Here is a 227570-nt window from a genome sequence, read left to right on the forward strand (position 1 = left end):
GACAGGTTGCGTATCATGTGCGACGGGTTTTTCGGGGACTGGGTCATGCCATCAGCCTTTCCAGAGTGCTTACGCATGCCGCATAGGGCGCCGCTTCCTTGGTGCCCTGGCACAGGTAGTCTTCAACATGGGGGTGCAGGTTGACCGCCTTGTCCGTCACCGGGTCGGCGCCGGGCACGTAGGCGCCCAGCGGGATCAGGTCGCGCACGCGGTCGTGGCGCGCCATCGACGCCTTCAGTGCGCGCGCGGCCAGCATGTGCTCGTTGCTGATCACCTGGTTCATGCAGCGGCTGATGGAGGCGGCGATGTTGATGGCAGGATAGTGCCCGCGCTCGGCCAGCTCGCGCGTGAGCACGATGTGGCCGTCCAGGATGGCGCGCGCGGTGTCGACCACCGGGTCCTGCTGGTCGTCGCCCTCGGCCAGCACGGTGTAGATGGCGCTCATGCTGCCGTTCGGGTTTTCGCCGTTGCCGGCCGATTCCACCAGCTGCGGCAGGGCCGAGAACACCGACGGCGGATAGCCCTTGGTGGCGGGCGGCTCGCCCAGCGCCAGGGCCTGCTCGCGCAGCGCCATGGCGTAGCGCGTCAGCGAGTCCACCAGCAGCAGCACGTTCTTGCCCTGGTCGCGGTAGTGCGCCGCGATCGAATGGCACAGTTCGGTGGCCATGATGCGCATCAGCGGCGATTCGTCGGCCGGGGCAATCACCAGCACGGCCTTGCGCAGGCCCTCGGGGCCGAGCGACATCTCGACGAATTCGCGCACCTCGCGCGAACGCTCGCCGATCAGGCCCACCACCACCACGTCGGCCACGGTCTGGCGCGTGAGCATGCCCAGCAGCACGGATTTGCCCACGCCGGAGCCGGCCATCAGGCCCACGCGCTGGCCCTTGCCCAAGGTCAGCATGGCGTTGATGGCGCGCACGCCCACGTCCAGCGGTTCGGTGACCGGCTTCTTGCGCAGCGGATGGATGCGGGGCGGGGTGTACTCGAGCGGAAAGTCGCCGCCCAGCTTGCCCAGCCCGTCGATCGGCTCGCCCAGGCCGTTGACCATGCGGCCCAGCCAGCCCGGACCGATGGTCAGGCTGACTTTTTCCGGCGACGGCATCACGCGCGCGCCGGTGGTCAGGCCCACCGCCTTCTTGAACGGCATGAGGAAGGACAGCTTGTCGCGGAAGCCGACTACTTGCGCATCCAGCCATTCGCCGCTGACAGTTTCAATCTGGCAACGCTGGCCTGTGTGCATGGGGCAACCCATGGCTTCCAGCAGCAGGCCGGACGCCCCCACCAGGCGCCCGGTCGGGGTGGCCATGGGGACAGCGTCCAGCTCCAGCTTGCGCAAGGCATCGGCTATCATTCTTCGCTTTCGGACTCGTCGCCGCCATCGGCGGCCTGCAGTTGATTATCGACCTGTTCCATGACAGCAGCAAGACGTTGATGGCATCCGGCATCAACTTCATTGTCGCCGGCGCGGATGCGGCACTCGCCGATGTCGAGGCGGGCGTCCGGGATCAGGTTCCAGCGCTTGGTGCGCTTGGGGTCGAGATCGGCGATGCGCTTCAGTTCTTCCGGGTTCAGGTAGACGTCGATGTCCTCGCGGGTGGGCGGCATCGAGGCCAGGGTCTCGTCGACCAGGGCCATGATCTGCACCGGCTGCAGCGCCAGCTCGGCGCGGATCACCGAGCGCGCCACCTTGGCCACCAGGTCCACCACTTCCTTGCGCTGCGCCGCGCGGTAGTCGGCGCGCAGTTTCTTCAGGCCCTTGAGCATGGACTCGACGGGACGGGCCATGGTGTCGAAGCCGACCAGGGTCTCGTTGCGGCCTTCCTCGCGGCCCTGCTCGAAGCCGGCGTTGCGGCCGGCCTCGAAGCCGTCCTCCTGGCCGCGCTGCAGGCCGATCTCGTAGCCGTCGCGCTGGCCCTGCTCGAAGCCCTCGCTGACCGAGGCCTGCCACTGGGCGCTGTCGGTGCTCAGGCCGGCGCTGCCGCTGCCGCGGCTGGGCGGCGGCGCGAACTGCGACAGGGGCGGGAAGCGGTAGGGGCGGAATTGCTTCATCATTCAACCACCGTTTCGGCGAACAGCTGCACTTCGACCTCGCCGGCGTCGGCCAGCGCCTTGACGGTGGCCATGATTTCCTGGCGCGTCTGTTCGATGCGCGACATCGGCACGGGGCCGGCGCGGCGCATCATGTCCTCGAAGGCCTGGGCCTGGCGTTTCGGCATGGTTTTCAGCACCGCGTCGCGGATCGCCAGCTCGGCGCCCTTGAGCGCGATGGCCCACTGCTCCAGCGGCACTTCCTCGATCAGGCGCGACAGCGTGGCCTCGGTCTGGGTCGACAGGATCAGGAAGTCGTACATCGACAGCTCGATCTGGTTCACCACTTCCGGGTCGTGCGCGCGCAGCAGTTCCACGATCTGGGCGCGGTTGCCCGGCAGGCGGTTGAGGATCTCGGCGGTCTGGCGTATGCCTTCCACGCTGGTGCTCTGGCTGTCGAAGCTGCCCAGGCAGCGGTCCACCAGCTCGTCGAGCTCCTGCAGCAGGTCGCGGTCGATCTCGTCCAGGCGGGCCAGGTTCAGCAGCACCAGGTCGCGGCCCTCGAGCGGCAGCGCGTCGATAATCTGGCCGGCCAGCGCCGGCGGCAGGAAGGCCAGGAACACGGCCTGCATCTGCACGTGCTCGTTGGCAATATATTCCGCCAGCCATTTCGGCGAGGCCCACTGCAGGCGCGCCATTTTCGGGCGCAGCTCGTCGCCGTAGATGTTGTTGAGCACGGTATTCGCGATATCGTTGCCCAGCGCCAGGTCCAGCGAGCGTTTCAGGTAGGCGCGCGAGGCGCCGTGCACGCCGGACTGTTCGCGGTAGTCGTCGAAGAAGGACTGCATGGCGGTCTTCACCGCCTCGACCTTGATGCCGCTCATGCGCGACATCACCTGGGTCACCTCCAGCAGCTCCTCGCGCGACAGGCAGCGCAGCACGGCGGCGGCCGGCTCCTCGCCTATGCTCAGCAGCACGATGGCGGCCTGTTCAACCGGGGTCAGCCCCGTACCGTCGGGCAGTTCGTTATTGAGATCGGCCATTTTTCTGCATCCATTGTTTGACGACTTCGGCTACGCGTTCCGGCTCTTTTTCGGCCAGAATCTTCAGGTGATCGACCATCACGTCGACCGAGGAACCGGTCGGCGGCAGATCGTAGTTTTCCAGCAGCGGCACCACCGGCATGCCCGGCTTGGCGGCCGGCTGGCCTTCCAGCGTCTGGGCCTGGCCTTCCGCCAGCAGCCCGTCCGGCGTGCCGAGCGCGGGCGCGCCGGGGGCGGGCTGGGCGCCCGGTGCGCCGGCCGCCTGGCCGCCCACCACGGTGGCTTCGGCGGTGGCGCCGGAGCGGCCGCTGGCGTTGCCGCGCAGCGCCACATTGGCCGGCGCCGGCGGCGCGAAGCGCGCGGTGAGCAGGCGCATGATGGGGCGCAGCAGCAGCAGATAGCCGAGCAGGGCGCCCACCGCGTAGGTCAGCCAGGAGCTGAAGTCGACCACGGTGTCGCGCTCCTGCCACCACGGGGTGACGGCGGCCTTGGGCGGGAAGTTCATGGCGGTGACCACCAGCGCGTCGCCGCGCTCGGCGTTGATGCCCAGGCCGTTGCGCAGCACCTTGTCGATATTGGCCAGTTCGGCCGCGCTCCAGCCGGTCTTCGGGAAGGGCGCGGCGGCCTGCGCCAGCACCACGGCGATGCTTTGCTTCTCCAGCGTGCCGCGCGCGTGCTTGGTCTGCACGATGCTGCGGTCATAGGCGTACTGGCGGGTGGTGGCGTTTTTCTTGGCCGAGCCGTCGGGCTGCTGGTTGGGGTCGGTGGCCTTGCCGGCGTCGGCCGCCGGCGGGCGGTTCGACAGGGTGCCGGGCACGCCCATCACCAGGCGGTTGCGGTCCTGCTCCTCGCGCATGGCTTCGCTGGTCACCTTAGGCGTCTCGCCGTATTTCTCCACCGTTTCCTCGACCTTGTCGTTGTTCACGGTGGCCGTCACGCTGAGGCGGAAATTGTCTTCGCCGACGATGGGGCCGAGCAGGCCGCGGATATTGTTGCGGATGTCGTCCTGCAGGCGCTTGCCGTTTTCATTGGTGGCGGCCGAGGATTCGAAGCCGTCGGCCAGGTCCACGTGCGAGGACAGCAGGTTGCCGGCCTGGTCGACCAGGCTGACGCGGCCCGGGCTCAGGCTGGCCACGCTGCCGGCCACCATATTGACCACGGCGGCGATGGTTTCCGGCGACAGCTTCTGGCCCGGCTTGGTGGCGATCACCACCGAGGCGGACGACTTGTCGCCGTCGCTGGTGACGAAGGAGGTCGACTTGGCGATGGACAGGTGCACGCGCGCCGAGGCGATCGCGTCCAGCGTCATGATGGACTGCGCCAGCTCGCCTTCCAGGCCGCGCCGGAAGCGCACGTCCTGCACGAACTGCGACACGCCCAGCGGGTCGTTCTTGTCCATCAGCTCCAGGCCGGCCGGCAGCTGGGCCGTCACGCCTTTCGAGGCCAGCAGCATGCGCACCTTGCCCAGCATGGACTCGGGCACCAGCACCTGGCCGCTGTCCGGGTGCACGCGGTAGGGGATGTGTTCGCCGTCCAGCACCGTCATCATGTCGGCCGCCACCACTTTTTCGCGCGCGCCGAACACCGGCTTGTAGGCCGACTGGTCTTTCCACAGCACCATCAGCACCAGCGCGGTCACGCCTATGGCCAGCAGCAGGATGGGCGTGAGGTTCTTCAGCAGGGCGGGCGGCAGGGCGGGCGCGGCGCCGTCGCCGGAGCGCCAGCGTCCAAAAGCGGACTTGATGGTGTTGATCACTGTGGGCTTTCGCTTGGAAAGGTTTTATTCGAAACGGGAAGACGCCGGACTGCGCTGCCGCGGCAGCGCGGCCTCACAGCGGCAGTTTGATGAGTTCGTCGACCGCGCCCATGACCTTGTTGCGCACTTGCATCAGCATCGAGAAGGACAGGCTGGCCTCCTGGCTGGACAGCATGGCGCCCACCAGGTCGTCGCTGCGGCCGGCGTCGACGTCGGCCATTTTCTGGGCCGCCATCTGGTCGTCGGCGTTGACGCGGGTGACGGCGTCGCGCATCGATTGGGCGAAGGAGAAGCTGTGGTTGCCGGCTGCGCCCGGCAGCGCGCCGAACTGGGCCGCAGGGGCGATGCTGCTGGCCGACAGGTCGGCGGCGGCGTTTGTCAGGGAAGCCAGATCCGCCTGAATCAGGCTGGCAAATTCATTAGCCATGTTACCTCCACTTAATTGCAACGTTGCTTACACATGGCTACCATAGCCCCATGTCGGCCATATTCGGACAGTGCCCGGCGGAAATCTCCGGCTGCGACGCGTCTCAAAGCGGACTCAGAAGAATGATACATGCTGGAAATTAGTTCGGCGTGCCGGCGTGCGGCGAAACAACAAAAAAGCCGTGCCTGGACTGCGGCGTGGCGCGGGAAAACGACAGAATTTCCTTTTTAATCATGGACTAAGCGGGTGTTGGAGCGAGCGGCGGCTTTTTTTGTTGCATCGCGGCTGCAAGGCCGTCATGCTATGAATAAGCTTACCCGTTAGCAACTTTCCTGTAAAGCCCTACCGTAAGAAAACGTTTTATTGATCCGTAGCAATAGTGTCGGTTTTGCTGTAAACTCCGGCTCCGCTGCGGCGGGTACAACGTCCTAGCTAAACAGCTGCGATTTAAGCTAGGATATGGCATGCGGTTGTGCAACAATCTGCGTATCGCCAGCGTACCGGTAGCGTACCGACCAGACCACTGAAATGACCATCACACAACAGACTGCGCAACATCAAGTTCTGGACCCATGCCTGCTCGGCAGGCCTGTGCACCGGCTGCCGGCTTTTGCCGCCCAGCTCAAGGAAGATCTGGCCCAGGCCATGCGGCTCAACGTCAACCGCCGCTACTGGGGCAGCTTCCAGGTCGACAGCGTGGCGTTTGCCCGCCTGGACGGCGAGGAGATCGCGCTGCGCTGGTCCAATTTCTCGGCGCCGGCCGGGCAGATCGCCTTCTCGCTGGAGCGCAAGGTGCTGCTGGCGGTGCTGAACTACCGCTACGGCCGCGCCAAGAGCAATGCCGCCGCCGACGAAACGGCGGTGAAGGTGACCGCTACCGAAGAGCGCCTGGCCGTGGTGCTGGGCCTGCAGCTGGCCGGCACGCTGGCGGCGCGCATCGAATCGAATTTGCCGGCCTCCAACCTGCCGGCGCCGTCCGGCGCGGCGGAGCAGGCCGAGGCCGGCGGCCAGGGCTTCAAGCCGGTCGGCGGCGGCCTGCCGGCCAAGGGCGGCTGGGTCATCGCCGTCACGGTCAGCGACCCCGACAGCGCTAGCACGGAGCCGCTCACCGGGCGCTTCCTGTTCGCCCTCGACAAGCAGCTGATGGCCAGCGTGCTGCGCGGCCTGCAGCCCGAGCGCGACACCGCGCGCCGCGCCGCGCGCAACCAGGCGCCGCTGGGCGCGCGCCTGCAAGTGGGCCTGCAGGGCCGTCTGGTCAGCAAGGAAATGGAACTGGGCAACCTGTTCGACTTGCGCATCGGCGACGTGATCCCGATCAGCATGCACCGCGCCGAAGTGCTGCTGGACGATTCGCGCCTGTTCACGGCCGCGGTGAGCGAGCACAAGGGCAAGCTCTGTTTAACCTCTTTTGAAGACGTCGACTAACTCCATGATGAACATCAACGCAAACAGCACCAGCGACGCGCTGCTCGAAGACCTGTCGGAAGAAATGATCATCGACCAGGTCAGCAACGACCTGGCCGACGTGGCCCCGGCGCGCGGCGGTTCCGGCCGCCGCGACCTGCCGCAGATGATGCGCAAGATCCCCGTCACGCTGACGCTGGAAGTGGGCTCGGCCCGCATTTCGCTGCAGGACCTGATGGCGATCGGCCCGGACAGCGTGGTGGAGCTGGACGTGCTGGCCGGCGAGCCGCTGGTCATCAAGGTCAACGGCACCGCCATCGGCCGCGCCGAAGTGGTGGTGGCGGGCGAAAACTATGGTTTGAAGGTAATCGACCTGGACGGCCTGAATCTCGACATGATGGCGCCATGACGCTGGCTGCGCGCCGCGCCTGCGCCGCGGCAGGCGCGCTTGCCGCCTGCGTGCTGGCGAGCGCCCCCGCGCACGCGGTCGACCTGCTGGCCAATGTGGTGCCGGGGGCGAACACGGAACTGACGGTCAAGACCCAGATCCTGATCATCATGACCTTGCTGGGCTTGCTGCCCATCCTGGTCATGATGATGACCAGCTTCACCCGCTTCGTGATCGTGCTGTCGCTGCTGCGCCAGGCCCTGGGCCTGCAGCAGGGCTTGCCCAACCGCGTGGTGACGGGCGTGGCCCTGATCCTGACGCTGCTGGTGATGCGCCCGATCGGCGACCAGGTGTGGAAGGACGCCTTCGTGCCCTACGACCAGGACAAGATCGGCCTGCAGGAGGCGCTGAAGATCGCCGAGCGGCCGATTTCGCGCTTCATGCTGGCCCAGACCAGCAAAGCCGCGCTCAAGCAGATCGCCCACCTGGCCGGGGAGGACAATGTGGCCAAGCCGGCCGACCACGCCTTCACCGTCAAGCTGGCCGCCTTTGTGCTGTCGGAACTGAAGACCGCTTTCCAGATCGGCTGCCTGCTGTTCATTCCCTTCCTCATCATCGACCTGGTGGTGTCCTCGGTGCTGATGGCGATGGGCATGATGATGCTGTCGCCGCTGGTCATTTCGCTGCCCTTCAAGCTGCTGCTGTTCGTGCTGGTGGACGGCTGGACCTTGACCGTCAACACGCTCGTGACGAGCATCCAGGCCTATTAGCGATGGGGGCCGACCTATGCTGACCCCCGATATCGCGGTCGACCTGGTGGTCGAGGCGCTGCACGTGGTGATGGTGCTGGTGCTGGTGCTGGTGGTGCCGGGCCTGATCATGGGCCTGCTGGTGGCGCTGGTGCAGGCCGCCACCCAGATCAACGAACAGACGCTGAGCTTCCTGCCGCGCCTGATGGTCACGCTGCTGGCGCTGATACTGGCCGGGCGCTGGATGGCCGGCTACCTGATGGACTATTGCGTGTCCATCTTCACCCGCGCCGCCACACTGGTAGGGTAGGGCGGAGCGGCCATGGAATCCCTATTGGCCCAGTTGCTGCCGCTGCTCAATGCCTGGTGGTGGCCCTTCGTGCGCGTGCTCGCCATGCTGAGCGCGGCGCCGGTGCTGGGCGACGCCCTGGTGCCGGTGACGGTGCGCGTGCTGACCGCGCTGGTGCTGTCCATCCTGATGCTGCCGCTGACCGGCAATGCGCTGGCGATCGACCCCATTTCGATGCAGGGCGTGGCGGCCACGCTGGAGCAGGCCGTGATCGGCGGCGTGCTGGGCCTGGCCTTCCATTTCAGCGTGTCGGTGATGATGGTGCTGGGCTACCTGGTGTCGAGCCAGATCGGTTTCTCGATGGCGGTGATGAACGACCCCGTCAACGGCCAGTCCTCGGACGTGGTGTCGGCGCTGCTGTCCATGCTGGTGATTATTGTGTTTTTCGCCATCGACGGCCACCTGGTCATCGCCGGCGTCATCGGCGGCAGCTTCCAGGCCTGGCCGCTGGGCGGCGGCTACAGCCCGCTGCTGCTGCAGACCGTGGCCTGGAACGTGGCCTGGATCTTCGCCGCCGCCATGCTGCTGGCCGTACCCATCGTCTTCTCCACCATGGTGGTGCAGGTCGGCTTCGGCTTCCTGAACCGGGTGGCGCCCTCGCTGAACCTGTTCGCGCTGGGCTTTTCCGTGATCACCATATTCGGCCTGATGATGCTGGGCCAGGTGGTGCGCTTTATCCCCGAGCACTACATCCGCATGACCGGGCGGGTGCTGGACATGATACGGCAGCAGATGCAGGTGGCCCATGGCTGAGAACAGCACCGGCGACAAGTCAGAAAAGGCTTCACAGCAGAAGCTGAAGAAGTCCCGCGAGGAGGGACAGGTGGTGCGTTCGCGCGACCTGGCCACCGCGCTCGGCATCCTGGTCACGCTCAAGCTGTTCATCTGGCTGCTGCCGTCCTATCTGAGCGACTTCCGCGCGCTGTTCCACCTGAGCTTTGCCGAGTTCGACAGCCAGGGCTCCCTGGACAACACCCTGTCCATCGTCTTCAGCTCGTCGATGGCGCTGCTGATCAAGATGCTGCTGCCGCTGTTCGTGGTGCCGCTGGCCATCGTGCTGGGCGGCCTGATCCCGGGCGGCTGGGTGTTTTCCAGCAAGCACTGGGAGCCCAAGCTGGAGCGCTTCAACCCGGTGGCCAACCTGGGCCGCCTGTTCGGCGGCAAGCACGTCTTCGAATTCGGCCTGTCGCTGGCCAAGTCCGGCGTGCTGATCTGGGTGCTGGTGCATGTCGGCAGCACCAGCGTGCAGGACTACACGCGGCTGCAGGGCATGCCGCTCAACGAAGCGCTGCTGAGCGGCTCGGCGCTGATGCTGGACGGCCTGATGGCGCTGGTGTCGGTGTTCATCCTGTTCGCGCTGGTCGACGTGCCGGCCCAGGCCTTCTTCTACGCCAAGAACCAGCGCATGAGCAAGCAGGACCTGAAGGAAGAATACAAAAGCAGCGAAGGCCGGCCGGAAGTGCGCCAGCGCGTGCGCCAACTGCAGCGCGCGCTGGCCCAGCGCGCCGCGCGCAAGACCGTGCCGAACGCCGACGTGGTGATCGTCAACCCCGAGCACTACGCGGTGGCGCTCAAGTACGACGAGCAGCGCGCCGAAGCGCCCTATGTGCTGGCCAAGGGCGTGGACGAGATGGCGCTGTACATCCGCCAGATCGCGCAGGAGCACCAGATCGAGGTGCTGCCCCTGCCGCCGCTGGCGCGCGCCATTTACAATACCAGCCAGGTCAACCAGCAGATCCCGGTGCAGCTCTACCAGGCCGTATCGCAGGTGCTGAATTATGTGCTGCAGCTGAAAGCTTTCCGCGCCGGGCGCCGCAATGCCGAGCCCGGCCTGCCGACCGATGTCGCCGTGCCATCTTCCATGAGTGAGGTAATACCGTAATGAATTTCCTGAACCGTATCGTCGCAGAGCTGCGCCGCCACAAGTTCGCCACTCCGCTGTTCGTGATGGCCATCCTCGGGATGATCATCCTGCCGCTGCCGCCGGTGCTGCTGGACGTGCTGTTCACCTTCAACATCGTGCTGGCGCTGATCGTGATCCTGGTCAGCGTGTCGGCCAAGCGGCCGCTGGACTTCTCGGTGTTCCCGACGGTGATCCTGGCCACCACCTTGATGCGGCTGACGCTGAACGTGGCCTCGACCCGGGTGGTGCTGCTCAAGGGCCATGAAGGCACGGGCGCGGCCGGCCGCGTGATCGAGGCCTTCGGCAATGTGGTCATCGGCGGCAATTTCGTGGTCGGCCTGGTGGTGTTCGTGATTTTGATGATCATCAACTTCATCGTGGTGACCAAGGGCGCCGAGCGGATCTCCGAGGTGTCGGCGCGCTTCACGCTGGACGCCTTGCCGGGCAAGCAGATGGCGATCGACGCCGACCTGAACGCCGGCCTGATCAACCAGGAAAAAGCCCAGGCGCGCCGCAAGGACGTGGCCATGGAGGCCGACTTCTACGGCGCCATGGACGGCGCCTCCAAGTTCGTGCGCGGCGACGCGGTGGCGTCCATCCTGATCCTGATCATCAATATGGTCGGCGGCGTGGCCATCGGCTCGCTGATGCAGAACATGTCCTTCGGCGACGCCTTCCGCCAGTACGCGCTGCTGACCATCGGCGACGGCCTGGTGGCGCAGATCCCGGCGCTGCTGCTGTCGGCCGCGTCCGCCATCCTGGTGACCCGCATCAGCGATTCGGGCGACTTCGAGGACACGGTCAAGCAGCAGCTGCTGACCTCGCCGAGCGTGATCGGCGGCGCGGCCGGCCTGATGGCCATCCTGGCCGTGGTGCCGGGCATGCCGTGGCTGATGTTCATGACCTTCGCGGCGGTGCTGGGCTATGTGTCCTGGCGCCTGAGCAAGCGCGTGTCCGCGCCCGACACCAGCGCGCTGCAGGCCATCGAGGCCGCGCTGCGCGAGGAGAAGGTGCCCGAGCTGGAGTGGCAGAGCCTGCCGGCCGTGCAGCCGCTGCAGCTCACGCTGGGCTACAAGCTGGTGAGCTTGATCGACAAGGCGCACGGCGAGCCGCTGACCAAGCGCGTGCGCGGCGTGCGGCAAAGCCTGTCCGAATCGATGGGCATGGTGCTGCCGCCGATCGCCGTGCGCGACGACTTGGGCCTGAAGCCCTCGCAGTACGCGGTGGTGCTGAGCGGCAGCGTGGTGGCGCAGGCCGAGGTGTTCGCGGACCGGCTGATGGCCATCCCTTCGCCCACGGTGTACGGCAAGCTCGACGGCATACCGGGGGTGGAGCCGGCCTACGGCATGCCGGTGATCTGGATCGAGAGCAGCGAGAAGGCCAATGCGCTGGGCCTGGGCTACCAGGTGGTGGAGGCGCCGAGCGCCATCGCCACCCATGTGTCCAAGCTGATACGCGAATACCTGCCCGAGCTGTTCCGCCACGAGGACGTGCCCGCCATCCTGGAGCGGCTGACGGCGCTCTCGCCCAAGCTGGCCGCTTCGCTGGACAAGGCGCTCACGCACACCCAGCTGCTGCGCGTGTTCCGCGTGCTGCTGGCCGAAAGCGTGTCGCTGAAGGACATCGTGCCGATCGCCACCACCTTGCTCGACAGCTCGGAAACCACCAAGGACCCCATCCTGCTGGCGGCCGAAGTGCGCTGCGCGCTGCGGCGCCAGATCGTCACCGGCCTGTTCGGGCAGAAGTCCGAGATGCTGGCCTTTAACCTGGGCGGCGAGCTGGAGAACATGCTGCTGGGTTCCCTGAACCAGGCCCGCCAGAGCGGCAAGGTGGTGCTGGACAACTACCCGATCGACCCGCACCTGCTGGCCCAGCTGCAGGTCAACATGCCGGTGGCGCGCGAGCAGATGAAGCAGCAGGCCACGCCGCCGCTGCTGCTGGTGCTGCCGCAGATCCGTCCGCTGCTGGCGCGTTACGCGCGCCTGTTCGCGCCCGGCCTGAGTGTGCTGTCCTACAATGAAGTGCCGGAAAACCGCGAAGTGAGCATCATCGGCACGGTGGGCTAAGCGGCGCGCCGCCCGCCCGGGCCTGCGTGCGCGTCAGGCCGATTCGGAAAACAGGTCTTTGGGCTGCGGCGGTTGCGACAGCAGCACGGCCGTTTCGGCCATGGCCTTGAAGATGGACTGGGTCAGCATGGCGGTCTGCACCCGGGTGGGGTTGTTGTATTCCTCGCGCACCGGCGCCAGTTCGCGCATCAGGTGGCAGCGCACCAGGGCCAGGCCGTTGCGGCTGACGATGGCGGCCAGTTCCGGCAGCAGGTCGCGCATGAACTGCATGGTGGCGTTCTGGTTGGCGCCGATCTCGAGCACCACGCCGTCGCCGGCCGGCTCCATCTGCACCAGCACCTTGCCCATGCCTTCAATAAACAGTTCCAGCCGGATCGCCACGCGCGCGCGGCGGCGGCGCGGCTCGTCGGGCTGGCCGGGGTCGCGCGAGACCACGCGCAGCACCAGTTTCTCGGCGCCCCAGGCGTAGACGGCGAAACGCCAGGATTCCATTTCGCTCAGCATCATGGGCGCGGCGCGGCCGTCGCGCATGGCCGACTGGCCCTGCTCGGCCATGAACAGGCCGGACGGCAGATGGCGTCCGCGCGCCTGCTCCATCAGCGCGGCGCGCTGCTCGCCGTAGGTGCGCACCATGATGGCCCATGACATGGCCATGGTGGTGGCGTCCGGCTGCTGCCAGACCAGCTGGCGCGACATCTGCAATTGATCGGGGCGCAGCGCGGCCGGCTCGGCCATATTGGCCGCCTGCGCCTGCGCCGCATTGGCGAGCGACTTCAGGCCCTGCTGGACCAGTACCGCTTCTTGCGCGTCGGCCACGCCGTTCAGCGCCTGGGACAGGCCGGGCGGCAGCGAGAAGCTGGCTTCCTCGCCCGGCACATGGGCCACCGGCGGGATGGGGGGCGCTTGTCCAGGCTGTTCGCGCATCACCCGCTCGGGGATGTTGAGCGAGGAGCTGATCGGTGTAAGTCGGTATATTGCCATAAAGCAATCTTATCTTGCGCTTAAACGAAAAAAGCCAACCGGAAGCCCGGTTGGCTCTTGTCCTCCCGGGCGCGCTAGCGCCCTGGAAGCCCTTGCTATTATTGCAGCAGGGACAGAACCAGCGAGGACTGGCTGTTGCTTTGCTTCAGCATTGCGGTACCAGCTTGCAGCAGCATCTGGTTCGAGGTCATGGCTGCGGATTCCGAAGCGAAGTCCACGTCCATGATACGGCCGCTGGCGTTTTTGGTGTTGGTCGATACGTTCGACAGGTTGTTGTACACGTGGTCCAGACGGTTCGAAGCAGCACCCAGGGCGGAACGGGCTTTGGCTACGGAGTCGATCGCGGTTTTCAGCGTGTCGATGTTGCCGTTGGCGGCGGTGGAGGTGGCAACTTCGGTGCCGATGGCGGCGGTAGCGGTGCCGTCCGACTTGTAGTTGGCGGCGGCCGAGACGATGTCGGCGTGCATCTGGGTCAGCGAGTTGTCGCCGGCGGCGGTCAGGTCGACGTCCATGGTTTCGCCTTTGGACGAACCGATCTGGAAGGTCACTTTGGCGTTGAATTTCGAGTCGGCCTTGGTGCTCAGCAGGGTGGTGCCGCCGAACGAGGTGTTCGACAGGATGTTGCTCAGTTCCATGGTCAGTGCATCGTACTCGGACTGCATTGCGGTGCGGTCGTCGTCGGTGGAGGAGCCGTCGGCCGACTGGGTGGCCAGATCCTTCATACGCACCAGAATATTGGTGGTCTCGTCTAGCGCGCCTTCGGCGGTCTGCATCATCGAGATCGAATTCTGGGTGTTGCGCATTGCAACAGCCATACCGCTCGTTTGCGCTTTCAGACGGGTGGCGATCTGCAGGCCAGCAGCGTCATCCATTGCCGAGTTGATGCGGTAGCCGGTGCTCAGGCGAGTCATCGACGTCGACAGGCTGTTCTGCGTACGGGTGATCGAATTTTGAGCGGACAGCGCCGCGTTGTTAGTGTGAAGACTCAGCATGAATAACTCCTGATAGGTGGGTTCGATTCTAGAGCAGCGTTGCTTTGTTTGCGCTCTCCCAAGTACAAGACGACCGTTTCGCCCCGGGCATTAAATGCTTTAGAGAAATTTGTGAAAATTATTTGTTTTATCGTGGCCGGACAGCTGGCCGCCCCTGATTATGTTCCTAAAAGCACAACGGCGCAGGCCCTGGGGCGCTGCGCCGTTGTTTATTTTACATATTCGGATAGTTCGGGCCGCCGCCGCCTTCCGGCGTGATCCAGACGATATTCTGGGTCGGGTCCTTGATGTCGCAGGTCTTGCAGTGCACGCAGTTCTGCGCGTTGATCTGCAAGCGGTCCTGGCCTTCGTCGGTCTTGACGAATTCATACACCCCGGCCGGACAGTAGCGCGCCTCCGGACCGGCGTACTTGGCCAGGTTCACGTCCACCGGCACGCTGGCGTTCTTCAGCGTCAGGTGCACCGGCTGGTCTTCCGCGTGGTTGGTGTTGGAAATGAAGACCGAGGACAGGCGGTCGAAGGTCAGCTTGCCGTCCGGCTTGGGATAGACGATGGGCTGGAAGTTGGCGGCCGGCTGCAGGCACTCATGGTCGGCCTGGCTGTGGTGCAGGGTCCACGGCGCCTTGCCGCGGAAGATGAGCTGGTCGATGCCGGTCATCAGCGAGCCCAGGTACAGGCCTTTTTTCAGCCAGGGCTTCACATTGCGCGCCACGTGCAGCTCCTCGTGCAGCCAGGACTGCTCGAAAGCGGCGGGGTAGGCGGCCAGTTCGTCGTGCTGGCGGCCCGCGCCCAGCGCGTCGAAGGCGGCTTGCGCGGCCAGCATGCCGGACTTGATGGCGGCGTGCGAACCCTTGATGCGGCTCATGTTCAGGAATCCGGCGTCGCAGCCGATCAGCGCGCCGCCCGGGAAGGCCAGCTTGGGCAGCGACTGCAGGCCGCCGGCCGTGATCGCGCGCGCGCCGTAGGAGATGCGCTTGCCGCCTTCGAAGAAGCTGCGGATGGCCGGGTGGGTCTTGTAGCGCTGGAATTCCTCGTAAGGCGACAGGTACGGGTTCTCATAGTCCAGGCCGACCACGTAGCCGACCATGACCTGGTTGTTTTCCAGGTGGTAGAGGAAGGAACCGCCGTAGGTCTTGCTGTCCAGCGGCCAGCCGGTGGTGTGGATCACCAGGCCGGGCTGATGCTTGGCCGGGTCGATTTCCCACAGTTCCTTGATGCCGATGCCGTAGGACTGCGGGTCCTTGCCCTTGTTCAGGTCGTACTTGGCCATCAGCTGCTTGCCCAGATGGCCGCGCGCGCCTTCGGCGAACAGCGTGTACTTGCCGTGCAGCTCCATGCCCAGCTGGAAGTCCGGACCGGCTTCGCCGTCCCGCTTGACGCCCATATTGCCGGTGGCAATGCCTTTGACCGAGCCGTCGTCGTTGTACAGCACTTCGGCGGCGGCGAAGCCGGGGAAGATTTCCACGCCCAGCGCCTCGGCCTGCTGGCCCAGCCAGCGCACCACATTGCCCAGCGAGATGACATAGTTGCCATGGTTTTCGAAGCAGGCCGGCAGCGCGAAGTTGGGCGTCTTGTAGGCTTTCTTTTCGGTCAGGAACAGCACGCGGTCTTCGGTCACTTCGGTGTTCAGCGGCGCGCCCAGCTCCTTCCAGTTCGGGATCAGCTCGGTCAGCGCCTTCGGGTCCATCACGGCGCCCGACAGGATGTGCGCGCCCAGTTCGCCGCCTTTTTCCAGCACCACCACGGATACTTCCTGGTTCTTCTCGGCCGCCAGCTGCTTGATCTTGATGGCGGCCGACAGGCCGGCCGGGCCGCCACCGACGATGACGACGTCGTACTCCATCGCATCGCGCGGGCCGTATTGCTCTAGCAGGTTGTTAGCTTGGGTCATGTTTTATACTTTTATAAGAATGAGGTAAGAAATAAGCACGAGTGTGCTTCTTTCTCGCCAGTTTAGCAATATGGGCGCCATTTTGCGTGACAATCTTAGACGCCGCAATCTAATACTGGCATTTTGTGTAATCATTACGGACATGCTATCAACCGAAACAGGAGCAGCGCCGTGGGCATAGAAGTGAACTTTGAAGGAAAAATCGCGCTGGTGACCGGCGCCTCCAGCGGACTCGGCGCCCGCTTCGCCAAAGTACTGGCGCAGGCCGGCGCGCAGGTGGTGCTGGCCTCGCGCCGCATCGAGCGCCTGAAGGAGCTGCGCGCCGAGATCGAGGCGGACGGCGGCGCGGCCCACGTGGTGGCGCTGGACGTGACCGACTACGCCAGCATCAAGTCGGCCATCGCGCACGCCGAGACCGAGGCGGGCCAGATCGACATCCTGGTGAACAATTCCGGTGTCTCCACCACACAACGCCTGGTCGACGTCACGCCGGAGGATTACTCCTTCGTCATGGACACCAATCTGCGCGGCGCCTTCTTCGTGGCGCAGGAAACCGCCAAGCGCATGATCGCGCGCGCCAAGGGCGACCCGAAAAAGCAGCACCGCATTATCAACATCGCCTCGGTGGCGGGGCTGCGCGTGCTGCCGCAGATCGGCGTGTACTGCATGAGCAAGGCCGGCGTGGTGCAGATGACCAAGGCCATGGCGGTGGAGTGGGGCAAGTACGGCATCAACACCAACGCCATCTGTCCCGGCTATATCTCGACCGAGATCAACGAAGATTATTTCGCCAGCGAGCAGGGCCGCAAGCTGATCGACATGCTGCCGCGCCGCCGCCCGGGCAAGCCGGAAGACCTGGACGGCCTGCTGCTCTTGCTGGCCGGCGAGGATTCGCACTTTATCAACGGCGCCGTGATTTCCGCCGACGACGGAATGACGGCGATGTGAAAAAAAGCGGCGGGTCAACCGGCCCCGCCGCTTTTCTACAGTTGCACGCCGACCAGCTTGTGCACCAGCTCCGAGGAGGTGGCCGCTTCGAATTTGCGCATCAGCCTGGCGCGGTGCATTTCCACCGTGCGCGGGCTGAGGTCGATCTGGCGCGCGATGACTTTGCTGGTCTTGCCTTCCACCAGCAGGGCGGCGATTTCGCGTTCGCGCGGCGTCAGCTCCGCCGTCACCGGCCGCTTTTCGCTCACGTCCTCGAAGGTCCAGATGCCCGCGCCCAGCGGCTCCTTGGCCTTCAGCGCGTGCCCGCTCACGTGGCACCAGAACAGTTCCCCGCTGGCGCGGCGCATGATGCGCTCGTCCGAATAGCGGCCCTTGGCGTTCATGATGGGGATGATGCGGTCGCCGGTGCGCAGGAATTCGTCGGCCGACGGGTAGAGCTGGCAGAAGGACTTGCCCACCAGGTCGGCGCGCGCATAGCCGAACATGGCGGCCAGCGCCTCGTTGCACGACTGGATGGTGCGGTTCTCCGAGATGCACATTCCCACCGGCGCATGCAGGAAGATGGTTTCGTAGTCGATTGCGAGTGGTGCGTTCATCGTTGCGGGCCGGTAGTTCTACGGTATTGTGGAAACACTAGGCGTATTCTATGCTGATACCCCATGTGAACAACAGTGCAAGCTTATCAAAACATAAGGGAGATGTATGAATAAAGTTTATCCCGATGCCGCCGCCGCCCTGGCCGGCATTGTGCAAGATGGGCAAACCATCGCCGTTGGCGGCTTTGGCCTGTGCGGCATCCCGGAGGCGCTGATCGGCGCCCTGCGCGACAGCGGCGCCAAGCAGCTGACCGCGATCTCGAACAACGCCGGCGTGGACGGCTTCGGCCTGGGCCAGCTGCTGGAAACCCGCCAGATCCGCAAGATGATCGCCTCCTACGTGGGCGAGAACAAGGAATTCGCGCGCCAGTACCTGGCCGGCGAACTGGAACTGGAATTCACGCCGCAAGGCACGCTGGCTGAGAAGCTGCGCGCCGGCGGCGCCGGCATTCCGGCCTTCTTCACCAAGACCGGCGTGGGCACCATCGTGGCCGACGGCAAGGAAATCCGCGAATTCGACGGCGAACAGTACGTGATGGAGCGTTCGCTGGTGGCCGACGTGTCGCTGGTCAAGGCATGGAAGGCCGACAAGGCCGGCAACCTGGTGTTCCGCAAGACGGCGCGCAACTTCAACCCCAACGTGGCCGCCGCCGGCAAGATTACTGTCGTGGAAGTCGAGCAGCTGGTGGAGATAGGCGAGATCGATCCGGACGAAGTGCATACGCCGGGTATTTTCGTGCACCGCATCGTGGTCAACGCGGCGCCGGAAAAACGCATCGAACAGCGCACCGTGCGCGCCAACTGAGGAGACGGACATGGCATGGACTCGTGATGAAATGGCCGCCCGCGCGGCCAAGGAACTGCAAGACGGTTTCTATGTGAACCTGGGCATCGGACTGCCCACGCTGGTGGCCAACTATGTGCCATCGGATATCGAAGTGTATCTGCAGTCGGAAAACGGCCTGCTCGGCATCGGCCCTTTCCCGACCGAAGACGAAATCGACGCCGACCTGATCAACGCCGGCAAGCAGACCGTGACGGCGCTGCCCGGCTCTGCCTACTTCAGCTCGGCCGATTCCTTCGGCATGATACGCGGCGGCAAAATCAACCTGGCCATCCTGGGCGCGATGCAGGTGTCCGAGCACGGCGACCTGGCCAACTGGATGATCCCGGGCAAAATGGTCAAAGGCATGGGCGGCGCCATGGACCTGGTGGCCGGCGTGAAGAAAGTGGTGGTGCTGATGGAGCACGTGGCCACCGCCAAGGACGGCAGCACCTCGCACAAGCTGCTGAAGAAATGCGACCTGCCGCTGACCGGCGTGGGCGTGGTGGACCTGGTGATCACCGACCTGGGCGTGATGGAAGTGACGCCGTCCGGCCTGAAAGTGACCGAACTGGCGCCCGGTGTGACCAAAGAGCAGATTGCCGCCGCCACCGGCGCCGAACTGGACTTGTCCGCGCTGTAAGCCGGCGCCGCACCTCCCGGAAAGCACGCTGCGGCGTGCTTTTTTTACGCCCGCGCCGGCAAAACGTGGCTGCGCCGCCACGCCGGCGGGGCGGGCAGGGCGTAGGCCAATCAACAAGGTGATTCTTTTGGCAATGCGCGCCGCGCGCCGTTGACCTTGTCAAGACGGCAAATCGATACTTGGTGCTCCTACAAAAAATTAACAATCGGAGACACCATGACTATGTTGAAAAACCCCGCGGCCGGGCTGGCCGTGCTTTTGCTGGCTGCCGGCTGCGGCGGCAGCGATCCCGTGGCGGAACCCGGCCAGACCAAAACAGCCCTGCGCATGGGGCAGGCCGGCCCCGCCGCACTGGCCGAGGCGAGCAGCTTCGGCCTGACCTCGGACGCCAATTTCTACACCATCGACACCGGCGCCGGCCTGGTGTTCAAGATCCGCCGCCTGGACAACGGTGTCAGCACGCAGTCGGCCGGCGACATTGCATCCATGATCTACAACGGCGTGCAGTACCAGGACCAGTCGCGCGGCAGCCAGGTCAACTCGGGCTTCGACTACCTGTACACCGGCGTGTCCGCCGTCAGCGTGAGCGCCGAGGCGGTCGGCAGCGACTGCATCAAGGTCACGGTCGTGGCCGGCAACCTGACGCACTATTACATCGTGCGCAAGGGCGTCAACAACATCTACATGGGCACCTACTTCACCAGCGAGCCGAACACGCTGAACCTGGCGCGCTTCATCCTGCGGGTGCCGATCGGCGCGCTGCCCAACGGCCCGGTGCCGTCCGACCTGCGCGGCACCACCACCACGGTGGAGTCGGGCGACGTGTTCGGCCTGCCGAACGGGCAGACGCGTTCCAAGCATTACTCCAATATGCGGCTGAAGGACTGGCAGTACATCGGCGCCACCAGCGCCACCGCCGGCCTGTGGGTGGTGCGCGACAACAACGAAGGCAATTCTGGCGGCCCGTTCTACCGCAGCCTGCTGAACCAGGCCACCGCCACCAACCAGGAGCTGACCTATATCGTCAACTACGGCGAGGCGCAGACCGAGGCGCTGCGCACCAACATCCTGAACAGCTACACGCTGGTGTTCAACGACGGCAGCGCGCCGCCGGCGGTCGACACCTCCTTCTTCAGCGGGCTGGGCCTGGCCGGCTATGTCGGTCCGGAGGGGCGGGGCCGGGTGGCTGGTGTCGGCCTCAGCGGGCGCGATCCGGGCTATGAATACACGGTGGGCTTCGCCAACGCCACCGCGCAGTACTGGGCCAAGGCGGACGCCGCCACCGGCCATTTCGACAGTGCCGGCATGCTGCCCGGCACCTACACGATGAAGGTCTACAAGAACGAATACGCGGTGGACACGCGCAGCGTGACGGTGGCGGCCGGCGGCACGGTGGCGCTGAACACCATCGCCATCACGGCCGACCCGAGCGCGGCGGCGCCCCTGTGGCGCATCGGCGACTGGGACGGCACGCCGGCCGAGTTCCTCAACGGCGACAAGGTCACCACCATGCACCCGTCCGACGTGCGCATGGCGTCCTGGGCGCCGGCCGAGTACCAGGTGGGCGCCTCCAGCGCGGCCACCGGCTTCCCGGCCTACCAGTGGAAGGACGTGAACGGCACGCTGACCATCAAGTTCAACCTGGCCAAAAGCCAGATCGCCGACTACCAGCTGCGCCTGGGCATCACCGCCGCCTTTGCCGGCGGCCGGCCCAAGCCGCAGATCAACGGCTGGATACCGGCCAACCCGGCCGCGTCCACGCAGCCGTCCACGCGCACGCTGACGGTGGGCACCTATCGCGGCAACAACACCATGTACACCTTCACCGTGCCGGCTTCGGAACTGCAGGTGGGCCAGAACGTGCTCACGCTGACCGCCATCAGCGGCTCCAGCGGCGTCACCTACCTGAGCCCCGGCTACGCCTACGACGCCGTGGACATGATCAAGCAATGAAGGGAATGAACATGAAAAACATCCTGCAATGCGTGCTGGCCCCGGCCGGCGCCGCCATGCTGCTGTCCTGCGCGCTGCCCGGCTTCGCGGCGGCGGCCGTGATTGCCACGCTGGGCAGCGGCACGGCCGTGAAAACCGTCACCAACGCCGCCCATTTCGAACTCAACACCGCCATGGCCAGCGGCTATGTCGAGGATGGCCTGTTGTTCAGCTACACCGGCTCGTCCAGCAACAACGGCTGCGGCTACGCGGGCGTGAACTGCTACGACGCGCCGTCCGACCTCAGCCCCGCCTTCAGCGGCAACTACATGGCCTCGTCGGGCAACAATGCCTACATCAGCATCCGCCTGGCGAGCGGTCTGGATTTCTACAAGGTGGAGTTCGCGGCGGACAGCAGCTATCTGAACCTGAACGGCTACTGGAAGACTTTCAACGACGGCGTGCAGACGGCGGCCGGCAACTTCAGCCAGCCGCACGGCGCGGTGCTGGGCCTGGCCGACGTTGCGGGATTCGACGAGGTGCGCTACTACGCCTTCTCCACCGCGAACAAGCAAAGCGGCTTCAGCGGTAGCGCAATCGATGAGGTGAGAGTGGGCGTGCCGGAACCGGCGTCGGGACTGCTGATGGCCGTGGGCTTGTGGGGACTGATGGCGGTGCGCAGGAAGCGCACCGCCGGAGGGGCTAAGGCTAAAACTAAGGCTTAGGCGGCCTTGGCGGGTGCCGGTATCACGGCGGCCGGCTCTTCATTCATGGACGAAGGGTTGGCCAGCTCGCGGTGCAGGGTATCCATGTCCAGCTCGTTTTCCCACTTCGACACCACCACGGTGGCGACGCCGTTGCCGATGAAGTTGGTCAGCGCGCGGGCTTCGCTCATGAAGCGGTCTATGCCCAGGATCAGCGCCATGCCCGCCACCGGGATGGTCGGCACCACGGCCAGCGTGGCGGCCAAGGTGATGAAGCCGGCGCCGGTGATGCCGGACGCGCCCTTCGAGGTCAGCATGGCCACCGCCAGGATGGTCAGTTCCTGGCCCAGGGTCAGGTCGGTGTTGGTCGCTTGCGCCACGAACAGGGCCGCCATGGTCATGTAGATGTTGGTGCCGTCCAGGTTGAAGGAGTAGCCGGTAGGAACCACCAGGCCCACCACGGGCTTGGCGCAGCCCAGTTTTTCCAGCTTGCGCATCAGCGAGGGCAGGGCGCTTTCCGACGAGCTGGTGCCCAGCACGATCAGCAGTTCTTCCTTGATGTAGTTGATGAAGCGGCCGATCGAGAAACCGGTGAACTTGGCGATCGAGCCCAGCACGATGAAGATGAACAGGAAGCAGGTCAGGTAGAAGGAACCCATCAGCTTGGCCAGCGGCAGCAGCGAGTCGATGCCGTATTTGCCGATGGTGAAGGCCATGGCGCCGAACGCGCCCAGCGGAGCGACTTTCATGACGATGTTGACCATGCCGAAGATGGCGTGCGCCAGTTCGTCGATCAGCTTGGCCAGCGGACGGCCTTTTTCGCCCAGCAGCGACAGCGCGAAGCCGAACAGCACGGAAATGAGCAGCACCTGCAGGATGTCGCCCTTGGCGAAGGCGTCGATCACCGTGTTCGGGATGATGTTCATCACGAAGTCGATGGTGGACTGGCTCTTGGCTTTTTCGGTGTACTGGGCGATGGCCTTGGTGTCGAGCGTGGCCGGATCGACGTTGAAGCCGGCGCCCGGGCGCAGGATGTTGGCCACGAACAGGCCGATCACCAGCGCGAAGGTGGACACCACCTCGAAGTACAGCAGGGCCTTGCCGCCGACGCGGCCGATTTTCTTAATGTCCTGCATGCAGGCGATGCCGGACACCACGGTGCAGAAGATCACCGGGGCGATGATCATCTTGATCAGTTTGATGAAGCCGTCGCCGAGCGGTTTCATGGCGACGGCGTCGCCGGGCAGGTAGATGCCCAGCAGCACGCCGCACAGTATGGCAAACAAGACCTGTACATACAGGACTTTGTAGAATGGTTTTTTCATGATCGTACTCCCTAAAGACTCTCCAAGTGGAGCGATCATGCTGGAAACCTTATATTGCAGCTATTGTGGGATTCCCCATTGCGGTTAACCACAATGCGGCAATCCACAATAGCCAGCGGCGCCGGCGCCGCTTGGCGCGAGCTTATTGCGCCACCCAGCCGCCATCCATATTCCAGGCCACGCCGCGCACCTGCTTGGCCGCGTCCGAGCACAGGAACACGGCCAGCGCGCCCAGCTCCTCGGGCGTGACGAACTCGCCCGAAGGCTGCTTGTCGGCCAGCAGCGCGCGCTTGGCCTCGTCGTTGCTCAGGCCGTCCTTCAGGGCGCGCGCGTCCACCTGCTTCTGCACCAGCGGCGTCAGCACGAAGCCGGGGCAGATGGCGTTGGCGGTCACGCCGGTCTGCGCCGTTTCCAGCGCCGTGACCTTGGTTAGGCCCACCAGCCCGTGCTTGGCGGCCACATAGGCCGATTTGCCGGCCGAGCCCACCAGGCCGTGCGCCGACGCCAGGTTGATGATGCGGCCCCAGTTCTGCGCGCGCATATGCGGCAGCGCCAGGCGCGAGGTGTGGAAGGCCGACGTCAGGTTGATGGCGATGATGGAGTCCCATTTCTCGACCGGGAAGTCCTCCACATTGGCCACATGCTGGATGCCGGCGTTGTTGACCAGCACGTCGATGCCGCCGAATTTGTCGGCCGCGAAGGCGAACAGCGCCTCGATTTCGGCGGCTTTGGACATGTCGGCGTTGTGGTAAGCGGTCTGCACGCTGAATTCGCGCGCCGTGGCGGCCTGCAGCTGGGCGATTTCGGCGGCGTCGCCGAAGCCGTTGAAGACGATGTTGGCGCCTTCGGCCGCCAGTGCGCGGGCCATGCCCAGGCCGATGCCGGAGGTGGAGCCGGTGACGAGTGCGGTCTTGCCGCGGAGTAGGGTGCTGGCCATGGTTATCCTTCTAGAGTGAGACAGTTTGTCGGATGGGAAATGCGTGCGCTACACTTCTCCAAGATTTTAAGCGCAACGCCGGGTAAAATGTCGTAGTTGAAAAAAAGGAATGAGCATGATCGAGGCAAAAATAAAGTCTGTACAGTGCATTTCTCCCAGCGGCCTGCACCAGATGTCCTACAAGGAATGGGGCGACGAGGATAATCCCGACGTGCTGCTGTGCGTGCACGGCGTGACCCGCGTGGGCGACGACTTCGACAATATGGCGCGCGCCCTGGCCGGCGACTACCGCGTGGTGGCGCCGGACGTGGTGGGCCGCGGCCGCTCCGGCCGCCTGCGCAACCCCGAGCTGTACCGCCTGCCGCAGTACGTGGCCGACATGGTGACCCTGGTGGCGCGCGTGACCGCGCGCGGCCCGCGCAGCACGGTGGACTGGTTCGGCACCTCGATGGGCGGCCTGATCGGCATGGGCCTGGCCTCGCTGCCGGACAGCCCGATCAGCAAGCTGGTGCTCAACGACATCGGTCCGGTGCTCGACCCGGACGCGCTGCAGCGCATCGGCGACTACATCGGCCAGCACCTGCGCTTCCCCACCTTTGAGCAGGGCGCCAAGTTCGTGCGCGACGTGTCAGCCCCGTTCGGCCAGCACACGGACGAGGAATGGCACAAGCTGGCCGCCGATGTCTTGCGCCAGGACAATGACGGCCAGTGGGTGCGCCACTATGATATGGGGCTGGCCCAGCCGTTCCGCTCGGCCACGCCGGAATCGGCGCGCGCCGACGAGGCCATGCTGTGGGCCGCGTATGATGCGATCCGCTGCCCGACCCTGCTGGTGCGCGGCGCGCAATCGGACCTGCTGTCGCCCGCGACGGCTTTAAGCATGACGCAGCGCGGGCCAAAAGCCACGCTGGTGGAGATACCGGACGTCGGTCACGCTCCCACCTTCCTGCATGACGACCAGATCGCCATTGCCAGGAAGTTTTTACTTGACCTATAAACCTTTAGAAAGAAATAGTATGGAAATCACCCGCCTGCACGTTGGCAAACGCCTGTCCGAAGCCGCCATCCACAATGGCACCGTCTATCTGGCCGGCCAGATTGCCGACGATCCCAGCAAGGACATCACCGGGCAGACCCAGGAAGTGCTGGCCGCCGTCGACCGCCTGCTGGCCGAAGCCGGCAGCGACAAGACCTGCATCCTGAGCACCGCCATCTACATCAAGGACATGGCGCTGTTCCCGGCCATGAACGAAGTGTGGGACAGCTGGGTAGCCCAGGGCCACACCCCGCCGCGCGCCACTGTGGAAGCCAAGCTGGCCAATCCGGCCTGCCTGGTGGAAGTCGTGGTCGTGGCAGCGCAGCGTTAACCGGAATTTGGAAATGCCGCCGTCCCCGCGCCTGCGGGGCGGCATGATTCAACAAAGTAAGAGGTAACATGGTTTCTATCGCAGCGCTGAACAGCGCAACGTCGGACCAGCTGGTCCAGGGCCTGTCGGCCGAAGACGGCGCGCGGGTGCTGGCCGCGCTGGACATGGCAAGCGCAGCGTATGGCGACAAGACCTGCAGCAGCGGCCAGGGTGCGTTCGAATTCGCCGTCGGCGTGGCGAGCACGCTGGCCTTCCTGCGCATCGACGCGGAGACCCGCATCGCCGGCCTGATGTTCGAGGCGACCCTGCTCGATCCGGCCCAGGCCCCCCATATCGAACCCAAATTCGGTCCCGCCGTGGCGGAACTGGTCAGCGGCGTGCGCCAGCTGATACGCCTGCGCGAGCTGACCCAGAGCCAGCCCGCCAGCGCCCCCGGGCGCGGCCGCAACGCCGCCCAGCAGGCCGTGGCGCAGGTGGAAACGCTGCGCAAGATGCTGTTGGCCATGGCCAGCGACATGCGCGTGGTGCTGGTGCGCCTGGCCTCCTGCGTGACCACCTTGCGCTATTTCGCCGAAATCAAGCGCTTCGACGACCTGACGCGCGACTACGGCCGCGAAACGCTGGACCTGTACGCGCCGCTGGCCAACCGGCTCGGCATCTGGCAGCTGAAGTGGGAGCTGGAAGACCTGTCGTTCCGCTTCATCGAGCCGGAAACCTATAAGCGCATCGCCAAGATGCTGGAAGAAAAGCGCATGATGCGCGAGGGCTTCGTCACGTCCTCCATCACGCGCCTGCAGAACGAACTGACCAGCGCCGGCATTTCGGCCGAGGTGTTCGGCCGGCCCAAGCACATCTATTCCATCTGGAGCAAGATGCGCGGCAAGGAGCTGGACTTCACCGAGCTGTACGACGTGCGCGCCTTCCGCGTCATCGTGGCCGACGTGAAGACCTGCTACACGGTGCTGGGCGTGGTGCACAATATCTGGACCCCGATCCCGAAAGAATTCGACGACTACATTTCGCGGCCCAAGCCGAACGGCTACCGCTCGCTGCACACCGTGGTGACGGCCGACGACGGCCGCCCGCTGGAAGTGCAGATCCGCACCCAGGAAATGCACAACTTCGCCGAGTACGGCGTGGCGGCGCACTGGCGCTACAAGGAGGAGGGCGGCTCCAACTTCCAGGGCCAGAAGTACGACGAGAAAATCGCCTGGCTGCGCCAGCTGCTGGCCTGGAAGTCCGACGTGGCCGACACCGTGGTGGGCCAGGAGGAAGTGCAGCGCGAGTGGGTGGAAAAGCTCAAGTCGGCCTCGCTGGACGACCGCATCTTCGTGCTCACGCCGCAGGCGCGGGTGCTGGAGCTGCCGGTGGGCGCCACGCCGATCGACTTCGCCTACCACCTGCACAGCGACGTGGGCCACCGCTGCCGCGGCGCGCGCGTGGACGGCGTGATGGTGCCGCTGAATACCCCGCTGAAAAACGGCCAGACCTGCGAGATCATCACCGCCAAGGGCGCGCCCGGCACGGCGGGGCCGTCGCGCGACTGGCTCAATCCGGAATACACGGTGGCCACCCGCACGCGCTCCAAGATCCGCGCCTGGTTCCACGCCATTGACCAGCAAGAGACCTTGTCGCACGGCCGCACGCTGGTGGAGAAGTCGCTGCAGCGCGAGGGCAAGACGGCGGTCAACCTGGAGGCGCTGGCGAACAAGCTGGGCTTCGCCAAGGTGGACGACCTGTTCATCTCGGTGGGCAAGGAGGAATTCAGCCTGCGCCACGTGGAGCAGGCGCTGCACGACACGGGCGAGCCGGTGGAGGTGGAGGACGCCGTGGTGCTCGGCAAGAGCCGCGCCTCCAGCGTGGAGCAGGGTGCCAAGTCGGGCGTGCTGGTGGTGGGCACGGACGGCTTGATGACGCAGCTGGCCAAGTGCTGCAAACCGGCGCCGCCGGACAGCATCGTCGGCTTCGTCACGCGCGGCAAGGGGGTGTCCATCCACCGCGCCACCTGCAAGAACTTCGCGGAGATGCGCGCCAAGGCGCCGGAGCGCGTCATCGTCACCGAGTGGGGGCGCGCCGTCAACGAGACCGTGTACCCGGTCGGCATCTTCGTGCTGGCGGGCGACCGCCAGGGCCTGCTGCGCGATATCTCCGAGATCTTCTCGCGTGAAAAGCTCAACGTGATCGGCGTGAATACGCAGAGCGCGAAGGGGCAGGCGCGCATGACCTTCACGGCCGAAATCGGCTCGACGGCGCAGCTGCAGAAGGCCTTGTCGGCGATTGCGGAAGTGAGCGGCGTGCTGGAAGCGCGCCGGTCCTGATGCGGCGGTGGGCTAGGGCGCCAGCTCGGCCTGCAGGGTAACGTGGTCTATGCCGTGCCGCGCCAGCAGCACGGCCTTGATGTCGGCCAGGATGGCGGGCCAGGCCTGCAGGTCGCGCACTTCGATGTGGCCGATCAGCGCAGGATGGCCCGGCGCCATCGACCACACGTGCAGATCGTGCACCGAGACCACGCCCGCCACCTGTTCCAGGTCCGCGCCCACCTGCGGATAATCGATCTGCTCCGGCACGCCCTCCATCAGGTGGTGGTAGGACTCGCGCAGTATCGCCAGCGTCGATTTCAGTATCAGCAGCGACACCAGGATGGACAGCAGCGGGTCGATCCGCATCCAGCCCGTGTACCAGATCACCGCGCCGGCCACCAGCGCCGCGACCGAGCCCAGCAAATCGCCCATCACATGCACCAGCGCGGCGCGCGTATTCATGCTTTTCTTGTCGTGCGACAGCACCCACGCCACCACCAGGTTGATGGCCAGGCCGATGGCCGCCACCACCATCACCATGCCCCCCTGCACCTGCTGCGGCGCGCTGAAGCGCTGCACCGCCTCGAACACGATCCAGCCCACCACGCCCAGCATCAGCAGGCCGTTGACGAAGGCGGCCAGCGCCTCGGCGCGGCCAAAGCCGAAGGAGTAGCGCGCCGACGGCGGCCGCTTGGCGATCAGCTGCGCCAGCAGGGCCAGGCCCAGCGCGGCGGCGTCGGTCACCATGTGGCCCGCGTCCGAGATCAGCGCCAGCGAATTGGCCAGGAAGCCGGACACCGCCTCCACGCCGGCAAAGCCCAGCGTCAGCGCCACCGCCCAGCCCAGCACCTTCAGGCTGCGGTCGCCCACATAATGTTTGTGCTCGGCGTCGCCGTCGTGGTGGGCGTGCAAATGGGTGGTGTCGGTATGGGTGTGCATGGTTTATTTATAGGTGCCGCAAGTGATGACGTAGGAACCCACCTGGCGGAACCAGGCCGACTTGGCCTGCAGTTGCCGCGTCAGCGGGTGTACCCATTTATAGTCGACCGGACCTTGCTGGCCTTTGCTGGCTTTGTCCAGGATCTCGCGCACGAACAGCTTGTCGTCTTCGTCGCGGTAGTCGAGCACGTTGATGCCCGCTAAACGCGGAAGCGCGCCGTGCGCCATTACCTTACCATGCCTGTCGTAAATGACAATATAGAGGTCGCGGTGGATGAAGCGGCCTTTCGGGTTGCTGGCCTCGAAGAAGGTCTTGTCGGCGCCTTCGTCGGCCAGGTAGGCGACGGCCTTGTTGATGAGGGCAAGGGCCTCGTCGGGCGTGCCGTGTTCGGCGGCGCCTGCGCCCAGGCAGAACAGCGCCGCGGCGAAGAAAGTGAGCAACTGTTTCATATTTTTGGTGTTTCGTGTAACGGCTGAATATAGCATAGTGGGTTGGAGCAATGTTTTCACATTTGCCCCTTGCGGATACGATTTTCACTCTCTATAATGCTGGTCTTCGGGCGGTTAGTTCAGCTGGTTAGAATACTTGGTCGACATCCAAGGGGTCGGGGATTCGAATTCCTCACCGCCCACCAGAACATGTAGTAAGATTGTTTTAGATGTAAATGCAGTACAAGCGCAGTACAAAGGGCGGTTAGTTCAGCTGGTTAGAATACTTGGTCGACATCCAAGGGGTCGGGGATTCGAATTCCTCACCGCCCACCACCAACACTATGTAAGAGCGAGAAAGGCAATCCGGTTATGACACCGCGAACTACTACCACGGTTAGTAAGTAACGCTAGTCTCCGGCTTTCTTTTGCTATCACATTGAGAAAAACGCGGCTAGCCCGCGTTTTTTTTCGTCCGCATTTCCCTATACTTCTGTTTTATCTATTTTCCGGCATCCGCCGACTGGAGAGCATGATGGTTGCAGTCCGACTTCCCGATGGTTCCGTACGTCAGTTCGACGCCGCAGTGACCGTGGCCCAGGTGGCCAGCAATATTTCCACCAGCCTAGGCAAGGCCGCGCTGGCCGGCAAGGTTGACGGCAAGGTCGTCGACACGTCCTTCCTGATCGAAAAAGATTCCGACGTCGCCATCGTCACCGACCGCGACGCCGAAGGCCTGGACGTGATCCGCCACTCCACCGCCCACTTGCTGGCCTACGCCGTCAAGGAGCTGTTCCCGGACGCGCAAGTGACCATAGGCCCGGTGATTGAAAACGGCTTCTACTACGACTTCTCGTACAAGCGCCCGTTCACCCCGGACGACCTGGTTGCCATCGAAAAGAAAATGGCCGAGCTGGCCAAGAAGGACGAGCCGGTCACCCGCAAGGTGCTGCCGCGCGACGAGGCCGTGGCCTACTTCAAGTCGATCAACGAGCACTACAAGGCCGAGATCATTTCCTCCATCCCGGCGGACCAGGATGTGTCGCTGTACTCGGAAGGCAATTTCACCGACCTGTGCCGCGGTCCGCACGTGCCGTCGACCGGCAAGCTGAAAGTGTTCAAGCTGATGAAGCTGGCCGGCGCCTACTGGCGCGGCGACTCGAAGAACGAGATGCTGCAGCGCGTCTACGGCACCGCCTGGACCAAGAAGGAAGACCAGGAGCAGTACCTGTTCCAGCTGGAAGAGGCGGAAAAGCGCGACCACCGCAAGCTGGGCAAGCAGCTGGACTTCTTCCACTTCCAGGACGAGGCGCCGGGCCTGGTGTTCTGGCATCCGAAGGGCTGGACCATCTGGCAGCAGGTTGAGCAGTACATGCGCAATAAATACCAGGTCAACGGCTACCAGGAAGTGAAGGCGCCGCAGATCCTGGACTCCAGCCTGTGGGGCAAGACCGGCCACTGGGACAACTACCGCGAAAACATGTTCGTGACGGAATCGGAAAACCGTTCCTACGCGCTCAAGCCGATGAACTGCCCGGGCCACGTGCAGATCTTCAACAGCAATATGCGCTCCTACCGCGACCTGCCGCTGCGCTACGGCGAGTTCGGCCAGTGCCACCGCAACGAGCCGTCCGGCGCGCTGCACGGCATCATGCGCGTGCGCGGCTTCACCCAGGACGACGGCCACATCTTCTGCACCGAAGAGCAGATCGAGCCGGAAGTGGTGTCCTTCCACACCCAGGCCATGGAAGTATATTCCGACTTCCACTTCGACAATATCGAAGTCAAGCTGGCGCTGCGCCCCGACAACCGCATCGGCACCGACGAGGTGTGGGACGAGGCGGAAGAGGCGCTGCGCTCCGGCCTGCGCGCCTGCGGCGTGACCTGGACCGAGCTGCCGGGCGAGGGCGCCTTCTACGGCCCGAAAATCGAATACCACCTGAAGGATTCGCTGGGCCGCCCATGGCAGGTCGGCACCATGCAGGTCGACTTCTTCATGCCGCAGCGCTTGGGCGCCGAATACGTGGCGGCCGACAACTCGCGCCAGGTGCCGGTCATGCTGCACCGCGCGATCGTGGGCTCGATGGAGCGCTTCATCGGCATCCTGATCGAAAACTACGCCGGCGCGCTGCCGATGTGGCTGGCGCCGGTGCAGGTGTCGGTGCTCAACATCTCCGACGCGCAGGCCGATTACGTCAACGATGTGGCCGCAAAGCTGCGCAAACAGGGCTTCCGCGTGCAGACCGATTTGCGCAACGAGAAGATTACGTATAAAATACGCGAACATTCCGTCCAAAAACTGCCTTACATTCTGGTTGTGGGCGACAAGGAACGGGATGCCAATACTGTGGCCGTGCGGGCGCGTGGCAATGTCGATCTGGGCGTAATGACCCTCGACGCACTGGTAGAGCGGCTCCAGCAGGACGTCGCCGCCAAAGCCTGATCCTGGGGAAACCCACATACCGGCCATTCATCGAATTTTTAAAGGAAACTACAATAGCTACTGACAAGTCGCATCGCATCAATGGCGAAATCACCGCTCCCGAAATGCGTCTGAGCGGGGTTGAAAACGAACCGCTCGGTATCGTGAGCCTGGCCGAAGCCTTCCGCATGGCGGAAGAATTGAACGTCGACCTGGTGGAGATCGCCCCTACGGCGGTTCCACCGGTGTGCCGTCTGATGGACTACGGCAAGTTCAAGTATTCGGAGCAGAAGAAAGCCCACGAAGCGAAGCTGAAGCAGAAGATCATCGCCGTGAAGGAAGTCAAATTCCGTCCGGGGACCGATGACGGCGATTACAATATCAAGCTGCGCAACCTCATCAAGTTCCTCGATGAAGGCGACAAGACCAAGATCACGCTGCGTTTCCGCGGCCGTGAGATGGCGCACCAGGATATTGGTTTCCGCATGCTGGAACGTCTGAAGGCCGACTTGGAGCCGTATGGCCAGGTCGAGCAGTTCCCGAAGATGGAAGGCCGCCAGATGATCATGATCCTGGCCCCGAAAAAGAAGAAATAAGAAGAATTTGCGGAATCTGATATATAATCACGTTCCGCAAAATGTAGTGGCCGTTGCAAGGCTGGCCGCTGCATCAACAAGTGAAAGCAGGCCTCTAAGCGCAGCGTAGTGCTGCCACCTGCAATCCTGTTAATTTGGAGCTGCCCGTAAGAGGGCAGATGTGTTATGCCAAAAATGAAGACCAAAAGCTCCGCGAAAAAGCGTTTTCGCGTGCGTCCAGGTGGTACTGTGAAATCGGGTATGGCTTTCAAGCGCCACATCCTGACCAAGAAGACCACCAAAAACAAGCGTCAGCTGCGTGGTACCCGTAACGTCAACGCGTCGGATGTAACGTCCGTCATGCGTATGATGCCTACCGCTTAATCTCACACTCATTTAAGGAGCTAATATGCCTCGAGTAAAACGTGGGGTTACTGCGCGTGCCCGTCATAAAAAAGTACTGAACCTGGCCAAGGGTTACCGTGGTCGCCGTAGCAAGGTATACCGTATTGCCAAGCAAGCAGTTATGCGCGCTGGCCAGTACGCTTACCGCGATCGCCGTAACAAGAAGCGCGTCTTCCGCCGCCTGTGGATCGCCCGTATCAACGCCGCTTCCCGTGAGCATGGCGTGACGTACAGCGTATTCATGAACGGTCTGAAGAAGGCGAACATCGAGCTGGACCGTAAGGTTCTGGCCGATATGGCTGTGATGGACAAGCCGGCTTTCGCCGCGATTGTCAACACCGTCAAAGCACAAATCGCTGCCTAATATCAGCGTTTGATGCGTAGCGCTGCTTCCGGCAGCGCATGAGAGCGGGGCAAGGTGTGAACCTGTGCCCCGTTTTTAATTTCCAAGACAGGAATATTGCATGAACTCCCTGGAAGAACTGGTCGTCTCGGCACGTGCTGACTTTATCGCCGCCGCGGACGCCGCCGCACTTGAAAACGCCAAAGCCAAGTATCTGGGCAAGACCGGCCAGATCACCGAATTGATGAAGGGCCTGGGCAAGCTCGACCCGGACGCGAAAAAAGCGCAGGGCGCGCTGATCAATGCCGCCAAAGTGCAGATCGAAGCCGCGCTGACCGCGCGCCGCGACGCCATGGCCGAAGCCCAGCTGCAAGCCCGCCTGAACGCGGAAGAAATCGACGTCACTTTGCCAGGCCGCGGCCGCGCCGGCGGTGGCCTGCATCCGGTCATGCGCACCTGGGAGCGCGTGGAGGAGATCTTCCGCTCGATCGGCTTCGACGTGGCCGGCGGCCCCGAGATCGAAACCGACTGGACCAACTTCACCGCACTGAACAGCCCGGAAAACCATCCGGCCCGCTCCATGCAGGACACCTTCTATGTGGACGGCAACGACAGCACCGGCAAGCCGCTGCTGCTGCGCACCCACACCAGCCCGATGCAGGTGCGCTATGCGCGCAGCCACACGCCGCCGATCAAGGTGATCGCGCCGGGCCGCACCTACCGCGTCGACAGCGACGCCACCCACTCGCCGATGTTCCACCAGGTCGAAGGCCTGTGGATCGCCGAGGACATCAGCTTCGCCGACCTGAAGGGCGTGTACCTGAACTTCGTCAAGGCCTTCTTCGAGACCGACGACCTGCAGGTGCGCTTCCGCCCATCGTATTTCCCGTTTACCGAACCGTCGGCCGAGATCGACATCGCCTTCGGCAGCGGTCCATTGAAGGGCCGCTGGCTGGAAGTGTCCGGCTCCGGCCAGGTGCACCCGTCGGTGGTGCGCAACTTCGGCCTCGATCCCGAGCGCTACATCGGTTTCGCGTTCGGCTCCGGCCTCGAGCGCCTGACCATGCTGCGTTACGGCATCAACGACCTGCGCCTGTTCTACGAAGGCGACCTGCGTTTCCTGAAACAGTTCAACTGAGGCACCACGAATATGCAATTCTCTGAAAATTGGCTGCGCACTCTCGTCGATCCGAAAATGACGTCGGATGAACTGGCGCACATGCTGACCATGTCCGGCCTGGAAGTGGAAGAAGTCGAACCGGTGGCGCCGCCGTTCTCCAACGTGGTCGTGGGCCACGTGCGCGAAATGGCCAAGCACCCGGACGCGGACCGCCTCAACGTCTGCCAGGTGGACGTGGGCACCGGCACCTTGCTCAACATCGTCTGCGGCGCGCCGAACGTGCGCCCCGGCCTGAAAGTGGTGTGCGCCATGGCCGGCGCCGTGCTGCCGCCGGGCGCGGACGGCAAGCCGTTTGAAATCAAGGTGGGCAAGCTGCGCGGCGTGGAGTCGCAGGGCATGCTGTGCTCGGCCAAGGAACTGAAGCTGTCGGAAGAGGGCTCCGGCCTGCTGGAACTGCCGGACGACGCGCCGGTGGGCCAGAACTTCCGCGACTACTACGCGCTGAACGACCTCAAGTTCACCATCAAGCTGACCCCGAACAAGGCCGACTGCCTGTCGGTGCTGGGCGTGGCGCGCGAAGTGTCGGCGCTGACCGGCGTGCCGCTGGCGCTGCCGGTGTTCCGCACCGTGCCGGTCACCATGCAGGAAGTGCTGCCGGTGAAGATCTCGGCGCCGGACCTGTGCGGCCGCTTCTCCGGCCGCGTGATCCGCAACCTGAACGCCAAGGCCGCCACCCCCGAGTGGATGAAGCAGCGCCTCGAGCGCAGCGGCCAGCGTTCGGTATCGGCGCTGGTGGACATCTCCAACTACGTGATGCTGGAACTGGGCCGTCCTACCCACGTGTTCGACCTGGCCAAGATCCACGGCGGCCTGGACGTGCGCTGGGGCAAAGCCGGCGAGACGCTGAAGCTGCTGAACGGTAACACCGTCGCGGTGGACGAGTGGGTCGGCGTGATCGCCGACGACAAGGAGCTCGAATCGCTGGCCGGCATCATGGGCGGCGACGCCACCGCCGTGTCGCTGGACACCGAGTCCATCTACCTGGAAGCGGCATTCTGGTGGCCGAACGCCATCCAGGGCCGCGCCCGCAAGTACAACTTCTCGACCGACGCGGCGCACCGCTTCGAGCGCGGCGTGGACTACGCCACCACGGTCGAGCACATCGAGCGCATCACCGCGCTGCTGGTGGAAATCTGCGGCACCCCGGCCACGCAAGTGGGCCCGGTGGACGACCAGATCGTCAACGTGCCGCAGCCGAAGCCGGTGCAGATGCGCACCGCGCGCGCCCAGAAAGTCATCGGCGTGCCGCTGACGGACGAGCTGGTGGCCGACATCTTCAAGCGCCTCGGCCTGCAGTTCACCCTGGCGCAGGGTGAAAACGGCGGCGTGTTCAGCGTGACCGCGCCGTCCTACCGTTTCGACATCGAAATCGAGGAAGACCTGATCGAAGAAGTGGCCCGCGTGTACGGCTTCGAGAACATTCCCGCCGTGGCCCCGGTGGCGCCGAACACCATGCACATCGCGCCTGAAAACACGCGCTCCCTGTTCGCCGTGCGCCACCAGCTGGCCGACCTCGGCTACCAGGAAGTGGTGAACATGAGCTTTGTGGAAGCCCAGTGGGAACTGGACTTCAATGGCAACGACAACCCGATCAAGCTGCAGAATCCGATCGCCAGCCAGCTGAGCGTGATGCGCTCCTCGCTGATCGGCAGCCTGGTGGCCAATGTGCGCTACAACCTGAACCGCAAAGCCAGCCGCGTGCGCGTGTTCGAGCTGGGCGCCATCTACCAGCGCGACGCGTCGGTGCAGGACGGCCCGCTGAGCGTGGCCGGCTACAGCCAGCCGCAGCGCGTGGCCGCGCTGGCCTACGGTCCGGTGGCCGACGAGCAGTGGGGCCAGGACAGCCGCCTGGTCGATTACTTCGACGTGAAGGCCGACCTGGAGCACCTGTTCGCGCCGCAAACGCTGCGTTTCAGCAAGGCGGCCCACCCCGGCCTGCACCCCGGCCGCTCGGCGAATATCGAGCTGGACGGCAAAGTGATCGGCTTTATCGGCGAATTGCATCCGCGCTGGCTGCAGAAATATGACCTGCCGCAAGCGCCGGTGCTGTTCGAGGTGGATGCTATTGCCTTGCAGCAACGCAATGTGCCAAAATACAGCGAGATCTCCAAATTCCCCGGCGCCACGCGCGACCTGGCCTTGGTGGTGAAACAGGCTGTCCCGGCGCAGGATCTGCTCGACGCTTTCGCTGCCGCGCAGGCCGCGCACGCGCACGGCAAGTTAGTGCAAGCCATTGTTTTGTTTGATGAATATCGCGGCAAAGGGCTGGAATCGGACGAGAAATCGCTTGCTTTCCGCTTTAGCTTGCAAGATACTCAAAACACCCTGCAGGACGATGTGGTGGACGCAGTGATGAGCGCGCTGGCCGAGTCCGCGCAGCAAAAACACGGCGCCAAACTGCGCAGCTGACAGGCACAGGCATCCCAGGAATCCGGCCCTTGCCGGATTCCGGTTCTTTTTATAGGCAGGGCAGCAAAATTAATAATAACGACGTTGATACCGCCGTACTCGAGTCCGCTCTGGATGCCGAGCTGCACAGCGCGATGCTGGTGGCCAAGGTACGCCAGGAAGCGGAAAAGGACATGCCCACGCTGACCAAGGCGGAGCTGGCAGAGCTGCTGTTCGAGCAGGTCGGCCTGAACAAGCGCGAGGCCAAGGACATGGTGGAAACCTTTTTTGACGAGATCCGCAACGCGCTTGAGCGCGGCGAAGCCGTCAAGCTGTCCGGATTCGGCAATTTCCAGCTGCGCGACAAGCCGCAGCGTCCCGGTCGCAACCCCAAGACCGGGGAAGAGATTCCCATCACCGCGCGCCGCGTGGTGACTTTCCATGCCAGCCAGAAGCTCAAGAGCATGGTCGAGGAAAGCAGTCCCATGGCGCGTGCCGCCTGAGTGAGGCCGCAGCATGAACGATAGGCCAGGCAAGTCGGAACTGGTGGTGCTGCCGCCCATCCCCGCCAAGCGCTATTTCACGATAGGCGAGGTGAGCGAGCTGTGCGGCGTAAAGCCGCATGTGCTGCGCTACTGGGAGCAGGAATTCACCCAGCTCAAGCCCGTCAAGCGGCGCGGCAACCGGCGCTACTACCAGCATCATGAGGTGCTGCTGATACGCCGCATACGCGAGCTGTTATATGAACAAGGTTTTACCATTAGCGGGGCGCGCAACAAACTCGATAGCCGCAGTGCCGATCCGGCGCAGGCAGGGTATGATGAGTATGAGCGCCAGGCGCCGGCAGTGCAGGCGCCGCCGCTGGACCGGGACATGATACGCAGTGAACTGCAGGCCATACTTGCCCTGCTAGGCTGACAAGCCGGGCGGCCAGGATGGCGGCACCAAGGCGCGGACAGCGCCTTTTTTTTGGTACGAGCCATGCTACAGTAATAATATTATTATTTTGTAAGCGGAGCGCGGGACTTTCCCATACACGGAAGACACGAGGGAGCACATGATACGCGTTGCCATATGTGACGATCATCAAATAGTCAGGGCTGGCTTCAAGCAGATTTTCTCGTCCGAGGACGACTTTAATGTGGTGGCGGAAGGCAGCACCGGGCGCGAAGCGCTGGATATTGCCCGCCGCGAGATTTGCGACGTGCTGCTGCTGGATATCGCCATGCCGGACCAGTCCGGCATCGATACGCTGCGCACCATACGCCAGGGCCAGCCGGACCTGCCGGTACTGATTTTGTCCGGCTATCCGGCGCAGCAGTATGCGCTGAACCTGTTCAAGATGGGCGCCAACGGCTATCTGAACAAGGAATGCGAGGCCAACGAACTGATCACGGCGGTGCGCACCGTGCACCAGGGCCGCCGCTATGTGAGCTCGCAGGTGGGCGAACTGCTGGCGCAAAGCTTCGACCGCGACCCCAACACGGCGCTGCACACCGAGCTGTCGGACCGCGAGTTCCAGGTCTTCCTGCGCCTGGCGCGCGGCGCCACGGTGAGCGATATCGGCGTGGCGCTGTCGCTCAGCATCAAGACCGTCAGCACCTACCGCACCCGCATCATGGAAAAAATGGGCCTGCAATCGAACAGCGATCTGACCTATTATGCAATGAAGAACAACTTGCTGGATTAAGCGCGGGTCGAGGAAACCTGGGGCGCGCACGTTAGGAAACTGGTGCGGCGCAGCAAAAAACGGCAGGGTCTATAATGGCCCTGCCATAAAGGCTGCTCATCTAGCAAAGGATGCCTATCAGGATGTATTTCACCGTCGACGCGGCGCCCCACCACAGACTGCCCCTGTACAAGACCGTACTGTGCGTCACCTGCGCACTGATACTGATCGTGAACGGCTTCAGCCTGTTTCACAACCTGCAATCACTCAAGGGCGCCAACTTCCAGTTGAGCCAGTCCTCGCGGGTGGCGGAACGCCTGCAATACCTGAACGTGCTGGTGCTCGATGCCGAGAGCAGCATGCGGGGCTATTTCGTGTCCGGCAAAGAGGCCTACCTGGGGCCGACGCGCACCGTCACCGCCGAGACCGAAGCCGAATTCAAGGAACTGGAACTGCTGCTGGCCGACAGCCCCTCGCAGCTGAAAAACCTGGCCCAGCTGCACACCATCGTGCGCCGCAAGCTGGCGCTGATGGGGCAGTCGATCGAGGTCTACCGGCACGGCGGCCTGGACGACATCGTCAACATCGCCAAGGTCAGCGACGACCGCGCCTCGATGGACGAGCTGCGCCTGCTGGTGGTCATCATGGTGCAGGAGCAGAACGAAACCCTGGCCGCGCGCAGCGCCAGCTTCTACCAGCAATACCAGAAGACCGTGCTGCTGGGCATGGGCATCAACGCCGTGGCCATCTTTGTGCTGGTGATGTTCTACCAGCTGGTGCGGCGCAGCTTCCGCAACCAGGCCGCCGTCGAGCACGCCTTGCAGATGTCGAACGACACCCTCGAATCCATGGTGGCGCAGCGCACCGAGCAGCTGTCCGTGCTGTCGCGCCACCTGATCAGCATCAGCGAGGAGGAAAAAGTGCGCCTGTCGCGCGAGCTGCACGACGAAATGGGCGCCCACCTGACGTCCATCAGCATGGACCTGGGCGCCGTCATGCAGCAGCTGCAAAAGACCGATCCCGAACTGGCGGGCCAGCTCAAGCGCGCCCGCGCCACCTTGCTCGAGGCGGTGGAAATGAAGCGCCGCATTATCGAAAACCTGCGCCCCAGCCTGCTGGACAACCTGGGCCTGTGCGCCGCCATCGAAAGCTATTGCGAAGAATTCAGCCGCATGTCCACTTTGCCGTGCGAGACCGATATCGCGCGCCATATCGACGGCGTGGCCAAGGCGCGCGACGCCAGCCTGGCCATCGCCTTGTTCCGCATCGTGCAGGAATCGCTGACCAATATCCGCAAATACGCGCGCGCCACCAAGGTCACGGTGACGCTGACGTGCAGCGAGGAACTGCTGGTGCTGCGCGTGATCGACGACGGCGTGGGCATAGAGTCGAACACGCTGGTGAAGCCGATGTCGCATGGCCTGCTGGGCATGCGCGAACGCGCGCTGCTGCTGGGCGGCACGCTGACCATACGGCGCGGCCGCAACGACAAGGGGACCTGTATCGAGGTGCATATACCGCTGCGCGCCAAGGCTGATCTTGCCGAGCCGGGCCAGCCTAGCGGCCTGCCACGTCCACCAGCAGGCGATCGTACTCCGTCTTCGCCACCTTATAGCACTCGCCCGCATAGCGTTCCAAGCCTGAACGATCAATGACGGTGATGTTGCCGCGGCGGTAGGTGATCAGGCCGTCTTCCTGCAGCTTGCCGGCGGCGGCGGTGATGCTTTCGCGGCGCACGCCCAGCATGATGGAAATCATTTCCTGGGTCACTTTCAGCTCGTTGCTCAGCGAGCGGTCCAGGCGGTCCAGCAGCCAGCGGCACAGCTTCTGCTCGATCGAGCTGTGGCGGCCGCCGACGGCATTCTGCGCCATCTGCGCAAACAGCGCGTGGTTGTAGCGCATCAGCAGCTGGGGCAGGGCGCCGCCCTGGTTGAAGGCCTCGCGCAGATGCTGGGCTTTCAGGCGGTAGCCGTAGCCGGCGCTCTGCACCACCGCGCTGCACATGGCGCGCTCGCCGGGGAACATCGACACGCCCACCACGCCTTCATGGCCCACCACCGCGATCTCGGTGGTGGCGCCGTCCTCCATCACATACAGCAGCGAGACGATGGCGGTGGTGGGGAAATACACATTTTCCAGCTTGCTGCCGAACTCGAACAGCTCCTTGCCGAAGGGCAGGGTCACCAGTTCCAGGTGTTCGAACAGCGATTCCAGGACTTCACGAGGCAAGGCGGCCAGCAGTTCGTTCTGCTGTGTACCGCTATAGCTGACAACCGGCCGGGACGCAACTTTGAATTCCCGCGAGCCTATGGGCATCGTCTGGGAGAGCGACAGTTTTGCGGTATCGCTGCTAAGTTGAGTGTTGTTCATTTTATTCCTCACAGGCTAAGTACAGGGCCGCAAAGGACGCCGGTTTGCTATCTCCGGGTGGGCTTCTGTTCTCGCACCACTTTATCCATCGCGTTGTTAGCACTTTAGGCTTGTATGTGCCTGACGAACATAAGACGGGGCACCGCTCCCGTGTAGGCTGCATGCATGGCGCCTTGTCAGCCCAGTCCTACCGCAACAAATCGCGGCGGGGCACGCGGAACGCATACCGGCTTTACAAAACTGTCCCAAGATGGCTGCAGTTGGTCAAAAGGAGGATGCGATGGGGAACGATGAAAGCATGCGGCAATTCGGCCGGCAGCTGGGCCTGGTCGTGCTGGGCACGGCGTTGATACTGCTGGCGCCGCTGCTGGCGATGCAGTTCACCGATGAGGTGGCGTGGGACGGCTACGATTTTGCCGCCGCCGCCGTGCTGCTGGCGGGCGCCGGCCTGGTCTACCTGATCCTGGCGAGGCTGTTCCGCAGCGCGCGCAGCAGGCTGCTGCTGGGCATGGCCATGGCGGCGGTGCTGCTGCTGGCGTGGGCGGAGCTCGCGGTGGGCGTGTTCGGCACGCCCTTCGCGGGAAGTTAGCCCAGCAGGCGCTCGCGCTTGCGCGACACTATCGTCGGTTTGTTGGCGCTCCACTCGCGGGCCGGGGCCACGGTTTCCAGCGGGGCGGCGGGGCGCGGTGCGCCCGCTGCCGGGGCCGGGCCGGCGTGGCCGTCCAGGCGGAAGCGGCTCACCGCCTGGCCCAGCTGCGCCGCTTCCTCGTGCAGGCGGTCCGCGCCGGCCGAGGCCTGCAGCACCAGCGCGCCGTTCTGGCGCGTCATGTCTTCGATGCGCGCCAGGGCGTGGTCCACCTGCTCGATTTCGCTGCGCTGCACCGCTTCGGCGGCGCTGATCTGCTCGATGATGGCGGCGGTCTGCTGCACCGACTGCACCACCTGCGTCATGGTGGCGCCGGCCGAGTTCACCAGGGCGCTGCCGGCCTCCACCTGCTTGACCGAATCGCCGATCAGCTTCTTGATTTCCAGCGCGGCCGAGGCCGAGCGCTGCGCCAGGCTGCGCACCTCGCCCGCCACCACGGCAAAGCCGCGCCCCTGCTCGCCGGCGCGGGCCGCTTCCACGGCCGCGTTGAGGGCCAAGATATTGGTCTGGAAGGCGATGCCGTCGATGACGCCGATAATGTCGCTGATCTTGTCCGAGCTGGCGCGGATGCCGGCCATGGTGTCGACCACGGCGGCCACGCTGCGCCCGCCCTGCAGCGCAATGCCGGAGGCGCTGTGCACCAGCCGGCGGCCGCTTTCGGCGTGGGCCGCGTTGCGCTGCACGGTGGCGGTCAGCGCGCGCATCGAGGCCACGGTGGCGGACAGGTCGTCCGCCTGGGCTTCGGTGTGGCCGGACAGGGCGGCGTTGCCGCTGGCCAGTTCGTCGGCGCCGTCGGCGATGCGGCCGGCGCCGCTGCGGATATCGTCCACCAGCAAGGCCAGCGATTGCGTCATAGCGCCGAAGGAGTTCACCAGGCTGCCGATCTCGTCGCGCGCCGGCGAGCTGATTTCCACCGCCAGGTCGCCGGCGGCGGCGGCCTGCACGGCGCGGTTCAGGCTGGCCACGTCGCGCGAGAAGGACAGGTAGAAGCCGGCGAACAGCAGCGCCGCCAGCGCCAGCGCGGCGGCCACGCCGGCCAGCATCAGGTCGCGGCGCCACTGGTCGCGCGCCATGCGCTCGGCCAGCAGCTGGTCCAGCGCCGTGGCGGAAGCGGCCGCGAAGCCGTACAGCTTGCCGATGGCCTCGTTGCCGGCGGCGCTGAATTCCTTGCCGCTGGTCTGGTTGTAGGAGTTGCTCACTTCGTTCTTGTTGCGTTCCAAAAAGGCCAGCGCGGCGGGCACGGCCGCCAGGTGCGGCTGCAGCGCCGTTTTCAGCTGCGGGTTGTGCTGCAGTATGGTTGCGGCCTCGGCCGGCAAACGCTCCAGCTTGTGGCGCGCCAGCAGCGCGGTGGCGTTGACCAGCTGGTCCTCATTGCCTTCAAACAGGCCGCTGTCGATATAGGCTGCGCCGCGCGCGGCCAGCATGGACAGGTCTTCCGCCACTTGGGGCAAGGTTTGCTGGAAGGTGGAGATCAGGTAGTGGGTTTGCACTTCCGGGTCCAGGCTGAGGCTGGAGCGGTCCGCCACCAGCGTGCTCAGTTTGGCGAGCTGGCTCAGCAGTGTACCGTGCGCGTCCATACTGTCTTTCGGGCTTATAGTATTTTGACGATCAGCCAGCGTCTTCCACGTCTGGCGTACCGCAGTCCATTCCGGCAGGGCCGCCAGGCCGGCCGCGTCCTGCTGCCAATTGTCCAGCCGCTTCAGCCGGGTTTCGATATCGCCGCGCAGCGCCGCGCCGTCCAGCGGCTGGCGCGCGGCCAAGCGCAGCCTTTCCAGTGTGCGGTGCTGCTGCGCCAGCTGGCTGAGCTGTTGCAGCTGGCTGATGTAGGCCACGCCGCGCTGCTCGCCCTCCGTCACGGCCAGCGATTTGTGCAGTTCGTGCATCAGCAGCGCCGTCACCAGCAGCAGCGGCAGCAGGAAAACCAGCGTCACCAGTACGAATTTGGGGAACAGGCGCAGGCGCTGCATCAGGGCGATGGCGGGGCCGAACAGGGTATTCATCAGTATTCCACGTTGTAAGATTTCCACACTGCAATAATGCCTGCCGATTGTTACAACTTCGTGAATGAAAAGCCGGCTAGTGTGATTATTCGAGAGATTTTCCGACGCGAAACGTGCCATTCTTGGTAGAATTTTCCAAGTGGGAAGTTCAATTGTATTTTTATGAAGAAGTGACAAGAAGGGAGGCGCCATCAACCCCGTACTCTATTTCTATCTGGGCACTACTTTGCTGCTGCTGCTGCATTGCGTCAGCGGCGCGTATTTCGTCGCGTCTGGCAAGCGGAAATCGAAACAGGTGAAGGCGCTTTGCTTCCTGTCGCTGGCCGTCGTGACTTCCATCATGATCGCCTTGCTGTTCTTTGAGGTGTGCTTCTCAGGCAACATGGAATCCATCGACGCGCTGATGCTGATGGCGCCGCTGGTGGTCTGCGTGGCAGGCGACGTGCTGATGTACCGCCTGTCCTCGACCAAGGCCTACAGCACCACCGACGGCAATGGCCCGCGCGTCCGCACGCGCCGCCGCACCACCATCTGAACGGCGCCGCGCCGTTTCCGCCCTCTCCGGCACGGCTGTACATCGGCCGTGCTTGCCCTTATAGTGCCTGCAGGCGCAGCCTTGACTGCGTGAAACATGGGGCAGGCTATGCACGTATTACTGGTGGAAGATGACGCGGTACTGGCCGACGGCCTGCACCGCGTATTGAGCGGCCATGGCATGGCGGTCGACGTGCTGCGCAGCGGCACCGAGGCCGACGCGCTGCTGCAGCGCGCCGGCGCGGCCGAAGTGGCCGTGGTGGTGCTCGACATCGGCCTGCCCGGCATAGACGGTTTCGAAGTGGTGCGCCGCCTGCGCGCGCGCGGCAGCGCCATACCCGTGCTGCTGCTGACGGCGCGCGACGCCATCGAGGACCGCGTGCGCGGCCTGGAACTGGGCGCCGACGATTACCTGGTCAAACCCTTCGCCACCCCGGAGCTGGTGGCGCGCCTGCGCGCGCTGGCGCGCCGCAACGCGCCCAAGGCCGCCGCGCTGGCCATGGGCGACCTGGTGCTGGACGGCGGCACCAAGCGAGCCCGCGTCAAGGAGCGCGCCATCGAGCTGTCGGCGCGCGAGTGGGCGGTGCTGGAATACCTGCTGCAGCACGGCGCGCGGGTGGTGTCCAAGCAGCAGATCATCGACGCCATCCTGCCCTGGGGCGAGGACATGACGCAGAACGCGGTGGAAGTCTATATCTCCCGCCTGCGCCTGAAAATCGCCGACGCCGGCGTGACCATCCGCACCATACGGGGCTTCGGCTACATGCTGGAGCTGGCGCCGCATGCCTAGCATCCGGCTGCGCCTGCTCAAGTGGCTGATCGCGCCCATCCTGCTGATCAACCTGGCGGGCGGCGCCCTGACCTATATGCTGGCCTGGCTGCCGGCCCAGGCCGCGTTCGACCAGAGCCTGTCCGACGCCGCCGGCGCGCTGGGCGCGCGCCTGTCGGCCGCCGGCGGCGCCTGGCGTATCGACCTGCCGCCGCAGGCCGAGCAGGTGCTGCGCAACGGCGACGCCGACGCGGTCTATTTCGTGGTGCGCGACGGTGCCGGCCGCTTGCTGGCCGGGGACGCCGATTTTCCCGCGCTGGCCGGCGCCAAAGTGGCCGCCGCAGGCGCCGCGCTGGCCTACGACGGCGCCATGCGCGGCGAAGCGGTGCGCATCGCCACGCTGCGGGTGAGTGCCGCCGCCACGCCCGGGCCGGCCTACGTCGGCGTGGCGCGCACGCTGCGCCAGCGCACGCAGGTGCGGCAGGCGATTTTCCGCGCGCTGGTGCTGCTCGACAGCCTGTTCACCCTCGCTTGCGTGGGCCTGATCTGGTTCTCTGTCACCAACGGCCTGCGCCCGCTGGAGCGCATGCGCGCCGGCCTGAACGCGCGCAAGGGCGACCAGCTGGCGCCCATCGTGCAGGAGGGCGTGCCTTACGAGCTGGCGCCGGTGGTGCACGCCTTCAACGGCCTGCTGGCGCGCGTGAGCGAGGGCGCGCAGGCGCAGCAGGAATTTCTGGCCAATGTGGCGCACCAGTTGCGCACCCCGCTGGCCGGCCTGCAGACCCAGCTTGAATGGCTGGGCCATCGCCACGCCGAGGCGGAGACCGCGCATTCCATCCGCCTGATGCTGTCCTCCACCGAGCGCATGATACGGCAGACCAACCAGCTGCTGGCCCTGGCGCGCGCCGAGCCCAGCCACTTCGAGAAGACCCGCCTCGAGCCGCTAGCGCTGGACACGCTGGTGGCCGAGACGGTGCAGCATTTCGTCGAGCAGGCGGCGCGCAAGTCCATCGACCTGGGCTTCGAGCTGCAGCCCGCCCCGGTGCTGGGCGACCGCTTCCTGCTGCGCGACCTGATAGACAACCTGATCGACAACGCCATCCGCTACACGCCCGAGCACGGCACGGTGACGGTGCGCTGCATGCCCGGCGAGGCCGGCGGCGGGGCGCTGACCGGCGGCACTGTGCTGGAAGTGGAGGACTCGGGGCCGGGCATCGCCCCGGCGCTGCGCGAGGCCGTGTTCAAGCGCTATGTAAGGCTGGACGACAAGGTGGCCGGCAGCGGCCTGGGCCTGGCCATCGTGCGCGACATTGCGGCCGCGCATGGCGCCCGCATCGCCATTGCCAGCGCCAGCGGCGGCCAGGCCGGGCAGGGCGCATTGTTCTCGGTGCGCTTTCCGGCCGCCTGATTTGGCTGAAAGGCAGCCGAATGCGCAGCTAAATGTGCGGCTGTCAGGAATTTGTCAGTATTTCTTCAGGGAAATGCAAGCTAGGGGCGCTACCATGCTGTCATGACCTATGACAACATAACGGAGCGGACCAAGATGAAACGCAGCCAGCAAGGATTCTCGCTGATCGAAGTGATGATCGCCGTGGCCATCGTCGGCATCCTGGCCGCAGTGGCGCTGCCCGCCTACAGCAAATATGTGGTGCGCGCCCGGCTGACCGAGGCCTTCACCTCGCTGGGCGGCGCGCAGCCGGCCGCCGAGCAGTTCTGGGCCAACACCCGCAGCTACGACGGTTTCCAGAACGCCAGCAACTTCCCGGCCTCGACCGCCAATTTCGACTACACCCTTTCCAACGCCACCGCGTCGGCCTATGTGATCACGGCCACCGGCAAGGGCAAGGCTTCCGGCTTTACCTACACGGTGGACCAGAACGGCGGCCGCGCCACCACCGCCACGCCCGAGTGGGGCACCAGCACCAGTTGCTGGGTCGACCGTCCGGGGGGCGTATGCGGCAATTAAGCCGGCCTCGCCAGCCGGGCCAGGCCGGCCAGCGCGGCACCACGCTGGTCGAGCTGATGATAGGCCTGGCCATCCTGGCGCTGCTGGCGGCCATCGGCATACCCAGCATGGCGACCTGGATCAGCGGCAACAAGGCGGTCTCGGCCGGCGAATTCTATGCCGACGGCTTTGCCATGGCGCGCCGCCAGGCGGTGCTGCACAACGCCGCCAGCCGCATCGTGCTGACGCCGAACGTGAACAACGGCCAGATGGACTGGCAGGTCGACGTGTGCTTCCCGGCGCCGGGCGTGCCCTGCAACGACAGCAGCGGCACCTGGTCCACCACCAGCACGCCGGCGCCGTCCGATCCGGAAGGCGTGAACGGCTACAAGTCCGTGCTGCGCCCGGCGGACGCCTTGCCGCAAAGCGACATGCTGGCGCCCAAGCTGGAGCCGGAAGGCACCTCTGCCGTGTATTTCACCTCGCTGGGCTGGGTCGACACCGGCTATGCCGACCGCCTGAGCCGCATCCGCCTCGATCCGGCCGGCCCGCACGCCAATGAAATCGCGCCGGTGGCGGTGGCCGTGTCGCTGTCCGGCCTGGCCATCAAGTGCAACCCCGTCCTGGCCGCGCCCGACTCGCGCGCCTGCCCACCGTGAGCACGCCATGAAAAACTACCGTCTTCCCCGGCCCCCGGCCTACCGCCAGCGCGGCGTGGCCATGCTGGAAGCCATGATCGCCATCGTCATCCTCGCCATCGGCCTGCTCGGCACGGTGGGCTTGCAGGCGCGCTCGTATTCGGCGCTGTCGGACGCCAGCATGCGCGCCGAAGCCACCATAGCCGGCGAAAAGCTGTTCGGCATCATGAGCAACGACCTGCCCAACCTGGGCAATTACGCGCTGGCCGAAAACGGCACGCCCAGCAGCGCCATCGCGCCCTGGCTGGCGGAAACCAAGCTGCAGATCCCGGGCGCCAAGGTGGCGGTGCGGCTGGTGACGCAAAGCGCCACCACCACCATGGTGGAAATCAGCATCCGCTGGACGCGCAAGACCGGCTCCGCCGAGAACCGCCATGTGCTCACTTCCTATGTCGCGAGGGTGACCTGATGCGCCGCCTGTCTTCCATCTCCCGCCGGCGCGGCGCCGCGCGCGGCTTTTCCATCGTCGAACTGATGGTGGCCGTCACGGTCGGCATGCTGGCCATTATGTTCGCCACCCGGCTGATCGTGAATTCGGAACAGAACAAGTCGGTCTCGCTGGGCGGCTCGGACCAGATGCAAAACGGCATGCTGGCGCTGTTTTCCATCACCGAGGACGCGGCACAGGCGGGCTGGGGCATGAACGACGACCTGGTCGCCGGCTGCAACACCATCTTCTCCGACACCGGCGGCTACGCGCTGGCCTCCGCCGACCGCGGCGGCGTGGCCGTCACGCCGCTGGCGGCGGTGGTGATCACCAACAACGCCAACGGCTCGGATCAGATCAGCCTGAACACCGGCAGCTCGCCCACCGGCGTGGGCTCGGTCAAGGTCAGCGACAACTATGCCGGCGGCGACACGCTCAGCATCTCCACCGCCGCGCCCTTCGGTTTCCTGAAGGGCGACGCCATCGTCGTGGTGCCGGAGCCGCGCGGCGGCAACTGCGCGCTGGCCCAGCTCAGCGCCGACCCGCTCGGCACCGTGCTCACCTTCACGGCCAACGCTGAATCGCGCTACAACCGCAACGGCCTGGGCGCCGGCTTCACCGCCAACCTGGCGCGGGTCTACAACCTGGGGCCGGCGCGCAGCCTGGCGCTGCACACCTGGTCGGTGCGGAACAGCGTGCTGATGCTGCGCGCCTCCAACCTGGCCGGCGCCATGGCGGCGCCGTCGACGGTGGTGGAGGGCATCGTGGCGCTCAAGGCGCAGTACGGTTTTGCCAGCGGCGCCTTCAATCCGGCCACCGGCCTGCAGGTGGCGCAGTGGTCCAACACCATGGTCAACGCCGACGGCGACGCCGCCACCGGCAGCGCCGGCGACTACCAGCAGGTGGCGGCCATCCGCGTGGCCGTGGTGGCGCGCAGCAAGGTCCCGGAAAAGCCGTCGGCCGCCAGCGGCCAGTGCAGCGCCAGCACGGCCAAGCCGGTGGTGTTCGCCACCGCCAGCCCGGCCAACGTGACGGCGGTGCCGGTCACGGTGGAAGTGGCGCAGCCCGGCGACAGCGTGAGCTGGAAGTGCTACCGCTACCGCGTGTTTGAAACCATTATCCCTATCCGCAACGCGGGCTGGAGGCCGACATGGGAAAGCTGAACCCCGCTCCAAGGCTGCGCCAGCGCGGCGTGGCGCTGCCCGTCATGCTCATCATGCTGGCGGTGATGATGCTCAGCAGCATATACCTGCTGCGCTCGACCAATTCCAGCACCATGACCACCAGCAACCTGGCCTACGATTCCTCGCTGGCCAAGGCGGCCGACCTGGGGCTGCACACGGCCTTCCAGTTCCTGGCCACGCAGCCCAAGTCCACGCTGGTGGCGAATATCCCGGCGGCCGGCTATGTGGCCTCGATGGCGCCCAACCAGGGCGTGAACCACCCGGATTTCTGGGCCGGTTCGGCCTATGTGGACGACAGCGCCCATAACCGCATCCAGTACGTGATCCACCGCATGTGCATGCTGCCCGGCGCCTACAACTCGACCGCGCCGGCCAACAACTGCACCCTGGCGGCGGCCAAGCAGAAGGTGGCCAGCCAGACCGGCCTCGGGCTCAGCCTGTCGAGCGACCGCTCCGAATACGCCACCATGCCCGAACTGCACTATGTGATTACAGCGCGCATTTATGGTCCGCGCGGCGGCAACGTCGTGACCCAGTCCGTGGTGATGATGGGTCCTTGAGGCCCTTTAAGACAGGAAACAATATGAACAAGCTCACCTACAAGCCGGGGCTGGCAGCCGTGGTTGCACGCGCTGTCCTGGCCGCCGCTCTGGCCGCGTTGTCGGCGTCCCTGCTGGCGCCGGCCGCCTGGGCCGGCACCACGCAGATTGCGCAAGTGCCGCTGCTGAACATCGCTGGCACCGGCACCGTCAAACCCAATCTGATGCTGCTGTTCGATAACTCCGGTTCGATGGAGCAGCACTACACGCCCGACTACGTGAACGACAACCTGTGCCGCTCCAGCGCCAAGCTGTCGAACGGCATCATGGCCTGCAACGTTGGCCATCCGCCCTTCATGGCGGCCGATTTCAACCGCCAGTACTACAATCCCAAGATCCGCTACCAGCCCGCGATCAAGGCCGACGGCAGCTATTACAAGGAACAGACCTCGGCCAACACCACCGGCTGGACCAAGGTAGCCAGCGACGCTTTCGGCGTCTACAACAAGGACCTGTACGCCGCCAACGACACCGAAATCAACCTGCTGACCGAGTTCCCCGACCTCAAGTGGTGCGACCCGAACAACACCAGCGACTGCCGCGTCAACACCGCCACCTACAGCTATCCGGACAACACCTACCGCAGCGCGGTGGCGATTTCCACCAGTCCCTACTACTTCAACATCGCGGTGGCGGAATTCTGCACCGACGAGAGCATGACCACCTGCAAGTCCACGGCGGCCGGCGGCACGGCGCCGGCCGGCTACCCGGTGCCGGTGAAAGTGCGCTGGTGCAAGGAGACCACGCTGATCAACTGCCAGGCCAAGCGCGTCGGCAGCTACACCTATCCGCGCTATTCCACCGCCAGCGGCGGCGTGGCCGCCTTCGGCACCATCGCCATCGGCGCCACCACCAGCAGCGCCTCGATGACCATCACCAGCGTGACGATACCGGACCCGAGCACGGCGCGCACCATCACCAACGGCACCGTCACCGCGCCCGCCGGCACCAACACCGCGCTCAAGCAGCAAACCATGGCCAGCGCGCTGGCGGCCAGCATCATCGCCAAGACCGGGCTCACCAACCAGTACTACGCCTGCGTGAAAACGCCGATCGGCCAGACCACGGTGCCGCCGTGCTCCAGCTACGGCATTACCCTCACGGCGGAAAACGTGGTGGCGGTGGTGGCCGTGGTGTGCAGCGGCGCCAAGTCGGCCACGACCTGCCTGCCGGTCAGCGACAACAGCCGCGCCGGCTGGGGCATCACCGTCAACGCGCCCAGCGTGACGGTCACGCCGGCCGTGCTGCGCGTGTCGCCCACCGCCATCGTCACCATCTCCGGCACCACCTCCAATTCCGGCAGCCCAGCGCTGACGGACCTGAGCTGGGCCAGCACCCAGTTGATCTCCAGCACCCTGTCAATCGGCCGCAACGTCAGCGCTGCCTCCGCGACCACGGCCATCATCAACAAGATCGGCAACGGTGGCACCATCCAGGCCTACGCGGCAGGCAACAGCGTCACACCGACCTGCGCGGCGCAAAGCGGCAACAACAAGATCTGCCTGGTGCACACCACCATCAACAACAACGCCAACACGCCCAGCGGCGGCGGCGTGAGCGGCCTGACCTTCAGCTATACCGCCGGCGCCGGCTATGTGGCGGCCTCCAGCGCCGTGAGCGAGGCCATTCCCACCACCACCGCCGCCATTTCGTCGGGCAGCGAGCCGCCCAGCACCTTTGTGCGCGTCAACCTGACCTCCGGCTCGACCTACCCGAAAGGCCCGGACCGCATCGACTGCCTGGGCGCCTCCAGCTGCACCTACGCGGAGGAGATGACCAACTTCGCCAACTGGTACACCTACTACAAGAGCCGGCTGCAAATGATGAAGACCTCGGTCGGCATCGCCTTCGCCGCGCTCAACAGCAACTACCGGGCCGGCTTCGTGCGCCTGTCGCAAGCGGCGGCCGGCGCCACCATCGACATGAAGCCGACCGATTTCGTCGGCACCGCGCGCACCACCTGGTACAGCACGCTGTACAACACCACCACCAGCGGCTCGACCCCGATCCGCGCGGCGATGGACAATGTGGGCCGCATGTACGCCAATCTCAGCCCCTATGAATACAGCGCGGGCAACGAGGTGGTGCAGTTCCCCTGCCAGCCCAATTTCCTGATATTGACCACGGACGGCTACTGGAACGGCAGCTCCACCGCCAACGTGGTCAACAACGACAACGTGGAAGATCCGTCCCGTTTCTGCACCCAGGCGCGCGGCTGCGTCGACAAGCGCGACCAGTCCCAGCCCTCGATCTCGGACGTGGCGCTGCACTGGTACAACGGCGGCTCCAGCGACGGCACCGTGTCGTTGCGGCCCTCGCTGGAACCGGATATGACCAAGCCCGGCCAGGTGCCCGCCGCCGGCGGCGAGAACACCCACCTGCACATGAACACCTACACGCTGGGCCTGGGCATGGACGGCGTGATGACCTACGAGCCCAACTACGACACCGCGCCCAAGCCGGGCGGCGACTTCTACAACCTGATCACCGGCGCCGCCTCGGGCTGCCCGTGGAACGCCAACGGCGCCTATGTGTGGCCGGACCCGCAGACCTCCAGCACCGCCAGCACCGTGCAGGAGCGGGTGGACGACCTGTGGCACGCCGCCATCGCCGGCCACGGCAAGTACTTCAGCGCCAACGAGCCCAAGGAAGTGGTGGAGGGCCTGGCCTCGGCGCTGGCCAATATGCAGGTGACGGTGGGCGCGGCCGCCGCCGCCGCGACCTCGACGCCGAATATTTCGCTGCAGGACAACGACATCTTCTCGGATACCTTCACCACCGTGAAATGGTATGGCGAGCTGTCGGACAAGAAGATCGATCCGGCCACCGGCATCGTCGGCACCACGCCGGTCTGGACCACCTCGGACACGGTCGGCCCGCAGGCCGTGGCCGGCGCCGCCGGCACGCCGGCCACGGGCGGCGGGCGCACCATCTACATGCTGGACCCGGGCGGCGCCACCGCGCTGACCGAATTCCGCTACGCCAATATGGGCGGCTCGGCGCTGATGCAGGGCTGGTTCAGCAACAAGTGCACCGCTCTGGCGCAATGCACCTTGCTGTCGACGACGGACCGCGCCATCGTCAACAGCGGCGCCAATCTGGTGAACTGGCTGCGCGGCGAGCAGACCTACGCCAACGACGAGATCTTCCGCGCCTACAGCCTGACGGCCACCACGCCGGCCGGCCAGTCCGGTCCGGTGCCCATCGTGCTGGGCGACATCGCCTCGTCCAAGCCGGCCTATCTGCGCGAGCCGCGCAAGGGCTATCCGTCGGCCACCTACCAGGCCTACCGCACCAAGTGGACCGCCGACCGCGTGCCGACCGTGTTCACCGCCGCCAACGACGGCATGCTGCACGCCTTCCGCGCCTCGGACGGCCATGAGCTGTGGGCCTATGTGCCGCGCATCACCATGAAGAAGCTGCACGCGCTGGCCAGCACCACCTACGGCACCAACCACCAGTTCACCACCGACGGCTCGCCGGAAGTGGCGGACGTGGAGGTGGGCGGCACGTGGAAGACCGTGCTGGTGGCCGGCCTGAACGGCGGCGGACGCGGCTACTACGCGCTGGACGTGACCGACCCCACCGCGCCCAAGGCGCTGTGGGAAACCTGCGCCGACGCCGCCGTGTGCGCGCACGCCGACGCCGACCTCGGCCTGACCTTCGGCAATCCGCAGTTCGGCACCTGGCGCGGCCAGTGGGTGGTGTTCGTCACCTCCGGCTACAACAATGTGCCCGGCACCGACGGCGTGGCCGGCGGCACCGGCCGCGGCTTCCTGTTCATTATCGACGTGGCCACCGGCGCCATCCTGCAGAAGATCGACACCGGCGCCGGCAGCACCACCACGCCGTCCGGCCTGGCGAAAATCACCGCCATCACCAACAACCCGGCCACCGATCCGGCCGTGACCTATGTGTACGGCGGCGACAACGACGGCAATCTGTGGCGCTTCGACGCGGCCGCCGCGACGGTGCGCCAGATGGCCACCACCGGCGCGCTGCAGCCCATCACCACGCGCCCGGACATCACGCTGTGCGCGGCCCAGCAGACCAACGCCACCACCGGCGAGATCACCAATATCGCCCAGCGCGTGGTGCTGTTCGGCACCGGCCGCCTGCTGGACGTGCCGGACACGGTGAATGTCGACCTGCAGAGCCTGTACGTGGTGAAGGACGCCGACACCTGCAGCACCACGCCCTGCATCGCGGCGCGCGGCACCGGCATGGTCAAGCAGACGCTGGCGCTGCAAGGCTCGAGCAGCAACACCAACACCTACACCATCAGCAGCAATCCGGTGAACCTGGTGACGCAGGACGGCTGGTACTTCGACTGGTCGCTGAACAAGGGCGAGCGCATGAACCTGGACCCGAAAGTGGTCAGCGGCGTGGCCAATGTGGTGACCAATCTGCCGACCTCGTCTTCGTCGTGCTCGGTGGGCGGCACCAGCAACGCCTACGCGCTGAATGTGTGCAACGGCAACGCGGCGATCGGCAACATCGCCGGCAGCACCTTGTCGAACACCTCGGCGGCGGTGGGCTTCATCATCGTGCGCCTGCCCAAGGGCGAGCTGAAGATGATCACCACCACCGCCAAGGGCGAAACCCTGACCCGTCCACTGATCGAGCTGGAATCGACCGCCGCGCACCGCGCCGGCTGGCGCAGGATCAAGATCGATTAAGGAATCGATCAAGGCATCGGCAAGGCGAGATTGAGAGTAAGGCTGGCCCCGTGTAAAATAGCAGGTTTTACGCGGGGCCATTGTTATGGTCGCGAACATGGCCAACGACATCGACAACAGCATTCCAGACACCCCGGACGACGCGCCGGCAGCTTCCAGCGGCAAGACGCCCGCGCTGATCGCGCGCGAAACCCTGCGCCGCCGCACCTTCGGCATCATTTCCCACCCGGATGCGGGTAAAACCACGCTGACCGAAAAGCTGCTGCTGTTCTCGGGCGCGATCCAGATGGCCGGCACGGTCAAGGCGCGCAAATCGGGCCGCCACGCCACCTCGGACTGGATGGAGATCGAGAAGCAGCGCGGCATTTCCGTGGCTTCCTCGGTGATGCAGTTCGAGTTCCGCGACCACATCATCAACCTGCTCGACACCCCCGGCCACCAGGACTTCTCGGAAGACACCTACCGCGTGCTGACGGCGGTGGACTCGGCGCTGATGGTGATCGACGCGGCCAAGGGCGTGGAAGCGCAGACCATCAAGCTGCTGGACGTGTGCCGCATGCGCAACACGCCCATCGTCACCTTTATGAACAAGCTGGACCGCGAATGCCGCGATCCGCTCGAGCTGCTCGACGAGCTGGAATCGGTGCTCAAGATCCAGTGCGCGCCGGTGACCTGGCCTATCGGCATGGGCAAGAACTTCCGCGGCGTGTACCACCTGCTGAACGACGAGATCCTGCTGTTCCGCGCCGGTTCGGAAAGCGCCGACCAGGCGGTGGAAATCATCAAGGGCATAGACAATCCGCGCCTGCAGGAAATGTTCCCGCTGGAAATGGATCAGCTGCGCATGGAAGTCGAGCTGGTCAAGGGCGCGTCGCATCCCTTCGACCTGGAGCAGTTCCTGGCCGGCGTGCAGACCCCGGTGTTCTTCGGCTCCGCCATCAACAACTTCGGCGTGCGCGAGATCCTGTCGGCGCTGGTCGACTGGGCGCCCGCGCCGCGCGGCCGCGACGCCACCGTGCGCGTGGTCGAGCCGACCGAGCAGCCGTTTACCGGCTTCGTGTTCAAGATCCAGGCCAATATGGACCCGGCGCACCGCGACCGCATCGCCTTCCTGCGCGTGTGCTCGGGCCGCTTCGAGCGCGGCATGAAGGTCAAGCACCTGCGCCTGGGGCGCGAAGTGAAAGTGTCGTCCGTGGTGACCTTCATGGCTTCCTCGCGCGAGCAGGTGGAAGAGGCCTACGCCGGCGACATCATCGGCCTGCCCAACCACGGCAATATGCAGATCGGCGACTCCTTCTCGGAAGGCGAACTGCTGACCTTCACCGGCATTCCGTATTTCGCCCCGGACTTCTTCCGCCAGGTGCGCATCCGCAACCCGCTGAAGATCAAGCAGCTGCACAAAGGCTTGCAGCAGCTGGGCGAGGAGGGCGCGGTGCAGGTCTTCAAGCCGGTGCAGGGCGGCGAACTGGTGCTGGGCGCGGTCGGTGTGCTGCAGTTCGAGGTGGTGGCCAGCCGCCTGATGAACGAATACGGCGTGGACGCCGTGTTTGAAGGCACCAGCATCAGCAGCGCGCGCTGGGTGTCGTCGGACGACAAGAAGGCCCTGGTGGACTTCGAAGCGGCGCTGGGCCACAACGTGGCCTACGACGCGGCCGGCAATATGGCCTATCTGGCAACGTCCAGCGTGAACCTGCGCCTGACGCAGGAGCGCTGGCCCAAGCTGCAGTTCCACGCTACCCGCGAGCACGCGGCCAAGCTGACCTAAGCCGGACCAGGCCTTATTTGGCGGGGGTGGCCAGCGGCTTGCCCTTGTCCACCACGTACACGCCGGTCAGCTTCATGGTGCCGCTGCCGGTGTTGCGGGCGTCGTGCACCACGCCGGCCTTGATCACGAAGGCTTCGCCCGCTTTCACGCGGCGCGGGTCTTCGCCGTCGATCAGCAATTCTCCCTCGCCCTCCTGTATATAGCTGATCTCGTCGCCGGGATGGCTGTGGCGTCCCGCCACCGCGCCGGGCGCCAGCTCCACATTGGCCACCACGGCTTCCCGTCCGGGCACGGACACGTCTGCCTTGAGCACCACGGTGCGCTTGATGCCGGTGTTCTGCGCCTGCGCGGGCGCGGCCAGCGCCAGGGCGGCGGCCAGGGCGCATGCGGCCCGGGTCAATGTCGCTGTCATTGCTGTCCTTGCTGGGGGTGGGGATGCTGGGAATGGTGGTAATTCTGGTCGTTGCCGAACAGAATCGCGTCGAGTATGCTGGCCGACCAGCACAGCACGCAGGCCAGCGTGGCCGCCGTCATGGCCGGGCCGTTGGTGCGCGACGCGGCGATCTGCTGCGCGATCATGGTGATGTCGAAGGGCAGGGTGCCGTTGGCCAGTTGGCCTGCCAGCACATTCACCTGCACCGCCACCACCCGCAAGATGGTCACCGCGCCCGCCAGCGTGGGCAGCAAAAAGATGCAGCCGCGCGCGAAGCGCTTGAGCACCAGTATCTGGCCCAGGCCCGGAAATAGCAGCGCCGAAATCAGAGCCGCCTTGATCGATTGCTTCATGGCCGTCCTCCTGAACAATGAAGCCCTATCTTACTCTTTTTACAAAACAAGGGAAACTGCGCGGGATTCCTGTTCCAGCCGGCCGTTCCTGACCACCAGCACGCGCTCGGCCATGGCGATGGTTTCCGGACGGTGCGCCACGATAATGCGGGTCAGCCCGAGCGCCTGGATGGTGGCGTTGACGCTTTGCTCGTTGGCAATGTCGAGTTCGCTGGTGGCCTCGTCCAGCACCAGGATGCGCGGCCGGCGGTACAGCGCGCGCGCCAGCAGGATGCGCTGGCGCTGGCCGCCGCTGATGCCCATGCCGTTGTCGCCGGTGATGGTGTTGTAGGCCATGGGCATGGCTTCGATTTCCTGGTGCACCGCTGCCTGCTGGGCGCAGGCGCGGATGCGCTGCCAGTCCGGTTCCGGATCGAAGAAGCTGATGTTCTCGGCCACCGAGCCGGAGAACATGCGGTCCTCCTGCATCACCGTGCCTATCATCTGCCGGTAATTGCTCACGCCCAGCCGCGCCACCGGCACGCCGCCCACCAGCACATCGCCATGCTCGGGCGTGAGCAGGCCCAGCAGGATTTTGACCAGCGTGGTCTTGCCGCAGCCGGAGGCGCCGGTAATGGCGACGCAGGAGCCGGCGGCGATCTTCAGGTCCAGCTGCTCGAAGATCAGCGGTTCGGTGGGCGAGTAGCGGAAGGCCACGCCGCGCAGCTCCAGGCTGGGCGCTGTGGCGGGCAAATCGGGTTCGTCGGCGTCGTGCGGGCCTTCCGGCTCGGTGCCGGTCAGCACGATGTCGGCCACCCGTTCGCCGTGCAGGCGCAGCATGCGGAACTCCACCAGCTTGTCGATCAGCGCGCCCAGGCGCTGCGAAAACTGGTCCTGGTAGGCGATGAACGCGAACAGCATGCCCACCGTGAAGTGGCCGTTCAGCACGGCGCGCGCCGCCAGCCAGACCACCAGCACGCGCTCGGCGCCGAACAGCAGCGTGCGCGCGGTATCGTGGCTGATGCTCAGGCGCTGCATGCGCAGCTCGGCGTTGAACTGTTCGGCCAGGATGTTGAGCCAGCCGGCGCGGCGCTGCTCGCCCTTGCCGAACAGGCGCACGCTCTGGATGCCGTTCACCGTTTCAAAGAAATGCGTGGTCTGGCGCGCCGCATGGATGATTTGCTCGGCCGTGGCGTCGCGCAGCGCGTGCAGCAGGCTCCAGCGCAGCAGGGCGTACAGCGCCACGGCGCCCACGGCCACGGCGGCCAGCGGACCGCTGTACAGCACCATCATGGCCAGCGTGCCGGCCACCATCACGCCGTCCACCAGCGCCTGCACAAAGCCGGTGGTCAGCGTTTTCTGGATCGCGGCGATGGAGCCGAAGCTGGAGATGATGCGGCCCACGTGGCGCTTTTCATAGTATTCCAGCGGCAGGCGCATCATGTGCGAGAAGACGTTGCCGAACCACTGGAAATTCATGCTGGTGCTGAGCGCCACCACGAACCAGCCGCGCACCGCCGTCATGGCGGCCTGGATCAGCACCAGCAGCCCAAAGCCGAGCGCCAGCGTGGCCAGCAGGTCGCGGTCGGCCGACAGCAGGGCCTGGTCGACCACCCATTGCAGGAAGAAGGGCAGGCCGATGGCGATGGTTTCCAGCCCCAGGCTCAGCAGCAGGATCTGGCCCAGGCCGCGCCGCAGTCCCGTGATATGGCCCATCAGCCCGCGCAGCGTGAACTGCAGCTCCTGGCGCGCCGGGCGAAAGTCGCTGGCCGGACGCAGTTCCAGCGCCACGCCGGAAAAGTGTTTGCCGAACTCGGCCAGCGTGAGGCGGCGCCGCCCCACGGCCGGGTCGTGTATCACCACGTGGCGCGCCGACACCGCCACCAGCACCACGAAATGGTCCAGGTCCCAGTGCAGGATGCAGGGCAGGGCCAGTTCCGGCAGGTTGGCCGGCTCCAGCCGCAGCGGCCGGCTTTCCAGCTTGAGCGCGCGCGCGATGCGCATCAGGCTCTCCAGCGTGGCGCCCTTGCGCGAGATGGGGAAACGCAGCCGCAGCGCGGCCAGGCCGGTGCGGTAGCCGTGGTAGTCGGCCACCATGGCCAGGCTGGCCAGGCCGCATTCCGTCGCTTCCGTTTGCAGGAAGACCGGCGCTAGTCGGCGCCATCCCAGGTTGATCATTCAGCTACTTTCTTTATAAGCGTCCGCGCATGCCCAGCAGCGGTTCCAGCGCCCACTCGGCCAGCGTGCGGTGTTCCAGCACCAGCGTGGCGCCCAGCTGCATGCCAGGCATCAGGGGACGCCGCTGGCCGGCGGCGGTGATCTGTTGCGCGTCGAGCCGGACGCGGATGCGGTAGACGGGGTCGGCGGCGCCCAGGGCGGCGGCCCCGGCCGCGCCCGCGCCCGTGGCGGCGTAGCCGGCGGCGCGCTGCAGCTCGCCGAACGGCGCGGTGGCCTGCGAGATCTGGCGCACGCGGCCCGTGTATTGGCCGAACTTCTGGTAGGGGAAGGCGTCGTAGCGCAGCAGCACTTCGGTGCCGGGGCGGATGAAGCCGGCCGCGCGCGTGGGCACGTAGAGCTCGGCTTCCAGCACGCTGTCCTGCGGCAGCAGGCTGGCCACGCGCTGGTCGGCCGCCACCGCCTGGCCCTGGTCGAGCACGATGGCCGCCACGCGGCCGGGCTGGCCGGCCCGCACCAGCAGCTCGCGCTGGGCTTCGCTTTCGCTGGCGGCCTGCTTCAGCGCTTCTATGTCGCGCTGCAATTGCGACGCCTCGCGCCCGCTTTGCAGCGGCAGGTCGGCGCGGCTGGCGGCCAGCGCCACCAGGTCGCGCTGGGTGGCCAGGCGGCTGCCTTCCAGCGCCGCGATGCGCGCTTCCTGCTCCATCAATTCGGCCGCCTTGTCGCTGGCGGCGTTGCGCGAGACGGCGCCGTCGCGCGCGAGTTCGGCGACGTTGCTGCTCACTTCGCGCATGATCTGTACTTTTTGGCGGCGCAGCGCCAGTTCGCCGTCGATCTGGCGCAAGCTTGCGTCCAGGCTGGCCAGGCGCAGCGCCAGCTCCTCGCCCTTGTTGCCGCGCTGGCGGCCCTGCTGCTCCAGTTCCTGCCGCAAATGCGCGATGCGCGCCTGCAGCGACTGGTTGATGGCGGCCTGGGTGGCGCCGCTGGCGCTGGTGCGCTCGCTCGACAGCAGGTAGAGCGGGTCGCCGGCGCGCACCGCCTGGCCTTCGCCGACGTAAAGGCGGCTGATCACGCCGGCTTGCGGCGTGGCCAGGCGCACGCTGCCGCGCTCGGGCACCAGCATGCCGCTCACGGTTTCCTTGCGCGAAAAGCCGAAGTGCAGCGCGAAAATGATGATGGCGGCAATCAGGCCGCAAAAGAACAAGGTCAGCGCAGGGTAGCTCCAGGTGCGCGCCAGGATGACGGCGCCGTGCAGGCGGTGCGCTTTGTGGTGGATGGCCTGTTCGCGGAACAGGCTGTTCATGCTGGGCTTGTCATATGGGTATGAGACTGGGTGTAAGCCGGACCGGCCCGAAGGTGGCCCGGCTGCTTGGGATGACGTCCGCCCTTGGGGGCGGACTTTGCCTTAGCCGAGCACCGGCAGCGGAATGGCCACCGCCACTGCCAGCGTGGTGGTGACTGCCAGCGGGAAGCCGTCGTGGCCGATTTCCGGCGCGCCGGCCACCGACGCCACTTCAGCGGCGGACAGGCTGCGCATTGGGGCCGCGGCGGCAGGGGCGGCGGTGTTGCTGAAAGCGTTGCTCAGTACGGAGAAGATCGATTTCATGGTAAGGCTCCTAAATTTAACGGCGGTGGGAACTACTCAGGGAACGGACGTATGCATCCGGGGTACTGCAACTGCAAAAAAAATTCATGGCGCGCCTTTGCCGGGCGCGGCGGCGGACAATGCCCGCATGTAATGGACCTCCTGGTAGGCCATGCGCTGCAGGCGTTCCTGCTGCGCGGCCGCGGCCGCAAACGTGCCGGTGCACATGTGGGCGCGCACGTGCGGCGCCAGCAGCGCGTAGTCGGTGCTGCGTTCGGCCAGGCCGGCCAGCACCTGCTGCGCCTTGACGCAGGCGCTGCGCGCGGCGGCGCCGTTGCCGGCCGCCCGGTCGAGGTCCGCCTGCATCAGCAGGGCGTTGGCGAGTGGCGGACTGGGCTGGGTCGCGTCCTTGCGGGTCTGGTACAGCTGTTCCAGGATCGCCGTGCTTTCGGCCAGCTGGCGGCGGGCGTCGGCCAGCATGTCCAGCTTGAGCTGGGTGGCCGCCAGCGACTGCTGGGCCACCGCGGTCAGCTGCAGGATGCGGTCGTTTTGCGCCTTGCCGTCCAGCGCGCGCAGCGTGGCGAGGTTCTGCTGCAAGGCCAGCTGCTTGGGCAGCGCTTCGGCGGCATTGCCCAGGTCGCTGTCCAGGTCGTACAGTTTCAGCTGTGCCCAGTACAGATTGGTCAGCCAGTGGCGATTGCTGGGGTCCTGTTTCACCACGTCGCGCAGCAGGCTCTCGGCGTCGTGCAGATTGGCGCGCGCCTCGCTGCGCCGCCCCAGCGCCAGGCGCAATTCGCCCTGGTAGGTCAGCGCGTTGGCCAGGCGGTAAGTCCACAGCGCGTCGCTGGGCGCCGAGGTGTGCAGCGGGCGCACCAGTTCCTCTTCGCGCTGGTACAGGGCCATGGCTTCGCTCAGCAAGCCTTGCTTGGCCTTGGCTTCGGCCAGCCAGGAAATCGTGTTGGCCAGGTCGGCTGGCAGTTTCGGGGTGCCGGTGCCGGTGGCCAGCACGCGCTGTTTCAACTCCACCGACCTGGCGAAGGCGTCGGCGGCCGCCTCGTACTGGCTGCGGCGCATCGCCACCACGCCCAGGTTGCTGTGCGCAAAGGATTGCTCCATCCAGCCGTCCGCATCATCGGGGGCGCTGGCGGCCAGGCTGTTGCTGTGCTCGCGATATTCCTTGAAGAACTTTTCCGCCGGGTCAAGCTCCGCGCGCGACAGATGGATCTGCCCCTGGTAGAAGGCGTTGGCGCCGAGCGCCTTGTACAGCGCCTTGCGGTCGCTGCTGGCGCGCTCCAGCTTGAGCAGGATCGCGTGCGCGGCCTGCAGCGCCTCGGTGGCCTTGGCGGCGTTGGAGCGCGCGATATTCACCTCCGCGATGACGTGCAGGGCTTTGACGCGCTGCTCCAGCGTGGTGGGGCTGGCGTCCTTGCTTTGCGCGGCGGACAGATAGGCCAGTGCCTTGCCGCTGATGCCGTCGAGCAGGTCGAGGCGGCCCAGGGGGCGCAGTTTTTCCACGAATTCGCCCAGCATATAGCTCATCAGGCCTTCTGCCTCGGTGCGCTGCTGCTCGGCGTCGCGCTCGGCGTTGCGGGCGGCGATGCCGAGGATGACGGCCAGCACCGCCAGCAGGGTCACGCCCGCCATCATGGCCAGCTTGAGGCGCTCGGCCAGCTTCACTTTCTGCATGGACACGCGCACATATTCCTGCTCCTGCGGCGCCAGCGTAAAGCCGTCCATGTCCAGCAGCGCGCGGGCCTGGTTGACCTGGCTGCCGCGCGGCAGCAGCAGGTCGCGCGGGCGGCCGGCGGCGGCCCAGCGTTCAGCGTCGTGGCCGATGCGGGTGCGCACCTGCAGCGCGTGCCTGTGCTGTTCTATCCAGTCGGCCACGCGCGGCCAGCGCCGCAGCAGCGCCTCGTGCGTGACGCCGAAACTGGCCACGTCGCTGGCCAGTTCGCTGACGAACAGGCGCGCCTCGACCAGCGCGCGCACCAGCGCCTGCGCCTCGGCGCCGTCCAGCGAGGACCAGGCGGCGCGGCGCGCCGTGACCGGCCCTTGCTCTTCCGACAAGTCCACCAGCAGCGACAGCACATGGGGCAGGGCGGCGCGCTGCGACGGTTCCAGCGCCTCCACCACCTGCTCGGCGCGCGCGGCAATGGCGCCGTCGATGCCGCCCAGCTCGGCAAACACCGAGAAGCGCAGCGTGCCGTCCTCGCCGCGCTGGCGGTACAGCTCGTTCAGGCAGTATTGCAGCAGCGGCAAGGTGTCCGGGCTGCCGCGCGCGGCGTCGCACAGCACGTCGTCCAGGCTGGCGCCGCTGACCGGGTCCTGCTCGAAGCGCAGCTGCGCCGCGCGGGCGGGCTGGCGCACGATTTGCGCAATGTCCGCGCCCTCGGGCGGGCTCAGGTCGAAGTGGCCGCCGCGCGCCTTGAGCGCCATCAGCGCGGGCAGGGCGATCACATCCGGGTAGAAATCGTTGCGGCAGGCCAGCATCACCAGCACCGCGCCGGAGCGCGCCATCTGTTCCAGCAGGGCAATAAAGCGGCCGCGCGTGTCGTCGTTCATGCCGGGCGCGCGGAAGATGGCTTCCAGGCGGTCGATAAACAGGCCTACGCGGGGGCGGCGGCCGGCGTGGCGCAGCCGTTCCACCACTGCGTCGCTGTGCGCGCTTTCCAGGCGCTTGGCCAGCGCTTCGGCATTGTCGCCACTGAACAGCAATTTGCCGTCCAGTTCGGTATCCAGCAGCACGGCGGCCAGCGCCTGGAACAGCCCGCCTTCGGCCAGGTCGGCGCAGTCCATATACAGCGTGCATTCGAGCGCCACCGGCTCGGCCACGCTGCTCAGGCTTTTCATCAATTGCGGCAGCAGGCCGGCGCGCACCAGCGACGTTTTGCCGGAACCGGACGGACCCAGCACCAGTCCCATGGCGCAGCCGCCGGTGGTTTGCTTGCGCACCAGGTCGCGCAACTGGGCGATGGCCTGCATGCGGCCGAAGAATACGGCGGCGTGGTTTTCCTGAAAAGCTTCCAGGCCGCGGAAGGGTGAGCCCTGCAGCCAGCCGCCTTCGTCGGCGGCCACGTTGGCGGTGACGGGGGCAATGGCGCGGTAGCCGCGCTTGCGGATGGTCTCGATAAAGCGCGGTTCGGTGCTCGAATCGCCGAGCGCGCGGCGCAGCTGCGTGATGGCTTTGTGCACCGGATTGTCGCCCAGCTCAGCGTTGCCCCAGCAGCTCTGCAGCAGCTCTTCGGCAGGTATCACGGCGCCGGCGTGGCGGCACAAATAGCGCAAAACGTCCATTGCTCGCGGTTCCAACTGACTACTTTCATTTCCATTATGCAACGTATTGCTATCTGGATTGATTTGCCATTCGCCGAAACGAAAGCCCCTATCGCTCATTGTGCTGCCTATGATCAAATTATTTCTTGATAAAAATCAATGCCTTGCATCGCCGGAAGATTTCAGGAAGGCGCCGGAAGGTAATCAACATTACAGTACATCCATGCAATCAGGCTAGATATTAGCAGTTCCTCAAGAAAGAATATAAGATGTCAAACGTTTCCATGTTTACCTTTAGCAACGCCGTCGAGGCGGGCGGCATGCGCACCATGAGCTTGCCTCCCCACGGCTCGGCATTGCACTCGCCGGCCGCTTTGGGCGGCTACGATCTGGTCTGGGCGCTCGCGCCCGAGACCTTGCGGGGGCAGTTTGCCGGCTTGCAAAAATCCGGCAAGCTGCCATCCGAAGTGCTCGTCGGCAACCTGGAAGAGTCGGGCCTGGTGATAGGCGGACCGGACGCAGACCGGGTCCGGGTTGCCGTGCCGCAACTGACCCTGGACGCCGCCAATCCGCGCAGCGCCAGCCTGGAGCTGTTATTTACCAGCGGCAACATGAGCTTCTACAACGCCTTCGGCAACCGCAGCAGCGTGCTCAAACAGTCTATTGCTGGGTGGAAATTGACCTTCAATGTCAAACTGCAGCTGGCGCCGGTGACGCTGGACGACGCGCTGCGCGGCGCCAGCCCCGATTGCGCGCGCGCCCTGATGCGCTTCGACGAAACCCGCTACCGCCTGCACGCGCTGACCCTGGACTTCGACCATAGCGACCTGATGCACGCCGACGAGTCGCGCAGCAGCCTGGGCACGGACAATCCGGTGCTGGCTGGTAATTTTGTCAACTTCATCGGCGCCTGGCTGAAAGGCCTGGCGGAAACCGGCTCCGCCTTCGTGCTGGGCTACGCCGCCGTGCGCGCCACGCCGGGCGAGGACACGCTGAGCCGTTTGCAGGCCGGCAGCGTCAGCGTGGCGGCGGCCGGCACCCTGAATCTGCTGCATATGCTGGGCCGCAAGGCCAGCTCGGACGGCCGCGGCGTGGCGGGCGGCCCCGGCCTGGCGGCGGTGCGCCCCGGCTACGCGCCCGGCTGCGCGGCGCGCGCCGTGCTGTCGCGCGAGGTGTTTTTCAAGCGCTTCCTGAAACCGCTGCTGATCGACCCCATCCAGGACCGGCTGAACCAGCTGCCGGACTACCGCAACTTGCGCGTGGCGCTGGATGGCGGGCTGAACCGGGAAGAGTCGTTCAACGAGAAATCCGGCGTCTCGGCCACCATGGACAACGGCGTGCGCGCCCAGTTCGTGCCCAATTCAGGCGGCTGGGGCTACCGCGACCACGTGCTGCTGCACTGGCGCGAAGGCAACCGCCTGTCCCATGTGCGGGAGTCGGAGCAGGACCTGCAGTTCAGCGTGACCGTGTCCAGCCAGCCGGACAGCATGGGCGTGCCGCGCCTGACGGTTGACCTGTACAGCTCGCTGATGCGCTATGAATGGGACCGGGCCAGCCAGAAGATGGCGCTGTTCAACCGCAAGGTCAACCTGGGCAAGGGCTGGGCGCGCAGCACCATGCACTGGGCCATGCGCCTGCAGTTCCTGGCCGACGACCTGGGTGCGATCCGCGTGGCGGTCACGCCCAAGCGCTCGCCGGCGGCGACGGACTCCGGCGTGGTGGGCATGTATATGGTGTCGGACGCGCTGGGGCATTTGCTCAATATGAACAAGCTGAGCAATGAGTGGGAAGGCAACCCGGCCAGCCTGGGCGCGGTGCAGCAGGAGGTGGTGGCCGGTTTCAGCGTCGCGGCGACCGAGCTGTTCAACCAGATGGCCGGGCAGCTGGTGCTGCCGTCCGGTCCCCAGCCGGGCTGCCGCCGCGTGCAGCTCAACGAAGACGGCAATATCGAGCTCGACCTGGGCTGGTGAGAATGGCGGGTTAGCGCGCAGCGCGTAAGCCGCCATGGCGGCGCCGCCAATAAAAAACGCCCGGTCGAACCGGGCGTTGTCTTTATTACTCGTAGTCGCTGATCGGTGCGCAGCCGCACATCAGGTTACGGTCGCCGTAGACGTTGTCGGCGCGGCCCACGGAAGGCCAGTACTTCTGCTTGCGCAGCGCCGGCACCGGGAAGGCTGCCACTTCGCGGCTGTACTTGCGGTCCCAGTTGTCCGAGGTCAGCACTTCAGCGGTGTGCGGCGCGAACTTCAGCGGATTGTTCAGCTTGTCGAACTCGCCGCTTTCCACCTTGGCGATCTCGCCGCGGATCACGATCATCGCATCGATGAAGCGGTCCAGTTCGGCCTTCGCTTCCGATTCGGTCGGCTCGATCATCAGCGTGCCCGGCACCGGGAAGCTCATGGTCGGCGCGTGGAAGCCGAAGTCCATCAGGCGCTTGGCCACGTCTTCGTTGCTGATGCCGGTGGCATCGGTCAGCGGACGCAGGTCCAGGATGCACTCGTGCGCCACCAGGCCGTCATGGCCGGAGTACAGCACAGGGTAGTGCGGCGCCAGGCGGTGGGCGATGTAGTTCGCGTTCAGGATCGCGGTTTCGGTCGCTGCGGTCAGGCCTTCGCCGCCCATCATGGCGATGTACATCCACGAGATCGGCAGGATCGATGCGGAGCCGAACGGCGCGGCCGAGATCGAGCCGATGCCGTCTTCGCTGCGCACATAGCCGTTCGAGCGCTGGTTAGGCAGGAACTTGGCCAGGTGCGCGCCAACGCCGATCGGGCCGACGCCAGGACCGCCGCCGCCGTGCGGAATGCAGAAGGTTTTGTGCAGGTTCAGGTGCGACACGTCGCCGCCGAACGCGCCCGGCGCGGCAACGCCCACCAGTGCATTCATATTGGCGCCGTCTATATATACCTGGCCGCCGTGCGAGTGGATGATGTCGCACAGTTCCTGGATGCCGTCTTCGAACACGCCGTGGGTCGAAGGGTAGGTGACCATGACGCAGGCCAGGTTCTTCGAGTGCAGCTCGGCCTTGGCTTTCAGGTCAGCCAGGTCCACGTTGCCGCGCTCGTCGCAGGCGGTGACCACCACCTGCATGCCGACCATATTGGCCGAAGCAGGGTTGGTGCCGTGCGCCGACGATGGGATCAGGCAGATGTTGCGGTGGCCTTCGCCGCGCGACTGGTGGTACTTCTGGATCACCAGCAGGCCGGCGTATTCGCCCTGCGAACCGGCGTTGGGCTGCAGCGACACGGCGGCGTAGCCGGTGACGGCGCACAGCATCTCTTCCAGCTGGGCGATCATTTCACGGTAGCCCACGGTCTGCTCGTTCGGCGCGAACGGGTGGATGTTGGAGAACTCGGGCCAGGTGACCGGGATCATTTCGCTGGTGGCGTTCAGCTTCATGGTGCAGGAGCCGAGCGGGATCATGGTGCGGTCCAGCGCCAGGTCCTTGTCCGCCAGGCTGCGCAGGTAGCGCAGCATTTCGGTTTCGGAGTGGTAGCGGTTGAACACAGGGTGCGTCAGATAGGCCGAGCTGCGGGCCAGCGCTTCAGGGAAGCTGTTGTTCACGCCGGCTTCCACCGCGTCGAAGTCCGGAGCGGCAGGCGCATTGGCAATGCCGGTGGCGAACACGGTCCACAAGGTGGCGATGTCGTCGCGGGTGATGGTCTCGTCCAGCGAAATGCCGACGTGGTTGGCGTCGATCTGGCGCAGGTTCACGCCGTTGGCCTGGGCGGCCGCGTGCAGCGCGGCGGCGTTGGCGGTCTTGACGGTCAGGGTGTCGAAGAAGCTGTCGTTGACACTGTAGCCCAGGGTCTTCAGGTTGGCGGCCAGGATGCCGGTGTAGCGGTGCACGCGGTTGGCGATCTGCAGCAGGCCGGCAGGACCGTGGTAGACGGCGTACATCGACGCGATCACCGCCAGCAGCACCTGCGCGGTGCAGATGTTGGAGGTGGCTTTTTCGCGGCGGATGTGCTGTTCGCGGGTTTGCAGCGCCAGGCGGTAAGCCTGGTTGCCTTGCTGGTCGATGGTGACGCCGACCAGGCGGCCCGGCATCGAGCGCTTGAATTCGTCGCGGGTGGACAGGTAGCCGGCGTGCGGGCCGCCGAAGCCCAGCGGTACGCCGAAGCGCTGCGAGTTGCCGACCACCACGTCCGCGCCCCATTCGCCCGGAGGCGTGAGCATGGTCAGGGCCAGCAGGTCGGCCGCGACCACGACCATGGCGCCGGCGGCTTTCACGGTTTCAACGGCGGCGCGGTAGTCGCGCACCACGCCGTTGACGCCAGGGTATTGCAGCAGCACGCCGAAAGCGTCCGTTACGCCGGCCAGTTCGGCCGGGTCGAAGGTCTTCACGGTGATGCCCAGCGGCAGGGCGCGGGTCTGCACCACTTCCAGGGTTTGCGGCAGCACGTCGGAAGCGACGTAGAAGGTGTTCGATTTCGACTTGCCCACGCGCTGGATCAGCGTCATGGCTTCGGCGGCGGCCGTGCCTTCGTCCAGCATGGACGCGTTGGCGATGCCCATGCCGGTCAGGTCGGTGACCACTTGCTGGAAGTTCAGGATGGCTTCCAGGCGGCCTTGCGAAATTTCAGGCTGATAGGGGGTGTAAGCGGTGTACCAGGCCGGGTTCTCGAAGATATTGCGCAGCACGACGCCGGGCGTGTGGGTGTTGTAGTAACCCTGGCCGATCAGCGATTTGAGCACCTTGTTCTGCGAGGCGATGCCTTTCAGCTTGGCCAGCGCGGTGGTTTCCGGCATCGGCTCGTAGAACTGGCCGAGCGGCAGGGCGCTCTTGTTGCGGATGGACGGCGGCACGATGGCGTCGATCAGCGCGGTACGGGTTGCGTAGCCGAGCACGTCGAGCATTTGCTGCTGCTCGTTGGCGTCCGGGCCGATGTGGCGGGCGATGAAAGCGTCGCGCGCTTCGAGTTGGGTCAGGCTGGTACGGGTCATGATATGGGGGCGGGCAAAAAAGAGGGCCAGCGAAATGCTGGCCCAGGGGGCATACGGAATTAAGCTTCGGTGGTCTTGCCGTAAGCGGCGGCGTCGAGCAGGCCGTTGATGGCTGCCGCGTCGGCCGGCTTGATCTTGAACAGCCAGGCAGCGTAAGCGTCGGTGTTGATCGACTCAGGCGCGTCCACCACGGCGTCGTTCACGGCCACCACTTCGCCTGCGATCGGCGCGTAGATGTCGGAAGCGGCTTTCACCGATTCCACCACGGCCGCGTCGTCGCCGGCGCCGTAGGTGGTGCCGACTTTCGGCAGTTCGACGAACACGATATCGCCCAGTGCGTCCTGCGCGAACTCGGTGATGCCGACGGTCACGGTGCCGTCGGCTTCAGCGCGTACCCACTCGTGGGACTCGGTGTACTTCAGGTCTGCAGGAATATTGCTCATGTGTGGCTCCAGTTGGTTATGTTCGTAAAGTTGGGGTCAAGCTACCAGGATTTTACCGTTACGCACGAAGGGCAGCTTCACCACGGTGGCGGCCAGCTTCTTGTCGCGGATTTCCACGTGCACGGTGTCGCCCACGGCCACGCCGTTCGGTACGCGCGCCAGCGCAATGGCTTGCTGCATGGTCGGGCTGAAGGTGCCGCTGGTGATCTCGCCGGTCTGCTCGGAGCCTGCCACGATCACCTTCTGGTGCGCGCGCAGCACGCCGCCTTTTTCGCGCAGGATCAGGCCCACGAACTGGGCGTTTTGGCCCATGGCCTGCAGCGCGGCCTTGCCGGTGAAGTCGCGCTCGGACACCAGGTCGATGGTCCATGCCAGGCCTGCGTCCAGCGGGTTGACGGTTTCGTCCATGTCCTGGCCGTACAGATTCATGCCCGCTTCCAGGCGCAGCGTGTCGCGCGCGCCCAGGCCGGCAGGCTTCACGCCGGCCGCGTTCAGCGCGTTCCACAGCGCCTCGGCCTGTTCCGCCGCCACGCCGATTTCAAAGCCGTCTTCGCCGGTGTAGCCGGTGCGGGCGATCATCGCCTCGCCGAAGATGGTGTTCGGTACGAAGGCCACGTTGAACGGCTTCATGTCGGCGGTGGCGTCCTGCGAACCGGCGATCACTTCCCACACCTTGGCGCGGGCGTTCGGGCCCTGCACGGCGATCAGGGCCATGGCGTTGTCGCCGTCCCGGCGCTGGGTGATGGTCACGCCCGAGCCGGTGGCTGCGTTCTGCGCCTGCATCCACGCCACGTCTTTCTCGGCGGTGCCGGCGTTGACCACCAGGCGGAACCAGCTCTCGTTGATGAAGTAGACGATCAGGTCGTCGATCACGAAGCCTTGCGGGTTCAGCATGCAGGAGTAGAGCGCCTTGCCGGATACTTGCAGCTTGTCGACGTTGTTGGCCAGCAGGCCGCGCAGGAAGGCGCGCGTGTTGTCGCCCTTGATGTCGACCACGCACATGTGGGCCACGTCGAACATGCCGACGTCGGTGCGCACCGCGTGGTGTTCTTCGATTTGCGAACCGTAGTTAACTGGCATGTCCCAGCCGCCGAAATCGACCATGCGTGCATTGAGGGCGCGGTGTGCGGCATTGAGTGGGGTCGCTTTGAGCGTCATGGGGCAGTCCAATAGATATAGGAGTTAACAGAAGCAAAATGCACAGCACAATGCGACGAACCCCTCTGTCCTTGGTACCTGAGAGATAGCGGAATGGAATCCGCACGCCCCTTCGGTGGGCTGCTGGCGTGGTGCCGCAGCCGCTCTCCAGAGTTTGACCCAGCTGCGCGGTGCGCCGCTGGCCCTTGACCGGTCCTTTTGCCTGAGAGTTTTTGGGTAGTGCCCCTTCGGCGGCAACGCGAGTTTGCCCTCTCCCGATCAAGACTGAGGAATATATGCCAGAAGGGGCTTTATGTCAATCTTGCGGGGTAGGCGGGGGCGCCCGCTCCGGCGTGCTGGCGGTGATTATTGGTGACTTTTGCCCTCTGGCAAATCTGTTAATCTCATGGGAATTCACATGCCAAAAGGGGCCTCATGCTTTGCCCGGTTGACGACGCACAATTGAAGGTTGCCAGTTTTGGCGGCCACCAGATTCACCGCTGCCCGCAATGCCAGGGTGTGTCGCTGAGCGGCACCTTGCTTGTGCAGCTGCGCGCGCACACGGCGCTGCAGCTTCACAAGCAGCGCGACTCCGCCGGCGTCTGGCCTTGCCCTATGGACGGCCAGGCGATGAAGCCAATCGATTACAAAGGCGTGGCCATGGGTGCCTGCCGCCAGTGCCTGGGTCTCTGGCTCGAAGCCGGGCAGTTTTCCCGCCTGCTGGAACTGGTCGAGCCACCGAGGCAGGCGGATTTGTCGAACATAGGCAAGAGCTTGTCCGGCAGTTCTTCCTCCAGCAGCGTTGATGGGCTAGGGGATATCCTGGAATTTGCCTCCGACATTCTTGATGTTGTTGGAAATATCGCGGACTAAGGGTGCGTGCCTTGTGCCGCGCTGTGGATTAGGGGAAGTAGCCCACAATAGGCTGAATCGGCCAAAAGCTGTCGCCCAAGTAGAGAATGCAAGCTTATTTTTGGAACTGAAGATGCAAACAATTGAAATTGCTCGAATCATGAGGGACGGTGGCATAGATGCAGTGGCTGCATTGAATTCTGCCTTGGAGATGGCGCTTGTTGGCATCGCTCAAGAGCGAGCGGCCGAACTCAAACGCGCGACTGGCGACGCAATGGGGGAAATTTGCGAAAAAATCATCTTTCCCGCTGTTCGGACTTTCCCTGAACTTGAACTCGATCAACCAGGCTGGTCTGAAGTTGCTCGAGCACGTGTGCGAGCGTGCTTAAAGTTGGATGAGTAGTTGGTCGCCGGCAACTGGCGGCCACATGCTGACAACTATTGAGTTGCGACGATAAACGGACGGGGTGAGGTGAATGAGAAAAGTAGTTGGTTATATTGCCGGTATCAACTTTATTTGTTTCTTGGGCGGCACCGTATTCTTAGGCGGAGATGCATTGAGCGGCAGGATTGAAAACGGACTATTCTTCCTTTCCAGTCACGGAAAGCTAACCGAGGTGACTCAGGAAATTTTCAACTACAGTAAGTACCATGCCTTATCAGTATTCCTTCTCAACGGATTGGCATTGATTTTCATTTAGTCAAGAAATCTAAATGAAATCTATTTCTATTGATTTGGTTGGACTCACATTCGAGGGTCCTCAGCGTGCGCTTTGCGAGATTTTACAAAGGTCCGGAGAGGGGAGCTTTCACAACTCGTGAGTTTTCCATTAGCCAACAGACTATCCCGGGCGCCAACGGCCGGAACCTCCAGAAGCGGCCCGTCGGGTCGCGTGCGCCAACAGATTAGCCAAAAAAGTTGAGTGAAAAGTGAAAATTAGTTTCTTTAAGAAAAATGCAATGTACATTATGCCTGCACCATGGATTTTTTTGTCGAGCTTGGAATTCTGGATGGCAGCTCATAACGGCGGTGATACGAAGTACATAGCCGCAGTTGGTTTCGGTTGGTTAGCGGTGCTGTTCTATCTTGGTCAGAAGCGCCGTTATGAAGCGCTCCTGGCTAGCGAAAAATGAATCGTAATTTCGGCAGTTGACGGCCAGAACCGGACGACTATTGCACACCAAATTGATTGAAACTGGATATGGATTTAATGGCTAGTTATCTGTATCTCCCGCTTGTTGCGGCGTCGCTTGTTGTGTGTGCTGCACTTCATCCGGTTCATGCTGAAGACGGTTTCGGCATTGAGGACGACAAGTTGCGGCCAGTACCACCGGCCGTAGCGAAGGCTTTGCGCGCGCATGTCAGTAAAACAGACTACAAAGACTGTGCGCAGGGTATGTTCGTCGGCAGCACAGTGGACTTAGAGGGGAGCGGCCGGAAATTGGACTGGATTGCGAAGACAGCCGATGGATGTGCTTGGGGAGCAGCGACCGCAAAAATATGGGTATTAAAAAATGAGAAGATTCACTATCGAATTGTGCTGGACAGTGGGGGCCAAGGCGTAGCTCTGTTGAAGTCAAAGACTAATGGACTTCGGGACCTCAGAATGCCTAGTGCCACAGCCGGACATTATTCAGATGCATTACTCAAGTTCGACGGTTTGCGATATGAAGTGCTCAGGTCGTGCATCATTGATTGGCAGGATGCTGAAGAAATAAAGAGACATCCAGATGGTCAATGTCATGTAAATTAGCTGATGGCTCGTAGCGGCCAAGACCGGACACCCTCGTTTCGAGATTATATATGAGAAAAATCGTAATCTTTGTAGTTGCTGTTCTCTACGCGCAGTCTGCATCGGCTCAGACGATGGCGGTAGACAGCTTCATGGCGGACACCCTTCACCTTGTTGGTGGTTACTGCCAATTCGGCGCGCAGCGGGATACTATATTGGTCAGCGATTGGGATAAAAAGTTCTGGATGAAAATTGATGGCAAGATGGTCGCATTTCAAGGTAAAAAAAGCGATGCAGAACTGGAGAAGCAACTGAAAAATAAGCGCTGGCGAGAGACGTTTAAAGCGGCCGGCGTCACCGTGCAGCTGGACCTCGTCGAAACAGCGCGAGGCGATGACTCCGCTGCATTCCGAGGCTATATTGATGTCCAGAGAGGTGGCGTGAAGAAGCACTTCTTAGTTGCTGGTGGTTGCGGCGCATAACGGCCAGAAGCAGGCGCAGCCATAAAAGGAATGAAGTAATGGATTGGGCGCCGATTTCAGAAGTTGACTTATGGGACCTGGTGATTAAGGCAGAGGCAAGGATGTCGCCCCAGCTTTCTCGCCTGTGGCAGGCAATCAAAATAACTCCGCAGAAATGGAGTGAACAATCGTTCGGAAAAGCAGGCGATGGGTTTTGGGTGGTGGCTCTAGTTGGAAAGAATGTCATCTGGAACGATATTGAAGAGGGATTTAATCGCTCCTCATATCGACACCTCGGCGAGATTGCTGAATATTTCTGCAACCAAGATGAGTTGGAGGTTGCTGTTCAAGATGTACTGACACTCATCGAAACCGGAATCGACATCAATCCACGCTGTAGCGCGCCCGTTGCTGGAGTCTATCTGCCGCATAGCGGCTAACGGCCAGAAGCGGTCGTTCAAATACTAACCTCGACTGTCAAATGTTTAAATTCTTCAAGCAAAGATCTGCCGTAGAAGGCGACAAGCTGTATCGCATAACATTGCATGTCGGGCGTGGCACGAACACCGAAATGCCCGCTAACTTGATTGGAGCGTATGTTCCAGTTTTCGTTGGTGCAGATGGGCATGAAGCCGCAGCGTTCAAGGCAGTGGCGGCAGTGAGAAGCCATGGCTTCAGCTTCATCGATATTGCTGACGGCCAAATTCACGAACTTGACCCGTACCAATGGGATGCCTTCGTCATGGAGGCTTGGGCGGATTTTGTTACGGAGTTTCCTACTCAGTCAAATGTGATCGAATCATTACGGACCAACTTCGTTTTCATTGGCCCGTACGCATCATATGAGGCACAAATGTCCCAGACACGATAGATAAAGTCGACTGTCGAAGGTCCGCAATGGGGCGCGTTATTCCGGGCGTGACATTTCGTAAATTTTCCTTGTTGTCAACATGATATTCTAAGCACCAATGGCTGGGTCCGGCCAGGAACGGACGTTCATTTCCCCCTCGCTCGAAAGACAGAATTAGATGAACATTGCGATGTTGTATATCAATGGACTTGATGAGGAACTTGACCGCTTAACGCAAGTGTTAGGTTTAACCGAAACCTCAAGGTGGGAGGCCGGCGACACTATTCGAGCAGGAAAGACTCATCACAGTTCAGGCATTGAATTCGATTTGGCAGACGTGGCGACGCCACGTGATTTAATCTGTGCAGTTCGCGATTTTCTGCGTGGCTGGCGCGCTAAAGGTATATCTCTACAAGCATTTAATCTCAAGGGCGAACTTTCGATAGGCGTCGCAGTCGGAGACAGTAAGCAATTTACGGCGCATTTATACTTTTCCGTCGATGACGCACTGCTTCTCGGCACATTGGGAATTGAGTTGAGTATCGCCGCTTACCCGACTTCGGATGAGGCAAACGAGTGAGATGGGAGAGGCGCCCAGCAGGTGTTGTAAGGTCCACTACGGGGCGGCATCGGCCTGCCAGTGACAATGCGTGTATTTTTCGACTAAGCAAGATGTTATCCTGAGTAGCGACGGTCGAGTCCGGCCAAGAACAGACATTGGCTCTGGTTTTCCAAGTGCCAGATGCTAATTGAAGCAATAGTTAAGAGTAATATTAATGATTCCTTTTGAAGTAAGAGCCGATATACTTCGACGTATCCGTGATGCCGAAGCGGAGCACGGTGTACGAGTTTTGTTGGCCGTCGAATCTGGCAGCCGTGCTTGGGGTTTCGCCTCACCTAACAGCGATTACGATGCACGCTTTATCTACATCCATCCTAAAAACTGGTATGTATCGGTGGGACTAGAGGAGCAGCGCGATGTGATAGAGTATCCCATCGTGGATGACATCGACATCAACGGGTGGGACCTCAGGAAGGCATTGCGCCTATTCTGGAAGTCAAATCCCGCATTTGTAGAGTGGATCCAGTCGCCCATCATTTACACCGAGCAGAGCGGCTTCGCGGAAGAAGCGCGCAAATTGCTACCAGAGGTGTATTCATGCGAACGCGGCGTTTATCACTATCGCAGCATGGCCAAGACCAATTATCGCGGCTACCTGAAGGCAGATATGGTACCTCTGAAGAAGTATTTTTACGTACTTCGCCCGCTGTTGTCAGTGCGCTGGCTTGAACGCTATGGTACCGCTGCTCCTATCGAGTTCGGCAAACTGCTGCACTTGATAGAAGGCGAAACGGCTTTGTTAGCAGATATCGATGCATTGTTGGCGAAAAAGCGTGCGGCTCCAGAAATGGGGCTTGATAAGCCAGTCGCACGGATCAATGCCTTCATCGAGGCAGAGTTAACTCGGTTGGATGTGATTGCGCCAGAACATGTACAGCGTAGTGATGTGTTACCACAACTAAACCATTTGTTTCACCTCACGCTAGCACAAGTCTGGGCGTGACCCAGGTAACCTCAGGATGGTAAAAGTATTGATACTCTGCATTGTGCTGCCCACTCCGGTACCGAAACAACGCCGTTGTCGGCCAAAAACGGACGTTGAAAGCGACATCTTTGGACGCCTCCAACAGTCCATCCAAGGACTCTATTAAGGTAGTTAAGAATGATGAGATTCACCCAATACGTGCACTCTGCAACCTTTGTGTTGGTAGTTGGATTATGCACGGCAGCTCAGTCGTCTGCACAAGAGGCTACCCAAAAGCGGCCTGTCTCTGTTGATTATCGTGCATATATTGACACGTCTGGTTGCAAGCCAATTTGGCCCAAGGCTTCCATACGTAACGAGGAAACTGGTACTGTCACCCTGGCGTTTTTGGTGGACGCAGAGGGTACCCTTCGCGATTCGAAGATTGTAAGGTCGAGCGGATTTCGTGACCTCGACAATGCTGCTCATACCGCCCTGCGAGGATGCGCATTCCATGCCGCGACCGAAAATGGCAAGCCTGTGGAGTCTTGGATGAATTTCATGTGGGTCTGGAAGATTGAAAAAGCTGCAAACATTATGTAACTTCGATAGATAAGGTCGGCCGTTGCCGGCCAAAAACGGACGTTGAAAGCGACATCTTTGGACGCCTCCAACAGTCCATCCAAGGATTCTATTAAGGTAGTTAAGAATGATGAGATTCACCCAATACGTGCACTCTGCAACCTTTGTGTTGGTAGTTGGATTATGCACGGCAGCTCAGTCGTCTGCACAAGAGGCTACCCAAAAGCGGCCTGTCTCTGTTGATTATCGTGCATATATTGACACGTCTGGTTGCAAGCCAATTTGGCCCAAGGCTTCCATACGTAACGAGGAAACTGGTACTGTCACCCTGGCGTTTTTGGTGGACGCAGAGGGTACCCTTCGCGATTCGAAGATTGTAAGGTCGAGCGGATTTCGTGACCTCGACAATGCTGCTCATACCGCCCTGCGAGGATGCGCATTCCATGCCGCGACCGAAAATGGCAAGCCTGTGGAGTCTTGGATGAATTTCATATGGGTCTGGAAGATTGAAAAAGCTGCAAACATTATGTAACTTCGATAGATAAGGTCGGCCGTTGCCGGCCATTAGCGGACCTCGTTCGCAATAACAAGAAGGTGTCAATCTGAAGATGCATTTATCAATAAAAGTCGTTGGAATCATTTCTTTCTTAGGAACGATATTCATGGCAGCGCCTTCTACAGCTCTTGCCGGCAACGCAAAATCAAGTAACTGCTATTTGGTGCCGCCCCGTGACGATGGGGAGTCGGAAGAAGAACGGTCTCACTCAACGGCTCGGGCACTAATTAAATATGTAAAAAAATATTGGGATATCGCGATATCGGAAAAACCGGAGAAGGTCTCAATATCACGCGCAGAAGACCCATCTGGTGACGGCTCAGAATTGGATTTTTACAATGTAGAGTTCAGTAGTTTTGGCGCGGGCTTTTATCGCTATCCAGATGGAACTGCGATGCCATCTGGGCTTTCTACAACGTCTATCAAGTTCAATCTCCCATGTGGACTGAAGATAGGGCAATCGCAAAAGAAAGTGCGCGCCATCCTGGGGACACCTACACAAATTCAGCAGGAGTCTTTTATTTATGGGACCGGCGGTGACCAGAACGGTGAGGTAATTTTTACCTTTAAACGGGGAAAACTGAGCCAGGTGGCTTGGGCTTATGACACACACTAGCCGCTTTCTGCTGCTACCCTTGCCGTGTAGACGGCATCCGGCAAGAAGCAGCCCACTGGCCGCTAAAGTTTTCCACATCATTTCGCAATAGCCGGCACCAGATTTCAAGACCCGCTTCATAATCGGATTCGAACATATGGACATAGTCAAAATCACAAGCAATAAAAAATCTCGAGCGAGCAGGGCGAGACGCCCGATTAAAGCTTTCGTAGAATTGTATGAAGCCACTGACTCTGCTTTAAAAGAAGTGGTCGAACTGGGCGCAAGCGAAGCGACTATAGAGACTCTTGTAAAGAGTCATGTTATCAACGTCGTGACAGCAGTCGAGGTCTATTTTCGCGATATGCTAGATACCATTTTCAGATTATGCAGAGCTGAAACATTTGAAAATAAAATAAAAAAATTGCATGATAAAAGTTATAAGATAGATGACCTTCTAGCTATATATGTGAATCGCATTCATCCGCTAGAGTTAGTAGCGGATGGGTTGAGTTTTCAAAATATAGAAAATATTGAAAAGACCTTCTCCATTTTACTGGAGAAGCCATTCTTCAAGCAGACCAAGCAGCTTGCGTGGAGATTGGAAGATGCACCTGAAACTGAATCTAAAATACAATATTCGGATATTGAAAATCTTGAAGGTATTTTTCAGGAGCGTCATCTTTTAATACATAATCCCAGCAGAAATCTGAGCACGTCGTTAATCTCAACGCAGGAGCGAATTAACTCGGTACTTGGCGTAGTTATGGCCTCGGATTTGGTTTTAACAAACTTTATAAACGAAAATATTGACCCCGAATTATTATCCTCTAACTCAAACAGCGCGGGCGCCGATTGAACCGCGACCAGCTATTAACGCATCGCGCGTAATCACCGCGTATTGTTCACGGTCTGCTTAGGGGCGGAAACCGACGTTTGAACATCCCAATCCACTATTGAGGCAGCATTGAAGCGAGCGTTATTTATTTGTAGCCAGAACCGGCTGCGTAGTCCAACAGCGGAGGCGGTGTTCGCTGGGTGGCCGGGTGTCGAAACGGATTCCGCCGGTTTGGGCGGTGATGCGTCGGTGCCGCTATCGACTGAGCAGATCGCTTGGGCGAACATCATTTTTGTGATGGAGAAGGCGCATCGGAACAGGCTGTCGGTACGGTTCAAAGCGCACTTGAACGGCAAGCGCGTGATCTGCCTTGATATCCCGGATGACTACGAATATATGCAACCCGAATTGATTAAGCTGCTGGAAGCGAAAGTCGGGCGCTTCCTGCGCTAGTTTACTGACCAAGCAGCTTGAATGGCGGAGAAGCGTTCCGTTGTGCTGTAGTCGGAGCCGGTCATGGCTGATATCGAGGCCTTTATTGAGCCATGTGGCTGCACGCTTGGCAGCGCGGGGCCTGCGCAAGTGGCTAAGCCCCGCAAGGGCGTCATGCCGGATCTCGTCATTTACGGATCAAGTGCCTGAATGTCGGTTCGATGTTCCTGGAGTGCAGCAGGGCGATGATGTCTTCCAGCGTGGCGTCTTTTAGCAGCAGTCCGTCTTCGATTGCGGCGCTTGGGGGAGCTGCGGGCACGGGCGCAGAGGCGGTTGCCTGGACGGCCGGCGGCGCGGGCTGGAGCAGCTTCAGCGCATGCGCAAGCTGGGCTTCGCTGATGCTGTGCAGACCGTCCAGCAGCGCCGCTTGTCCGGCGGAGGGCGGCGGCATTTCGAGGCCGGACTCTTCCGCAAACGAGGCGCCCAGGCCGGGATTGATGAAGGCGGCCCATTTGCCCGTGCCGTGGTGCAGGCAGGGCGGCAGTTCCAGCGCGGCGCCGCTGGACGGCGGCGCGTCCGGCACATACTTGGTCCACAGTAGCGCGGCGAATTGCTGCGCGAGCGCCTCAGGCACCGGCGCGGCCAGCGACAGCCACAGGCCATAGCCGCTGTCGCCGGAAATGCTCACCGCCGGCGCCGGCAGGCCCAGTTCCGTCTGCAGCGCGTTCGCCACGTCGCACAGCTGGGTCCAGTGCTGGGCTTCCAGGCCGCCCGCGACGGGGCGGAAGTGGATGGCGATGGCGCGCGTGCGGCCGTCGGCCGTCAGCGGCAGCGGCACGCCGGACTGGCCTTGCACGCGCTGGGCCAGCAGGTCGGCACGGGCGGCGTCGCCCGCGTGGCCGGCGGGGAGATAGAGCCGCGTTAATTCTGAAATCAGATTCTGCATGTGTTTCCTTATGGTCCGACCCAGATTGTAGCGCGTGGCGCCGGTGTGGTTGCCTTGCGCACGAATGCCGCACTGTCCCGCTATGAGGGCGCGTGTTTTGTTAGAATCATTGCATGTATAAAAGTGAGGGTACATTCATGGAAGAACAGGACAAACTGCAGGGCCACGCTTGGTTCACGCTGTCCGGCGACGTCAACAGCGACATGGTGCACCGCATGTTCGACGCGGCGGCCGACATGAGCGAGGACATGGTGACCGACGCGCACGTGCTGCTGCAGTCGAACGGCGGATACGTGAGCGACGGCATTTGCCTGTATAACTACATGAGCAACCTGCCGATCCGTTTCCATATGTACAACGCCGGGGCGGTGGCGTCGATTGCGGTGATCGTCTACCTGGCCGGCCACAAGCGCTACGCCAGCAGCACGGCGCGCTTCATGGTGCACAAATCGCACGCCAGCGCGCCGTCCGGTGCGCGGCCGGACGCACTGCGCATCATCGTCGAGGGCTTGCAGGCGGACGACGCCCGCACCGAGGAAATCCTGCGCAGCCACGTCCAGTTCAGTGACGAGCATTGGCGCATTCACGCGTATTCGGACCTGCACCTGACCGCCGCCGAGGCGGTGAAGGTGAACATGATTAACAAGGTGGCCGACTTCCGCCCGCCGCAGGGGCGCCGGATCACCAATATCTGAAGACGAAGCAAATCCGCCCGGACCGAAGTGCCGGGCGGCGTACAGGCGCGGACAGCGGCGCGCTTGCTAGCGGTTGCGCGAACCGCTGCGGCTGGCGCTGCGGCTCACTTCGCTGCGTGCTTCCTCGCTGCGCGAGCGGCGGCTTTCTTCCTTGCGGTCGATGGCGCCGCCCTGGATGTCGGCGCGGCCTACCGAGGTCGAACCAGGGGTTCCGGATTGACGGCTGGCGCTATTGGCATCACTATCCCTCTGGCGCTCCGTGCGTTGCTTCGATTTCATGTCGCTGTCCTTTATCTGTGCAGTGAGGAAAAAAATCAAACAAAATCACCAATTGTTTCTTGCAGGCTATTGCCTTGCGGCAAGAATGTGCAAGAATGCGGTATCGCGGCTGTAATCATGAAACGAACAATGAAACGGACAGGCCGGCCGCGCAGCCCGTTCCACTCAGGTTAGACCATGCTTTCACATCCGACAACTCCGGCAGCGCCAAAAAAAGCGGTTACGCCGCGCCATGCGCTATTGGAGAACCTGATCGAGACCGTCAAGCGGCATGTGGGCGACCAATTCCTGGACTTTACGACCCGTATCGCCGGTGCGCTGGTGGATGCGGCCGATGGCAGCGGTGACGTGCGCGAGCTGCAAGCCCGCATCCGCGCGGGCAATCTGTTGCGTAATGATCACTACCGTTATCTGAACCTGGTCCTGAAGGAGCTGGAGCGCGGCCTGCGGCGCGAGATTGCCGAGCTGGCCCCGGGCACCAAGGCCAAGCCCCGCCAGCTGGACCAGCCGCTGTCGCTGGTGTCGATGGAGGAAATGGACAACAAGGTCACGCTGGAGGGGATCAGCAAGCCCTTCGAGGCGCAGTATTCGGATGCGCTGGCCACGCTGAACGTGCGGCTGGCTTTCCTGCTCGACCGCGACATCCTGCGCGTGAACCAGAATCCTTTCCGTCCCGACGTGTTTTTGCAGGCCTTGCAGCACGCCTGGCTGGAGTTCAATACCGACGAGGAGGCCGCCGGCCTGCTGCTGGCGCTGCTCAAGCCCGGCATGTTCATGGAATTGTCGGCCATGCTGGAGGAGCTGAGCCTGACCCTGCAGCGCAAGGGCGTGCTGCCAGGGGCGGCGGACAGCCATAAGCTGCGCAAGGCCGACTCGCACGACGCCAGCAGCGCCAGTCCGGCGCGCAAGCGCAAGCAGCAGGCCGAGTTGGCCCAGCAGCTGCGCCAGTTCTTCTCCGCCACCCAGGACAGCCCGCTGGACCCGGACCTGGTCATCCCCGATCTGCCCGATATCGCCAACCTGAAAGCGGGCGCGTGGGCGCAGGGCGCGGCCCAGGCGCCGGTCGGCGCTGTGCCGAACGACGTGGCGCAGCGCGCCGCGCAGGCCGCGTCCAAGCAGCCGCTGATGAATTACCTGGCGCAGATGCAGCAAAGCGCCATGCCTGCGGCCGGCTTCGCCATGGCGGGCGGGCAGGGCGGCGGAATGGCTGTGCCGTATCCCGGCTTCGCAGCCCCGTTCGCTCCAGGCGCCGCCACGGCCGGTTCCGTGCCGGCAGGCGGCTATCCCGCTGTTCCCGGCGTGATGGGCATGGGCGGTGCGCCAGCCATGCAGGCCGTGCCTGCGGGCGCGGTATTCGGCGGCTATGTTACGCCTGGCGCCGGGTTTGCCCCGGCCGAGGGCATGGTTGCCGTGCCGGCGGGCTTCGCCGTGCCGGGCGCCATGCAGGCGGGCACGCAAGGCGTGGCCTTGGGCGCGCAGGGCGCAGGCCTGCTGGGCCTGCTGAACGCCGCAGCCAGCGCTGCGGGCGTGCAAGGTGTCACCAGCCTGGGCGTTGCCCCGGACGCAGGCGCAGCCGTGGGCACTCCCGGCGCCGCGCCCAACGTGTTCTACCTGCCCAACATCAAAAAGAACGCCCCGGAAGGCAGCCTGACGCGCTCGGACGAAAGCACGATAGACCTGCTCTCGGCCATCTTCGACACGGTGTTCCGCGACCAGAACATTTCGCAGGAAATCCGCGACCTGATCCGCTTCCTGCAGATCCCGGTGCTCAAGGCCGCCCTGGTCGACAAGGACTTCTTCTTCCAGGACAGCCATCCCGCCCGCCGCATGATAGACCTGCTGTCGCGCATGGGCTGGGAGCAGCGCAAGAGCCCGGAAGATCCACTGTTCCAGGCCATGCAGCGCAGCGTCGAGCGCGTGGGCCGCGATCACGACCTTGAAGTGTCCGCCTTCAGTGAGGCCGTGGAGGAACTGGAAGCGTCCATCAAGGCGGAGGAAGCGGCGTCGGCCGCCGCCATCGCCGAGCCTATCGCCGCCGCGCTCAAGCAGGAAAAAATGGCGGTGGCCGCCAAGTCGGCCAGGAAGGCCGTCGCGCTGCGCATCGGCACCGGCGAAGTGATCGCGATGGTCGAGGCCTTCCTCGAGAACAAATGGGTGTCCGTGCTGACCATCGCCTACAGCGTGGAAGACGGCAAGCCGGGCGCCATACAGAACGCCACCCAGACCATGGACGACCTGATCTGGAGCGTCAAGCCCAAGATCAGCGCCGACGAGCGCAAGCAGCTCATCTCCAAGCTGCCCAAGCTGCTGTCCACGCTGAACAAGTGGCTGGACGTGATCAAGTGGCAGGACGCGGACCGCCTGCAGTTCTTTGCCGAGCTGGCAGAGTGCCACGCCTCCATCGTGCGTGCGCCGCTCGAGCTGTCGCCCGAACGCCAGGTGGAAATCGCCATGGAAGTGGCGCAGAAGGCGGCCGAGCGCCGCCTGGAGCTGGAGGCGCAAGCCGCGGCCGCCAGGGCCGCCCCCGAGCCGGAATTGCCGCTGGACGACGACGCCACCATCGAGGCCGACAGCCTGGCGCGCGGCATGTGGCTGGAATTCGACCAGGACGACGGCAGCACCCGCAAGGTCAAGCTCGCCTGGATCAGCCCGCTGCGCACGCTCTACATCTTCTCCACCAGTGCGCGGCAGGAGGCGTTCTCGCTGTCCGGCGAGGCGCTGGTGCAGAAATTCCGCGAGCGCAGCGTGCGCGCGGTGCGCACCGAAGGCGTGGTGTCGCGCGCGCTGTCCGCCGCCATGGGCGGCCTGGCCGTCAACGACGCCAGCGTGGACCTGCCGGCCGGCGTGGCCGCCTGATCAGCCCCGCTTCAGGGCGGCGATCAGGCCGTCCGACGCATCCTCAATATAGTCGAGCACCTGGTCGAAGCCGTTTGGGCCGCCGTAGTACGGGTCCGGCACCACGTCCGAATCGGAGTGGGTGGCGTACCGCATGAACAGGGCCAGCTTGTGCTGGTGTTCGGGCGGGCAGGCCGCTAGCAGGCGGGCCAGGTTGTCCTGGTCCATGGCCAGCAGGTGGTCGTAGCGCGCGAAGTCGCCGGCGGCCACTTGCCGCGCGCGCTGGACGCTCAGGTCGTAGCCGCGCCGGGCCGCGTGCTGCGACGAGCGCGCGTCCGGCGGATTGCCGACGTGGTAGGCGTGGGTGCCGGCCGAATCAATCTCCAGTTCCAGCCCGGCCGCAGCGGCGCGCTGGCGGAACACGCCCTCGGCCGTCGGCGAGCGGCAGATATTGCCCATGCAGACGAATAATACGGATTGTTGCTTGGCCATCGGACCTCCTTTGCTTGCGGACGCTTATTTTAATGCAGCGCCGGGCGCCGCCTGGTACTCGCCGCCGATATGCATGGCCGTGGCCGGGGCGGTCGCGGCGATGGCGCGCAGGCGCTCCAGCACCAGCGCGGCGCCGGGCGACAGGCTGCGCCCGTACAGCTGCACGATGCCGATCTCCGCGTACAGCGGCGGCGCATCGCCGAAACGGAGCGGCGCCAGGCGCCCGGCGGCCACGCGGTGCGCCACGGCGGCCTCGCTGGCGATCAGCACCACGTCGCTTTCGCAGGCCAGGTCGGCCAGCACCTGCACATTGTCGCACTCCACCACCACGGGCAAGGCCTCGTTCGCGTCCATGCCGAGCAGGCGGCGCAGCGCTGCCTGCAGGCCGGCCGGCAGCTTCAGCGACACGAAGCCGTAGCGCAGCAGATCGGCCGGCTGGCGCCCGGCCTGCGCCAGCAGCGGGTGGCCGGCGCGGCACAGGAAGCTGCCGTATTGCCGGCACAGCGGCGTGATCGCGATGGCGGCGTCCGGCTGGATGTCGCGCGTATCGGCCACGAAAAATTCGATTTCCTCGGCGTGCAAATGCTGCAGCAGGTAGCGCCAGTTGTGGCTGCCCACCGTCAGCTGCAGCCCGGGACGCTCGGCGCGCACGCTGGACAGCAGGGCAGGCAAAAAGGCCGCCGTCGGCAGCGGGCCCACGCCGAACGCAACCTGGCCGATCTCGCTGCTGCGCAGCAGGCCCATGTCGCGTTCCAGGCTGCGCATCTGGTACACCAGCCGGCGCGCCTGCGCCATGAAGCTGGCGCCCACGGTGGTCAGCGCCACGTTGCGGTTGTCGCGGTCGAACAGCTGCAGTCCCAGCTCCTGCTCCAGCGTCTGGATGCTGCGGCTGAGCGCGGGCTGGCTCAGGTGCACTTTTTCGGCCGCGCGCGCGAAGTTCAGTTCGTCCGCCAGCGCGATCGCGTGGCGCATGCGTTTAATATCCATGTCTGGAGCATAATGCAAAAGACGCATTATAACGATCAAAATGATGCATTGGACAGTTGGCGGGCACGTCCATAGACTCGGATGACTACAATAAACCCGGAGATCGTCCATGTCTTACAAAACCGTCCACGGCGCCGTGCTTGCCGCCATCGCCTTGCTCGCGGCAGCCCCGGCGCCCGGCGCCTTCGCCGCCAGCGGCCCCAAAGCCGCCACCGCCGCCACCGCCGCGCGCAATGCCGCCTTCGGTGCCGGCCTGCCGCTGGACGACCAGCAGGCCTTCGAAGACGCGCGGCGCGGCCGCATCGCCGCGCTGCCGCCCGGCGTGCTGGCCGGCGCCAACGGCCAGGCAGTGTGGGATGCCGGACGCTACAGTTTCATGCAGGGCGCGGCGCCCGCCTCGGTCAATCCCAGCCTGTGGCGCAATGAACTGCTGAACAACGAAGCCGGCCTGTTCAAAGTGGGCGAGCGCATCTACCAGCTGCGCGGCATGGACGTGGCCAATATGACGCTGATCGAAGGCGACACCGGCTGGATCGTGGTCGACCCGCTGACCTCGGCGGAAGCGGCCCGGGCGGGCATGGCGCTGGCCGCCGCCCACCTGCCGCGCAAGCCGGTGGTGGCGGTGGTGTACACGCACGGCCACGCGGACCACTTCGGCGGCGTGCTGGGCGTGGCCAGCATGGACGACATCAAATCCGGCAAGGTGCGCGTGATTGCGCCGGAAGGCTTTATGGAATCGGCCATCGCGGAGAATATCCTGGCCGGCAACGCCATGACGCGGCGCGCGGTCTACCAGTTCGGCACGGCGATCGGCGCGTCGGCGCTGGACGGCGTGGGCACCGGCCTGGGCAAGGCCGTCTCGGCTGGCACCATCGGCCTGCTGGCGCCCACCGACATCGTCAGCAAGACCGGCCAGGAAATGACGGTGGACGGCATGCGCTTCGTGTTCCAGATGGCGAACGGCTCTGAAGCGCCGTCCGAGTTCGTGTTCTACCTGCCGCAGCTCAAGGCGCTGTGCCTGTCCGAAGTGGTCAGCCACACCATGCACAACATCTACACCCTGCGCGGCGCCAAGATGCGCGACGCGCTGGGCTGGAGCAAATACATCAACCAGATGCTGGACCTGTTCCCGCAAGCCGAAGTGGCCTTCCGCAGCCACCACTGGCCGGTGTGGGGCCAGCAGCGCGTGCGCGCCCACCTGGCCAACCACCGCGACCTGTACCGCTACATCCACGACGAGGCGCTGCACCAGGCCAACCAGGGCGTGACCATGGGCGACCTGGGCAACGCCACCTTCATGCCCAAGGGCCTGCAGCAGGACCTGTCCACGCACGGCTACTACGGCACCCTGAGCCACAACCTGCGCGGCGTGTACGACTTCTACCTGGGCTGGTACGACGCCAACCCGGCCACCTTGCAGCCGCTGCCGCGCGTGGACAGCGCGCGCCGCCACGTGGCCGCGATGGGCGGCGCCGGCAAGATGCTGGCGCAGGCCCGCGCCGCCTTCGCCGAGGGCGAGTACCGCTGGGTGGCCGAGATGCTGAATTATCTGGTGTTCGCCGAGCCGGACAACCGCGCGGCGCGCGAACTGCAGGCCGACACGCTGGAGCAGCTGGGCTACCAGGCCGAGTCCGCCATCTGGCGCAACGCCTACCTGACGGGCGCGCGCGAGCTGCGCGAAGGCGTGGCGCCCGCGCGCATCACGGCGCAATCGCCCGAGATGCTGCAGGCGCTGCCGACCGAAATGGTGTTCGACTTCCTGGCGGTGCGGCTGGACCACCGCAAGACGGACGGGCTGAACGTGGGCATCAACATCGCCTTCACCGACAGCGGCGAGAATTATGCGCTGGAGCTGTCCAATTCCGTGCTGAACAACACCAAGGGCCGCGTGCTGCCGAACGCCGACGTGAGCCTGACGCTGACGCGCGAAGCGCTGTTCAAGATGCTGGTGGCCAAAGTGCCGCTGCCGCAGCTGATCCAGTCCGGCGCCGTCAAGCTGGCCGGCGACCCGCGCGCGCTGGGCGCCGTGTTCGGCAGCGTGGCCGAGTTCAACCCTGGCTTCAACATCGTCACACCGTAAAGCAGCGCTTCATTCGAGCCGGCGCTTACTGCGCCGGCTCGTCTTTGGCAGGCTCCTCCTGCCGTCCCTGTTCCAGCTTGCGCCGCGCGCGCAACTCCAGCTCCGTGATCTGCGCCTGCGCCATGCGCTGCATGTCCTGCAGCTCGATGATTTCCTTCATGATGGCCATGCGCGCGGTGGGATCCTCCGTCTCCATCAAGGCCTTGCGCAGCGCCTCGATCTTCTTGCCCAGCACCTTGATCTGCGACTTCAGCATGGCGATGCGCGAGGCCGAATCCATGCCCCCATCAGCCCGGCTGGCGCCGGCTCCGGTTCCGGTACGTATGTGCATTGCGACTCCAGGACAGAATGAAGGAAGCAGCAGTATATCCCCACCCGGCGCCGTAAACCAAAGCGGGGTCAGTTCTGTCATCACGTCATATGACGTGATGACAGAACTGACCCCGGGGTTGGGACGGGTTGGGACGGGTTATTCTGGGCGCATGCGCTCGCCGACCAGCAGGGCGGCGAGGCCGGGGAGCAGGAGGATGGCGCCGATCATGTTGACCAGGAACATGAACGCCAGCAGGATGCCCATGTCGGCCTGGAATTTCAGGGCCGAGAAGGCCCAGGTCGCCACCGAGACCGTCATCGTCACCGCCGTGAACACGGACGCGGTGCCGCGCTGCTTGAGCGCTTCGACGAAGGCGGCGCGCAGGCTGCGCCCGGCTTGCGCTTCGTGCTTCATGCTTTCAAACAGGTAGATGCCGTAGTCGACCCCCACGCCCACGCCCAGCGCTACCACCGGCAGCGTGTTGACCTTGACGCCTATGCCCAGCGCCGCCATCAGCGCGTTGCACAGGATGGTGACCAGGGCCAGCGGCAGGATGATGCACAGCGTGATGCGCAGCGAGCGGAAGGCGGCCAGGCACAGCAGGCTCACCGAGGCGAACAGCGCCAGGTTGACCCATTTGTCGGCCGCTTCCACCGCCTCGTTGGTGGCCGCCATCACGCCCACGTTGCCGCCGGCCAGGCGGAACTTCAGCTGTTCGGTGTCGTGCTCGGCCTTGAAGCGCTTGACCACGTCCACGATGCGCGTAATGGTGCCGGCCTGGTGGTCGGCGGTGAAGACGGCCACCGGCATGGCGGTGCAGCTGGAATTCATCAGCTCGTTGCCGAGCCGGGTGGCGAAGCCCACGCCCTGGGCGATCTGCGCGGTTTCCTCCGGCAGCACGCGCCATTTGATGAAGGTTTCGGCGTAGGCCTGGGTCACGCCCTTGACGAAGCCGGCCAGGCCGCGCACATTGGCCACGCCCGCTTCCTGGTTGAGCGTGAATTCCAGCTGTTCCATTTTCTCCATCACGGGGCGCTGCACGCAGGGCGATTCCTGGCCCTTGGCTTCGGCCACGATCTGCAGCAGGTCGACGCCGATGGCGAAGTGGCTGGTGATGAGCTGCACGTCGCGGTTGTAGCGCGAGTCGGCGCGCAGCTCGGGCACGCCCTTGCCGAGGTCGCCGATCTGCAGCTGGCGCGCCTGCCACAGGCCGCCGGCCAGCAGCGCGCCGCCCAGCACCAGCGTCAGCACGCCACCCTTGCGCGTGGCCAGCGGGCCGATGCGCTCCCACAGGCGGTCGCCGCCGGTTTCCTTGCCGGCGTGGCGCTGCGCCTCGCTGGGCGAGAAGCGCAGGTAGGACAGCAGTATCGGCAGCAGCATCTTGTTGGTCACGATCATCACCGATACGCCCACGGTGGCGGTGATGGCCAGCTCGCGCACCATTTCGATCTCGATGAAGGCGATTACGATAAAGCCCAGCGCGTTGGCCAGCAGCGCCATGGCGCCCGGCACGAACAGTTTCTGGAAGCTGTTGCGCGAGGCGGTCACGCCGTCGGCGCCGGCCAGGGTTTCCAGCTTCCAGGCATTGGTCATCTGCACCGCGTGCGAGACGCCGATGGAGAAGATGAGGAAGGGCACCAGGATGGACATCGGGTCCAGCCCCAGCCCCATCAGCGGCAGCAGTCCCAGCAGCCAGACCACGGGCACCATGGCGCACACCAGCGCGGCCGCGCTCAGCTTGAGCGAGCCGGAATACCAGTACAGCAGCAGCGCCGTGACCACGAAGGCGATGCCGAAGAACACCAGCACGCCGGCCGCGCCGGCGGCGATGTCGCCGATGGATTTGGCGAAGCCGATGATGTGCAGCGTGACCGGTCCCTGTTCGTATTTTGCGCGGATCTGCTCCAGCTTGGCGGCCACGTCCTGCAGGTCGAGGCGCTTGCCGGTGTCGGGATCGGTGTCCTGCAGGGTGGCCACCACCATGGCGGCCGTCATGTCGTTCGACACGATGCGGCCCACCCAGTCGGATTTCAGGGTGTTTTCCTTGACCTTGGCCAATTGCTCCGGCGTGCCGGCGTAGTCCGACGAGACCAGGTTGCCGCCACGGAAGCCGTCCTCGACCACTTCGTTGTAGCGCACGTTGTTGGTGAACAGCGAGGTGACCGAGCTGCGCTCCACGCCCTTGACGTAGAACACTTCGTCGGTGACCTTGCGCAGCGTGTCCATGAAGGCGGGCTGAAAGATTTCGCCGTCCTTCTGCTTGACGGCGATCAGGATTTTGTTGGCGCCGCCGAAGTCCTTCTGGTATTCCATGAAGGTTTGCATGTATTCATGCTTGAGCGGGATCATCTTGGTGAAGCCGGCCTGCACGCGCAGCTGGCTGGCGCAGTAGCCCAGCGCCACGGTGACCAGGATGAACAGCACCAGCAGCGCTTTGCGCCAATGGAAAATGTGGTGGGAGATACGGCCGACCAGGCCGCCGCTGTGCTTGCTCATGGTGTTCCTTTCGCGCCGGGCTTGGCCAGGCTGACTTGCTCCACGCCGGCCTCGCCGACGGCGACCAGGCCGCCGCCCTGCAGGCCCGATGTTTGTACGATCTGCGCCAGGCCTTTGCCGCGCGCGGTTTTGCCGAGGGTGAAGCTGCTGCCGTTGTCGGCGCTGACGGCCAGCAGGCCGGCGTTGCCGACCAGGACCAGGCGGCCGTCGGCGAGGCGGCTGCCGCGCATCAGGGCCAGCGAGGTGCCGGAGTCGACCTTGGTCCAGCTGGCGCCGTGGTCGGCCGAGCGATAGATATTGCCGCGCATGCCGAATGCCAGCAGGGCGCCGTCGGCGGCGGCGAGGGCGCCGAAGTAGGAGCCGGGGTAGGGCGAGCTCAGCGCTTGCCAAGTCTTGCCGCCGTCCGGCGAGCGCGCCAGCGTGCCCGATTCGCCCACCAGCAGCCAGTGCTGGCCGCTGGCCACGATCTGCGAAATGTGGCGGTCGAAGTCGGCGCCCAGCGGCTGGCGGCGGGTCCAGCTGGCGCCGCCGTCGTCCGATTCGAGGTAGAGGCCGAAAGCGCCCCAGGCGACGTAGCGCTGGCCGCCGGCGTGCAGCACGCCCAGCAGGGAGTCCTTGCCGGCCGTATCGGCGGCGACGGCTTGCCAGCTGTTGCCGGCGTCGGCGGTGGTGAGTATGGTGCCGCCGTGGCCCACGGCCACGCCGTGCAGGGCGTCGGCCATGGCCAGGCCGCTCAGCGTGCGGTTGGTGGCGGTGAAGCGGGTTTGCCAGCTGTGGCCGGCATCGTCCGACAGCAGCACGGCGCCGCGTTCGCCCACGGCCAGCAGGCGTTTTCCGGCCTGGACCAGGTCTTGCAGGATGATGCGGTCGGCGCGCACTTGCAGCGCGGGGACGGGGGCGGGGGCGATTTTGGCTTCGGCGCCGGCGTGCGAAGGCAGGGCGGCGGCCAGCAGAGCTGCCGCTGCGGTGGCCAGGACGCGCCGCTTGGCGCGCCCCACGGCGGCGCAGGTGGCCGCGTGCTTGGCGGTCACGGGGTGGTTCATGGTGAGTTCCTCTTGGCTTGCGGAAGGTGGCGGTGCGCGGGCAACGGCGGGTTACGCGGGTGAACCCGCTAACCCGCCCTGCGCGGGGATGCGGTGCAGGCGCGTAGGGCGGGTTAGGACGCAGTCCGTAACCCGCCAGGCTTTATTTGGTGCCGGCGCGGCGCAGCGCATCCGGCTGGAAGTCCGACCAGTTGCCCTTGACGCCGAACTTCCACGGCGTCTTGATCTCGTTGTCCAGCGTGGACACCAGGTAGTTGCCGTTGCTGAGGTCGTGCCAGATGTTCACGCGGTACCATGGCGCCATGGCGTCGTAGTACTGCATGGTGCCGTGCACGCCGATGCGCCACAGCTGGCCCTGGCCGTCGTAGGCGTCCTCATGCACCACGCCCCAGCTGTCCTCGTCCAGGTAGAAGGTGCGCTTGCCGTAGATGTGCTTCTGGCCCGCCTTCAGCGTCGCTTCCACCTGCCATACGCGGTGCAGCTCGTAGCGCATCAGGTCCGGGTTGATGGAGTTCTTCTGGATGATGTCGGCGTACTTCAGCTTCTTGTCCGACAGCTTGTAGCTGTTGTACGGAATGTACATTTCCTTCTTGCCCACCAGCTTCCACTCGTAGCGGTCCAGCGCGCCGTTGTAGGCGTCGTACTGGTCGGTCACGCGCATGGCCTCGGTGCCGTCGGAGATGTTGTCGTAGGCCAGGTCCGGCGCGCGGCGCACGCGGCGCTGGCCGGCGTTGTAGATCCACGCCTGGCGCGGCTCTTTCACCTGGTCGATCGACTCGTGCACCAAGTAGACCGTGCCCTGCAGCGTGGCCGGGGCGGTGAAGAAGCCCAGGAAGGAGAACTGGTGGTTGGGCGTTTTGGTGTCGAAATTGGCGTCCGACACGCGCAGCTCGCGGAAGCCCACGCGGTAGAAGTCGCCGTTGGCGCGCACCGGGAACCAGTCGTAGGTGCGGTCGAAGCCGCCGCCCAGGTAGCGCGTCATGTGGTTGCTCATGGCTTCCTGGCCCGTTTTCGGAATCGGGAAGGGCACGTGCGAGCCGCCCAGGTCGGTCATGGCCGAGCCTTCCAGCCTGACCTTGGTGGCCTGTTCCTTGGCCTTGTCCATCACTTCCTTGGGATAGGCTGCGCTGCGGTGGCTGGGGTAGACCACCATCTTGTAGCTGGGGTATTTCTTCAGCAGGGCCAGCGTGCCGGGGGCCAGCTTGTCCTTGTACTGCTCGGCGTTGGCGGCGCTGATGGTGAACAGCGGCTTGTCGGCCGCGTAGGGATCGGCATAGCCCTGGGCCGGGTTCCAGCCGGCCGGAGCCTTGGTCAGGCCGCCTTCCCAGCTGGGGATGGTGCCGTCCTTGTTGCCTGCTTTTTCGGCGCCGACCGGGGTCAGCTCCTTGCCCAGCTTGTCCGCTTCGGCCGGGGTGATGGCGGCCTGGGCGGAGAAGGCCGCCAGCAGCGCTGCCAGCAGCGTGGTGTGTAGTTTGTTCATGTTGCTGTCTCCAATTGCTTAGAAGGTGGCGCTGTAGGTCAGGCCGATATAGTCGTGGTCGCGCAGCGGGTCGTAAGTCGCCTTGTGGTTGAAGCGGGTGTAGCTCAGCTCAAGGTTGTGGCGCTTCTGGTAGCTCAGGCGCAGGCTCAGGCCCAACTGGCGGCGGTCTTCCAGCAGCTGGCTGTCGAGCGAATAGCCTTTCACGTTGTGCGCAAAGTAGACGGCGGGGTAGGCCGTCACGCCGGTGCCGGCCACGTTGCTGTATTCAAGCTGGCCGCGCACGCGGTAGCCCCAGGCCAGGTCGGTCACGAAGCCGTCGTTCTGGCAGCCGGCCGGGCTGGGGTTGGTGGCGCCGCAGGTGGAGCCGCCGTACAGCGGGTGGGACGAGGTGCCGAACATGAAGGCGCGGCCGTAGCGGATGGCGCCGGCGTCCTTATGGTCGGGCACGTTGTTGCCCTGCACGGCCAGTTCGGCGACCACCACGGCCTGCTGCGCGCCCAGCACATTGGAGAAGGTGTTCACGCCGTTGACCTGGAATTGCGTCTTGTGGAAGCGGTCGTAGCCTTGCACGTAGGTGCCCGGGCCCTGGGCCACGGCGGCGCGCGCAATGGCGCCCAGCGGGCCCGCGCCTTGCAGCGCCGCGCCGATCAGGTCGTTGCCGTTGCGCTGCACCGGCACGTTCGGCGAGTAGCTCAGTTCGGAGCCGATGGACCAGCCGCCCAGGTTGGTCGAGGCGCTCAGCGCGAAGGTGCGCACGTCTTCCGGGTATTCCCAGAACGCCTGCATGGGCTTGATGGCCGGGTTGGTCAGCGGGTTCAGCGCGGGGAGGGCGGCGAAGCCGGCCAGCGGCATCAGCAGCGGAATGGCCGGGTTGATGGCTTTCAGGTTGGTGCCCGCCAGGCCCGAGACGATGGGCGTGCGCATGTGCACATTGGTGGCGTACAGGCCGAACTCGGTGTCGATGGCGTCGACCGGGAAGCGGTAGGCGAAGCCGTACTGGCCGCCGTTGCTGGCCTTCTTGCCGTCCACGATGGGCACGTACATGCCGCCCTTGTAGGCGGCCACGCCGCTGATGCCGCCCAGCGGCACCAGGGTGGCGGCCTTGCAGGCGCCCGCGGTGGCCGAGATCGAGGTCTCGGTCACGGACCAGTAGGTGCCGCAGGAGTCGATCGAGGTGTTGCCCCACTGGTACTGGTAGAACGCTTCCAGCGAGTGGCCGCCGCCCAGGCCCATGCTGGCGGACAGCGCGCCCAGCGGCAGCAGCGCTTCCTTCAGCTCGGCGCCGGGCCGGCGCAGCGTGCCCAGGTCGACCGGGTTGAGGCCGTTCACGCCCTGGATGAACAGGCTTTCGCCCCAGTTGATGACCTGGCGGCCCAGGCGCAGTTGCAGCGGCTTGTCGGCCACCTTGAAGGTGTTGTAGATGTAGGCGTCCAGCAGGTAGGCGCCGTCGAACTTCTGCAGGCGTTCCAGGCCGGCGTCGCTCAGCTCGGTGTTCGGGGTGTAGCCATTGGCCATATTGCCGAAGCGGGCCTTGTGGTTCTTGCCGGCGTGGTCGTACCACAGCTTGGCGCGCACCAGGGCGCCCATGTCGCCGTTCTTCACTTCCAGCTCGGTGAGCAGCTTGAACATGGTGGAGATGCGGTCGCCCTTGTCGTAGTTCAGGTTGCCCGCGTCGTTGGGATGGCCGGCGGTGCCGCCGCTCAGGCCGATCAGCTTGCCGTTGCCGGCGGTGTAGCGGTCCGCGTCCGGGGCGGTGGCGCGCCACTGCTGGCCGGCGAAGATGGTGTTGTTCCAGGAGCCGCTCCAGCCGTTTTCCAGGTCGAATTCGGTGGCGCCTGCGCCGGCCGCATAGGCCGCCAGCGCGGCGGCGAGCAGACCTGGCAGGATGGTGTTCTTTTTAAAATGCGCTTGCATGTGTCCCCTCTTGGTATTGTGGTTTGCCGCTATTCGCGGCTAGTTAGCACAATAGGGGTTGCCAGGACGGCAGCTAATCCCCCGATCGGGGGAATGACGGCAGGGGCTAGCGGCGGCGCTTGAGCAGGCCGAGCGCTTCGGCCTGCGCCACCGCCTGGATGCGGCGGTCCACGTTGAGTTTGACGAAGATGTTCTTCAGGTGGGTCTTCACCGTTTCGGGGCCGATGCCGAGCAGGCGCGCCACCTCCTTGTTGGAGTTGCCCTCGGCGATCAGCTCCAGGATGCCGCATTCGCGCGGCCCCAGGCTCAGGCGCGCGTCGGCGCCCTTGCCGGGCGTGCCGCCGCCCGCGCCGGGGGCGGCCATGCCGCCGTACAGCGCCTGCCACGCATCGAGCACCCGCAAGGTGAAGGCGAGCAGCGGCGTGCCCGGCTCCAGCTTGGCGCGCAGCGCGGCCAGCAGGGCGCCCAGCTCGGGCCCCTGGTCCAGCACCGAGCCCATGATGCCGCCATCGGCCGCCATTTCCATCGCCTCGCGGCAGGTGCGCAGGGCCTGCACGTGCAGGCGCTGCCCCTGCAGCGCGATGGCCAGCGCCAGGCCGGCGCGGATGGCCAGCAGGTTGCTGTCCAGGGCCAGCAGCTCGGCCAGCAGCGGCTCCAGCACCTGCTGCGCGTCCTTGTAGCGGAACTGCTGCAGCGCGCAGTAGGCATCGCCGAAGGCCGCGTACTGGCGCACTTCGCCCAGCGGGTTGGTGGGCGTGTGCGGCGTGGCTGCGGCCAACTGGCGCAGCCGCTGCAGATACGCTTGCGCCTCGGCCAGCCGGCCCTGGCTCAGGTGCAGGCGCAGGCGCTCGAGCTGGACGGCGGCCACCAGCCGGTCCCAGTGGCGGCTGATGCCGATGTTTTCTGCCTGCTCCAGCAAGGCCAGCGCGCGCTCGTGGCGGCCCTGGCGCTGCGCCATGCGCGCCGCCGTCAGGAAGATGTGCTTGACGCTCTCGGCGAAACCCAGCGTGCACAGCACCTCCAGCCGGTTGGCCAGCAGCGCCTCGGCTTCGTCCAGTCGGTTTTGCTCGTAGCGGACATGGGCCAGCATGCCGGAGGGCAGGGCGGTGACGCCGCTGTCCGTATTCTCGGCGCCGTAGCCCAGCGAGATGGCGGCCGTGTAGCGCTGCTCGGACAGCGACAGCTTGCCGCGCACGCAGTCGCCCACGCCCAGCAGCACCAGGCGGTAGATGGCAGACAGCAGGTTGCGCCCGCTTTCGCCGTCCGGATAGGGCAGGTCGGGCGTGGCGTAGAAATCGGTCCAGCGGCCGGTGCGCAGCGCGCAGAAGCGCAGGACGTTGTACAGCGAGTTGTGGACCCAGCGGTCCGGCACCGGGTGGCGCAGGCAGTCCTCCGCGATGGCGCGCGCTTCCAGCGGCCGGTCCAGCAGGGCGTAGGCGGCGGCGCGGGCGGCGCGGCTGTCCAGGCGCAGCTGCTCGGTGTCGGCGTCGGTCTCGATGCCGTCCAGCAGCTTGACGGCGTCCGGGCAGGCGCAGGACAGGACGCGCGCCCATGCCAGCGCTATACGCAGCTGCACGGGCGGCTGCACCATGTGCGCTTCCAGCTGGCGTTCGCAGGCGATCAGGGTCAGGATGTGGCCAGACTTCACCAGTGGCATCGCGCATTCTTCTATCCAGGCATAGGCTTGGGCGGTGGCGCCGCCGTCCAGCGCGTGGCGCACGGCCGGCGACCACAGGCCCTGGGCGTGGTACCAGGCGGCGGCGCGCACGTGCAGCTCGGCCGCCAGCGCGGGGGACTGCTGCTGCAGGCGCTGGCCCAGGTGCTCGCGGATCAGCTGGTGGTAGGCATGCCACTGCCCTTCGTCGTCCAGCGCGGTGAGCAGCTGGCGCTGTTCCAGCTGCGCCAGCTGGCTGCGCGCGGCCTCGCTGCCGGTGAGCGCCACCGCCAGCGCCGGCGACAGGCGCTCGGGCAGGGCGGTGCGCAGCATGAAGCCGGCCAAGTCCGGTGGCAGCTGCTTGAGCAGCTCGCCCAGGTAGCCGTCGATGGAACGGGCCAGGCCGGCTGCGGACGGCGCCTGGCCGTCATGCGCATGGGGCGGATAGTGGGCGGCGCTGCGCCGTCCCTGGCCCTGCAGCGACAGCGACATCAGGCGCAGCGCGGCCGCCCAGCCCTCGGTCTGGCAGTGGATGCGGCGGCTATCTTCGGGCGTCAGTTTGTCGGCCGGGCTGGCGCTGAGAAATTCCTGGGTCTCCTCGGCGGTGAAGCGCAACTGGGCGGAGTCGATCTCCAGCAGGGCGTGCTGTACGCGCAGCGTATCGAGCGCCAGCGGCGCGCTGGCGCGCGACAGCAGCACCAGGTGCAGATTGGACGGCGCATAGCGCAGCAGGAAGGACATCAGCGCGTGGATTTCGGCCAGCGTGATGCAGTGGTAGTCGTCCAGGAACAGGAAGACTTCCTCGCCGCAGCTCACCACTTCCTCTATCAACATGGCCAGCGCCTGCTGCGGGTCGGCCAGCATGGACTGGGCGAACATGGCCATGCAGGCCGCGCCCAGGTCCGGATGGGCGCGCTGCAGCGCGTGGCTGGTGTAGTGCAGGAAGCGCTGCGGCTCGTCGTCGTCGTCGTCCAGCGACAGCCAGGCCACCAGGTGACCGCGCCCGGCCAGCGTGCCGGCCCACGCTTGCGCCAGCGTGGTCTTGCCGAAGCCGCCCGGCGCTTTCACAACTGTCAACAAGTGCGTTTCGATATCGTCCGCCAGGCCGCCCAGGCGGTCGCGTGAAATCAGGCCGCGGCGGTGCTTGGGCGGCAGCGTCTTGGTGGCGATCAGCGGGGCGGCGAGGGGGATGGCGGTGCTCATGCAGCCATTGTAGCGCCACCCGTGGGGGAGGCGGCGGCACTCCCCCATCATGGGGATGATGCGGAACCGGGCGCGCCCTCAGAATGGTTTCCAGCCCGTGCCGGTGTGCCTAATCCGCACCGCATGACGCTAATGTAGTCTCCATTCGCGGGAGGACTTATTCCTCCCGTTTTTTTTAGAGGACACCATGCACCCGCACGCAGACCCGGCGCCCAGCGCCGCGGAGGAAAGGGCGCGCAGCCTGTTCGCCGCCCAGCAACTGGCCTACGCCGCCGCCCCCTATCCCAGTGCCGCCCAGCGGCGAACCGCGTTGCAGGCGCTCAAGCGCCAGGTGCGGCGCTACCAGGATGCCCTGGCCATCGCCATGAATACGGACTTCGGCTACCGCACCGTGGCCGAATCCAAAATGCTGGACCTGTTGGCCTCCACGCTGGAGATCAACCACGCCATTTCCCACGTGCGCAAGTGGATGAAGCCCAGCCGCCGCCGCACCGAGCTGCTGTTCCTGACCAATTCCGTGACCGTGCGCTACCAGCCCAAGGGCGTGGTGGGCGTGATCGTGCCGTGGAATTTTCCGGTCTACCTGGCGCTGGGCCCGCTGGCGGCAGCGCTGGCGGCCGGCAACCGGGTGATGCTCAAGCTGTCCGAGCTCACGCCCGCCACCAACGCCGTGCTGCGCCGCATGCTGGGCGAAATCTTCGCGGAGGACCAGGTGGCCGTGCTGGCCGAGGAACTGGCCGATCCCACCGTCTTCACCGGCCTGCCGTTCAACCACCTGGTGTTTACCGGCTCGCCCGCCGTGGGCAAGCTGGTGATGCAGGCGGCCGCGCGCAACCTTACGCCGGTGACCCTGGAACTGGGCGGCAAGTCGCCCGCGCTGTTGCTGCGGAATTACAACGTAGCCGAAGCGGCGCGCCGCGTGGTGCACGGCAAGAGCGCCAACAGCGGCCAGATCTGCGTGGCGCCGGACTATGTGCTGGTGCCGCGCGAGTCGGTGCAGGCGTTTGCCGACGCGGCGCAGCAAGCGTATTCGGAATTCCACCAGACCGCCGCGCGCGCGCCGCAATACACCTCCATCATCAGCCCCGGCCACCATGCGCGTTTGCGCGCGTTGCTGGACGACGCCCGTGAACGCGGCGCCGCAGTGCTGCGCTGCGGCGAACCAGGCCGGGTGCTGCTGTCTGCGCGCCAGATGCCGCTGCACCTGGTGCTGGGCGCGGACGCCGGCATGCGCGTAATGAAGGAGGAGATTTTCGGTCCCGTGCTGCCCATCGTGCCCTACGACACGCTGGAAGAGGCGCTCGGCTACATCAATGCCGCCGAGCGCCCGCTGGCGCTGTACTGCTTCGGCCACGACAGGGCGCAGCGGGAGGAGGTGCTGCGCCGCACCCATTCGGGCGGCGTGACCGTCAACGACTGGGGCTGGCACGTCATCAACCACGACGCGCCGTTCGGCGGCGTGGGCAATTCCGGCATGGGCAATTACCACGGCGAGGAGGGCTTCCGCGAGCTGTCGCACGCGAAGACGGTGTTCAAACGGCACCGCTGGTTCCCTATCGATCTGTTCTATCCCCCCTACGGCAATTTGGTGCAGCGTCTGTCGCTGCGCGTATTCCTCGGCAAGGGCGACCCCATAGTGGCGCCGCGCATTGAACACGGCAAGGAGCAGGCATGAACACCAGTGAATTTGATTTTGTCATCGTGGGCGCCGGTTCGGCCGGCTGCGCCATCGCCGCGCGGCTGACAGAGGATCCGTCGGTCTCGGTCTGCCTGCTGGAGGCGGGCGGCCCGGACAGCAGCGTATTGATACACGCGCCGGCCGGGGTGGTGGCCATGGTGCCGCGCAAAATCAACAACTACGCCTTCGAGACCGTGCCCCAGCCCGGACTGAACGGACGCCGGGGCTATCAGCCGCGCGGCAAGACCCTGGGCGGCAGCAGCTCCATCAACGCCATGCTCTACGTGCGCGGCAGCGCATGGGACTATGACAACTGGGCCGCGCAGGGCAACCCGGGCTGGTCCTGGCAGGACGTGCTGCCGCTGTTTAAGCGCGCCGAGAACAACGAAGATTTCGGCGGCGACGACTTCCATGGCAAGGGCGGGCCGCTCAATGTGTGCTATCCGCGCCACGCCAGCCCAATCAACCAGATGTTCCTGGACGCCGCCGCCCAGAACGGCCTGGCGCGCGTGCGGGACTACAACGGCGCCAGCCAGGAAGGCGCGTTCATGTACCAGGTGACGCACAAGAACGGCGAGCGCTGCAGCGCGGCCAAGGGCTACCTGACGCCGAACCTGGGCCGCCCCAATCTGCAGGTGTTGACGCACTCCGTGTCGTCGCGCATCCTGCTGGAGCAGGGCCGCGCGGCCGGCGTGGAATACCACCACGGCGGCCAGCTGAAACAAGTGCGCGCGCGGCGCGAGGTGGTGCTGTGCGGCGGCGCCTTCGGTTCGCCGCAGTTGCTGATGCTGTCCGGTATAGGCCCGGCGGCGCAGCTGCAGGCCATGGGCATTCCCGTGGCCCAGGACCTGCCCGGCGTGGGCCAGAACCTGCAGGACCACATCGACCATGTGCAGAGCTGGAAAGTACCCAGCAATACCGAGACCTTCGGCCTGTCGGCGCGCGGCGTGGGCAAGATCGCCGCCGCCATGCTGGAATGGCGCAGCAAGCGCACCGGGATGATCACCAGTCCCTACGCCGAAGCAGGCGCATTCCTGCGTTCGTCGCCGAACGTGCAAGTGCCGGATTTGCAACTGGTGTTCGTGCTGGCGCTGGTGGACGACCACGCCCGCAAGATGCACCTGGGGCACGGCATCTCCTGCCACGTGGACTTGCTGCGGCCGCGCAGCCGCGGTGAAGTGAGCCTGCGCAGCCGCGACGCGCGCGACGCGCCCCGCATCGATCCGCGCTTCCTGAGCGACGAACGCGACGTGGAAACGCTGTACCAGGGCGTGTGCCTGCAGCAGAAAATCATGGAGTCGGCGCCGCTGGATCCGGTGCGCGGCGAGATGCTGTACAAGGTGCGCCTGGGCGACCGCGCCGCCACGATAGCCGATATCCGCAGCCGCGCCGACACCCAGTACCATCCGGTCGGCACCTGCAAGATGGGGCCGCAGGACGACCGGATGGCGGTGGTGGACGCCCAGCTGCGCGTGCGCGGCGTGGCCGGGCTGCGCGTGGCTGACGCCTCCATCATGCCCACCATCGTCTCGGGCAACACCAACGCGCCCAGCATCATGATCGGGGAAAAGTGCGCCAGCCTGCTGAAGGACGGCCGCGCCGCCGGCTAGAGGGTGGCCCCGCCCCGCAGCGCACGCGTTTTTGGCCTGAATCGGGCATTGAAATGGTATGATAGGCCACTTTTCATTGTGGCAATTCAATTCGTCCTAAAACGTGCGTCTATCTTCCATTAAATTGTCGGGATTTAAGTCATTTGTTGATCCCACCAATTTCCAGGTGCCCGGTCAGCTGGTCGGCGTGGTAGGTCCCAACGGCTGCGGCAAATCGAACATTATCGATGCCGTGCGATGGGTGCTGGGCGAATCGAAAGCGTCCGAACTGCGCGGCGAGTCCATGCAGGACGTGATCTTCAACGGCTCCACGCACCGCAAGCCGGCCGGCCGCGCGTCGGTGGAGCTGGTGTTCGACAACAACGACGGCAAGGCTTCCGGCCAATGGGGCCAGTACGCCGAGATCGCGGTCAAGCGCACGCTGACGCGCGACGGCACGTCCACCTACTACATCAACGGCCAGCCCGTGCGCCGGCGCGACATCCAGGACATTTTCCTCGGCACCGGCCTCGGTCCGCGCGCCTACGCCATCATCGGCCAGGGCATGATCTCGCGCATCATCGAGTCGCGCCCCGAGGAGCTGCGGGTGTTCCTGGAGGAGGCTGCGGGCGTGTCGAAGTACAAGGAGCGCCGCCGGGAAACCGAGAACCGCCTGCACGACACGCGCGAGAACCTGCTGCGCGTGGAGGACATCCTGCGCGAACTGAACGCCAACCTGGAAAAGCTGGAAGCGCAGGCCGCCGTGGCGCACCGCTTCCACCAGCTGCAGGCCGACCAGGACGAGAAGCAGAAACTGCTTTGGCTGCTGCGCAAGAACGAGGCGCAGTACGAACAGACCAAGTACTTCCGCGAAGTGGAGCAGGCCCAGACCGACCTGGAAGAGCAGACCGCCAAGCTGCGCAATGTGGAGCTGACGCTGGAGCAGATGCGCCAGTCGCACTTCGCCGTGGGCGACCGCCTGCACACCGCGCAAGGCCATCTGTACCAGACCAATTCCGAAATCGGCAGCCTGGAAGCGCAGATCAAGTTCGTGGTGGAGTCGCGCACCCGCTTGCAGAACCAGCTCGTCACGCTGGGCGCGCAGCGCGACCAGTGGCAGAGCCAGGCCGCCGAGTACGGCGAACAGATAGAGGAAGCCGAGTTCAACCTGGAGGAGCTGTCGGCCAAGGTGGAGCAGGCGCGCATGATGGCCGAGCAGAAGGCGGAGTCGCTGCCGGTGCTGGAAGCGGCCTGGCGCGCGGCGCAGGACAAGAGCAGCGAATCGCGCGCCCGCATCATGCAGGCGCAGCAGCAGCTGGAACTGGAGTCGGCGCACCAGCGCAACGCCAGCAATATCCTGAACGGCCTGGCCGTGCGGCGCGAGCGCCTGCAGCAGGAGAAGCACGGCCTGAGCCTGCCGGATTCGGCGCACCTGTCCAACCTGAAGATGCAGCTGGAGGAAAAGCAGCAGGCGTCGGAGGAACTTAATTACCACTTGGAAGAAGCGCTGGAGCAGCAGCCCAAGCTGGAAGCGGAGCGCCAGGACGCGCAGCTGCAGGTGAACGCCGAAGCGGCCGCCAACGCGCAGCTGGAAGCGCGCCTGAATGCGCTGCGCCAGCTGCAGGAACGCGTGCAGACCCAGGGCAAAGTGACGCCGTGGCTGCAGAAGCACGAACTGGACGCGCTGCCGCGCCTGTGGCAGAAGCTGCAGATCGAGGCCGGCTGGGAAACGGCGATGGAGGCCATCCTGCGCGAGCGCACCTCGGCGCTGCAAGTGTCCAATATCGAATGGGCCAAGCACTTCTTCAGCGACGCGCCGCCGGCCAAGCTGGCGCTGTTCGCGCCCGGCGCCAGCGCGCCGCCCATGCAGCAGGAGCAGCCCGGCCTCAAGCCCTTCATCACGCTGCTGAAACTGAATGATCCCGGCCTGCGCGCCGTGCTGCAGGACTGGCTGCACAACGTCTTCATCGCCGACAGTGCGGACACCGCCTTCAAGGCGCGCGCCACGCTGCCCGCCGGCGGCGTGTTCGTGACCGCGCAGGGCCACGTCGTCACCCAGTCCAGCGTGCGCTTCTACGCCGCCGACGCGGAGCAGGACGGCATGCTGGCGCGCCAGCAGGAGATCGACAACATCGGCAAGCAGCTGCGCGCCCAGACCATATTGGCCGACGAGGCGCGCGCCCGTTCGGTGCGCGCGGACGCCGCCGTGGCCGCGCATGCGCGCAGCCTGGCCGAGCTGCGCCAGAAGACGCAGTCGCTCACGCAGTCGGTGCACGCTTTGCAGCTGGAGGTGGTCAAGCTGTCCGAGATCGAGGCGCGCTTCAACCAGCGCAGCACGCAGATCGAGGCGGACCTGGCCGAAATCGCCGCGCAGGAATCGGAGCAGATGCAGGTGCGCATGGAGTCCGAGGAGAAGTTCGAGCAGCTCGATATGGAACTGGGCAACCTGCAGGGCGAGCATGAGGACGGGCAGACCGTGTTCATGGAGAAGGAACAGAAGCTGGCCGACGCCCGCCAGGCCCTGCGCGACCTGGAACGCGGCGCGCAGGAAGCGGAATTCGCCGAGAAGTCCCAGCGCAGCAAGATCGAGGAGCTGCGCCGCAGCATCGCCACCGCTACCACGCAGGCGGCGCAGGTGGCGGACAGCCTGCAGGCCGGGCAGCGCGAGCTGGAAAACCTGGAAGCGGGCACCGCCAGCGAAGGCTTGCAGGAGCTGCTGGAGCGCCGCACGCAGCAGGAGCGCGCGCTGTCGGACGCGCGCCATGAGCTGGACCAGATCACGCAGCAGCTGCGCAGCTTCGAGGACGCGCGGATGAACAACGAGCGCAGCCTGCAGCCGCAGCGCGACAAGATCATGGAGCTGCAGCTCAAGGAGCAGGCCGCGCGCCTGAACCAGGAGCAGTTCGCGGCGCAGCTGGCGGAGGCGGGCGCGGACGAGGCGGCGCTGGCGGACAAGCTGAACCCGGACATGAAGCCGTCCTATCTGCAGGGCGAAGTTACGCGCTTGAACAACGCCATCTCCATGCTGGGCGCGGTGAACCTGGCCGCGCTGGACGAGCTGGCGCAGGCGTCCGAACGCAAGAACTTCCTCGACGCGCAGAACGCCGACCTGACCGAAGCGATCAACACGCTGGAAGACGCGATTGCGCGCATCGACAAGGAAACCCGCGACCTGCTGCAAGACACTTTCGACCGCGTGAACGGCCACTTCTCCGAGCTGTTCCCGATACTGTTCGGCGGCGGCCAGGCCAAGCTGATCATGACGGGCGACGAAATCCTGGATTCCGGCGTGCAGGTCATGGCGCAGCCGCCGGGCAAAAAGAACGCCACCATCCATTTGCTGTCCGGCGGCGAGAAAGCGCTGACCGCGACCGCGCTGGTGTTCTCCATGTTCCGCCTGAACCCGGCGCCGTTCTGCCTGCTCGACGAGGTCGACGCGCCGCTGGACGACGCCAATACGGAACGTTTCTGCCGCATGGTGAAACGGATGTCCGACCAGACCCAATTCCTCTTCATTTCGCACAACAAGATTGCGATGGAGATGGCCAATCAACTGATCGGTGTGACGATGCAAGAGCAGGGCGTATCGCGCATCGTGGCGGTGGATATGGAAGCCGCCGCCAACTTCGCTTCTGAGGCACAAGCAGCATGACAGACCTTCAAATGAGTTTGATCGCGGCAAGCGGCGTGTTTATCGTCGGCGTTATCGCGTACAACAAATGGCAGGAATACAAAGCCAAAAAATCGGTTGAGCGGGCCTTCTCGTCCGACCATGACGACGTGCTGATGCGGCCCGACGGCGAACCCGCCGCACCACGGAACGAACCGAGCTTCTCGCTCGGCGAGACCGATGCAGCCGTAGCAGGCGCCAGTGCGCGTGCGCACGGCGGCGGCGCCGGCGGGGTGGGCGGCGCGGGCGAAGACGCCGGCGGCGAGCCCTACGCGCCTGCGCCCTCCGCGCACGAAGCCGGCACGCTCACGCCCGCAGCCGAGCAGGCCACCGCGCTGGTGGACCCGCTGATCGACTGCCTGCTGCCGCTGGCGCTGGAAGCCCCGGTGCGCGGCGACAAAATCCTGCCGGTGCTGCAGAAGCTGCGCCTGGTGGGCAATAAGCCTGTGCACTACATCGGCCTGCACGTGAACGGCGACTGGGAACCCATCGTCCACGGCGGCGTGTACACCGAACTGCAAGGCGGCGTGCAGCTGGCCAGCCGCAGCACGGCACTGAACGAACTCGAATACTCGGAACTGGTGACGCGTTTGCGTGCCATGGCCGACGAAATCGGCGCCGAACCGGCCATCCCGGACATGATGGAAGTGATGGCCGAGGCGAAAACGCTGCACCGCTTCGTCTCCAGCCACGACGCCCAGCTGGGCGTGAACCTGCACACCAACGGCGCGCCGTGGGCCATCAGCACGCTGCTGGGCGCCCTGGAAAAGCAGGGTTTCGACGTGCGTCCCGACGGCCGCTACGTGATGCCGGACGGCGAAGGCGGCCATCTGTTCTCGCTGTCGACCAATGTCACGCTGGCCGAGGAAACCACGCCGCGCCTGACGCTGCTGCTCGACGTGCCCTGCGTGGCCCCGTCGCGCGACGGCTTCGGCGCCATGATCGCCTGCGCCAAGTCGCTGGCGGGCCGCCTGGACGGCACCATCGTGGATGACTACAGCCAGGCGCTGTCGGACGAAGCGCTGGCCGAAATCGCCGGCCAGGTGCGCGACTTCTACGCCGACATGGAGTCCTCCGACATTCCAGCCGGTTCCACGCGCGCGCTGCGCCTGTTCTGCTGAGGGTGCGCAATGAGTGATATGGAATACCAGGCCAAGGTGGACCGCGCGGCCTGGCTGACGGCCGAATTGAACCGCCATCTGCACGCCTACCACGTGCTCGATGCGCCCACCATACCGGACGCCGAATACGACCAGCTCTACCTGGAGCTGCAAAAGCTGGAAACGGAACACCCCGAGCTGCAGAAGCAGGACTCGCCCACCTTGCGCGTGGGCGCGGCGCCGCTGCCGCAGTTCGCGCAAGTGACGCACACCGTGCCCATGCTGTCGCTGAACAATGGCTTCAGCGGCGAGGACGTGGAAAACTTCGACCGCCGCGTGCGCGAGGGTCTGGACGTGCTGCAAGTGGAGTACGCCGCCGAAGTGAAATTCGACGGCCTGGCCATCAACCTGCGCTACGAGAACGGCCTGTTCGTGCAGGCCGCCACCCGTGGCGACGGCTACACCGGCGAGGACGTCACCGCCAATATCCGCACCATCAAGGGCATTCCGCTGCGCCTGCACGGCGACAAGGTGCCCGCGCTGCTGGACGTGCGCGGCGAAGTGCTGATGTACAAGCGCGACTTCGCCAAGATGAACGAACGCCAGCGCGAAGCGGGCCAGAAGGAATTCGTCAATCCGCGCAATGCGGCGGCGGGCAGCTTGCGCCAGCTCGATTCGCGCATCACCGCGCAGCGCGCGCTGAGCTTCTTCGCCTACGGCATCGGCGCGCTGGAAGGCGCCGAGATGCCCGAATCCCATTCCGCGCTGCTGGAGTGGTATCGCGCGCTCGGCCTGCCGGTGGCCAAGGAGCGCGCCGTGGTGTGCGGCGCGCAAGGGCTGCTGGACTACTACGCCGCCATCGGCAAGGCGCGTCCGGACATGCCATACGAGATTGACGGCGTGGTCTACAAGGCCAACAAGCTGGCCGACCAGCGGCAGCTTGGCTTTGTATCGCGCGCGCCGCGTTTTGCGATTGCGCACAAGTTCCCGGCTGAAGAAGCCACCACCATCGTGCACGACATCGAAGTACAGGTGGGCCGCACCGGCGCCATCACGCCGGTGGCGCGCCTGGAGCCGGTGTTCGTGGGCGGCGTGAACGTCACCAACGCCACGCTGCACAACGAAGGCGAAGTGCAGCGCAAGGACGTGCGCGTGGGCGACACCGTCATTGTGCGCCGCGCGGGCGACGTGATTCCCGAGGTGCTGGCCGTGGTGCTGGAGAAGCGCCCGCAGCCCGAGCCGCCGCGCTATGTGCTGCCCAAGGTATGCCCGGTGTGCGGCTCGCACGTGGTGCGCGAAGAAGGCGAGGCCATTGCGCGCTGCTCCGGCGGCCTGTTCTGCCGCGCGCAGCGCAAGGAAGCCATCCGCCACTTCTCGGGCCGCCGCATGATGGACATCGAAGGCCTGGGCGACCGCTATATCGACAACCTGGTCGAATGCGACCTGGTGACCCGCGTGGCCGACCTGTACAAGCTCACGCTGGACGACCTGCTCAAAATGAAGCGCCTGGCCGACGAGCGCGAAGGCACCACGCCCGAGACCGTCCAGCAAGGCAAAATCGCCACCAAGTGGGCGGACAATCTGCTGGAGGCCATCGCCGCCAGCAAGAACCCGCCGCTGGAGCGCCTGCTGTTCGCGCTGGGCATACGCCACGTGGGCGAGTCCACCGGCAAGACGCTGGCCGAGTGGCTGGGCAGCTTCGGCCTGGTGCGCCGCGCGCCGATCGCGCTGCTGCGCGTGCTGCCGGACATCGGCGGCACGGTGGCCGAAGCCATCGCCGACTTCTTCTCCGAACCGAAGAACCAGGAGGCCATTGATGCGCTGCTGGCGGCGGGCGTGGCCCCGCAAGGCGAGCACGCGCCCAGCGCCAAGCTGCGCGAGAAGCTGGACGACGTCAAGCTGATGGCCGCACTGGGCATCCCTAAGATGACCGAGCCGCGCTGCCGCAAGCTGGTGGAGCAGGGCGTTACGCTGGAAAAGTTGGCGCAGCAGAGCATTTTCTCGGTCTACGGCCTGCCGGCCGACGTCGCCGCTGCGCTGGAAGAGTGGATGGCGCAGCCGGGCAACCGCGACCAGGTGGCCGCGCTGGACGATTTGTGCAAAGGTCTGCTGGCGTTGCTGCCGGAGGTGGCGGAAGCCACGGGCGCCCTGAACGGCAAGACCTTCGTTCTGACTGGCACGCTGCCGAACCTGAGCCGGGACGAGGCTGGCGCCATGATCGAAGCGGCGGGCGGCAAGGTGGTCGGTTCCGTGTCGAAGAAAACCGGTTATGTAGTGGCAGGCGCCGAGGCGGGCAGCAAGCTGGCCAAGGCGGAAGAACTTGAAATTCCCATCCTGGACGAAGCGGGCCTGCTGGCCCTGCTGGAGAATAATAAATGACCAAAATCCGCAAAGCCGTATTCCCAGTCGCAGGCCTGGGCAGCCGTTTTCTGCCCGCCACCAAGGCGCAGCCGAAGGAGATGCTGCCCATCGTTGACAAGCCGCTGATCCAGTACGCGGTGGAGGAGGCCGTGGCGGCCGGCATCACTGACATGATCTTCATCACCGGCCGCAACAAGCGCGCCATCGAAGACCATTTCGACAAAGCCTACGAACTGGAAGCCGAGCTGGAAGCGGCGCAGAAGACCGCGCTGCTGGAGCAGGTGCGCAACATCATCCCCAAGCACATCAACTGCATCTTCATCCGCCAGTCCGAGCCGCTGGGCCTGGGCCACGCGGTGCTGTGCGCGCGTCCGGTGGTGGGCGACGAGCCCTTCGCCGTGCTGCTGGCGGACGACTTCATGGACACCGACAACGGCGCCCGTCCCGTGCTGGCGCAGATGACCGAAGTGTATTCCTACGAGCGGGCCAGCGTGCTGGCCGTGCAGGACGTGCCGCGCGCGAACACGCGCCAGTACGGCATCGTCAGCGCCTCGCCTTACCAGAGCAGGCTGGAGCTGGTGTCCGGCATCGTCGAGAAACCGAAGCCGGAAGAGGCGCCGTCCACGCTGGCCGTGGTGGGGCGCTATGTCCTGTCGGGCCGCATCTTTGAATATCTGGAGCACCTGGGCGCAGGCACGGGCGGCGAGATCCAGCTCACCGACGGCATCGCCGCGCTGATGCAGCATGAACGCGTGCTGGCCTACCGCTATGACGGCACCCGCTACGACTGCGGCTCCAAGCTTGGCTACCTGAAAGCCACCACCGCCATGGGACTGAAGCACCCGGAGATGGGCGATGAATTCCGCAAGTATCTGCAGGAGATCCAATTGGAACTGGGGGCGAAATGACGGTCCGTGAAATCCTGAAGATGGGCGATCCGCGCCTGTTGCGCGTGGCCGAGCCGGTGCGCGAGTTCGATACGCCGGAGCTGCACGCCCTGATCGCCGACATGTTCGACACCATGCACGCGGCCAACGGCGCAGGCCTGGCCGCGCCGCAGATCGGCGTGAACCTGCAACTGGTGATCTACGGCTTCAAGAACAACGCCCGCTACCCGGACGCGCCGCAGGTGCCGGAGACGGTGCTGATCAATCCCGTGCTCACGCCGATCACGCAGGAGAAGGAAGACGGCTTCGAAGGTTGCCTGTCCGTGCCCGGCCTGCGCGGCAGCGTGGCGCGCTACAAGAAGCTGCACTACGAAGGCGTGGACCAATACGGCCAAGCCATTGTGCGCGATGCCGACGACTTCCACGCGCGCGTGGTGCAGCACGAAGTCGATCACCTGCACGGCATTCTCTACCCGATGCGCATCACCGACTTCAGCAAGTTCGGCTACACCTCGGTGATGTTCCCCGACCTCGATCCCAACGACGACGATTAAAGACGCGTAACCCGCCCTACGCGGGTTCGGCGTGTTCGACCATGAGCTGGACTTTGGTGGTGCCGTTGTATTCGTTGGCGTCGAGCCGGAATGCCACGCGGGCGCGTTCGCCTACGGATTCGGTGTGGCCGAACCAGATGGCGTCGTAGCGGGCGCCGTTTTTCTCCAACAGCAGCTTGAGGTGGCGCTCTTTCAGGATGCGCTGGCTCACCACGCGGAACTCGTCGCAGAAGACCGGCGGCGCGAAGCCCTGGCCCCACACCTGGCCGTCCATCAGCTCGATGAACTGGGTGGTGTAGTAGCCGTCTTCCAGTGGTCCGTCGGTTTCGATGACGCGCTCCAGCTGCTGCTCCGTCAGCCATGCCCGACCCACCGCTTCGAAGGCTTCCGAGAACGCGTCGAAGGCGTCGGCGCGGATGCTAAGGCCTGCCGCCATGGCGTGGCCGCCGAATTTGTCGATCAGGCTGGGGGCGCGTTTTGAAACCAGGTCCAGCGCGTCGCGCAGGTGGAAGCCGGGGATGGAGCGGCCGGAGCCTTTGATCCAGCCGTCGCCCGCCGGCGCAAACGTTATCGTGGGACGGAAGAACTTCTCTTTCAAGCGCGAGGCCACAATGCCGATCACGCCCTGGTGCCAGCTTTCGTCGAATACGCTGATGGTGCTGCTGGCTGCGGGTTCGAAACGGTCCAGGTGCAGCAAGGCCGCATCCTGCATCTCGGCTTCGATCTCGCGCCGTTTCAGGTTGATTTCATTGAGCTGCTGCGCCAGCTGCCAGGCGCGGTCTTCGTCGTCCGTGAGCAGGCATTCGATGCCGAGCGACATATCTTCCAGCCGACCGGCCGCGTTCAGGCGCGGGCCGAGCGCGAAGCCCAGGTCGAACGGCGTGGCGGTGCGCGCCTGGCGGCCGGCCACGCGGAACAGGGCGGCCACGCCGGGGTGCATGCGGCCCGCGCGCATGCGCTTCAGGCCTTGCGCCACCAGGATGCGGTTGTTCGGGTCCAGCTTGACCACGTCGGCCACGGTGCCCAGCGCCACCAGGTCCAGCAGGCTGTCCAGCTTGGGCTGGGTGGCGGCGTCGAACACGCCGCGCTTGCGCAGTTCGGCGCGCAGTGCCAGCAGCACGTAGAACACCACGCCCACGCCCGCCAGGTTCTTGCTCGGGAAGCCGCACGCCGGCTGGTTGGGATTGACGATGACGCGCGCGTCGGGCAGCACGTCGGCCGGCAAGTGGTGGTCGGTGACCACCACTTCGATGCCGCGCCGGTTGGCTTCGGCCACGCCGTCTATGCTGGCGATGCCGTTGTCCACGGTGATGATGATGTCCGGCTGCTTTTCGCGCGCGGTCAGCGCCACGATTTCCGGCGTGAGGCCGTAGCCGTATTCGAAGCGGTTGGGGACGATGAAGTCGACATTGGCGCCCATGGCGCGCAGGCCGCGCAGCGCGACGGCGCAGGCGGTGGCGCCGTCGCAGTCGTAGTCGGCCACGATCACCATGCGTTTTTGCGCGGCGATGGAGTCGGCCAGGAAGACGGCCGCCGCGCCGATGTGCAGCAGGCCCGATGGCGCGATCAGTGCCGCCAGTTCGCTGGACAGGTCCTTGGGATCGGTCAGGCCGCGCGCTGCGAACAGGCGGGCCAGCACGGGGTGGATACCGCCCTGGCGCAGCATTTCCGATTCGCGGAAGGGGCAAGGGCGGGTGGCGATACGGGTCATGGCGTGAGCTTGGTGAGGGCGGGCTTGCGCCAGAATTTGCGCAAAGAGCCCTTGGTGATGGTGAATTCGGCCAGCTTCAGGTGGCTGCTGAAAACCAGTTTCAGGCTGCCCAGGCGGCCGGTCTGCAGGGCCGCCAGCAGGGGCGCGAACCATTGCTGTTCGATCTGCTGCATATGCGCGAGCCACGGCGCCCAGTCGCCCGCCTTGCCGACCGGGATCAGTTCGCCCAGCACGACGGTGGCGTTGCCGGGCAGCGCAAGCACCTGCTCGGCGGTGGCGGCGCGCAAGGCGGGATCGGCCAGCAGCGTTAGCCATGCGGGGCAGTTGACAACCGCCAGCGCGCCTGCGTTGCCGGCCGCGCTTGCCGCAGCATTTGCAGGAGCGCCAGCCCACAGCCAGAACGAATTCACAGGCGACAGGCCGCGCTGCTGGCGCGCTTCGTTAACGGGGTGTTCGTGCCACAGCATCTGCACTTCGTTCTGCAGCTTGCGGAATTCGCGCTTGGCGTCGCCTTCCGGCATCCAGTCGCTCAGGTTGTCGCCCACGGCCACGTCCGGCGAGGCGGTGCGCAGGCCTTGCCAGTCGTCCGCGCGCATGAACCACATGTCCGGCGCGGCGTAGACCAGCGGCTTGCCGGCGTCGTCGAAGTAGGGCTTGATCAGGTCGAACAGCGCGCGCGCGTCGGCGCCGTTCAGATTGAGCGAGCGCGGATCGCCCAGTTCCATGTGGGTGCGCGCCAGTTGCAGATGCACCGGCTGCACGGCGAACCAGTAGCCTTCGGCCTGCGCCACGCCCAGCGCCTGCATCATGGCGGGAGCGAAGGGCGCGGTGTCGGACGGGCCTGCGGGGGCGCCTGCGGTGAGCGCGCGCGACAGCCACGATTCATGCGGCAGCAGGCGGTTGGCGCCGTCTTCCTCCGTCACGCGGTGCGTGCTATTGCGTTCGAGCAACATCGCCAGCGCCGGCACTTGCATAGCGCGGGCCAGGTCTTGGGCGAGTTCGGGCGGGGTGAGGGCGAAGGGCAGGACGAGGGTAAGCTGATTCATAACCCGCGATTGTATCAGCCCGCCGCCCCGGCTTGCGGCCACGGTGCGGTGTTTCACTCACGAAATGTAATTTGTATGGCACACTTCGGGCTCGGAACGTTTTTCACCTATGGCACCACTAACTACAAGGCCCATGAGCATCATCAAGAATCTGCCTTTCGAATGGCTGGTCGGCCTGCGCTACACGCGCGCGGGCAAGCGCAGCGGGCGTAACAGCTTTATATCGTTTATCTCGGCCATCTCCATGCTGGGCATAGGCCTGGGCGTGGCCGCGCTGATTGTGGTGCTGTCGGTGTACAACGGCTTTCAGAAGGAAGTGACCGAACGCATGGTGTCGGTGCTGGGCCATGTGGAGATGTACGACCTGCGCGGCGGCGGCCTGCGCGACTGGACCGCCACCGCGAAGGAGGCGTTCAAGAACCCTGAAGTGCAGGGCGTGGCGCCGTTCGTCGAAACCCAGGCCATGCTGGTGCACGGCAGCGACAAGCTGCGTCCCGCCATTGTGCGCGGCATTCTGCCCAAGGCCGAAGCCACCGTCTCCAGCGTGAGCAAGCAGTTCAAGCAGGGCAGCTTCGACACGCTGCAGCCGGGCTCCTTCAATATTGTGCTGGGCGTGGGCCTGGCCAAGGCGCTGGACGTGGAAGTGGGCGGCAAGGTCGCCATGGCGCTGGCGCAGAACGGCAAGGACATGATGGGCAGCGGCGCGCCCAGCATGCGCTACTTCACCGTCACCGGCATTTTCGAGGCCGGCCATAACGAGTTCGATTCCGGCCTGGCCTATGTCCACATCGGAGACGGCATGGAGCTGCTGCACCTGGAGCTGCCGTTCGCGCTGCGCCTGCGCGTGGCGGACGTGCAGCGCGCGCCGGAAGTGGCGCGCGAGCTGAAACGGTCGATGCCGGGCGAGCTGCTGGTGCGCGACTGGTCACAGCAGAACGCCAACTGGTTCGCTGCGGTGCAGACGCAAAAGAACATGATGTTCATTATCCTCACGCTGATTATCGCGGTGGCCGCCTTCAACCTGGTTGCCACGCTGGTGATGACGGTGACGGACAAGCAGGCCGACATCGCCATCCTGCGCACGCTGGGCGCCGCGCCGCGCTCGGTGATGTTTATCTTTATGGTGCAGGGCGCGCTGGTGGGCGTGATCGGCACCGCGCTGGGTGTGGCGGGCGGCGTGCTGCTGGCCATGAACGTGGACGTGATCGTGCCGGCCATCGAGCGCATGCTGGGCATGAAGTTCCTGGCCAAGGATATCTACTTTATCAGCGCCGTGCCGTCCGACCTGCGCTGGCATGACGTGGCCGTGATCTCCGCCACGGCGGTGGCGCTGGCCTTTGTCGCCACCCTGTATCCGAGCTGGCGCGCCGCGCGCGTGAAGCCGGCCGACGCCTTGCGCTACGAGTGAACCAGACCATGCTGAAGAATCTCCTGTCGAATTTGCCTTTTGAATGGCTGGTTGGCCTGCGCTACACGCGCGCCGGCAAGCGCAGCTCGCGCAACAGCTTCATTTCCTTTATCTCGCTGATCTCCATGGGCGGCATTGCGCTGGGCGTGGCCGCGCTGATTATCGTGCTGTCGGTGATGAACGGCTTCCAGAAGGAAGTCACCGGCCGCATGCTGTCCGTGCTGGCCCACGTGGAAGTGTTCAACACCGAAGGCGAGGGCATGCCAGACTGGGAGCAGCAGGCCAAGAACGCTTTCAAGAATCCGGAAGTGAAGGGCGCCGCACCGTTCGTCGAGACCCAGGCCATGCTGCAGCACGGCGGCGACACGCTGCGCCCTGCCATTGTGCGCGGCATCTTGCCCGAGCAGGAACCGAATGTATCGGATGTGGCCAAGCACACCAAGTACGGCGACTTCAACGCGCTGCGCCAGGGTGAGTTCAACATCGTGCTGGGCATAGACCTGGCGCGCGCGCTGCAGGTCAACCTGGGCGACAAGGTGACCATGGCGCTGGCGCAAGGCACGGTCACGCCGGCCGGCATCGTGCCGCGCATGCGCTCCTTTACCGTGACCGGCATCTTCCAGGCCGGCCACGCCGAGTTTGACGGAGGACTGGCCTTCATCCACATTGTGGACGCTGAAAAAATGCTGCGCCTGTCCGCGCCGGCCGGCCTGCGCCTGCGCCTGGCGGACATGCACCGCGCCCCGCAAGTGGCGCAAGACCTCAAGCCGCTGATGCCGGCTGGGATGGAGATACGCGACTGGTCCAAGCTGAACGCCAACTGGTTCGCGGCGGTGCAGACCGAAAAGCGCATGATGTTCATTATCCTGGCGCTGATCGTGGCCGTGGCCGCGTTCAACCTGGTGTCCACGCTGGTGATGACGGTGACGGACAAGCAGCCCGACATCGCCATCCTGCGCACGCTGGGCGCCTCGCCGCAATCCATCATGCGCATCTTCGTCATACAGGGCGCGCTGGTGGGCACCATGGGTGCGGCGCTGGGCGTGGCCGGGGGCGTGCTGGTGGCGTTGAATATCGATGTGATCGTGCCGTTTATTGAATCAACTTTGGGAGTGCAGTTCTTGTCTAGGGATATCTACTACATCAGCACCGTGCCTTCGGACATGCGCTGGCCGGACGTCACCCGCATCGGCGTGGTGGCGGTGGCGCTGGCCTTCCTGGCTACCATCTATCCAAGCTGGTGGGCGGCCCGTGTCAAACCTGCGGAGGCGCTGCGCTATGAATGAGCAATCCATCGTCCTGTCCTGCCGTGGGCTGGGCAAAACCTTCACCCAGGGCAGCTATTCGGTGCAAGTACTGAACGGCATCGATATCGACGTGCGGCGCGGCGAGCGCGTGGCCATCGTCGGCGCATCCGGCTCCGGCAAGTCCACGCTGCTGCACCTGCTGGGCGGCCTGGATACGCCGAGCGACGGCAGCGTGACCCTGCTGGGCAAGGACTTCGCCAGCCTGGGCGAGCGCGAACGCGGCGACCTGCGCAACCAGTCGCTCGGCTTCGTCTACCAGTTCCACCACCTGCTGCCCGAGTTCACCGCGCTGGACAACGTGGCCATGCCGCTGATGATACGGCGCATGAAGCGCTCGCAGGCGCAGGAGGAAGCGCAGAAGATACTCACGCGCGTGAACCTGGCCAAGCGGGTAACGCACGTACCGGGCGAGCTGTCCGGCGGCGAGCGCCAGCGCGTGGCCCTGGCGCGCGCGCTGGTGACGCAGCCCGCCTGCGTGCTGGCTGACGAGCCGACCGGCAACCTGGATCACGGCACCGCCGAACAGATCTTCGACCTGATGCTGGAGCTGTCGCGCACTTTGGGCACGGCCTTCGTCATCGTCACGCATGACCCGGAACTGGCCAAGCGCTGCGACCGCGTGCTGCGCCTGACCGACCAAGGCCTGCACCAGGAGAAGTAAGCATGTGGATAGACACGCACTGCCATCTGGACGCGCACGAATTCGGCGACACCTCGCTGGACGTGGCGCGCCGTGCGCAGGAGCAGGGCGTGGGCATGATCGTGGTTCCCGCCGTCGAGCGGGCCAATCTTGATATCGTCGCCAGCCTCGCGGCCAGGGCGGACAACGCCTGCTATGCGCTGGGCATCCACCCCATCTACGTGCCCCACGCCACCGAAGACGACCTGCTTGCCCTGCGCGCCCGCGTGGAAGCGGCGATGAACGACAGGCGCATGGTGGCGATAGGCGAGATCGGGCTGGACTTCTTCATCCCCATGCTGGCCGAACCGGCCATGCGCGAGAAGCAGGTGCATTTCCTGCGTGAGCAGCTGCGCATCGCGCGAGACTTCAATCTGCCGGTGCTCACGCACGTGCGCAAGTCGCAGGACCAGGTGCTCAAGCACGTGCGCCAGATCACGCCCAACGGCGGCATCGCGCATGCCTTCAACGGCAGCTTCCAACAGGCGCAGGGCTATATCGACGTGGGCTTCAAGCTGGGCTTCGGTGGCAGCATGACGTTCACGCGCGCGCTGCAGATACGCCGCCTGGCGGCCGAGCTGCCGCTGTCTTCCATCGTGCTGGAGACGGACGCGCCGGACATCTCGCCGTCCTGGGTCCACCCTGGCGTGAACACCCCGCAGCAGATTCCGCGCATAGGCGGAGTGCTGTCCGAACTGCGCGGCATCAGCGTGGACGAGGTCCGCGCCGCCACCGGCGCCAACGCGCGCGCCATCCTGCCGCGTATGGCCAGCCTGCTGCCGGCCTGAGTGAGTTTCGGTACGGTCGAGCCTGTTATACCGCCGCCATAAAGTTTGATTTTGATTAGTACGGCCCAAGCTGTGACCGCCATAATTACTTCAGTCCGGTTTCCCAACCGGGTTTCAGGCTTGTCCGCGCGGGTATATGATTCAATCTCAGATAGGCAAATACATCATCAGGTGGGGATGTGGGCAGTCGCCTGCCGATGTCGCTCAGACGATGCTCAGGACTCAGCAAATCGATCAACTGGCAGTTCTGCAAATGATTCAGCGGGGATTGACAAGATCGTGGGTTGAGGGGCGGCTGGCTTCGTTTTGCAAGGCGCGGGATCTGGCAGGACCTAAACTCATCAATGTACAGTTACTTCCTCGCATAGAGCTGTTGCGTACAATTCTGAAGAACTGGCCTTAGCAATGAACAGCACAGATTTACTCCGAGAGCGTCTGGTATTGCAGCTTTGTCAGCATTGGCAGCCTGCAATGCGCGCGCGCCTGCGTGCGCCCGCGCCGCGCCGCGAGATTGAAGCGTTTGAGGAGACATACAATGTCACCCTACCGGCTGAGTTTGCTGCATACCTTGAGTGCTTTGACGGGTTTAACCAGGACGATGACAATCAAGATGACACGGGCTTTAACTTCTGGCCAATAGCTGAGATATGCCCTGTTGGCGGATATGATGGTGGGAAATATCGATTTCCCAGCGACGAGAAGTATTTCTTGTTCTGCGACTACCTCGATTTCTGCTGGGCATATGCCATCTCGTTCGAGACTTCCAACATAGTGATGGTGGGTACTAACAGCGGCAAGCCGATACCAGTCGCTGACTCATTTGCGGAATTCGTCAGTATGTATATCCGCGACGACGCCCAGCTCTATCCGCCACTTGCGGTTTAGTTGCCGTCTTGTGATCGTTAGGATGGTCTCAGCGTGTGCGCTCTTTGATGAGTTTGTCATACAGATCTGGCTGGATTTTCTTGAGCTGGTCGAGAGCATCCATCGCCGCGCGCAAAGCGTTCGATTTTTCAGCGGCTTTAATTACTTCAATTTTTTCCACAGCGTTGGCCAAGTCGCTGACGGTGGCCAGGTTTGGCGTCTCTTTCCTTGCCAGTGCGAGAACAATGTCGTTCAGCCAGCCAATCTGGGTGCCGTAGCTCGCGACGCCCGAGACAACACGGTTTTCGATATTGGCATCCCCGGCAAAGTTGAAAGTCAGCGCAGGCGAAAACCATAGCGAATTTATCCGCTGCATAACGTCGCCTGTGAAAGGTGCTGTGAAAAACCACAGCGGATCGTATGAGGCAATCATGAATCCCCCTTGGTGATGGCTCAGTGCATGCAACTAGCATAGCACCTTGACTAAGTGGCAAATACGCGCTTTGTCACCATCAGGCTGATTGCAGTGCCGGGATACGACGTTTTAAGCGTGCTCAGAAGTCGCGGCAAGACGCTCGGTAATCTCGGCAGCCGTCTCGATTGCGGCCTGCTGCTGGGCGCCGACCAGTTCCGTGAAGGCACGTTGCTGGATGGCCGCAGCATTCTCTGCAAGTGCGACCATGCACGCCTGGGAAGCTTCGGTCCAGGCCTTGGTTGCGTGCTCTTGGACGATACGCGCGGAGCTCAACCATAGCTCATTACTGCTGTGTTGGAAGACGCGTTGGTGTATCGAAAACAACTGGTCCCAAATGCTATGGCCAACGGCGGACGTCGTTGGGCGCGAAAGTGCCGCAAAATTCGGAAAATAGGGGATCATGGAAGTTCCTTCGGCTATCGGGGGGGGATTGTGCGGTGCATCAGACCAGTATAGAAGGGCCTGCGATTAAGTGGCGTTCTGTACGGTTGAGGATATTCCAACCAGGGTCTCGCCATACTTCTATGCGTGAAGGCATTTTGAACGGCGAGAGCTTGATCTGGATTAGAACGCGCGGAAGCAGGTCTGGCAATAATCGGTTCTTTGCCTGGAACCGTGATGCGATGCGCGATACTCGGATTTGTCGGCGGTGCGGCGTGGTTGCAGACGCAAGCTACGCTGCCGCTGCACGCGCAGACAGCCATGTTGGCCGTGACTGCAGCCTTTCTGGGTATGCCTGCGGTGCTTCGCCTGCCGGGGCGTCTGGCCGTGGCGCTGCGCTGCGATGGAATGCGCCGGTTCCAGTCTGCATCGCGGCCGCTGTTCGGATTGCTGGCCGGCTTCGTCTTGGGCTTCTACTGGGCCGCCGTGTTGGCGCAAGCGGCGCTGACGCTGGAGCTGGCCAAGGCAGATGAGGGCCGCGACGTCACGCTCATCGGCACCATCGCCAACCTGCCCAACCGCTTCGAAGGCGGCGTGCGTTTCAATTTCGCGGTGGAACAAGTCGAACGCGGCGCGGTGCGCGTGCCGCCGCTGGTCGCTTTGTCCTGGTATGCGGGCTATCGCGGCGAGACCGTGCCGGTAGGCGACGTCCAGCCGGGCGAACGCTGGCGGCTTACGGTGCGCTTGCAGCGGCCGCACGGCAACGCCAACCCCTATGGCTTCGATTACGAACTGTGGCTGCTGGAGCAGGGCGTGCGCGCCACCGGCTATGTGCGCCAGGATGGCGGCAACCGGCGCCTGGCTTCTTTCGTCGCCAGCTTTGGCAACGTGGTCGAACACTGCCGCGCCGTGCTGCGGGAGCGCATTCTGCGCGCGCTCAAGGGCAAGGAATATGCGGGCGTGATAGTCGCATTGGTGGTGGGGGACCAGCGCGGCATTCCGCAGTCCGACTGGCAGGTGTTCAACCGCACGGGCATCAGCCACTTGATCAGCATCTCCGGTTTGCACATTACGATGATCGCCGGCCTGTTCGCGCTGGCCGCGTCGGCCTTGTGGCGGCGCTCCTTCTTCACGCGCGCGCAGTTACCGCTGCTGCTGCCCGCGCAGAAAGTGGCGGCGCTGGCAGGCATATTGGCGGCGCTGGTGTATGTGCTGCTGGCGGGTTTCGGGGTGCCCGCTCAGCGCACGCTGTACATGCTGGCGGTGGTGGCCGTGGCGCTGTGGACGGACCGGCTGGCGAGCGTGACGCATGTGCTGTGCCTCGCGGCCGGCGTGGTGGTGCTGCTGGATCCGTGGGCGGTGATGTGGCCGGGTTTCTGGCTCTCGTTCGGCGCCGTCGCCACCATCCTTTACGCGACGGTGGGCCGCACCGAGGTGCACCATGGCAGCGGCGTGGCGGTGCTGGCGGCCGGCGCCGCAGGCAATGGCGCGCTGCCGCTGCTGCAGCCGCGCCGCGCGCCGCTGTCAAGGCGCGAGCGCTGGATGGCGGATTTGAAGATGGCCGCGCGCGTGCAGTACGCCGTCACCGTCGGCCTGGTGCCGCTGACCATGCTGCTGTTCGCGCAGGTATCCGTGGCAAGTCCGGTGGCGAACGCGGTGGCCATTCCCGTGGTCAGCCTGCTGGTCACGCCGCTGGCGTTGGCGGGCGCGGTACTGCCGGATTTGCTGGCCGCGCCGCTGCTGAACCTTGCGCACGGAACCGTGTGGCTGCTGGCGCAAGCACTGCAATGGATGAGCGCCAGCCGCTTCGCGGTATGGGCCGCGCCCACGCCGCCGGCCTGGCTGTTCTGCTGGGCGCTGTTCGGCACGGCCTGGATGCTGGCGCCGCGCGGCTGGCCGCTGCGCTGGCTGGGACTCGTCACCTGGCTGCCCTTGCTGGCTGCAACGCCCAGCCATCCGCCGGACGGCGCATTCCGCGTGACCGCCTTCGACGTGGGGCAGGGCATGGCGCTGCTGGTGGAGACCGGCGGGCATCGCCTGCTGTACGACACCGGCCCCGCCTACGCGCCGGATTCCAATGGCGGCAACCGGGTGATCCTGCCTTATCTGCGGGCGCGCGGCATCGCCGCACTGGATGCGATGGTGGTGAGCCATGCGGATGCCGACCATTCCGGCGGCGCCCTGGCGATACTGGAAAATATCCGCGTCTCCTGGGCCAGCACCTCGCTGCCGCCGGCGCACGCCATCGTCCGCGCTGCGCCCCGGCACAAGCGCTGCGAGGCCGGGCAGGGCTGGACCTGGGACGGTGTGCGTTTCGAGATGCTGCATCCTTCCGCCGAAAGCTATGGCCATAAGGGACTGAAACCGAATGCCCGCAGCTGCGTGCTGAAGGTGAGCGCGGGCGGCAAGGCCATGCTGCTGGCGGGCGACATCGAGGCGGCGCAGGAGGCCGAGCTGCTGTTCCGCACGCCGGCCAGCCTGCCTGCCGATGTGCTGCTCGCCCCGCACCACGGCAGCGGCACGTCGTCAATACCGCCATTCCTGGCTGCTGTGCGGCCCGGGGTTGCGATATTCCAGGTAGGCTACCGCAACCGCTATCACCATCCCCAGCCCGCAGTCTTTGAGCGCTACCGCAGCCTCGGCATTGACCGCCTGCGCACAGACGAAACCGGCGCGCTAACGCTGGAGTTCAACGGCCAGCTCAGCGTGGAGCGCTACCGCGAAGCCAACCCGCGCTACTGGCGCCGGCCTTAGCGTTGAAAATCCAGCAACTGTCCGCATCTGGATACCCCATCCAACAAGCGAGCACAGCCATGATCTTTCCCCGCCATCCCAAGCCGGTTGTTCCCGCCAAGGCCGTCGCCACGCAGGTTGTGCAACAGAAGCAGGACGGCAAGATTATGGACAAGCACGTCCTCATCATTCCGGCTCCCACGCCGGTCGCGCCGCCCGTGCCGCCCTTGCCGCCGGCCAAGGAGTAAAACCCAGGCGCTATATTAATTCAATTAAAATGCGGGAAATTATAATTTCTGCTAGGGAATTATAATTTAATATTTTCTACTTTTGCCGAGGCCAATCTCCCATAAATATCAAAAATTAATCCTTGCCCGTCCGCAGCTAACATGTCATTATTATTTGAATAATATACAGGGTCAGCCGGATTGAATGGGAAGATTGCATATGAATAGCGATACTGCCGAACTTGAACAGAGTCTGTTGGAAACTGACTTTCCAAACGATATGCCGAGAAAAGGCATGCAGGATATCGTGACGGACGAATCGTCGTTTGGAATACGCCTGGTCGACACGCCGGAAGGACGGAATAAAGCCAGTATGCTGATACATAAAATGTACGCATGGCGGGGTTTGGCCGGCGCACATGAAATAACCAGCGACCCTAACCGCGTCACCTTAATGGCCCATAGCCAGGGCGACGCCGTTGGAACTTTAACGCTGGGACTGGATTCACCGTCCGGCATATTGGCAGACCAGCTGTTCAAGCCGGAAATCGATGTTTTCCGCGCCCAGGGCAAGCGGGTGTGCGAAATCACCAAGCTGGCATTCGACATGGGCTCGTCCTCGAAAAGCTATCTGGCGGCCCTGTTCCACCTGTCGGTGATCTACGCCCGCGACATCCACAGCTGCGACTACATCTTCATCGAGATCAGCCCCCGCCACCGCGGTTTTTTTAACCACAGCCTCGGCTTCGAGCAGCTGGGCGAGGAAAAGATCAACCCCCGCGTCAATGTGCGCGGCATCCTGATGCATGTGGCGCTCAGCTATATGACCGAGCAAACCCAGCGGTTCGGCGGCAAGGGCGCGGAAGCGGCCGGAGAGCGTTCCTTCTTTCCCCTGTTCTATTCGCCGCGCGAGGAGCAAGGCATCATCAACCGTCTCCGGCAGCGGAATTGAGCGCCGTGCCTGACACCGCCGCCGCTTTTTCCTACGAGCGCGCTTTCTCGCGCAATATCGGCTGGATCACGCCGGCCGAGCAGGCGGCGCTGCGCGGCAAGCGGGTTGCCATTGCGGGCGCCGGGGGCGTGGGCGGCTATCACTTGCTGGCGCTGGCCAGGCTGGGGATAGGCGCCTTCCACATCGCGGACTTCGACACGTTCGACATCGCCAACTTCAACCGGCAGGCGGGCGCTTTCGTGTCCACCCTGGGCCAGCCCAAGGTGGACGTGGCGGCGCGCATGGCGCTCGACATCAACCCGGAGATGGACCTGCGGATCTTCCCCGAAGGCGTGAACCCCGGCAATCTGGAGCAGTTTCTGGACGGAGTGGACCTGTACGTGGACGGGCTGGATTTCTTCGCCTTTGACGCCCGCGCGCAAACCTACGCAATGTGCCAGCAGCGCGGCATACCGGCTACCATGGCCGCGCCGCTGGGCATGGGCGTTGCCAGCTTGAATTTTATGCCGGGCAAGATGAGCTTCGAGGAATATTTCCGCTGGGGTAATCTGTCCGAGCCGGAAAAGGCTTTGCGCTTCCTGATAGGCCTGGCGCCGGCCGGCTTGCACCGGCCGTATCTGGTGGAGCCGTCCGCCGTCAATCTGGCCGAGCGGCGCGGGCCGTCCACGGTGATGGCCTGCCAGCTGTGCGCCGGCGTGGCCGGAACGCAGGCCTTGAAGATCTTGCTGGGGCGGGGCAGGGTGCTTGCGGCTCCACACGCTACGCAATACGACGCCTTCCTGGATAAATACGTCCACACCTGGCGCCCCGGCGGCAACCGCCACCCCCTGCAGTGGCTGGCGATCCAGATCGGCCGCCATTTTTACACCAAGAGCTTGCGGCAACAATGAAGAATCCGTCCGTCATCGAGCAAATACTGGATCTGGCGCGCTGGGCTCCCAGCGGCGACAACGTGCAGTCGCACCGTTTCCAGATCGCCGGCCCGCAGCATCTGGTCATCCACGCCCGGGACACCCGCGCGGACTGTGTTTACGACCTGGACGGCCACGCCAGCCAGATCGCCTTCGGCGCCTTGCTGGAAACTATCGCCATTGCGGCGACGGTGCACGGCCTGCGCATACGCGTGGTAAGGCGTGAGCGCCCGCCATCCGAGGATGCCTACCTGATATTCGACGTGTATTTTGAGCCGGAGCCCGGCCTGGCCGCCGACCCGCTGGCCGCACACATCACCACGCGCGCGGTGCAGCGGCGCGCCATGAAGACGCGCCCGCTTACCGGGCAGGAAAAGGCTGTGCTGGAGGCGTCCGTGGGGCCGGGGTATGCGGTGCGCTGGCTGGAAACCGGCAGCGAAAAGATGCAGGCGGCGCAGCTGATGTACCGCAATGCAAGACTGCGCCTGACCATGCCGGAGGCCTACGAAGTGCACAAGCGCATCATCCATTGGGGTGTGGCACGCAGTCCGGACCGGGTTCCTGACCAGGCCCTGGGCGCCGACCCGCTGACCCTGCGGCTGATGAAATGGGCGATGGCAAGCTGGGGCCGGCTGTCGACCGTGAATGCCTTGCTGGGAACCTGGGCGCCGCGCGTGCAAATGGATTTTGTGCCCAGCCTGATGTGTGCCGCGCATTTCGTGCTGCAGGCCAGGCAGGAGCCGCGCACCATAGACGACTTCGTCGCTGCGGGCCGTGCCTTGCAGCGCTTCTGGCTGAGCCTGACTGCGCTGGGCCTGTTCATGCAGCCGGAAATGACGCCGCTGATCTTCGCCCGCTATGTAAAAGAAGGACGCCGTTTCAGCCAGCTGGACCAGTTGCAGCGCCAGGCCGAGGCGCTGCGGCTGCGCTCCGAGCCCATGATTGCCGGCGACGGCCGCCATCCGGTATTCATGGGCCGCCTGGGCGAAGGCCCGGCGCCGTTTGCGCGCGCCGAACGCAAGCCCTTGTCGGAATTAATGATGGACTAGCAGGCAAAGTACACCCGATTATTTCCTCCCATCGGCGCCGCCCGGCGCCGATTCTCACACATTCTCTCTATCTGGTAATCCGCGCCTAATAATCGGCGTGATTTTCCGCGTATATTGCCGCTCTTTACAACCTGCTGTAAATAATATTATGTGATGGCGAGTGTATTTTAAATTTCCATTAGGAATTTAACTTTTCGATAATAAAACATATAACACTTCATGTTTTACATGTAAATAGAAGCTAGTGTCGGTAAACCTTACAATTAATATTTTATTAAAACTTGTAAACATATGATAGTTATTCTAAGTCGTTGTTAACGATGTATTTATTTTCTCTGGCACGGGGTTTGCTAGGGTGGCTGCGTGATCATATTTTCTAACTTGGTCATATTTGATGTCCATGAAAGTCACTTACCCCTCTGGAGAATAAAAATGACGAAAATTACTAAACGGCTGCGCAGTCTCGCAGTGCAGGCCATGGTGCTGGCCGGTGCGCTCAGTGCAGCCGAGGCGGGCGCCGTCTCGCTGTTCACTGTCAACCCCAATTTCGGCGGCGGGGTGCTATCGACCGCCGGCGCGCCGTTCCAGGCGACCGCCATCAATGGCTTCTCGTCGAACCGGATCGCCTATACCGGCAGCGGCAGCACCTACACCTCGGACGGCTACGCCTTCTTCAACGGCTTTGCTCTGAACAATACCGGCGTGTCTACCGGCCTCAGCCGTGTCAACCTGGACTACGGCCTTTACGCTGTGTTTCACCAGACGTTAGACTGCAGCGGCCCCCTGGCCCCTGGCGTGAGCTGCGGGGCGTCGAATATGTCGTTCGAGCTGTATGCCGATCCTGGTAACGACAACGTCTATACCGCCGCTTCGCTGGCCGGCAATCCGACCGTGGACCAGGCGGGCAGCGTGGACATACTGCTGGCGTCCTCCAACGTGGTGCACAGCGGCCTTGGCGGCCTGGACGCCCTGGGTGGCGCATACCAGAATCTGAACATCGGCTGGACTCTGACCGCCGCCGGCTCCGAGTACTTCTCATGGCCGTTCCCGTTCTACGACGCCGCCTTCACGGCCTTCAACAATACCTCGCAAGGCCTGAGCTGCGATACGCCGAACTGCGTAGGCGCGACTGTAGTGGCAATTGCTTCCGAAGCGGGCATCCTGGACTTCAACGCACGCGCCGTGCCTGAACCGGGCGCCCTGGCGCTTGCCGGCATCGGCCTGCTGGGCATGGTGGCTGCCCGCCGCCGTCGGCAGCCGGCTGCCTGATAACAGGCCGTAAGCTGCAAACACGGGCGGTTCCCTGCCGGGGTCGCCCGTGTCCCCCCAGCAGGAATGAATTAGAGCAAGCGTTCTATTTTTTTGCCGCAGGTCTCCTTACAATGGCCCCAAGGAGACACTACAAAAATGAACAAACCCAAGCTGCACTTTTCCCACGCCAACAGTTATCCGGCCGGCACTTACCGCCGCCTGTTCGAGCTGCTGGGCCAGCACTACGATATTTCCGCGCTGGACATGCATGCCCACAATCCGGCTTATCCGGTGGGCACCGGCTGGCCGCAACTGGTGCAGGAACTGGTGGACGAGCTGGAAAGCCGCTACACCGAGCCCGTGATCCTGCTGGGCCACTCGCTGGGCGGCATGCTGAGCGTGATGGTGTCCGCCATGCGGCCGGACCTGGTGCGCTGCGTGGTGATGCTGGATTCTCCCGTGGTGGCGGGCTGGCGCGCCATGTTGCTGCGGGTGACGCGCAACTGGTCGGTGGCCAACAAATTTTCTCCGGCGCGCTTCTCCGAGAAGCGCCGCAATGTATGGCCGGACGCGGAAGCCGCGCACCAGCACTTCGCCTCGAAAGAGATTTTCGCTGCCTGGGCGCCCGGCGTGCTGGAAGACTATATCGCCGCCGGCCTGAAGCCGCATCCGGACGGCGTGCAGCTGCGCTTCACGCGCGAGAATGAAACGGCGGTCTACCGCAGCCTGCCGCACCATATCGGCGGCCTGGTGCGGCGCGGCGTGAAGGTGCCGGCCGGCTTTATCGGCGGCAGCGAGTCGGTGGAAAACCGCCAGGCCGGCCTGGACGCCACCCGCCGCCTGGTCGGCGGCAATTTCCGCATCATCCCCGGCGGCCATTTGTTCCCCATGGAATCGCCCGAACTGACGGCCCAGGTGACGCACGAGATGATCTCGCAACTGCTGGCGCAGCAGGGGGCGGTGCGCAGCCAGCGGTCCCGCCAGCGGGCTTGAGCTTGCAAATTTGTTCTTGAAAGCAGGCCTTTCGCGTAAAATCCCGGGTGAAATGGCGTTGGCGCAAGCTGGCGCCTCCCTGCAATCTTGAGAAATGGTTTTTGCGATGGCAATTAAGAGCGACAAATGGATACGCCGCATGGCGGAACAGCACGGCATGATCGAGCCTTTCGAGCCGGGCCAGGTGCGGGCTGAAAACGGCCGCAAAGTGATCTCCTACGGCACTTCGTCTTACGGCTACGACATCCGCTGCGCCGACGAATTCAAGGTCTTCACCAACATCAACAGCACCATCGTCGATCCGAAGAACTTCGATTCCAACTCCTTCGTCGACATCAAGAGCGACGTCTGCATCATTCCGCCGAATTCCTTCGCGCTGGCCCGCACCATCGAGTACTTCCGCATTCCGCGCAATGTGCTGACGGTCTGCCTGGGCAAGTCGACCTATGCGCGCTGCGGCATCATCGTCAACGTCACCCCGTTCGAACCGGAGTGGGAAGGCTATGTGACGCTGGAGTTTTCCAACACCACGCCGCTGCCGGCCAAGATCTACGCCGGCGAAGGCTGCGCGCAGGTGCTGTTCTTCGAAAGCGACGAAGTGTGCGAAGTGTCGTACAAGGACCGCAACGGCAAATACCAGGGCCAGTCCGGGGTCACGCTGCCGAAGGCTTGATTTTCCTCAAGCCTGTTTCGGAAGGGAGAGGCTCTGCTGCGCGCAAGGTGTCAGAATTGCAAAGATTCGCTGACCCTGTCGACTGGAGAGTTCCATGCATAAGCGTACCTTCCTCATCACTTCCGCTGCGGCGCTGGCCTTTGCCGGCGCCGTGCTGCCGGGCTGCACCACCACCACCACTTCCGGCAAGGCCGATTCCGGCGCCGTGCGCACCGAAATCGACAATGGCGTCGATAGCACCCTGAACCGCCTCTATGCGGAGGTGAAGGGCTCGCGCGAGCTGGTGGCCAAATCCAATGCTGTCCTGGTGTTCCCGCGCGTGCTGGCGGCCGGCCTGGTGGTGGGCGGCGAGTACGGCAAGGGCGCTTTGCGCGTGAAGAACGAGCATGGCGGTTACTACAGCATGGCCTCGGCCTCGGTGGGCTTGCAGGCGGGCGCGCAGTCCAAGGCCGTGGTGCTGCTGTTCATGACGCAGGAAGCGTTCAGCAAATTCGGCCAGAGCAAGGGCTGGACGGCGGGCGTGGACGCGTCGGTGGCTATCATCAAGGTGGGCGTGAACGGCGAAGTCGACACGGCTACCGCCAACAGCCCGGTGCAGGCGCTGGTGCTGACCAACGCGGGCCTGATGGCCAACCTCACGCTGGAAGGCACCAAGATCTCGCGCCTGGAACTGTGAGCGCCGTCTTTACCTGGCTTTACACTTCGCAGGGTTGAGTCGCCGGAATTGGCACCGTTACCATCTTTATCAATGATAAAGATGGAGGTGTAGCATGGTGACGGCAATCAGTAGCAGCGGCGTAAGTTCGGCCAGTGCGTCCGGCAGCGGCGGTTTGAGCACGGTGGCGACGCTGCAAAAGCAGCTGGTGGCGCTGCAAAAGCAGCTGACCGAGGCGCAGAAGGACACCAGCGAGACTGGCCAGAAACAGGCGGAGCAGATCTCGCAGCAGGTTCAGGCCTTGCAGGCGCAGATCGCCGAGCTGCAGGCGCAGGAGGCGCAGAAGGCGGCGCAGGCCAGCCAGGCGGCGCAGGCGGAGACGGCGCAGCCATCGCAGCAGGCGAGCGCGCCGCGCTCGTCCAGTTCCACCGTCGGCAGCATTATCGATACGACTGCTTAGACCTTGCTCCGTTCCCCGTGGTCGTGCTGCGCAATCGGCAGCGCGACTTCCACGCACAAGCCGCCTTCCTCGCGGTTGCGGGCGGCGATGCTGCCGCCGTGCCCTTGCACCACTTGCTGCGCAATCGCCAGTCCCAGGCCGTGGCCTTCCACGTCCTTGAGCGTGCCGCTGCTGCGGAAAAACGGTTCGAAGATGGCTTGCAGGTCGGCCTGCGCCACGCCCGGGCCGTGATCGAGCACGCGTATCAGCAGGCGGTCCGTCGCTTCGTCCGTGTCCAGCTCCACGCGCACCGTGCCGCTGGCGGGACTGTGCTTGATGGCGTTGCGCACGATGTTTTCTATCGCGCGCGCCAGCAGGTCCGCCTGGCCGTTCACGGCCACGTCGGCGCTGCCGCGCAGCTCGATGGCCCTGTCGTGCGAGGCGGCCTCGAATTCGGCGTCGGCCACGATTTCGTCCAGCAGTTCGGCCATGCTGATGGCTTCCCCGGTGGCGGTGATGGGACCGGTTTCCAGGCGGGCCAGGGTGAGCAGCTCGCCCACCAGTTTGTCCATGCGCACGCTCTCGCGCTCAATGCGTTCCATGGTGGCGTGGGCCTTGTCCGGCTGCTGGTGTGCCAGGCCGATGGCCGCCTGCAGGCGCGCCAGCGGCGAGCGCAGTTCGTGCGATACGTCGTGCAGCAACCGGGTCTGGGCGTCCATCAGGCTGCGCAGGCGGGCCGTCATGCGGTCGAAGTCGCGTCCCAGGTCGCTCAGTTCGTCGCCGCGCTTGCCGGCGGCGTGGGCAAAGCGGGGCGCCAGGTCGCCTTGCGAGGCCGCTTCAAAGGCCTGCCGCAGCGAGCGGATAGGGCGCGCGAAGTACCAGGCCAGCAGGGCGGCGAACAGCAGGCTGGCCAGCACGGCGGCGGCGATGGGGATGAAAGGCGTCATGGGCTGGAAGCGCTGCGGCGGGCCCTGGGGGCCGCCGTTGGGGCCAGCGCCGGGACCGAAACCGGGGCCAGAGCCTGGGCCAAAGCCGGGGCCTGCCCCGGAACCGGGTCTTGGGCCGCCGGGGCCGGCCGCCTGCGCGCCGCCGGGGGGCTCGCCGCGGCCGGTCGGGCCTGGGGCCGCGCCAGCCAGGGCGCCGCCGCTGGATGGGCCGAATGCCGGGTTGGGGCCGCGCCAGTCGTTCGGACCGCGCCAGTCATTCTGATTGCGCCAATAGCCGGGATTGCGCCCTTCAAAAGGCACGCTGGCCATGCCGGCCAGGCTGCCGAGCAGCGGCGCGCCGCCCAGGCGTTCGCCCAGATGCTCGCGCGACGGCAGGAACAGCGTGTAGCGGTGGCCGTCCGCCGCCCGCACTTCGCGCACCACGCGCTGCGAGCCGTCCTGTTTCAGCAGGCGCCGCGCCTCCAGTATCATGCCCGGCTTGACGATGCGTCCGAGCAGCTCGCGCCCTTGCTCGCTGACCGCATACACGCGGTGCCGGTTCATATTCTCGAGCAGGCTTTGCAGCGCGCTCACGCCGCCGAATTCCAGCGTGGCGGCGGCCGACTCGATCGCGTCCTCGGCGCGCGGGCCGGTGTCGATATCCTGCTGCCGTGGCGGCGCGTTGTCGCGGTTCTTGAGCCAGATGGCGCCGCCTATGCCTACCGCCGCCACCAGCTGCGCCAGCAGTATGGAGAAGAAGAACTTCCAGAACAGACGGCCCACGGCTACTCCTTGATCAGCTGGTAGCCCAGGCGGTAGACGGTCTGCAGGCAGGAGCGGCCGTCGGCGATGGTGCCGAGCTTGTGGCGCAAGCTGCTCAGGTGCACGTCGATATTGCGGTCAAAGCGCGCCATTGGCCGGCCCAGGCCCTGCTCGGACAGCACGTTCTTGCTGACCGGCTTGCCGGCGTGGCGCGCCAGCACTTCCAGCAAATTGAATTCGGTGCTGGTCAGCTCCAGCGGCGCGCCGGCCCAGCTGGCGCGCCGCTGCTCGGGCCACATGGTGAGCTGGCCCACGGCCAGCGGCTGGGTGCCGCTGGCGTCCATCGGTGTGCCCAGCGTGCGGCGCAGGATGGCGCGGATGCGGGCGGTCAGTTCGCGCGGTGTGCAGGGCTTGGCCACGTAGTCGTCCGCACCCAGCTCCAGGCCCACGATGCGGTCGGTGTCGTCGCCGCGCGCGGTGAGCATCAGGATGGGCATGCGGCTGTGGCTGCGGATGCGGCGCAGCGTCTCCAGTCCGTTCATGCGCGGCATCATCACATCCAGCACGGCAATGGCGTACAGGCCGGACAGGGCGGCGGCCGCGCCGGCCTCGCCGTCGTGGGCGGTGCTGACCTCGAAGCCTTCCTGCTCGAGGTATTCGCGGAACATGCCCACCAGTTCGATGTCGTCGTCTATTAACAGTACCTTGCTCATTGCCGCGTGTTTCGTGGTTGTCGATTTACCCATCATAACAAACTCGATGCCGGCCGAAGCGTGCTTTTACCCCGATTTACACCCGCCGTCTTTACACCGATTTACGTTGTCCTAACTGCACTTTACATAGGCCGGCGGGACAATGGCTGCTCCTTACGAATCATCTGGAGCAGACATGAAAACCAAGAAAATCCACCTGCAACATCTTCTGCTGGCCGCCGCGCTGGCATTGCCGCTGGCGTCGCATGCGGCCAACGGCCTGTCCAGCGGCGACGAGGGCTTCGACGCGCCGCCTCCCGGCCCGCGCGCGGAAGGCGGTCCGGGCATGCCGCCCGGTGGCCCAGGCCCTGGCCCTGGTCGAGGCCCCGGCCCCGGCCCTCGAATGGGAGGACATGGCGGTCCACACTTTATGCACGGGCTGGACCTGAGCGAAGCGCAGCAGGACAAGGTGTTCACCATTCTGCACACGCAGGAGCCGCATGTCCGCGAGCAGTCCAGGGCGCTGCGCAAGGCGCAGGAGGCGCTGGACGCGCTGGGCAAGGCGGAGAAATTCGACGACGCCAAGGCCGTGTCGCTGGCGCAGGCCGCCGCGCAGGCCATGTCCAACCTGGAATTGCAGCGCGTCCGCACCGAACAGAAGCTGCTGGGCGTGTTGACGCCAGAGCAGCGCAAGCAGATGGATCAGCACAAGCCGCCGCGCCAGGGTTTCCCGGGCCGCGAAAAACCATAAATCGAGCAAGGAGAAAACGCATGACCATCAGTTCCCTGACTTCCAGCACTGCAGCCAGCCAGTTGAGCTATGTGAGCAAATTGGGTTCCGCCAGCGCCAGTGGTGAAAGCGGCCAGGTGGGCAATGGCCCGCCGCCGCCCCGGTCCGGCGGCGGCTTCATCGACGCCATTGCCAGCGTGCTGGAGTCGCTCGGCTTGTCGGAAGGCGATAGCGCCACGGCCGACAGCAGCAGCCCGGACGCCAGCAGCACCGGCAGCGGCAACGCAGCGCAAGCGCTGGGCGGCTTCCTGCATGAGCTGATGGGCGCCTTGCACGAGCAGGGCGCGTCGTCCTCGGAATCGTCGTCCTCGTCCGGCGACGGGCAGGCGTATGGGCCGCCGGGCGGCGCTGGCGGTCCTCGCGGCCCTGGTGGTCCCGGCAAGTTGGAGGCGGATCTGCAAAGCCTGATCGCCAAACTGGGCTCGTCCAGCGAGAGCGCCGGCAGCGAAGGTACGGAGGACAGCGCGGAGGATAGCGGCAGCGCGCTGCAGTCCTCGTTCCAGGGCCTGCTCGAAGCGCTCGGCAGCGACACGTCCAATAGCGGCAGCAAGCTGGCCAGCTTCCTGCAGGCGCTGTCGGACAAGCTGCCCAATGCGGGCACCAGCGGCAATCTGATCAACACCTCGGTATAAAGGAAGTTCAATGCAAACGCACGATCACGATCACGGCCTTGCTGCGGATCTGGACAAGATGATGCAAATGGCCGCTGGCCGCCGCCAGTCCCTGCGCTGGCTGATGGCCAGTGCGGCGGCCTTGCCCATTCTCGGCTGCGGCGGCTCCGGCGGCACGGACTCCACGGCCAGCAGCAGCACCAGCTCCGGCAACACCGGCACGAGCACGGGCAGCACCGGCAGTACCGGCAGTACCGGCAGCACCGGCAGCACCGGCGCCTGCAGCGTTATTCCCGAGGAAACCGGCGGCCCGTATCCGGCGGACGGCACCAACAGCACCAGCGCCGGCATCGCCAATGTACTGAACCAGAGCGGCGTGGTGCGCAGCGACATCCGCAGCAGCTTCGCCGGCATGAGCGGCACGGCGGCCGGGGTGCCGCTCACCATCAAGCTGAAGATCATCAACGCCAACGCCAGTTGCGGCACGGCGGGCGGCATGGCGGTGTATCTGTGGCATTGCGACCGTTCGGGCAACTACTCGCTGTATTCCAGCGGCGTAACCAACCAGAACTACCTGCGCGGCGTGCAGGAGGCCAACAGCAGCGGAGAGGTGACGTTCACCACCATCTTCCCCGGGTGCTACGACGGCCGCATGCCCCATGTGCACTTCGAGGTCTATCCCACGCTGGCCAAGAGCACGAGCGCGTCCAACCGCATCAAGACCTCGCAGTTCACCTTCCCCATGGGCACGCTCGCCGAGGTGTACGCGAACAGCGGCTACAGCGCCAGTGTGAGCAACCTGGCGCGCATCAGCTACGCCACCGACAACGTGTTCAGCGACGGATATTCCCTGCAACTGGCCACCATGACCGGCAACGCCACCGACGGCTACGTCGCGACGCTGACGCTGGCCGTGCTCGGCTAACCTCCCTCCGCGCGAAGTCCGCTTCGCGCAATTCCCCATCCCGGCGGCCGCCGCGAAGCCATCTTCGGCAACGCGGCGGCCGTTCCGTCTCAAGCGCGCAGGCACGCCGCTTGCAATGGCAGGTGTACACACGCCTGACCGGAGCTTCGCATGAACCGCCTGCTCGACTATCTGCCTGAACTGGACATTGCATTCCCCTCCGCAGCTGCCGCGCCGGCGGTGCCGTCGCAGGAGACCGACGCCGAAATGGCCTATGGCGCCGAACTGCTGGAGGCCGGCGGCGGCACCGGCGCCGGACTGGCGCCCTTCCTGGCCGGCCTGGTGGCGCGCTCCGGCGCGGCCGGGCGCGCCGCGCTGCGCATGCCGCTGGGCCGAGCGCTGATGTCGGCGCTGCTGCAGGCGGCAACGGCGGTCATGCCCTTCAGCAGCAAGGCGGCGCAGCAGCGGGGCGCCGCCATCTTCGGCCTGGAGCTGGAAGGACTCAGCCCCGAGGACAAGGAATTCGCGCTGGCGCGCCACTTCATCCGCCTGGCGCGCGAACTGATCAACAGCACGCTGGCGTCCGGCCCGCTCGGGCCGGACGTGGACAGGGCGGACGCCGAAAGCAGGGTGCAGGCGGCGCTGGCGCAGGCGGCGCGCAGGCACGCGCCGGGTCTGCTGCACAGCGCGGCACAGCAGGAGCCGGCAAGGGGACGCTGGCAGCGCAGCGGCAAGCGCATCGTGGTCCTCAATTGTTAACCACCATCGGGAGCTAATCATGCATGACATCGATCGTACCACCCTGGAATTCGGCCAGGAGATGGGCTATGAAGGCGAGCAGTACGAGTTCGGCCAGGGCGAATGGAGCGGCGAGGGGGGCTTGCTGTCCGAAGCGGACGAGATGGAACTGGCCAACGAACTGCTGTCCGTCACCAACGAGGCCGAGCTGGAACAGTTCCTCGGCAACTTCCTGAAGAAAGCCGCCTCGGTGGCCGGTTCCGTAATCAAGTCGCCCATAGGCCAGGCCGTCGGCGGCGTGCTCAAAGGCGTGGCCAAGAAGGCGCTGCCGCTGGCGGGCGGCGCCATCGGCGGCTACTTCGGCGGTCCGCTGGGCGCCAAGATCGGCAGCGGCCTGGCTTCGGCGGCGGGCGGCGCGCTGGGGCTGGAGGCAGAGGGCGAAATGATGGGCGAGGACCGCGAGTTCGAAGGCGCCAAGACCTTCGTGCGGCTGGCGGCGGACACGGTGAACCGGGCCGCCCAGGCGCGCGGCGGCGATCCGCGCGCGGTGGCGCAGGCTGCGGCCACGGCGGCGGCGCGCCAGCACGCGCCCGGCCTGCTGGCCAAGCCGGGCGCGCAGCAGGGCTGTGGCCCGCAGGGCGGCTTTGGCGGCGGGCAGCGCATGGCCGGCAACCGTGGCGGCCTGGGGAACGGGGGCGGCCTCGGGGGCGGCATGGCAGGCGGAAACGGCGGCGCGGGCGCGTCCGGCCGCTGGGCGCGCCAGGGCCGCAAGATCATCCTTTACGGCGCCTGAGTGCCATGGCCATCAGCTCCTACGCCCGGTGGATGCTGGCGCAAGAGGCGCGCTCGCTGCTCACGCGCCTGCGGCGCGTGCGTCCCTTCGTGCTGATCGAACCCATGGTACCGGCGGCGGCCTTGCTGCCGTCGGCGCAGACGGCGATCGAGACGCACCTGGCGCAAGGGCGGCGCGGGCTGCATGGCATGGTGATGGCATTCCTCGCCTGGCTGCAAGGTCCGGCCTCGCGCCACGCCACGGCGGAGGAAGCGCAGCGCCGCTTCACCTTCCTGAGGCTGAAGTTCAACGCCGCGCTGACCCAGTTCGATCTGTTCAACGACGTCATCACCCAGCGCAGCGAGAACAAGAACGGCGTGTGGCTGTCCGGGCTGGACGTGGTGTCGGCCGACGCGCTGGCGCTGCCGGGCCGCTACTACCGCGCGCCGCCGGTGATCTGCTATCTGGACCGTGGACCGGGCGCGGCCATCCGCCGCGCGCGCACCCGGCTGCCAGGGGGCGGCGACAACCCGGTGGCCATCGTGCGTGTGCCGCGCGAACGCATGGTCGGCAGCAGCATCGCCTCGTCGCTGATCCACGAAGTGGGGCACCAGGGCGCGGCGATGCTGGACCTGGTGAATTCGCTGCGTCCGGTGCTGCAGTCCATGCAGGGCGGCGGCGGCAGCGAAGGCACGCCGGCCCATGTGTGGCGGCTGTGGGAGCGCTGGATCTCCGAAGTGGTGGCCGACCTGTGGTCGCTGGCGCGCGTTGGCGTGGTGGCCACCATGGGACTGATAGGCGTGGTCAGCCTGCCGCGCGTGTTCGTGTTCCGGGTGAACCCGGAGGACCCGCATCCGGCGCCGTGGATCAGGGTAAAGCTCAGCTGCGCGCTGGGCGAGCAGCTGTTTCCCCATCCGCAGTGGCGGCGGGTGGCGGCGCTGTGGGAATCGTTCTATCCGCTGACCGGCTTGCCGCTCGACCAGCGCCGCCTGCTGCTGCAGCTGGAGGACAGCCTGCCGGCCTTCGCGGCGCTGCTGGCGCGGCACCGGCCGGCGCTGCTGCGCGGGCGCACATTGCCGGACGTGATGGCGGTGCGCGCGCGCCAGCCGCGCCGCCTGGCCAGCCTGTTCCGCCAGTGGAGCCGGGCGCCGCAGCGGATGTACGACGCCGCCCCGTCGCTGGCCTTTGCCGTGCTGGGCCAGGCCCGCGCCGACGGCCGCCTCAGTCCGGAGGACGAGAGCGTGCTGCTGGGCAGGCTGCTGACCCACTGGGCCTTGCGCAGCACGCTGGATCTGAACGCGCTGTGCGGCGGCGCGGTCCAGCTGCCGCGCCCCGAATACCGTAGCACCATCCTTTAAGGAGATAGACATGGCAAACATCAAGAACACGGCGGCCAAGGCGGATCTGCGCGGGGCGGTCCAGGTGACGGTGCGCGACAGCGCCACCGGCGCGCCGCTGGTCAACGCCGCCGTCAAGCTGTACAAGGCACACACCCAGCAGGGCGTGCCCATGGCGGACTGCGACGTGGACGAAGTGAGGAAGTGGCTGCCCGACGAGGCGCTGCTGGTGGCCACCGGCTTCACCGGGGCCGACGGCGGGGTGCTGTTCCCGTCGCTGGACGCCGGCGCCTACATCGCCGCCTACGACAACATCGTGCCGATGCGCATGGACGCGCTGTTCTACCAGTGCGCGGCGGTGCACAGCAACTGCACCGAGAACGTGTGCTTCGATTTCGCCTTCAATCCCCAGGTCGAGATCCAGTTCGAATCGAACTGCCGCGAAGTGGAGAACAACTGCGCCTTCGTCGGCGACAAGGCCAACGCCGAGGTGCACGTGGACGGCGACGGCCCGCTGGGCCAGGACGCGCTGCGCATCGTGGCGCGTTCGCCCTGGCAGCCGCGCGGCAGCGACGGCCGCCATTTCAGCACCACCATGCGCCGCGCCGGGCCGCAGCGCTTCGAGGCGCAGGTGCTGTTCGCGCGGCGCGGCCGGGCGGCCGGCGCGGCCGCCGGTGCCGGCATGCCGATGGCGCGCGGCGGCGGTCCCGGCGCCTCGCTGACGGCGGACCAGCTGGCGGGCGTGGTGGCGCCGGGGTCCATGGCGTCGCTGGGGGTGAGCTCGGACTTCGAGGCGGAGCAGCGCGTGCCGCAGCCCATCAGCGGCAACCTGGGCGTGTCGCTCACGCGCACCGAGACCGAGCCGACCGAGGACCTGCCGCTGTGGACCCTGATCCGCAACAGCACCGAGGCGCTGTCCTTCACCAATTACCTGGCTTTCCTGGACCAGCTGTTCTGCGACGCCAATGTGGCGGTGTCGGACTTCGAGCGGCTGCGCTTTGCGGGCAAGAACGCGGCCTTCAACGCCATCAAGTCGCGCCGCGCGCTGCCGTTCAACGATTCCGATTCCTACCGTGTGCTGAAGGCGGCCACGGAAGCCTTCGTGATGGTCAATTGCGGCGTGTTGAGCCTGCCGCTGGCCTTCAACCCGGCCGAGGACGCGGCCTACCTGGACCGGCGCGACATTCCCAACGGCGGCAGCCTGGCCGACGTGCTGGCCAACGAATACCTGGAGACGGTGGACGGCAACACGCTGGCCTTGCCCTACCTGGCCGTGATACGCCGCAAGCTGCCGGACATTCCCATCACCATACCGGGCAGCGGCAGCGAGGCGGACCTGTGCTTCGGCATTATCCAGGAGCGGCTGTCCAATCCCTGCCTGATAGAGCTGATCTGGTCCTACTGGATGGAGGAGGGCATGCTGGTGCAGACCATGAACGCCATCACGCAGCGCTTCCAGAACCTGCGCCCGGCCGGCACCGCGCTTGGCCAGGACCCGCTGGCCAATACCGAGATCGACATGCTGCGGCCGCTGAACAATCTGCTGTGGGGCTACACGCAGGACGAGCAGCACCGGCTCACCGTGGTGCGCCGCAACTACGAGTACGACCACCACTACGGCGTGCGGCTGGACGGCAAGGCCGTGCAACGCTTCCGCCCGGCCGACAGCCGCTCGAAATTCCTGGAGGCCTTCCACCATCTGCTGCGCCTGCTCACGTCCTTCTACCGGCAGGACGACGACACCACCGTCAAGGCGGACGCCTTCCCGGTTCTGAACGCGCTCAAGGAAGTGCACCTGATTTTGTCGCAGGGCGCGCACAACCAGTTCGGCGACCTGCCGTCCACCGCGCGCATCGAAATGCTGATGCAGCAATGGCTGCTGGGGCGGCCCGAGTTTCGCGAGTTCCTGCCCACGCGCGTGATGGTGGCCTACCCCGAGCCGTGGATGGACCGGGTGGATGCGATGAAGAAGCTGCAAGGGTGGACCGACACCAGCGTGATGCATTTCCGCTCGCTGGCCATGTTCGGCGAGCAGCTGCTGCTGTCCATCCGCTACGGCAACTGGAGCGACATCTACGAATCGACCCAGGCGTTCAACTGGGCGCGCTTCTGGCGGCCGCAAGCGCAAGGCTATATCCACGCCTACCGCGCGGCCACTGGTGTCGATCTGTCGGTCGACGGCGCGGACGTGGCCACCGACGCCACGCTGCCGTCCGTGCTGCTGCGCCAGCGCCTGGCCGCGCAGTTGGCCCGCGCCTGAGCCGGCGCGATGGCGGACCGGGATGCAAGCTGCGGGCAGGACTGCGGGGCCGCCGCCGGGGTACTGGATTTCACCAGCGCGCTGTATCTGGACATGCGGCATCCGTCCGGGGCGCTGGAGCCTTGGGAGTCGCTCACGCTGGGCAAGCCGGCGGCGCTGGAGCAGCCGCCCGGCGCCGCCGGCGTGGCGCGCGAGCTGGCGGTCTTGCTGGGCTGCGAGGCGGCGCTGCTGCTGCCGTCCACGCTGCATCTGTATTGGGACCTGTTCGCCATGCTGGCCGAGCAGACGGTGGCGCTGCTGATAGACGGCGGCGCCTATCCGATAGCGCGCTGGGGCGCGCAGCAGGCGCTCGCGCGCGGCGCCCCGATGCAGGTGTTCCGCCACGGCGACGCGGCTGGCCTCGCGCGCCTGGCGCGGCGCTGGGGCGCGCAAGGCCGGCGGCCGGTGGTGCTGGCGGACGGCTACAGCCCCGGCGCCGAACACCCGCCGCCCTTGTCCGACTATGCGGACATCGCCGCGCGGGACGGCGGCTGGCTGGTGCTGGACGACACGCAGCCGCTGGGTCTGCTGGGCCGGCGCGGCGGCGGCTCGGTCCCGCTCCACGGCCTGGCCGGGCCGCGGCAGGGCCGGGACAGCGCGTGGCCCTGCGGTGCGCCGCCTGGCCGGAGCGCGGGAAGGACGTCCGGCCGGGGCGCTACCCCGGTCTTGGTGGGGGCGTCGCTGGCCAAGGCGTTTGGCGCGCCGCTGGCGGTGCTGGCCGGAAGTGCGGCCATGCTGGCGCGTTTCGAGGAGCGCAGCCTGGTTCGTGTCCATGCCAGCCCGCCCAGTGTGGCTGCGGTCGCTGCGGCGCGGCGGGCCTTGCGCATCAACGCCGTTCGCGGAGGCGCTTTGCGGCTGGCTTTAAGGCGGCGCGTGCAGCAGTTCCGGGCCGGGCTGGCCGCCGCCGGTATTGCATGCTGTGGCGGCATGTTTCCGGTGCAGGTGGTGCCGCTAGCGGCCGGCGCCAATGGCCCGGCGCTGCAGGCCGCGCTGCGGTCCGAAGGCGTGCTGGCGCTGCTGCAAGGCCAGCGCGGCACGGCGCGGCTGACTTTTCTGCTGCGTGCAGGCCACAGCGCGCATGACGTGGCGCGGGCGGTGGCGGCGCTGGAACATCATATGAAGGAGCTGGCATGAATCATCAATTCGAAACCCTGCCTTTCGAACTGGAAGGCGAAATGGAATACGAGCGTGGCATGCGTCCGATGGGCGCCATGCGGGGTGGCGGCCGCGTCATTCCGCCGCGTGGCCGGCCGGGCTCCCGTGGACCGCGCGGCCCTTTCCGCCGGCCCTGGCCTGCGTGGCCCTACTACGGCCCGCGCTATGGCGGCTGGTGGCCTTACACTTCCGTCACCGTGCTGCCTTCCGATTCGGACGCGGACGAGCCGGACGAGCCGGGGGAGATGCCGCCCACCATCGCCGCCGCCATAGGCCGCCTGCCGGCGGCGCAACGGCCGGCCTACGTGGCGCTGGGGCCAATCACCGGCGCGCTGCGCGATCCCCGCGCCACCGGCCCCGGTTTCTACCTGATTGAATTTACCGTCAACGGCGTTCAGCGCGCCTACAGCGGGCAGACCGGCAATCTGCGGCGCCGCCTCCAGCAGCATGCGCTGTGCGGGCAGATGATGGGACTGCCGCTGGCCTCGCATTCGGTCTACGTGGCCCAATCGAGCCTGCCGGAAGCCCAGCGCCGCGCCGTTGAATACCGCATCCACGACGACATGTTCCGCACCAGCGCCGGCGTGCTGACCAACCAGCGCCGCGAACTGGAGGCGGAGCTGTTTGGCCATGAATGGCGATGAACAAAGGAGAGCATCATGTACTGCAAACAATGCAACTGCACTTCCTGCCGCAGCACCTCGGCCGGCGGTTTCGAAGTGATGGAATTCGAGTCCGCGCACGAGGGGCCGTTCAGCGAAGCACAGGAAATGGAACTTGCGATGGAATTGATGTCGGTCACCGGCGAAGCCGAGCTGGACCAGTTCCTGGGCGGCCTGTTCAAAAGCGCGTGGAAGGGCCTGAAGAAGGTTGGCTCGGCGATAGGCAAGGTGGCCAAGCCGCTGGGCGGCGTGTTGAAGGGGATAGCCAAGACGGCGCTGCCGATGGTGGGCGGCGCGCTGGGATCTTTCATCCCCATCCCCGGCGTGGGCACGGCGCTTGGCTCCGCGCTGGGCGGTGCGGTGGCCAAGGCGCTGGAGCTGGAGTTCAGCGGCATGGAATACGAACAGCAGGAGTTCGAAATGGCGCGCCGGTTTGTGCGCATAGCGGGTACGGCGGCGCAGCTGGCCGCCGGCGGCGACGGCAGCCCGCAGGCCGTGCGCAAGGCTTTGAGCGAATCGCTGCTGCAGCACGTGCCGCACTACGAGATGGCTGGTGAAATCGCCGGCGAGCAGGGCGAGGCATATGGAGGGCGCTGGCGCAAGCGGCGCGCGCAGCGCGGCTATGGCTATGGCTATGGTAGCGGCGGAAACGGCGGCGGCTTCGGCTGCTGATGCGGCGATGATAATCGACTGCCATTGCCACGCCGGTCCCGGCGACGGCTTGAGCGGCCCGTGGGACAGCGACGCGGGGCTGGGGCGCTACCTGTGCCGCGCGCGTGAAGCGGGCATAGACCGCTGCGCGCTGCTGGCCGCCTTCCACAGCGACTACGCTCGGGCCAACGCCGCCGTGGCGCGCATCGTGGCGTCGCGGCCGAAACAGTTTTATGGCTACGCCTTTGTGCACGCCGGGCGGGACCGGGGCCGGATTGCAGCCATGGTGCGCACGGCGGTGCAGGACTACGGCTTTATCGGCATCAAGCTGCACCGGCACGACGCGCGCATCAGCGGCGAAGTGTGCCAGGCGGCGCGCCTGTTCGGCGTGCCGGTGCTGTACGATCCGATGGGGGACGTGGCGGTGGCCGAGCTGCTGGCCGCGCAGTATCCGGATGTGGATTTCATCCTGCCCCACCTGGGCAGTTTTGCCGACGGCTGGGCCGCGCAGCTGGCGCTGATAGACCACCTGGTGCGGCACAAGAATATCTACACCGACAGCTCGGGCGTGCGGCGCTTTGATTTGCTGGAGCAGGCGGTGCGCCGCGCCGGTCCGCACAAAGTGCTGTTTGGTTCGGACGGACCATGGCTGCATCCGGGGCTGGAGCTGGAGAAGATACGGCTGCTGCACCTGCCCGAACGCGACGAAGCCCTGGTGTTGGGCGGGAATTTCTTGCGCCTAACCCGCCGTGCTCCAGGCCTTGCGGCGCAGCTGTAGCGCGCGGTCGGTCACGCCTAGCCGCACGGCGGCGCGCTGGTTGTTGTCGTTCTCCTGTTCGAGCACCAGCTGGATCGCCATGTCGCCGGCCGCCTGCGTGATGCGCCCCAGTCCCACGCCCAGGTCGACGGCGTGGCGGATGGCGCTGGCGAAGCAGCTGTCCGGCCACACCGTGGCGCCGCGCGGGCGCTCGTCCAGCGGCACGTCGCCTATGGTGAGCGGCCCCGGCCCGCAATGGCGGTGCCAGATGCGCGACACGGTCTGGCGCAGGTCGCGCACATTGCCGGGGTAGTCGCGCGTGAGCAGGAATCCCTTGAGCGCCGGGTCCAGCTCGCAGCACGCTTCCCCCTGCGCCAGCAGGCGGATGAAATGCTGCGCCAGCGGCAGGATGTCGCTTTGGCGTTCGCGCAGTGGCGGCGGACGGCAGCGCCAGCCGGCGATGCGGTAGTAGAGGTCGGCGCGGAAGCTGCCGTCGGCCACGCCGGCCTCCAGGTCGCGGTTGGTGGCGCACACCAGGCGGAAGCGGGTTGGCTGCCAGGTGTTGCTGCCCACGCGCTTGTACTGCTGCTCCTGGATCACGCGCAGCAGCTGCGCCTGCATGGGCAAGGGCAGCTCGCCCACTTCGTCCAGGAACAGGATGCCCCCGTCGGCCAGCGCAAAGGCGCCGTCGCGCGCGGCGGCCGCGCCGGTGAAGGCGCCGCGCTCGTGGCCGAAGAACTCGCTGCCCGCCAGTTCCGGCGACAGCGTGGTGCAGTCCACCACCACCATGTCCCTTGCCGCGCCGCCCGGCCCGAGCCGGTGTATCAGCTGCGCGATCTGCTCCTTGCCGGTGCCGGTCTCGCCGGTGATGAGCACGGACGACTGGGTGAACGCCGCCACCTCCACCACATTGCGCACCAGCGCGCGCCAGGCCGGGCTGTTGCCGACCAGGGTGGCTTGCACGGCCGCCGAGTCCATCAGCCGCTGCACCGCCTGCCAGCGCCGCAGCCGCGCCGCCGCCTGGGCCGCCACCTCGGCCGCCGCGCCGCCGGGCGGCCACTGCAGCAGGTCCGAGGCGCCCGCCGCCAGCGCGGCCCACATGGCGTCGGCACTGAGGGCGGGGCCGCAGCAGACGGCCAGCAAGGTGGCGCGCGCGGACAGCGCGGACAGCAGCTCGGCCAGCCTTTCGCTCCAGGCCTCAAACAGCACCACGCCCAGTGCATTGCGCGGGACTGCTGCGGCATCGCTCAGGCTGGCTGCGATGCCCAGCTTGGCAAGCTCATCCACCATCGCCAGGCCAGCCTCCCGCCGCGTCTGTTCGACCAGGTGCAGCCATACGGCGAGCGCGTCCGGACGTTCCATAAGCGTAGGCGAGAGGGTGAGGCGGCACTATAGATCCGCACCGCTCAGCAGCGCTTGATGTGCCGCAAAGGTGCGTGGTTCGGGCAAAAAAAAACGCCAGCGCTAGGGCTGGCGTTTTGCTGGTGCGCATGCTGTGGCGGGTTACGCGGGACCAGCCCGCTAACCCGCCCTACGGCTGCTTATTGCTTCACGCAGTCCACGAAGTAGTCGCGCTTGCCGTTCACTTCGCGCTTGACCAGGCCGTGCACGTCGGTCTCGAAGCCGGGGAAGCGCTCGTTGAAGTCGCGCGCAAAGCGCAGGTAGTCGACGATGGTCTTGTTGAAACGCTCGCCCGGGATCAGCAGCGGAATGCCCGGTGGATACGGCGTCAGCAGGATGGAGGTGATGCGGCCTTCCAGCTCGTCGATCGCCACGCGCTCGATTTCGCGGTGCGCCATCTTGGCGAACGCGTCCGACGGCTTCATGGCCGGGATCATGTCCGACAGGTACATTTCCGTGGTCAGGCGCGCCACGTCGTAGGCCTTGTAGAAGTCGTGGATCTGCTGGCACAGGTCGCGCAGGCCCATCTGCTCGTAGCGCGGGTTCGCTTGCGAGAACTCGGGCAGGATGCGCCACAGCGGCATGTTCTTGTCGTAGTCGTCCTTGAACTGCTGCAGCGCGGTCAGCAGCGTGTTCCAGCGGCCTTTGGTGATGCCGATGGTGAACATGATGAAGAAGGAGTACAGGCCGCACTTCTCCACGATCACGCCGTGCTCCGCCAGGTACTTGGTCACGATGGAGGCCGGAATGCCGGTCTCGCCGAACTGGCCGTCCAGCGACAGGCCGGGGTTGACGATGGTGGCCTTGATCGGGTCCAGCATGTTGAAGCCCGGCGCCAGCTTGCCGAAGCCGTGCCATTCCTGGCTGTCCTCGGTGAAGATCCAGTCGGCCTGCGAGCCGATGCCTTCTTCGGCGAACTCGTTCGGACCCCAGACCTTGAACCACCAGTCCTTGCCCCATTCCTCGTCGATCTTGCGCATGGCGCGGCGGAAGTCCAGCGCTTCCAGGATGGATTCTTCCACCAGCGCGGTGCCGCCCGGCGCTTCCATCATGGCCGCAGCCACGTCGCACGAGGCGATGATGGAGTATTGCGGCGAGGTGGAGGTGTGCATTAGGTAGGCCTCGTTGAAGGCGTCCCGGTCCAGCTTGACCGTCTCCGATTCGCGCACCAGCACCTGCGAGGCCTGCGACAGGCCCGCCAGCAGCTTGTGCGTGGACTGGGTGGAGAAGATCATCGATTCCTTGGCGCGCGGACGGTCCTTGCCGATGGCGTGCATATTCTTGTAGAAATCGTGGAAGGTGGCGTGCGGCAGCCACGCTTCGTCGAAGTGCAGCGTGTCGATCTTACCGTCCAGCATTTCGCGCAGGGTCTCGACGTTGTACACCACGCCGTCGTAGGTCGACTGGGTGATGGTCAGGATGCGCGGCTTCTTGTTCTTGGCGTCGCGCGCGAACGGGTTGGCGTCGATCTTGCGCTGGATGCTCTCCATCGAGAACTCTTCCAGCGGGATCGGGCCGATGATGCCGAGGTGGTTACGGGTCGGCATCAGGAACACGGGAATCGCGCCGCACATGATGATGGAGTGCAGGATCGATTTGTGGCAGTTGCGGTCCACCACCACGATGTCGCCCGGCGCCACGGTCGAGTGCCACACCATCTTGTTGGAGGTGGAGGTACCGTTGGTGACGAAGTAGGCGTGGTCGGCGTTGTAGATGCGCGCCGCGTTGCGCTCGGACGCGGCCACCGGGCCGGTGTGGTCCAGCAGCTGGCCCAGCTCTTCCACCGCGTTGCAGACGTCGGCGCGCAGCATGTTCTCGCCGAAGAACTGGTGGAACATCTGGCCGATGGGCGACTTCAGGAAAGCCACGCCGCCGGAGTGGCCGGGGCAGTGCCAGGAGTAGGAGCCGTCGTTAGCGTAGTGCACCAGCGCGCGGAAGAAGGGCGGCGCCAGGCCGTCCAGGTAGCTTTTCGCTTCGCGGATGATGTGGCGCGCCACGAATTCCGGGGTGTCCTCGAACATGTGGATGAAGCCGTGCAGTTCGCGCAGGATATCGTTCGGGATATGGCGCGAGGTGCGGGTTTCGCCGTACAGGTAGATCGGGATGTCCGAGTTCTTGTAGCGGATCTCTTCCACGAAGGCGCGCAGCGACTTCAGGGCGTGGTCGGTTTCTTCCACGGTGCCGCCGCCGAATTCCTCGTCGTCGATGGACAGCACGAAGGCCGAGGCGCGCGACTGCTGCTGCGCGAACTGGGACAGGTCGCCATAGCTGGTTACGCCCAGCACTTCCATGCCTTCTTTTTCCATCGCGGCGGCCAGGGCGCGGATGCCCAGGCCGGACGTGTTCTCAGAGCGGAAATCCTCGTCAATGATGACGATGGGGAAACGAAATTTCATTACTTGTCTCCAAAAAGAAGAACCGCCCCGGGCGAATATGGCCGGAGCGGGCTGGGCGAAAAAAAATAAGAACGGGATTCTCGCAGAAATTGCCGCCAACAGGGAAAAAAATTGCGCCGCGGGCGGCAGCGTCTTTCATATCAGTGGTGCACGGCGGCGGAACCGCCCATCAGCGCACCTATCGGGTCGATATGCAGCGCCGCGAACAGGCCCAGCGCAATCCCGGCGCCGGCCACCGCGTAGGCAGTGTACAGCAGCCAGCGGCGATGCGTCAGAAGGGTGATCGCCGCCAGCGAAATGGCGATCTGCTCGGCCGTGGTGGCCAGCGCCCATTGGTGGTGCTGGTGCAGCGCGGCGTCGGATTTCTTATTCCATTCGGACGACGAAGCCTCCCACTTTTCGGCTTCCTTCTTGATGTCTTCCTTTTCGCTGCGGTAGCGCGCCACTTCGGCCTTGTACTTTTCCGGGTCCACATTGGGCAGCGTCATGGCCAGTTCGGCCAGGTTCTGCTTGTTGGACTTGGCCTGGTAGTAGTTCCAGCTGTTGGCGGCCTGGGTCTTGTCGATGGCGGCGTTGTTCTTGAACAGGGCCGCCTCGTTCTGCGTGGCGCCGCCCTGGTAGCCGAACAGCGCGCCCACCGTGGCCAGGATGGCGGTGGTGACGGCGATATTGCCGGAGAATTTGTCGGCGCTGTGCGCGGCGTGCTCCACGGCGTGGTCGTGCGGGCCGTGGACGTGAAAACCGTGTCCTGACATGTGTGTATTCCTTGTTGGTTAGGCAGTTGCTGCGGCCGGACGGCGGCGCAGCGTGGCGAAGGCGTAGGGCAGGCCGTTGGCCGATGTGTATTCCTGGCGTTCCATCTGCTGCCATTCCTCGCCCAGCGGGGGGAAGAAGGCGTCGCATTCAAAAGTCTGGCCGATTTCGGTCACGATGAGCTGGTCGGCCAGGGCCAATGCCTCGGCGTAGATCTGGGCGCCGCCGATGATGAAGGCTTCGGCCTCGTCTTTCACCAGCGCGCGCGCTTGCTCCAGCGTATGCACGGCCTCCACGCCGTCGGCGCGCCATTCGGCGTTGCGGGTGATGATGATATTGCGCCGGTTCGGCAGCGGGCGGCCGATGGACTCGTAGGTCTTGCGGCCCATGATGACCGGGTGGCCGGTGGTCAGGCGCTTGAAGTGCGCCATGTCCTCCGGCAGCTTCCACGGCAGGGCGTTGTTGATGCCGATGCCGCGCTGGGCGTCTGTGGCGACGATGATGGTCAGTAGTGTCATTTGGGCGCGTCGGTATCTTGTGGTGCTTGGCCCGACATTATAGCTGCCCGCCGCCTGTTCCGCATACCCGGCACACACTGCTGAATAGCTGGAAAGTGCCATAATTTTAATTTTATGATTTAATTATTTTCCCTCACGCCGGCCGCTCCAAGGAGATTAAAATGAATTCAAGCAAGTTGGCATCTGCGATAAATATATTTTCCGGCGCGGAAAAATCGGATTCAAGTAAATTCAAAATCGAAGTATTGAATAAGGATTTACCGGATGGAATATGTCCCGCCGGTGCACCGCTGCTGGCGGGGCTGGCCCTGCTGGCGGCGCTGACGCTAACGGGAGGGAATGCCTGGGCGGCAGGCAGCGGCGTGCTGGACCTGTCCGCCTGGAGCTATGCGCTAACCGATCTGGCGCCGCAGGATGGCATCGCGCCCGGCATCGTGATTTCCGATTTGAGCAACGGGCTCACCTACCGTAGCAATATCGTGTATCAATCCATGTCGGAACAAACCTGGAATTCCCTGCCGCTGAGTTGGACGGGGGCCAGCGGCAGCGCTTTTTCGGTGAGTTCGGCCGCCGGCCTGTCGCTGGCCGCGCAGACGGCGGGACCGCGCATCAGCGCGACGGGCGAACGCAACTATGCGTTTAGCCTGTCGCCCAACACCGCGCTCCAGTTTTTCCTCACAGGCAGCGCGAGCGCCGCAGGGGATGCGGTGAACACACCGCAGGTATATGCTTATATGACTGCCGGACTGAATTCCACGCATGCCGCTGGCTATACGAGCGACAGCATGACGCTGAGCGTTCCCGGTAGCCGCGACTTTACGCTATTCGGCGCCCTCGAATCCAAGGGGGAGCAGGCGATCGGCACAATTTCGCTGAGCGCCGCCGCCATCGTCTGGCAAAACCCATTGCCCCCGGTGCCCGAGCCTGCAAGCTATGTAATGCTGCTGGCTGGATTGGCCTTGTTAATCAGGCTTGCAAAAGGACGCCTCGAAGGCTAGTCGCCAGCGCCATGTGTCAATGGAATTAATACTTCGGCAATGTCAACCTATCGCCACCCTTATTCAAATTTGTCCATGACATTCAAAGTTACGATGTCTGTTGAGTTAATGTAATTGCACTGCTTGTTGTTGAATTGCATCATGGAAACTGTTAAATATCAGGAAGCTGGCCGGATATTTTGTTTGGTGTGATTTTTGGAGAGAGTTAACCCGCTTCTTTTCTCGTATCGTGGCATCGGCGTACAGACTTTATTTCCTCTTCGGAAGTGAAATCTGGGCAAAATGTTAAATGATGCAGGAAGGAGACGGGGAATGAAGCATCCACTCAAGCATGCCTTGGGCGCGGTTGAACACGCCACGCTGGCGCTGGCGGACGGGACACTGTTTGAAGGCGTCTCCATCGGCGCCACGGGCCACACCAGCGGCGAAGTCGTGTTCAACACGGCCATGAGCGGCTATCAGGAGATATTGAGCGATCCCAGCTACAGCCGCCAGATCGTCACGCTGACCTATCCCCACATCGGCAACACCGGCGTCAACGGCGAAGACAACGAGTCGCCGCGCATCCACGCCGCCGGCCTGGTCATCAAGGACCTGCCGCTGCTGGCCTCCAATTTCCGCTCCTCGCAAAGCCTGTCCGCCTGGCTGCGCGGGCAGGGCATCGTCGCCATCGCCAACATCGACACGCGCAAGCTGACCCGCATCCTGCGCGAGGGCGGCGCGCAGAACGGCGCCATCGTGGCCGGCGGCGCCGGCGCCACGGCGGGCGAACGCGCACTGGCGCTGGCGCGCAGCTTCCCCGGCCTGGCCGGCATGGACCTGGCGCGCACCGTCAGCACCGCCAGCCCATACGAATGGCACGCCACCGAATGGCGCCTGGGCAAAGGCCACGGCCGGCTGGCCAGCGCGCGTTTCCACGTGGTGGCTTACGACTACGGCGTGAAAACGAACATCCTGCGCATGCTGGCCGAGCGCGGCTGCCGCGTCACCGTGCTGCCCGCCGACGCGGGCGCGCAGGCGGCGCTGGCGCTGCAGCCGGACGGCATATTCCTGTCCAACGGCCCCGGCGACCCGCAGCCCTGCGACTACGCGATCGAGGCCGCGCGCGAACTGATAGAACGCGGCATTCCCACCTTCGGCATCTGCCTGGGCCACCAGATCATGGCGCTGGCCTCCGGCGCGCGCACCGTGAAGATGAAGTTCGGCCACCACGGCGCCAACCATCCGGTGCAGGACGTCGCCACCGGCAAGGTGATGATCACCTCCCAGAACCACGGCTTCGCGGTCGATCCCGATACGCTGCCCGCCAACTGCCGCGTCACGCATATCTCGCTGTTCGACGGCTCGCTGCAGGGCTTTATGCGCACCGACCGTCCGGCCTTCTGCTTCCAGGGCCACCCGGAAGCCTCGCCCGGTCCGCACGACCTGGCGCCCTTGTTCGACCGTTTCGTCAACCTGATGGGGGGCCAGCAGCATGCCTAAGCGTACCGACATTAACAGCATCCTGATTATCGGCGCCGGCCCCATCGTGATCGGCCAAGCCTGCGAGTTCGACTACTCCGGCGCCCAGGCCTGCAAGGCGCTGCGCGAGGAGGGCTACAAGGTCATCCTGGTGAACAGCAACCCGGCCACCATCATGACCGACCCCGACATGGCGGACGTGACCTATATCGAGCCCATCACCTGGGAGGTGGTGGCGCGCATTATCGAGAAGGAGCGCCCGCAGGCGGTGCTGCCCACCATGGGCGGCCAGACCGCGCTCAATTGCGCGCTCGACCTGCACCGCCAGGGTGTGCTGGAGCAGTTCGGCGTGGAGCTGATCGGCGCCACGCCGGAAGCTATCGACAAGGCCGAGGACCGCGCCAAGTTCAAGGCCTGCATGAGCAAGATCGGCCTGGAGTCGGCCCGTTCGGGCATCGCCCACAGCATGGCCGAGGCCTGGGCCGCACAGGAGGAGCTGGGCTTCCCGGTGATTATCCGTCCTTCGTTCACCATGGGCGGCAGCGGCGGCGGCATTGCGCACGACGCGGCGGAGTTCAGCGCAATCTGCGCGCGCGGGCTGGAGCTGTCGCCCACGTCCGAGCTGCTGATCGAGGAATCGCTGATCGGCTGGAAGGAATTCGAAATGGAGGTGGTGCGCGACCAGGCGGACAACTGCATCATCGTCTGTTCCATCGAGAACCTGGACCCGATGGGCGTGCACACCGGCGACTCCATCACCGTGGCCCCGGCGCAGACGCTCACCGATAAAGAGTACCAGATCATGCGCAACGCCAGCCTGGCTGTGCTGCGCAAGATAGGCGTGGACACCGGCGGCTCCAACGTGCAGTTCGCGCTGAACCCGGCCGACGGCCGCATGATCGTGATCGAGATGAATCCGCGCGTGTCGCGTTCTTCGGCGCTGGCGTCGAAGGCCACCGGCTTCCCCATTGCCCGCGTGGCGGCCAAGCTGGCGGTGGGCTTCACGCTGGACGAGCTGCAGAACGACATCACCGGCGGCGCCACGCCGGCCTCCTTCGAGCCGTCCATCGACTACGTGGTCACCAAGGTGCCGCGCTTCGCGTTTGAAAAATTCCCCGGCGCGGACGAGCGCCTGACCACGCAGATGAAATCCGTGGGAGAGGTCATGGCCATAGGCCGCACCTTCCAGGAATCGTTCCAGAAGGCCTTGCGCGGCCTGGAGGCGGGCTGCGACGGCCTGGACGGCCTGCAGCGCTTCAGCACCGGCGCCGCCGTGATCGCCGGGCAGCTGGCCGCGCCCGGGCCGCAGCGCATCTGGTACCTGGCCGAGGCCTTCGCGCAGGGCATGACGCTGGACGAGGCGCATCGCCTGTCCCGTATCGATCCCTGGTTCCTGGCCCAGATCCACGACCTGGTGGAAGTGGAGCAGTGGGTGCGGACCCAAACGCTGGAAGGGCTGGACAAGCCGGTGCTGTACCGCCTGAAGCAGCAGGGCTTCGGCGACCGCCGCCTGGGCGCGCTGCTGGGCGTGTCCGAACAGGCGGTGCGCACCCATCGCCGCCTGCTCGGCGTGCGTCCGGTGTACAAGCGGGTAGACACCTGCGCGGCCGAATTCGCCACCCGCACCGCCTATATGTATTCGACCTATGACGAGGAATGCGAAGCGCAGCCGACCAATGCGCGCAAGATCATGGTGCTGGGCGGCGGGCCCAACCGCATCGGCCAGGGCATAGAGTTCGACTACTGCTGCGTGCACGCGGCGCTGGCCATGCGCGAGGACGGCTACGAGACCATCATGGTCAACTGCAATCCCGAGACCGTGTCCACCGACTACGACACCTCCGACCGCCTGTACTTCGAATCGCTGACCCTGGAGGACGTGCTGGAGATCGCCGCCATCGAGCGGCCCATGGGCGTGATCGTGCAGTACGGCGGCCAGACCCCGCTCAAGCTGGCGCTGGAGCTGGAGGCGGCGGGCGTGCGCATTATCGGCACCTCGCCGGACATGATAGACGCCGCCGAGGACCGCGAGCGCTTCCAGCAGCTGCTGCACCAGCTGGACCTGCGCCAGCCGCCCAACCGCACCGCCCGCACCGAGCAGGACGCGGTGATGCTGGCCGAGGAGATAGGCTATCCGCTGGTGGTGCGCCCGTCCTATGTGCTGGGCGGCCGCGCCATGGAGATCGTGCACGAGCGCGCCGACCTGGAACGCTATATGCGCGAAGCGGTGAAGGTGTCGCACGACTCGCCGGTGCTGCTGGACCGCTTCCTGAACGACGCCATCGAAGTGGACGTGGACTGCGTTTCGGACGGCGCGCAAGTGGTGATAGGCGGCGTGATGGAGCACATCGAGCAGGCCGGCATCCACTCCGGCGACTCGGCCTGCTCGCTGCCGCCGTATTCGCTGGCGCACGACACCGTGGCCGAGATCAAGCGCCAGACCGAGCGCCTGGCGCGCGGCCTGCATGTGGTGGGGCTGATGAATGTGCAGTTCGCGGTCCAGCGCAACAAGGTGGACGGCCGCGTGCGCGACCAGATCTTCGTGCTGGAAGTCAATCCGCGCGCCTCGCGCACCGTGCCTTTCGTCTCCAAGGCCACCGGCCTTGCGCTGGCCAAGGTGGCGGCGCGCTGCATGGCCGGACAGTCGCTGGCCGAGCAGGGCGTGACGGCGGAACGCGTGCCGCCGTATTTCAGCGTGAAAGAGGCGGTGCTGCCGTTCGCCAAATTCCTCGGCGTGGACACCATACTCGGACCGGAAATGAAGTCCACCGGCGAGGTCATGGGCTGCGGCCCCACCTTCGGCGAGGCCTATTTCAAGGCGCTGCTGGGCGCCGGCGTGCGCCTGCCGCGCGGCGGCCAGGCTTATTTGCGCGTGAAAAAAGGCGACCAGGCGCGCGCCGTGGCGCTGGCGCGCGAGCTGTCGGAGTTCGGCTTTGAACTGCTGGCCAGCCATGTGACGGCGCTGGTGATAGGGGCGGCCGGCATCGCCGTGCGCGAGATCGCGGACGAGCAAGCCCTGGCCATGCTGGCCAACAAGCAGATCGGCCTGGTGGTGCTGACGGTGGACGAAAAACGCAGCGCCATCGGCGCCTCGCGCGCCATGCGGGTGGCCACGCTGGGCTCGGGCGCGGCGTATTTCACCACCATCGCGGCGGCCGAAGCGGCGCTGGAAGCCATGCGCCATGCGGACGACACCACGCTGCTGTCCGTGCAGGATTTGCACCGGCAGGCGGCCAGGGCGCAGCTGGAAGCGCACGTGGCGCAGGCGGCGCGCGAAGCCATCGCGCTGGTCAGCGCAGCCGCGCGCGCCCGCCGCGAGCCGGACCCCGCCGACCTGGCCGCAGCCGCCACTGAAGTGCCGGAACGGCGCCGCGGTACGCGCGAACGCGCCGTGGGCGTACCGCCGCTCAAGCTCTTCATCCGCCAGCCGTTCACCGAGTCCGACCAGCAGCAGCAAGGCATGATCGCCGACATCCTGCAGCTGATCGACAGCGCCAACGGCCTGCCGCATCCCTTCCTCTACCTCACCGGCACCGAGGCGGAAAGCGCGGACACCTTCCGCACGTCCTTCGAGCGCAAACAGGAGCTGCCGTTCACGCCGAAGAACTTCCGCCGCCACCGGCTGCAATTGCTGCAGGAGGCAGACGTGATGATCAACATCCGCGTCGGCATGAGCGAGAGCAGCGCCTTTGAACTGGCCTACCACATCTTCCAGGGCCGGCGCACGCCGGTGCTGTTCCTGGTCTGGAAAGGCGCGCCGATCAAGACCACGCTGCTGCGCGAGCTGGATGACTTGTGCGACGTGACCTATATCGAATTTGAAGAAGTAGAAGAACTGAGGAGCGGCTTGCACCGCTTCTTCAATAGCAAAGCAGTAAAAATCCAAGACTAAGCAAGGAGTATCACATGTTGGCCAATATGAAGATCAAGAACCTGATCATTTTCGCCCTGGCGTTTCTGACGTCGCTGATCCTGGTGATCGGCGCGATGGGCATTTACAGCGCCAATCATTCCGTCAGCCTGCTCAAGGAAGTGACCCTGCGCGACCAGGAGAACGCCAACGAGCGCAACGCCATCCGGCTGGACATGGAAACCAGCCGCAGCCAGATCCTGCAGGCGCTGCAGCACAACACGGCCTTCGAGTGGTCCAAGCTGCACGACCATGCGCTCACCGTCCACTGGGGCATTATCGACGACGCCACGGCGCGCGCGGCCAAGAACTGGGAGCACTACCTGGGCAGCATCCAGTCGCCCGAGGAGAAAAAGCTGGCGCAGGAGTGGTACGAGAAAAGCGCGGGGCTGGGGCTGGAGAATATCAAGGCCGCAGCGGGCGCCATCAAGGCCGGGCAGTGGGACGATGCGGAGATGGTGCTGATCAAGAAGATCAACCCGTCCTACCGCGTGGGCGACGTGGCGCTGAAGGCGCTGGCGGAGTTCAGCGGCCAGCGCGCCAAGGAGAACGACGCCGCCGTGCAGGCCGGCGTGGACCGCACCCGCTATGCCACCATCGCGGTGCTGGCCGTGGGCGTGGTGCTGGCGATTGCGGTGGGCATGCTGCTGCTGGGCGCCATCTCCGGCCCCTTGCAGCAGGCCATGCAGATTGCCGTGCGCGTGGCGGAGGGCGACCTGACCGGGCAAATCGAACCGCACAGCAGCAATGAAATCGGCGCGCTGCTGACGGCGCTGGACAAGATGAAGGTCAGCCTGGCCGGCATCGTGGCCGAAGTGCGCAGCAGCACCGACACCATTTCCAGCGCCTCCGGCCAGATCGCGGCCGGGAATATGGACCTGTCCGAGCGCACCGGCGAACAGGCCGGCTCGCTGGAGGAAACCGCCTCGTCGATGGAGGAACTGACCGGCACCGTAAAGCAGAACGCCGAGAACTCGCGCCAGGCCAACAAGCTGGCGCAGTCGGCGTCCGAAGTGGCGGTCAAGGGCGGCATGGTGGTGTCGCAGGTGGTGGATACCATGGGCTCCATCAACGACTCGTCCAAGAAGATAGTCGACATCATCGGCGTGATCGACGGCATCGCCTTCCAGACCAACATCCTGGCGCTGAATGCGGCGGTGGAAGCGGCGCGCGCGGGCGAGCAGGGCAGGGGCTTTGCGGTGGTGGCCAGCGAGGTGCGCAACCTGGCGCAGCGTTCGGCGGCGGCGGCCAAGGAAATCAAGGCGCTGATCGACGATTCGGTGGACAAGGTGGGCAGCGGCGCCAAGCTGGTGGACCAGGCTGGCGCCACCATGCAGGAGATCGTCACCAGCATCCAGCGCGTGACCGACATCATGAGCGAGATCACCGAGGCCAGCCAGGAGCAGACCGCCGGCCTGGACCAGATCCACTCCGCCATCACGCAGATGGACGGGCTGACGCAGCAGAACGTGGCGCTGGTGGAGCAGGCCGCGTCCGCCGCCGACTCGCTCAGCGAGCGGGCGCAGGGCCTGGCGCGCGTGGTGAGCGTATTCAAGCTCGATGGCGCGCCAGCGCAGGCGGTGCGCGCAGTGCCTGCCCGCTCCATTGCAAAGGGGCCAGCCCCTGTGCGCAAGCTGTCCCGCGTGGCAGGCACACCGGCGGCATCCAGGGCGAAAGCCGAGGCGCCGGCGCAGAAGCCGCGCGCAGTCGCAAACGGCGCCGCCGGCGACTGGGAGGAATTCTGAGCCTGCCGGCCTAGAATTTATGGGTGATGCCGATACCCGCGCCTGACGGGTCCTGGCCCGCAGCCAGCCCCGGTATCGGATTGGCGGACAGGTTGTAGGCCGCGCGCGCTTCGTTGTTCGTGCGCGTGTAGGCCACCCACAGCTCGCTGCGCTTCGACAAGGCATAGCCGTAGCCCGCCGTGTACTGCACCGCGCCCGTGTCCGGGCCGGGCTTGCCAGCGCCGCCCACGGCGGTGGCGGCGCTGCCCGTGGTGTCCAGCGCGCGTGTCACAGAGGCGCGCCAGATGTGCGGGCCGCTGCTGTGCGTGGCGGCCAGCTGCCAGGCATTGCGGCTCAGGTGGCGCCCCGGCGCCGGTTCGTAGCGCAGCCGCTCGAAGGCGGCGCGCAGGCGCGTGCCGCCCATGCTGTAGGCCGCGCCCAGCTTGTGGCCGATGTCCGTGGTGCCGGCGGCGAAGTAGTCGCGATGCCGTTCGACTCCGTAGGCCAGATACAGCCTGGCGTCCTCATAGGTCACCAGTCCCGCTTCCATGCCGGGATTGGCTGCGCCGTTCTTTTCTTCTCGCGCGCTGATTGCGATGCGCGCATTCCAGCCCTGCCAGGGCGGCGTGGAGTATTGCACCAGATTCTTCTGGCGGCGGTCGAACGATGCCGGCGATACAGCGTTGGTCGCCGTGGCAAAGCCGTTGCCCATGATGGCGTTGGAAGCGAAGATACCCGCCGTGAAAGGGTCCACCGCGTACACGGAAACGTAGCGGTAGGGCGACTCCCATATCCCCAGCAGCAGCTGGCCGAAGCCGCCGCGCAGGCCCACGGCCGTGTTGCGCGTGAAGTCGCCGCCGCCGCCGGTATCGACCGCCACCGGCATCTCGATCTGGTAGAAGCCCTGCATGCCGCCGCCCAGATCCTCGCTGCCCCGGAAGCCCAGCACCGACAGGTCGTTCGATACGCGCTGCTGCCGCACGCCGCCGGCCGCCACGCTTTCCACGTTCACTTTCAGGAAGCCGTAGATGCTCACATTGTCCGCCGCCTGCGTGGAAGCGGCGCTGCCGGCGGCCAGCGCCGCGATTGCCCAAGCCTTCATTTTTCGTCTCCAGGTTGTGTGATGGAGCCGATGATAGACCCTTCGTTTTTCTATGTATACGGATAAATACAAATGTATTTAAAAGTATACATATAAATTTCGGCTGGTTAGAATGGAAAAGCAGATCAACCACCACACTGGAGTAACCATGAGCACCAAGCTACGCCACATCGCCATTTCCGTGCCCGATCCATGGAAAACGGCCGAGTTCTACGTCAACGCCTTCGGTTTCCGCAAGGTCGGCGAAACCGACTCCTCGCTTGCGCGCGGCGTCTACCTGAGCGACGGCGTGATGTCGATCGCGCTGCTGAATTACAAGACCGACGAAGCGGCCGGCGAGCGCGGACGGGACTTCGTCGGCCTGCACCACATCGGCATGTGGGTCGATGAAATCGGCGCCGCGCGCGCCAGCGCGGAAGCGGCCGGCGGCACTTACTACATGGGCGAAGTGCCCGTGAAGGGCAATATCTTCTATGAGGTGAAGTACCGCGATCCAAACGGCGTGATCGTCGATCTGACCGACCATGGCTGGGGCGGCGCCGTGAAGGATGTGGGCGCCGACGCGAGCAGCGCCGGTCCGGCGCTGCGCCACCCGGACCTGGTGGCGGACCGCAGCGGCATCAGCTAAGCGAGCGCGTGCCGCAGAGGGCCGCCGGCGAAATGCGCGGCGAGGTTGGCCAGCAGGACTTCATGCTGCGCCAACTGCGCTTCCGGCGAGCGGCCCGAAATGTGCGGCGTCAGTATCAGCGTGTCCATCAGGGCAGCACCCGGCGGCAGCGCCGGTTCATGCTCTATCACATCGAGCGCCGCCCCTGCGATGGCGCGCCGCTCCAGCGCCCGCATCAGCGCCGCCGTGTCCACCACGCTGCCGCGTGCGATATTGACCAGGAAACCCTGCGGCCCCAGCGCCTCCAGCACGGCCGCATCCACCAGGTGGCGCGTGGCCGCGCCGCCGGGGCAGGCCAGCACCAGATAGTCGCTGCTGCGCGCCAGTTCCAGCAGCGCCGGCACATGCCGGTAGGGCAGTTCCGGCCTGGGGCTGCGCGTGGTGTAGGCAATCTCCATGTCGAACGCCGCCGCGCGCCGCGCAATCAATGCGCCGATATTGCCCATGCCGACGATGCCCAGCCGCTTGCCGTGCACCGCAGGCCGCGCCATGCGGTGCGCCAGCCAGTGGCCCGCTTTCACCGCGCGGTCCAGCGCCGGCAGGCCGCGCGCGCTGGCCAGCATCAGCGCCAGCGCATGGTCCGCCACCGTGGCGTTGTTCACGCCCGGCGCATGCGTCACCGTGATGCCGCGCGCGTCGGCCGCAGCCAGATTGATGTTCTCGTAGCCCGCGCCATAGCTGCACACCAGCCGCAGCGCCGGCAGCGCATCCATCTGCGCCGCCGACAGGCCCGTGCTGCCGTTGGTGATCACCACGCGCACGCCGGCCAGCTGCGCAGCGCTGTTGCGCGCCAGCCGCTCCAGCGCGGCCGCATCCGGCAGCGCCGCCATGGGCCAGCGGCTCTGTATTTCTTCCACAAACGGCGCCGCCATGCTGATCAGCAGGAGCAGCTGCGGCTTCATCGACAAGTCCATTTTTCATCCTCCCTGGTTAAGTGAGGAAAATTTTCACACATTTAACTTGATATGTATACGGATAGAGATTATCGTATTCCCATCAACAACAAGGAGACAGAGATGTGGCATGCAATCGCAACATATGAACTGAAGCAGGGCGGCGCTGGCGCGAAACTGGCGCTGGTGGTGGACGAGGCCCTGTACGACGTCGGCCAGTTGGTGGAAGCCGGCGCGCTGGGCGTGGCCGGCAACCAGCCGCGCGTGGCGGCGGACCTGGACGCGGCCCTCGCTAACTGGGAGGCCGCCGCGCCGCTGTTCGGCCAGATGGCGCTGGCCCTGCCGGAACTGCTGCGTGCCGGCCGGGTGGCGGCGCTGGCGCCGCAGTCCTATCGCATCGGCGTGCCGTACACGCCGGGCCGCATCTTCGGCGCGGCGTCCAACTTCTACGAGCATGCCCGCGAGATGGGCACCGAACTGGCGCCGCGCGAAGAGAGCGCGCCGTTCTGCTTCATGAAGGCGGAGACCAGCATCACCGCCACCGATACCGACGTCGTCATGCCGGCCGATACCGAAAAGCTGGATTGGGAAGTGGAGCTGGGCGTCATCATCGGCAAGGCCTGCCGCAACGTCAGCGTGGAGGAGGCCTACGACTACATCGCCGGCTACACGGTGTTCAACGACGTTACCGCGCGCGACCTGAACCGCCGCAGCGACTATCCCTTCAAGCACGACTGGTTCCGGGGCAAAAGCCACGACACCTTCGGCCCCATCGGTCCGTGGGTGGTGCCGCGCGCCTGCATCGAGCGGCCGCAGGGCCTGCGCATGCAGCTCTCCGTGAACGGCGAGATGATGCAGGACGACACCGCCGACGCCATGATCTTCAACATCGCCGAGCAGATTGCTTACCTGTCCGGCATGCTGACGCTGAAGCCGGGCGACCTGCTGGCCACCGGCACCCCGAACGGCGTGGGCATGGGGCGCGGCGTGTACCTGAAACCCGGCGACGAGATGGTGGCCACCATCGAGAGCATCGGCAGCATCCGCAACCGCGTGGTTGCAGCGCCTGCGCGCAAGGAGGCGGCATGAGGTCCCGGCGCCTGCTGCGCCGGGCCGTCACCGCCACGGCGGCGGCGGCCGCGCTGGCCAGCGCCGCGCCCGCGCTGGCGGCGGACGCCGTGCGCTTCAACCTGGCCTGGCTGCCGCAGGGCAGCACCAGCGGCGTGCTGGTGGCCATCGCCAAGGGCTACTACGCCGAAGCGGGCCTGGACGTGAGCGCCACGCGCGGCTACGGCGGCCAGCGCACCGTCAATGAAGTGGACCAGGGCCTGTTCGAGTTCGGCTACGGCGATCCGATCAGCGTGATGCTGAACCGCGCGCAGGGCGGCAAGACCGTCATGGTGGGCGCCATCAACACGCGCTGGCCGGCGGCGCTGTGCTACGTCGAAAAGCCCAGCCGCAAGATCAAGACCATCGCCGACCTGAAAGGCCTGGTCATCGGCGGCGGCGCGGCCTCGCCGCTGCACAACGTGATCCCGGCCTGGCTCGCCGCCAACAACCTGCCGCCGGACTACGTGAAGCTGCTGCGCCTCGACCCGGCCGTGATCAACACCGCTTTCCTGGACGGTTCCATCGACCTGGCCGAATGCTGGGAAGGCGCGAACAAGCCGGTGCTGGAGCGCATGGCGCAGAAGAACGACATCAAGATCGGCGCGCTGCGCTACCGCGACTTCAAGCTCAACCTGTACGGCAACGGCATCGTCACCAGCGAGAAGCTGATCGCCTCCAATCCCGACCTGGTCAAGCGCTTCGTGGCGGCCACCTACCGGGGCTATGACTACCAGGCCAAAAACCCGGCCGACGCGGTGGAGCTGATCGCCCGCCAGCAAAAGCTGATCGACAAGTCCGTGCTGCGCCAGCAGATCGAGGAGACCAGCGAATTGATGCACGCCCCCGAGTCGTCCACGAAGAAGACCGGCTGGATGCACGACGAGCGCATGCAGGCCACCGCCGAATTCGTGAAGAAGGCCTTCAGCGTGACCGCACAGGTCAAGACGTCCGAAATCTATACCAACCGTTTTGTAGGAGAGTGAGATGGAAAAGCTGCGACCCAAGAAACTCGGACACCTGGTGCTGATGGTGCGGGACATCCACAAGTCCGCGCGCTTCTATACCGAAGTGGTGGGCTTGACGGTATCGGACTGGATCGGCGACCAGATGGTGTTCCTGCGCGCGGGCCAGGACCACCACGACCTGGCGCTGTCCCAGATTCCCGCCGGCTCGCCCGGCATGAACGACCTGCCGCACTATGGCCGCCCCGGCGTGGAGCACTTCTCCTACCTGGTGGAAGACCGCGCGGAGATCGACCGCACGGTGGAAGTGCTGAAAGCGCACGGCGTGGAGATCGTGCGCGGCATCGGCAAGCACGGCCCGGGCGAAAACCTGTTCCTGGTCTTCAAGGACCCGGACGGCAACAACGTGGAAGTGTATTGCGAGATGACGCAGATCCCGCCCGGCAGCGGCTACGAAGCCAAAGTCTGGGAGCGCAACATCGATTCCTTCGACCAGTACCGCTTCAAGCATTTCGTGGTGCCGCCGCCGCAAGCGGTGGTGGATGCGAAATCGGGCAAGAGCTGAGGAGGGCCCATGAAACGAACTGTGGAAACGGTGCTGTTCTGGGGCGCGTTCGCGCTGCTGTGGGAGTACGGCGTTGCGCTCAGCGGCGTGCGCAGCTATCTGATGCCGCCGTTGAGCAAGGTGCTGGCGGCGGGCTGGGAGCAGCGCGAACTGCTGCTGTCCGAATGCTGGGTCACGCTGCTGGAAGTGCTGGCCGGCTTTGCGCTGGCGGTGGCCGGCGGCGTGGTGCTGGGCGTAACGATCCATTTCAACGCCTTCGCGCGGCGCACGCTGTATCCCTTCATCACGGCGCTGCAAAGCATGCCGAAGATTGCGCTGGCGCCGCTGATGATCGTGTGGTTCGGCTACGGCTTCGGCTCCAAGCTGGCGTCCACCTTCCTGTTTGCCTTCTTCCCGCTGGTGATCGCCACGCTGGGCGGGCTGTCGGGCATTGCGGCCAACCTCGACGAGCACTTCCGCGCGCTCGGCGCTTCGCGCTGGGACACGCTGCTGCGCCTGCAGCTGCCGTCCGCGCTGCCCAGCTTTGTGGACGGCGTGAAGATCGCCATGCCGCTGGCGGTGATCGGCGCCCTGGTCGGTGAATTCATCGGCGCGGAAAAAGGACTGGGACACTTGATGACGCTGGCCACGGCCAACGCCCAGACGGATCTGATGTTTGCCGCCATCCTGGCGATCACCTTGCTGGCCAGCCTGCTGTACTGGGCCGTGGAAGTGGCGTCGCGCGCGGTGTGGTGGAGGGGGAAATCGGCATGAACCTGAAGATAATGAATACGCAGCATGGCGCACCCGCACCCGCATCCGGCGCCGCGCCGCAGGCGGACGTGATACGCGTGGCCAATGTGGTGAAGCGCTTCCCCGGCAAGCAAGCCGTCAACGCGCTGGAGGACGTGTCGCTGACGGTCCGCGACCGCGAGTTCGTCTCCATCCTGGGGCCCAGCGGCTGCGGCAAGAGCACCTTGCTGCGCATCGTGGCGGGGCTGGTCCCGCACAGCGAAGGGCTGGTCCAGGTGTGCAACCGCGCCATGGTGCAGCCGGTGGCGGAGATCGGCGTGGTGTTCCAGACCAGTAATATGCTGCCCTGGCTGACCGTGGAGCAGAACATGCTGCTGGGCGCCGAGCTGCGCAAGCTGCCGCGCGAGGCGCTGGCGGGCAAGGTGCGCGAACTGGTGCGCACGCTGGGCCTGTCGGGCTTCGAGAACAGCTATCCGCACCAGCTGTCGGGCGGCATGCGCCAGCGTGCCTCTATCGGCCAGGTGCTGGCGCTGGACCCGAAGATACTGCTGATGGACGAGCCCTTCGGCGCGCTGGACGCGCTCACGCGCGACCTGCTGAACGTGGAGCTGCTGCGCATCTGGCAGGAGCACATGAAGACCGTGCTGCTGGTGACGCACAGCATCCAGGAGGCGGTGTTCCTGTCCGACCGGGTGCTGGTGATGTCCGGCCGTCCGGGCCGCATCATCCACGACATCAGCATAGACCTGCCGCGTCCGCGCAAGCCGGAGCATGTGAAGACCAATCCGCGCTACGGCGAATACATCGCGCAGCTGAGCCGCATCATGGGGGTGTACTGATGCTGCCCTTCGAAGGCCTGCCGGCGCAGGACGCGGCGGCGCTCAGGGCCATGGGGCCGGTGTGGGCGGATGATATCAACCGGCACCGCGAGCAGGTGGTGGCGGCCTACACGCCGCTGCTGGCGGCTGCGGACCGGCGCGGCATCAGCGTCCATGCGGGACTGGTCTATGGCGCCCACCCGCGCCAGCGGCTGGACATCTACCGCAGCGCGGCCACGCCGGCGCGCGGTGCGCCGGTGGCGGTGTTCGTGCACGGCGGGGCGTTCATGCGCGGGAATATGAACAGCAACGCCGAAATCTACGGCAACGTCACGCGCTACATCGCCCGCCACGGCTACCTGGCGGTGAACCTCGAGTACAGGCTCGCGCCGGAAGCGCCGTTCCCCGGTGGCGCGGACGACGTGGCGCAGGCGCTGGACTGGCTGCGCGCCCATGCCGGCGCCCATGGCGGCAACCCGGAGCACATCGTGCTGATCGGCCATTCCGCCGGCGGCGCCCATGCGGCGAGCTACGCGCTGGACATAGGCGGGGCGGGCGCCGGCAAGCATGCGGGCCACGGCCTGTCCGGCCTGGTCCTGATCAGCGCGCGGCTGCGGGCCGATGCGCGCGCGGACAACCCGAACGCGGCCGGCGTGCGCGCCTACTGGGGCAGCGACGAATCGCTATATGAGCAGCGCTCGCCCGTCACCCATGCCGCCCGCCTGGACCTGCCCACGCTGGTCGCCGTCGCCGAGTACGAGAATCCGCACCTGGACGCCTACGGCGCCGAGTTCTTCCAGCGCGCGCAGCAAGCCGGCGCCAAGGGACTGCGCTTCCTGCAAGTCCCGGGCCACAACCACACTTCCATCGTCGCCCATCTGGACACGGCGGACCTAAGCTTCGGCCCCGCGCTGATCGACTTCCTCGACAGCACGCGGCCCCTATCCAATCAGGAGACTTGACCATGGCACCACCACGGCTGAGCGGCGCCTTCGCGCCTGCTGTCACCCCCTTCACGCCCGCGCTCGACATCGACTTCGAGGCCTACGCCGCGCACTGCCTCTGGCTGCAGCGGCAAGGCGCGGGCCTGGCCATTTTCGGCACCAACAGCGAAGCCAACTCGCTGTCGCTGGCCGAGCGCATGATGCTGCTGGACCGCCTGGGCGGGCGCGGCATCGATTTCACGCGCACGCTGCCCGGCACCGGCTGCAGCGCGCTGCCGGACACGGTTGCGCTAAGCCGCCACGCGCTGCTGCACGGCTGCGCCGGCGTGCTGGTGCTGCCGCCGTTCTTCTACAAGGGCGTCAGCGACGACGGCCTGTTCGCCTACTACGCGGAAGTGATCGAGCGCGTGGGCGACGCGGACCTGCGGCTTTTCCTGTACCACATCCCCGCCTTCTCCGGCGTGCCGATCAGCCTGGGCCTGATCGAGCGTCTGGCCAAACGCTATCCGGAGCAGATCGCCGGGGTCAAGGACAGCAACGGCGACTGGGCCAATATCGAAGCCATGCTGCGCAACTTCCCGCAGCTGTCGATTTTCCCCGCCTCGGAAAGCTTCCTGTCGCGCGCCATGCCGCTGGGAGCGGCCGGCTGCATCTCCGCCACCATCAATGTGAATGCGGCCGCCATCGCCTCGCTGTGCGCCAACTGGGCGGAGCAGGGCGCGCCGCTGGCGCAGCAGCAGGTGGACCGGGTGCGGCAGATCTTCCAGAAGTATCCGATGATCGCCGCGCTGAAGTGGGCCATCGGCCACTACCGCGACCAGCAACAGTGGCGGATACAGCGCCCGCCGCTGTCGCCGCTGAGCGCGCAGCAGCAGGCCGCGCTGCTGGCCGAGCTGGTCGCCGCCGGCTTCGCCATGCCGGCACTGGAGCAGGCATGAGCGCGGCCGTGCAGCGCATCGCGCCGCTGGGGCGCTACCCGGCCTATTGCCGCGCCGGGGACTACATCCACGTTTCGGGCATGAGCGCACGCCAGGCCGACGGCAGCATCGCCGGCGTGCGCCACCTGCCGCAGGGCGGCGTGGTGTTCGACGCGGCGCACCAGACCCGCGTCGTGATCGCCAAAGTGGAGGCGGCGCTGGCCCAGGCCGGCGCGCGCCTGTCCGACTGCGTGGCCGTCACCGCCTACCTGACCGACATGGCCGACTTCCAGGCCTACAACGCCATCTACGCCGAGCATTTCAACGGCCGCGCCGCCCGCACCACTGTCGGCGTGCAGCAACTGCCGCATCCGCACATGGTGGTGGAGCTGACGGTGGTGGCCTACAAGCCGCAGCCGGCCGGGGAGGGCGCATGAACGCCGCCCCGCCCCGGGTGGAGGACAGCGCGCTCGACCTGCTGTTCCGCCAGGCCCGCTCGCACAACGCCTGGCTGCCGCGCGCGGTGGACGACGCGCTGCTGGAGCAGCTCTACGGCCTTGCCAGGCTGTGCCCGACCAGCGTGAACGGCTGCCCGGCGCGCTTCCTGTTCCTGCGCACGGACCAGGCCAAGGCGCGCCTGCTGCCCGCCCTCAGCCCCGGCAACGTGGACAAGGTGCGCACGGCGCCGGTGGTGGCCGTGGTGGCCTACGACACGCGCTTCCACGAGCACCTGCCGCAGCTGTTCCCGCACAATCCGGGGGCGGGCGCCATGTTCGAGGCCAGCGCCGCGCTGGCCGAGTCGACCGCCTTCCGCAACAGCAGCCTGCAAGGCGCGTGGCTGATGCTGGCGGCGCGTGCGCTCGGCCTGGACTGCGGCCCGCTGTCCGGTTTCGACGCGGCAGCCGTCAACCGCGCCTTCTTCCCGGACGGCCGCGTCAAGGTCAACTTCCTCTGCAACCTGGGCTATGGCGACCACGCCCAGCTCTTCCCCCGCAGCCCGCGCCTGGACTTCGCCCAGGCCTGCACACTTTTATAGAAACCATGGACATCCTCTTATATATCGCGCTCGGCGCATGCGCCGGCGTGCTGGCCGGCCTGCTCGGCGTCGGCGGCGGCACCGTCATCGTGCCGGTGCTGACCTTCGTCTACACGGCCCACCACTTCCCGCCGGAATACACGCTGCACCTCGCGCTGGGCACGTCGATGGCCTCCATCCTGTTCACCTCCGTGGCCAGCCTGCGCTCGCACCACAAGCGCGGCGCCGTGGACTGGTCGGTGGTGCGGCGGCTGTCGCCCGGCATCGTGGCCGGCACGCTGGCCGGCGTGTGGCTGGCGGCGCGCATGTCCACCAATGTGCTTAAATTGATCTTCATCTGCTTCGCCTACTTCGTCGCCATCCAGATGCTGATGAACATCAAACCCAAGCCGACGCGCCAGTTGCCGCAAACCGGCGGCATGCTGGCCTCCGGCGGCGCCATCGGCGTGGTGTCCAGCTTTGTGGGCATAGGCGGCGGCACCTTGTCCGTGCCGTTCATGACATGGTGTAACGTGCCGCTGCACACCGTCATCGGCACCTCCGCCGCGCTGGGTTTCCCCATTGCCGCAGCCGGCGTGGCGGGCTATGTGCTGAACGGCTGGCGCGTGGCGGCGCTGCCGGAGCACAGCCTGGGCTTCGTCTACCTGCCCGCGCTGGCCGCCATCGCCATTGCCAGCATGCTCACGGCGCCGCTGGGCGCGCGCATGGCGCACGCGCTGCCGGTGGCCAAATTGAAAAAACTGTTCGCCTGCCTGTTGCTGATCGTCGGCACCAGGATGCTCACCTCGCTGTTTTGAAAGGATAGATGATGCAAGCCTTGTTCCCCTTCCACCTGGCCTTCTTCGTGCGCGACCTGGACGAGGCGCGCGCCTTCTACGGCGGCGTGCTCGGTTTCACCGAAGGCCGCAGCACCGGGCGCTGGGTGGACTTCGACTGCATGGGCCACCAGCTCTCGCTGCACCTGAAAGCGGACCTGCAGCCGGCCGCCGGCGCCGGCCTGGTGGACGGCGACGCGGTGCCTATCCCGCACTTCGGCATCGTGCTCGACATGCCGCACTGGAATGCGCTGGCCGAACGGACCCGCGCCGCCGGCGTGCAGTTCGTGGTCGAGCCCCACGTGCGCTTCGCCGGCCAGCCCGGCGAGCAGTCCACCATGTTCTTCTGCGACCCGTCCGGCAACGCGCTGGAGTTCAAAGGACTGGCTGCCCTGAACCGCCTGTTCGCGATATAGTGTAGGGCGGACGATTTTCACCAAAACAAAAAGATCGAGAACCATGGAAACCATTTCGATGCGGCTTTATCGCATCCTTGCAGACGAAATCATCAACGGCGCCGTCGAACCGGGCGCGAGCCTGGAAGAAAACGCCATCTCCGAGCGCTTCAAGGTATCGCGCACGCCGGTGCGCCAGGCGCTGCGCGAACTGGCCAATGCCGGCCTGGTCGAACTGCGCCCGCGCAAGGGCGGGGTGGTCATCAGCATCAGCCTGGACGAGCTGGCCGACACGCTGGAAGCGCTGGGCGAGCTGGAGGCGCTGTGCTGCCGCATCAGCGCCGAGCGCATGAGCGCCGTGCAGAAAAAGCAGCTGGAGCTGTTCCACCTGCAGGGCGTGGAGTGCATGGACCACGGCGACGAGGACGGCTACCTGGAACTGAACGCCAAGTTCCACCAGCTGATCTGCGCCGGGGCGCACAACAAGAGCCTGGCCGAGAGCATAGAAAAGCTGCGCGCCCGGCTCAACCAGTTCCGCGCCGCGCAGGGCGGGGTGGAGCGCCGCCTGGCGCAGTCGCACGACGAGCACGAAGCCATCGTCAACGCCATCCTGGCGTCCGACGCGGAACGCGCCTACCTCGCCATGCGCGACCATGCCCACCGTCTCAGCGTGCACGTGCTGGAAGTGATGCGCGAGCGCCAGGCCAGCCATGCGGCCTGAAGATACCGACCCGCTGCGCGCCGACCCGCCGCGTGCTGACCTCCCGCTGGTGGACGGCATGCTGCGCCGCCTGAAACTCAAGCCGCTGCTGATCTTCGACCGCGTGCTCGCCTCGCATTCCATCGCGCGCGCCGCCAAGGAACTGAACCTCACGCAGCCTGCCGTCACCAAGGCCATCCAGGAACTGGAGGGCGACCTGGGCGTGGAGCTGTTCGAGCGCACCAACCGGGGCGTGGTGCCCACCTGCTACGCCACCTTGCTGGGCGCGCGCGTCAAGTCCGTGATCGCCGAGCTGCGCTACCTCACCGATGAACTGAACGCCTTCCGCAGCGGCGACTCGGGCCACGTCATCGTCGGCACGCTGATATCCGCGTCCGCGCGGCTGCTGCCGCTGGCCATTTCCAAGCTCAAGGCCGAGCGGCCCGGCATCCTCATCACCGTGCGCGAGGGTCCGCTGGACCGCCTGTTCCCGGCGCTGGCCACCGGGGAGCTGGACCTGGTGGTGGGCCGCCTGCCCGAGGCCGACCTGCCGCTGGCGCGCATGTACAGCTTCCGCCACACGGAGCTGTTCCAGGAAGCGCTGTGCGCGGTGGTGTGGAGCGAGCATCCGCTGGCGCAGCGCGCCGGCATCGGCCTGCGCGAACTGCTGGCCTGGCCCTGGCTGCTGCCGCCGATGGAATCGCCGGCGCGCATCACCGCCGAGCGCCTGTTCACCGACGCCGGCCTGGCCATGCCGGGCAATATCGTCGAGTCGCTGTCGCTGCTGACCAATATCGGCCTGATGCAGTCCATGCAGGCCATCAACCTGATGCCGCGCGCCGTGGCGCAGCACTTCGCGCAAATGAAGCTGCTGGCGATACTGGAGCTGGGCGACATCGGCGCCTTCGGCCGCATCGGCTACTCGGTGCGCGAAGACCGCGCCAGCACGCCGGCCGCCGCCCGCTTCATCGCCTGCCTGACGCAGGCGGCCGGGGAGCTGTAGCGCGCTGGTATCAATTTCTGGAATATCCAGAGCCGAAGTATTCATTATATTTTATTGCCGTGTCTTTCTATACTCGTTTCCAAGCTGTACACGAGAACATAGGAGACCGACTTGAAACCTGCATCGCCAGCCCTGCTGCGCAACTACGTCGACGGCGAATTCGTCGCCAGCGCGGCTACCTTCGATAACATCAACCCGGTGGACGGCAGCCTGGCCGCCCAGGTCTGCGAGGCCGACCGGGCCACCGTGGAAGCCGCCGTGGCCGCCGCGCGCCGCGCCCTGCAAGGGCCGTGGGGCGCCATGAGCGTGCAGCAGCGCGCCGCCATGCTGCACAAGGTGGCCGACGGCATCGCCGCCCGTTTCGACGAATTCGTGGCCGCCGAGGTGGCCGACACCGGCCGCCCGCTGGAGCAGGCGCGCACGCTGGATATTGCGCGCGGCATCGCCAACTTCCGCACCTTCGCCGACCTGGCCGCCTGCGCCAACACGGACGCCTTCGAAATGGCCACGGCCGACGGCGCCGGCGCCCTGAACTACACGGTGCGCAAGCCGCTCGGCGTGGTCGGCATCATCTCGCCGTGGAACCTTCCGCTGCTGCTGCTGACCTGGAAGGTGGCGCCGGCGCTCGCCTGCGGCAACGCGGTGGTGGCCAAGCCGTCCGAGGAATCGCCCGCCACGGCCACGCTGTTGGCCGAAGTGATGCACGAGGCGGGCATGCCGCGCGGCGTGTTCAACCTGGTGCACGGCTTCGGCGCCGGTTCGGCCGGCCAGTTCCTCACCGAGAGCAAGGGCATCGACGCGCTCACCTTCACCGGCGAATCGCGCACCGGCAGCACCATCATGAAGGCGGTGGCGGACGGCGTGAAGGAAGTGTCGTTTGAACTGGGCGGCAAGAACGCCGCCGTGGTCTTCGCCGACGCCGACTTCGACGCCGCCGTGGCGGGCGTGATGCGCTCGTCCTTCACCAACTCCGGCCAGGTGTGCCTGTGCTCCGAGCGGGTCTACGTAGAGCGCCCCATCTTCGAGCGCTTCGTGGCCGCCATCAAGGCCAAGGCCGAGGCGCTGAAGATCGGCTACCCGGACGAAGCGGGCGTGGACATGGGGCCGCTCATCTCGCACGGCCACCGCGACAAGGTGCTGGGCTATTACCGCCTGGCGGTGCAGGAAGGCGCCACCGTGGTGGCCGGCGGCGGCGTGCCGCGCTTCGGCGACGCGCGCGACAACGGCGCCTACGTGCAGCCCACCGTGTGGACCGGCCTGCCGGACAGCGCGCGCTGCGTGACCGAAGAGATCTTCGGCCCCGTGTGCCACATCGCGCCCTTCGACGCGGAGGATGAAGTGGTGCGGCGCGTGAACGCCAGCGACTACGGCCTGGCCTGCGCGCTGTGGACCACCAACCTGTCCCGCGCCCACCGCGTGGCGCGCCGCATCCACGTCGGCCTGGTGTGGGTCAACACATGGTATCTGCGCGACCTGCGCACGCCGTTCGGCGGTGTCAAGCTCTCCGGCCTGGGGCGCGAGGGCGGCCGCTACTCGCTCGATTTCTATTCGGATGTGTCCAACATCTGCATCAAACTGTGAGGTCCGACATGCAACGCATCACCATCCAATCGCCCGCCATCGCGGCGCCGCGCTTCCGCTACAGCCCTTGCGTGCGCATCGGCGGCACCGTGCAGCTGTCGGGCATGATCGCGCTGGACCCGGCCAGCGGCGAGCTGGTGGCCGGCGGTCCCGGGGCCGAAGCGGCCGCCATCCTGCGCAGCCTGCAGCGCGCGCTGCCGGACTACGGCGTATCGATGGACGAGCTGCTCATCGCCCGCATCTACACCACGCGGCTGGACCTGTTCGGGGAAATCAACGCGGCCTGGGAAGCGGTGTTCACGCCGGGCGTGATCCCTCCGGCGCGCACCTCCATCGGCGTGAGCGCGCTGCCGCTGGGCGCCTCGGTGGAAATCGAGTTCACCTTTGTGCAGGCGGTGCAGCCATGAGCGCCGCCATCCAGCAGGCGGCGGACATGCTGTGGGACGCCCACCAGTACGGCGAGCCGTGCAAGCCGGTGCGCGAACTGATAGGCGAAGGCGGCGTGGAAGCGGCATATGCGGTACAGAAACTGAATACGGAGCGCTGGCTGGTGCGCGGCCGCCGGCTGGTGGGGCGCAAGATCGGCCTGACTTCGCTGGCGGTGCAGAAGCAGCTGGGCGTGGACCAGCCGGACTTCGGCATGCTGTTCGCCGACATGGCGCTGTGCGACGGCGAGGAAGTGGCGCCGGGCCGCGTGCTGCAGCCCAAGGTGGAAGCGGAGATCGCGCTGGTGCTGGAGCGTTCGCTGCCGCATGAACAGAACACGCTGGCCGACATCCTGCGCGCCACGGCCTATGCCTTGCCGGCCATCGAGATCGTCGGCAGCCGCATCGCCAACTGGGACATCCGGCTGGCCGACACCATTGCCGACAACGCGTCGAGCGGCTTGTTCGTGCTGGGCTCGCGGCCGGTGAAGCTGGACGCCTTCGACATCGCCGGCTGCGGCATGGTGATGGAGCGGCGCGGCGAGCAGGTGTCGGTCGGGGCAGGCGCCGCATGCCTGGGCAACCCATTGCGCGCCGCCATCTGGCTGGCGGATACCATGGCCCGCCTCGGCAGCCCGCTGCAGGCCGGCGACATCGTCATGACCGGCGCGCTGGGGCCGATGTGCGCGGCGCAGCCGGGCGACGTGTTCGAAGCGAGTATCGAAGGACTGGGCAGCGTGCGCGCCGCGTTCGGCGGGTTACGCCCTGCGGGCTAAGCCGCCGCAGAACCGCCAACAGCATCAAAAACAGGAGACAAAATGGAACACACAACGCAAGACGACCAGCGCTGGCCGGTCGCCATCATCGGCTCCGGCAACATCGGCACCGATTTGATGATCAAGGTATTGCGCAACGCCAGGCACTTGAAAATGGGCGCCATGGTCGGCATCGACCCCGAGTCGGACGGCCTGGCCCGCGCCGCGCGCCTGGGCGTGCCCATCACCCACGAGGGCGTGGCCGGCCTGGCCGCGCTGCCCGGCTTCGACAAGATCAAGCTGGCCTTCGACGCCACATCGGCCGGCGCCCATGCTGAGCACAACCGCCTGCTGCAATGGCATGGCGTGCGCGTGATCGACCTCACACCCGCCGCCATCGGCCCCTATGTGGTGCCGGTGGTGAACCTGGACCAGCACCTGGACAGCCCCAACGTGAACCTGGTCACTTGCGGCGGCCAGGCCACCATCCCCATCGTGCGCGCCGTGTCCCAGGTGACCAGGGTGCACTACGCGGAGATCGTGGCCTCCATCGCCAGCAAGTCCGCCGGACCGGGCACGCGCGCCAATATCGACGAATTCACAGAGACCACCTCGCGCGCCATCGTCACGGTTGGCGGCGCGGAGCAGGGCAAGGCCATCATCGTGCTCAACCCCGCCGAGCCGCCGCTGATGATGCGCGACACCGTGTTCTGCCTGGCCGACGCCGCCGCCAACGAAGACGAAGTGCGCGCCTCGGTGGAGGCCATGGTGCAGCGCGTGAACGCCTACGTGCCTGGCTACCGCCTGAAGCAGCAGGTGCAGTTCGAGCGCATCCCGGCCGAGCGCCCGCTGAACATCCCCGGCATAGGGCTGATGCACGGCCTGAAGGTATCGGTGTTCATCGAAGTGGAAGGCGCGGCGCACTACCTGCCGGCCTACGCGGGCAACCTGGACATCATGACGTCGGCGGCGCTGGCCACGGCCGAGCAGATCGCCGCCAGCGCGCTGGCAAAGTAAAGGATCAGACATGAGCAACAACAATCGCAAGGACGGCAAGATCTACGTCTCCGACGTGACGCTGCGCGACGGCATGCACGCCATCCGCCACCAGTACTCGCTGGAGCAGGCCGTGGCCATCGCCAGCGCGCTGGACGCGGCCAAGGTGGACAGCATCGAAATCGCGCACGGCGACGGCCTGCGCGGCTCCAGCTTCAACTACGGCTTCGGCGCCCACACCGACCTGGAATGGATAGAGGCCGTGGCCGAGGTGCTGCAGCATGCCCGCATCGCCACGCTGCTGCTGCCCGGCATCGGCACCGTGCACGACCTGGATGCGGCCTACAGCGCCGGCGCGCGCATCGTGCGCATCGCCACGCACTGCACCGAGGCCGACATCTCGCGCCAGCATATCGAACATGCGCGCAAGCTGGGCATGGATACGGTGGGCTTCCTGATGATGTCCCACATGACCACGCCGCAGGCGCTGGCGCGCCAGGCCAAGCTGATGGAGTCCTACGGCGCGCAGTGCGTGTACGTGGTCGATTCCGGCGGCGCCCTGTCGATGACCGACGTGGCCGAGCGCTTCTGGGCCTTCAAAGACACGCTCAAGCCGGAAACGCAAACCGGCATGCACGCCCACCACAACCTGTCGCTGGGCGTGGCCAACTCCATCGTGGCGCTGGAAAACGGCTGCGACCGCATCGACGCTTCGCTGGCCGGCATGGGCGCGGGCGCTGGCAACGCGCCGCTGGAAGTGTTCATCGCCGCGGTGGACCGCATGGGCTGGCAGCACGGCACCGACCTGTTCGCGCTGATGAACGCGGCCGACGACCTGGTGCGCCCGCTGCAGGATCGCCCGGTGCGGGTGGACCGCGAAACGCTGGCGCTGGGCTATGCCGGCGTGTATTCGAGCTTCCTGCGCCATGCCGAGGCGGCAGCCGCGCGCTACGGCGTGCCGGCCATCGACATCCTGGTGGAGCTGGGCAAGCGCCGCATGGTGGGCGGGCAGGAAGACATGATCGTGGACGTGGCGCTGGACCTGCTGCGCCGGCGCGGCGAGAAGGAGGCGGCATGAACGGCGCCACCGAAATGCTGCGCGGCGCGGACTGGCAGGGTGTGCGCGCCAGCCTGATCGCCGAACTGGCCGCCACGCTGGACGACGCTGCGCGCCTGCGCCGGGAAACCGATCCGCTGGCGCCGCTGCACGGCTTCACGCTGGAGCAGGCTTATGAAATCCAGCGCGCCTCCATCGCGCTGCGCCACGCGCGCGGTGAAAAGCCGGTGGGCGTGAAGCTGGGCTTCACCAGCCGCGCGAAGATGGTGCAGATGGGCGTGGACAGCCTGATCTGGGGCCTGCTGACGGACGCCATGCTGTACGAGGAGGGCGCCACGGTGCCGCTGGAGCACTTCATCCATCCGCGCGTGGAGCCCGAGCTGTGCTTCCTCACCAGCCGTCCGATCGACCGTCCGCTCACCTTGCTCGAGGCCGCAGGCTACCTGGCCGGCGTGGCGCCGGCGATGGAAATCATCGATTCGCGCTTCCGCAACTTCAAGTTCAACCTGGAAGACGTGGTGGCCGACAACTGCTCCTCGGCCGGCGTGGTGGTGGGCGAGTTCTCGGCGGACCTGGGCAATCTGGCCAACCGCGGCGTGACCATGCGCTTCAACGGCCGCCCGGTGGCCATGGGCAGCACCGGCGCCATCCTGGGCAATCCGCTGCGCAGCGTGGTGCAGGCCAGCCGCCTGGCCAGCGCCGCAGGCTTGACGCTGCCCGCCGGTTCGCTGATCATGGCCGGCGCCGCCACGGCGGCCGAGGCGCTGGCGCCCGGCCTGCACGTGAGCGTGGACATCGGCGGCCTTGGGCGCGCAGAATTTACTACCGGAGGCGCAGCATGAGCCAGAGCACAAGCACGCAAGCCCACCTGGTCGAAGGCAAGGCCCGGCCGCGCGGCAAATTCCCGCACCTGAAGCGCGCCGGCGGCTTCCTGTTCGTCTCCGGCACCAGCTCGCGCCGTCCAGACAACAGCCTGGCCGGCGTGGAGGTGGACGACATGGGCACCACGCAACTCGACATCCGTGTCCAGACCCGCGCCGTGATCGACAATATGCGCGACATCCTGGCCAGCGCCGGGGCCGGGCTGGAGGATATCGTCGAAATCAGCGCCTTCCTGGTCAACATGAACGATTTTGGCGGCTATAACGAAGTATATGGCGAATACTTCGACTACACCGGCCCCACGCGCACCACGGTGGCGGTGCACCAACTGCCGCACCCGCACCTGCTGATCGAAATCAAAGCCATCGCCTACAAGCCAGAATAATGGAAGCAACCATGTACAAATACGGCAAACCATTCAATTTCCAGCAGTGGATCGCGGAGCACGCGCACCTGCTGAAGCCCCCCGTTGGCAACCAGCAGGTGTGGCAGGACGCGGACTTCATCGTCACCGTGGTCGGCGGCCCGAACCAGCGCACCGACTACCACGACGACCCGCTGGAGGAATTCTTCTACCAGTTCAAGGGCAACGCCTACCTGAACATCATGCACGAGGGCCGGGTCGAGCGCATCGACCTGAAAGAAGGCGACATCTTCCTGCTGCCGCCGCACGTGCGCCATTCGCCGCAGCGCCCGGAGGCGGGCAGCCTGTGCCTGGTGATCGAGCGCCAGCGCCCGCAGGGCATGCTGGACGCCTTCGAGTGGTACTGCCTGTCGTGCAACCACCTGGTGCACCGCGTCGAGACCCAGCTGCAGAGCATCGTCAAGGACCTTCCGCCGCTGTTCGAGCGCTTCTACGGCGACGCCAGCCTGCGCGCATGCCCGCAGTGCGGCGAGGTCCACCCCGGCAAACTGGGGGCGAAATGACGCAAGCGAACAAGGTAATCGACATCCACAGCCACTTTTTCCCGCCCATCACGCAGGCCGAGGCGGCCGCGCTGGACAAGCACAAGGCGCCCTGGCTGCGTGTGCAGGACAACGGCCACGGCATGATCATGACCGGCGACCAGCCGTTCCGGCCCGTGTATTCGGCGCTGTGGGACCCGGCGCGCCGCATCGAGGAAATGGACCGCTCCGGCGTGGACGTGCAGCTGATGTGCGCCACGCCCGTGATGTTCGGCTACAGCTATCCGATCGACCTGGCGCTGCCGTGGGCCGAACGCATGAACGACTACGCGCTGGAACTGTGCGCGCACAATCCGGCGCGCCTGAAGGCGCTGGCCCAGGTGCCGCTGCAGGACATCGACGCGGCCTGCCGCGAAGCGAGCCGCGCCAAGGCCAACGGCCACGTCGGCGTCCAGATCGGCAACCACCTGGGCAACCTGGACCTCGACGACGAGGGCCTGCTGCGCTTCCTCACCCACTGCGCGCACGACGGCATTCCGCTGCTGGTGCACCCGTGGGACATGATGGGCGGCGACGCGCGCATGAAGAAGTGGATGCTGCCATGGCTGGTGGCCATGCCGGCCGAGACGCAGCTGGGCATCCTGTCGCTGATCATGTCCGGCGCCTTCGAACGCCTGCCCGAATCGCTGAAGATCTGCTTCGCGCACGGCGGCGGCAGCTTCGCCTTCCTGCTGGGCCGCGTGGAGAACGCCTGGCAGCAGCGCGACATCGTGCGCGAGAACTGCCCGCAGCCGCCGTCGTCCTACGTCAAGCGCTTCTACGTGGATTCGGCCGTGTTCGACCCGCGCGCCCTGGGCCTGCTGGTGGACGTGATGGGCGAGGACCGCGTGATGCTGGGCTCGGACTATCCCTATCCGCTGGGCGAGCAGGAAGCCGGCAAGCTGATACGGGACGCCGGCTTCGGCGCGCAGCGCACCGGCCGCCTCCTTGGCGGCAACGCCAGCGAATTTTTCGGCATCTGATCCATCCCCAACAAGAGCCGCGCGCAACCCGCGCCAAGCGGCCAACCGGAGACACACATGACACACCCTAACAGCGGCTTCGCCGCGATCGCCGCGCGCGAGGACGGTTTGCAGCGCGGCCTGTCCAGCGGCCAGATGTCGATGATCGCCATCGGCGGCGCCATAGGCACCGGCCTGTTCCTCGGCAGCGGCTTCGCCATCGGCTTTGCCGGACCCAGCGTGCTGCTCAGCTACGCCATCGGCGCGCTGATCGCCATCCTGCTGATCGGCTGCCTGGCCGAGATGACCGTGGCCCATCCCACGGCCGGCTCCTTCGGCGCCTACGCCGAGCACTATGTCAGTCCCTGGGCCGGCTTCGCGGTGCGCTACGCCTACTGGGCTTCCATCGTGCTGGCGGTGGGCACCGAAGTGACGGCGGTGGCGCTCTACATGCAGTACTGGTTCCCCGGCACGCCGGCGTGGATGTGGATCGCGCTGTTCTCGGCGGCGCTGGTCCTGGTCAACGCCATGAGCGTGGACGTATTCGGCAGCGTGGAATACCTGTTCTCGACCATCAAGATCGTCGCCATCGTCGCCTTCATCGTGATCGGCTCCTGGCTGGTGTATGCGGCGCCTGCGGCGGGGCCGATCGGCTTCAAGAACTACCTGCAGCACCAGGGTTTCTTCCCCAACGGCGGGGGTGGCATGTGGACCGGGGTGATCGTCTCCATCTTCAGCTACCTCGGCATCGAGATGGTGGCGGTGGCGGCGGGCGAGGCGAAGGACCCGCAGCGCGCCATCACCGGCGCCTTCAAGGCCGCCATGCTGCGCCTGGTGGTGTTCTACATGCTCACGCTGGGGCTGATGCTGGCCATCGTGCCGTGGACGGCGGCGGGCAACGGCCACAGCCCCTTCGTCATGGCGATGGAGGCGCTGCACGTGCCCGGCGCGGCGGGGCTGATCAACTTCGTGATCCTGGTGGCGGCGCTGTCGGCCATGAACAGCCAGCTGTACATCACCACCCGCACCATGTTCAGCCTGTCGCGCGCCGGGCAGGCGCCGGCGCGCTTCGGAAAGCTGAGCAAGCGCGGCGTGCCGGTGGCGGCGCTGTCGCTGTCGTGCGCCGGCATCGCCATCGCGGCGGCGCTCAGCGTGCTGTATCCCAAGGGTTCCTTCATGCTGATGATGGCCATCTCCATGTTCGGCGCCATGTTCACCTGGCTGATGATCTTCGTCACCCACTACTGCTTCCGGCGGCGCTGGAACAGGGAAGGGCAGCCCGCGCTGGCCTTCCGCATGTGGGCCTTCCCGTGGCTCACGCTGCTGGGCGCGGCGCTGATGCTGGCCATTATGGCAACCACCGCCTTCACGCGCGAGTTCGAAATGACCTTGCTCACCGGCGTGCCCTTCATGCTGGCCTTGAGCGCGCTGTATTTCCTGCGCTACCGCAAGCGCTGAGGCTTGGCGGGTTACGCGCTGCGCGCTAACCCGCCCTACGACTCCAACATTCACACCCGCGTAGGGCGGGTTAGGCGCAGCCGTAACCCGCCAACTCCGCCGCCAGGCTCCGCCACGCCCAGTTCTGGAATAAAGAATTGGAATATCTGGAGCCGAACAATTCATTTTCGCTTATTGCAACACCTCTGCATACTAGATTCATCGATAGGAGCAACCGTAATGAAACTGACCAAGCAAGACTGCATCGACCTCGATGCCCGCGACCAGCTGGCCGCGTACCGCAGCAAGTTCACCCTGCCGGAGGGCGAGGTTTACCTGGACGGCAATTCCCTCGGCGCCATGCCCGCCAGCCTGCCGGCCCGCATGCAGGAAGCCGTGGCCAAGGAGTGGGGCCAGGGCCTGATCCGCTCGTGGAACGACGCCGGCTGGATCGACCTGCCGCAGCGCGTGGCGGCCAAGGTGGCCCCGCTGATCGGCGCCACCGCCGCCGAAGTGATGGTGGGGGACTCCACCTCCGTCAACCTGTTCAAGGCGCTGGCCGCCGCGCTGCGCATCAACAGCGGCCGCAAGGTGATCCTGACCGAGAAGGGCAACTTCCCCACCGACCTGTATATCGCGCAGGGCATCGCGGAGCTGTTCGGCAGCGAAATCCGCTACGTCGATTCCGACCCGTCCGCCATTGCCGACGCGCTGGACGACAGCGTGGCCGTGCTGATGCTCACCCACGTGAACTACCGCAGCGGCGCCGTGTACGACATGGCCGCGCTCACCCGCAAGGCGCAGGCCGTGGGGGCCCTCGCCATCTGGGACCTGGCGCACAGCGCCGGCGCGCTGCACGTGGAACTGAATGACGCGAACGCGGACTTCGCGGTCGGCTGCGGCTACAAATACCTGAACGGCGGCCCCGGCGCGCCGGCCTTCGTGTACGTGGCGCAGCGCCACCTGGAGCAGGTGCGCCAGCCGCTGTCCGGCTGGCACGGCCACCAGAAGCCGTTCGACTTCGTGCAGCAGTACCTGCCCGCGCCCGGCATCAACCGCATGCAGTGCGGCACGCCGCCGCTGCTGTCCATGCTGGCGCTGGACGCGGCGCTGGACGTGTTCGACGGGGTGGACATGCAGCAGCTGCGCAACAAGAGCAAGGCGCTGGGCGACCTGTTCATCCGCCTGGTGGACGAGCAGCTGTCCGAATACGGCTTCGGCATCGGCTCGCCGCGCGACTGCAACCAGCGCGGCAGCCAGGTGGCGCTCACCCATCCGCAAGGCTACGCCATCGTGCAGGCGCTGATCGCGCGCGGCATCACCGGCGACTTCCGCATGCCCGACATCCTGCGCTTCGGCTTCGCGCCGCTGTATGTGCGCTATATCGACGTCCATCACACGGTGGACACCCTGCAACAGATTATGGCCAGTGGAGAGTGGAACCAGGAGAAATTCTTGACCAAAAAAGCAGTGACCTGATTTTTAGCTTGCCCTTGATACAAAATATAAAACGAGGAGACAAAAATGCAACTGAAAGCAACGGGAGTAGCAGTACTGGCGGCGCTGTCCGCCATGGCGATGTGCACGGAGCAGGCTGCGGCCAGCAATGTGACGATTTCGGGCGTCATCGACGTCAACGTGGAGCGCCTGTCCACGCCGAAGGAAAGCGTGACGCGCGTTTCCACCGGCGGCTTGAGCAACTCGCGCCTGGAATTCAGCGCGGTGGAGGACCTGGGTGACGGCAACCAGGCCTTCTTCCTGCACCAGATGCAGTTCGCGGCCGACACCGGCACCGGCCCCACGCCGCGCGAGACCTATGTGGGCATGCGCGGCAACTGGGGCCAGCTCGCGCTGGGCCGCCAGAACACGCCGTCCTACTGGATCGTCGGCTACGCGGACCCCAGCTGGTCGGGCGACTACAGCCGCGTGAGCAACAACCAGTACTTCTACGCCCCGTGGCGCGAAAGTAACGCCGTCTCCTACAACACGCCGGTATTCGCCGGCTTCAAGGGCCGCTTCATGGCCACCACCGGGCAGGAAACGGCGGACCACAACGGCCGCGTCATCAGCACCGGCGTGGAATACCGCAATGGCCCGCTGTACCTGGGCTTCGTATCCGACCACAAGGACATCAAGAACATCGCCAGCCCCAAGATGGAAAGCTCGCGCGACAACTACGTCTCCGCCACCTACCGCATCGACAGCGTCGAGCCGACCTTCATCTACCATACCTACAACGGCTACTACGCCTATCCGCCGTATGTGGGCTTCCAGACCAAGGGCTGGGACGTGCAGCTGGGCGCGCGCTGGAAGATAGCCGGCCCGCACGGCGCCTACATCAGCGCCGTGCACCGCCACGACAACGTGGGCAAGGACCTGACGGACGCCGACAGCTTCCTGGTCGGCTACAACTACCGCTTCTCCAAGCGCACCGACGCGTACATCAACTACGGCCGCGTGCTCACCAAGGGCAATCCGAAAGTGCCGTATCCGCTCACCTTCAACTACAACGGCAGCGCCAACCCCGAACGCGGTACGCAAGTGGGCCTGCGCCACGCGTTCTGATCTCCGACCAACTTGAATAGAAAGCCCACGCCATGAAGACGAAATTCATTCCCCAGCTGACCTTCACCCTGTGCGCCGCCGCCATCGCGAGCAGCGCATTGGCCCAGCAGCCGCGCAGCGGCGCCAACCTCAACGCGCCGGACGCGCCCGGCCCGAACGGCAAGGAGATCAAGCTGCTGCCCGGCGAACCGCCCATGCCGGCGCCGGGTTCCTGGGGCTACGACGCCAAGACCGGCAAGTTCAAGAGCCCGGACATGACGCCGGACGCCTACGGCGCCCATCCGGTCGAGGGCAGCCTGGGCTACCTGGACCAGAACCAGTACCTGAAGAACACCAAGGTGGAGAACTTCGTGCCGGAAGTGGCCGGCGCTGGCCACAGCTGGCAGGCCACGCTGGACTGGGACGGCCGCCGCTACCTGTACGACTACGAAACCTGGATGTACAACCTGTTCGACATCACCGATCCGAAAAACGTGAAAGTGGTGCAGAAGAAGACCTTCAAGACCAAGGAAGGCGAACACCAGTTCGGCCCCTTCAACGTGAAGTTCAACAAGAAGCTGAACAAGATGATCGCGGTGCAGTGCTACGAAATCTCGCGCTATGGCCTGATCTGGAACAAGTTCACCAATCCCGAGCAGGTGGAGAACGCGCGCAAGAAGCCCATGCTGCGCGGCTTCCGCATCTACGAGGTGACCAGCCCGCAGTGGACCGACTGGAAGCTGCTGTCCGAGACGGCGCTCGATGAAAGCCATTCGGCGCAGGACCCGGTGCAGGAAGGCTCCGGTTGCCAGGACGTGCCGGTGTATAACGGCGACCAGTACCTGTTCGTGGCCGGTGCGCCGGACAACAGCTTCGCCAACACCGAGTACAAGACCTATCTGCACGCCGGCGCGCAGCTGGTGTACGACGTGTCCGACCCGGCCAAGCCGAAGCGGCTGTCGATGTGGTGGGCGCCCGGTTCGCGCGTGGGCGAGGAAGAGGAATACAAGAAGAACCCGCGCGCCGGCAACAAGACCTCGTGGATGGGCGCGCGCATGCCGCTGTTCATTCCCAAGCCGGTGGAGCAGGGCGGCAAATACGGCTACGCGGCCATGGGCGGCTTCGGCTTCTACGTGATCGACATTTCCGATCCGAAGAACATGAAGCAGGTGGCGCACATCGACATGCCGGTGAGCGTGACCGGCACCGAGGGCGACAACATCGATGTAACCAAGGTGGAATCGACCGGCATGGTCTACTACAGCGGCTACCCGATGTCGGAAGACTGCTTCGAGCCGCTCAAGGCGATCTACTCGATCGACGTGCGCGATCCGCTGCATCCTAAGATCGCCAACGTGCTGCCGACGCCGACTCCGCCCAAGGAAGCGCCGTTCACCGACTTCTGCCAGCGGCGCGGCAGCTTCGGTCCCAAGCGCAGCGGCTACGCGGCTATCCAGCCGGGCACGCCGAACCAGCGCTACATGCCTTACTCGTACTACAACGCGGGGCTGCAGATCTTTGACGTGAAGGACCCGAAGAATCCTGTCATCGCGGGCTACTTCGTGCCGAAGATGATCGATGCGGCCAAGAAGACCACCGACGGCCAGACGCTCTCCATCCGCGCGCTGCCCAATCCAGTGCACAGCATCTTCGTCGAGTGGGACCGCAACCTGGTGTGGGTGTTCTCCAACCACGGCATCTACACCGTGTCCACCGAACTGCTGGGCAAGCCGGTGTTTGGCATGCCTCCTAAGAAGTAAGGCCGCATGACATGGCGGGTTACGCGTGCCGTTGGCGCGCTAACCCGCCCTACGCAGCAATCCCCTCCATTCAATTTCCCCCCTTCTTACCATGTTCGCTACCCTGCGCGGCCGGCTGATCGGCCTGTGCGTGTCCATCGTCGTGCTGGCCATGCTGGCCGTGGTGGCCGCCAACTATTTCACTACCCGCAGCCGCATGGCGGCCTCGCGGGACGCCCAGATGCGCCAGCTGGCCGCCAGCCAGGCGGCCGGCATAGGCGAATGGATCGCGGCACGCCGCGCCATCGTCTCGTCGCTGCGCGCTGCGGCCGCCAGCGCCGATCCGGCGCCGGTGCTGAAGGCTGCCGCGCTGGCGGGCGGTTTCGACAACACTTATATCGGCTATGCGGACAAGCGCACCGCGTCCTCGCGCGACGAGGCGGCGCCGCCCGGCTACGACCCCACGGCGCGGCCCTGGTACAAGCTGCCGGTGGAAGCGGGCGGCCCCGTCATCACGGCGCCGTATGTGGACGCGGGGCGCGGCCAGCTGGTGGTTACCTTCGCCGAGCCGGTGCGCGTGCCCTTACCCGGCGGGGCGCGCGGGCAGTCGATGCAGGCGGTGCTGGCGGCCGACGTGGCACTGACGGCCGTGGTGCGCCAGGTGCGCGCCATGCGGCCCACGCCCAACAGCTACGCCTTTCTGGCCGACCGCGAGGGCCGCCTGATCGCCCACCCGGACGCCGCGCTGGCCATGCGGCCGCTGGCGGAACTGGGCGGCGGCCTCACGCCGGCCATGCTGGAGCAGGCTGCCGGTGCGGCGGTGCAGCTGGGCGGGCCGCTCGGCGGGCGGGAAGCGCTGCTGCACGCGGCGCCCGTGCCCGGCACCGGCTGGACCCTGGCCGTGGTGCTGGACCGCGCCGACGCCACTCAGGACCTGGACGCGCTGCTGCGCAGTTCCGCCATCGCCGCGCTGCTGGCGGCGGGCGCCGCGTCGCTGCTGCTGCCGCTTCTCATCAGCCGCATGCTGCGCCGCCTGCAGCAGGTGCGCGACGCGCTGGCGGGCATCGCGGACGGGGAAGGCGACGTGACGCGCCGCCTGGACGAAAGCGGCAGCGATGAACTGGCCGAGATCGCGCGCGCCTTCAACCGCTTCGCCGGCAAGATCGGCACCATGCTGCTGCAGATCCGCAGCGCGAGCGAGGATGTGCGGCGGGCCGCCTCCGAAATCGCCGGGGGCAACAACGACCTGTCTTCGCGCACCGAAGTGCAGGCCGCGTCGCTGCAGCAGACCGCCGGCGCCATGCAGACGCTCACCGGCACGGTGCGCCAGACCACGGATAATGCGCTGCGCGCCGACAGCCTGGCGCGCAGCGCCTCCGAAGTGGCGGTACGGGGCGGCGAGGCCGTGTCGAAGGTGGTGGACACCATGGGTTCGATCAATGCGTCGTCGCGCAAGATCGTGGACATCATCGCCGTCATCGACGGCATCGCTTTCCAGACCAACATCCTGGCGCTGAACGCCGCCGTGGAAGCGGCACGGGCAGGCGAAGAGGGGCGCGGCTTCGCCGTGGTGGCGGCCGAAGTGCGCGGCCTGGCCCAGCGCTCGGCGGCGGCCGCGCAGGAAATCAAGACGCTGATTGCCGACTCGGTCCAGAAGGTGGGCAGCGGCGCCAGGCTGGTGGACCAGGCCGGCGCCACCATGGATGAAATCGTCGGCAGCATCCAGCGCGTGGCCGGCATCATGAGCGAGATCACCCGCGCCAGCCAGGAGCAGGCGATGGGCCTGGAACAGATTCACGCGGCCATCGCTCAGATCGACGGGTTGACGCAGCAGAACGCGGCGCTGGTCGAGGAGGCCACCGCCGCAGCCGACGCGCTGAACGAGCGCGCCCATGGTCTGACGCGGGTGGTCAGCGTATTCAAGTTGGATAATTCTTCACGGAAATAGTTATCGATGTATAATTATTTTTCCCCAAGACAATTTTATGCCACGCATTGCCGGCGCCAACCCTTCGATCAACGACCCCATGCTCACTTCCATCCGCTCCGCATTCACCGCTCTTTGCCTGCTGGCGTTCTTAAGCGCCTGCTCGAACCAACCCAGTGCCGCCGACGCTGAACGCGACGCGCAGCTGACCGCGAAGAACGACCTGCCCAGCGATGCCGCATTCGTGGTGGCCGATCTGAAGCGGGAAAATGGCTGGCCCGAAGAGCAGACCTACAAGATCCACTTTACCTATAACCTGAAAGCGAAGGTGGACTATCCGCAGCTGGTTGTCGAACTGCTGAAAAAGAGCGCGGCCGACATCAAGGCCATGCCGAAAGCGGACCGCGCCGCGTTTTCAATGCAAGTGGGGCTGGGCTCGATGATGGCCGCCATGTCGTCCGAGGTGCCCGATATCAAGGCCGAGATCGAGGGATACAGGCAGTACCCCGCCATCGTCGACTACATCCGTAGCAGTCGCGAACTGCAGGACGACACGGGCCTGCTGGCGTCTACGGTCTATCTCGCCACCACCGTCATGCAGAACTACGGTATCCAGAAGGGACAGCCGGCGGGAACCGCCATCCCGCGCCAGGTCACGTTCACCTACCGGAAAACTGAAAAGGGCTGGCAGAAGCTGAGCTGACCCGCAGCCGCTTCAGGCTTTAGGTACAGCTTTTACCTGCGGCACAGGCTCCCGATGGCCCCATCCGGGGCCGGGTTGGCGCAACGCTAGGGCTGCGGGGTCTCGATCAGCTCGCGCATGATGTTGAGGAATACCTGCAGCACCGGCGATGGATCGTCCTTGCGGTAGGTGGCGTACAGCGTGGTGCGCGGCGCCGGCTGCGCCAGGGCACGGTACACCACGCCGGCGTGGCCGAACTGCCCGGTGGAGGCGGGCAGCAGGCCGATGCCCAGGCCGGCCCGCACCAGGCTGAGCAGGGTCTGCACCTCCACCACCTGCTGGTACACATTGGGCGTGAAGCCGGCCTCGATGCAGCTCTGGTACAGCGAGGCGGCGAAGCGCGACTGGTCCAGTTTGAATGAAATAAAGCGCTCCTCGGCCAGGTCCTTCAGCGCCACGCGGGCGCGCTTGGCCAGCCGGTGCTGCTGCGGCAGCACCACCGCAATCGCTTCGCTCGACAGCGGCTCGCTGGTCAGCTCGGGATCGTTCGGTCCCATGCGGTAGAAGCACAGGTCCAGCCTGCGCTCCTTCAGCGCCGCCTGCTGCGCGGCGGGCTGCAGCTCGTGCAGCGTCCATTTCACGTCCGGGTAGCGGTCCTGGAACACGCGCAGCGCCTGCGGCAGCAGGCCCACCATCAATGAACTGATCATGCCGATTTCCAGCGTACCCCAGTGGCCGCGCCCGGCCTGGCGTGTCAGGTCCACCGCGCGCTCCATCTGCGCGAACACCAGCGCCGCCTGCGCCTTCAGCGCCACGCCGGCCGCCGTCAGTTCCACGCGGCGCTGCGTGCGTGTAAACAGCGGCGTGCCCAGCTCCGTCTCCAGCAGTTTGATCTGCTGGCTCAGCGGCGGCTGCGACATGTGCAGCCGCGTGGCGGCGCGGCCGAAGTGCAGTTCCTCGGCCAGCACGGTGAAGTAGCGGAGCAGGCGCAGATCCATATTCTCTCGATATCAATCGGTACTCAAGAATATATTGTACAAATAATTCGACGCTCACCATACTCATTTCAACAACAAGATTTGGGGAGACGAAAATGCAACTGAATGTCAACGATGAATTACGCAGCGTGAAGGCGCCTGCGGATACGCCGCTGCTGTGGGTGCTGCGCGACCACCTGGACCTGACCGGTACCAAGTTCGGCTGCGGCGCGGCCCTGTGCGGCGCCTGCACCGTGCACCTGGACGGCGAGCCGGTGCGGTCTTGCAGCACGCCGGTGTCGGCCGCCGTGGGCCGCAAGGTCACCACCATCGAAGGCTTGTCCGCCAAGGGCGACCATCCGCTGCAGCAAGCATGGCTGCAGGAAGACGTGCCGCAGTGCGGCTACTGCCAGTCCGGCCAGCTGATGTCGGCCGCCGCGCTGCTCAAGCGCAGCCCCAGGCCGAGCGACGAGGACATCACCAACGCCATGTCCGGCAACGTCTGCCGCTGCGGCACGTATGAGCGCATCCGCCGCGCCATCCACGTTGCGGCCGCCATGGCGCCCGGCGCAAAGGAGCAGGCATGAGCACCCTGCACAACACCGGACCTTCGCGCCGCACCTTCCTCAAATCGGCCGCCGTGCTGGGCGCGGGCCTGGCCGTCGGCTTCGTGGTCCCGGCCGCCGGGGCGCAGCCCGCCGCTGGCGGCGCGCTGGCGCCCAACGCCTTCGTGCGCGTGTTCCCCGACGACACCATCAAGCTGGTGGTGCACAAGCACGATTCGGGCACCGGCACCCGCACCGCGCTGGGCCTGGTGCTGGCCGAGGAGCTGGAGGTGGACCTGGAGCAGGTGGAGGTCATCACGCCCGAGCATCCCTTCTTCAAGGACTATATCCACCCGCAGTGGCATGTGTTTTCCACCGGCGGCAGCACCAGCGTGATGCTGGAGTATGAGACGCTGCGCAAGGCCGGCGCCAGCGCACGCATGATGCTGGTGCAGGCGGCGGCGGACCGCTGGCAGGTGCCGGCCGCCGAGTGCCGCGCGCAGGTCGGCAGGGTGCTGCACACGCCCACCCGGCGCCAGTTCAGCTACGGCGCGCTGGCCGGCGACGCGGCGCTGCTGCAGCCGCCCAGGGAGCCGGTGCTGAAGGCGCCGCAAGACTTCCGCCTGATCGGCAAAATGAGCCGCAAGCTCGATGCGCGCGCCAAGGTAACGGGCAAGCAGGTCTACGGCATCGACGTGAAGCTGCCCGGCATGCTGGTGGCGGTCATCCTGCGTTCGCCGGTGATCGGCGGTCGCGTCAGGCGCATCGACATGAAGAAGGCGCTGGCGGTGCCGGGCGTGCGGCAGGTGCTGAAGGTGCCTGCATCGCCGCCTTCCCTGCTGGGCGGCAACCAGGAGGGCGTGGCCGTGCTGGCGGACAGCTACTGGTCCGCCAAGCTGGGACGCGATGCGTTGAAGGTGCAGTGGAACGACAGCGAGTTCGTGCGCTTCAACAGCAAGGACATGCCGGCCAAACAGCGCGCGCATCTCGCCCGGCCCGACGCGCAGCTGGTGCGCACCATCGGCAAGGGCGACGCACCGTTGGCGCTGAAGCAGGGCGCCAAGGTGCTCAGCGCCGAATACACCATGCCCTACAAGGTGCCCAATCCGCTGGAGCCGGAATGCGTGGTGGTGGAGATCAAGGACGGGACCATCACCTACTGGGGCGGCCTGCAGGTCCCAAGCAACGTGCAGCTGGCGGCCAAGGAGGTGGCGGGCATCGGGGAAGACAAGGTGGTGCTCAGGGAGCTCACCGGCGGCGGCAGCTTCGGCGCGCGCGAATCGCGCCACTGGCTGCTGGAGGCGACCTGGCTGGCCAAGGCCACCGGCAAGCCGGTGAAGCTGATGTACAGCCGCGAGGACGAAATGCGCGCGCTGTTCTACCACGCCGCCAGCTATACCAAGGTGTCGGGAGCACTGGACGCGGACGGCAAGCTGACCGCGCTGCAGCTGCGCGCCGTGTCGCCCGCGTCGCCGGAGGAATGGGAGCCGGGCTATTACGACCGCAAGGACAAGATGGACTACAGCACCACGGAGGCCATCAGCCTCTGGGACTTCGCCTACCAGCCGGACAACGTGGACGTGGGCTGGGTGCGGCACGAAACCGGCATGCCCACCGGCTGGTACCGCGCGGTGAGCTTCATCCCCAACGTGTTCGCCACCGAGAGCTTCATGGACGAACTGGCGCACGCGGCCGGCAAGGACAGGCTGGAATTCCGCAAGCAGTACATGAAGGGCAGGCCGCGCCACGTGGCGGTGCTGGAGCAGGCCGCGGCCAAGGCCGGCTGGGGCAAGCCGCTGCCGGCCAACCGCGCGCTGGGGCTGTCCACCAACCAGGCCTACAACAGCTACATCGCCATCGTGGCCGAGGTGGAGAAGGTGGACGGTACGGTGAAGGTGCGCCGCATTACCTGCGTGGCCGATTGCGGGCTGGCGGTGCATCCGGGCAGCGTGCAGGAGCAGCTGTACGGCGGCATCATGTGGGGCCTGGGCCACGCGCTGTACGACAAGCTCGATATCGAAAAGGGCCGCGTGGTGCAGTCCAACTTCCACGACTATCCGGTAATGCGCATGGCCGACATGCCGGAAGTGGACATCACCATCATCCAGGGCGACGTGAACAAGCCCAGCGGGGTGGGCGAACTATCCAATCCCGGCGTGGCGCCGGCCATCGCCAACGCGCTGTTCGCGCTGACCGGCAAGCGGCAGCGCAGCACGCCGCTCGACTTTTCGGCTTAAGGGAGGCCGCCATGAAAAAGCGCCTGGTTGTAGCCATCACCGGCGCCAGCGGCGCTATTTACGGCGTGCGCATGCTGCAGGCGCTGGCGCGGCAGGACGAATGGGAAAGCCATTTGGTGCTGTCCGCATCCGGCGCGCTGACCGCCATGCACGAACTGGACATGGGCAAGGCGCGCATCGAGGCGCTGGCGGACGTGGTGCACAGCGTGAAGGACATCGGCGCCAGCATCGCCAGCGGCTCCTTCCTGTGCGAGGGCATGGTGATCGCACCGTGCTCGATGCGCACGCTCGCTGCGGTGGCCCACGGCCTGGCCGACAACCTGGTGACGCGGGCGGCGGATGTGATGCTCAAGGAGCGCCGCCGGCTGGTGCTGCTGGCGCGCGAAACGCCCCTCAACCTGGCTCACCTGCGCAATATGACGGCGGTAACGGAACTGGGCGGCATCATCTGCCCCCCGGTGCCCGCGTTCTACAACCGCCCGGTATCGATAGAAGACATTGTGGCCCACACCGTGGGCCGCACGCTGGATCTGTTCGGCGTACCGCACGATGGGATGGTGCATCGCTGGCAGGGTATCACTGCATAACAACACGGAGACGATATGAATCACAATAATATGATGCATAGCACCGGAACGGCAGGCATGATCCCGGTGACGATACTGACGGGCTTTCTCGGCTCGGGCAAGACCACGCTGTTGAACTATATCCTGACGGAGAAGCATGGCATGCGCATCGCCGTCATCGAGAACGAGTTCGGCGAGGTGGATGTGGACTCGGACCTGGTGCTGGCGTCGGACGAGGAAATCTTCCAGATGACGAACGGCTGCATCTGCTGCGTGGTGGACGTGCGCAAGGACTTGGTGCGCATCCTGCAGGCGCTGCTGGCGCGGCCGGAGCAGTTCGACCACATCATCGTGGAGACCAGCGGCCTGGCCGATCCCACGCCGGTTGCGGCCACCTTCTTCATGGATAACGACGTGGCGCGCCAGCTTCGGCTGGACGGCGTGGTGACGCTGGTCGATGCGCTGCACATCGAGGGCCACCTTGACGACCCCGCGCTGGCCGGCATGGACAACCAGGCGGTGGATCAGATCGTTGCGGCTGACCGCATCATCATCAACAAGACGGATCTGGTGGGCGCGGACGCCGTGCAGGCGCTGGAACGGCGCATGCGGCGCATCAACCAGGGCGCCCAGGTGTTGCGCTCCAGCCATGCGCAGGTGGACCTGAACCAGATCCTCGGCATAGGCGGCTTCGATTCGGGTGCCGCGCTGATTGATCCGCATTTCCTCGACGAGCATCACGATCACGGTGAGCATGGCCACGAGTGCAGCGAGCACTGCGAGCATGCCCCTGCGGCGCCGGAGGGCGTGTGCGGCCTGCCGGGAAATGGCGGCTACGGCGACGGGCGCGGCCACGCGCACGATCCGTCGGTGGAATCGGCCTCGCTGACGTACTCCGCGCCGTTCGAGAAACGGCAGCTGGACGCCTGGCTGGCGCAGCTGCTCGCCGCGCACGGCGACGACCTGTTCCGCCTGAAAGGCATCCTCGCCATCGCAGGCGACAGCCGCCGCTACGTGCTGCAGGCCGTCCACCGCGTGCTCGACCTGCGCCCGGCCGACGCCTGGCCACAGGGCGAAGCGCAGCTGAGCAAGCTGGTATTCATCGGCCGCAACCTGGACCGCGACTCGCTCAAGGCCGGCCTGGACTGGTGCCTGGCCATGCCCCAGCTGCAGGAGGCCTGACATGGACGCCATCCTCAACACGCCCCGGCTGGCACTGCGGGGCATCAGCAAACTCTATCCGTCCGTGGTGGCCAACGACGGCGTGGACCTGCGCGTCATGCCCGGCGAGATCCACGCCGTGCTGGGCGAAAACGGCGCGGGCAAGTCCACGCTAATGAAGATCATCTACGGCGTTACCCAGCCCAGCTCCGGCGAAATGCACTGGGAGGGTGAGCCGGTCCGCGTGTCCAGCCCCGCGCATGCGCGCAGCCTGGGCATCGGCATGGTGTTCCAGCACTTCTCGCTGTTTGAAACACTGACGGTGGTCGAGAACGTGGCGCTGTCCCTGCCCGGCAAGCCGGACCTGGGCGACCTGGCGCGGCGCATCCGCGCAGTGTCCGAGCGCTACGGCCTGCCGGTCGATCCTTGCCGGCTTGCGCATGGGTTGTCGGTGGGCGAGCGGCAGCGGGTGGAGATCATCCGCTGCCTGCTGCAGAACCCCAAGCTGCTCATCATGGACGAGCCGACATCGGTGCTTACGCCGCAGGCGGTGCGCACGCTGTTCACCACCTTGCGCCAACTGGCGGAAGAGGGCTGCAGCATCCTGTACATCAGCCACAAGCTGGACGAAATCAAGGAGCTGTGCCACCGCGCCACGGTGCTCAGGGCGGGCAAGGTGAGCGGCGGCTGCGTGCCGGCGCAGGAATCGCTGGCGTCCATGGCGCGCCTGATGATAGGCAAGGAGCTGCCGAAGTGCGCGCGCGGCGCTTCGATCGGGGATGGCGAGGTGCGGCTCAGCGTGCGGGCGCTGTCGGCGGAATCGCACGATCCGTTCGGCGTGGACCTGAAGGATATCCAGCTGGAGGTGAAGGCGGGCGAGATTGTCGGCATCGCCGGCGTGTCCGGCAACGGCCAGCAGGAACTGCTGTACGCCTTGTCCGGCGAGGCGCCGCTGAAGGATGCGGACGCGATCCGCATCTGCGGCACGGCGGCGGGGCGTTTGCCGCCGGGACGGCGCCGGTCGCTCGGCCTGTGCTTTGTGCCGGAGGAGCGGCTGGGACGGGGGGCGGTGCCGCGCATGTCGCTGGCGCGCAATGGCCTGCTCACCGCTTACGGCAGCGGGCTGCTCAAGTACGGGCTGATACGGTTCAAGGCCATGCGCGAGCTGGCGCAGAACTGCATCGAGAAGTACAACGTCAAGTGCGGCGGGCCGGACGCGCAGGCACGCTCGCTGTCGGGCGGGAACCTGCAGAAGTTCATCGTGGGGCGGGAAATCATGCAGTGTCCCAAGCTGCTGATCGTGGCGCAGCCCACCTGGGGCGTGGACGTCGGCGCCGCCGCCTTCATCCGCCAGGCGCTGCTCGACCTGCGCAGCTCGGGCACGGCGGTGCTGGTGATCTCCGAGGAGCTGGACGAGCTGTTCGAAATCTCGGACCGCATCGCCGTCATTGCAGGCGGGCGCCTGTCGTCCGCCACGCCGGTCCAGCAGACCAGCGTGGAAGAGGTGGGCATGCGCATGAGCGGAGTCTGGCAAGGGGACGAGGCGCCAGCCGCCGCCGGCGGGCCTGCTGCAGGCGCCTCTGCCGCTGCTGCTGCCGCTGCGGTGGCGGTGGGGCACGTCGGCGCCGTGCCGGGTGGATCGCTGCCCGGCGAATTGATGGCGGGCGAGCTGTCGCCCTGGGCGCAGGACGTGCGCGTGGCGCACCTGCCGCATCCGCCCCATGCACCGCACGCCGCCGGAAAGGAGCGCATCCATGCTGCTTAAACTCGAAGCGCAGCCCGCCGCGTCGGCCCGCATGCGCTACCTGTCGCCGCTGGCGGCGGTGGCGCTCACGCTGCTGGCCAGCTTGTTCCTGTTCGCCGCCCTGGGCAAGGATTCGTTCACCGGCTTCAAGGTATTTTTCCTGAACCCGCTGCGCGACACCTACGCCCTGACCGAACTGCTGCTCAAGGCCACCCCGCTGATGCTGATCGGCATAGGGCTGGCCGTAGGCTACCGCGCCAATGTGTGGAACATCGGCGCCGAAGGCCAGTTCATCATGGGCGCCATCGCCGCCACCGGCGTCGCCCTGCAGTCGGGCGAGGGCGGTCCCTGGACCTGGGTGCTGATGCTGGCTGCAGGCGCGCTGGGTGGCGCCATGTGGGGCGCGGTGCCGGCCCTGCTGCGCACCCGCTGGCGCGCCAACGAGATCCTGGTCACGCTGATGATGGTCTACATCGCCCAGTTCGCGGCCTCCTGGCTGGTGCATGGACCCTGGAAGAACCCGGAGGGCTTCAACTTCCCGCAGACCCGCATGTTCGCCGACGGCGCGCTGCTGCCCATCCTGATTGACGGCACGCGCCTGAACGCCGCCTTCCTGCTGGCGCTCAGCGCGCTGGCGGTGGGCTACGTCTTCCTCGAACGCAGCTTCTACGGCTACCAGATGCAGGTGGCCGGCGAGGCCGACGCGGCGGCGCGCTACGCCGGCTACTCGGCCAGCCGCGCCGTCTGGATCGGCATGCTGGCCGGCGGCGGCATGGCCGGGGTGGCCGGGGTGGCGGAAGTGGCCGGCCCCATGGGCCAGCTCACCGAATCCATCTCCAGCGGCTACGGCTTTGCCGCCATCATCGTCGCCTTTGTCGGACGGCTGCACCCGGTGGGCATCTGCCTTGCCAGCCTGCTGATGGCGCTGCTGTTCCTCGGCGGCGAACAGGCGCAGCAGTTCATCAACCTGCCGTCGTCCATCTCCAAGGTGTTCCAGGGGATGCTGCTGTTCTTCCTGCTCGGAGCGGACCTGTTCATCGGCTACCGGCTCCGCTTCGACCGCAACGCCAGCCTGGGGAAACTGCTATGGAAAACAACCTGATCGCGTCCATGCTCGCCGCGACCGTCATTTCCGGCACGCCGCTGATCCTGACCGCCATGGGCGAGCTGGTGACGGAGAAGGCCGGGGTGCTCAACCTGGGCGCCGAAGGCATGATGTCCATAGGCGCGGTGACGGCCTTCGCGGTGGCCTTCTCGGGCGGCAGCCCGGCGCTGGCCGTGGTGGCCGGCATGGCCGCCGCCTGCGTGATGGCGCTGGCCTTCGGCTTCCTCACGCTGACGATGATGGCCAACCAGGTCGCGTCCGGCCTCGCGTTGGCGCTGTTCGGCGTGGGACTGGCCGCCTTCATCGGCAAGCCCTTCGAGTCGACGCCGCTGCCGATGATCGCGCCGCTGGCCATCCCGCTGCTGTCGGACATACCGGTGATCGGGCCGGCGCTGTTCAGGCAGCAGCCCATGGTCTACCTGTCCTGGGTGGTGGTGGCCGCCGTGCTGTACTTCCTGTACCGCAGCCGCTGGGGACTGGTGCTGCGCGCGGTGGGCGAGTCGCCGTCGTCGGCGCACGCGGTGGGCTACCGCGTCATCACGCTGCGCTACGCCGCCGTGGCCTTCGGCGGCGCCATGGCCGGCATGGGCGGCGCCTTCATGTCGGTGTTCTACACGCCGCTGTGGGCAGAGGGCATGGTGGCGGGGCGCGGCTGGATCGCCCTGGCGCTGGTGGTGTTCGCCACCTGGCGGCCCATGCGCGTGGTGCTCGGCGCCTACCTGTTCGGCGGCGTGATGATCTCGCAGCTGTTCGTGCAGGGCTCCGGCCTGCGGCTGGACCTGCCGCCGCAGCTCATGTCCTCGCTGCCCTATATCGCCACCATCGTCGTACTCGTTCTGATTTCACGCAACGCCCACACCATCAGGCTGCATTCGCCCGCTTCGCTGGGGCAGCCATTCCGGCCGGACGCCTGAACCACTACAAGAAAAGGAGACGCATCATGCCGTACAAACTCAACCCGGCGCGGGCCGCCGCGCACCTGCTGCTGGCGGGCCTTGCGCTGTCCGCCCAGGCGGCCGAGCCCATGAAGACCTGCTTCCTGTACTCCAACCCCATCGGCGAGAGCGGATGGACCTACCAGCACGAGCTGGCGCGCCGCGCGCTGGCCGCCAGCATGGCGGACAGGATCACCACCAAGTACGTGGAGAACGTGGCCGAAGGTCCGGACGCGGAGCGCGTGATCCGCAACTTCGTGCAGGAAGGCTGCAAGCTGATCTTCACGCCGTCGTTCGGCTTCATGGAACCCACCATCAAGGTGGCGCGCCAGTCGCCCAAGGTGATCTTCATGAACGGCACCGGCTACAAGACCGCGCCCAACGTCGGCGCCTACAACGCGCGCTACTACGAAGGCCGCTACCTGGAGGGCGTGCTGGCCGGGCATGTCAGCAAGAAGGGCCTGGCGGGCTATGTCAGCGCCTTCCCCATCCCGGAAGTGCTGCAGGGGCTGAACGCCTTCACGCTGGGCATGCGCAGCGTGAACCCGAACGCGCAGGTCAAGCTGATCTGGGTGAACGCCTGGTACGACCCCGGCAAGGAGCGCGAGGCGGCCAACACCCTGGCCACGCTGGGCGTGGACCTGCTGACCTACGACACGTCGTCGGTGGCGGTGGTCACGGCGGGCGAGGAGAAGGGCATACCCACGGTGGGCTACTACTCGGACATGTCGCGCTTCGGCCCCAAGACCAACCTGACCTCGGTGGTACAAACCTGGACCACCTATTACACCAAGGTGATCGAGGACGTGCTGGCGGGCCGCTGGAAATCGTCGCAGACGGTGGGCGGCCTGCGCGAAGGCATGATCAGGATGGCGCCGCTGAACGCCTCCGTTCCCGCCGAGGTACGCGAGAAGTTCGCCGCCGTGGAGAAGGACATTGCCGAAGGCAGGCTGCATCCCTTCGCCGGTCCCATTTTCGACCAGGCCGGCAAGCAGCGCGTGGCGGCAGGCCAGGTGCTGGGCGCGGCGGAGCTGGACAAGATGAACTTCCTCGTCAACGGCGTGGATGGCACGCCGCCCAAATAGGACCGCACCCATGAGCAACCTTATCCTGATCAAGGATGCGCACAGCATCCTGACCGGCGCGCGCGGCGATGCGGCGCGCAGCGCAGCCAGCGATGTGCGCATCGCCGACGGCGTGATCACCCAGATGGGCAGCGGCTTGCGTCCGCAGCCCGGCGAGCGCGTGCTGAACGCGCGCGACTGCGTGATCTATCCCGGCTGGGTCAACACCCACCACCATCTGTTTCAGTCGCTGCTGAAGGGTGTCCCGGCCGGCATCAACCTCACGCTCAGCCCCTGGCTGCAGGCGGTGCCCTTCATCTACCGGCGCGCCTTCAACGAGGACAGGCTGCGGCTGGCGGCGCGCATCGGCATCGTGGAGCTGATGCTGTCCGGCTGCACCACCATCGCCGACCACCACTACATCTACTACCCGAACATGGGCTACGACGCATCGGCCGCGCTGTTCGAGGAAGCGGACAAGCTGGGCGTGCGCTTCATGCTGCAGCGGGGCGGCGGCACCGTCACGCGCAAGCTGGAGGCGGACGCCAGCACCTATGTGGAGCCTGAAACGCTGGACGGCATGCTGGCTGACGTGGAGCGCATCGCCAGCCGCTACCACCAGGGCGGACCGCGTCCGCGCACCCGGGTGGCGCTGGCGCCCACCACGGCCACCGTGTCCGTGGCGCGCGGCGAGCTGCGTGAAGCGGCGCGGGCCGCGCGGCGCATGAACGTGCCGCTGCACACGCACATGTCGGAAACGGTGAGCTTCATGGAGCATTGCCGCGCGGAGTACGGCTGCCTGCCGATCGAATTCCTGGCCGAGCACGAGTGGCTGGGACCGGACGTGTCGCTGGCGCACCTGACCCACCTGACCGACGCCGAGCTGCGCCTGCTGGCGCAGTCCGGCACCGGCATGGCGCACTGCCCGCAAAGCAATGCGCGCCTGGCGGACGGTGTGGCGCGCGCGCCGGACCTGCACCGGCTGGGCGGGGCGGTGTCCATCGGCGTGGACGGCGCGGCCTCAAACGAGGCGGCCGACATGCTGAGCGAGGTGCACTTCTGCTGGCTGATGCACCGCGCCCACGCGGGCGCCGCCACCCGGCCACGGCCGGACGGCGACGGCGAGGCCGGCGCGGACAGCGTGTCTGTGGAGCAGGTGGTGAACTGGGCCAGCGAGGGCGGGGCGCGCGTGCTCGGCTTCGGCGGTGTGGGCACGCTGCAGGTCGGGCAGGCGGCCGACCTGGCCGTGTACGATCTGGACTCGCCGCGCTACTTCGGCCTGCACGACATGGCCATCGGTCCGGTGGTGGCGGCGGGCAGGCCGCGCCTGAAGTGGCTGCTGTGCGGCGGCCGCGTGCTGGTGGAGGACGATGCGATTCCGGGCCTGGACATGGCGGCGCTGCGCGCCGAAGCCAGCGCGGACGTGCAGCGCCTGATGCAGCAAGTGTAGAAAGCGTGGCAAGCATCAAAATTCCGTTGACAGCACAAAGCGAATAACGGTATAAATAGTTTTAGTAAGTGGGTAGAAGCGTTCAACTGATTTCCGCAGCGGTGCAATGCCGAAGCGGGGCTCAGTGGGAGATTGCCTGCTGGCGGAGTACCCGTCAGTGGCCATTTGTCCTTCGCAAACGCGCCCCTGACAGTCCTCCAGATAAGCGAGGCGCACGTAGCAAGTGCGCTACCCCAACCTGAAGCATTGTGAGGAGAACCCCATGATCATCGACACCAGCTGCTACCCGACCAATCTGGTCGACCTGGCCTGGCGCCACGATGGCGACCCATTCACCGGCGAACGCCTGATCCAGATGATGGACGGACCGTACATGGTGAACGGCAAGCCGCGCCGCATCGATAAAGCCTTTATCCAGCCGCCGCAAGGCAACACCATCTACACCTACACGGACGGCGAAAAGACGGGCACCGAATCCATCGACGCCTACATGGCCTACACGCTGGAAATGGTGCGCAAATACCCGGACCGCCTGATCGGCTGCTTCGTCTACAACCCGCGCTGCGGCGTGCAGAACGGCGTGGAAGCCATCGAGCGCTACGTGACGGAGTACGGTTTCAAGATGGTGCAGTTCCAGGCCAATATGCACGCCTACCGCCCGGACCGCGCGCTGGACTGGCTGCGTCCCGCGCTGGCCAAGTGCGCCGAGCTGGGCGTGCTGGTCAAGCTACACACGGGCGACGGCCCGTACAGCATCCCCACCGAATGGGTGCCGATGATGAAGGAGTTCCCGACCGTGAACTTCATCATGGCCCACTTCGGCGTGCAGACCGGCGGCGTGTACTGCTTCGAGCCCTTCCAGCTGGCCATGGACATGCCGAACGTGTACTGCGAATCCGGCTGGTGCCTGCAGTCGCGCATCGTCGAATTTTCCAAGGTCCTGCCCAAGCACAAGATCCTGTACGGCTCGGACACGCCGCCGAACGAACCGGGCATGTGGCTGCGCCTCCTGGAAGTGCTGTGCTTCGAGCCGCCGCAGGGCCTGAACCTGGATGAGGACACGCTGGAAGACTACCTGGGCAACAACGTGGCACGCATGGTGGGCCTGGAAACCAGCCCGCCGCCGCGCACCGTGGCCGAAGCCGAGGCACGCCTCGGAATGAAACGTATCAACGACCGCTAACCGGAGCCACACATGATTATCGATACCCACCTGCACCCGACCAACCTGGTAGACGAAGCGTGGCGCCACACCGGCGAGCCGTTCAACGGCGAACGCATGCTGAAGATGATGGACGGCCCCTACATGATCAACGGGAAGCCGCGCCGCATCGACATGGGCTTCATCCAGCCGCCGCCGGGCAACACCGGCTACCGCGACGGCAACCGCCGTGGCCGCGAAGGCATCCGCGACTACATGGCCTACATCGCGGAGCTGTGCCACAAGTACCCGGACCGCTTCATCGGCAACTTCACTTTCAACCCGCGCTGGGGCCCGGAGGAGGGCGCGCTGGAGCTGGAGTACCACGTGAAGGAGTACGGCTTCAAGATGCTCAAGCTGCACGCCAATATGCACGGCTACCGCCCGGACCGCGCGCTGGACTGGCTGCGCCCCGCGATGAAGATGTGCGCCAAGTACAACATCGTGGTGCTGATCCATACCGGCGACGGACCGTACACGATACCGACGATGTTCTACCCCATCATCCGCGAATTCCCGATGGTGAACTTCATCATCGGCCACTTCGGCATCCAGACCGGGGGCAACTACTCGTTCGAAGCGTTCTGGATGGCGATGGACACGCCCAACGTGGTGTGCGAATCCGGCTGGTGCTTCCAGTCGCGCATCGTGGAATTCGCCAAGCAGCTGCCGCGCAACAAGATCGTGTTCGGCACCGACACGCCGCCCAATGAACCTGGCATGTGGCTGCGCGAACTGGAAGTGCTGTGCTCCCAGCCGCCGCACGGCATGGGGCTGGACGAGGACGGGCTGGAAGACTACATGGGCAACAACATCGCCCGCCTTTGCGGCATCAAGACCACGCCGCCGCCGCGCACGCTGGAAGAGGCGCAGCTGCGCCTGACCGACACCTATGCCGGTGTGAAGTAAGCAGCAAGCGGCGGCGCGCTGCAGGCGGGCGCGCCGCCGCACCAACCGAAAGAGGCAGACATGATCTCGCAAGACTTCCATCAATTCCTGCGCCAGTACCGCGAGCAGCATCCGGAGGACGTGCTCGCCGTGCGCGAGGAGCTCGAAAGCGGCCAGGACGCCACCGCGCTGGTGTGGCAGCTGGCCGCGCAGAACCGTCATCCGCTGCTGGTGTGCGAACGCGTGCGCGGCATCGATACGCAGCTGGTGACCAACATCTTCGCCTCGCGCGAGCGCGTGGGCCGCATGCTGGGCGTGGCGCCGGCCGGCATCCATGCCGAATACCAGGCGCGCAGCCGCAAGCTGGTGGCGCCGCGCTTCGTCGACAGCGGCCCGGTGCTGGACAGCGTGGTGCAGGCCGGCGCAGGGCAGGGCGGCATCGACCTGCGCACGCTGCCCATCATCCAGCACTTCGCCACCGACCGTGGCCCCTACATCACCAACGCCATCCTGGTCGCCGAGCACCCGGATACCGGTGTGGGCAACATGAGCTTCCACCGCTCCACGCTGCATTCGCCAACCGAGATCGCCACCAGCCTGCACTCGCGCGGCCACCTTTGGCGCTTGCTGCAGATCGCGCGCGAGCGCGGCCAGCCGCTGCCGGTGGCCATGGTGATCGGCGCGCACCCGCTGTTCATGCTGGCCGGCGCCGCGCGGCTGCCGTTCGGCGTGGACGAGCGCCACGTCGCCGGCGGCCTGCTGGGCGCGCCGCTGGACGTGGTGCGCACACCGAAGTACGGCCTGGCCGTCCCGGCCTACGCGGAGTTCGTGCTGGAAGGCGTGATCGATCCGGAAGCGCAGGTGCCGGAGGGCCCGTTCGGCGAATTCAGCGGCTATTCGTCGGACCGCTCCACCAACAACCTGCTGCGCGTGGAATCCGTGCTGCGCCGGCGCGATGCGCTGCTGGTCGACGTCGTCGGCGGCAACTCGGCAGAGCACCTGAACCTGGGCCGCATCCCGCGCGAATCCGAAATGGTGGAGAAGCTGCGCGAGCGCTTTCCCAGCGTCACCGCCGTCCATTACCCCAGCTCGGGCACGCACTTCCACGCCTACGTTGCGGTGAGGCAGATGCGCCCCGGCGAAGCGCGCCAGATCATGCTTGGCCTGCTGGGCTGGGACCCTTACCTGAAAACCGTGGTCGCGGTGGACGAGGACGTGGACGTCACGCGCGACGAGCAGGTGCTGTGGGCCATGGCCACCCACGTGCAGCCGCACCGGGACGTGCTGATCGTGGACGGCCTGCCCGGCAGCGCGCTCGATCCGTCCGCCTCCGGCATCGGCACCACCTCGCGCATGGGCGTGGACGCCACGCGCGGCCCGGACTTCGACGGCGTCCGCGCGCGCATCGCGCCGGAAGCGCTGGCGCGGGCCGACGCCATCCTGGCGCGTGCAATTGTGTAGGCGAATTGACAAACGCTGAGGTACGATGCTGCCAGCAAAACATTTTTGAGGAGCAGCAATTGAATTCGTTAAAACTGCTGGCCGTCGCCGGCCTGATGGCCATCTCCACCCTGGCGGTGGCTGCAGCACCCGCGCCCGCCACCGCAGCCGCCGCGCCCGGCGCAGCGCAAGTGAAGGCCGCTTACGATCTGCTGGCCGCCATGCAGGCCGAGAAATTGACCCGCACTGTGGCCGGCGGCAGCAAGTTCTCCAACGAGCAGCAGCGCCTGGCCTTCATGGCCAAGCTGGACAAGGTGCCTGCGGCGGAAGTCTACAACCGCCTGGCCGCGCCGGTGGCCAAGCTGGTATCGGCCGAGACGGCGATGGAGATGACCCGCTTCTACCAGTCCAGCTACGGCCAGAAAGTATTGCAGAAGACTTATAACGGCGGCCCGAGCATGTACGACGACGCGCCCAAGCCGACGCCTGCCGAAAAGGCGGAGCTGGCCAAGCCGGCCTACATCAAGGCCGACAAGGAGTTCCAGGCCGCCAGGCCCGCCATCCGCCACGAAGTGTTCGTGCTGGTGAGCGAGCTGGCCAAGGCAAAGTAAGCCTGCAGTCCGCTCGTCCACAAAGGGCTTGAACCCGGGCTTCCGGCGTATCATTGAAAAACCGTTAGCATATTGGCCAGATTGCCAATAATATGTCCGTTCGACCGACCTGATTTGCGGAGGCTGCAATGAAGATTTACATGGTTGTACTGGATACGCTGGCCGATTGGGAGATCGGCTACCTGACGGCGGAACTGAACAGCAAGCGCATGATGAGCGGCCCGGCTGCGGAGTGCGACATCGTGAAAGTGGGGCTGACTGCCGCGCCCATCGCCACCATGGGCGGCATCGTGATCAAGCCCGACATGACTTACGACGCCGTGCGCATGGAAGCGGAGGATCTGCTGCTGATGCCGGGCGCAGACAAATGGCAGGCGCCGGAGTGCGCGCCCCTGCTGGACTTCGCCAGGGACTTGATCGTGCGCGGCTATCGCGTGGCCGCGATTTGCGGCGCCACCATCGGCCTGGCGCAGGCCGGCGCGCTCAATGACAGGCAGCACACCAGCAACGACAAGGGCTACCTGAAAACGGTCTGTCCCGGCTACACCGGCGAGCAGCGCTACGTGGACTCGCCCGTCGTCCGCGACGGCAACCTGATCACCGCGTCCGGCCTGGCGCCGCTGGAGTTCTCCTACGAGGTGATGAAGATGCTCGGCCTGTTCCGGCCCGAGACCGTGGAGGCCTGGTACCAGCTGTATTCCACGCGCGAGCCGCAGTATTACGAGGCGCTGGTGGCGTCGATGAGCTGACGCGGGCGGATCCCGGCGCGCGGCCTGAAACCGGTCAGACGGCCATGGGCGCGGTGATCGGCGCGTGGTGCTGGTAGCCTTCCAGTGTGAAATCGGACGGTTCGATTTTCTCCAGCCATTCGGGCTCGTACTTGCCGGTGACGGCGTAGTCCGGCACGCGGTCGGAGATGACCAGCTTGGGCGCGGGGAAGGGCTCGCGCTTGAGCTGTTCCTGCACCATGTCCATATGGTTTTCGTAGATGTGGGCGTCGCCGATAAAGTAGGTGAACCAGCGCGGCGTGTAGCCGGTCAGGCGGCCCACGATCGCCAGCAGCGCCGCACCTTCGGCCAGGTTGAAGGGCGTGCCCAGGCCGATGTCGTTGCTGCGCACGTAGAGGCACAGCGAGATCTCTTTGGTGCTGGCGTTCGGAATGAACTGGTACAGCAAATGGCAGGCCGGCAGCGCCACCTGGTCCAGCACGGACGGGTTCCAGCCGTGGAACAGGATGCGGCGGCTGCCCGGATTATTGACGATGGTGTCCAGGCATTCGCGCAGCTGGTCGATGGCTTTGTACATCAGCACCTTGGCGACGCCGCCTTCTTCCAGCGGGGCCACCTGGCGGTAGCCTTGCTTCTGCGCGTCGGCGATCTGCGCGGCGGCGGACGCGTCGAGCAGCTTGTAGCCCGGCCATTCGCGCCACTGCACGCCGTACACGGGGCCAAGGTCGTCGGTGCCGGTGCGGTAGGGATTGTCCAGCCATTGCTGGTTTTCGTTGGCGTTCTGGTCCCACACCTTGCAGCCCAGCGCGCGGAAGTCGGCCGCGCTGCGCGAGGCGCGCAGGAAGGCGCACAGTTCGCCCACCACGGATTTGAACGCGAGCTTCTTGGTCGTGACGGCCGGGAAGCCGTCTTTCAGCAGGTCGAAGCGCATCATGGCGCCCGGTACGCTGAGCGTGCGGATACCGGTGCGGTTGTCTTGCCAGCTGCCGGTTTCCAGGACCGTTCGGATCAGATCAAGGTATTGCTGCATAAATTCTCCAACGTGGTGCTTGTTCTTCAGGGCCGTGAATTGTATCAGCGGCGGCTTAGCGTTTCACGCTACCACGGCCGGTCTTCTTGCTGGGGGCGATGGACTGCGCGCGGCCTTCAGCGCGGGCTGCCGACTTGGCGCCGCGTCCTCCGGCGACGATCACGCTGCCCTTGGGTGCGGACGGTCCCTGCTGCGCGGCGCCGCGGCCCCGGCCCTGGCCTTGGCTGCGGCCCGTCGCTTGTCCGCCGCCATGCGCTTCGGCCAGCGCGCGCAAGGCGGCCGCATTGCTGCCGCGCGAGCCTGGCGCCGGCATCTTGGGCGCTGCAGCCTGGGCGCCCGCGCCGCGCGGCTTGCCCGCCGCTGCGCCGCCCGCTGGACGCGGCGTCCCCGCAGGCTGGGCCGCCAATGCAGCCTTGCCGCCCGCAGGCCCGGTGAAGGGCCGTTTCTTCTTGCCGGCCGGCGCCTGCTTGGCGGCGGGCTTGGGCGTGCCGGTCTCGGGCACGCGGTGGTCCGCTTCAAAGCCCGATTCTTCCTCGCGGCGCAGCACTTGCCTGGTCAGCTTCTCGATGGCGGCCAGCAGGTCCACCTCGTCCGCGCACACCAGCGAGATCGCCACGCCCTCGGCGCCCGCGCGGCCGGTGCGGCCGATGCGGTGTACATAATCCTCGGCCACCGTGGGCAGGTCGAAATTGACCACCAGCGGCAGCGCTTCGATGTCCAGGCCGCGCGCGGCCACGTCGGTCGCCACCAGCAGCTGCACTTCGCCGGCCTTGAAGCGCTCCAGCGCGCGCAGGCGGGCCGGCTGCGGCTTGTCGCCATGGATGGAATCGGTGCTGATGCCGTGCACGGCCAGCGTCTTCACCAGCGCGTCCACGCCCTTGCGCGTCTTGACGAATACCAGCACCTGGCCCCAGCGCTGCTTCTTGAACAGGTGCAGGAACAGTTCCGCCTTGTGCGCCTTGTCGGTGGTGATGATCCACTGCTTGACCGACTTGGCGGCGGTGTTGCGCGGGCTGACCGAGATTGATACCGGATCGTTCAGCAGGATCTCCGCCAGGCTGCGCACGTCCTCGGAATAGGTGGCCGAGAACATCAGGGTCTGGTGCTCGTCGGGCAGGGCCAGCAGGATGGCTTCCAGGTCGTTTGCGAAGCCCAGGTCCAGCATGCGGTCCGCCTCATCCAGCACCAGCGACTCCAGCTGCTCGAACTGCACCGCGCCCTGGCGGAACAGGTCCAGCAGGCGGCCCGGCGTGGCCACCATCACGTCCAGGCCCTTGTTCAGCTTGGCGATCTGCGGCTCGATCGGCACGCCGCCATAGGCCACGTGGCAGCGCATCGGAATATTGCGGCCGTAGCTGCGGAAGCTTTCGTACACCTGTTCGGCCAGTTCGCGCGTGGGCACCAGCACCAGGCAGCGCACCTGGTTGGGCTCCGCGCGCTCACCCTCGCTAAGGCGCTGCAGCAGCGGGATGGCAAAGCCGGCCGTCTTGCCGGTGCCGGTCTGCGCGGCGGCCATCAGGTCTCGGCCCGCCAGCACGGCGGGGATGGCTTGCTTCTGGACCGGGGTGGGCGTGGTATAGCCTACCGTGTCCAGCATGCGCAGCAGGGGATCGATGAGGCCTAGGGATGCGAAAGTCATGGGGATCTTTATTGTTATTAGTAGGGAGCGGCCAGTTCGGCGCTCCACAGGGTAACGATGTCGTGCAGGCGCTGGTCGCTGATGGCGAGCAGGTTGTCGCCCACATACCATTCGGTGGCGCTGTGGCCCGGCAGCTGGGCATGGCTGACGCGGTTGAATAGCCACACGCCATGCTGTTCGGCGAAGGCGTTGCGGATGGCGAGCGCGCGTTCGCGGCTCACGGGCATATGCAGGTGCAGCAGGTTGGCGTGCGGCCGGGACGGATTCGGCGTGAGCAGCGGGTGGCTGCGCAGCGTCTCGAACAGCGCCTCGGTGCGCTTGAAGTAGTGCGGCATGGCGGCCAGGCGCGCGTCGAACTGCATGGCGGCGGCCACCACGTAAGGCGTGCGGTGGATCACGTTGCCGCCCTGGCGCTTGAACCATTCCTGCGCCTTGGCGACAAAGGCCGCGCCGCCCAGCAGCACCGCGCCGCCCAAGCCGCCGATGCCCTTGTAGAGCGACACGTAGACCGTGTCGAAGCCGGCGCAGATTTCGTGCAGCGGCTTGCCGTAGGCGGCAGCGGTTTCCCACAGGCGGGCGCCGTCCATGTGCAGGTGGATGCCGCGCGTGCGGCAGTAGTCCTTGATGGCTTGCAGCTCGGCCCAGCTTGGGCATTGGCCGCCGATTTCGCGCGCAGGCAGCTCCAGCGACACGGCGCCGATATGGTCGGGCAGGGCTTGCAGGTCTTCCAGCGTCCAGGGACGGTTCGGGTCGCCGATCTGCAAGGCCTGGAAATGGCCCAGCAGCTGGTGGTTGCCGCGTTCGTGCTTGAAGATATGGGCGGTGGGGTGCAGCGCGGCCAGCGGGCTGCCGCGCTCCATGCAGGCCAGGCGCAGCGCCGTCACCTGCGTCATGGTGCCGGTGATGCAGAACGTGGCCGCTTCGAAGCCCAGCAAATCCGCCACCTTGCGCTCGAAAGACTGGATCAGCGGACCTTCGCCATAGGTGTCATGCGCCACGTCGTTGGCGGCGCACCACGCGGCCATGGCGGCAAAAGCCTCCGCCGGCGCGGGTTGGCGATGGCCGGGCAATACGGTATGGCACATCTGGCGCAGTTCGGCGTCGGTCACGGGCAATCTCCTGAAAGAACGTGATTTTACAGGAGTGGGACTTTGACGGGGATTTCGGCCGGCGCCGCGTGCTTGCCCTTACGTCGCTGCGTGCACGCTGTGGACGTGGTGGAACTGCAGCGCCGCCAGGTTGGCGTAGATGCCGCCCAGCGCCACCAGCGAGGCGTGCGTGCCGGTTTCCACGATCTTGCCGTCTTCCATGACGATGATGCGGTCCGCGCGCTGCACCGTGGCCAGGCGGTGCGCGATGATGACCGTGGTGCGGCCCTGCATGGCCGCTTCCAGCGCGCCTTGCACCAGGCGTTCCGATTCCGCGTCCAGCGCGCTGGTGGCTTCGTCCAGCAGCAGCAGCGGCGGATTCTTCAACAGCGCGCGCGCGATGGCGATGCGCTGGCGCTGGCCGCCGGACAGGCGCACGCCGCGCTCGCCCAGGAAGGACTGGTAGCCGTTCGGCAGGCGTTCGATGAACTCGTGCGCCGCCGCCAGCTTGGCGGCCTGGATCACTTCCGCGTCGGTGGCGCCGGCGCGGCCGTAGCGGATGTTTTCCATCGCGTCGGTCGAGAAGATCACCGTATCCTGCGGCACGATGCCGATGGCGTCGCGCAGCGTGTGCAGTTCGAGCTGGCGGATGTCCACGCCATCGAGCTTGATGGCGCCCAGCTGCGGATCGTAGAAGCGCAGGAAGAGCTGGAACAGCGTGGTCTTGCCGGCGCCCGACGGGCCTACCACGGCGACGGTTTCACCCGGCTTGATGTCCAGCGACAGGTGCGACAGCGCGGCGGTGTCCGGGCGCGAAGGGTAGTTGAAGGTGACGTCGGCCAGCGTGAGCGAGGCGCCGTTGGCGGCGCGCGGCGGCAGCGCCAGCGGGTGCGCCGGGGACCGGATCTGGGATTTGACCGACATCAGCTCCAGCAGGCGCTCGGTGGCGCCGGCGGCACGCTGGGCTTCGCCCATCACTTCCGACAAGGCGCCGATGGCGCCGGCGACGATGGAGGCGTACAGGATGAACTGGCCCAGGTCGCCGCCGGTCATGCTCCCTTCCAGCACCGCGTGCGCGCCCAGCCACAGCACGAACACGATGGTGCCGAACACCAGCACGATGGCCAGCGCGGTCAGCATGGCGCGCGCGCGGATGCGCTTCATGGCGGTGACGAAAGCGCCTTCCACCGAGGCGCCAAAGCGCTCGGTTTCAATCTTTTCATGCGTGAAGGCCTGCACGGTGGGCATGGCGTTCAGGATTTCGCCCGCCACGGCGGAGGCGTCCGCGATGCGGTCCTGCGAGTCGCGCGAGAGCTTGCGCACGCGGCGGCCGAACATCACGATGGGCAGCACGGTCAGGATCAGCAGGCCGATGATGATGGACGACAGCTTCACGCTGGTGACGAACAGCATGGCCAGGCCGCCCAGGAACAGCAGCACGTTGCGCAGCGCCATGGAGATGCTGGTGCCCACCACCGCCTGGATCAGCGTGGTGTCGGTGGTGATGCGCGACAGCACCTCGCCGGTTTGCGTGGTTTCGAAGAATTCGGGGCTTTGCGTGACCACGTGGCGGTACACGGCGCTGCGGATGTCGGCCGTGACGCGTTCGCCCAGCCAGGACACGGTGTAGAAGCGCGCCGCCGTCGCCAGCGCCAGGATGGTGGCCACGCCGAACAGCGCCAGGAACACCAGGTTCACATGCTGGATGCTGCGCACCCCGGCGGAGGCGCCGAAGCCCAGGTCTATCATCTGCTTGAAGGCGGCCGGTATGGCCAGGGTGGCGCCGGCGGCCACCACCAGCGCCACGCCGGCCATGGCGAACTGCGCGCGGTAGGGGCGCAGGAAGGGCATCAGGCCCTTGAAGGCGGCCAGGCTGCCTTTCTTCAGTTCGCGGGATTCGCTCGGAGTGGATGGCGCGGCGGCGGTGCTGGCATTGCTGTTGATACTGTCGGTCATCGTATTGTTATTCGTAAGCGTATTCATAATTTCATGGGACTGGCATAACCGGTGAGTTCCAGGTAGCCGCGCCCCGCGCGCATGCCGTCACGGCTCACCGTGGCCGCGCCCTCCCAGTACACCGCGCCCGTGCTGCGGCGCGAATCGAGCTCCTGGTCTTCCTGCAGGGGCGCAATCTGCCACAGCGTGCTGCCTGTGGCCAGCTGGGTGGCGACGGGATACTCGGCATTGGTGCGGGGCGAACGCCACCGCCGCTGCGGGGTAAAACTGACCTGGTCCGGCGAGTAATGCGTGATCTTACCGGATGCATCGCGCCATGTCGCGTGCGCCCATAGTTTAGCACCGGTTTTGCTGCGGATCTGGAAAGCCATCAGGGCGCCGCCGTCGTCCAGGTTGGCGCCCAGCCAATCCCAGCCCGCCGCGTCGCTGTCCAGCACCTGCTGCGACCATTCGTGGTCCAGCCACGACACGCCGCTCACGGCCTGCGGCTTGCCCCCGCCGCGCGTGATGGCGCCGCTGGTCTTGAGCTGGGGTTCGCTGTAGTAGTAGCTGGCCTGCTGTGGGTCCGGACCCTTGCGGGAATAGCCGTTTTCGCCCTGCAGCAGCACCGGCTGGGTGGGGGCGAGCGTGAGGTTCAGCGTGAAGCTGGCGGCGGCCAGCGTGACCTGGTAGGCGCCGTCCGGGCGGCGCACCATGCGCCAGTCGTCCAGCTTCACGTCGGTGCCGCCGGCCTTGGCGTAGGCCAGGCCGAAACCTTCGCGGGCGCTGCGCTGGTCGTGCAGCAGCTTGCCCAGCGCCGGGTCGGACAGGGCGGCGTGCCCGATGATGAGCTGGCGCGGCGCGAATTTGCTGGGGTTGGCGCTGTCCGCGCCGGTGGCGCGGCGGAAGAAGGTGACCTGGTAGCCGAGGTCCTTGCCGTCCGGCGTTTTCAGCCAGCCGGTGACGTACCACCATTCGGTCTGGTAGTCCGGATGGGCGCCGAAGGACTGCGGGAAAGGCAGCGCGGCGCCAGCGGGCAGGGGCGTGACCTCGGCATGGCGCGGCGGCCCGGCCAGCGCCGGCATGCCCATCATGGCGGCGAACATCAGCAGCGCGCGCAGCACAGTGGCCAGCATCACCAGTCCTCCCGCACGGCGCGGATGGGCGCGCCGGACAGCGCCTGCCGGCCCGCCAGCAGCGCCGTCAGCGCGGCGGCGGCCAGCAGCGCGGCGGCCACGGTGCCCAGCAGCGGCCAGGGCAGATGCATCTGCATGGTCCAGTGGAAGGACTGCGGGTTCACCACGAACACCAGCACCAGGCTGATGACCCAGCCCAGCGCCGCCCCGGTAGCGATGCCCAGCCCCGTCAGCGCGCTGCCTTCCAGCGCCAGGATGGCCAGGATCTGCCTGCGCGTCACGCCGATATGGCGCAGCATGCCGAATTCCTTCGAGCGCGCCAGCGTCTGCGCCGAGAAGGTGGCGGCCACGCCGAACAGGCCCACAATAATCGCTATGGCCTCCAGCAGATAAGTCACCGCGAAACTGCGGTCGAATATCTTCAGGCTCATGGCGCGCAGCTCGGACAGCGCGCTCAGTTCCAGCGCTCCGCCGAACGGCAGCGCCTTCAGCGCCGCTTTGAGCTGCGCCATGTCGCCATCCTTTGCCAGCCACATGGCCGTGCTGTTGACTTCCATATCGCCCGTGATGGCGCGGTAGTCGGCAAGCCGCATCTGCACCGCGCCCGAGGAGCGGGCGTAGTCGCGCCAGACGCCGGCCACGAAGAATTCATGCAGGCCGCCCTGCAGCGGCAGTTTGAGCGTGCTTCCCGCCGTCACGCCGTACAGGTCCGACATGGGTTCGGACACCCACACCGGCCGCCGCCCGGTGGGCACGGCCACGGTGGGACCGGCCATGGCCAGCACTTTCTCGGCGTTGGCCGCATCGATATCGCGCGCCATCAGCAGCACGGCGGGCCGCTCCGGCGCCAGGCTCACGCCGCGCATGCGCAGGAAATCGACCCGGGCCACGCCGGGCAGGGCGCGCAGCTGCTCCTGTTCGCGCAGGCCCAGCCCCGCCGTGCCGCCGCCGCTGGCGCTGCTGGCGTACAGGTCGGCGGGCAGGATTTGCAGCAGCCAGTCGTCCAGCGACACGCGGAAGCTGGACACCATGATGGCCATCGCCACCATCAGGCTGAAACTGGACAGCACGCCGCCCAGCGCAATGCCGGCCTGGCCGGAGGCGTTCGCCAGCCGCGCCAGCGTGAGCGCCAGCACCGGCGAGCTGTCCACGCGGCTCGCCGTGGCGGCGCTCCAGCGCGCGTGCAGGAAGCGGAACACGGTGGACGACAGGCGCGGCATCAGGGCAATGGCGCCCACCAGCATCAGCGCTATCGACAGGTAGCCGAAGATGGGCAGCTCCCACAGCGGCGGCATTTGCGACAGCAGCGCCGCCAGCGCCAGGCAGGCCAGCCCCGGCCAGGCGCGCGCCAGGCGCGCCATGGCGGTTTCCTCGCTGCCGGACTTGAGCGCCACCGCAGGCGTGGCGCGCGACGCATCCACGGCGGGCGCCGCGCAGCCCAGCATGGCCACGCCCACGCCCAGCACAAAGTAGACCAGCGCCGCCACCGGCGTGAACTGCACCTGTGGCTGCACGCCGGCGAAATAGCCCGCGCCCAGGTCGCCGCCGAACAGGCGCAGCGCCGCTGCCGCCAGCCCGTAGCCCGCCGCGATGCCGATCAGCGAACCGGCCACGCCCAGCATCCAGCCTTCGAGCAGGATCTGGCGCAGCAGGCGGCCGCGCTCCATGCCCAGCACGCGCAGCAGCGCGAACTGGCTGCGCCGCCGCATGACCGACAGCGCCTGCGTGGAAAACACCAGGAAGGCGCCGGTGAACAGCGCCACCAGCGCGAGCACACTCAGGTTCACGCGGTAGGCGCGGCTCATATTGTTGTTGCGGCTGTTCTGGTCTTCGTCGTTCGGGCTGCCGACGTGGAAGCGGCCCGGATAGCCGCGTTCCAGCTCGCGCGCCAGCGCCGCCTTGAAGGCTTCGCGGTCCACGCCGCTGCGCAGCTTCAGGTCCACGCGCGAGAGCTGGCCCAGGCGGTTCAAGCGCCATTGCAGCGCGCCGATGTCCATCACCCCCAGCCGCTGCCCGGCGCGCACGCGCTGCAAGGGGCCGGCCACGCGCAGCGTCACCGCCTGCGTGCCCGATTGCAGCGCCAGCACGCCGCCCTGCGGCTTGAGCCAGGCCTGGGCGGCGGGGGACAGGAAGATGGCGTCGTCCGCCAGCGTGTCCGTCAGGTTCTCCGCGCCGGGCGCGCCCAGCAGGTCGGGCGTGACATGGCCGGCGCGGAACGGGTCCAGGCCGATAATCTGCAGGGCCGAGCGCTGGCCCGGCACCGACGCCTGCACGTCCAGCACGGGCGAGGCCACGGCCACGCCATCGCGTCCGGCCAGCAGCGGGTAGATCTGTTCGTCGAAAGTGGCTTCGGCGCCGCTCACCTGGACGTCGGCCTGGCCGGACAGGCTCTTGATGGCGGACGAGAATTCATTGAAGGCGGCCGCGTTGATCAGGTGGATGGCGAAGCCCAGCGATACGCCGATGGCGATGGCGGCAATGGCCGTGATGGCCCGCACCGGATGCGCGCGCCATTCGCCCAGCAGCAGCCAGCGCGACAGCCTGGCCCGGGACCCGCGCAGCGGCGGTGCGGTGTCTTGCCGCGCAGCGCTCAACTCGAACACACCAGCTTGACCTTGTCCGCCGCGCGCTGCGCTTTGATGCGGGCGTCTTCCTGGCGCTGGGGCTGGGCGCGGCGCAGGTCCTCGTCAGCCCACTTCTTGTCGAGCTTGACCTTGTCGCACTTGCGGCGCTGGGCCGCCGCCGCCCGGTTGATTGCGGCGTCTTCCCGCGCGCCGGCCGCCTCGCGCTTGCGGCGCTCCTTCTCCAGCGCGTCGGCCTGCTTTTTCATGCCGGCCAGTTCGGCGGCGGCCGCCTTGTCCGGCGCCGGAGCGTCCGGCACGGCGATCACGCTGGCCGTGCCGCCCTGGCAGGGCAGTTCCGTGTACGTGACCTTGCCGTCCACCGTGCATTTGTGGACCGTCTGCGCCTGCGCGGCCGCAGAGCACAGCACTAGCAGAAGGCCCAAGGCGCGCGGTGTCACAGTATTTTCCCGGGGTTCATGATGCCCTGCGGGTCCAGCGCGGTTTTGATGGCGCGCATCAGGTTCAGCTCCAGCGGCGATTTGTAGCGTGCCAGTTCCTCGCGTTTCAGCGCGCCGATGCCGTGTTCGGCCGAAATCGAACCGCAGAAGGCGGCCACGCTGTCGTGCACCACGCGGTTCACCGCGTCCTGGTTCTCCAGGAAGGCTTCGTTGGAGACGCCTTCCGGCGGCGCCACGTTGAAGTGCAGGTTGCCGTCGCCCAGGTGGCCGAAGCACACTAATTGGCAGGCCGGGAAAGCCTGCTGCAGCAGCGGCGCGGTGCTTTCGATAAAGTCCGGAATGCTCGATACCGGCAGCGAGATATCGTGCTTGATGTTCTTGCCCGCCTTGGCCTGCGCCAGCGGAATATGCTCGCGCAGCTGCCACAGCCCGAGCGACTGCGCCACCGAGGCCGCCACCACGGCGTCCTTGATGGCGCCTTGTTCCAGCGCGGCGCCTATCGCCCGTTCCAGCAGGCCGACGGCGTGCGCCTCCGATTCGCTGCTGGACAGTTCGAGCAGCACGAATTGGCCATGAGGCTGGCCATGCTGCGCGCCGCTGAAAGGGCGCGGCAGTTGCGGGAACTGCGTGGCCACCAGCTCCAGGCAGAACGCGGACATCAGCTCAAAGCCGGTCAGGCTGGCGCCGCAATAGTCCTGCATCAGCGCCAGCAGGCGCAGCGCGTCGGCGGGGGAATCCATGGCGGCCAGCGCGGTGATGCTGGCCTTCGGCTGCGGGTACAGCTTCAGCACGGCGCCGGTGATGATGCCCAGCGTGCCCTCGGCGCCGATATACAGGTCGCGCAGATCGTAGCCGGTATTGTCCTTGCGCAGGCCGCGCAGGCCGTTCCAGACTTCGCCCTGCGGCGTCACCACCTCCAGCCCCAGGCACAGTTCGCGCGCGTTGCCGTAGCGGAGCACGGCGGTGCCGCCCGCATTACTGGACAGGTTGCCGCCTATGGTGCAGCTGCCTTCGGACGCCAGCGACAAGGGGAACAGGCAGTCATGCGCCGCCGCCTCGTCCTGTATCTGCTGCAGGATGCAGCCCGCGTCCACGGTCATGGTGCGGTTCAGCGCATCGGTCGCGCGGATGCTGTTCAGGCGGGCCAGCGACAGCACCACCGCCGCGCCGCTGCCGTCCGGCACGCCGCCCAGCACCAGGCCGGTGTTGCCGCCCTGCGGCACCAGCGGGATGGACCAGCGCGCGCAGGCGCGCACCACCTCCGCCACCTGCTGCACGCTGCCGGGGCGCAGCACGGCCAGCGCCAGGCCGGTGTGGCGGCCGCGCCAGTCGGTCAGGAAAGGCGCCATGTCGGCGGCCGAGGTGACAACGTGGCCGTCGCCGAGCAATGTCCGGCAGTGGGCCAGGAAGGCATGGCGCATGGCGGTCGGCAGCATGGTCATTTCGCGGAGTTGACCCGGTTGACCTTGTCCAGCAGGTCCTTGGTAAGCTGCTTGGCGGCTTTTTTATAGGGCCGCACATACATGACGGCGCAGATGAAATAGACCGTCACGATCAGGGCCTCGCCCCAGCCCAGCCAGGCGGACAGCGTGCCGATGTCGCTCCAGCCCCGCACCACGCCTTCGGTGAAGTAGAGCAGTATCACCATCGAGGTCCATTGCAGCGTGTAGACGTCGCGCTTGATGATGCCGGCCAGCGGGAACAGCAGCGGCGCGGCCTTGAGCGCCAGCCAGGAGCCGCCCGGCTTGAGCGGCGCCAGCCACACTTCCCAGGCGATGCACCAGCAGATGAGCAGCACCATGCTGGCAATGGCGCCCCGGTGGAAGAATTTTTGCGACGTGGTTTCCATCATGTCCCCTGCAGCTTGCGGGCTGTCTCTGCCAGCCGGCGGCCCTGCGCCGTGGCCAGGCGTTTTTCATCTTCCGTCAAGGGCTTGTTGCCGTCAAGGCCGGACCAGTGGGTGGGGCCGTAGGGCGAGCCGCCGCTTTCGGTGGTCATCAGTTCGGCGTGGGTGTAGGGCAGGCCCATGACCATCATGCCGTGGTGGAGCAGGGGGATCATCATGGTCAGCAGCGTGGATTCCTGGCCGCCGTGCAGGCTGCCGGTGGAGGTGAACACGCAGGCCGGCTTGCCCGCAAGGGAGCCGGACAGCCATTCGGCCGAGGTCCCGTCCCAGAAATATTTCATGGCCGAGGCCATATTGCCGAAGCGGGTGGGCGAGCCCAGCGCCAGCGCCGCGCACTCGCGCAGGTCCTCCAGCTCAACATAAGGCGCCCCTTCCGACGGCACCGCCGGCGCGCTGGCCTCGGCCACGGTGGACACCGCCGGCACCGTCCGCAGCCGCGCTTCGCAGCCCGGCACCGCATCGATGCCCTGGGCAATCAGCTCCGCCAGTTTGCGCGTTGCGCCGTGGCGCGAGTAGTACAAGACGAGAATAATCAGATCGGGTGTGGTCATCTTGGTATTATAGGGCGCTTTGGCGTTTGGCAGAGCCGGCCGGCGCCGTGATAAGTGCATTTTCAACACAGGATTCAATGTTTTCCAAGTATATCTACCCGTTTTTGCAGTACATTTTCCGCACCTGTAACGTCGGCGTGGCGGTGCTGCGCGCCTTGTCGTGGCACGAGATCCGCGACATGTTCCTGTTCGCGCGCCGCCGCCTGAAGGAGGAGAGCCTGCCGCAAGTGGCCGGCAGCCTCACCTTCACCACGGTGTTCGCGCTGGTGCCGCTGCTGACCATCGCGCTGGCCATCTTCACCACCTTCCCCATGTTCACCACCCTGCGCAAGGCGCTGGAGGTGTATTTCGCGCAAAGCGTGATGCCCAAGCAGATCGCCACGCCCATCCTGAACAACCTCACCATGTTCGCCGCCAAGGCCACGCGCCTGTCCGCCGTCGGCGCGGTGGCGCTGGTGGTGACGTCGGTGGCCATGATGGGCATGATAGAGCGCGTGTTCAACCGCATCTGGCGCGTCAAGGCCGAGCGCAGCTGGACCCGCCGCATCCTGGTGTACTGGGCCATCCTCACGCTGGGGCCGGTGCTGGTGGGCGTGTCGCTCAGCATGTCGACCCATGTCTATATGGCCACCAGCGACCTGGTGGGCGATTTGCCCTTGCTGGGCGCGCTGCTCTACACCACGCTGTCGGTGGCGGCCACCACGGCCAGCTTTACGCTGATGTATGTGGTGGTGCCGAACCGCCAGGTGGACTGGCGCGACGCGCTGTGGGGCGGCCTGATGGCGGCGCTGTTCTTCGAGCTGGCCAAGCGCGGCTTCGCGGTTTTCATCACCCAGTTCCCCACCTATTCGCGCATCTACGGCGCGCTGGCGGCGCTGCCGCTGTTCCTGCTGTGGATCTACCTGTCCTGGATGATTACGCTGGTGGGCGCGCTGTTCACGGCGGCGCTGCCGGTGGTGAAGTACGAGCGCTGGTGGCACGAAGCCGTGCCGGGCGGCGAGTTTGTCGATGCGATGGCGATCCTGAAGGTGCTGCATGTGGCCGGCCATTGCGGGGACACGGCGCTGGTCAACTCGGCGGCGATCCGCCAGTCCACGCGCATGGGCTACGACGAGATGGATGCGCTGCTGGAACGCATGCAGGCGCAGGGCTGGGTGGGCAAGGTCAAGGCCGAGGCGCCGTCGCGGGTGCAGTGGGGCAAGCGCGTCAGCGAGGGCGCGGACAACTGGGTGCTGCTGGCCAATCCCGAGCGGCTGACCTTGGCCGATGTGTACCGCGTGTTCGTGTTTGGCGGCGTGGCCGTCAACAGCGGGGTGCCGGACGACGAGGAAGAAGAGCGCGACCGCCAGGCCGCGCGCGACGCCGCCAGCCTGGCGCGCCAGGTGGAGGAATCCGTCGAGAACGGATTGGGGCGGACGCTGGCCGAACACTTCGGCCCGCTGGACTGCCGCTGAAGCGGCCGCCAGCCGCCGTTGGAAGACTTAGTGCGGCTTGCGCTTTTCCTGCTGCACCAGGATGAAGGGGCTGACGACGCTGGTCCACAGGCTGGCGCCGGTTTCCAGCCAGTGCTGGGCTTGTTCGTCTGAGACTTTGGCGATCAGGCCGGCCGCCATCCATTGCGTGATGCTGGCCTTGTCGTCGTGCGAAATGCGCACGGCCACGTCGACCAGGTCCAGCTCGTCGGCGATCCATACCACCGTGCCGGAGGCAAAGTGCTTGATCAGCTCGGGCCACGGCAGGCGCGCGGTTTCACGGTTGATCTTGTCGCGCAGTTCGGTATCTTTTTCAGGTTTGGTTTGCATAGTGAAGCTCATAGGGTGGAGATGCGCGGTTGCGGCGCTCCCTGCCATGTTAACCGATAGGCCGCTCCTTTGCGAACATTGCCCACCAGCGCGGGCCGGAAGCAGGCCAGGTTGGTGCCGCCGGGACGCCGCACGCTGGGGAAGATCACGCCGGTCGAGCCTTCGTCCAGCAGCCGTTCGGCCAGCCGCTGCGACTGCACATAGCTGGCCGGGTCCAGGCAGTCGGCATAGTCCTCGCTGCCGCGCAGGTCGTGGAACGGCGCCGTGAAGTCGGCCAGCATGCACTGGTAGCTCACGCTGTCGTGGAAATAATCGATCTCGGCGTACTCCACCGTTTTGTGGAACGTGATCTCGGCCAGCGCCGTGTCGATGTCGAAGGCGCAGTACCATGCGCCGCGCTCGCCGTCGTTGAAGCGGCTGCCCTCCGGGCGCGCGTAGGTAAAGGCGGCATTGACGATGCGGTAGTTCGGTACCCGGAACACCAGCTCGTCTATACCTATGCCGGGCGCGCCGCCGTGCTCGGCGATCAGGCGCGCATTGGTTGCGTTGTCCAGGTCGAACAGGTCCAGCAGTTCGGCGTCGCTGCCGGCCAGCGGGGCCAGCACGGAATCCTCCACGTCGGCAAAGCGCGACTGGATCAGGCGGCAGGTATCGAACTGGCGCAGCTGCGCCAGCGGAGGCAGTGGCGCCGCCATCAAAGCCCGCCGCGCCGCGCGTCGACCAGCTTGCGCACCGTCTGCATGGCCAGCAGGCCGCCGCCCAGCATATAGGCCAGCGGTGTGCGGCCGCCGAAGATGATGTTCTTGTTGGGCAGCGTCACCCAGCGGTCGGCCAGTTCGTCGCCATACAGGATGTGCAGCGACTTGTAGATGCCCACCAGATAGGAAATGCGCGTGATGCGGTCCACTTCCAGCACGCGCTCCGGCTTCTTCTTCCAGTCGTAGTAGCTGCTGCTGGACAGGCCGCCCAGCAGTTCGCGGGCGTCCTCGTCGCGCACCGACCAGGCGTCCACCAAGCGGAAAAAGGCGGCCAGCGCGGACTTGGACAGGCGCTCGCGTTCTTCACGGGCGTTCAGGTCGACCGGGATCGTGGGTTCAAAGCGGCTGCGGGGGTAGCTAAAGGCGGTTTGCATAAATCCTCCGTTTCTGGATTATTTATACTCCGATTTCATTGGAAACGCAATTTCGAAAAATTCGATAATAGACGGGCAATTTTTCCGTTTTTCTTTTCAATCCGGCAGGTTCATACTTCATTTCATCGGCGCTGCAGACGTTGCAAACACGTTGCAAACACCCTGCAGACATTCGAAAAAACTGATTCATAACCTAAAGGAACTATCATGCCTATCGCCAAAGCCCAACCAGGTAAAGAACTGCTGAACGCTAACGACCACACCCTGATCATGATAGATCACCAGTCCCAGATGTCCTTCGCCACCAAGTCCATCGACATTAATGTGCTGCGCAACAACGCCGCGCTGGTAGCCAAGGCGGCGCGTGAATTCAAGGTGCCCACCATCCTCACCACGGTGGCCGCGAAAAGCTTCTCCGGCCCCATTTTCGACGAAATCCAGTCCGTGTTTCCCGAGCAGCAGCCTATCGACCGCACCAGCATGAATACCTGGGAAGACCAGCGCATTGCCGATCGCGTCAACGAAATCGGCCGGGGCCGCATCGTGCTGGCGGGCTTGTGGACTTCGGTGTGCATCGTCGGCCCCGCACTGTCGGCGCTGGACCAGGGTTTTGAAGTGTATGTGATTGCCGACGCCTCCGGCGACGTGAGCGACGAAGCGCATGAGCGCGCCATGCAGCGCATGATCCAGGCCGGCGCCAAGCCCATCACTTCGCTGCAATACCTGCTGGAACTGCAGCGCGACTGGGCGCGCGGTGAAACCTACGACGAAACCGTGGCCACGTCGATCGCGCACGGCGGCGGCTATGGCCTGGGCCTGATCTACGCCAAGTCCATGTTCAACGCTTCCGAAGGCCATTAAACCGGCGTAGTATCGAAGGCTCGCCGACCCTGTGGGGAGTATTGATGAGCCTTCGACAAATTGCCGCCTTATCGGCGCTGGCCTTGAGTTTCGGGCTGGCGCCCGCCGTTGCGCGCGCGGCGCCGTCCAACGCCGAGCTGGTCCAGCAAGTGGCGGAGACGGAACGCGCTTTCGCCGCCACCATGCGCCAGCGCGACCTGGCCGCCTTCACCAGCTTCCTGTCCGACGACGCCGTGTTTTACTCCGGTCCCACGCCCTTGCGCGGCAAGGAGCAGGTGGCGGCTTTCTGGAAGAAGTTTTACGACGGCAAGGAAGCGCCATTTTCCTGGGAGCCGGACCAGGTGGACGTGATCGATTCCGGCACGCTGGCCCATTCCTCCGGGCCGGTGTACGACGCCAAGGGCAAGCTGTTTGCGCGCTTCAACTCGGTCTGGCGCCTGGAAGCGCCGGGCAAGTGGCGCATCGTGTTCGACAAGGGCCAGGACCTCTGCGACTGCAGAAAATAGGGCGCGGTGTAGGACGCAGCCCCGCCGGGCCGCTGGGGGTGCGGCGGCGCACAGAGCCGGTCTATGCGGTGGGCAATCATGGGGTCATTCGATCAGGAGGCCCACCATGTACTCATCTATTGCACGCCGTTCATTGCTTTGCCTGGCACGCGCCGCGACTTTCGCAGCCACCCTGGGCGCCGCGCATGCGCAGGAACAGCCGCCCGAGGCCGCTGCTCCGCCAGCCGCCGAGGCAGTGGTGCAGCCGCAAGCCCGGCAGCACGGCATCACGCGCATCTCGCTGGCCGCCGGCGAGTTGCCGGTGGCGGCCCGTCCGCAGCCGGCTTACGCTGCACAGCAGCGGCCGCAGCGCCAGACGGAGCGCCAGATGGAGCGTGACGCCATCACGCTGCGCGCCGCCCGCGTTGCCATGCAGCTCAATGACGCCAGCCACCAGCAGCAAAAGCTGGCCTCGCTGCGTTAAGTCCTCTCAGAAACCGTAGCTTGCGTACACCGCCGCCGTGGGCGACGTCGTGCGCCGCGTCAGCGGGCTGTTCGCCGCGTCGCGCAACAGGCCGCTCACGCCCAGCATGCCGGTGACGGCCCAGCGCTCGTCCAGCTTGTGCTGCCAGCTCATCGCCACGTCGGCCTGGTACATGCCCGCCTTCGGCTTGTAGACCTTGTAGCCCGACTTGAGCGCCTGCTGCGCGCTGACCCCGTAGTAGGTCTGCGCATACTTCTTGTCCGCCATTTCAAATCCCAGGCTCAGCGTTACCGTGTTGCCCGCGTCCTTGAACAGCGTGCCGGTCAGGCCCGCGCCATAGGTGCCGCCGGTTTCGCGCGCACTCAGCGCCTGCGCCGTATGCAGGTTCACCGTCAGGCCCTCGAAGATGGCGTAGCCCGCGCTCAGGTTGGCCGTGGCGCTGCCTTTCACGTCGCCCATGCCGCGCAGGTATTTGCTGGCCTTGCCGCCGAAGGGCAGCTCGCCGTTCTCCTTGCGCGGCGCGCGGAAGCCCAGCGCCGCGCTATAGCTGAACTGGCCGGCGGAGCCGCCGTAGCCCAGGCCGCGCATGGTGCTGGCGTAGAAGCCGCTGGCGGTGGAATAGTCCAGCAGCAGCATGGGCAAGGCCATGTTTTCGTCCGAGCCGGAATAGCGCGGCGCCAGCGCGGCCCCGCCGCCAACGGTAATGACGGCATCGCTGCCGGCGAAGGCGCCGCCGCTCAGCAGGACGAATAGCGCGGGAGCCAGTTTCAGCTTGAATATCGAATTGCAGGTCTTCATCAGGTTTCCAATGTTGTGATTGAGTTGGGAAGCGCTGCAGTGTGCGGGGCGGGCATGAAGCGAATCTGAGCCTTTCATGAAGATTCCATGAAGACCGGGCTTTAGCTGATCTTAAGATCGCCGTGCTCTAATAGCGCCATGAAAATACTGCTGATAGAAGACGACCTGGACCTGGGCAACGGCGTGCGCATTGCACTGGCGGACCAGGGCATGGACGTGGTGTGGACGCGTCAGCTGGAAGACGCCGCGCGCCAGCTGGAGGCCGGCGGCTGCGACCTGGTGCTGCTGGACCTGGGCCTGCCGGACGGCGACGGCATCTCCTTGCTGAGCCGCTTGCGGCGCGAGCGGCGCGACTTGCCGGTCTTGATACTGAGCGCGCGCGACGCCCTGAGCGACCGCCTGCGCGGCCTCGATTCCGGCGCGGATGACTATCTGGTGAAGCCCTTCGAGCTGGCCGAGCTGCTGTCGCGGGTGCGCGCGCTGGCCCGCCGCAGCTATGGCTTCGATGGTGAAACGCTGGAACTGCGCGGGCTGGAACTGCACGCGCCCACGCGCCGCGTGAGCGTGGCGGACAAGCCGGTGGACCTTACCGCCAGCGAATACGAGCTGCTGAAAATGCTGCTGATGCGCGCCGGCCGCGTGGTGACGCGCCGCATGCTGGAGGAACAGGCTTTGCCGGGCGCGCAGGCCAACGCCAGCAATTCGCTGGACGTGCACATGGCCAATCTGCGCCGCAAGATAGGGGAGGGCTATGTGCGCACCGTGCGCGGCGTGGGCTATGTGATCGACGTGAAGGCGCCGGGCGCGGCGGGGCCGGCATGAACAGCGCCGCAGCCCTCGCCGCCGCGCCCTGGTGGCGCCGCCTGTGGGCCGCTATCGTGCAGCCCAGCCTGGTGCGCCGCCTGATGGTGGCCCAGATGGCGCTGCTGACGCTGTTGTGGACCATATTTCTCGGCTATATCAGCTACGAGATCGGCCATGACCAGGAATTGCTGCACGAAGACCACATCTACCACACCATCCTGGCCGTGGCGGACGACCTGGCGGACCAGCCGGACCGCCAGATGCACAGCCTGAAACTCATCGACCTGTCCCTGAGCAAGGGCTATGGCAGCGGCGATCCCAAGCTGTCGCCGTCGCTGGTGCTGATACAGGGCGGGCGCGAGATTTTCCGTTCGCCGCATGCGCCCGCGATCGACGTAGGCAATTTGCCGCTGGACCGCACGGAACTGGTGAGCCTGGGCGACCGCAAATGGCGTTTGCGCACCGTGCAGGCCGAGGGCAGCGGCACCCGCGCGGTGATGATGGTGCCGGCCGGCGGCTGGTATATCTTCGTCACCATCAGCATGCGCGGCTACTACCTTCTGCCTTTGCTGATCAACCTGCCGTTCCTGTTGCTGCCGGCCTGGCTCTCCATCCGTCTGGCCTTGCGGCCCTGGAGCAGCGTGGCGCGCGAAGTGGCCGCGCGCGGCCCGCATGCGCTCACGCCGCTGGTCTACACCGCGCGTCACCGCGAACTGGTGGCCATGGTGGACAGCATCAATGCGCTGATGCAGCGCGTGGCCGAAAGCGCGCAGCGCGAGCGCAGCTTTATTGCCGACGCGGCGCACGAGCTGCGCACGCCGCTGGCGGCCATGCGCGTGAACGTGGAGGCGCTGCACAGCCAGGCGATGGATGAACGTGAACGGCAGCTGCTGGCCGGCATCCTGAGCAGCGGCAACCGGGCCACGCGGCTGGTCGGCCAGCTGCTGATGCTGATGCGCAGCGAAGCCACGGACACCGGTCAGGATGCGCAGGAGCGCGTGCCGCTCGACGAACTGCTGCAGGACCGGCTTGCCGTGCTGTCCGGCCTGGCCGCCGCGCGCGGCGTGGAGCTGGAACTGGCGGCCGCGCAGGACGTGGCGGTGCGGGGCCAGCGCGAGAGCCTGATTTCGCTGGTGGACAATCTGGTGGAAAACGCCATCAAGTACGGCCCGGAGGGCGGCACGGTGCGGGTGGGCTTGGCGCTGGCGCATGGTGGGGAGGGCGCGCCAGCGATGGCGCTGCTGACGGTGGAGGACCAGGGGCCGGGCATTCCGCTCCCGCTGCGGCAGCGTGTGTTCGACCGCTTTTTCCGCGATCCGGCGCAAACCCAGAGCGGCAGCGGCCTGGGCCTGGCGATCGCGCAGGCCGCCGCAGCCCGGCACGGCGGCCGGATTGCACTGCTGGACGGGGAGGGCGGGGGATTGCTGGTGGAAGTGAGCTTGCCGCTGGCGGTTTGATCTCGCTGCTTGAGCCGGGATCAGCGCTTTTGGCGGGAGTTCATTTTGTCGATCAGCTTGGCCAGGTCGTCCTGCATGGTGGCCGACATGTTCAGGAACTGGCAGCCGATCTGCACCTGCTCGCCGAGCAGGAAGGAGCGGTAGGTGCGCGACAGGCGGATTTCCAGGTCGGCGATGATCACCGCGTCCGGGCCCAGTTCCAGGCGCACGCGCTGCAGCTTGCGGCCCACGTGCAGGCCTTGCGAGTCGCGCGGCGCGCAGCGCATGCCCACGCCGCCTTGCGAAAAGTCGTATAACTGCAACTCGTAAGGCTTGCCGTTCAGGACAAACGAGGCCGTGAAATAGACGCCCAGCGGCGTTTCCAGCCGCGCCGTGGCGCGCCGGTTCAGCACCTGGCAGCGCTCGGGAAACTCCAGCGGGATCAGATGCGGCTGCTCGGGCATCGAATTCCAGGCCGGGCCGGGCAGCGTGAACTGTATTTTGGCGCTGCGCAGCCAGGCCACGAAGGTGGCGCCGCCGGGCGGAATCGTCTCGCCCTCGTTCAGCTCCAGCACAAAGTGCGGCTGGTCCGGCGACACCGACTGGATGCGCGCCATCACCACTTCGGTACTCATGGCCGGGTAGACGGAGACCGCGTCGCCGTTTTCCGCCAGCACGGTCAGCGAATCGCCGATGTCGTCGACATCCGTTATTTCGTGCGGCTTGGAGCCAGCCGCAATGGGTTCCACCGCGTCTTGCAGCGCGGGCGGGCCTTTACGGAAGTCGTTAGGAATTGGATCGTTCACAGCAGCAAGTCTCTATAAGGGCGGTTCACCGGCCGGTCCCGGTAGTTTACAAGCATATCAGGACTTTGGCTTGCCAAATAGCAAGAAAACATAGCGAATACGGCAATTCTTGTGGTTAAAATTGCTCGTCGGCCTTCAGATAGCGCCACTGGCCTTCCGGCAAGTTGCCCAGCTTGACCTTGCCGATGCGCACACGTTTCAGCCCGACCACACGCAGCCCTACCATATCGCACATGCGGCGGATCTGGCGCTTTTTACCTTCGCGCAGGGTAAAGCTGAGCTGGTCGTCGTTCTGCCAGCGTACCTTGGCCGGCAGCAGGGGCTTGCCGTCCATCCACAGGCCATGGTTCAGCTTCTTCAGGTCCGCGTCCGGCAGCTTGCCTTCCTTGGTGTACTGTACCCGCACCAGGTATTCCTTGTCGACGTTGGTGTGTTCGCCGATCAAGGTCTTGGCCACGCGGCCGTCCTGGGTCAGCACCAGCAGGCCGACCGAATCGATGTCCAGGCGGCCGGCCGGGACCAGGCTGCGCAGCTGGGTGGGGTGGAACTGTTCCGGCGCGTCGCACTCGGCCCAGCGGTTTTCCGGCTTGATCAGCGCCACGGCAGGCGTGTAGCCGTCCTCGGCCTGGCCGCTGACGTAGCCCACCGGCTTGTTAATCAGGATGGTGACGCGCTTGGACTGCTCGGCGGCGGCCTGGCGTTCGACGGTGACGCGCTGGCTCGGATAGATTTTGGTACCCAGTTCGGACACCACCTGGCCGTCCACGCGCACCCAGCCGCGCGCGATCCATTCATCGGCCTCGCGGCGGGAGCACAGGCCCAGTTCGGACATGCGTTTGGACAGGCGTAAGAGTTCTTCAGACATTGTTCTTATTCGGTGAGGAGGAAGCGCAGGCTTAAACCTTGAGCGCTTCCAGTAAATCGGTTTCCAGCTGGAGCTGGTTGCGTGCGTTGTTGAGCGCGGCGCCGTCGACGAGGAACACGTCCTCGACCCGCTCGCCCAAGGTCATCACCTTGGCCGTGTGCAGGTTGATGCGGTATTTGGTCAGCACATTGGCGATCGAATACAGCAAGCCGGTGCGGTCGTTGGCCGCCACCGACAGCAGATAGTACTGGCCCCGTTCGTCCGGCCGCAGGTCCACGGTCGGCTGGATGGGGAAGGTGCGCGACAGGCGCGACAGGCGGCCCCTGGTCGGCACCGGCAGTTCGGCCTGCGACTGCAGCAGCTCGCACAGCTCATGCTCGATCAGGCTGATGATGTCGCGGTAGCTCTTGGCGAAGTTCTGCTCCGTCACCAGGAAGGTGTCCAGCGCGTAGCCGTGGCGCGTGGTGTGGATCTTGGCGTCCAAGATGCTGAAATTCTTGCGGTCGAAATAGCTGCAGATGCGCGCGAACAGGTCCGGCTGGTCCTGCACATACACGGCCACCTGCAGGCCTTCGCCTATCGGCGCCAGGCGGCACTTCACCACCGGCTTGGCGCTGTCCAGGCGGTCGTACAGGGCGCGCGTCTGCCAGGCGATGTCGGACGCGTCGTGGCGCAGGAAATAGGCCATGTCGAGCTGCTTCCACAGCGGCTCGTGCGCGTCCGGCGGCAGGCCGTACAGGCGCAGGGTGGCCAGGGCTTCCTGCTGGCGGTTCTTCAGTTCGCGGTCGGCCGAATGCGGTTCGCCGCCCAGCACGCGCAGCGTGATGCGGTACAGGTCTTCCAGCAGCTTGGCCTTCCAGGCGTTCCACACCTTGGGGCTGGTGCCGCGTATGTCGGACACGGTCAGCAGGTAGAGCGCGGTCAGGTGGCGTTCGTCCTTCACCAGCTTGGCGAAGGCTTCGATCACGTCCGGGTCCGACAGGTCCTGCTTCTGCGCCACTTGCGACATGGTCAGGTGCTGCTCCACCAGGAAGGTCACCAGTTCGGTGTCCTCGGCGCTCATGCCGTGGTCCTGGCAGAACTGCGTGGCGTCGGCCACGCCCAGCTTGGAGTGGTCGCCGCCGCGGCCCTTGGCGATGTCGTGGAACAGCGCCGCCACGTACAGCAGCCAGTGGTTGGGGAAGTTCGCCATCAGCTGGCTGCAGAACGGGTATTCGTGCGCGTGCTCGGTCATCGTGAAGCGGCGCATATTGCGCACCACCATCAGGATGTGCTGGTCCACCGTGTAGACGTGGAACAGGTCGTGCTGCATCTGCCCCACGATCTTGCGGAAGTTGGGCAGGTAGCGGCCCAGCAGCGACTGCTCGTTCATGCGCCGCAGCGCGTGCAGCATGCCCACCGGCGCCTGCAGGATGCGCAGGAAGTAGGCGCGGTTCACCGGGTCGTGGCGGAAGGCCGCGTCAATCTTGAAGCGCTCGTGCCACAGCGCGCGCGTGGTGCGGGCCGTCATGCCTTTCAGGGCGGGACGCTCGGTCATCAGCACGAACACTTCCAGCATGGCCGACGGCGTTTGCGCAAAGGTGTCGTCGGCCGCCATGTCGATGAAGCCGTTCACTTCATTGAAGCGGGCGTTGATCGGGGTTTGCTCGCAGGGCTGCGGGAACAGCCGCGCTTCGATGTTCTGCAGCAGGATGGAATTGAGCTGGGTCACCGTCTTGGCGGCCCAGTAGTAGCGCTGCATCAGGAACTCGCTGGCGCGGCGCATGTTCGGGCCGCTGCCTTGCGTGGTCAGGCCCAGCGTTTCAGCGATGGCGGTCTGCACGTCGAACACCAGGCGGTCTTCGCGGCGGCCGGCGTGCAGGTGCAGGCGCACGCGGATGTCCTTGAAGGCGCGCTCCTTCTCCATCAGCTGCTTCGCTTCGGTCTGGGTGATGAAGCCGCCGGTGGCCAGCGTGCGCCAGGAATTGGCCAGGCCCGCAGCCTTCACCATCCACAGGATCACCTGCAGGTCGCGCAGGCCGCCGGGGCTTTCCTTGCAGTTCGGCTCCAGGCTGAAGGGCGTGTCTTCGTACTTGGCGTGGCGCTGCTTCATTTCCAGCATCTTGGCGTGGAAGAAGGCTTGCGGGTCCATCTGCGCGTTGTAGCGCGTTTGCATCTCTTCGAACAGCGCCTGGTTGCCGCACACCAGGCGCGATTCCAGCAAGCTGGTTTGCACCGTGATGTCGGCCTGCGATTCGCTCATGCACTCGTCCACCGTGCGGATGCTGGAGCCGATTTCCAGGCCCAGGTCCCACAGCAGCTGCACCAGCTCTTCCAGGCGCGCGCGCGTGTCCGCGTCAGGCGCCTGGTGCAGCAGGATCAGCAGGTCGACGTCGGAATAAGGGAAAAGCTCGCCGCGCCCGAAGCCGCCCACCGCCACCAGCGCGGATTCGGGCGGCAGCGCCGCTTCCTGCCATGCCGTGGTCAGCACGCCGTCGACCACCTGGCGCAGGTTGCGCAGCAGTTTTTCGGGCATGCCGTCCTCGCGGAAACCGGCGATGACGGTCTGGCGGCCAGATTTGAGCTGGCTTTTCAGCTGCTCACGCAGCTCCTTCTTCATGGCGGCAGCGGGCATGCGTGGATCAGGCGGCGGCGGCAGTGGCTGCTGCGGCGGCGATGAACGCCGGCGGCGGCGGGGTGCCGGCCGACATGGTCAGCACTTCGTAGCCGGTTTCAGTCACCAGCACGGTGTGCTCCCATTGCGCGGACAGGCTGCGGTCCTTGGTCTTGATGGTCCAGCCGTCGTTCATCTCGCGGATTTCGCGGCGGCCGGCGTTGATCATCGGCTCGATGGTGAAGATCATGCCGGGCTTGAGCTCGTCCAGCGTGCCGGGGCGGCCGTAGTGCAGCACTTGCGGCTCGGTGTGGAACACCTTGCCGATGCCGTGGCCGCAGAACTCGCGCACCACGCTGTAGCCCGCTTTTTCGGCGTGCTGCTGGATGGCGTGGCCGATATCGCCCAGGTGCGCGCCCGGCTTGACCTTGGCGATGCCCAGCCACATGCATTCGTAGGTGATCTCGGACAGGCGCTTGGCCAGGATGGACGGTTCGCCGATGAAGAACATGCGGCTGTTGTCGCCATGGTAGCCGTCCTTGATGACGGTGATGTCCAGGTTCACCACGTCGCCGTTTTTCAGCACCTTGTCGCCCGGAATGCCGTGGCAGATCACGTCGTTGACGGAGGTGCAGATGGCTTTAGGGTAGGGGGTGTAGCCGGGCGGGCAGTAGTTCAGCGGCGCGGGGATGGAGCCCTGCACGTTGACCATGTATTCATGGCACAGGCGGTCGAGTTCGCCGGTGGTGACGCCAGCCTTGACGAAGGGAGTGATGTAGTCCAGCACTTCGGAGCCGAGGCGGCCGGCAACGCGCATGCCTTCAATGTCTTCGGCGGAATTGATGGTAATAGCCATGGGGTAGGTAATCTGTGAGAAATGTATAGGTGAAATTATAAACGACCCACCATCTTCTCGCGGGATTCATGTGCTTGTCGTATAGACAAGCCGTGGCTGCCCGGCCCCGGAGGGACGGATGCTACGGGAGAATGTAGCCGGACACTTTCCAGGCGCCATCTTTGTTGCGTGCCGGCGTAACAACTTCGGTGACGTTCGGTTTGTTGGCGTAGGTGGTGGAATAGACGATGACCACATACGCACCGTCCGGTGCGCCGGGGAGCTGGCTGGCGAAGGCCGCGGACTTCAAGCTCCGGCTCTTGACCTGCCCAAGTTGCTGCCTGATGGTCTGCATCGTCTGTACCCAGTCTGCCTGTGAGACGGCTTTTTGGATTGACTCGTCGGCCTCGGTCCAGGTAGCGGCACTCCGATTGGAGTCAGCCAAAGCCAGCCACTTCGCGGCCGTGGCCTTGGCCTGCTCAATATCCTCCGCGCTCTGCGCGTGGGCGGCCATGCAGACGGCCAGACTTGCGCCAGCCAGCAATTGCACAATGCGTTTCATTGCGGTCTTTCTCGAATTGTCTAAATGGTCACACATGCTGGTCGAGGAAGACCGGATTGCCGTCCGGGTCCAGCAGGATGGCGTAGGCGGGGCCGGTGGTGGTTTCGTCGGCTTCGGCGGTGAAGGCGACGCCCTGGGCCTTGAGCTGGCGCTGGATCTCGCGCACGTCGGTGAATTCGCCGAGTTGCTGCGCGTCCTGGTCCCAGCCGGGATTGAAGGTGAGGGTGTTTTTGTCGAGCATGCCCTGGAACAGGCCGATAATGTGCTCGCCGTTCTTGAGGATGACCCATTTGTTGGCGACGTCGCCGCCAAAGGGCTTGAAGCCCAGCTTTTCGTAGAACGCCAACGATGCATCGATGTCTTTAACCGCCAGGCTGACCGAGAATGCGCCGAGTTTCATAACATCTCCAAGGGTGTGGTTAGGATGATAATACTACAGCCAAGCCGGGCGCTTATGGCATGATGGAATACTTTAATTTGCGAAAGTAGTCATATGCGCATATATGCTGCCGCGATGGGCATGGTCTTGCTGTTGCTGCTGGGCCGGGCGCATGGCGCCGAATCCGTGCCGCCGATTGAGCTGAAGCCGGTCCAGGTGGCGCCGCAGGTCTATTATTTCCAGGGCCAGGCGGGCATGGCGAGCGCGGCGAACAAGGGCTTTATGTCGAACGCAGGCTTTGTGGTCACCCGCGACGGGGTGGTGGTGTTCGACGCGCTGGCCACGCCGGTGCTGGGCGCGGCCATGCTCCAGGCCATCGCGCGGGTGACGAGCCAGCCGGTGCGCCGGGTGATCGTGAGCCATTACCACGCCGACCATTTCTACGGCTTGCAAGCGCTGAAGCAGCCCGGTGTCGAAATCTGGGCGCACGGCGCGGGCAAAGCCACGCTGGCGTCGGACTTCACGCAGACCAGGCTGGCGGAGCGCCGCACGTCGCTGGCGCCGTGGGTGGACGGAGACACGCGGCTGCTGCCCGCCGACCGCTGGCTGGACTTCGGCCCGGACAAGGCCATCAAGTTCGAGCTGGGCGGCACGCATTTCACGCTGCTGGACGTGGGCGGCGCGCACTCGCCGGAGGACTTGATGCTGTACGTGGAGGACGCGCAAGTGTTGTTCGCGGGCGATCTGTTCTTCACCGGCCGCATCCCCTTCGTGGGCGATGCCGACAGCAAGGCCTGGCTGCAGGCGCTGGCGCGTTTCCCCGCCGGCCCCAAGGTGGTGGTCCCCGGCCACGGCCCGGCGTCCACCAATCCGCAGGCCGACCTGGCGCTGACCACCAGCTATCTGCTCTACCTGCGCGAACAGATGGGCAAGGCGGTGGCGGACATGCAGACCTTCGACCAGGCCTACCAGGTGGTGGACTGGCGCCGCTTTGAGCAGTATCCTGCGTTCAAGGACGCCAATCGCATCAATGCCTACGGCACCTATCTGCTGCTTGAGCGCGAAAGCCTGGGCAAATAATAAAATCAACTGAGGAGAAGTTCATGAAGCTGTTGCGTACTTTTGTGGCTGTACTGTTTGCGCTGTTCGCCGTGACCGGCATGGCCGCGTCCCAGATCAAGGTGGTCTACCATATCAGCAATAGCGACGTGGCCACCGGCGCCCTGAACAACATCCGCAACCACCTGAACGCCAGTCCCGGCGCCAAGATTGTCGTGGTCACGCACGGCCCCGGCATCGACTTCCTGCTGGACGGCGCGAAGAACGCCAACGGCAATCCCTACGACATTCCGGTGCAGGAACTGGCCGACCGTGGCGTGGAATTCCGCGTCTGCAAAAACACGCTCGATGCCCGCAAGCTGGACAAGTCCAAACTGCTGCCGGAGGCGAAGGTTGTGCCGTCCGGCGTGGCCGAGGTGGCGCGGCTGCAGGCGGAAGAGGGCTTTGTCTACCTCAAGCCTTGATATAATTGCCCTCCCTACCGTCGATGAGATTTCCGTGGATAACAGCTTAAGCAAAGAGCAGATGGCCGAATTGTTCGAGGAGGTGTCGAACGTCTTCTTCTTGCTGTCCGAACCCACGCGCCTGAAAATCCTGCATAGCCTGTGCCACGGCGAACGCGCGGTCAACGAGATCGTGACCGAGATCGAGGCCAGCCAGGCCAATGTGTCGCGCCAGATCAATATGCTGTTCCGCGCCAAGATCCTGGCGCGGCGCAAAGAAGGCACCCAGGTCTACTACCGCATCGACGATCCGGCCACGCTGGGCATTTGCCAGAGCGTCTGCGCCCGCGTGAGCGCCGATATCCTGGCCCGCAGCACAAACCGGCCCGAGCCGCAAGCCGCCGTCGCCTCCGCCAACGCCTGAAACGGTGTGTTTTTGCCACAGTGTAAAAACGCTTCGCAAATATGCGTGATTAGTCATATACTCCAGTTCAACACGCTTTGACGTGAATAAGAACGAGGAGACGGCATGGCCGGCGAAGCACCGAAGACGGGGCGCATACTGCGCGCTCCAGAGAATTTTGTGGACAGCCAGCTGGCGCTGGATATCACCAGCAAAGGCCTGGACGAGCAGCGGCGCGGCTTCCTGCGCAAGAGCTTCCTGGCGGCCGGCGCGGCCATGGCCAGCGGCACGGCTTTCGGCCAGGCCGCCGCCGGCGGCGATCCTGCCATCCTGACGCTGCCCGAGCATTCCAAAACCTTGGGCAAGCCGGTGGCGAGCAATCCCTACGGCATGCCGTCGCGCTTTGAAGGCGCGCTGCAGCGCCGCGAGTCGCCGGGCCTGACCCGCGTGAACGCGGCCTCGGTGTCGTTCACGCCGCTGCAAAGCCTGTTCGGCATCATCACCCCCAGCGGCCTGCATTTCGAGCGCCACCACCAGGGCTGGCACGACATCGACCCGAGCCAGCACCGCCTGATGGTGAATGGCCTGGTGCGCCAGCAAAAGGTCTACACGATGGACGACCTGATGCGCTTGCCGTCGGTCTCGCCCATGCACTTCATTGAATGCGGCGCCAATACCGCTATGGAGTGGGGCAATGTGGCGGTGCCGTCGGTGCAGTATTCGCACGGCATGCTGAGCTGCAGCGAATTCACCGGCGTGCCGCTCTCGGTGCTGCTGGACGATTGCGGCTACGACAAAAAGACTGCCCGCTTCGTGCTGGCGGAGGGCGCGGACGGTTCCGGCATGACGCGCACCATCTCCATCGACCGCGCGCTGGACGACGTGCTGGTGGCCTGGGGCATGAACGGCGAGATGCTGCGTCCCGAAAACGGCTATCCGCTGCGGCTGGTGGTGCCGGGCGTGCAGGGCGTGTCCTGGGTGAAGTGG

213 protein-coding genes, 2 tRNA genes and 2 riboswitches (2 of these 217 only partly in view) are annotated in these 227570 nt (G+C 65.5%); of the genes, 147 read left to right on the plus strand and 68 right to left on the minus strand.

Annotated features, from left to right (window positions below; translation table 11 throughout):
• The 6 genes from fliJ to fliE all read right to left on the minus strand — a co-directional run.
• Positions 1-47: the beginning of a flagellar export protein FliJ gene (gene fliJ, locus AC07S4_RS01885; protein ID WP_494984983.1), read on the minus strand. 409 nt of this gene lie to the left of the window's left edge; the window shows 47 of its 456 coding nt (coding positions 1-47); it begins with the start codon at positions 45-47; its stop codon lies off the left edge, out of view.
• Positions 44-1354, minus strand: a complete 1311-nt coding sequence (fliI, locus tag AC07S4_RS01890; protein WP_494984984.1) for a flagellar protein export ATPase FliI — start codon at positions 1352-1354, stop codon at positions 44-46. Before fliI ends, fliJ begins: the two co-directional genes overlap by 4 nt.
• Positions 1351-2052 carry a flagellar assembly protein FliH gene (gene fliH / locus AC07S4_RS01895; protein ID WP_161075045.1) on the minus strand — a complete coding sequence of 234 codons (702 nt, stop codon included), beginning with the start codon at positions 2050-2052 and terminating at the stop codon, positions 1351-1353. Before fliH ends, fliI begins: the two co-directional genes overlap by 4 nt.
• Entirely contained in the window at positions 2052-3074 is a 1023-nt protein-coding gene (locus AC07S4_RS01900; RefSeq protein ID WP_494984985.1) for a flagellar motor switch protein FliG, read from the minus strand. Before AC07S4_RS01900 ends, fliH begins: the two co-directional genes overlap by 1 nt.
• Positions 3058-4830, minus strand: coding sequence for a flagellar basal-body MS-ring/collar protein FliF (fliF, locus tag AC07S4_RS01905; RefSeq protein ID WP_494984986.1), 1773 nt, complete (start codon positions 4828-4830; stop codon positions 3058-3060). The genes AC07S4_RS01900 and fliF overlap by 17 nt, the downstream gene beginning before the upstream one ends.
• A 73-nt stretch (positions 4831-4903) precedes the next feature.
• Positions 4904-5257 (minus strand): flagellar hook-basal body complex protein FliE, encoded by a 354-nt coding sequence (gene fliE / locus AC07S4_RS01910; protein ID WP_161075013.1) that lies wholly within the window; start codon positions 5255-5257, stop codon positions 4904-4906.
• Between the two features lie 528 nt (positions 5258-5785).
• On the opposite strand from fliE, the gene AC07S4_RS01915 reads away from it, so the two are divergent.
• From AC07S4_RS01915 to AC07S4_RS01945, 7 genes are read left to right on the plus strand one after another with little or no spacing between them, the layout of a single operon-like run.
• Positions 5786-6682 (plus strand): FliM/FliN family flagellar motor switch protein, encoded by an 897-nt coding sequence (locus AC07S4_RS01915; protein WP_494984987.1) that lies wholly within the window; start codon positions 5786-5788, stop codon positions 6680-6682.
• Between the two features lie 4 nt (positions 6683-6686).
• A complete protein-coding gene (locus AC07S4_RS01920; protein ID WP_494984988.1) occupies positions 6687-7070 on the plus strand; it encodes a FliM/FliN family flagellar motor switch protein in 384 nt (127 codons plus the stop codon).
• Complete coding sequence (gene fliP, locus AC07S4_RS01925; protein WP_494984989.1) at positions 7067-7819, plus strand: flagellar type III secretion system pore protein FliP; 753 nt, start codon at positions 7067-7069, stop codon at positions 7817-7819. The genes AC07S4_RS01920 and fliP overlap by 4 nt, the downstream gene beginning before the upstream one ends.
• Before the next feature lie 16 nt (positions 7820-7835).
• Positions 7836-8108 (plus strand): flagellar biosynthetic protein FliQ, encoded by a 273-nt coding sequence (locus AC07S4_RS01930; protein ID WP_161075016.1) that lies wholly within the window; start codon positions 7836-7838, stop codon positions 8106-8108.
• 12 nt (positions 8109-8120) lie between these two features.
• Positions 8121-8900: a flagellar biosynthetic protein FliR gene (locus AC07S4_RS01935; RefSeq protein WP_494984990.1), complete on the plus strand. Its 780-nt coding sequence runs from the start codon at positions 8121-8123 to the stop codon at positions 8898-8900.
• Positions 8893-10029, plus strand: a complete 1137-nt coding sequence (locus AC07S4_RS01940) for an EscU/YscU/HrcU family type III secretion system export apparatus switch protein (protein WP_494984991.1) — start codon at positions 8893-8895, stop codon at positions 10027-10029. Before AC07S4_RS01935 ends, AC07S4_RS01940 begins: the two co-directional genes overlap by 8 nt.
• A complete protein-coding gene (locus AC07S4_RS01945) occupies positions 10029-12116 on the plus strand; it encodes a flagellar biosynthesis protein FlhA (RefSeq protein WP_494984992.1) in 2088 nt (695 codons plus the stop codon). Before AC07S4_RS01940 ends, AC07S4_RS01945 begins: the two co-directional genes overlap by 1 nt.
• 33 nt (positions 12117-12149) lie before the next feature.
• Here the strand turns inward: AC07S4_RS01945 and AC07S4_RS01950 are convergent, their stop codons facing one another.
• The 3 genes from AC07S4_RS01950 to AC07S4_RS01960 form a co-directional block, all read right to left on the minus strand.
• The gene (locus tag AC07S4_RS01950) at positions 12150-13097 is read right to left on the minus strand and encodes a hypothetical protein (RefSeq protein ID WP_494984993.1); all 948 of its coding nucleotides are present in this window, start codon (positions 13095-13097) and stop codon (positions 12150-12152) included.
• A 98-nt stretch (positions 13098-13195) separates the two neighbouring features.
• On the minus strand, positions 13196-14089 hold the full coding sequence (locus AC07S4_RS01955; RefSeq protein ID WP_494984994.1) for a flagellin N-terminal helical domain-containing protein: 894 nt from the start codon (positions 14087-14089) through the stop codon (positions 13196-13198).
• Between the two features lie 214 nt (positions 14090-14303).
• Positions 14304-15980, minus strand: a complete 1677-nt coding sequence (locus AC07S4_RS01960) for an electron transfer flavoprotein-ubiquinone oxidoreductase (protein WP_494984995.1) — start codon at positions 15978-15980, stop codon at positions 14304-14306.
• Positions 15981-16151: 171 nt separating this feature from the next.
• Between AC07S4_RS01960 and AC07S4_RS01965 the strand changes: the two genes are divergently transcribed.
• Positions 16152-16928 carry an SDR family oxidoreductase gene (locus AC07S4_RS01965; RefSeq protein ID WP_161075022.1) on the plus strand — a complete coding sequence of 259 codons (777 nt, stop codon included), beginning with the start codon at positions 16152-16154 and terminating at the stop codon, positions 16926-16928.
• Positions 16929-16963: 35 nt separating this feature from the next.
• On the opposite strand, the gene AC07S4_RS01970 is transcribed toward AC07S4_RS01965, so the two are convergent.
• On the minus strand, positions 16964-17524 hold the full coding sequence (locus AC07S4_RS01970; RefSeq protein WP_161075023.1) for a LuxR C-terminal-related transcriptional regulator: 561 nt from the start codon (positions 17522-17524) through the stop codon (positions 16964-16966).
• 106 nt (positions 17525-17630) lie between these two features.
• Between AC07S4_RS01970 and AC07S4_RS01975 the strand changes: the two genes are divergently transcribed.
• From AC07S4_RS01975 to AC07S4_RS01990, 4 genes are all read left to right on the plus strand, one after another.
• Positions 17631-18329 (plus strand): CoA transferase subunit A, encoded by a 699-nt coding sequence (locus AC07S4_RS01975; RefSeq protein ID WP_494984996.1) that lies wholly within the window; start codon positions 17631-17633, stop codon positions 18327-18329.
• A 10-nt stretch (positions 18330-18339) separates the two neighbouring features.
• Positions 18340-18990 carry a CoA transferase subunit B gene (locus AC07S4_RS01980; RefSeq protein ID WP_494984997.1) on the plus strand — a complete coding sequence of 217 codons (651 nt, stop codon included), beginning with the start codon at positions 18340-18342 and terminating at the stop codon, positions 18988-18990.
• Between the two features lie 216 nt (positions 18991-19206).
• Positions 19207-20943, plus strand: a complete 1737-nt coding sequence (locus tag AC07S4_RS01985) for a rhamnogalacturonan lyase B N-terminal domain-containing protein (protein WP_494984998.1) — start codon at positions 19207-19209, stop codon at positions 20941-20943.
• Positions 20944-20954: 11 nt separating this feature from the next.
• Positions 20955-21647, plus strand: coding sequence for a PEP-CTERM sorting domain-containing protein (locus tag AC07S4_RS01990; RefSeq protein WP_494984999.1), 693 nt, complete (start codon positions 20955-20957; stop codon positions 21645-21647).
• Here AC07S4_RS01990 and AC07S4_RS01995 read toward each other — a convergent pair.
• Together AC07S4_RS01995 and AC07S4_RS02000 are read right to left on the minus strand one after the other, a co-directional pair.
• The gene (locus tag AC07S4_RS01995; RefSeq protein WP_494985000.1) at positions 21644-22951 is read right to left on the minus strand and encodes a dicarboxylate/amino acid:cation symporter; all 1308 of its coding nucleotides are present in this window, start codon (positions 22949-22951) and stop codon (positions 21644-21646) included. The genes AC07S4_RS01990 and AC07S4_RS01995 overlap by 4 nt on opposite strands.
• A gap of 142 nt (positions 22952-23093) precedes the next feature.
• The gene (locus tag AC07S4_RS02000) at positions 23094-23888 is read right to left on the minus strand and encodes a 3-hydroxybutyrate dehydrogenase (RefSeq protein WP_494985001.1); all 795 of its coding nucleotides are present in this window, start codon (positions 23886-23888) and stop codon (positions 23094-23096) included.
• A 115-nt stretch (positions 23889-24003) separates the two neighbouring features.
• Here AC07S4_RS02000 and AC07S4_RS02005 point away from each other — a divergent pair, with 115 nt between their 5' ends.
• The 3 genes from AC07S4_RS02005 (at position 24004) to AC07S4_RS02015 (ending at position 27573) form a co-directional block, all read left to right on the plus strand.
• Positions 24004-24885, plus strand: a complete 882-nt coding sequence (locus tag AC07S4_RS02005; protein ID WP_494985002.1) for an alpha/beta fold hydrolase — start codon at positions 24004-24006, stop codon at positions 24883-24885.
• A 19-nt stretch (positions 24886-24904) separates the two neighbouring features.
• Positions 24905-25255, plus strand: a complete 351-nt coding sequence (locus AC07S4_RS02010) for a RidA family protein (RefSeq protein WP_161075031.1) — start codon at positions 24905-24907, stop codon at positions 25253-25255.
• Between the two features lie 68 nt (positions 25256-25323).
• A complete protein-coding gene (locus tag AC07S4_RS02015; RefSeq protein ID WP_494985003.1) occupies positions 25324-27573 on the plus strand; it encodes a RelA/SpoT family protein in 2250 nt (749 codons plus the stop codon).
• 12 nt (positions 27574-27585) lie between these two features.
• Here the strand turns inward: AC07S4_RS02015 and AC07S4_RS02020 are convergent, their stop codons facing one another.
• The gene (locus tag AC07S4_RS02020; RefSeq protein WP_494985004.1) at positions 27586-28494 is read right to left on the minus strand and encodes a cation diffusion facilitator family transporter; all 909 of its coding nucleotides are present in this window, start codon (positions 28492-28494) and stop codon (positions 27586-27588) included.
• Positions 28495-28497: 3 nt separating this feature from the next.
• Complete coding sequence (locus AC07S4_RS02025) at positions 28498-28944, minus strand: cache domain-containing protein (RefSeq protein WP_494985005.1); 447 nt, start codon at positions 28942-28944, stop codon at positions 28498-28500.
• A gap of 108 nt (positions 28945-29052) precedes the next feature.
• Between AC07S4_RS02025 and AC07S4_RS02030 the strand changes: the two genes are divergently transcribed.
• The 12 genes from AC07S4_RS02030 to AC07S4_RS02085 all read left to right on the plus strand — a co-directional run bounded on the left by AC07S4_RS02030 (position 29053) and on the right by AC07S4_RS02085 (position 39560).
• Positions 29053-29129, plus strand: a tRNA-Val gene (locus AC07S4_RS02030).
• 53 nt (positions 29130-29182) lie between these two features.
• A tRNA-Val gene (locus AC07S4_RS02035) sits at positions 29183-29259 on the plus strand.
• A gap of 199 nt (positions 29260-29458) precedes the next feature.
• Complete coding sequence (thrS, locus tag AC07S4_RS02040; protein WP_494985594.1) at positions 29459-31366, plus strand: threonine--tRNA ligase; 1908 nt, start codon at positions 29459-29461, stop codon at positions 31364-31366.
• A 29-nt stretch (positions 31367-31395) separates the two neighbouring features.
• Positions 31396-31941, plus strand: a complete 546-nt coding sequence (gene infC, locus AC07S4_RS02045) for a translation initiation factor IF-3 (RefSeq protein ID WP_494985595.1) — start codon at positions 31396-31398, stop codon at positions 31939-31941.
• A 165-nt stretch (positions 31942-32106) separates the two neighbouring features.
• Complete coding sequence (rpmI, locus tag AC07S4_RS02050; RefSeq protein ID WP_161075035.1) at positions 32107-32304, plus strand: 50S ribosomal protein L35; 198 nt, start codon at positions 32107-32109, stop codon at positions 32302-32304.
• Between the two features lie 25 nt (positions 32305-32329).
• Positions 32330-32689: a 50S ribosomal protein L20 gene (gene rplT, locus AC07S4_RS02055; RefSeq protein ID WP_028833836.1), complete on the plus strand. Its 360-nt coding sequence runs from the start codon at positions 32330-32332 to the stop codon at positions 32687-32689.
• 100 nt (positions 32690-32789) lie between these two features.
• Positions 32790-33806 (plus strand): phenylalanine--tRNA ligase subunit alpha, encoded by a 1017-nt coding sequence (gene pheS, locus AC07S4_RS02060; RefSeq protein WP_161075036.1) that lies wholly within the window; start codon positions 32790-32792, stop codon positions 33804-33806.
• A 12-nt stretch (positions 33807-33818) separates the two neighbouring features.
• Positions 33819-36257: a phenylalanine--tRNA ligase subunit beta gene (pheT, locus tag AC07S4_RS02065; RefSeq protein ID WP_494985006.1), complete on the plus strand. Its 2439-nt coding sequence runs from the start codon at positions 33819-33821 to the stop codon at positions 36255-36257.
• Positions 36258-36391: 134 nt separating this feature from the next.
• Positions 36392-36739, plus strand: coding sequence for an integration host factor subunit alpha (locus AC07S4_RS02070; RefSeq protein ID WP_056391332.1), 348 nt, complete (start codon positions 36392-36394; stop codon positions 36737-36739).
• 13 nt (positions 36740-36752) lie between these two features.
• Complete coding sequence (locus tag AC07S4_RS02075) at positions 36753-37154, plus strand: MerR family transcriptional regulator (protein WP_494985007.1); 402 nt, start codon at positions 36753-36755, stop codon at positions 37152-37154.
• A 139-nt stretch (positions 37155-37293) separates the two neighbouring features.
• Complete coding sequence (locus AC07S4_RS02080; RefSeq protein ID WP_161075039.1) at positions 37294-37926, plus strand: response regulator; 633 nt, start codon at positions 37294-37296, stop codon at positions 37924-37926.
• Between the two features lie 122 nt (positions 37927-38048).
• Positions 38049-39560, plus strand: coding sequence for a CHASE3 domain-containing protein (locus tag AC07S4_RS02085; protein ID WP_494985596.1), 1512 nt, complete (start codon positions 38049-38051; stop codon positions 39558-39560).
• Here AC07S4_RS02085 and AC07S4_RS02090 read toward each other — a convergent pair.
• On the minus strand, positions 39463-40275 hold the full coding sequence (locus tag AC07S4_RS02090; protein ID WP_494985008.1) for a Crp/Fnr family transcriptional regulator: 813 nt from the start codon (positions 40273-40275) through the stop codon (positions 39463-39465). The genes AC07S4_RS02085 and AC07S4_RS02090 overlap by 98 nt on opposite strands.
• A gap of 280 nt (positions 40276-40555) precedes the next feature.
• Here AC07S4_RS02090 and AC07S4_RS02095 point away from each other — a divergent pair, with 280 nt between their 5' ends.
• A complete protein-coding gene (locus AC07S4_RS02095) occupies positions 40556-40864 on the plus strand; it encodes a hypothetical protein (protein WP_494985009.1) in 309 nt (102 codons plus the stop codon).
• On the opposite strand, the gene AC07S4_RS02100 is transcribed toward AC07S4_RS02095, so the two are convergent.
• Positions 40861-42921 carry a methyl-accepting chemotaxis protein gene (locus tag AC07S4_RS02100; protein ID WP_494985010.1) on the minus strand — a complete coding sequence of 687 codons (2061 nt, stop codon included), beginning with the start codon at positions 42919-42921 and terminating at the stop codon, positions 40861-40863. The two genes, AC07S4_RS02095 and AC07S4_RS02100, sit on opposite strands and share 4 nt — an antisense overlap.
• 226 nt (positions 42922-43147) lie before the next feature.
• On the opposite strand from AC07S4_RS02100, the gene AC07S4_RS02105 reads away from it, so the two are divergent.
• The 10 genes from AC07S4_RS02105 to AC07S4_RS02150 all read left to right on the plus strand — a co-directional run bounded on the left by AC07S4_RS02105 (position 43148) and on the right by AC07S4_RS02150 (position 55521).
• Positions 43148-43456: a hypothetical protein gene (locus tag AC07S4_RS02105; protein ID WP_494985011.1), complete on the plus strand. Its 309-nt coding sequence runs from the start codon at positions 43148-43150 to the stop codon at positions 43454-43456.
• Between the two features lie 108 nt (positions 43457-43564).
• Complete coding sequence (locus AC07S4_RS02110; protein WP_494985012.1) at positions 43565-44245, plus strand: response regulator transcription factor; 681 nt, start codon at positions 43565-43567, stop codon at positions 44243-44245.
• Positions 44238-45632 carry a sensor histidine kinase gene (locus AC07S4_RS02115; RefSeq protein WP_494985013.1) on the plus strand — a complete coding sequence of 465 codons (1395 nt, stop codon included), beginning with the start codon at positions 44238-44240 and terminating at the stop codon, positions 45630-45632. Before AC07S4_RS02110 ends, AC07S4_RS02115 begins: the two co-directional genes overlap by 8 nt.
• A gap of 135 nt (positions 45633-45767) precedes the next feature.
• Positions 45768-46190 (plus strand): type IV pilin protein, encoded by a 423-nt coding sequence (locus AC07S4_RS02120; protein WP_494985014.1) that lies wholly within the window; start codon positions 45768-45770, stop codon positions 46188-46190.
• Positions 46178-46828 carry a prepilin-type N-terminal cleavage/methylation domain-containing protein gene (locus AC07S4_RS02125; protein WP_494985015.1) on the plus strand — a complete coding sequence of 217 codons (651 nt, stop codon included), beginning with the start codon at positions 46178-46180 and terminating at the stop codon, positions 46826-46828. Before AC07S4_RS02120 ends, AC07S4_RS02125 begins: the two co-directional genes overlap by 13 nt.
• Positions 46829-46835: 7 nt before the next feature.
• Entirely contained in the window at positions 46836-47276 is a 441-nt protein-coding gene (locus tag AC07S4_RS02130) for a type IV pilus modification PilV family protein (protein WP_494985016.1), read from the plus strand.
• The gene (locus AC07S4_RS02135) at positions 47276-48457 is read left to right on the plus strand and encodes a PilW family protein (protein WP_494985017.1); all 1182 of its coding nucleotides are present in this window, start codon (positions 47276-47278) and stop codon (positions 48455-48457) included. Before AC07S4_RS02130 ends, AC07S4_RS02135 begins: the two co-directional genes overlap by 1 nt.
• On the plus strand, positions 48445-49038 hold the full coding sequence (locus AC07S4_RS02140; protein WP_494985018.1) for a pilus assembly PilX family protein: 594 nt from the start codon (positions 48445-48447) through the stop codon (positions 49036-49038). Before AC07S4_RS02135 ends, AC07S4_RS02140 begins: the two co-directional genes overlap by 13 nt.
• 23 nt (positions 49039-49061) lie before the next feature.
• A complete protein-coding gene (locus AC07S4_RS02145) occupies positions 49062-53756 on the plus strand; it encodes a PilC/PilY family type IV pilus protein (RefSeq protein ID WP_494985019.1) in 4695 nt (1564 codons plus the stop codon).
• A gap of 97 nt (positions 53757-53853) precedes the next feature.
• Entirely contained in the window at positions 53854-55521 is a 1668-nt protein-coding gene (locus AC07S4_RS02150) for a peptide chain release factor 3 (RefSeq protein ID WP_494985597.1), read from the plus strand.
• A 13-nt stretch (positions 55522-55534) separates the two neighbouring features.
• Here the strand turns inward: AC07S4_RS02150 and AC07S4_RS02155 are convergent, their stop codons facing one another.
• The 6 genes from AC07S4_RS02155 to AC07S4_RS02180 all read right to left on the minus strand — a co-directional run bounded on the left by AC07S4_RS02155 (position 55535) and on the right by AC07S4_RS02180 (position 63439).
• Positions 55535-55933: a cupin domain-containing protein gene (locus AC07S4_RS02155; RefSeq protein WP_494985020.1), complete on the minus strand. Its 399-nt coding sequence runs from the start codon at positions 55931-55933 to the stop codon at positions 55535-55537.
• Complete coding sequence (locus AC07S4_RS02160; RefSeq protein ID WP_494985021.1) at positions 55930-56307, minus strand: hypothetical protein; 378 nt, start codon at positions 56305-56307, stop codon at positions 55930-55932. The genes AC07S4_RS02155 and AC07S4_RS02160 overlap by 4 nt, the downstream gene beginning before the upstream one ends.
• Before the next feature lie 39 nt (positions 56308-56346).
• Complete coding sequence (locus AC07S4_RS02165) at positions 56347-58464, minus strand: peptidase domain-containing ABC transporter (protein WP_494985022.1); 2118 nt, start codon at positions 58462-58464, stop codon at positions 56347-56349.
• Positions 58465-58477: 13 nt separating this feature from the next.
• Entirely contained in the window at positions 58478-59764 is a 1287-nt protein-coding gene (locus AC07S4_RS02170; protein ID WP_494985023.1) for an HlyD family secretion protein, read from the minus strand.
• A gap of 102 nt (positions 59765-59866) precedes the next feature.
• Complete coding sequence (locus AC07S4_RS02175; protein ID WP_494985024.1) at positions 59867-60067, minus strand: hypothetical protein; 201 nt, start codon at positions 60065-60067, stop codon at positions 59867-59869.
• Between the two features lie 84 nt (positions 60068-60151).
• Positions 60152-63439 (minus strand): nSTAND1 domain-containing NTPase, encoded by a 3288-nt coding sequence (locus AC07S4_RS02180; protein WP_494985025.1) that lies wholly within the window; start codon positions 63437-63439, stop codon positions 60152-60154.
• A gap of 164 nt (positions 63440-63603) precedes the next feature.
• Here AC07S4_RS02180 and AC07S4_RS02185 point away from each other — a divergent pair, with 164 nt between their 5' ends.
• Positions 63604-65289, plus strand: coding sequence for a hypothetical protein (locus AC07S4_RS02185; RefSeq protein WP_494985026.1), 1686 nt, complete (start codon positions 63604-63606; stop codon positions 65287-65289).
• Between the two features lie 85 nt (positions 65290-65374).
• Here AC07S4_RS02185 and gcvP read toward each other — a convergent pair whose 3' ends face one another.
• From gcvP to gcvT, 3 genes are read right to left on the minus strand one after another with little or no spacing between them, the layout of a single operon-like run.
• Positions 65375-68266 (minus strand): aminomethyl-transferring glycine dehydrogenase, encoded by a 2892-nt coding sequence (gcvP, locus tag AC07S4_RS02190; RefSeq protein WP_494985027.1) that lies wholly within the window; start codon positions 68264-68266, stop codon positions 65375-65377.
• Positions 68267-68325: 59 nt separating this feature from the next.
• Positions 68326-68709: a glycine cleavage system protein GcvH gene (gene gcvH, locus AC07S4_RS02195; protein WP_494985028.1), complete on the minus strand. Its 384-nt coding sequence runs from the start codon at positions 68707-68709 to the stop codon at positions 68326-68328.
• Positions 68710-68745: 36 nt separating this feature from the next.
• Positions 68746-69867: a glycine cleavage system aminomethyltransferase GcvT gene (gcvT, locus tag AC07S4_RS02200; RefSeq protein ID WP_494985029.1), complete on the minus strand. Its 1122-nt coding sequence runs from the start codon at positions 69865-69867 to the stop codon at positions 68746-68748.
• Between the two features lie 55 nt (positions 69868-69922).
• Positions 69923-70028: riboswitch (glycine riboswitch) on the minus strand.
• Positions 70029-70047: 19 nt separating this feature from the next.
• Positions 70048-70134: riboswitch (glycine riboswitch) on the minus strand.
• A gap of 147 nt (positions 70135-70281) precedes the next feature.
• Between gcvT and AC07S4_RS02205 the strand changes: the two genes are divergently transcribed.
• The 15 genes from AC07S4_RS02205 to AC07S4_RS02275 all read left to right on the plus strand — a co-directional run bounded on the left by AC07S4_RS02205 (position 70282) and on the right by AC07S4_RS02275 (position 78292).
• Positions 70282-70719, plus strand: coding sequence for a zf-TFIIB domain-containing protein (locus AC07S4_RS02205; protein WP_494985030.1), 438 nt, complete (start codon positions 70282-70284; stop codon positions 70717-70719).
• A gap of 112 nt (positions 70720-70831) precedes the next feature.
• Positions 70832-71101 carry a hypothetical protein gene (locus AC07S4_RS02210; protein WP_494985031.1) on the plus strand — a complete coding sequence of 90 codons (270 nt, stop codon included), beginning with the start codon at positions 70832-70834 and terminating at the stop codon, positions 71099-71101.
• Between the two features lie 73 nt (positions 71102-71174).
• The gene (locus AC07S4_RS02215; protein ID WP_494985032.1) at positions 71175-71399 is read left to right on the plus strand and encodes a hypothetical protein; all 225 of its coding nucleotides are present in this window, start codon (positions 71175-71177) and stop codon (positions 71397-71399) included.
• Between the two features lie 229 nt (positions 71400-71628).
• Positions 71629-71832, plus strand: coding sequence for a hypothetical protein (locus AC07S4_RS02220; RefSeq protein ID WP_494985033.1), 204 nt, complete (start codon positions 71629-71631; stop codon positions 71830-71832).
• Between the two features lie 56 nt (positions 71833-71888).
• Positions 71889-72452, plus strand: a complete 564-nt coding sequence (locus AC07S4_RS02225; RefSeq protein ID WP_494985034.1) for a hypothetical protein — start codon at positions 71889-71891, stop codon at positions 72450-72452.
• A 50-nt stretch (positions 72453-72502) separates the two neighbouring features.
• Positions 72503-72913, plus strand: coding sequence for a hypothetical protein (locus AC07S4_RS02230; protein ID WP_494985035.1), 411 nt, complete (start codon positions 72503-72505; stop codon positions 72911-72913).
• Positions 72914-72951: 38 nt separating this feature from the next.
• The gene (locus AC07S4_RS02235) at positions 72952-73332 is read left to right on the plus strand and encodes a hypothetical protein (RefSeq protein WP_494985036.1); all 381 of its coding nucleotides are present in this window, start codon (positions 72952-72954) and stop codon (positions 73330-73332) included.
• Between the two features lie 41 nt (positions 73333-73373).
• The gene (locus AC07S4_RS02240; protein WP_494985037.1) at positions 73374-73763 is read left to right on the plus strand and encodes a hypothetical protein; all 390 of its coding nucleotides are present in this window, start codon (positions 73374-73376) and stop codon (positions 73761-73763) included.
• A 157-nt stretch (positions 73764-73920) separates the two neighbouring features.
• Positions 73921-74322, plus strand: coding sequence for a hypothetical protein (locus tag AC07S4_RS02245; RefSeq protein ID WP_494985038.1), 402 nt, complete (start codon positions 73921-73923; stop codon positions 74320-74322).
• Between the two features lie 196 nt (positions 74323-74518).
• Positions 74519-75307: a nucleotidyltransferase domain-containing protein gene (locus tag AC07S4_RS02250; protein ID WP_494985039.1), complete on the plus strand. Its 789-nt coding sequence runs from the start codon at positions 74519-74521 to the stop codon at positions 75305-75307.
• 159 nt (positions 75308-75466) lie between these two features.
• On the plus strand, positions 75467-75871 hold the full coding sequence (locus AC07S4_RS02255) for an energy transducer TonB (protein ID WP_494985040.1): 405 nt from the start codon (positions 75467-75469) through the stop codon (positions 75869-75871).
• 109 nt (positions 75872-75980) lie between these two features.
• Complete coding sequence (locus tag AC07S4_RS02260; protein ID WP_494985598.1) at positions 75981-76382, plus strand: energy transducer TonB; 402 nt, start codon at positions 75981-75983, stop codon at positions 76380-76382.
• A 130-nt stretch (positions 76383-76512) separates the two neighbouring features.
• Positions 76513-77022, plus strand: coding sequence for a hypothetical protein (locus AC07S4_RS02265; protein WP_494985041.1), 510 nt, complete (start codon positions 76513-76515; stop codon positions 77020-77022).
• A 136-nt stretch (positions 77023-77158) separates the two neighbouring features.
• Positions 77159-77860 (plus strand): hypothetical protein, encoded by a 702-nt coding sequence (locus AC07S4_RS02270; protein WP_494985042.1) that lies wholly within the window; start codon positions 77159-77161, stop codon positions 77858-77860.
• A 108-nt stretch (positions 77861-77968) separates the two neighbouring features.
• On the plus strand, positions 77969-78292 hold the full coding sequence (locus AC07S4_RS02275) for a low molecular weight protein tyrosine phosphatase family protein (RefSeq protein WP_494985043.1): 324 nt from the start codon (positions 77969-77971) through the stop codon (positions 78290-78292).
• 166 nt (positions 78293-78458) lie between these two features.
• On the opposite strand, the gene AC07S4_RS02280 is transcribed toward AC07S4_RS02275, so the two are convergent.
• Complete coding sequence (locus AC07S4_RS02280) at positions 78459-79217, minus strand: hypothetical protein (RefSeq protein ID WP_494985044.1); 759 nt, start codon at positions 79215-79217, stop codon at positions 78459-78461.
• 137 nt (positions 79218-79354) lie between these two features.
• Here AC07S4_RS02280 and AC07S4_RS02285 point away from each other — a divergent pair, with 137 nt between their 5' ends.
• Entirely contained in the window at positions 79355-79912 is a 558-nt protein-coding gene (locus tag AC07S4_RS02285) for an ATP-dependent Clp protease proteolytic subunit (protein ID WP_494985045.1), read from the plus strand.
• 66 nt (positions 79913-79978) lie between these two features.
• Here AC07S4_RS02285 and AC07S4_RS02290 read toward each other — a convergent pair whose 3' ends face one another.
• On the minus strand, positions 79979-80191 hold the full coding sequence (locus AC07S4_RS02290; protein ID WP_161074215.1) for a hypothetical protein: 213 nt from the start codon (positions 80189-80191) through the stop codon (positions 79979-79981).
• A 240-nt stretch (positions 80192-80431) separates the two neighbouring features.
• Between AC07S4_RS02290 and AC07S4_RS02295 the strand changes: the two genes are divergently transcribed.
• Complete coding sequence (locus AC07S4_RS02295; protein ID WP_494985046.1) at positions 80432-83047, plus strand: DUF1631 family protein; 2616 nt, start codon at positions 80432-80434, stop codon at positions 83045-83047.
• On the opposite strand, the gene AC07S4_RS02300 is transcribed toward AC07S4_RS02295, so the two are convergent.
• Complete coding sequence (locus AC07S4_RS02300) at positions 83048-83518, minus strand: low molecular weight protein-tyrosine-phosphatase (protein WP_494985047.1); 471 nt, start codon at positions 83516-83518, stop codon at positions 83048-83050.
• 24 nt (positions 83519-83542) lie between these two features.
• Positions 83543-84505, minus strand: a complete 963-nt coding sequence (locus AC07S4_RS02305) for a LysR family transcriptional regulator (RefSeq protein ID WP_494985048.1) — start codon at positions 84503-84505, stop codon at positions 83543-83545.
• Positions 84506-84614: 109 nt separating this feature from the next.
• On the opposite strand from AC07S4_RS02305, the gene AC07S4_RS02310 reads away from it, so the two are divergent.
• A complete protein-coding gene (locus AC07S4_RS02310; protein WP_494985049.1) occupies positions 84615-86585 on the plus strand; it encodes an alkyl/aryl-sulfatase in 1971 nt (656 codons plus the stop codon).
• Between the two features lie 25 nt (positions 86586-86610).
• Here the strand turns inward: AC07S4_RS02310 and AC07S4_RS02315 are convergent, their stop codons facing one another.
• From AC07S4_RS02315 to AC07S4_RS02340, 6 genes are all read right to left on the minus strand, one after another.
• Positions 86611-86916 (minus strand): hypothetical protein, encoded by a 306-nt coding sequence (locus AC07S4_RS02315; RefSeq protein WP_494985050.1) that lies wholly within the window; start codon positions 86914-86916, stop codon positions 86611-86613.
• 138 nt (positions 86917-87054) lie between these two features.
• The gene (locus tag AC07S4_RS02320) at positions 87055-89394 is read right to left on the minus strand and encodes an efflux RND transporter permease subunit (RefSeq protein WP_494985051.1); all 2340 of its coding nucleotides are present in this window, start codon (positions 89392-89394) and stop codon (positions 87055-87057) included.
• Positions 89391-90437: a WD40/YVTN/BNR-like repeat-containing protein gene (locus AC07S4_RS02325; RefSeq protein WP_494985052.1), complete on the minus strand. Its 1047-nt coding sequence runs from the start codon at positions 90435-90437 to the stop codon at positions 89391-89393. The genes AC07S4_RS02320 and AC07S4_RS02325 overlap by 4 nt, the downstream gene beginning before the upstream one ends.
• Before the next feature lie 142 nt (positions 90438-90579).
• The gene (locus tag AC07S4_RS02330; protein ID WP_494985053.1) at positions 90580-91917 is read right to left on the minus strand and encodes a DUF1329 domain-containing protein; all 1338 of its coding nucleotides are present in this window, start codon (positions 91915-91917) and stop codon (positions 90580-90582) included.
• A gap of 18 nt (positions 91918-91935) precedes the next feature.
• Positions 91936-93831 (minus strand): DUF1302 domain-containing protein, encoded by a 1896-nt coding sequence (locus AC07S4_RS02335; RefSeq protein ID WP_494985054.1) that lies wholly within the window; start codon positions 93829-93831, stop codon positions 91936-91938.
• 106 nt (positions 93832-93937) lie between these two features.
• Complete coding sequence (locus tag AC07S4_RS02340; protein WP_494985055.1) at positions 93938-96688, minus strand: winged helix-turn-helix domain-containing protein; 2751 nt, start codon at positions 96686-96688, stop codon at positions 93938-93940.
• Positions 96689-96875: 187 nt separating this feature from the next.
• On the opposite strand from AC07S4_RS02340, the gene AC07S4_RS02345 reads away from it, so the two are divergent.
• The 7 genes from AC07S4_RS02345 to def all read left to right on the plus strand — a co-directional run bounded on the left by AC07S4_RS02345 (position 96876) and on the right by def (position 108527).
• Entirely contained in the window at positions 96876-98363 is a 1488-nt protein-coding gene (locus AC07S4_RS02345; RefSeq protein WP_494985056.1) for a coniferyl aldehyde dehydrogenase, read from the plus strand.
• Entirely contained in the window at positions 98360-99976 is a 1617-nt protein-coding gene (locus tag AC07S4_RS02350) for a GMC family oxidoreductase (RefSeq protein WP_494985057.1), read from the plus strand. The genes AC07S4_RS02345 and AC07S4_RS02350 overlap by 4 nt, the downstream gene beginning before the upstream one ends.
• A gap of 103 nt (positions 99977-100079) precedes the next feature.
• Positions 100080-103607 carry a chromosome segregation protein SMC gene (gene smc / locus AC07S4_RS02355; protein ID WP_494985058.1) on the plus strand — a complete coding sequence of 1176 codons (3528 nt, stop codon included), beginning with the start codon at positions 100080-100082 and terminating at the stop codon, positions 103605-103607.
• Complete coding sequence (locus tag AC07S4_RS02360) at positions 103604-104746, plus strand: cell division protein ZipA C-terminal FtsZ-binding domain-containing protein (protein ID WP_494985059.1); 1143 nt, start codon at positions 103604-103606, stop codon at positions 104744-104746. The genes smc and AC07S4_RS02360 overlap by 4 nt, the downstream gene beginning before the upstream one ends.
• Positions 104747-104755: 9 nt before the next feature.
• Complete coding sequence (gene ligA, locus AC07S4_RS02365; protein ID WP_494985060.1) at positions 104756-107104, plus strand: NAD-dependent DNA ligase LigA; 2349 nt, start codon at positions 104756-104758, stop codon at positions 107102-107104.
• The gene (galU, locus tag AC07S4_RS02370; protein WP_494985061.1) at positions 107101-107994 is read left to right on the plus strand and encodes a UTP--glucose-1-phosphate uridylyltransferase GalU; all 894 of its coding nucleotides are present in this window, start codon (positions 107101-107103) and stop codon (positions 107992-107994) included. Before ligA ends, galU begins: the two co-directional genes overlap by 4 nt.
• The gene (gene def, locus AC07S4_RS02375; RefSeq protein WP_161074200.1) at positions 107991-108527 is read left to right on the plus strand and encodes a peptide deformylase; all 537 of its coding nucleotides are present in this window, start codon (positions 107991-107993) and stop codon (positions 108525-108527) included. Before galU ends, def begins: the two co-directional genes overlap by 4 nt.
• Positions 108528-108543: 16 nt before the next feature.
• Here the strand turns inward: def and recJ are convergent, their stop codons facing one another.
• Together recJ and AC07S4_RS02385 are read right to left on the minus strand one after the other, a co-directional pair.
• Positions 108544-110238 (minus strand): single-stranded-DNA-specific exonuclease RecJ, encoded by a 1695-nt coding sequence (recJ, locus tag AC07S4_RS02380; protein ID WP_494985062.1) that lies wholly within the window; start codon positions 110236-110238, stop codon positions 108544-108546.
• Positions 110235-111284 (minus strand): hypothetical protein, encoded by a 1050-nt coding sequence (locus tag AC07S4_RS02385; protein ID WP_494985063.1) that lies wholly within the window; start codon positions 111282-111284, stop codon positions 110235-110237. The genes recJ and AC07S4_RS02385 overlap by 4 nt, the downstream gene beginning before the upstream one ends.
• Before the next feature lie 133 nt (positions 111285-111417).
• On the opposite strand from AC07S4_RS02385, the gene AC07S4_RS02390 reads away from it, so the two are divergent.
• The 5 genes from AC07S4_RS02390 (at position 111418) to AC07S4_RS02410 (ending at position 116351) form a co-directional block, all read left to right on the plus strand.
• Positions 111418-112692 carry a lipoprotein-releasing ABC transporter permease subunit gene (locus tag AC07S4_RS02390; protein ID WP_494985064.1) on the plus strand — a complete coding sequence of 425 codons (1275 nt, stop codon included), beginning with the start codon at positions 111418-111420 and terminating at the stop codon, positions 112690-112692.
• A gap of 8 nt (positions 112693-112700) precedes the next feature.
• A complete protein-coding gene (locus tag AC07S4_RS02395) occupies positions 112701-113978 on the plus strand; it encodes a lipoprotein-releasing ABC transporter permease subunit (protein WP_494985065.1) in 1278 nt (425 codons plus the stop codon).
• A complete protein-coding gene (lolD, locus tag AC07S4_RS02400) occupies positions 113971-114660 on the plus strand; it encodes a lipoprotein-releasing ABC transporter ATP-binding protein LolD (protein ID WP_494985066.1) in 690 nt (229 codons plus the stop codon). Before AC07S4_RS02395 ends, lolD begins: the two co-directional genes overlap by 8 nt.
• Positions 114661-114662: 2 nt before the next feature.
• Positions 114663-115466 carry a TatD family hydrolase gene (locus AC07S4_RS02405; RefSeq protein WP_494985067.1) on the plus strand — a complete coding sequence of 268 codons (804 nt, stop codon included), beginning with the start codon at positions 114663-114665 and terminating at the stop codon, positions 115464-115466.
• A 405-nt stretch (positions 115467-115871) separates the two neighbouring features.
• Positions 115872-116351 carry an SMI1/KNR4 family protein gene (locus AC07S4_RS02410; protein ID WP_494985068.1) on the plus strand — a complete coding sequence of 160 codons (480 nt, stop codon included), beginning with the start codon at positions 115872-115874 and terminating at the stop codon, positions 116349-116351.
• 28 nt (positions 116352-116379) lie between these two features.
• Here AC07S4_RS02410 and AC07S4_RS02415 read toward each other — a convergent pair whose 3' ends face one another.
• Positions 116380-116763, minus strand: a complete 384-nt coding sequence (locus tag AC07S4_RS02415) for a hypothetical protein (RefSeq protein ID WP_494985069.1) — start codon at positions 116761-116763, stop codon at positions 116380-116382.
• Between the two features lie 111 nt (positions 116764-116874).
• Positions 116875-117207 carry a hypothetical protein gene (locus AC07S4_RS02420; protein WP_494985070.1) on the minus strand — a complete coding sequence of 111 codons (333 nt, stop codon included), beginning with the start codon at positions 117205-117207 and terminating at the stop codon, positions 116875-116877.
• 216 nt (positions 117208-117423) lie between these two features.
• Between AC07S4_RS02420 and AC07S4_RS02425 the strand changes: the two genes are divergently transcribed.
• The 10 genes from AC07S4_RS02425 (at position 117424) to AC07S4_RS02470 (ending at position 127090) form a co-directional block, all read left to right on the plus strand.
• Entirely contained in the window at positions 117424-119940 is a 2517-nt protein-coding gene (locus AC07S4_RS02425) for a DNA internalization-related competence protein ComEC/Rec2 (protein ID WP_494985071.1), read from the plus strand.
• Positions 119941-119999: 59 nt separating this feature from the next.
• Positions 120000-120167 carry a hypothetical protein gene (locus AC07S4_RS02430; RefSeq protein WP_494985072.1) on the plus strand — a complete coding sequence of 56 codons (168 nt, stop codon included), beginning with the start codon at positions 120000-120002 and terminating at the stop codon, positions 120165-120167.
• Between the two features lie 199 nt (positions 120168-120366).
• Complete coding sequence (locus AC07S4_RS02435) at positions 120367-121098, plus strand: N-acyl amino acid synthase FeeM domain-containing protein (RefSeq protein WP_494985073.1); 732 nt, start codon at positions 120367-120369, stop codon at positions 121096-121098.
• A 5-nt stretch (positions 121099-121103) separates the two neighbouring features.
• Positions 121104-121988 (plus strand): ThiF family adenylyltransferase, encoded by an 885-nt coding sequence (locus AC07S4_RS02440; protein ID WP_494985074.1) that lies wholly within the window; start codon positions 121104-121106, stop codon positions 121986-121988.
• On the plus strand, positions 121985-123058 hold the full coding sequence (locus tag AC07S4_RS02445; RefSeq protein WP_494985075.1) for a nitroreductase family protein: 1074 nt from the start codon (positions 121985-121987) through the stop codon (positions 123056-123058). The genes AC07S4_RS02440 and AC07S4_RS02445 overlap by 4 nt, the downstream gene beginning before the upstream one ends.
• Before the next feature lie 432 nt (positions 123059-123490).
• Positions 123491-124327, plus strand: a complete 837-nt coding sequence (gene pepA / locus AC07S4_RS02450; RefSeq protein ID WP_494985076.1) for a flocculation-associated PEP-CTERM protein PepA — start codon at positions 123491-123493, stop codon at positions 124325-124327.
• Positions 124328-124465: 138 nt separating this feature from the next.
• Complete coding sequence (locus AC07S4_RS02455; RefSeq protein ID WP_494985077.1) at positions 124466-125302, plus strand: alpha/beta fold hydrolase; 837 nt, start codon at positions 124466-124468, stop codon at positions 125300-125302.
• Between the two features lie 106 nt (positions 125303-125408).
• Positions 125409-125975, plus strand: a complete 567-nt coding sequence (gene dcd / locus AC07S4_RS02460; protein WP_494985078.1) for a dCTP deaminase — start codon at positions 125409-125411, stop codon at positions 125973-125975.
• Between the two features lie 94 nt (positions 125976-126069).
• Complete coding sequence (locus AC07S4_RS02465; protein ID WP_494985079.1) at positions 126070-126651, plus strand: BPSL1445 family SYLF domain-containing lipoprotein; 582 nt, start codon at positions 126070-126072, stop codon at positions 126649-126651.
• Positions 126652-126745: 94 nt separating this feature from the next.
• Complete coding sequence (locus AC07S4_RS02470; RefSeq protein WP_494985080.1) at positions 126746-127090, plus strand: FlxA-like family protein; 345 nt, start codon at positions 126746-126748, stop codon at positions 127088-127090.
• Here the strand turns inward: AC07S4_RS02470 and AC07S4_RS02475 are convergent.
• Both AC07S4_RS02475 and AC07S4_RS02480 read right to left on the minus strand, forming a co-directional pair.
• Complete coding sequence (locus AC07S4_RS02475; RefSeq protein WP_494985081.1) at positions 127087-128778, minus strand: HAMP domain-containing sensor histidine kinase; 1692 nt, start codon at positions 128776-128778, stop codon at positions 127087-127089. The genes AC07S4_RS02470 and AC07S4_RS02475 overlap by 4 nt on opposite strands.
• A gap of 2 nt (positions 128779-128780) precedes the next feature.
• Positions 128781-129470, minus strand: coding sequence for a response regulator (locus AC07S4_RS02480; protein ID WP_494985082.1), 690 nt, complete (start codon positions 129468-129470; stop codon positions 128781-128783).
• Between the two features lie 175 nt (positions 129471-129645).
• Between AC07S4_RS02480 and AC07S4_RS02485 the strand changes: the two genes are divergently transcribed.
• From AC07S4_RS02485 to AC07S4_RS02535, 11 genes are all read left to right on the plus strand, one after another.
• On the plus strand, positions 129646-130200 hold the full coding sequence (locus tag AC07S4_RS02485) for a Spy/CpxP family protein refolding chaperone (protein ID WP_494985083.1): 555 nt from the start codon (positions 129646-129648) through the stop codon (positions 130198-130200).
• Positions 130201-130220: 20 nt separating this feature from the next.
• Positions 130221-130871 carry a hypothetical protein gene (locus AC07S4_RS02490; protein ID WP_494985084.1) on the plus strand — a complete coding sequence of 217 codons (651 nt, stop codon included), beginning with the start codon at positions 130221-130223 and terminating at the stop codon, positions 130869-130871.
• A 10-nt stretch (positions 130872-130881) separates the two neighbouring features.
• Entirely contained in the window at positions 130882-131775 is an 894-nt protein-coding gene (locus AC07S4_RS02495) for a peptidase associated/transthyretin-like domain-containing protein (RefSeq protein WP_494985085.1), read from the plus strand.
• A 150-nt stretch (positions 131776-131925) separates the two neighbouring features.
• On the plus strand, positions 131926-132513 hold the full coding sequence (locus AC07S4_RS02500; RefSeq protein ID WP_494985086.1) for a hypothetical protein: 588 nt from the start codon (positions 131926-131928) through the stop codon (positions 132511-132513).
• Between the two features lie 19 nt (positions 132514-132532).
• The gene (locus AC07S4_RS02505; RefSeq protein WP_494985087.1) at positions 132533-133285 is read left to right on the plus strand and encodes a hypothetical protein; all 753 of its coding nucleotides are present in this window, start codon (positions 132533-132535) and stop codon (positions 133283-133285) included.
• A gap of 5 nt (positions 133286-133290) precedes the next feature.
• Positions 133291-134622, plus strand: a complete 1332-nt coding sequence (locus AC07S4_RS02510; RefSeq protein WP_494985088.1) for a hypothetical protein — start codon at positions 133291-133293, stop codon at positions 134620-134622.
• Positions 134623-134632: 10 nt separating this feature from the next.
• Positions 134633-136861, plus strand: coding sequence for a hypothetical protein (locus AC07S4_RS02515; protein ID WP_494985089.1), 2229 nt, complete (start codon positions 134633-134635; stop codon positions 136859-136861).
• 9 nt (positions 136862-136870) lie between these two features.
• Complete coding sequence (locus AC07S4_RS02520; protein WP_494985090.1) at positions 136871-138034, plus strand: aminotransferase class I/II-fold pyridoxal phosphate-dependent enzyme; 1164 nt, start codon at positions 136871-136873, stop codon at positions 138032-138034.
• The gene (locus tag AC07S4_RS02525) at positions 138031-138699 is read left to right on the plus strand and encodes a GIY-YIG nuclease family protein (RefSeq protein ID WP_494985091.1); all 669 of its coding nucleotides are present in this window, start codon (positions 138031-138033) and stop codon (positions 138697-138699) included. The genes AC07S4_RS02520 and AC07S4_RS02525 overlap by 4 nt, the downstream gene beginning before the upstream one ends.
• Before the next feature lie 15 nt (positions 138700-138714).
• Positions 138715-139389 (plus strand): hypothetical protein, encoded by a 675-nt coding sequence (locus AC07S4_RS02530; RefSeq protein WP_494985092.1) that lies wholly within the window; start codon positions 138715-138717, stop codon positions 139387-139389.
• Positions 139346-140146 (plus strand): amidohydrolase family protein, encoded by an 801-nt coding sequence (locus tag AC07S4_RS02535; protein WP_494985093.1) that lies wholly within the window; start codon positions 139346-139348, stop codon positions 140144-140146. Before AC07S4_RS02530 ends, AC07S4_RS02535 begins: the two co-directional genes overlap by 44 nt.
• Here AC07S4_RS02535 and AC07S4_RS02540 read toward each other — a convergent pair.
• The 4 genes from AC07S4_RS02540 to AC07S4_RS02555 form a co-directional block, all read right to left on the minus strand.
• A complete protein-coding gene (locus tag AC07S4_RS02540) occupies positions 140108-141487 on the minus strand; it encodes a sigma 54-interacting transcriptional regulator (RefSeq protein WP_494985094.1) in 1380 nt (459 codons plus the stop codon). The two genes, AC07S4_RS02535 and AC07S4_RS02540, sit on opposite strands and share 39 nt — an antisense overlap.
• Positions 141488-141666: 179 nt before the next feature.
• On the minus strand, positions 141667-143922 hold the full coding sequence (locus AC07S4_RS02545) for an Orn/Lys/Arg family decarboxylase (RefSeq protein ID WP_494985095.1): 2256 nt from the start codon (positions 143920-143922) through the stop codon (positions 141667-141669).
• A 140-nt stretch (positions 143923-144062) separates the two neighbouring features.
• The gene (locus AC07S4_RS02550) at positions 144063-144677 is read right to left on the minus strand and encodes a DUF4337 domain-containing protein (protein ID WP_494985096.1); all 615 of its coding nucleotides are present in this window, start codon (positions 144675-144677) and stop codon (positions 144063-144065) included.
• Positions 144678-144695: 18 nt separating this feature from the next.
• On the minus strand, positions 144696-145193 hold the full coding sequence (locus AC07S4_RS02555; RefSeq protein WP_494985097.1) for a dihydrofolate reductase: 498 nt from the start codon (positions 145191-145193) through the stop codon (positions 144696-144698).
• A 161-nt stretch (positions 145194-145354) separates the two neighbouring features.
• Between AC07S4_RS02555 and AC07S4_RS02560 the strand changes: the two genes are divergently transcribed.
• The 4 genes from AC07S4_RS02560 (at position 145355) to AC07S4_RS02575 (ending at position 153307) form a co-directional block, all read left to right on the plus strand.
• Complete coding sequence (locus AC07S4_RS02560; protein WP_494985098.1) at positions 145355-146191, plus strand: PEP-CTERM sorting domain-containing protein; 837 nt, start codon at positions 145355-145357, stop codon at positions 146189-146191.
• 312 nt (positions 146192-146503) lie between these two features.
• On the plus strand, positions 146504-147673 hold the full coding sequence (carA, locus tag AC07S4_RS02565) for a glutamine-hydrolyzing carbamoyl-phosphate synthase small subunit (protein ID WP_494985099.1): 1170 nt from the start codon (positions 146504-146506) through the stop codon (positions 147671-147673).
• Entirely contained in the window at positions 147666-151544 is a 3879-nt protein-coding gene (carB, locus tag AC07S4_RS02570) for a carbamoyl-phosphate synthase large subunit (protein ID WP_494985100.1), read from the plus strand. Before carA ends, carB begins: the two co-directional genes overlap by 8 nt.
• Before the next feature lie 14 nt (positions 151545-151558).
• Positions 151559-153307: a methyl-accepting chemotaxis protein gene (locus AC07S4_RS02575; protein ID WP_494985101.1), complete on the plus strand. Its 1749-nt coding sequence runs from the start codon at positions 151559-151561 to the stop codon at positions 153305-153307.
• Between the two features lie 10 nt (positions 153308-153317).
• On the opposite strand, the gene AC07S4_RS02580 is transcribed toward AC07S4_RS02575, so the two are convergent.
• Positions 153318-154388 (minus strand): porin, encoded by a 1071-nt coding sequence (locus AC07S4_RS02580; RefSeq protein ID WP_494985102.1) that lies wholly within the window; start codon positions 154386-154388, stop codon positions 153318-153320.
• Between the two features lie 148 nt (positions 154389-154536).
• On the opposite strand from AC07S4_RS02580, the gene AC07S4_RS02585 reads away from it, so the two are divergent.
• Positions 154537-155016, plus strand: a complete 480-nt coding sequence (locus AC07S4_RS02585; protein ID WP_494985103.1) for a VOC family protein — start codon at positions 154537-154539, stop codon at positions 155014-155016.
• On the opposite strand, the gene AC07S4_RS02590 is transcribed toward AC07S4_RS02585, so the two are convergent.
• Positions 155013-155969: a 2-hydroxyacid dehydrogenase gene (locus AC07S4_RS02590; protein WP_494985104.1), complete on the minus strand. Its 957-nt coding sequence runs from the start codon at positions 155967-155969 to the stop codon at positions 155013-155015. The genes AC07S4_RS02585 and AC07S4_RS02590 overlap by 4 nt on opposite strands.
• A gap of 102 nt (positions 155970-156071) precedes the next feature.
• On the opposite strand from AC07S4_RS02590, the gene AC07S4_RS02595 reads away from it, so the two are divergent.
• From AC07S4_RS02595 to AC07S4_RS02730, 28 genes are all read left to right on the plus strand, one after another.
• Positions 156072-157037 (plus strand): fumarylacetoacetate hydrolase family protein, encoded by a 966-nt coding sequence (locus AC07S4_RS02595; protein WP_494985105.1) that lies wholly within the window; start codon positions 156072-156074, stop codon positions 157035-157037.
• Positions 157034-158041 (plus strand): ABC transporter substrate-binding protein, encoded by a 1008-nt coding sequence (locus tag AC07S4_RS02600; protein ID WP_494985106.1) that lies wholly within the window; start codon positions 157034-157036, stop codon positions 158039-158041. Before AC07S4_RS02595 ends, AC07S4_RS02600 begins: the two co-directional genes overlap by 4 nt.
• 1 nt (position 158042) lies before the next feature.
• Entirely contained in the window at positions 158043-158585 is a 543-nt protein-coding gene (locus AC07S4_RS02605; protein WP_494985107.1) for a VOC family protein, read from the plus strand.
• A 9-nt stretch (positions 158586-158594) separates the two neighbouring features.
• On the plus strand, positions 158595-159338 hold the full coding sequence (locus AC07S4_RS02610; protein WP_494985108.1) for an ABC transporter permease: 744 nt from the start codon (positions 158595-158597) through the stop codon (positions 159336-159338).
• Positions 159335-160156: an ABC transporter ATP-binding protein gene (locus AC07S4_RS02615; RefSeq protein WP_494985109.1), complete on the plus strand. Its 822-nt coding sequence runs from the start codon at positions 159335-159337 to the stop codon at positions 160154-160156. The genes AC07S4_RS02610 and AC07S4_RS02615 overlap by 4 nt, the downstream gene beginning before the upstream one ends.
• On the plus strand, positions 160156-161097 hold the full coding sequence (locus AC07S4_RS02620) for an alpha/beta hydrolase (protein WP_494985110.1): 942 nt from the start codon (positions 160156-160158) through the stop codon (positions 161095-161097). Before AC07S4_RS02615 ends, AC07S4_RS02620 begins: the two co-directional genes overlap by 1 nt.
• A gap of 2 nt (positions 161098-161099) precedes the next feature.
• The gene (locus AC07S4_RS02625; RefSeq protein WP_494985111.1) at positions 161100-162017 is read left to right on the plus strand and encodes a dihydrodipicolinate synthase family protein; all 918 of its coding nucleotides are present in this window, start codon (positions 161100-161102) and stop codon (positions 162015-162017) included.
• The gene (locus AC07S4_RS02630) at positions 162014-162433 is read left to right on the plus strand and encodes a RidA family protein (RefSeq protein WP_494985112.1); all 420 of its coding nucleotides are present in this window, start codon (positions 162014-162016) and stop codon (positions 162431-162433) included. The genes AC07S4_RS02625 and AC07S4_RS02630 overlap by 4 nt, the downstream gene beginning before the upstream one ends.
• Positions 162430-163032 carry a malonic semialdehyde reductase gene (locus AC07S4_RS02635; RefSeq protein WP_494985113.1) on the plus strand — a complete coding sequence of 201 codons (603 nt, stop codon included), beginning with the start codon at positions 162430-162432 and terminating at the stop codon, positions 163030-163032. The genes AC07S4_RS02630 and AC07S4_RS02635 overlap by 4 nt, the downstream gene beginning before the upstream one ends.
• A 5-nt stretch (positions 163033-163037) precedes the next feature.
• The gene (locus tag AC07S4_RS02640) at positions 163038-163829 is read left to right on the plus strand and encodes a sulfite exporter TauE/SafE family protein (RefSeq protein WP_494985114.1); all 792 of its coding nucleotides are present in this window, start codon (positions 163038-163040) and stop codon (positions 163827-163829) included.
• Between the two features lie 11 nt (positions 163830-163840).
• Positions 163841-164263: a VOC family protein gene (locus tag AC07S4_RS02645; RefSeq protein ID WP_494985599.1), complete on the plus strand. Its 423-nt coding sequence runs from the start codon at positions 163841-163843 to the stop codon at positions 164261-164263.
• A 43-nt stretch (positions 164264-164306) separates the two neighbouring features.
• Positions 164307-164963, plus strand: a complete 657-nt coding sequence (locus tag AC07S4_RS02650; protein WP_494985115.1) for a GntR family transcriptional regulator — start codon at positions 164307-164309, stop codon at positions 164961-164963.
• Entirely contained in the window at positions 164953-165945 is a 993-nt protein-coding gene (locus tag AC07S4_RS02655; RefSeq protein WP_494985116.1) for a LysR family transcriptional regulator, read from the plus strand. The genes AC07S4_RS02650 and AC07S4_RS02655 overlap by 11 nt, the downstream gene beginning before the upstream one ends.
• A gap of 111 nt (positions 165946-166056) precedes the next feature.
• Positions 166057-167526, plus strand: coding sequence for a 2-hydroxymuconic semialdehyde dehydrogenase (locus AC07S4_RS02660; RefSeq protein WP_494985117.1), 1470 nt, complete (start codon positions 166057-166059; stop codon positions 167524-167526).
• An 8-nt stretch (positions 167527-167534) separates the two neighbouring features.
• A complete protein-coding gene (locus AC07S4_RS02665) occupies positions 167535-167933 on the plus strand; it encodes a RidA family protein (RefSeq protein WP_494985118.1) in 399 nt (132 codons plus the stop codon).
• Positions 167930-168727 (plus strand): 2-keto-4-pentenoate hydratase, encoded by a 798-nt coding sequence (gene mhpD, locus AC07S4_RS02670; protein ID WP_494985119.1) that lies wholly within the window; start codon positions 167930-167932, stop codon positions 168725-168727. The genes AC07S4_RS02665 and mhpD overlap by 4 nt, the downstream gene beginning before the upstream one ends.
• A 42-nt stretch (positions 168728-168769) precedes the next feature.
• Positions 168770-169723: an acetaldehyde dehydrogenase (acetylating) gene (locus tag AC07S4_RS02675; protein WP_494985120.1), complete on the plus strand. Its 954-nt coding sequence runs from the start codon at positions 168770-168772 to the stop codon at positions 169721-169723.
• A 10-nt stretch (positions 169724-169733) separates the two neighbouring features.
• Positions 169734-170780: a 4-hydroxy-2-oxovalerate aldolase gene (gene dmpG, locus AC07S4_RS02680; RefSeq protein ID WP_132131897.1), complete on the plus strand. Its 1047-nt coding sequence runs from the start codon at positions 169734-169736 to the stop codon at positions 170778-170780.
• A 14-nt stretch (positions 170781-170794) separates the two neighbouring features.
• Positions 170795-171601 (plus strand): 2-keto-4-pentenoate hydratase, encoded by an 807-nt coding sequence (locus AC07S4_RS02685; RefSeq protein ID WP_494985600.1) that lies wholly within the window; start codon positions 170795-170797, stop codon positions 171599-171601.
• Positions 171598-172026, plus strand: a complete 429-nt coding sequence (locus AC07S4_RS02690; protein WP_494985121.1) for a RidA family protein — start codon at positions 171598-171600, stop codon at positions 172024-172026. Before AC07S4_RS02685 ends, AC07S4_RS02690 begins: the two co-directional genes overlap by 4 nt.
• A gap of 11 nt (positions 172027-172037) precedes the next feature.
• On the plus strand, positions 172038-172568 hold the full coding sequence (locus AC07S4_RS02695) for a 3-hydroxyanthranilate 3,4-dioxygenase (RefSeq protein WP_494985601.1): 531 nt from the start codon (positions 172038-172040) through the stop codon (positions 172566-172568).
• Positions 172565-173569 (plus strand): amidohydrolase family protein, encoded by a 1005-nt coding sequence (locus tag AC07S4_RS02700; RefSeq protein WP_494985122.1) that lies wholly within the window; start codon positions 172565-172567, stop codon positions 173567-173569. The genes AC07S4_RS02695 and AC07S4_RS02700 overlap by 4 nt, the downstream gene beginning before the upstream one ends.
• Before the next feature lie 57 nt (positions 173570-173626).
• Entirely contained in the window at positions 173627-175006 is a 1380-nt protein-coding gene (locus AC07S4_RS02705; protein WP_494985123.1) for an amino acid permease, read from the plus strand.
• Between the two features lie 219 nt (positions 175007-175225).
• On the plus strand, positions 175226-176464 hold the full coding sequence (kynU, locus tag AC07S4_RS02710; protein WP_494985124.1) for a kynureninase: 1239 nt from the start codon (positions 175226-175228) through the stop codon (positions 176462-176464).
• 45 nt (positions 176465-176509) lie between these two features.
• The gene (locus AC07S4_RS02715; RefSeq protein WP_494985125.1) at positions 176510-177550 is read left to right on the plus strand and encodes a porin; all 1041 of its coding nucleotides are present in this window, start codon (positions 176510-176512) and stop codon (positions 177548-177550) included.
• A gap of 32 nt (positions 177551-177582) precedes the next feature.
• Positions 177583-179289, plus strand: coding sequence for an LVIVD repeat-containing protein (locus AC07S4_RS02720; RefSeq protein WP_494985126.1), 1707 nt, complete (start codon positions 177583-177585; stop codon positions 179287-179289).
• Positions 179290-179380: 91 nt separating this feature from the next.
• Positions 179381-181216 carry a methyl-accepting chemotaxis protein gene (locus tag AC07S4_RS02725; protein WP_494985127.1) on the plus strand — a complete coding sequence of 612 codons (1836 nt, stop codon included), beginning with the start codon at positions 179381-179383 and terminating at the stop codon, positions 181214-181216.
• 37 nt (positions 181217-181253) lie between these two features.
• Positions 181254-181898 carry a hypothetical protein gene (locus tag AC07S4_RS02730; RefSeq protein ID WP_494985128.1) on the plus strand — a complete coding sequence of 215 codons (645 nt, stop codon included), beginning with the start codon at positions 181254-181256 and terminating at the stop codon, positions 181896-181898.
• Positions 181899-181984: 86 nt separating this feature from the next.
• Here the strand turns inward: AC07S4_RS02730 and AC07S4_RS02735 are convergent, their stop codons facing one another.
• On the minus strand, positions 181985-182875 hold the full coding sequence (locus AC07S4_RS02735; protein WP_494985129.1) for a LysR family transcriptional regulator: 891 nt from the start codon (positions 182873-182875) through the stop codon (positions 181985-181987).
• 95 nt (positions 182876-182970) lie between these two features.
• Here AC07S4_RS02735 and AC07S4_RS02740 point away from each other — a divergent pair, with 95 nt between their 5' ends.
• The 14 genes from AC07S4_RS02740 to AC07S4_RS02805 all read left to right on the plus strand — a co-directional run bounded on the left by AC07S4_RS02740 (position 182971) and on the right by AC07S4_RS02805 (position 198550).
• On the plus strand, positions 182971-183441 hold the full coding sequence (locus AC07S4_RS02740; RefSeq protein ID WP_494985130.1) for a (2Fe-2S)-binding protein: 471 nt from the start codon (positions 182971-182973) through the stop codon (positions 183439-183441).
• Positions 183438-185636, plus strand: a complete 2199-nt coding sequence (locus AC07S4_RS02745; protein ID WP_494985131.1) for a molybdopterin cofactor-binding domain-containing protein — start codon at positions 183438-183440, stop codon at positions 185634-185636. Before AC07S4_RS02740 ends, AC07S4_RS02745 begins: the two co-directional genes overlap by 4 nt.
• A gap of 11 nt (positions 185637-185647) precedes the next feature.
• Positions 185648-186223, plus strand: coding sequence for a UbiX family flavin prenyltransferase (locus AC07S4_RS02750; protein WP_494985132.1), 576 nt, complete (start codon positions 185648-185650; stop codon positions 186221-186223).
• A gap of 15 nt (positions 186224-186238) precedes the next feature.
• Positions 186239-187384, plus strand: coding sequence for a CobW family GTP-binding protein (locus AC07S4_RS02755; RefSeq protein ID WP_494985133.1), 1146 nt, complete (start codon positions 186239-186241; stop codon positions 187382-187384).
• A 1-nt stretch (position 187385) separates the two neighbouring features.
• Complete coding sequence (locus AC07S4_RS02760) at positions 187386-189128, plus strand: ABC transporter ATP-binding protein (protein ID WP_494985134.1); 1743 nt, start codon at positions 187386-187388, stop codon at positions 189126-189128.
• On the plus strand, positions 189121-190209 hold the full coding sequence (locus tag AC07S4_RS02765; protein ID WP_494985602.1) for an ABC transporter permease: 1089 nt from the start codon (positions 189121-189123) through the stop codon (positions 190207-190209). The genes AC07S4_RS02760 and AC07S4_RS02765 overlap by 8 nt, the downstream gene beginning before the upstream one ends.
• Positions 190194-191126, plus strand: coding sequence for an ABC transporter permease (locus tag AC07S4_RS02770; protein WP_494985135.1), 933 nt, complete (start codon positions 190194-190196; stop codon positions 191124-191126). The genes AC07S4_RS02765 and AC07S4_RS02770 overlap by 16 nt, the downstream gene beginning before the upstream one ends.
• 26 nt (positions 191127-191152) lie before the next feature.
• The gene (locus tag AC07S4_RS02775; protein ID WP_494985136.1) at positions 191153-192232 is read left to right on the plus strand and encodes a BMP family ABC transporter substrate-binding protein; all 1080 of its coding nucleotides are present in this window, start codon (positions 191153-191155) and stop codon (positions 192230-192232) included.
• A gap of 10 nt (positions 192233-192242) precedes the next feature.
• On the plus strand, positions 192243-193661 hold the full coding sequence (locus AC07S4_RS02780; RefSeq protein WP_494985137.1) for an amidohydrolase family protein: 1419 nt from the start codon (positions 192243-192245) through the stop codon (positions 193659-193661).
• A gap of 262 nt (positions 193662-193923) precedes the next feature.
• Positions 193924-194844 (plus strand): amidohydrolase family protein, encoded by a 921-nt coding sequence (locus tag AC07S4_RS02785; protein WP_494985138.1) that lies wholly within the window; start codon positions 193924-193926, stop codon positions 194842-194844.
• Positions 194845-194856: 12 nt separating this feature from the next.
• Entirely contained in the window at positions 194857-195771 is a 915-nt protein-coding gene (locus AC07S4_RS02790; RefSeq protein WP_107979263.1) for an amidohydrolase family protein, read from the plus strand.
• A 60-nt stretch (positions 195772-195831) separates the two neighbouring features.
• On the plus strand, positions 195832-197211 hold the full coding sequence (locus AC07S4_RS02795) for a UbiD family decarboxylase (protein ID WP_494985139.1): 1380 nt from the start codon (positions 195832-195834) through the stop codon (positions 197209-197211).
• Between the two features lie 59 nt (positions 197212-197270).
• Positions 197271-197801, plus strand: a complete 531-nt coding sequence (locus tag AC07S4_RS02800) for a hypothetical protein (protein ID WP_494985140.1) — start codon at positions 197271-197273, stop codon at positions 197799-197801.
• A gap of 140 nt (positions 197802-197941) precedes the next feature.
• Complete coding sequence (locus AC07S4_RS02805; RefSeq protein ID WP_494985141.1) at positions 197942-198550, plus strand: type 1 glutamine amidotransferase family protein; 609 nt, start codon at positions 197942-197944, stop codon at positions 198548-198550.
• Between the two features lie 34 nt (positions 198551-198584).
• On the opposite strand, the gene AC07S4_RS02810 is transcribed toward AC07S4_RS02805, so the two are convergent.
• The 10 genes from AC07S4_RS02810 to wrbA form a co-directional block, all read right to left on the minus strand.
• The gene (locus tag AC07S4_RS02810; protein ID WP_494985142.1) at positions 198585-199559 is read right to left on the minus strand and encodes a thymidylate synthase; all 975 of its coding nucleotides are present in this window, start codon (positions 199557-199559) and stop codon (positions 198585-198587) included.
• Positions 199560-199614: 55 nt separating this feature from the next.
• Positions 199615-201198 (minus strand): DEAD/DEAH box helicase, encoded by a 1584-nt coding sequence (locus tag AC07S4_RS02815; protein WP_494985143.1) that lies wholly within the window; start codon positions 201196-201198, stop codon positions 199615-199617.
• Between the two features lie 17 nt (positions 201199-201215).
• On the minus strand, positions 201216-202307 hold the full coding sequence (locus AC07S4_RS02820; RefSeq protein ID WP_494985144.1) for a threonine aldolase family protein: 1092 nt from the start codon (positions 202305-202307) through the stop codon (positions 201216-201218).
• A 78-nt stretch (positions 202308-202385) separates the two neighbouring features.
• Complete coding sequence (locus tag AC07S4_RS02825; protein WP_494985145.1) at positions 202386-204242, minus strand: ABC transporter transmembrane domain-containing protein; 1857 nt, start codon at positions 204240-204242, stop codon at positions 202386-202388.
• Positions 204243-204265: 23 nt separating this feature from the next.
• Complete coding sequence (locus tag AC07S4_RS02830; protein WP_494985146.1) at positions 204266-205357, minus strand: lipocalin-like domain-containing protein; 1092 nt, start codon at positions 205355-205357, stop codon at positions 204266-204268.
• Positions 205357-207951: an ABC transporter permease gene (locus AC07S4_RS02835; RefSeq protein ID WP_494985603.1), complete on the minus strand. Its 2595-nt coding sequence runs from the start codon at positions 207949-207951 to the stop codon at positions 205357-205359. The genes AC07S4_RS02830 and AC07S4_RS02835 overlap by 1 nt, the downstream gene beginning before the upstream one ends.
• On the minus strand, positions 207948-208364 hold the full coding sequence (locus AC07S4_RS02840; RefSeq protein WP_494985147.1) for a DUF4124 domain-containing protein: 417 nt from the start codon (positions 208362-208364) through the stop codon (positions 207948-207950). The genes AC07S4_RS02835 and AC07S4_RS02840 overlap by 4 nt, the downstream gene beginning before the upstream one ends.
• A gap of 11 nt (positions 208365-208375) precedes the next feature.
• The gene (locus AC07S4_RS02845) at positions 208376-209815 is read right to left on the minus strand and encodes an FAD-binding oxidoreductase (protein ID WP_494985148.1); all 1440 of its coding nucleotides are present in this window, start codon (positions 209813-209815) and stop codon (positions 208376-208378) included.
• Between the two features lie 2 nt (positions 209816-209817).
• Positions 209818-210228 carry a DUF2069 domain-containing protein gene (locus tag AC07S4_RS02850; RefSeq protein ID WP_494985604.1) on the minus strand — a complete coding sequence of 137 codons (411 nt, stop codon included), beginning with the start codon at positions 210226-210228 and terminating at the stop codon, positions 209818-209820.
• Positions 210228-210836, minus strand: coding sequence for an NAD(P)H:quinone oxidoreductase (gene wrbA, locus AC07S4_RS02855; RefSeq protein ID WP_494985149.1), 609 nt, complete (start codon positions 210834-210836; stop codon positions 210228-210230). Before wrbA ends, AC07S4_RS02850 begins: the two co-directional genes overlap by 1 nt.
• A gap of 77 nt (positions 210837-210913) precedes the next feature.
• On the opposite strand from wrbA, the gene AC07S4_RS02860 reads away from it, so the two are divergent.
• Positions 210914-212290, plus strand: coding sequence for a YihY family inner membrane protein (locus AC07S4_RS02860; RefSeq protein WP_494985150.1), 1377 nt, complete (start codon positions 210914-210916; stop codon positions 212288-212290).
• Between the two features lie 27 nt (positions 212291-212317).
• On the opposite strand, the gene AC07S4_RS02865 is transcribed toward AC07S4_RS02860, so the two are convergent.
• Genes AC07S4_RS02865 through AC07S4_RS02875 form a run of 3 tightly spaced genes read right to left on the minus strand, consistent with a single transcriptional unit; the run spans position 212318 to position 213770 of the window.
• Complete coding sequence (locus tag AC07S4_RS02865; RefSeq protein WP_494985151.1) at positions 212318-212638, minus strand: DUF2288 domain-containing protein; 321 nt, start codon at positions 212636-212638, stop codon at positions 212318-212320.
• Between the two features lie 8 nt (positions 212639-212646).
• Entirely contained in the window at positions 212647-213333 is a 687-nt protein-coding gene (locus tag AC07S4_RS02870; RefSeq protein ID WP_494985152.1) for an RES family NAD+ phosphorylase, read from the minus strand.
• Positions 213333-213770, minus strand: coding sequence for an MbcA/ParS/Xre antitoxin family protein (locus tag AC07S4_RS02875; protein ID WP_494985153.1), 438 nt, complete (start codon positions 213768-213770; stop codon positions 213333-213335). Before AC07S4_RS02875 ends, AC07S4_RS02870 begins: the two co-directional genes overlap by 1 nt.
• Positions 213771-213977: 207 nt before the next feature.
• Between AC07S4_RS02875 and AC07S4_RS02880 the strand changes: the two genes are divergently transcribed.
• The 3 genes from AC07S4_RS02880 (at position 213978) to AC07S4_RS02890 (ending at position 215600) form a co-directional block, all read left to right on the plus strand.
• The gene (locus AC07S4_RS02880) at positions 213978-214631 is read left to right on the plus strand and encodes a hydrolase (protein ID WP_161073118.1); all 654 of its coding nucleotides are present in this window, start codon (positions 213978-213980) and stop codon (positions 214629-214631) included.
• Positions 214632-214675: 44 nt separating this feature from the next.
• Positions 214676-215137, plus strand: a complete 462-nt coding sequence (locus AC07S4_RS02885) for a YybH family protein (protein ID WP_494985154.1) — start codon at positions 214676-214678, stop codon at positions 215135-215137.
• 106 nt (positions 215138-215243) lie between these two features.
• The gene (locus AC07S4_RS02890; protein WP_494985155.1) at positions 215244-215600 is read left to right on the plus strand and encodes a hypothetical protein; all 357 of its coding nucleotides are present in this window, start codon (positions 215244-215246) and stop codon (positions 215598-215600) included.
• 6 nt (positions 215601-215606) lie between these two features.
• Here AC07S4_RS02890 and AC07S4_RS02895 read toward each other — a convergent pair whose 3' ends face one another.
• Complete coding sequence (locus tag AC07S4_RS02895) at positions 215607-216398, minus strand: MipA/OmpV family protein (RefSeq protein ID WP_494985156.1); 792 nt, start codon at positions 216396-216398, stop codon at positions 215607-215609.
• A gap of 138 nt (positions 216399-216536) precedes the next feature.
• Between AC07S4_RS02895 and AC07S4_RS02900 the strand changes: the two genes are divergently transcribed.
• Both AC07S4_RS02900 and AC07S4_RS02905 read left to right on the plus strand, forming a co-directional pair.
• Complete coding sequence (locus tag AC07S4_RS02900) at positions 216537-217220, plus strand: response regulator (protein WP_494985157.1); 684 nt, start codon at positions 216537-216539, stop codon at positions 217218-217220.
• Positions 217217-218659, plus strand: coding sequence for an ATP-binding protein (locus tag AC07S4_RS02905; RefSeq protein ID WP_494985158.1), 1443 nt, complete (start codon positions 217217-217219; stop codon positions 218657-218659). The genes AC07S4_RS02900 and AC07S4_RS02905 overlap by 4 nt, the downstream gene beginning before the upstream one ends.
• A gap of 20 nt (positions 218660-218679) precedes the next feature.
• Here the strand turns inward: AC07S4_RS02905 and AC07S4_RS02910 are convergent, their stop codons facing one another.
• From AC07S4_RS02910 to AC07S4_RS02935, 6 genes are all read right to left on the minus strand, one after another.
• Positions 218680-219444, minus strand: a complete 765-nt coding sequence (locus tag AC07S4_RS02910) for a flagellar brake protein (RefSeq protein WP_494985159.1) — start codon at positions 219442-219444, stop codon at positions 218680-218682.
• 115 nt (positions 219445-219559) lie between these two features.
• The gene (locus AC07S4_RS02915) at positions 219560-220309 is read right to left on the minus strand and encodes a pseudouridine synthase (RefSeq protein WP_494985160.1); all 750 of its coding nucleotides are present in this window, start codon (positions 220307-220309) and stop codon (positions 219560-219562) included.
• 31 nt (positions 220310-220340) lie between these two features.
• Entirely contained in the window at positions 220341-222923 is a 2583-nt protein-coding gene (locus tag AC07S4_RS02920; protein ID WP_494985161.1) for a [protein-PII] uridylyltransferase, read from the minus strand.
• Positions 222924-222930: 7 nt separating this feature from the next.
• On the minus strand, positions 222931-223758 hold the full coding sequence (gene map / locus AC07S4_RS02925; RefSeq protein ID WP_494985162.1) for a type I methionyl aminopeptidase: 828 nt from the start codon (positions 223756-223758) through the stop codon (positions 222931-222933).
• A 121-nt stretch (positions 223759-223879) separates the two neighbouring features.
• Entirely contained in the window at positions 223880-224299 is a 420-nt protein-coding gene (locus tag AC07S4_RS02930) for a DUF4019 domain-containing protein (protein WP_494985163.1), read from the minus strand.
• A 28-nt stretch (positions 224300-224327) separates the two neighbouring features.
• On the minus strand, positions 224328-224699 hold the full coding sequence (locus AC07S4_RS02935; RefSeq protein WP_494985164.1) for a VOC family protein: 372 nt from the start codon (positions 224697-224699) through the stop codon (positions 224328-224330).
• Positions 224700-224819: 120 nt separating this feature from the next.
• On the opposite strand from AC07S4_RS02935, the gene AC07S4_RS02940 reads away from it, so the two are divergent.
• The 4 genes from AC07S4_RS02940 to soxC form a co-directional block, all read left to right on the plus strand.
• Complete coding sequence (locus AC07S4_RS02940) at positions 224820-225758, plus strand: MBL fold metallo-hydrolase (protein WP_494985165.1); 939 nt, start codon at positions 224820-224822, stop codon at positions 225756-225758.
• Between the two features lie 23 nt (positions 225759-225781).
• Positions 225782-226201, plus strand: coding sequence for a DsrE family protein (locus AC07S4_RS02945; RefSeq protein WP_494985166.1), 420 nt, complete (start codon positions 225782-225784; stop codon positions 226199-226201).
• 34 nt (positions 226202-226235) lie between these two features.
• A complete protein-coding gene (locus AC07S4_RS02950) occupies positions 226236-226604 on the plus strand; it encodes an ArsR/SmtB family transcription factor (RefSeq protein ID WP_494985167.1) in 369 nt (122 codons plus the stop codon).
• 105 nt (positions 226605-226709) lie between these two features.
• Positions 226710-227570: the 5' portion of a sulfite dehydrogenase gene (gene soxC / locus AC07S4_RS02955; protein WP_494985168.1), read on the plus strand. The gene runs 492 nt beyond the window's last position; 861 of the gene's 1353 nt are visible here — the first part of the coding sequence; its start codon is at positions 226710-226712; its stop codon lies off the right edge, out of view.

This window comes from Pseudoduganella sp. GW821-FHT05F09, assembly GCF_059419605.1.

Bases quoted from the DNA above. Each gene is read 5' to 3' on its own strand.
- fliI (WP_494984984.1), bottom strand. From the start codon at position 1,354: ATGATAGCCGATGCCTTGCGCAAGCTGGAGCTGGACGCTGTCCCCATG.
- fliH (WP_161075045.1), bottom strand. From the start codon at position 2,052: ATGAAGCAATTCCGCCCCTACCGCTTCCCGCCCCTGTCGCAGTTCGCG.
- AC07S4_RS01900 (WP_494984985.1), bottom strand. From the start codon at position 3,074: ATGGCCGATCTCAATAACGAACTGCCCGACGGTACGGGGCTGACCCCG.
- fliE (WP_161075013.1), bottom strand. From the start codon at position 5,257: ATGGCTAATGAATTTGCCAGCCTGATTCAGGCGGATCTGGCTTCCCTG.
- AC07S4_RS01915 (WP_494984987.1), top strand. From the start codon at position 5,786: ATGACCATCACACAACAGACTGCGCAACATCAAGTTCTGGACCCATGC.
- AC07S4_RS01920 (WP_494984988.1), top strand. From the start codon at position 6,687: ATGATGAACATCAACGCAAACAGCACCAGCGACGCGCTGCTCGAAGAC.
- fliP (WP_494984989.1), top strand. From the start codon at position 7,067: ATGACGCTGGCTGCGCGCCGCGCCTGCGCCGCGGCAGGCGCGCTTGCC.
- AC07S4_RS01930 (WP_161075016.1), top strand. From the start codon at position 7,836: ATGCTGACCCCCGATATCGCGGTCGACCTGGTGGTCGAGGCGCTGCAC.
- AC07S4_RS01935 (WP_494984990.1), top strand. From the start codon at position 8,121: ATGGAATCCCTATTGGCCCAGTTGCTGCCGCTGCTCAATGCCTGGTGG.
- AC07S4_RS01940 (WP_494984991.1), top strand. From the start codon at position 8,893: ATGGCTGAGAACAGCACCGGCGACAAGTCAGAAAAGGCTTCACAGCAG.
- AC07S4_RS01945 (WP_494984992.1), top strand. From the start codon at position 10,029: ATGAATTTCCTGAACCGTATCGTCGCAGAGCTGCGCCGCCACAAGTTC.
- AC07S4_RS01950 (WP_494984993.1), bottom strand. From the start codon at position 13,097: ATGGCAATATACCGACTTACACCGATCAGCTCCTCGCTCAACATCCCC.
- AC07S4_RS01955 (WP_494984994.1), bottom strand. From the start codon at position 14,089: ATGCTGAGTCTTCACACTAACAACGCGGCGCTGTCCGCTCAAAATTCG.
- AC07S4_RS01960 (WP_494984995.1), bottom strand. From the start codon at position 15,980: ATGACCCAAGCTAACAACCTGCTAGAGCAATACGGCCCGCGCGATGCG.
- AC07S4_RS01970 (WP_161075023.1), bottom strand. From the start codon at position 17,524: ATGAACGCACCACTCGCAATCGACTACGAAACCATCTTCCTGCATGCG.
- AC07S4_RS01975 (WP_494984996.1), top strand. From the start codon at position 17,631: ATGAATAAAGTTTATCCCGATGCCGCCGCCGCCCTGGCCGGCATTGTG.
- AC07S4_RS01980 (WP_494984997.1), top strand. From the start codon at position 18,340: ATGGCATGGACTCGTGATGAAATGGCCGCCCGCGCGGCCAAGGAACTG.
- AC07S4_RS01985 (WP_494984998.1), top strand. From the start codon at position 19,207: ATGACTATGTTGAAAAACCCCGCGGCCGGGCTGGCCGTGCTTTTGCTG.
- AC07S4_RS01990 (WP_494984999.1), top strand. From the start codon at position 20,955: ATGAAAAACATCCTGCAATGCGTGCTGGCCCCGGCCGGCGCCGCCATG.
- AC07S4_RS01995 (WP_494985000.1), bottom strand. From the start codon at position 22,951: ATGAAAAAACCATTCTACAAAGTCCTGTATGTACAGGTCTTGTTTGCC.
- AC07S4_RS02000 (WP_494985001.1), bottom strand. From the start codon at position 23,888: ATGGCCAGCACCCTACTCCGCGGCAAGACCGCACTCGTCACCGGCTCC.
- AC07S4_RS02005 (WP_494985002.1), top strand. From the start codon at position 24,004: ATGATCGAGGCAAAAATAAAGTCTGTACAGTGCATTTCTCCCAGCGGC.
- AC07S4_RS02010 (WP_161075031.1), top strand. From the start codon at position 24,905: ATGGAAATCACCCGCCTGCACGTTGGCAAACGCCTGTCCGAAGCCGCC.
- AC07S4_RS02015 (WP_494985003.1), top strand. From the start codon at position 25,324: ATGGTTTCTATCGCAGCGCTGAACAGCGCAACGTCGGACCAGCTGGTC.
- AC07S4_RS02020 (WP_494985004.1), bottom strand. From the start codon at position 28,494: ATGCACACCCATACCGACACCACCCATTTGCACGCCCACCACGACGGC.
- AC07S4_RS02025 (WP_494985005.1), bottom strand. From the start codon at position 28,944: ATGAAACAGTTGCTCACTTTCTTCGCCGCGGCGCTGTTCTGCCTGGGC.
- thrS (WP_494985594.1), top strand. From the start codon at position 29,459: ATGGTTGCAGTCCGACTTCCCGATGGTTCCGTACGTCAGTTCGACGCC.
- rpmI (WP_161075035.1), top strand. From the start codon at position 32,107: ATGCCAAAAATGAAGACCAAAAGCTCCGCGAAAAAGCGTTTTCGCGTG.
- rplT (WP_028833836.1), top strand. From the start codon at position 32,330: ATGCCTCGAGTAAAACGTGGGGTTACTGCGCGTGCCCGTCATAAAAAA.
- pheS (WP_161075036.1), top strand. From the start codon at position 32,790: ATGAACTCCCTGGAAGAACTGGTCGTCTCGGCACGTGCTGACTTTATC.
- pheT (WP_494985006.1), top strand. From the start codon at position 33,819: ATGCAATTCTCTGAAAATTGGCTGCGCACTCTCGTCGATCCGAAAATG.
- AC07S4_RS02070 (WP_056391332.1), top strand. From the start codon at position 36,392: ATGCTGGTGGCCAAGGTACGCCAGGAAGCGGAAAAGGACATGCCCACG.
- AC07S4_RS02075 (WP_494985007.1), top strand. From the start codon at position 36,753: ATGAACGATAGGCCAGGCAAGTCGGAACTGGTGGTGCTGCCGCCCATC.
- AC07S4_RS02080 (WP_161075039.1), top strand. From the start codon at position 37,294: ATGATACGCGTTGCCATATGTGACGATCATCAAATAGTCAGGGCTGGC.
- AC07S4_RS02085 (WP_494985596.1), top strand. From the start codon at position 38,049: ATGTATTTCACCGTCGACGCGGCGCCCCACCACAGACTGCCCCTGTAC.
- AC07S4_RS02090 (WP_494985008.1), bottom strand. From the start codon at position 40,275: ATGAACAACACTCAACTTAGCAGCGATACCGCAAAACTGTCGCTCTCC.
- AC07S4_RS02095 (WP_494985009.1), top strand. From the start codon at position 40,556: ATGGGGAACGATGAAAGCATGCGGCAATTCGGCCGGCAGCTGGGCCTG.
- AC07S4_RS02100 (WP_494985010.1), bottom strand. From the start codon at position 42,921: ATGAATACCCTGTTCGGCCCCGCCATCGCCCTGATGCAGCGCCTGCGC.
- AC07S4_RS02110 (WP_494985012.1), top strand. From the start codon at position 43,565: ATGCACGTATTACTGGTGGAAGATGACGCGGTACTGGCCGACGGCCTG.
- AC07S4_RS02115 (WP_494985013.1), top strand. From the start codon at position 44,238: ATGCCTAGCATCCGGCTGCGCCTGCTCAAGTGGCTGATCGCGCCCATC.
- AC07S4_RS02120 (WP_494985014.1), top strand. From the start codon at position 45,768: ATGAAACGCAGCCAGCAAGGATTCTCGCTGATCGAAGTGATGATCGCC.
- AC07S4_RS02125 (WP_494985015.1), top strand. From the start codon at position 46,178: ATGCGGCAATTAAGCCGGCCTCGCCAGCCGGGCCAGGCCGGCCAGCGC.
- AC07S4_RS02130 (WP_494985016.1), top strand. From the start codon at position 46,836: ATGAAAAACTACCGTCTTCCCCGGCCCCCGGCCTACCGCCAGCGCGGC.
- AC07S4_RS02135 (WP_494985017.1), top strand. From the start codon at position 47,276: ATGCGCCGCCTGTCTTCCATCTCCCGCCGGCGCGGCGCCGCGCGCGGC.
- AC07S4_RS02140 (WP_494985018.1), top strand. From the start codon at position 48,445: ATGGGAAAGCTGAACCCCGCTCCAAGGCTGCGCCAGCGCGGCGTGGCG.
- AC07S4_RS02145 (WP_494985019.1), top strand. From the start codon at position 49,062: ATGAACAAGCTCACCTACAAGCCGGGGCTGGCAGCCGTGGTTGCACGC.
- AC07S4_RS02150 (WP_494985597.1), top strand. From the start codon at position 53,854: ATGGCCAACGACATCGACAACAGCATTCCAGACACCCCGGACGACGCG.
- AC07S4_RS02155 (WP_494985020.1), bottom strand. From the start codon at position 55,933: ATGACAGCGACATTGACCCGGGCCGCATGCGCCCTGGCCGCCGCCCTG.
- AC07S4_RS02160 (WP_494985021.1), bottom strand. From the start codon at position 56,307: ATGAAGCAATCGATCAAGGCGGCTCTGATTTCGGCGCTGCTATTTCCG.
- AC07S4_RS02165 (WP_494985022.1), bottom strand. From the start codon at position 58,464: ATGATCAACCTGGGATGGCGCCGACTAGCGCCGGTCTTCCTGCAAACG.
- AC07S4_RS02170 (WP_494985023.1), bottom strand. From the start codon at position 59,764: ATGAACAGCCTGTTCCGCGAACAGGCCATCCACCACAAAGCGCACCGC.
- AC07S4_RS02175 (WP_494985024.1), bottom strand. From the start codon at position 60,067: ATGAAATCGATCTTCTCCGTACTGAGCAACGCTTTCAGCAACACCGCC.
- AC07S4_RS02180 (WP_494985025.1), bottom strand. From the start codon at position 63,439: ATGAGCGATAGGGGCTTTCGTTTCGGCGAATGGCAAATCAATCCAGAT.
- AC07S4_RS02185 (WP_494985026.1), top strand. From the start codon at position 63,604: ATGTTTACCTTTAGCAACGCCGTCGAGGCGGGCGGCATGCGCACCATG.
- gcvP (WP_494985027.1), bottom strand. From the start codon at position 68,266: ATGACCCGTACCAGCCTGACCCAACTCGAAGCGCGCGACGCTTTCATC.
- gcvH (WP_494985028.1), bottom strand. From the start codon at position 68,709: ATGAGCAATATTCCTGCAGACCTGAAGTACACCGAGTCCCACGAGTGG.
- gcvT (WP_494985029.1), bottom strand. From the start codon at position 69,867: ATGACGCTCAAAGCGACCCCACTCAATGCCGCACACCGCGCCCTCAAT.
- AC07S4_RS02205 (WP_494985030.1), top strand. From the start codon at position 70,282: ATGCTTTGCCCGGTTGACGACGCACAATTGAAGGTTGCCAGTTTTGGC.
- AC07S4_RS02210 (WP_494985031.1), top strand. From the start codon at position 70,832: ATGCAAACAATTGAAATTGCTCGAATCATGAGGGACGGTGGCATAGAT.
- AC07S4_RS02215 (WP_494985032.1), top strand. From the start codon at position 71,175: ATGAGAAAAGTAGTTGGTTATATTGCCGGTATCAACTTTATTTGTTTC.
- AC07S4_RS02230 (WP_494985035.1), top strand. From the start codon at position 72,503: ATGAGAAAAATCGTAATCTTTGTAGTTGCTGTTCTCTACGCGCAGTCT.
- AC07S4_RS02235 (WP_494985036.1), top strand. From the start codon at position 72,952: ATGGATTGGGCGCCGATTTCAGAAGTTGACTTATGGGACCTGGTGATT.
- AC07S4_RS02240 (WP_494985037.1), top strand. From the start codon at position 73,374: ATGTTTAAATTCTTCAAGCAAAGATCTGCCGTAGAAGGCGACAAGCTG.
- AC07S4_RS02245 (WP_494985038.1), top strand. From the start codon at position 73,921: ATGAACATTGCGATGTTGTATATCAATGGACTTGATGAGGAACTTGAC.
- AC07S4_RS02250 (WP_494985039.1), top strand. From the start codon at position 74,519: ATGATTCCTTTTGAAGTAAGAGCCGATATACTTCGACGTATCCGTGAT.
- AC07S4_RS02255 (WP_494985040.1), top strand. From the start codon at position 75,467: ATGATGAGATTCACCCAATACGTGCACTCTGCAACCTTTGTGTTGGTA.
- AC07S4_RS02260 (WP_494985598.1), top strand. From the start codon at position 75,981: ATGAGATTCACCCAATACGTGCACTCTGCAACCTTTGTGTTGGTAGTT.
- AC07S4_RS02265 (WP_494985041.1), top strand. From the start codon at position 76,513: ATGGCAGCGCCTTCTACAGCTCTTGCCGGCAACGCAAAATCAAGTAAC.
- AC07S4_RS02270 (WP_494985042.1), top strand. From the start codon at position 77,159: ATGGACATAGTCAAAATCACAAGCAATAAAAAATCTCGAGCGAGCAGG.
- AC07S4_RS02280 (WP_494985044.1), bottom strand. From the start codon at position 79,217: ATGCAGAATCTGATTTCAGAATTAACGCGGCTCTATCTCCCCGCCGGC.
- AC07S4_RS02285 (WP_494985045.1), top strand. From the start codon at position 79,355: ATGGAAGAACAGGACAAACTGCAGGGCCACGCTTGGTTCACGCTGTCC.
- AC07S4_RS02290 (WP_161074215.1), bottom strand. From the start codon at position 80,191: ATGAAATCGAAGCAACGCACGGAGCGCCAGAGGGATAGTGATGCCAAT.
- AC07S4_RS02300 (WP_494985047.1), bottom strand. From the start codon at position 83,518: ATGGCCAAGCAACAATCCGTATTATTCGTCTGCATGGGCAATATCTGC.
- AC07S4_RS02305 (WP_494985048.1), bottom strand. From the start codon at position 84,505: ATGGATATTAAACGCATGCGCCACGCGATCGCGCTGGCGGACGAACTG.
- AC07S4_RS02310 (WP_494985049.1), top strand. From the start codon at position 84,615: ATGTCTTACAAAACCGTCCACGGCGCCGTGCTTGCCGCCATCGCCTTG.
- AC07S4_RS02315 (WP_494985050.1), bottom strand. From the start codon at position 86,916: ATGCACATACGTACCGGAACCGGAGCCGGCGCCAGCCGGGCTGATGGG.
- AC07S4_RS02320 (WP_494985051.1), bottom strand. From the start codon at position 89,394: ATGAGCAAGCACAGCGGCGGCCTGGTCGGCCGTATCTCCCACCACATT.
- AC07S4_RS02325 (WP_494985052.1), bottom strand. From the start codon at position 90,437: ATGAACCACCCCGTGACCGCCAAGCACGCGGCCACCTGCGCCGCCGTG.
- AC07S4_RS02330 (WP_494985053.1), bottom strand. From the start codon at position 91,917: ATGAACAAACTACACACCACGCTGCTGGCAGCGCTGCTGGCGGCCTTC.
- AC07S4_RS02335 (WP_494985054.1), bottom strand. From the start codon at position 93,831: ATGCAAGCGCATTTTAAAAAGAACACCATCCTGCCAGGTCTGCTCGCC.
- AC07S4_RS02340 (WP_494985055.1), bottom strand. From the start codon at position 96,688: ATGAGCACCGCCATCCCCCTCGCCGCCCCGCTGATCGCCACCAAGACG.
- AC07S4_RS02345 (WP_494985056.1), top strand. From the start codon at position 96,876: ATGCACCCGCACGCAGACCCGGCGCCCAGCGCCGCGGAGGAAAGGGCG.
- AC07S4_RS02350 (WP_494985057.1), top strand. From the start codon at position 98,360: ATGAACACCAGTGAATTTGATTTTGTCATCGTGGGCGCCGGTTCGGCC.
- AC07S4_RS02360 (WP_494985059.1), top strand. From the start codon at position 103,604: ATGACAGACCTTCAAATGAGTTTGATCGCGGCAAGCGGCGTGTTTATC.
- ligA (WP_494985060.1), top strand. From the start codon at position 104,756: ATGAGTGATATGGAATACCAGGCCAAGGTGGACCGCGCGGCCTGGCTG.
- galU (WP_494985061.1), top strand. From the start codon at position 107,101: ATGACCAAAATCCGCAAAGCCGTATTCCCAGTCGCAGGCCTGGGCAGC.
- def (WP_161074200.1), top strand. From the start codon at position 107,991: ATGACGGTCCGTGAAATCCTGAAGATGGGCGATCCGCGCCTGTTGCGC.
- recJ (WP_494985062.1), bottom strand. From the start codon at position 110,238: ATGACCCGTATCGCCACCCGCCCTTGCCCCTTCCGCGAATCGGAAATG.
- AC07S4_RS02385 (WP_494985063.1), bottom strand. From the start codon at position 111,284: ATGAATCAGCTTACCCTCGTCCTGCCCTTCGCCCTCACCCCGCCCGAA.
- AC07S4_RS02390 (WP_494985064.1), top strand. From the start codon at position 111,418: ATGAGCATCATCAAGAATCTGCCTTTCGAATGGCTGGTCGGCCTGCGC.
- AC07S4_RS02395 (WP_494985065.1), top strand. From the start codon at position 112,701: ATGCTGAAGAATCTCCTGTCGAATTTGCCTTTTGAATGGCTGGTTGGC.
- lolD (WP_494985066.1), top strand. From the start codon at position 113,971: ATGAATGAGCAATCCATCGTCCTGTCCTGCCGTGGGCTGGGCAAAACC.
- AC07S4_RS02405 (WP_494985067.1), top strand. From the start codon at position 114,663: ATGTGGATAGACACGCACTGCCATCTGGACGCGCACGAATTCGGCGAC.
- AC07S4_RS02410 (WP_494985068.1), top strand. From the start codon at position 115,872: ATGAACAGCACAGATTTACTCCGAGAGCGTCTGGTATTGCAGCTTTGT.
- AC07S4_RS02415 (WP_494985069.1), bottom strand. From the start codon at position 116,763: ATGATTGCCTCATACGATCCGCTGTGGTTTTTCACAGCACCTTTCACA.
- AC07S4_RS02420 (WP_494985070.1), bottom strand. From the start codon at position 117,207: ATGATCCCCTATTTTCCGAATTTTGCGGCACTTTCGCGCCCAACGACG.
- AC07S4_RS02425 (WP_494985071.1), top strand. From the start codon at position 117,424: ATGCGATGCGCGATACTCGGATTTGTCGGCGGTGCGGCGTGGTTGCAG.
- AC07S4_RS02430 (WP_494985072.1), top strand. From the start codon at position 120,000: ATGATCTTTCCCCGCCATCCCAAGCCGGTTGTTCCCGCCAAGGCCGTC.
- AC07S4_RS02435 (WP_494985073.1), top strand. From the start codon at position 120,367: ATGAATAGCGATACTGCCGAACTTGAACAGAGTCTGTTGGAAACTGAC.
- AC07S4_RS02445 (WP_494985075.1), top strand. From the start codon at position 121,985: ATGAAGAATCCGTCCGTCATCGAGCAAATACTGGATCTGGCGCGCTGG.
- pepA (WP_494985076.1), top strand. From the start codon at position 123,491: ATGACGAAAATTACTAAACGGCTGCGCAGTCTCGCAGTGCAGGCCATG.
- AC07S4_RS02455 (WP_494985077.1), top strand. From the start codon at position 124,466: ATGAACAAACCCAAGCTGCACTTTTCCCACGCCAACAGTTATCCGGCC.
- dcd (WP_494985078.1), top strand. From the start codon at position 125,409: ATGGCAATTAAGAGCGACAAATGGATACGCCGCATGGCGGAACAGCAC.
- AC07S4_RS02465 (WP_494985079.1), top strand. From the start codon at position 126,070: ATGCATAAGCGTACCTTCCTCATCACTTCCGCTGCGGCGCTGGCCTTT.
- AC07S4_RS02470 (WP_494985080.1), top strand. From the start codon at position 126,746: ATGGTGACGGCAATCAGTAGCAGCGGCGTAAGTTCGGCCAGTGCGTCC.
- AC07S4_RS02480 (WP_494985082.1), bottom strand. From the start codon at position 129,470: ATGAGCAAGGTACTGTTAATAGACGACGACATCGAACTGGTGGGCATG.
- AC07S4_RS02485 (WP_494985083.1), top strand. From the start codon at position 129,646: ATGAAAACCAAGAAAATCCACCTGCAACATCTTCTGCTGGCCGCCGCG.
- AC07S4_RS02490 (WP_494985084.1), top strand. From the start codon at position 130,221: ATGACCATCAGTTCCCTGACTTCCAGCACTGCAGCCAGCCAGTTGAGC.
- AC07S4_RS02495 (WP_494985085.1), top strand. From the start codon at position 130,882: ATGCAAACGCACGATCACGATCACGGCCTTGCTGCGGATCTGGACAAG.
- AC07S4_RS02500 (WP_494985086.1), top strand. From the start codon at position 131,926: ATGAACCGCCTGCTCGACTATCTGCCTGAACTGGACATTGCATTCCCC.
- AC07S4_RS02505 (WP_494985087.1), top strand. From the start codon at position 132,533: ATGCATGACATCGATCGTACCACCCTGGAATTCGGCCAGGAGATGGGC.
- AC07S4_RS02510 (WP_494985088.1), top strand. From the start codon at position 133,291: ATGGCCATCAGCTCCTACGCCCGGTGGATGCTGGCGCAAGAGGCGCGC.
- AC07S4_RS02515 (WP_494985089.1), top strand. From the start codon at position 134,633: ATGGCAAACATCAAGAACACGGCGGCCAAGGCGGATCTGCGCGGGGCG.
- AC07S4_RS02520 (WP_494985090.1), top strand. From the start codon at position 136,871: ATGGCGGACCGGGATGCAAGCTGCGGGCAGGACTGCGGGGCCGCCGCC.
- AC07S4_RS02525 (WP_494985091.1), top strand. From the start codon at position 138,031: ATGAATCATCAATTCGAAACCCTGCCTTTCGAACTGGAAGGCGAAATG.
- AC07S4_RS02530 (WP_494985092.1), top strand. From the start codon at position 138,715: ATGTACTGCAAACAATGCAACTGCACTTCCTGCCGCAGCACCTCGGCC.
- AC07S4_RS02535 (WP_494985093.1), top strand. From the start codon at position 139,346: ATGGCTATGGTAGCGGCGGAAACGGCGGCGGCTTCGGCTGCTGATGCG.
- AC07S4_RS02540 (WP_494985094.1), bottom strand. From the start codon at position 141,487: ATGGAACGTCCGGACGCGCTCGCCGTATGGCTGCACCTGGTCGAACAG.
- AC07S4_RS02545 (WP_494985095.1), bottom strand. From the start codon at position 143,922: ATGAAATTTCGTTTCCCCATCGTCATCATTGACGAGGATTTCCGCTCT.
- AC07S4_RS02550 (WP_494985096.1), bottom strand. From the start codon at position 144,677: ATGTCAGGACACGGTTTTCACGTCCACGGCCCGCACGACCACGCCGTG.
- AC07S4_RS02555 (WP_494985097.1), bottom strand. From the start codon at position 145,193: ATGACACTACTGACCATCATCGTCGCCACAGACGCCCAGCGCGGCATC.
- AC07S4_RS02560 (WP_494985098.1), top strand. From the start codon at position 145,355: ATGAATTCAAGCAAGTTGGCATCTGCGATAAATATATTTTCCGGCGCG.
- carA (WP_494985099.1), top strand. From the start codon at position 146,504: ATGAAGCATCCACTCAAGCATGCCTTGGGCGCGGTTGAACACGCCACG.
- carB (WP_494985100.1), top strand. From the start codon at position 147,666: ATGCCTAAGCGTACCGACATTAACAGCATCCTGATTATCGGCGCCGGC.
- AC07S4_RS02575 (WP_494985101.1), top strand. From the start codon at position 151,559: ATGTTGGCCAATATGAAGATCAAGAACCTGATCATTTTCGCCCTGGCG.
- AC07S4_RS02580 (WP_494985102.1), bottom strand. From the start codon at position 154,388: ATGAAGGCTTGGGCAATCGCGGCGCTGGCCGCCGGCAGCGCCGCTTCC.
- AC07S4_RS02585 (WP_494985103.1), top strand. From the start codon at position 154,537: ATGAGCACCAAGCTACGCCACATCGCCATTTCCGTGCCCGATCCATGG.
- AC07S4_RS02590 (WP_494985104.1), bottom strand. From the start codon at position 155,969: ATGGACTTGTCGATGAAGCCGCAGCTGCTCCTGCTGATCAGCATGGCG.
- AC07S4_RS02595 (WP_494985105.1), top strand. From the start codon at position 156,072: ATGTGGCATGCAATCGCAACATATGAACTGAAGCAGGGCGGCGCTGGC.
- AC07S4_RS02600 (WP_494985106.1), top strand. From the start codon at position 157,034: ATGAGGTCCCGGCGCCTGCTGCGCCGGGCCGTCACCGCCACGGCGGCG.
- AC07S4_RS02605 (WP_494985107.1), top strand. From the start codon at position 158,043: ATGGAAAAGCTGCGACCCAAGAAACTCGGACACCTGGTGCTGATGGTG.
- AC07S4_RS02610 (WP_494985108.1), top strand. From the start codon at position 158,595: ATGAAACGAACTGTGGAAACGGTGCTGTTCTGGGGCGCGTTCGCGCTG.
- AC07S4_RS02615 (WP_494985109.1), top strand. From the start codon at position 159,335: ATGAACCTGAAGATAATGAATACGCAGCATGGCGCACCCGCACCCGCA.
- AC07S4_RS02620 (WP_494985110.1), top strand. From the start codon at position 160,156: ATGCTGCCCTTCGAAGGCCTGCCGGCGCAGGACGCGGCGGCGCTCAGG.
- AC07S4_RS02625 (WP_494985111.1), top strand. From the start codon at position 161,100: ATGGCACCACCACGGCTGAGCGGCGCCTTCGCGCCTGCTGTCACCCCC.
- AC07S4_RS02630 (WP_494985112.1), top strand. From the start codon at position 162,014: ATGAGCGCGGCCGTGCAGCGCATCGCGCCGCTGGGGCGCTACCCGGCC.
- AC07S4_RS02635 (WP_494985113.1), top strand. From the start codon at position 162,430: ATGAACGCCGCCCCGCCCCGGGTGGAGGACAGCGCGCTCGACCTGCTG.
- AC07S4_RS02640 (WP_494985114.1), top strand. From the start codon at position 163,038: ATGGACATCCTCTTATATATCGCGCTCGGCGCATGCGCCGGCGTGCTG.
- AC07S4_RS02645 (WP_494985599.1), top strand. From the start codon at position 163,841: ATGCAAGCCTTGTTCCCCTTCCACCTGGCCTTCTTCGTGCGCGACCTG.
- AC07S4_RS02650 (WP_494985115.1), top strand. From the start codon at position 164,307: ATGGAAACCATTTCGATGCGGCTTTATCGCATCCTTGCAGACGAAATC.
- AC07S4_RS02655 (WP_494985116.1), top strand. From the start codon at position 164,953: ATGCGGCCTGAAGATACCGACCCGCTGCGCGCCGACCCGCCGCGTGCT.
- AC07S4_RS02665 (WP_494985118.1), top strand. From the start codon at position 167,535: ATGCAACGCATCACCATCCAATCGCCCGCCATCGCGGCGCCGCGCTTC.
- mhpD (WP_494985119.1), top strand. From the start codon at position 167,930: ATGAGCGCCGCCATCCAGCAGGCGGCGGACATGCTGTGGGACGCCCAC.
- AC07S4_RS02675 (WP_494985120.1), top strand. From the start codon at position 168,770: ATGGAACACACAACGCAAGACGACCAGCGCTGGCCGGTCGCCATCATC.
- dmpG (WP_132131897.1), top strand. From the start codon at position 169,734: ATGAGCAACAACAATCGCAAGGACGGCAAGATCTACGTCTCCGACGTG.
- AC07S4_RS02685 (WP_494985600.1), top strand. From the start codon at position 170,795: ATGCTGCGCGGCGCGGACTGGCAGGGTGTGCGCGCCAGCCTGATCGCC.
- AC07S4_RS02690 (WP_494985121.1), top strand. From the start codon at position 171,598: ATGAGCCAGAGCACAAGCACGCAAGCCCACCTGGTCGAAGGCAAGGCC.
- AC07S4_RS02695 (WP_494985601.1), top strand. From the start codon at position 172,038: ATGTACAAATACGGCAAACCATTCAATTTCCAGCAGTGGATCGCGGAG.
- AC07S4_RS02700 (WP_494985122.1), top strand. From the start codon at position 172,565: ATGACGCAAGCGAACAAGGTAATCGACATCCACAGCCACTTTTTCCCG.
- AC07S4_RS02705 (WP_494985123.1), top strand. From the start codon at position 173,627: ATGACACACCCTAACAGCGGCTTCGCCGCGATCGCCGCGCGCGAGGAC.
- kynU (WP_494985124.1), top strand. From the start codon at position 175,226: ATGAAACTGACCAAGCAAGACTGCATCGACCTCGATGCCCGCGACCAG.
- AC07S4_RS02715 (WP_494985125.1), top strand. From the start codon at position 176,510: ATGCAACTGAAAGCAACGGGAGTAGCAGTACTGGCGGCGCTGTCCGCC.
- AC07S4_RS02720 (WP_494985126.1), top strand. From the start codon at position 177,583: ATGAAGACGAAATTCATTCCCCAGCTGACCTTCACCCTGTGCGCCGCC.
- AC07S4_RS02725 (WP_494985127.1), top strand. From the start codon at position 179,381: ATGTTCGCTACCCTGCGCGGCCGGCTGATCGGCCTGTGCGTGTCCATC.
- AC07S4_RS02730 (WP_494985128.1), top strand. From the start codon at position 181,254: ATGCCACGCATTGCCGGCGCCAACCCTTCGATCAACGACCCCATGCTC.
- AC07S4_RS02735 (WP_494985129.1), bottom strand. From the start codon at position 182,875: ATGGATCTGCGCCTGCTCCGCTACTTCACCGTGCTGGCCGAGGAACTG.
- AC07S4_RS02740 (WP_494985130.1), top strand. From the start codon at position 182,971: ATGCAACTGAATGTCAACGATGAATTACGCAGCGTGAAGGCGCCTGCG.
- AC07S4_RS02745 (WP_494985131.1), top strand. From the start codon at position 183,438: ATGAGCACCCTGCACAACACCGGACCTTCGCGCCGCACCTTCCTCAAA.
- AC07S4_RS02750 (WP_494985132.1), top strand. From the start codon at position 185,648: ATGAAAAAGCGCCTGGTTGTAGCCATCACCGGCGCCAGCGGCGCTATT.
- AC07S4_RS02755 (WP_494985133.1), top strand. From the start codon at position 186,239: ATGAATCACAATAATATGATGCATAGCACCGGAACGGCAGGCATGATC.
- AC07S4_RS02760 (WP_494985134.1), top strand. From the start codon at position 187,386: ATGGACGCCATCCTCAACACGCCCCGGCTGGCACTGCGGGGCATCAGC.
- AC07S4_RS02770 (WP_494985135.1), top strand. From the start codon at position 190,194: ATGGAAAACAACCTGATCGCGTCCATGCTCGCCGCGACCGTCATTTCC.
- AC07S4_RS02775 (WP_494985136.1), top strand. From the start codon at position 191,153: ATGCCGTACAAACTCAACCCGGCGCGGGCCGCCGCGCACCTGCTGCTG.
- AC07S4_RS02780 (WP_494985137.1), top strand. From the start codon at position 192,243: ATGAGCAACCTTATCCTGATCAAGGATGCGCACAGCATCCTGACCGGC.
- AC07S4_RS02785 (WP_494985138.1), top strand. From the start codon at position 193,924: ATGATCATCGACACCAGCTGCTACCCGACCAATCTGGTCGACCTGGCC.
- AC07S4_RS02790 (WP_107979263.1), top strand. From the start codon at position 194,857: ATGATTATCGATACCCACCTGCACCCGACCAACCTGGTAGACGAAGCG.
- AC07S4_RS02795 (WP_494985139.1), top strand. From the start codon at position 195,832: ATGATCTCGCAAGACTTCCATCAATTCCTGCGCCAGTACCGCGAGCAG.
- AC07S4_RS02805 (WP_494985141.1), top strand. From the start codon at position 197,942: ATGGTTGTACTGGATACGCTGGCCGATTGGGAGATCGGCTACCTGACG.
- AC07S4_RS02810 (WP_494985142.1), bottom strand. From the start codon at position 199,559: ATGCAGCAATACCTTGATCTGATCCGAACGGTCCTGGAAACCGGCAGC.
- AC07S4_RS02815 (WP_494985143.1), bottom strand. From the start codon at position 201,198: ATGACTTTCGCATCCCTAGGCCTCATCGATCCCCTGCTGCGCATGCTG.
- AC07S4_RS02825 (WP_494985145.1), bottom strand. From the start codon at position 204,242: ATGACCGACAGTATCAACAGCAATGCCAGCACCGCCGCCGCGCCATCC.
- AC07S4_RS02830 (WP_494985146.1), bottom strand. From the start codon at position 205,357: ATGCTGGCCACTGTGCTGCGCGCGCTGCTGATGTTCGCCGCCATGATG.
- AC07S4_RS02845 (WP_494985148.1), bottom strand. From the start codon at position 209,815: ATGCTGCCGACCGCCATGCGCCATGCCTTCCTGGCCCACTGCCGGACA.
- AC07S4_RS02850 (WP_494985604.1), bottom strand. From the start codon at position 210,228: ATGGAAACCACGTCGCAAAAATTCTTCCACCGGGGCGCCATTGCCAGC.
- wrbA (WP_494985149.1), bottom strand. From the start codon at position 210,836: ATGACCACACCCGATCTGATTATTCTCGTCTTGTACTACTCGCGCCAC.
- AC07S4_RS02860 (WP_494985150.1), top strand. From the start codon at position 210,914: ATGTTTTCCAAGTATATCTACCCGTTTTTGCAGTACATTTTCCGCACC.
- AC07S4_RS02865 (WP_494985151.1), bottom strand. From the start codon at position 212,638: ATGCAAACCAAACCTGAAAAAGATACCGAACTGCGCGACAAGATCAAC.
- AC07S4_RS02870 (WP_494985152.1), bottom strand. From the start codon at position 213,333: ATGGCGGCGCCACTGCCTCCGCTGGCGCAGCTGCGCCAGTTCGATACC.
- AC07S4_RS02875 (WP_494985153.1), bottom strand. From the start codon at position 213,770: ATGCAAACCGCCTTTAGCTACCCCCGCAGCCGCTTTGAACCCACGATC.
- AC07S4_RS02880 (WP_161073118.1), top strand. From the start codon at position 213,978: ATGCCTATCGCCAAAGCCCAACCAGGTAAAGAACTGCTGAACGCTAAC.
- AC07S4_RS02885 (WP_494985154.1), top strand. From the start codon at position 214,676: ATGAGCCTTCGACAAATTGCCGCCTTATCGGCGCTGGCCTTGAGTTTC.
- AC07S4_RS02890 (WP_494985155.1), top strand. From the start codon at position 215,244: ATGTACTCATCTATTGCACGCCGTTCATTGCTTTGCCTGGCACGCGCC.
- AC07S4_RS02895 (WP_494985156.1), bottom strand. From the start codon at position 216,398: ATGAAGACCTGCAATTCGATATTCAAGCTGAAACTGGCTCCCGCGCTA.
- AC07S4_RS02900 (WP_494985157.1), top strand. From the start codon at position 216,537: ATGAAAATACTGCTGATAGAAGACGACCTGGACCTGGGCAACGGCGTG.
- AC07S4_RS02905 (WP_494985158.1), top strand. From the start codon at position 217,217: ATGAACAGCGCCGCAGCCCTCGCCGCCGCGCCCTGGTGGCGCCGCCTG.
- AC07S4_RS02915 (WP_494985160.1), bottom strand. From the start codon at position 220,309: ATGTCTGAAGAACTCTTACGCCTGTCCAAACGCATGTCCGAACTGGGC.
- AC07S4_RS02920 (WP_494985161.1), bottom strand. From the start codon at position 222,923: ATGCCCGCTGCCGCCATGAAGAAGGAGCTGCGTGAGCAGCTGAAAAGC.
- map (WP_494985162.1), bottom strand. From the start codon at position 223,758: ATGGCTATTACCATCAATTCCGCCGAAGACATTGAAGGCATGCGCGTT.
- AC07S4_RS02930 (WP_494985163.1), bottom strand. From the start codon at position 224,299: ATGAAACGCATTGTGCAATTGCTGGCTGGCGCAAGTCTGGCCGTCTGC.
- AC07S4_RS02935 (WP_494985164.1), bottom strand. From the start codon at position 224,699: ATGAAACTCGGCGCATTCTCGGTCAGCCTGGCGGTTAAAGACATCGAT.
- AC07S4_RS02940 (WP_494985165.1), top strand. From the start codon at position 224,820: ATGGTCTTGCTGTTGCTGCTGGGCCGGGCGCATGGCGCCGAATCCGTG.
- AC07S4_RS02945 (WP_494985166.1), top strand. From the start codon at position 225,782: ATGAAGCTGTTGCGTACTTTTGTGGCTGTACTGTTTGCGCTGTTCGCC.